The organism is uncultured Imperialibacter sp., from assembly GCF_963974565.1.
Taxonomy (GTDB): domain Bacteria; phylum Bacteroidota; class Bacteroidia; order Cytophagales; family Cyclobacteriaceae; genus Imperialibacter; species Imperialibacter roseus.
Genome location: NZ_CAXBCJ010000004.1, coordinates 57672 through 288357 on the forward strand (window position 1 = coordinate 57672; position 230686 = coordinate 288357).

At 47.7% G+C, this 230686-nt stretch carries 192 protein-coding genes, 3 tRNA genes and 1 pseudogene (2 of these 196 only partly in view); 85 read left to right on the forward strand and 111 right to left on the reverse strand.

The window, feature by feature from the left end:
• The 4 genes from AAC052_RS06940 to AAC052_RS06955 form a co-directional block, all read right to left on the reverse strand.
• Positions 1 to 712 carry the 5' portion of a sugar phosphate isomerase/epimerase gene (locus AAC052_RS06940; RefSeq protein WP_339812000.1) on the reverse strand. The gene continues 209 nt to the left of window position 1, outside the view, so the window shows 712 of its 921 coding nt (coding positions 1-712); the start codon lies at positions 710 to 712; its stop codon lies beyond the left edge, outside the window.
• A 106-nt stretch (positions 713 to 818) separates the two neighbouring features.
• Positions 819 to 1148 (reverse strand): type II toxin-antitoxin system RelE/ParE family toxin, encoded by a 330-nt coding sequence (locus tag AAC052_RS06945; RefSeq protein ID WP_339812001.1) that lies wholly within the window; start codon positions 1146 to 1148, stop codon positions 819 to 821.
• Complete coding sequence (locus AAC052_RS06950; RefSeq protein WP_317491006.1) at positions 1138 to 1344, reverse strand: hypothetical protein; 207 nt, start codon at positions 1342 to 1344, stop codon at positions 1138 to 1140. The genes AAC052_RS06945 and AAC052_RS06950 overlap by 11 nt, the downstream gene beginning before the upstream one ends.
• Before the next feature lie 215 nt (positions 1345 to 1559).
• Entirely contained in the window at positions 1560 to 2279 is a 720-nt protein-coding gene (locus AAC052_RS06955; protein ID WP_339812002.1) for a hypothetical protein, read from the reverse strand.
• A 51-nt stretch (positions 2280 to 2330) separates the two neighbouring features.
• On the opposite strand from AAC052_RS06955, the gene AAC052_RS06960 reads away from it, so the two are divergent.
• On the forward strand, positions 2331 to 2522 hold the full coding sequence (locus AAC052_RS06960) for a hypothetical protein (protein ID WP_339812004.1): 192 nt from the start codon (positions 2331 to 2333) through the stop codon (positions 2520 to 2522).
• Positions 2523 to 2647: 125 nt separating this feature from the next.
• On the opposite strand, the gene AAC052_RS06965 is transcribed toward AAC052_RS06960, so the two are convergent.
• The 3 genes from AAC052_RS06965 to AAC052_RS06975 all read right to left on the reverse strand — a co-directional run bounded on the left by AAC052_RS06965 (position 2648) and on the right by AAC052_RS06975 (position 3409).
• Entirely contained in the window at positions 2648 to 2887 is a 240-nt protein-coding gene (locus AAC052_RS06965; protein ID WP_339812006.1) for a hypothetical protein, read from the reverse strand.
• Positions 2878 to 3075: a hypothetical protein gene (locus AAC052_RS06970; RefSeq protein WP_317491010.1), complete on the reverse strand. Its 198-nt coding sequence runs from the start codon at positions 3073 to 3075 to the stop codon at positions 2878 to 2880. The genes AAC052_RS06965 and AAC052_RS06970 overlap by 10 nt, the downstream gene beginning before the upstream one ends.
• A gap of 208 nt (positions 3076 to 3283) precedes the next feature.
• Positions 3284 to 3409, reverse strand: a complete 126-nt coding sequence (locus tag AAC052_RS06975; RefSeq protein WP_339812008.1) for a hypothetical protein — start codon at positions 3407 to 3409, stop codon at positions 3284 to 3286.
• Positions 3410 to 3717: 308 nt separating this feature from the next.
• Here AAC052_RS06975 and AAC052_RS06980 point away from each other — a divergent pair, with 308 nt between their 5' ends.
• The 7 genes from AAC052_RS06980 (at position 3718) to AAC052_RS07010 (ending at position 8166) form a co-directional block, all read left to right on the forward strand.
• Positions 3718 to 4035, forward strand: a complete 318-nt coding sequence (locus AAC052_RS06980) for a DUF6883 domain-containing protein (RefSeq protein WP_339812011.1) — start codon at positions 3718 to 3720, stop codon at positions 4033 to 4035.
• Between the two features lie 2 nt (positions 4036 to 4037).
• Positions 4038 to 4262 (forward strand): DUF4926 domain-containing protein, encoded by a 225-nt coding sequence (locus AAC052_RS06985; protein WP_339812014.1) that lies wholly within the window; start codon positions 4038 to 4040, stop codon positions 4260 to 4262.
• A gap of 387 nt (positions 4263 to 4649) precedes the next feature.
• Positions 4650 to 5837, forward strand: coding sequence for an alpha/beta hydrolase-fold protein (locus AAC052_RS06990; protein ID WP_339812016.1), 1188 nt, complete (start codon positions 4650 to 4652; stop codon positions 5835 to 5837).
• 190 nt (positions 5838 to 6027) lie between these two features.
• On the forward strand, positions 6028 to 6633 hold the full coding sequence (locus AAC052_RS06995) for a DUF2975 domain-containing protein (protein WP_339812017.1): 606 nt from the start codon (positions 6028 to 6030) through the stop codon (positions 6631 to 6633).
• Positions 6634 to 6697: 64 nt separating this feature from the next.
• Positions 6698 to 7306: a DUF2975 domain-containing protein gene (locus AAC052_RS07000; RefSeq protein WP_339812018.1), complete on the forward strand. Its 609-nt coding sequence runs from the start codon at positions 6698 to 6700 to the stop codon at positions 7304 to 7306.
• Between the two features lie 30 nt (positions 7307 to 7336).
• The gene (locus AAC052_RS07005; protein WP_339812019.1) at positions 7337 to 7957 is read left to right on the forward strand and encodes a DUF2975 domain-containing protein; all 621 of its coding nucleotides are present in this window, start codon (positions 7337 to 7339) and stop codon (positions 7955 to 7957) included.
• Entirely contained in the window at positions 7957 to 8166 is a 210-nt protein-coding gene (locus AAC052_RS07010) for a helix-turn-helix transcriptional regulator (RefSeq protein WP_317491019.1), read from the forward strand. The genes AAC052_RS07005 and AAC052_RS07010 overlap by 1 nt, the downstream gene beginning before the upstream one ends.
• Here AAC052_RS07010 and AAC052_RS07015 read toward each other — a convergent pair.
• Complete coding sequence (locus tag AAC052_RS07015; protein ID WP_339812021.1) at positions 8163 to 9563, reverse strand: erythromycin esterase family protein; 1401 nt, start codon at positions 9561 to 9563, stop codon at positions 8163 to 8165. The genes AAC052_RS07010 and AAC052_RS07015 overlap by 4 nt on opposite strands.
• 95 nt (positions 9564 to 9658) lie before the next feature.
• Positions 9659 to 10609 (reverse strand): alpha/beta hydrolase family protein, encoded by a 951-nt coding sequence (locus AAC052_RS07020; RefSeq protein WP_339812023.1) that lies wholly within the window; start codon positions 10607 to 10609, stop codon positions 9659 to 9661.
• A gap of 352 nt (positions 10610 to 10961) precedes the next feature.
• Here AAC052_RS07020 and AAC052_RS07025 point away from each other — a divergent pair, with 352 nt between their 5' ends.
• Complete coding sequence (locus tag AAC052_RS07025) at positions 10962 to 13730, forward strand: CHAT domain-containing tetratricopeptide repeat protein (RefSeq protein WP_339812025.1); 2769 nt, start codon at positions 10962 to 10964, stop codon at positions 13728 to 13730.
• Positions 13731 to 13740: 10 nt separating this feature from the next.
• On the opposite strand, the gene AAC052_RS07030 is transcribed toward AAC052_RS07025, so the two are convergent.
• Positions 13741 to 14361, reverse strand: a complete 621-nt coding sequence (locus tag AAC052_RS07030) for a hypothetical protein (protein ID WP_317491022.1) — start codon at positions 14359 to 14361, stop codon at positions 13741 to 13743.
• 268 nt (positions 14362 to 14629) lie between these two features.
• Here AAC052_RS07030 and AAC052_RS07035 point away from each other — a divergent pair, with 268 nt between their 5' ends.
• Positions 14630 to 15745, forward strand: a complete 1116-nt coding sequence (locus AAC052_RS07035) for a fasciclin domain-containing protein (RefSeq protein WP_339812027.1) — start codon at positions 14630 to 14632, stop codon at positions 15743 to 15745.
• Positions 15746 to 15805: 60 nt separating this feature from the next.
• Here AAC052_RS07035 and AAC052_RS07040 read toward each other — a convergent pair whose 3' ends face one another.
• Positions 15806 to 17011 (reverse strand): lipase family protein, encoded by a 1206-nt coding sequence (locus AAC052_RS07040; RefSeq protein WP_339812029.1) that lies wholly within the window; start codon positions 17009 to 17011, stop codon positions 15806 to 15808.
• 67 nt (positions 17012 to 17078) lie between these two features.
• Positions 17079 to 20027 (reverse strand): TonB-dependent receptor, encoded by a 2949-nt coding sequence (locus tag AAC052_RS07045; protein ID WP_339812031.1) that lies wholly within the window; start codon positions 20025 to 20027, stop codon positions 17079 to 17081.
• Between the two features lie 235 nt (positions 20028 to 20262).
• On the opposite strand from AAC052_RS07045, the gene AAC052_RS07050 reads away from it, so the two are divergent.
• Complete coding sequence (locus tag AAC052_RS07050) at positions 20263 to 21294, forward strand: galactitol-1-phosphate 5-dehydrogenase (RefSeq protein WP_339812032.1); 1032 nt, start codon at positions 20263 to 20265, stop codon at positions 21292 to 21294.
• A gap of 6 nt (positions 21295 to 21300) precedes the next feature.
• The gene (locus AAC052_RS07055) at positions 21301 to 22386 is read left to right on the forward strand and encodes a Gfo/Idh/MocA family oxidoreductase (RefSeq protein WP_339812035.1); all 1086 of its coding nucleotides are present in this window, start codon (positions 21301 to 21303) and stop codon (positions 22384 to 22386) included.
• Positions 22387 to 22391: 5 nt separating this feature from the next.
• Here AAC052_RS07055 and AAC052_RS07060 read toward each other — a convergent pair whose 3' ends face one another.
• Genes AAC052_RS07060 through AAC052_RS07075 form a run of 4 tightly spaced genes read right to left on the reverse strand, consistent with a single transcriptional unit; the run spans position 22392 to position 25795 of the window.
• On the reverse strand, positions 22392 to 22742 hold the full coding sequence (locus tag AAC052_RS07060; RefSeq protein WP_317491028.1) for a DUF86 domain-containing protein: 351 nt from the start codon (positions 22740 to 22742) through the stop codon (positions 22392 to 22394).
• Positions 22729 to 23031, reverse strand: a complete 303-nt coding sequence (locus AAC052_RS07065; protein WP_339812039.1) for a nucleotidyltransferase family protein — start codon at positions 23029 to 23031, stop codon at positions 22729 to 22731. The genes AAC052_RS07060 and AAC052_RS07065 overlap by 14 nt, the downstream gene beginning before the upstream one ends.
• Before the next feature lie 54 nt (positions 23032 to 23085).
• Positions 23086 to 24435, reverse strand: coding sequence for an ATP-binding protein (locus tag AAC052_RS07070; RefSeq protein WP_339812040.1), 1350 nt, complete (start codon positions 24433 to 24435; stop codon positions 23086 to 23088).
• The gene (locus tag AAC052_RS07075) at positions 24425 to 25795 is read right to left on the reverse strand and encodes a sigma-54 dependent transcriptional regulator (protein WP_339812042.1); all 1371 of its coding nucleotides are present in this window, start codon (positions 25793 to 25795) and stop codon (positions 24425 to 24427) included. The genes AAC052_RS07070 and AAC052_RS07075 overlap by 11 nt, the downstream gene beginning before the upstream one ends.
• A gap of 242 nt (positions 25796 to 26037) precedes the next feature.
• On the opposite strand from AAC052_RS07075, the gene AAC052_RS07080 reads away from it, so the two are divergent.
• The 12 genes from AAC052_RS07080 to AAC052_RS07135 all read left to right on the forward strand — a co-directional run bounded on the left by AAC052_RS07080 (position 26038) and on the right by AAC052_RS07135 (position 41112).
• Positions 26038 to 27429, forward strand: a complete 1392-nt coding sequence (locus AAC052_RS07080; protein WP_339812044.1) for an ABC transporter permease — start codon at positions 26038 to 26040, stop codon at positions 27427 to 27429.
• Complete coding sequence (locus tag AAC052_RS07085) at positions 27422 to 28507, forward strand: FtsX-like permease family protein (protein WP_339812046.1); 1086 nt, start codon at positions 27422 to 27424, stop codon at positions 28505 to 28507. Before AAC052_RS07080 ends, AAC052_RS07085 begins: the two co-directional genes overlap by 8 nt.
• A 30-nt stretch (positions 28508 to 28537) precedes the next feature.
• Complete coding sequence (locus AAC052_RS07090) at positions 28538 to 30973, forward strand: FtsX-like permease family protein (protein ID WP_339812048.1); 2436 nt, start codon at positions 28538 to 28540, stop codon at positions 30971 to 30973.
• Positions 30974 to 30997: 24 nt separating this feature from the next.
• Positions 30998 to 33418 carry an ABC transporter permease gene (locus AAC052_RS07095; RefSeq protein ID WP_339812050.1) on the forward strand — a complete coding sequence of 807 codons (2421 nt, stop codon included), beginning with the start codon at positions 30998 to 31000 and terminating at the stop codon, positions 33416 to 33418.
• 16 nt (positions 33419 to 33434) lie between these two features.
• The gene (locus AAC052_RS07100; protein WP_339812052.1) at positions 33435 to 35870 is read left to right on the forward strand and encodes an ABC transporter permease; all 2436 of its coding nucleotides are present in this window, start codon (positions 33435 to 33437) and stop codon (positions 35868 to 35870) included.
• A 496-nt stretch (positions 35871 to 36366) separates the two neighbouring features.
• Complete coding sequence (locus AAC052_RS07105; protein WP_339812054.1) at positions 36367 to 36600, forward strand: DUF4160 domain-containing protein; 234 nt, start codon at positions 36367 to 36369, stop codon at positions 36598 to 36600.
• Positions 36597 to 37118, forward strand: coding sequence for a helix-turn-helix transcriptional regulator (locus AAC052_RS07110; protein ID WP_339812056.1), 522 nt, complete (start codon positions 36597 to 36599; stop codon positions 37116 to 37118). Before AAC052_RS07105 ends, AAC052_RS07110 begins: the two co-directional genes overlap by 4 nt.
• A gap of 387 nt (positions 37119 to 37505) precedes the next feature.
• Positions 37506 to 37793 carry a DUF6804 family protein gene (locus tag AAC052_RS07115; RefSeq protein WP_339812058.1) on the forward strand — a complete coding sequence of 96 codons (288 nt, stop codon included), beginning with the start codon at positions 37506 to 37508 and terminating at the stop codon, positions 37791 to 37793.
• Positions 37793 to 39043: a J domain-containing protein gene (locus AAC052_RS07120; RefSeq protein ID WP_339812060.1), complete on the forward strand. Its 1251-nt coding sequence runs from the start codon at positions 37793 to 37795 to the stop codon at positions 39041 to 39043. Before AAC052_RS07115 ends, AAC052_RS07120 begins: the two co-directional genes overlap by 1 nt.
• Before the next feature lie 132 nt (positions 39044 to 39175).
• Positions 39176 to 40357: a hypothetical protein gene (locus AAC052_RS07125; RefSeq protein ID WP_339812063.1), complete on the forward strand. Its 1182-nt coding sequence runs from the start codon at positions 39176 to 39178 to the stop codon at positions 40355 to 40357.
• A gap of 115 nt (positions 40358 to 40472) precedes the next feature.
• Entirely contained in the window at positions 40473 to 40808 is a 336-nt protein-coding gene (locus tag AAC052_RS07130) for a type II toxin-antitoxin system RelE/ParE family toxin (RefSeq protein WP_339812066.1), read from the forward strand.
• 4 nt (positions 40809 to 40812) lie between these two features.
• Positions 40813 to 41112 (forward strand): helix-turn-helix transcriptional regulator, encoded by a 300-nt coding sequence (locus AAC052_RS07135; RefSeq protein WP_339812069.1) that lies wholly within the window; start codon positions 40813 to 40815, stop codon positions 41110 to 41112.
• Between the two features lie 90 nt (positions 41113 to 41202).
• Here AAC052_RS07135 and AAC052_RS07140 read toward each other — a convergent pair whose 3' ends face one another.
• Both AAC052_RS07140 and AAC052_RS07145 read right to left on the reverse strand, forming a co-directional pair.
• Positions 41203 to 42435 (reverse strand): type II toxin-antitoxin system HipA family toxin, encoded by a 1233-nt coding sequence (locus AAC052_RS07140; protein ID WP_339812072.1) that lies wholly within the window; start codon positions 42433 to 42435, stop codon positions 41203 to 41205.
• On the reverse strand, positions 42432 to 42737 hold the full coding sequence (locus AAC052_RS07145) for a helix-turn-helix transcriptional regulator (RefSeq protein WP_339812075.1): 306 nt from the start codon (positions 42735 to 42737) through the stop codon (positions 42432 to 42434). Before AAC052_RS07145 ends, AAC052_RS07140 begins: the two co-directional genes overlap by 4 nt.
• A gap of 226 nt (positions 42738 to 42963) precedes the next feature.
• Between AAC052_RS07145 and AAC052_RS07150 the strand changes: the two genes are divergently transcribed.
• The 6 genes from AAC052_RS07150 to AAC052_RS07175 all read left to right on the forward strand — a co-directional run bounded on the left by AAC052_RS07150 (position 42964) and on the right by AAC052_RS07175 (position 57332).
• Entirely contained in the window at positions 42964 to 45426 is a 2463-nt protein-coding gene (locus tag AAC052_RS07150; RefSeq protein WP_339812078.1) for an ABC transporter permease, read from the forward strand.
• An 80-nt stretch (positions 45427 to 45506) separates the two neighbouring features.
• Positions 45507 to 47915: an ABC transporter permease gene (locus AAC052_RS07155; RefSeq protein WP_339812082.1), complete on the forward strand. Its 2409-nt coding sequence runs from the start codon at positions 45507 to 45509 to the stop codon at positions 47913 to 47915.
• A gap of 23 nt (positions 47916 to 47938) precedes the next feature.
• The gene (locus tag AAC052_RS07160; RefSeq protein ID WP_339812085.1) at positions 47939 to 50383 is read left to right on the forward strand and encodes an ABC transporter permease; all 2445 of its coding nucleotides are present in this window, start codon (positions 47939 to 47941) and stop codon (positions 50381 to 50383) included.
• Between the two features lie 27 nt (positions 50384 to 50410).
• Positions 50411 to 52768, forward strand: coding sequence for an ABC transporter permease (locus tag AAC052_RS07165; RefSeq protein ID WP_339812087.1), 2358 nt, complete (start codon positions 50411 to 50413; stop codon positions 52766 to 52768).
• 27 nt (positions 52769 to 52795) lie between these two features.
• Entirely contained in the window at positions 52796 to 55057 is a 2262-nt protein-coding gene (locus tag AAC052_RS07170) for an FtsX-like permease family protein (RefSeq protein ID WP_339812089.1), read from the forward strand.
• Positions 55058 to 55067: 10 nt separating this feature from the next.
• Positions 55068 to 57332 (forward strand): FtsX-like permease family protein, encoded by a 2265-nt coding sequence (locus AAC052_RS07175; protein ID WP_339812092.1) that lies wholly within the window; start codon positions 55068 to 55070, stop codon positions 57330 to 57332.
• An 8-nt stretch (positions 57333 to 57340) separates the two neighbouring features.
• On the opposite strand, the gene AAC052_RS07180 is transcribed toward AAC052_RS07175, so the two are convergent.
• From AAC052_RS07180 to AAC052_RS07190, 3 genes are all read right to left on the reverse strand, one after another.
• Positions 57341 to 57748, reverse strand: a complete 408-nt coding sequence (locus AAC052_RS07180) for a putative toxin-antitoxin system toxin component, PIN family (protein WP_339812095.1) — start codon at positions 57746 to 57748, stop codon at positions 57341 to 57343.
• A complete protein-coding gene (locus tag AAC052_RS07185; protein ID WP_339812097.1) occupies positions 57749 to 58051 on the reverse strand; it encodes a hypothetical protein in 303 nt (100 codons plus the stop codon).
• A gap of 171 nt (positions 58052 to 58222) precedes the next feature.
• A complete protein-coding gene (locus AAC052_RS07190) occupies positions 58223 to 59335 on the reverse strand; it encodes a DUF5009 domain-containing protein (protein ID WP_317491051.1) in 1113 nt (370 codons plus the stop codon).
• A 396-nt stretch (positions 59336 to 59731) separates the two neighbouring features.
• Here AAC052_RS07190 and AAC052_RS07195 point away from each other — a divergent pair, with 396 nt between their 5' ends.
• Both AAC052_RS07195 and AAC052_RS07200 read left to right on the forward strand, forming a co-directional pair.
• Positions 59732 to 62248, forward strand: a complete 2517-nt coding sequence (locus AAC052_RS07195) for an ABC transporter permease (RefSeq protein WP_339812100.1) — start codon at positions 59732 to 59734, stop codon at positions 62246 to 62248.
• 329 nt (positions 62249 to 62577) lie between these two features.
• Positions 62578 to 63471 (forward strand): metallophosphoesterase, encoded by an 894-nt coding sequence (locus AAC052_RS07200; RefSeq protein ID WP_339812102.1) that lies wholly within the window; start codon positions 62578 to 62580, stop codon positions 63469 to 63471.
• A 31-nt stretch (positions 63472 to 63502) separates the two neighbouring features.
• Here the strand turns inward: AAC052_RS07200 and AAC052_RS07205 are convergent, their stop codons facing one another.
• On the reverse strand, positions 63503 to 64354 hold the full coding sequence (locus AAC052_RS07205; RefSeq protein ID WP_339812104.1) for an AraC family transcriptional regulator: 852 nt from the start codon (positions 64352 to 64354) through the stop codon (positions 63503 to 63505).
• A gap of 150 nt (positions 64355 to 64504) precedes the next feature.
• Here AAC052_RS07205 and AAC052_RS07210 point away from each other — a divergent pair, with 150 nt between their 5' ends.
• Positions 64505 to 65380 carry a phytanoyl-CoA dioxygenase family protein gene (locus tag AAC052_RS07210; RefSeq protein WP_339812107.1) on the forward strand — a complete coding sequence of 292 codons (876 nt, stop codon included), beginning with the start codon at positions 64505 to 64507 and terminating at the stop codon, positions 65378 to 65380.
• Positions 65381 to 65396: 16 nt separating this feature from the next.
• Here the strand turns inward: AAC052_RS07210 and AAC052_RS07215 are convergent, their stop codons facing one another.
• The 14 genes and pseudogenes from AAC052_RS07215 to AAC052_RS07280 form a co-directional block, all read right to left on the reverse strand.
• Entirely contained in the window at positions 65397 to 65585 is a 189-nt protein-coding gene (locus AAC052_RS07215; protein WP_339812110.1) for a hypothetical protein, read from the reverse strand.
• 102 nt (positions 65586 to 65687) lie between these two features.
• Positions 65688 to 66080 (reverse strand): hypothetical protein, encoded by a 393-nt coding sequence (locus tag AAC052_RS07220; protein WP_339812113.1) that lies wholly within the window; start codon positions 66078 to 66080, stop codon positions 65688 to 65690.
• A gap of 199 nt (positions 66081 to 66279) precedes the next feature.
• Complete coding sequence (locus AAC052_RS07225) at positions 66280 to 67335, reverse strand: YncE family protein (RefSeq protein ID WP_339812116.1); 1056 nt, start codon at positions 67333 to 67335, stop codon at positions 66280 to 66282.
• Positions 67336 to 67376: 41 nt separating this feature from the next.
• Positions 67377 to 67610, reverse strand: coding sequence for a DUF2442 domain-containing protein (locus AAC052_RS07230; RefSeq protein ID WP_317491061.1), 234 nt, complete (start codon positions 67608 to 67610; stop codon positions 67377 to 67379).
• Positions 67588 to 67743: pseudogene (locus AAC052_RS07235) on the reverse strand (DUF4160 domain-containing protein); the annotation flags it as partial. The pseudogene AAC052_RS07235 and the gene AAC052_RS07230, both read right to left, overlap by 23 nt.
• 282 nt (positions 67744 to 68025) lie before the next feature.
• Positions 68026 to 70644: a DUF5686 and carboxypeptidase regulatory-like domain-containing protein gene (locus tag AAC052_RS07240; protein ID WP_339812120.1), complete on the reverse strand. Its 2619-nt coding sequence runs from the start codon at positions 70642 to 70644 to the stop codon at positions 68026 to 68028.
• Between the two features lie 227 nt (positions 70645 to 70871).
• Positions 70872 to 71501, reverse strand: a complete 630-nt coding sequence (locus AAC052_RS07245) for a hypothetical protein (protein ID WP_339812123.1) — start codon at positions 71499 to 71501, stop codon at positions 70872 to 70874.
• The gene (locus tag AAC052_RS07250) at positions 71498 to 71899 is read right to left on the reverse strand and encodes a GreA/GreB family elongation factor (protein ID WP_317491064.1); all 402 of its coding nucleotides are present in this window, start codon (positions 71897 to 71899) and stop codon (positions 71498 to 71500) included. Before AAC052_RS07250 ends, AAC052_RS07245 begins: the two co-directional genes overlap by 4 nt.
• A gap of 384 nt (positions 71900 to 72283) precedes the next feature.
• Positions 72284 to 73120 (reverse strand): hypothetical protein, encoded by an 837-nt coding sequence (locus AAC052_RS07255; RefSeq protein WP_339812125.1) that lies wholly within the window; start codon positions 73118 to 73120, stop codon positions 72284 to 72286.
• Between the two features lie 221 nt (positions 73121 to 73341).
• Positions 73342 to 75735 (reverse strand): glycogen debranching protein, encoded by a 2394-nt coding sequence (locus AAC052_RS07260; protein ID WP_339812127.1) that lies wholly within the window; start codon positions 75733 to 75735, stop codon positions 73342 to 73344.
• A 98-nt stretch (positions 75736 to 75833) separates the two neighbouring features.
• The gene (gene pbpC, locus AAC052_RS07265) at positions 75834 to 78140 is read right to left on the reverse strand and encodes a penicillin-binding protein 1C (protein ID WP_339812129.1); all 2307 of its coding nucleotides are present in this window, start codon (positions 78138 to 78140) and stop codon (positions 75834 to 75836) included.
• Between the two features lie 217 nt (positions 78141 to 78357).
• Positions 78358 to 83922 carry an MG2 domain-containing protein gene (locus AAC052_RS07270; RefSeq protein ID WP_339812132.1) on the reverse strand — a complete coding sequence of 1855 codons (5565 nt, stop codon included), beginning with the start codon at positions 83920 to 83922 and terminating at the stop codon, positions 78358 to 78360.
• 146 nt (positions 83923 to 84068) lie between these two features.
• Entirely contained in the window at positions 84069 to 84677 is a 609-nt protein-coding gene (locus tag AAC052_RS07275) for a hypothetical protein (protein ID WP_339812134.1), read from the reverse strand.
• 4 nt (positions 84678 to 84681) lie between these two features.
• A complete protein-coding gene (locus AAC052_RS07280; RefSeq protein WP_339812138.1) occupies positions 84682 to 86046 on the reverse strand; it encodes a hypothetical protein in 1365 nt (454 codons plus the stop codon).
• A 326-nt stretch (positions 86047 to 86372) separates the two neighbouring features.
• On the opposite strand from AAC052_RS07280, the gene AAC052_RS07285 reads away from it, so the two are divergent.
• Both AAC052_RS07285 and AAC052_RS07290 read left to right on the forward strand, forming a co-directional pair.
• A complete protein-coding gene (locus AAC052_RS07285) occupies positions 86373 to 87650 on the forward strand; it encodes a serine hydrolase domain-containing protein (protein ID WP_339812139.1) in 1278 nt (425 codons plus the stop codon).
• Positions 87651 to 87732: 82 nt separating this feature from the next.
• A complete protein-coding gene (locus AAC052_RS07290) occupies positions 87733 to 89079 on the forward strand; it encodes a polysaccharide deacetylase family protein (protein ID WP_339812140.1) in 1347 nt (448 codons plus the stop codon).
• A gap of 24 nt (positions 89080 to 89103) precedes the next feature.
• On the opposite strand, the gene AAC052_RS07295 is transcribed toward AAC052_RS07290, so the two are convergent.
• Together AAC052_RS07295 and AAC052_RS07300 are read right to left on the reverse strand one after the other, a co-directional pair.
• The gene (locus AAC052_RS07295) at positions 89104 to 89646 is read right to left on the reverse strand and encodes a DUF1697 domain-containing protein (RefSeq protein ID WP_339812143.1); all 543 of its coding nucleotides are present in this window, start codon (positions 89644 to 89646) and stop codon (positions 89104 to 89106) included.
• 85 nt (positions 89647 to 89731) lie between these two features.
• Positions 89732 to 90799, reverse strand: coding sequence for a DUF3500 domain-containing protein (locus AAC052_RS07300; RefSeq protein ID WP_339812146.1), 1068 nt, complete (start codon positions 90797 to 90799; stop codon positions 89732 to 89734).
• Between the two features lie 168 nt (positions 90800 to 90967).
• Here AAC052_RS07300 and AAC052_RS07305 point away from each other — a divergent pair, with 168 nt between their 5' ends.
• The 8 genes from AAC052_RS07305 (at position 90968) to AAC052_RS07340 (ending at position 104124) form a co-directional block, all read left to right on the forward strand.
• Complete coding sequence (locus tag AAC052_RS07305; RefSeq protein WP_339812149.1) at positions 90968 to 91651, forward strand: hypothetical protein; 684 nt, start codon at positions 90968 to 90970, stop codon at positions 91649 to 91651.
• Between the two features lie 80 nt (positions 91652 to 91731).
• Positions 91732 to 93006: an erythromycin esterase family protein gene (locus AAC052_RS07310; protein WP_339812152.1), complete on the forward strand. Its 1275-nt coding sequence runs from the start codon at positions 91732 to 91734 to the stop codon at positions 93004 to 93006.
• Positions 93007 to 93437: 431 nt separating this feature from the next.
• Positions 93438 to 94253 (forward strand): hypothetical protein, encoded by an 816-nt coding sequence (locus AAC052_RS07315; protein ID WP_339812155.1) that lies wholly within the window; start codon positions 93438 to 93440, stop codon positions 94251 to 94253.
• 8 nt (positions 94254 to 94261) lie between these two features.
• Entirely contained in the window at positions 94262 to 100561 is a 6300-nt protein-coding gene (locus AAC052_RS07320; protein WP_339812158.1) for a kelch repeat-containing protein, read from the forward strand.
• Positions 100561 to 101733, forward strand: coding sequence for a caspase family protein (locus tag AAC052_RS07325; RefSeq protein WP_339812161.1), 1173 nt, complete (start codon positions 100561 to 100563; stop codon positions 101731 to 101733). Before AAC052_RS07320 ends, AAC052_RS07325 begins: the two co-directional genes overlap by 1 nt.
• A 271-nt stretch (positions 101734 to 102004) precedes the next feature.
• Positions 102005 to 103261 (forward strand): FAD/NAD(P)-binding oxidoreductase, encoded by a 1257-nt coding sequence (locus AAC052_RS07330; protein WP_317491095.1) that lies wholly within the window; start codon positions 102005 to 102007, stop codon positions 103259 to 103261.
• A 22-nt stretch (positions 103262 to 103283) separates the two neighbouring features.
• Positions 103284 to 103592 carry a TusE/DsrC/DsvC family sulfur relay protein gene (locus AAC052_RS07335; protein ID WP_317491096.1) on the forward strand — a complete coding sequence of 103 codons (309 nt, stop codon included), beginning with the start codon at positions 103284 to 103286 and terminating at the stop codon, positions 103590 to 103592.
• Positions 103593 to 103611: 19 nt separating this feature from the next.
• Positions 103612 to 104124 (forward strand): DsrE/DsrF/DrsH-like family protein, encoded by a 513-nt coding sequence (locus tag AAC052_RS07340; RefSeq protein WP_339812164.1) that lies wholly within the window; start codon positions 103612 to 103614, stop codon positions 104122 to 104124.
• 81 nt (positions 104125 to 104205) lie between these two features.
• Here the strand turns inward: AAC052_RS07340 and msrA are convergent, their stop codons facing one another.
• The 3 genes from msrA to AAC052_RS07355 all read right to left on the reverse strand — a co-directional run bounded on the left by msrA (position 104206) and on the right by AAC052_RS07355 (position 107808).
• Positions 104206 to 104856, reverse strand: a complete 651-nt coding sequence (gene msrA, locus AAC052_RS07345) for a peptide-methionine (S)-S-oxide reductase MsrA (RefSeq protein ID WP_317491098.1) — start codon at positions 104854 to 104856, stop codon at positions 104206 to 104208.
• A 99-nt stretch (positions 104857 to 104955) separates the two neighbouring features.
• A complete protein-coding gene (locus AAC052_RS07350) occupies positions 104956 to 106254 on the reverse strand; it encodes a M20/M25/M40 family metallo-hydrolase (protein ID WP_339812168.1) in 1299 nt (432 codons plus the stop codon).
• Positions 106255 to 106386: 132 nt separating this feature from the next.
• Positions 106387 to 107808 (reverse strand): Gfo/Idh/MocA family oxidoreductase, encoded by a 1422-nt coding sequence (locus AAC052_RS07355; RefSeq protein WP_317491100.1) that lies wholly within the window; start codon positions 107806 to 107808, stop codon positions 106387 to 106389.
• A 274-nt stretch (positions 107809 to 108082) separates the two neighbouring features.
• Here AAC052_RS07355 and AAC052_RS07360 point away from each other — a divergent pair, with 274 nt between their 5' ends.
• Positions 108083 to 108571, forward strand: coding sequence for an antitoxin Xre-like helix-turn-helix domain-containing protein (locus tag AAC052_RS07360; protein WP_317491101.1), 489 nt, complete (start codon positions 108083 to 108085; stop codon positions 108569 to 108571).
• Positions 108568 to 109026, forward strand: a complete 459-nt coding sequence (locus AAC052_RS07365) for an RES family NAD+ phosphorylase (RefSeq protein WP_339812170.1) — start codon at positions 108568 to 108570, stop codon at positions 109024 to 109026. The genes AAC052_RS07360 and AAC052_RS07365 overlap by 4 nt, the downstream gene beginning before the upstream one ends.
• A 20-nt stretch (positions 109027 to 109046) precedes the next feature.
• Here AAC052_RS07365 and AAC052_RS07370 read toward each other — a convergent pair whose 3' ends face one another.
• The 15 genes from AAC052_RS07370 to AAC052_RS07440 form a co-directional block, all read right to left on the reverse strand.
• Positions 109047 to 109925 carry an arginine deiminase family protein gene (locus AAC052_RS07370; RefSeq protein WP_339812172.1) on the reverse strand — a complete coding sequence of 293 codons (879 nt, stop codon included), beginning with the start codon at positions 109923 to 109925 and terminating at the stop codon, positions 109047 to 109049.
• The gene (locus AAC052_RS07375; protein WP_317491104.1) at positions 109922 to 111223 is read right to left on the reverse strand and encodes an amino acid permease; all 1302 of its coding nucleotides are present in this window, start codon (positions 111221 to 111223) and stop codon (positions 109922 to 109924) included. Before AAC052_RS07375 ends, AAC052_RS07370 begins: the two co-directional genes overlap by 4 nt.
• Positions 111224 to 111286: 63 nt before the next feature.
• Positions 111287 to 111877, reverse strand: a complete 591-nt coding sequence (locus tag AAC052_RS07380) for a PepSY-associated TM helix domain-containing protein (protein WP_317491105.1) — start codon at positions 111875 to 111877, stop codon at positions 111287 to 111289.
• On the reverse strand, positions 111862 to 112461 hold the full coding sequence (locus AAC052_RS07385) for a hypothetical protein (RefSeq protein WP_339812177.1): 600 nt from the start codon (positions 112459 to 112461) through the stop codon (positions 111862 to 111864). Before AAC052_RS07385 ends, AAC052_RS07380 begins: the two co-directional genes overlap by 16 nt.
• Positions 112462 to 112463: 2 nt before the next feature.
• Positions 112464 to 113513, reverse strand: coding sequence for a DUF5009 domain-containing protein (locus tag AAC052_RS07390; protein WP_339812178.1), 1050 nt, complete (start codon positions 113511 to 113513; stop codon positions 112464 to 112466).
• A gap of 66 nt (positions 113514 to 113579) precedes the next feature.
• Positions 113580 to 115379: a sulfatase-like hydrolase/transferase gene (locus AAC052_RS07395; RefSeq protein ID WP_339812179.1), complete on the reverse strand. Its 1800-nt coding sequence runs from the start codon at positions 115377 to 115379 to the stop codon at positions 113580 to 113582.
• 232 nt (positions 115380 to 115611) lie between these two features.
• Positions 115612 to 118203 carry a TonB-dependent receptor gene (locus tag AAC052_RS07400; protein ID WP_317491109.1) on the reverse strand — a complete coding sequence of 864 codons (2592 nt, stop codon included), beginning with the start codon at positions 118201 to 118203 and terminating at the stop codon, positions 115612 to 115614.
• Positions 118204 to 118244: 41 nt separating this feature from the next.
• Positions 118245 to 118961: a LytTR family DNA-binding domain-containing protein gene (locus tag AAC052_RS07405; RefSeq protein ID WP_339812182.1), complete on the reverse strand. Its 717-nt coding sequence runs from the start codon at positions 118959 to 118961 to the stop codon at positions 118245 to 118247.
• Positions 118958 to 119986: a sensor histidine kinase gene (locus AAC052_RS07410; protein ID WP_317491111.1), complete on the reverse strand. Its 1029-nt coding sequence runs from the start codon at positions 119984 to 119986 to the stop codon at positions 118958 to 118960. Before AAC052_RS07410 ends, AAC052_RS07405 begins: the two co-directional genes overlap by 4 nt.
• A 220-nt stretch (positions 119987 to 120206) precedes the next feature.
• Positions 120207 to 121427 carry a redoxin family protein gene (locus AAC052_RS07415; RefSeq protein ID WP_339812183.1) on the reverse strand — a complete coding sequence of 407 codons (1221 nt, stop codon included), beginning with the start codon at positions 121425 to 121427 and terminating at the stop codon, positions 120207 to 120209.
• A 195-nt stretch (positions 121428 to 121622) separates the two neighbouring features.
• Complete coding sequence (locus tag AAC052_RS07420) at positions 121623 to 122030, reverse strand: hypothetical protein (RefSeq protein ID WP_339812185.1); 408 nt, start codon at positions 122028 to 122030, stop codon at positions 121623 to 121625.
• Between the two features lie 114 nt (positions 122031 to 122144).
• A complete protein-coding gene (locus tag AAC052_RS07425) occupies positions 122145 to 123122 on the reverse strand; it encodes a c-type cytochrome (RefSeq protein ID WP_317491114.1) in 978 nt (325 codons plus the stop codon).
• A 111-nt stretch (positions 123123 to 123233) separates the two neighbouring features.
• Complete coding sequence (locus tag AAC052_RS07430) at positions 123234 to 123734, reverse strand: hypothetical protein (RefSeq protein ID WP_317491115.1); 501 nt, start codon at positions 123732 to 123734, stop codon at positions 123234 to 123236.
• A gap of 6 nt (positions 123735 to 123740) precedes the next feature.
• The gene (locus AAC052_RS07435; RefSeq protein WP_317491116.1) at positions 123741 to 124277 is read right to left on the reverse strand and encodes an acyl-CoA thioesterase; all 537 of its coding nucleotides are present in this window, start codon (positions 124275 to 124277) and stop codon (positions 123741 to 123743) included.
• Positions 124278 to 124281: 4 nt separating this feature from the next.
• Positions 124282 to 124935 carry a protein-L-isoaspartate(D-aspartate) O-methyltransferase gene (locus AAC052_RS07440; RefSeq protein WP_339812190.1) on the reverse strand — a complete coding sequence of 218 codons (654 nt, stop codon included), beginning with the start codon at positions 124933 to 124935 and terminating at the stop codon, positions 124282 to 124284.
• A gap of 138 nt (positions 124936 to 125073) precedes the next feature.
• Between AAC052_RS07440 and AAC052_RS07445 the strand changes: the two genes are divergently transcribed.
• Positions 125074 to 125661, forward strand: coding sequence for a riboflavin synthase (locus tag AAC052_RS07445; RefSeq protein WP_317491118.1), 588 nt, complete (start codon positions 125074 to 125076; stop codon positions 125659 to 125661).
• A gap of 32 nt (positions 125662 to 125693) precedes the next feature.
• The gene (locus AAC052_RS07450) at positions 125694 to 126392 is read left to right on the forward strand and encodes a LytTR family DNA-binding domain-containing protein (protein ID WP_151999832.1); all 699 of its coding nucleotides are present in this window, start codon (positions 125694 to 125696) and stop codon (positions 126390 to 126392) included.
• Here the strand turns inward: AAC052_RS07450 and AAC052_RS07455 are convergent.
• The 3 genes from AAC052_RS07455 to AAC052_RS07465 are packed head-to-tail and all read right to left on the reverse strand — an operon-like array spanning position 126378 to position 130359.
• On the reverse strand, positions 126378 to 126938 hold the full coding sequence (locus AAC052_RS07455; RefSeq protein ID WP_339812194.1) for a phosphatase PAP2 family protein: 561 nt from the start codon (positions 126936 to 126938) through the stop codon (positions 126378 to 126380). The two genes, AAC052_RS07450 and AAC052_RS07455, sit on opposite strands and share 15 nt — an antisense overlap.
• A complete protein-coding gene (gene hemF, locus AAC052_RS07460) occupies positions 126935 to 127834 on the reverse strand; it encodes an oxygen-dependent coproporphyrinogen oxidase (protein WP_317491120.1) in 900 nt (299 codons plus the stop codon). The genes AAC052_RS07455 and hemF overlap by 4 nt, the downstream gene beginning before the upstream one ends.
• Before the next feature lie 47 nt (positions 127835 to 127881).
• The gene (locus AAC052_RS07465; RefSeq protein WP_339812196.1) at positions 127882 to 130359 is read right to left on the reverse strand and encodes a BamA/TamA family outer membrane protein; all 2478 of its coding nucleotides are present in this window, start codon (positions 130357 to 130359) and stop codon (positions 127882 to 127884) included.
• Here AAC052_RS07465 and AAC052_RS07470 point away from each other — a divergent pair.
• The gene (locus tag AAC052_RS07470; RefSeq protein ID WP_339812198.1) at positions 130331 to 131077 is read left to right on the forward strand and encodes an RNA methyltransferase; all 747 of its coding nucleotides are present in this window, start codon (positions 130331 to 130333) and stop codon (positions 131075 to 131077) included. The two genes, AAC052_RS07465 and AAC052_RS07470, sit on opposite strands and share 29 nt — an antisense overlap.
• Here AAC052_RS07470 and AAC052_RS07475 read toward each other — a convergent pair.
• The 9 genes from AAC052_RS07475 to AAC052_RS07515 all read right to left on the reverse strand — a co-directional run bounded on the left by AAC052_RS07475 (position 131074) and on the right by AAC052_RS07515 (position 139748).
• Positions 131074 to 132084 (reverse strand): phosphotriesterase, encoded by a 1011-nt coding sequence (locus AAC052_RS07475; RefSeq protein WP_339812201.1) that lies wholly within the window; start codon positions 132082 to 132084, stop codon positions 131074 to 131076. The two genes, AAC052_RS07470 and AAC052_RS07475, sit on opposite strands and share 4 nt — an antisense overlap.
• Complete coding sequence (locus tag AAC052_RS07480; protein WP_339812204.1) at positions 132084 to 132890, reverse strand: queuosine precursor transporter; 807 nt, start codon at positions 132888 to 132890, stop codon at positions 132084 to 132086. Before AAC052_RS07480 ends, AAC052_RS07475 begins: the two co-directional genes overlap by 1 nt.
• A 7-nt stretch (positions 132891 to 132897) precedes the next feature.
• The gene (locus tag AAC052_RS07485; RefSeq protein WP_339812205.1) at positions 132898 to 133812 is read right to left on the reverse strand and encodes a ribonuclease Z; all 915 of its coding nucleotides are present in this window, start codon (positions 133810 to 133812) and stop codon (positions 132898 to 132900) included.
• 6 nt (positions 133813 to 133818) lie between these two features.
• Positions 133819 to 134196, reverse strand: a complete 378-nt coding sequence (locus tag AAC052_RS07490) for an STAS domain-containing protein (protein ID WP_151999824.1) — start codon at positions 134194 to 134196, stop codon at positions 133819 to 133821.
• Between the two features lie 18 nt (positions 134197 to 134214).
• A complete protein-coding gene (locus AAC052_RS07495; protein ID WP_339812207.1) occupies positions 134215 to 135162 on the reverse strand; it encodes a phosphoribosylaminoimidazolesuccinocarboxamide synthase in 948 nt (315 codons plus the stop codon).
• Positions 135163 to 135239: 77 nt separating this feature from the next.
• Complete coding sequence (locus AAC052_RS07500; RefSeq protein ID WP_339812209.1) at positions 135240 to 136523, reverse strand: toxin-antitoxin system YwqK family antitoxin; 1284 nt, start codon at positions 136521 to 136523, stop codon at positions 135240 to 135242.
• 93 nt (positions 136524 to 136616) lie between these two features.
• Complete coding sequence (locus AAC052_RS07505) at positions 136617 to 137795, reverse strand: acetyl-CoA C-acyltransferase (RefSeq protein WP_339812212.1); 1179 nt, start codon at positions 137793 to 137795, stop codon at positions 136617 to 136619.
• Positions 137796 to 137886: 91 nt separating this feature from the next.
• Entirely contained in the window at positions 137887 to 138783 is an 897-nt protein-coding gene (locus AAC052_RS07510) for a hypothetical protein (protein ID WP_339812213.1), read from the reverse strand.
• Positions 138780 to 139748: a VWA domain-containing protein gene (locus AAC052_RS07515; protein ID WP_317491129.1), complete on the reverse strand. Its 969-nt coding sequence runs from the start codon at positions 139746 to 139748 to the stop codon at positions 138780 to 138782. The genes AAC052_RS07510 and AAC052_RS07515 overlap by 4 nt, the downstream gene beginning before the upstream one ends.
• Before the next feature lie 192 nt (positions 139749 to 139940).
• Between AAC052_RS07515 and AAC052_RS07520 the strand changes: the two genes are divergently transcribed.
• Positions 139941 to 140029, forward strand: a tRNA-Ser gene (locus AAC052_RS07520).
• Positions 140030 to 140039: 10 nt separating this feature from the next.
• Positions 140040 to 140113: transfer RNA gene (locus AAC052_RS07525), tRNA-Arg, on the forward strand.
• A 451-nt stretch (positions 140114 to 140564) separates the two neighbouring features.
• Here the strand turns inward: AAC052_RS07525 and AAC052_RS07530 are convergent.
• Both AAC052_RS07530 and AAC052_RS07535 read right to left on the reverse strand, forming a co-directional pair.
• Positions 140565 to 141404, reverse strand: a complete 840-nt coding sequence (locus AAC052_RS07530; protein WP_339812214.1) for a universal stress protein — start codon at positions 141402 to 141404, stop codon at positions 140565 to 140567.
• A gap of 12 nt (positions 141405 to 141416) precedes the next feature.
• On the reverse strand, positions 141417 to 141878 hold the full coding sequence (locus AAC052_RS07535; RefSeq protein ID WP_339812215.1) for a hypothetical protein: 462 nt from the start codon (positions 141876 to 141878) through the stop codon (positions 141417 to 141419).
• A 780-nt stretch (positions 141879 to 142658) separates the two neighbouring features.
• Here AAC052_RS07535 and AAC052_RS07540 point away from each other — a divergent pair.
• Genes AAC052_RS07540 through AAC052_RS07550 form a run of 3 tightly spaced genes read left to right on the forward strand, consistent with a single transcriptional unit; the run spans position 142659 to position 146858 of the window.
• Entirely contained in the window at positions 142659 to 144335 is a 1677-nt protein-coding gene (locus tag AAC052_RS07540; RefSeq protein ID WP_339812469.1) for a c-type cytochrome, read from the forward strand.
• Positions 144336 to 144346: 11 nt separating this feature from the next.
• Complete coding sequence (locus AAC052_RS07545; protein WP_317491132.1) at positions 144347 to 145579, forward strand: aminotransferase class V-fold PLP-dependent enzyme; 1233 nt, start codon at positions 144347 to 144349, stop codon at positions 145577 to 145579.
• Between the two features lie 52 nt (positions 145580 to 145631).
• Positions 145632 to 146858, forward strand: a complete 1227-nt coding sequence (locus AAC052_RS07550) for a selenocysteine synthase (protein ID WP_339812219.1) — start codon at positions 145632 to 145634, stop codon at positions 146856 to 146858.
• 139 nt (positions 146859 to 146997) lie between these two features.
• Here the strand turns inward: AAC052_RS07550 and AAC052_RS07555 are convergent, their stop codons facing one another.
• The 3 genes from AAC052_RS07555 to AAC052_RS07565 form a co-directional block, all read right to left on the reverse strand.
• Positions 146998 to 148239 carry an amidohydrolase/deacetylase family metallohydrolase gene (locus tag AAC052_RS07555; protein ID WP_339812221.1) on the reverse strand — a complete coding sequence of 414 codons (1242 nt, stop codon included), beginning with the start codon at positions 148237 to 148239 and terminating at the stop codon, positions 146998 to 147000.
• 68 nt (positions 148240 to 148307) lie between these two features.
• Complete coding sequence (locus AAC052_RS07560) at positions 148308 to 148772, reverse strand: RidA family protein (protein WP_317491135.1); 465 nt, start codon at positions 148770 to 148772, stop codon at positions 148308 to 148310.
• A 202-nt stretch (positions 148773 to 148974) separates the two neighbouring features.
• On the reverse strand, positions 148975 to 149856 hold the full coding sequence (locus AAC052_RS07565) for a hypothetical protein (protein ID WP_339812223.1): 882 nt from the start codon (positions 149854 to 149856) through the stop codon (positions 148975 to 148977).
• A gap of 168 nt (positions 149857 to 150024) precedes the next feature.
• Here AAC052_RS07565 and AAC052_RS07570 point away from each other — a divergent pair, with 168 nt between their 5' ends.
• The 5 genes from AAC052_RS07570 (at position 150025) to AAC052_RS07590 (ending at position 155148) form a co-directional block, all read left to right on the forward strand.
• Positions 150025 to 151602, forward strand: a complete 1578-nt coding sequence (locus tag AAC052_RS07570; RefSeq protein ID WP_339812225.1) for a solute:sodium symporter family transporter — start codon at positions 150025 to 150027, stop codon at positions 151600 to 151602.
• Between the two features lie 195 nt (positions 151603 to 151797).
• Positions 151798 to 152655 carry an inositol oxygenase family protein gene (locus AAC052_RS07575; RefSeq protein ID WP_339812227.1) on the forward strand — a complete coding sequence of 286 codons (858 nt, stop codon included), beginning with the start codon at positions 151798 to 151800 and terminating at the stop codon, positions 152653 to 152655.
• A 58-nt stretch (positions 152656 to 152713) separates the two neighbouring features.
• The gene (locus AAC052_RS07580; protein ID WP_339812230.1) at positions 152714 to 154450 is read left to right on the forward strand and encodes an arylsulfatase; all 1737 of its coding nucleotides are present in this window, start codon (positions 152714 to 152716) and stop codon (positions 154448 to 154450) included.
• Between the two features lie 108 nt (positions 154451 to 154558).
• Positions 154559 to 154632: transfer RNA gene (locus tag AAC052_RS07585), tRNA-Pro, on the forward strand.
• Positions 154633 to 154911: 279 nt separating this feature from the next.
• Complete coding sequence (locus tag AAC052_RS07590; protein WP_339812232.1) at positions 154912 to 155148, forward strand: GIY-YIG nuclease family protein; 237 nt, start codon at positions 154912 to 154914, stop codon at positions 155146 to 155148.
• A 467-nt stretch (positions 155149 to 155615) separates the two neighbouring features.
• Here AAC052_RS07590 and AAC052_RS07595 read toward each other — a convergent pair whose 3' ends face one another.
• Positions 155616 to 156338, reverse strand: coding sequence for a GNAT family N-acetyltransferase (locus AAC052_RS07595; protein ID WP_339812235.1), 723 nt, complete (start codon positions 156336 to 156338; stop codon positions 155616 to 155618).
• A 123-nt stretch (positions 156339 to 156461) separates the two neighbouring features.
• On the opposite strand from AAC052_RS07595, the gene AAC052_RS07600 reads away from it, so the two are divergent.
• Positions 156462 to 159605: a glycosyl hydrolase gene (locus AAC052_RS07600; protein ID WP_339812237.1), complete on the forward strand. Its 3144-nt coding sequence runs from the start codon at positions 156462 to 156464 to the stop codon at positions 159603 to 159605.
• A 106-nt stretch (positions 159606 to 159711) separates the two neighbouring features.
• Here AAC052_RS07600 and AAC052_RS07605 read toward each other — a convergent pair whose 3' ends face one another.
• From AAC052_RS07605 to AAC052_RS07620, 4 genes are all read right to left on the reverse strand, one after another.
• Entirely contained in the window at positions 159712 to 160212 is a 501-nt protein-coding gene (locus tag AAC052_RS07605) for a hypothetical protein (RefSeq protein WP_339812238.1), read from the reverse strand.
• 143 nt (positions 160213 to 160355) lie between these two features.
• Positions 160356 to 160664 (reverse strand): hypothetical protein, encoded by a 309-nt coding sequence (locus AAC052_RS07610; RefSeq protein WP_339812240.1) that lies wholly within the window; start codon positions 160662 to 160664, stop codon positions 160356 to 160358.
• A gap of 240 nt (positions 160665 to 160904) precedes the next feature.
• Positions 160905 to 162137 carry an MFS transporter gene (locus AAC052_RS07615; RefSeq protein WP_339812243.1) on the reverse strand — a complete coding sequence of 411 codons (1233 nt, stop codon included), beginning with the start codon at positions 162135 to 162137 and terminating at the stop codon, positions 160905 to 160907.
• A gap of 148 nt (positions 162138 to 162285) precedes the next feature.
• On the reverse strand, positions 162286 to 162960 hold the full coding sequence (locus tag AAC052_RS07620; protein WP_339812245.1) for a metalloregulator ArsR/SmtB family transcription factor: 675 nt from the start codon (positions 162958 to 162960) through the stop codon (positions 162286 to 162288).
• Between the two features lie 374 nt (positions 162961 to 163334).
• Between AAC052_RS07620 and AAC052_RS07625 the strand changes: the two genes are divergently transcribed.
• The 15 genes from AAC052_RS07625 to AAC052_RS07695 all read left to right on the forward strand — a co-directional run bounded on the left by AAC052_RS07625 (position 163335) and on the right by AAC052_RS07695 (position 179656).
• On the forward strand, positions 163335 to 163919 hold the full coding sequence (locus AAC052_RS07625) for an AraC family transcriptional regulator (protein ID WP_317491150.1): 585 nt from the start codon (positions 163335 to 163337) through the stop codon (positions 163917 to 163919).
• A 75-nt stretch (positions 163920 to 163994) separates the two neighbouring features.
• Entirely contained in the window at positions 163995 to 164579 is a 585-nt protein-coding gene (locus AAC052_RS07630; protein ID WP_317491151.1) for a helix-turn-helix domain-containing protein, read from the forward strand.
• Positions 164580 to 164652: 73 nt separating this feature from the next.
• Complete coding sequence (locus tag AAC052_RS07635) at positions 164653 to 166911, forward strand: heavy metal translocating P-type ATPase (protein WP_339812249.1); 2259 nt, start codon at positions 164653 to 164655, stop codon at positions 166909 to 166911.
• 94 nt (positions 166912 to 167005) lie between these two features.
• Entirely contained in the window at positions 167006 to 168061 is a 1056-nt protein-coding gene (locus tag AAC052_RS07640; protein ID WP_339812251.1) for an iron-sulfur cluster-binding domain-containing protein, read from the forward strand.
• 85 nt (positions 168062 to 168146) lie between these two features.
• Positions 168147 to 168359, forward strand: a complete 213-nt coding sequence (locus tag AAC052_RS07645; protein ID WP_339812253.1) for a heavy-metal-associated domain-containing protein — start codon at positions 168147 to 168149, stop codon at positions 168357 to 168359.
• A 5-nt stretch (positions 168360 to 168364) separates the two neighbouring features.
• Positions 168365 to 168850 carry a DUF3347 domain-containing protein gene (locus AAC052_RS07650; RefSeq protein WP_339812256.1) on the forward strand — a complete coding sequence of 162 codons (486 nt, stop codon included), beginning with the start codon at positions 168365 to 168367 and terminating at the stop codon, positions 168848 to 168850.
• A gap of 4 nt (positions 168851 to 168854) precedes the next feature.
• The gene (locus tag AAC052_RS07655; protein ID WP_339812258.1) at positions 168855 to 170981 is read left to right on the forward strand and encodes a multicopper oxidase domain-containing protein; all 2127 of its coding nucleotides are present in this window, start codon (positions 168855 to 168857) and stop codon (positions 170979 to 170981) included.
• Positions 170982 to 171198: 217 nt separating this feature from the next.
• Positions 171199 to 172620: a DUF5689 domain-containing protein gene (locus AAC052_RS07660; RefSeq protein WP_339812261.1), complete on the forward strand. Its 1422-nt coding sequence runs from the start codon at positions 171199 to 171201 to the stop codon at positions 172618 to 172620.
• A gap of 66 nt (positions 172621 to 172686) precedes the next feature.
• The gene (locus AAC052_RS07665; RefSeq protein WP_317491158.1) at positions 172687 to 173682 is read left to right on the forward strand and encodes a zinc-binding dehydrogenase; all 996 of its coding nucleotides are present in this window, start codon (positions 172687 to 172689) and stop codon (positions 173680 to 173682) included.
• 259 nt (positions 173683 to 173941) lie between these two features.
• The gene (locus tag AAC052_RS07670) at positions 173942 to 174301 is read left to right on the forward strand and encodes a hypothetical protein (protein ID WP_317491159.1); all 360 of its coding nucleotides are present in this window, start codon (positions 173942 to 173944) and stop codon (positions 174299 to 174301) included.
• 143 nt (positions 174302 to 174444) lie between these two features.
• Positions 174445 to 174948: a DUF3347 domain-containing protein gene (locus tag AAC052_RS07675; protein WP_339812265.1), complete on the forward strand. Its 504-nt coding sequence runs from the start codon at positions 174445 to 174447 to the stop codon at positions 174946 to 174948.
• A gap of 248 nt (positions 174949 to 175196) precedes the next feature.
• Positions 175197 to 176630: a multicopper oxidase domain-containing protein gene (locus tag AAC052_RS07680; RefSeq protein ID WP_339812267.1), complete on the forward strand. Its 1434-nt coding sequence runs from the start codon at positions 175197 to 175199 to the stop codon at positions 176628 to 176630.
• Between the two features lie 125 nt (positions 176631 to 176755).
• A complete protein-coding gene (locus AAC052_RS07685; protein WP_339812268.1) occupies positions 176756 to 177337 on the forward strand; it encodes a DUF2911 domain-containing protein in 582 nt (193 codons plus the stop codon).
• 22 nt (positions 177338 to 177359) lie between these two features.
• A complete protein-coding gene (locus AAC052_RS07690) occupies positions 177360 to 179381 on the forward strand; it encodes a copper-translocating P-type ATPase (protein ID WP_339812271.1) in 2022 nt (673 codons plus the stop codon).
• Between the two features lie 56 nt (positions 179382 to 179437).
• The gene (locus AAC052_RS07695) at positions 179438 to 179656 is read left to right on the forward strand and encodes a GDCCVxC domain-containing (seleno)protein (protein WP_317491164.1); all 219 of its coding nucleotides are present in this window, start codon (positions 179438 to 179440) and stop codon (positions 179654 to 179656) included.
• Positions 179657 to 179676: 20 nt separating this feature from the next.
• Here the strand turns inward: AAC052_RS07695 and nhaD are convergent, their stop codons facing one another.
• The 10 genes from nhaD to nirB all read right to left on the reverse strand — a co-directional run bounded on the left by nhaD (position 179677) and on the right by nirB (position 194992).
• Complete coding sequence (gene nhaD / locus AAC052_RS07700) at positions 179677 to 180978, reverse strand: sodium:proton antiporter NhaD (protein WP_339812272.1); 1302 nt, start codon at positions 180976 to 180978, stop codon at positions 179677 to 179679.
• Between the two features lie 166 nt (positions 180979 to 181144).
• Complete coding sequence (locus AAC052_RS07705) at positions 181145 to 182575, reverse strand: rubredoxin (protein WP_339812274.1); 1431 nt, start codon at positions 182573 to 182575, stop codon at positions 181145 to 181147.
• Between the two features lie 18 nt (positions 182576 to 182593).
• Positions 182594 to 186112 (reverse strand): molybdopterin-dependent oxidoreductase, encoded by a 3519-nt coding sequence (locus tag AAC052_RS07710; RefSeq protein ID WP_339812275.1) that lies wholly within the window; start codon positions 186110 to 186112, stop codon positions 182594 to 182596.
• A gap of 110 nt (positions 186113 to 186222) precedes the next feature.
• Positions 186223 to 187590 (reverse strand): NarK family nitrate/nitrite MFS transporter, encoded by a 1368-nt coding sequence (locus AAC052_RS07715; RefSeq protein ID WP_317491168.1) that lies wholly within the window; start codon positions 187588 to 187590, stop codon positions 186223 to 186225.
• Between the two features lie 43 nt (positions 187591 to 187633).
• The gene (locus AAC052_RS07720; RefSeq protein ID WP_339812276.1) at positions 187634 to 188902 is read right to left on the reverse strand and encodes an alginate export family protein; all 1269 of its coding nucleotides are present in this window, start codon (positions 188900 to 188902) and stop codon (positions 187634 to 187636) included.
• A gap of 274 nt (positions 188903 to 189176) precedes the next feature.
• Positions 189177 to 189437 carry a UPF0175 family protein gene (locus tag AAC052_RS07725; RefSeq protein WP_317491170.1) on the reverse strand — a complete coding sequence of 87 codons (261 nt, stop codon included), beginning with the start codon at positions 189435 to 189437 and terminating at the stop codon, positions 189177 to 189179.
• 126 nt (positions 189438 to 189563) lie between these two features.
• Positions 189564 to 190250: a response regulator transcription factor gene (locus AAC052_RS07730; RefSeq protein WP_339812278.1), complete on the reverse strand. Its 687-nt coding sequence runs from the start codon at positions 190248 to 190250 to the stop codon at positions 189564 to 189566.
• Positions 190251 to 190253: 3 nt separating this feature from the next.
• Complete coding sequence (locus tag AAC052_RS07735) at positions 190254 to 192071, reverse strand: type IV pili methyl-accepting chemotaxis transducer N-terminal domain-containing protein (RefSeq protein WP_339812280.1); 1818 nt, start codon at positions 192069 to 192071, stop codon at positions 190254 to 190256.
• Between the two features lie 24 nt (positions 192072 to 192095).
• Complete coding sequence (gene nirD / locus AAC052_RS07740) at positions 192096 to 192464, reverse strand: nitrite reductase small subunit NirD (protein WP_339812281.1); 369 nt, start codon at positions 192462 to 192464, stop codon at positions 192096 to 192098.
• A 38-nt stretch (positions 192465 to 192502) separates the two neighbouring features.
• Positions 192503 to 194992: a nitrite reductase large subunit NirB gene (gene nirB / locus AAC052_RS07745; RefSeq protein WP_339812282.1), complete on the reverse strand. Its 2490-nt coding sequence runs from the start codon at positions 194990 to 194992 to the stop codon at positions 192503 to 192505.
• 89 nt (positions 194993 to 195081) lie between these two features.
• Here nirB and cobA point away from each other — a divergent pair, with 89 nt between their 5' ends.
• On the forward strand, positions 195082 to 195861 hold the full coding sequence (cobA, locus tag AAC052_RS07750) for a uroporphyrinogen-III C-methyltransferase (RefSeq protein ID WP_339812471.1): 780 nt from the start codon (positions 195082 to 195084) through the stop codon (positions 195859 to 195861).
• On the forward strand, positions 195858 to 196451 hold the full coding sequence (locus AAC052_RS07755; protein WP_339812284.1) for a DUF4202 domain-containing protein: 594 nt from the start codon (positions 195858 to 195860) through the stop codon (positions 196449 to 196451). The genes cobA and AAC052_RS07755 overlap by 4 nt, the downstream gene beginning before the upstream one ends.
• On the opposite strand, the gene AAC052_RS07760 is transcribed toward AAC052_RS07755, so the two are convergent.
• The 4 genes from AAC052_RS07760 to AAC052_RS07775 form a co-directional block, all read right to left on the reverse strand.
• Complete coding sequence (locus tag AAC052_RS07760; RefSeq protein WP_339812285.1) at positions 196448 to 196819, reverse strand: hypothetical protein; 372 nt, start codon at positions 196817 to 196819, stop codon at positions 196448 to 196450. The two genes, AAC052_RS07755 and AAC052_RS07760, sit on opposite strands and share 4 nt — an antisense overlap.
• A gap of 168 nt (positions 196820 to 196987) precedes the next feature.
• A complete protein-coding gene (gene truA, locus AAC052_RS07765; RefSeq protein WP_339812286.1) occupies positions 196988 to 197785 on the reverse strand; it encodes a tRNA pseudouridine(38-40) synthase TruA in 798 nt (265 codons plus the stop codon).
• 85 nt (positions 197786 to 197870) lie between these two features.
• A complete protein-coding gene (locus AAC052_RS07770) occupies positions 197871 to 199103 on the reverse strand; it encodes an endo-1,4-beta-xylanase (protein WP_339812287.1) in 1233 nt (410 codons plus the stop codon).
• An 89-nt stretch (positions 199104 to 199192) separates the two neighbouring features.
• Positions 199193 to 200119: a 5-dehydro-4-deoxyglucarate dehydratase gene (locus tag AAC052_RS07775; protein WP_339812289.1), complete on the reverse strand. Its 927-nt coding sequence runs from the start codon at positions 200117 to 200119 to the stop codon at positions 199193 to 199195.
• Positions 200120 to 200329: 210 nt separating this feature from the next.
• Here AAC052_RS07775 and AAC052_RS07780 point away from each other — a divergent pair, with 210 nt between their 5' ends.
• Positions 200330 to 201313, forward strand: a complete 984-nt coding sequence (locus AAC052_RS07780) for a LamG domain-containing protein (protein WP_339812291.1) — start codon at positions 200330 to 200332, stop codon at positions 201311 to 201313.
• A 982-nt stretch (positions 201314 to 202295) separates the two neighbouring features.
• On the opposite strand, the gene AAC052_RS07785 is transcribed toward AAC052_RS07780, so the two are convergent.
• Positions 202296 to 203456 carry a TlpA disulfide reductase family protein gene (locus AAC052_RS07785; RefSeq protein ID WP_339812293.1) on the reverse strand — a complete coding sequence of 387 codons (1161 nt, stop codon included), beginning with the start codon at positions 203454 to 203456 and terminating at the stop codon, positions 202296 to 202298.
• Between the two features lie 552 nt (positions 203457 to 204008).
• On the opposite strand from AAC052_RS07785, the gene AAC052_RS07790 reads away from it, so the two are divergent.
• The gene (locus tag AAC052_RS07790; protein WP_339812294.1) at positions 204009 to 204302 is read left to right on the forward strand and encodes a GIY-YIG nuclease family protein; all 294 of its coding nucleotides are present in this window, start codon (positions 204009 to 204011) and stop codon (positions 204300 to 204302) included.
• A 522-nt stretch (positions 204303 to 204824) separates the two neighbouring features.
• On the opposite strand, the gene AAC052_RS07795 is transcribed toward AAC052_RS07790, so the two are convergent.
• From AAC052_RS07795 to amrB, 4 genes are all read right to left on the reverse strand, one after another.
• Positions 204825 to 207992, reverse strand: coding sequence for a glycosyl hydrolase (locus AAC052_RS07795; protein ID WP_339812295.1), 3168 nt, complete (start codon positions 207990 to 207992; stop codon positions 204825 to 204827).
• Between the two features lie 210 nt (positions 207993 to 208202).
• Positions 208203 to 208565: a hypothetical protein gene (locus tag AAC052_RS07800; protein WP_339812298.1), complete on the reverse strand. Its 363-nt coding sequence runs from the start codon at positions 208563 to 208565 to the stop codon at positions 208203 to 208205.
• Between the two features lie 124 nt (positions 208566 to 208689).
• Positions 208690 to 208887 carry a hypothetical protein gene (locus AAC052_RS07805; RefSeq protein ID WP_317491187.1) on the reverse strand — a complete coding sequence of 66 codons (198 nt, stop codon included), beginning with the start codon at positions 208885 to 208887 and terminating at the stop codon, positions 208690 to 208692.
• On the reverse strand, positions 208884 to 209951 hold the full coding sequence (gene amrB, locus AAC052_RS07810) for an AmmeMemoRadiSam system protein B (protein ID WP_339812299.1): 1068 nt from the start codon (positions 209949 to 209951) through the stop codon (positions 208884 to 208886). Before amrB ends, AAC052_RS07805 begins: the two co-directional genes overlap by 4 nt.
• 431 nt (positions 209952 to 210382) lie before the next feature.
• Between amrB and AAC052_RS07815 the strand changes: the two genes are divergently transcribed.
• A complete protein-coding gene (locus tag AAC052_RS07815) occupies positions 210383 to 211726 on the forward strand; it encodes a Gfo/Idh/MocA family oxidoreductase (RefSeq protein WP_339812301.1) in 1344 nt (447 codons plus the stop codon).
• A gap of 31 nt (positions 211727 to 211757) precedes the next feature.
• The gene (locus AAC052_RS07820) at positions 211758 to 212633 is read left to right on the forward strand and encodes a sugar phosphate isomerase/epimerase family protein (RefSeq protein WP_317491190.1); all 876 of its coding nucleotides are present in this window, start codon (positions 211758 to 211760) and stop codon (positions 212631 to 212633) included.
• A 260-nt stretch (positions 212634 to 212893) separates the two neighbouring features.
• Here AAC052_RS07820 and AAC052_RS07825 read toward each other — a convergent pair whose 3' ends face one another.
• From AAC052_RS07825 to AAC052_RS07840, 4 genes are all read right to left on the reverse strand, one after another.
• Positions 212894 to 214507: a hypothetical protein gene (locus AAC052_RS07825; protein ID WP_339812305.1), complete on the reverse strand. Its 1614-nt coding sequence runs from the start codon at positions 214505 to 214507 to the stop codon at positions 212894 to 212896.
• A 114-nt stretch (positions 214508 to 214621) separates the two neighbouring features.
• Positions 214622 to 214921, reverse strand: coding sequence for a hypothetical protein (locus tag AAC052_RS07830; RefSeq protein ID WP_339812308.1), 300 nt, complete (start codon positions 214919 to 214921; stop codon positions 214622 to 214624).
• 457 nt (positions 214922 to 215378) lie between these two features.
• Positions 215379 to 215528 carry a hypothetical protein gene (locus tag AAC052_RS07835; protein WP_317491193.1) on the reverse strand — a complete coding sequence of 50 codons (150 nt, stop codon included), beginning with the start codon at positions 215526 to 215528 and terminating at the stop codon, positions 215379 to 215381.
• On the reverse strand, positions 215512 to 215892 hold the full coding sequence (locus AAC052_RS07840) for a hypothetical protein (RefSeq protein WP_339812311.1): 381 nt from the start codon (positions 215890 to 215892) through the stop codon (positions 215512 to 215514). The genes AAC052_RS07835 and AAC052_RS07840 overlap by 17 nt, the downstream gene beginning before the upstream one ends.
• Before the next feature lie 261 nt (positions 215893 to 216153).
• Here AAC052_RS07840 and AAC052_RS07845 point away from each other — a divergent pair, with 261 nt between their 5' ends.
• Complete coding sequence (locus tag AAC052_RS07845) at positions 216154 to 217344, forward strand: exo-alpha-sialidase (protein WP_339812312.1); 1191 nt, start codon at positions 216154 to 216156, stop codon at positions 217342 to 217344.
• 32 nt (positions 217345 to 217376) lie between these two features.
• On the opposite strand, the gene AAC052_RS07850 is transcribed toward AAC052_RS07845, so the two are convergent.
• From AAC052_RS07850 to AAC052_RS07860, 3 genes are all read right to left on the reverse strand, one after another.
• Positions 217377 to 217787: a hypothetical protein gene (locus AAC052_RS07850; RefSeq protein ID WP_339812314.1), complete on the reverse strand. Its 411-nt coding sequence runs from the start codon at positions 217785 to 217787 to the stop codon at positions 217377 to 217379.
• Between the two features lie 874 nt (positions 217788 to 218661).
• Positions 218662 to 219216, reverse strand: coding sequence for a hypothetical protein (locus tag AAC052_RS07855; RefSeq protein WP_339812315.1), 555 nt, complete (start codon positions 219214 to 219216; stop codon positions 218662 to 218664).
• Between the two features lie 89 nt (positions 219217 to 219305).
• The gene (locus AAC052_RS07860) at positions 219306 to 219602 is read right to left on the reverse strand and encodes an addiction module antidote protein (protein WP_339812318.1); all 297 of its coding nucleotides are present in this window, start codon (positions 219600 to 219602) and stop codon (positions 219306 to 219308) included.
• 566 nt (positions 219603 to 220168) lie between these two features.
• Between AAC052_RS07860 and AAC052_RS07865 the strand changes: the two genes are divergently transcribed.
• The 4 genes from AAC052_RS07865 to AAC052_RS07880 all read left to right on the forward strand — a co-directional run bounded on the left by AAC052_RS07865 (position 220169) and on the right by AAC052_RS07880 (position 225485).
• Positions 220169 to 220933: a cytochrome b/b6 domain-containing protein gene (locus AAC052_RS07865; RefSeq protein ID WP_339812320.1), complete on the forward strand. Its 765-nt coding sequence runs from the start codon at positions 220169 to 220171 to the stop codon at positions 220931 to 220933.
• A 10-nt stretch (positions 220934 to 220943) separates the two neighbouring features.
• A complete protein-coding gene (locus tag AAC052_RS07870; protein ID WP_339812323.1) occupies positions 220944 to 221687 on the forward strand; it encodes a molybdopterin-dependent oxidoreductase in 744 nt (247 codons plus the stop codon).
• A gap of 495 nt (positions 221688 to 222182) precedes the next feature.
• On the forward strand, positions 222183 to 223184 hold the full coding sequence (locus AAC052_RS07875; RefSeq protein WP_339812324.1) for a N(4)-(beta-N-acetylglucosaminyl)-L-asparaginase: 1002 nt from the start codon (positions 222183 to 222185) through the stop codon (positions 223182 to 223184).
• Between the two features lie 90 nt (positions 223185 to 223274).
• A complete protein-coding gene (locus tag AAC052_RS07880) occupies positions 223275 to 225485 on the forward strand; it encodes a DUF6851 domain-containing protein (RefSeq protein ID WP_339812327.1) in 2211 nt (736 codons plus the stop codon).
• 199 nt (positions 225486 to 225684) lie between these two features.
• On the opposite strand, the gene AAC052_RS07885 is transcribed toward AAC052_RS07880, so the two are convergent.
• The 7 genes in view from AAC052_RS07885 to AAC052_RS07915 are tightly spaced (at most 20 nt apart) and all read right to left on the reverse strand, a layout consistent with a single transcriptional unit that may run on beyond the window.
• On the reverse strand, positions 225685 to 226218 hold the full coding sequence (locus AAC052_RS07885; RefSeq protein WP_339812328.1) for a 4'-phosphopantetheinyl transferase superfamily protein: 534 nt from the start codon (positions 226216 to 226218) through the stop codon (positions 225685 to 225687).
• Positions 226215 to 226469: a phosphopantetheine-binding protein gene (locus tag AAC052_RS07890; protein WP_152000267.1), complete on the reverse strand. Its 255-nt coding sequence runs from the start codon at positions 226467 to 226469 to the stop codon at positions 226215 to 226217. The genes AAC052_RS07885 and AAC052_RS07890 overlap by 4 nt, the downstream gene beginning before the upstream one ends.
• A 20-nt stretch (positions 226470 to 226489) precedes the next feature.
• Positions 226490 to 227770, reverse strand: coding sequence for a beta-ketoacyl-[acyl-carrier-protein] synthase family protein (locus AAC052_RS07895; protein WP_339812331.1), 1281 nt, complete (start codon positions 227768 to 227770; stop codon positions 226490 to 226492).
• The gene (locus tag AAC052_RS07900) at positions 227757 to 228221 is read right to left on the reverse strand and encodes a hydroxymyristoyl-ACP dehydratase (protein ID WP_339812333.1); all 465 of its coding nucleotides are present in this window, start codon (positions 228219 to 228221) and stop codon (positions 227757 to 227759) included. The genes AAC052_RS07895 and AAC052_RS07900 overlap by 14 nt, the downstream gene beginning before the upstream one ends.
• Positions 228218 to 228991: an SDR family oxidoreductase gene (locus AAC052_RS07905; RefSeq protein WP_339812335.1), complete on the reverse strand. Its 774-nt coding sequence runs from the start codon at positions 228989 to 228991 to the stop codon at positions 228218 to 228220. The genes AAC052_RS07900 and AAC052_RS07905 overlap by 4 nt, the downstream gene beginning before the upstream one ends.
• On the reverse strand, positions 228988 to 230118 hold the full coding sequence (locus tag AAC052_RS07910) for a hypothetical protein (protein WP_339812336.1): 1131 nt from the start codon (positions 230116 to 230118) through the stop codon (positions 228988 to 228990). The genes AAC052_RS07905 and AAC052_RS07910 overlap by 4 nt, the downstream gene beginning before the upstream one ends.
• A 3-nt stretch (positions 230119 to 230121) precedes the next feature.
• Positions 230122 to 230686 carry the 3' portion of an SDR family NAD(P)-dependent oxidoreductase gene (locus tag AAC052_RS07915; RefSeq protein WP_339812338.1) on the reverse strand. It continues 398 nt past the right edge of the window, so 565 of the gene's 963 nt are visible here — the last part of the coding sequence; its start codon lies beyond the right edge, outside the window; it ends in the stop codon at positions 230122 to 230124.

Here is a 230686-nt window from a genome sequence, read left to right on the forward strand (position 1 = left end):
AACGGCCTGGGTATTTTTCGAAGTAAGCCAGCGGGTCAGCGCCTGCTTTGGCTACCCAGAAAAGATCCATTTGGAAGTTCACAACATCAGCGCTGCAATTTTCCAGCAGGTAGTCAATCAGCACGGTGCCGTCTTCACCTGGCATAAATTCAAAATTATGGTTGTGGTACAACAGCTGTAGGCCGGCTGCCTTACACTTTTCACCAAGCGTATTCAGGATCGTTGCTATTTCAGCAGGAGTGCCTTTCATGCCCATGGTCATGGTTTCTCTGTTAAAGGTAAACATGCCCATTGGAGGTACAGGGATCACAAAGTACTCGATACCGGCAGCTTTGCAGTCAGCGATCAGCTGATCGGCGTTTTCCATGGTCACCATGCCCATGTGAGCACTTTTGGCGGTGAGACCAAGGGTGGCAAGGTAAGCTTTGAAATCAGCGGGAGTCATGCCATAGAACTTGCCCTCTTCATAGTTGGCTGCTTCTACGTAGGCGTAGCCAGCGTCCGCTACTATCTGAAGGGTGGCCTTAGGATCGGTAGCCATGGAGTCACGCACGGTGTAAAGAGCAAGTCCGCCAAACTCAGTCGGCATTGTCTCCACGGCAGCAGTTGAGTCTGCAGATTCTTCGGTTGAGTTGGTTTTGGTGCTGCAGGCAGAGAAGCCAAGGACTATGGCCAGCAGCAGTGTAAAGCTTAATTGTAAGTTACTTTTCATGATAGATTCAGTGTTTAATGCGTCAAAGTTACGCAACTTCAGTGGAAATGGAATATTTATGTTGCTAGTTAGTGCTTATTCGAATTTGCAACAGTTGCTCTAAGTTTTACTGAATCAGATTGAGTAGTGTTTGCAAATCCTTATCAGTGATCGTTTCTTGATCTGATTTATCATAGATGGAAAGTAGGTACACTACGTGACTAGATACGTGAACTACATGAGTTATTAGTCTTGCTCCGCCGGATTTACCCTTACCTTTTGATTTAATAGCTAGCCGTATTTTGTAGCAATCATTCCCAATGGAAGTGCCAATTTGAGGGTTTTCTGAAAGCTGACGACCGAGTTCGGCTAATTCTCCTTTAAGAGATGGATATTTTCTAATGAGCTTTTTCGCCTCTTTACGAAAAGGCGCTATGGTCTCAATTTTATAACTCACTGAGGAACTCACTGAGGGGTTGCGCCTTCTTCTTACCGGCTTTGACCAGATTCACTTCCTCTACTGCCTCCTTAAGCCCCTCAAGTACTTCTGCCTTATAAGGGGTGAGTGGCTTGGCTTTAACGAATGAAAAGTTCTTTAGCACTTCCAAAACGAATGCAGCCTTGTCGTCTTTTATATCCAGAATTACCTTCATAGAAATATTGATTTGGCCGGTCGGCTGCTCAAATATACGAAATAGATGTTCCTCTTCGGAATATTTTGGCGGTTGCAAGCGCATATATAGGTGCCCGGGGTGCTACAACCACCGACGATAGTGATTTATGCCTCACTTAGCTTTCACTCAGAGTCTCTCGCAGAGGACTCTGAGAAGGGCAGGAATTTCACCCCGGAAAGTTCACGTCGTTATTCCTATTGCACCAGCCATTCATTTTGCTCTTCAATAATCATGGACAGGCAGGCAGCTGCCATTTTCAGCTTTTGATCAGCTGGCAAATCAGACGATATCCAGACATTTCGCTTAGGAGTAGCCTGCACGGCACCAATTTCAACGTCACCCTTGTAGATAGCAAAACCTACCCAAAGAGTGAAAGGAGCTACCCTGCCGTTGTCCATTCTCTTTACAGGCACCAGTTTGTATTCCTCAGTATCTGTTTTGATAGCCCCGGTGAAAACGCCGTTGGCAACAGAGGCCGCCAGTCCCCAGGTAAGTGTGTCGGCGCTGGAAGTAATGAGTGCCGTGACGTTCTGAGAGCCTTGCGACATGGTAATGTTGGGGAACCAGGAGTTTTGGGAGCTTTGTACCAGTCCGTCTTTCGACATGTTGACGACGGCGGTGTCTCCTGCACTATTGATCATCGTGAAAGCCAGCTGCTGGCTGGAGGAAGAAATAGTGCCCTGCACATTGCTTCTGCTATTGGTAGTAAGCCAGCCAGCCTTGGACGACACAATTTTGTATTCATCAAAGTAGTAATAGGGCACAGCTTTCATTCCTTTGTACTTGACTTGCTGAGGGGTGGCTTTGGTGCTTAACGAGGGGTCGATCTGCATGATCATCTGGGCATTGACTGTTGAAAGTAATGCCATGGAAATGATGGCTGTAGCGGCGATTTTAGTGAGAAAAGTTCTCATGACAAGGTTTAGGTAAGAAGTGAGGAACAATGAATTAATTTTGGAGCGAATATGGGAGATAATTGGGAAATTATTGACGGCTGGTGGCAAGATATTTTCTACCGTTTGGCAGGTATTCCCGCAGCTTATGCTCACCACGGCAGGGATACCATCCCGGGCTGGCAAAATGCTGCAAAGTTTCAGGTGGCGCCTCCTCCTGCCGAAGAGGGATGGTATCCCTCGCTTCCGAAACGATTTGTGTAGCGGCGGCGGCGAGACGCAGAAATTAGAAGCCTCACAAGCCTGTGCGGCCCGGCGGCCGCTTGCGAGATGAGAGGGTTATAATCTACCTGGATTCTTCATATTTGCCCAGACTCGTAAAATATTGATCACCTTATCATCAAACGTGTAGAAAATAGTAGTGTGTTCTGAATGCTGATACTCCCTGGTTCCTGGTTTCCTAATTGAGTCCTTCTGTTGATACGGAGCTTCTTTGATATGCTTAAACACGCTTCCAGTCGGGTAAAAAAATGATGAATCTCTTTCTCAGTCCAATTCTCCTCCAGGTATTCGATGATTTCATCCAGGCCCTCATTGGCTTCATCTGACCAAACGATCTCTAAAGCCATTTCTCGTATTTCTTTTTCACTTCACTATGCGGAGTGACTTTGCCTTCTTTTACCTGCTGTAATGCCCGATCCAATGAAGCCGATAACTTCGCCTCCCTTTCGAGAAACATTTCAATATTACTCAACTCATGCTCACTTAATTGCATGACTCGCTCTATTAAATGGTATTTTCTTGCTTCAATTTCCATGTCTACAAATTAACGATTTATTACTGCATTTTTATCCCTAATCTGCCGCAAGTTTAGCGACAGCCTAACTTGTGGCAATCCTTTCATGAAGCTTTCAGCTTCACCCCATCATCCCCGGGGCATTTTGCTGGTTGGATCGTCTCGGTCAGAGCTTCAAATCTATCCCTGTAGGATATATTTTGAGGCTCGCATTTTATCACAGCACAAATCAACCCCCATCTCCTCCCCGAATCAGCACCCAGCCCAGCGATCCGGTGGTGGCGATCATCGCAAGCAGCATGGCCAGGATGCCCCAGGAAAAGTCGGCCTGGTCGTGGCAATTTGATAACCCCAATAACCGCTAACGCCGATGCCTCCAAAGGCTATCAGGATGCAGCCTAAACCATAGTAGATAGCAAACTCACTTCGACTCTTTTGATTCATGTATCGGTTGTTCAATGTTTAGTACCTCACTTCGCTGGTTCGAGCGTCTCGCTCGAATCTTGTCACCTACCACAACCACCTCACCACTGCCTTTATCAATGGCGTTACCTTTTTCTTTGGTTCTGAAAAAAAAAAGGTTGTTGAGGTTCTTAAATTTACTGTTTATTTGAATTTTCGATAAATTAATCTCTTCAAATATGAGAAAAAGAAATACTCCTCTTGAAAGTAATTGTCGAGAAAGATAAGATCACTAAATATTTGCTTAATACCGATCATCCTGATGGGGGATCTAAAGCCTATTTTTTCATCAAGAATGGTTTTCACGCAAGTCATTGGAAGGTTCTTGAAGAGGCCTTGTTAACCCATTTCGAGCAGTTTCAGTCATCAAATTCGCAGGAAATAACACCTTTTGGCATGAAATACATTTTAACAGGGTACATCGAAACCCCGCACAGGGAAAGTGTGTTGATTAAAAGTGTTTGGTTCAAGGAAAAAGAAGCCGATTTTCTTAAATTAGTCACTGCATATCCTTTTTAGCGATGATAGAGAATTTTGATAGAGTAGTTTTGAAAGTAGATTTGCCAGAACGAGGTCTTAAGAAGGGTGATATTGGCACTGTTGTGATGATTCATGACAACCGGAAGGGGTATGAAGTAGAGTTTTTCACCCTGATGGGTAAAACCCGAAGTGTTGAAAGCCTCAAAGCCAACAAGGTCAGACCAGTGAAGGCTAATGAGGTGGCCCATAGCAGAGAAATAGCCTAGCCACATTTTTTGCAAAATATTTCATAGAATAAATACCTTCACCCTGCCAGGGTCGCACCCGGTCGAGCAATATTGCGGTTTCTTATCTGCGTCTCACCACCACCGTGTTCCCCAACGTTGAAACTTTTGAGCACCAATCCGCTAAGGCAAATTTGGTTTCGCAGTGTAGCTGACCATGTCGGTAGAAAGAAGAGATCTTCTGGATATAGAGTTTTTAAAATAGGCGTAGTAGAAGAAGCGAGATGCTTCAATTAATTTGATCCAAGTGGACACTTGAACCATCTGAGGTCAATTTTTCATCCCTGATAGTGAATTGTGTTGTATCGACACAATGAAACCACTACATTTATGCATAGACTACAGTCCCGATACTTAAACTACATACCAATGAAGAAACAATTACGCAACAGGAAAGCCTGGAGCTTTCTGCTTGTGCTGGGCTTTTCCCTTGGCCTTGCTCCTACAATGTCGGCACAGTTTCGCCGCAACCCGGTGGTGTCACCGGAAATCCACGCCGACAATAAAGTCACCTTCAGGGTGTACGCACCCAAAGCCAACGAAATTACGCTTTCTGGCGACTGGATGGGCTTTGGCAAAACCGAGCCATTGGTAAAAGGCGACACCGGCCTTTGGGCAGTCACCATTGGCCCGCTGGAGCCTGAGTTGTATGGTTACAACTTTACTGTCGATGGCGTTTACACCCTCGATGCCTCTAATGCTTTGGTGAAGCGGGACGGTGTGCGCAACATCAGCTTTTTCATGATCAAAGGCAACGGATCCGACCTGTACGAACCCAAGCACGGCCCCAAGGGCATGGTGAGCAGGGTTTGGTATGAGTCCCCAACACTTGGCCTCACCCGCCGCATGTATGTGTATACCCCGCCGGGATACGAAAACAACAGCAAAGAGACCTATCCTGTCTTTTACCTGCTGCACGGCGGCGGTGGCGATGAAGATGCGTGGACTGAGCTGGGGCTGACGCCCACCATTATGGATAACCTGATCAACTCAGGCCAGGCCAAACCGATGATTGTGGTGATGACCAATGGCAACCCCGACCAAACGGCGGCCGGCATTGAAGCACCGGCCAAACTTCCTTCGCAAACCAACGAAGGTGGCATGGGTATGGCCAACAAAAAATTTGAAGGGAGTCTGGTAAAGGATGTCATCCCTTATATCGAAAGCCACTATCGGACAAAGAAAGGCAAAGAAAACAGGGCGCTGTCTGGCCTGAGTATGGGAGGCTGGCAAACGCTCAATACTACGTTCGACAATCCTGAATTGTTCGACTACATCTGTGTAATGAGCATGGGATTTGTGAAGGACAGTCCATTCGGCCTGCCTGCCAATGGAGAGGGCCGTGGTAAGGACATTGATGCATTGAAGAAAGCCGACCCAAAAGTGTACTGGATTGCCTGTGGCAAAGACGATTTTCTTTACGACAGCGTAGTGAACCTCAGGAATACGCTCGATGAGCATGGCTTCAAATACAAATATGTAGAGAGCACTGGCGGCCACACCTGGACCAACTGGCGCATTTACCTGTCGCAGTTTGCGCCGGTGCTGTTTAAGTAGGAACTGGTTTTCACTCGATTTATGGTTTCAGGTCTGCTCTTTGGGGCAGGCCTTTTTTTGTTTCCCTGGAATGCAGTTTTCATTTGAATCCCTTACACCGCATTTGGCGAAGTATGAATTTCTTCAATATTATTTGACATTAATAAAAGATATATTATTATTGTTTATCAATAATTAATTTCCGCATAACATGAATAAGCTTCGCATCATTCGCATCATTGTTAAAGCCAGCATGGGCTTGCTGATTTTAGGGATGGTGTTCGTTACCATCTTCTTTGCGTCGATGAAGGAAGGGGTGTTTATCGAGATTGAGCAGCCGCATTGGGTAATCAAATCGGATCAATTGCAGGAAGTGCTGAGGTCGCAGCTGCCTGTTCCGGATAAGCCCATGCTGCTCTCTGTCGAAACGCTGGAAATGATGCTGCCGGTGCATCTCAACCTAAGACTGATTGTGATCGCAATGATGTTTATGGTGTCGGGCTATATGTTCTGGATACTCTGGCTCATAGCAACAATCATTCATGATGTGATGAAGGGCACACCGTTCAACCTGAGCAGTAGCAAGAGAGTGAAGCTTATCGGTACGCTGGTTGTGCTTGCTCCCTTGGGCGAGTGGATACTCAATGTCTTTTTCTCGCTTTGGATCGATAATCGATTTCATTTCGAAGGAATGATCCTGGAAACAGACGCCAATCTGGGCTGGCCGGTGTTCATACTTGGGCTTCTGATTGTGGTGCTCGGCGTAGCCTTCGAGCAGGGCCAGAAAATACAGGAGGAAAACGAACTGACAATTTAGGAAGCGCACTTTCGAGACTGTTCTGTTCAATTCTTAAATAGCTGGTAGTTGTAAAATTGATGATATGAAAAAACTCAATATCGCTCAGGGGGTCATCACCTTCCTTATATTGTCGCTGTGGCTGGGCGTGGCTGTAGGTACTGTTTCTCTGGTGACTATGAAGGAAGGCAGGTATTACGAGATAGGCGAACCCCATCTCAGGGTGCAGTCGGATGAATTGCAGAAAAGCCTTGGCGAAACCCTGGCGAACAGCATTCCCGAATCGTTCAAAATCAGGGTAGACACTATGAAATTAAGCCAACCCATTGACGGAGGCTTAAAAGTACTACTACTTTCGATTGTGTACCTGTCTGTTGGATACCTGACCTATGTGCTCTTTGTTTTCAAAAGCATTATCAACGACGTGAGAAGAAGCAATTCTTTCAATAGGGACAATATACAAAGAGTGAAATTGCTCGGTTTGCTGATTGTTATTGCCCCATTTGTCAATTGGCTGGTGGCGAAGGCCATGGTGTGGTGGCTTGAATACAATTACCTGTTTGATGGGGTAAAGGTTGTTTCGGACTCATCTTTTGACTTTACCGTGTTTCTAATGGGCCTCATTATCATGGTGTTGGGTGTAGCTTTTGAGCAGGGTAGAAAAATCAGGGAGGAGAATGAACTTACTATCTAAATTAAACGCTCATTCAAATAGGATTGTGAAATGAAAAAACTCAAACTCATCAGAGAATTTATTTTAGTTGCTAAGGTTGGGCTTTTTGTAGGGCTGGTTGTCATTGCGTTCTTTTTGGTGACAACTAAAAACGGCGTTTTCGTTCCGGTTAGCGACCCGCACCTTCACATTACTTCGGAGCAAGTAAAGAACACACTTTACGATGCACTCTTTCAGTCCCGGCCGCCGGTAAAGGGAGAGCCAGTGCTCACTTCCATCAGCACGGCCGATCTTAGTTTGAAAGTAGACGGTAGTTTCAAGGCTTTGGTCGCTGTTATTTTTGTGCTGGCTACTGCTAATATTTTGTGGGTGCTCGAATTGCTCAAGAGAATCGTTAAGTCGGTGGAGGATAATAATTCTTTTAGTGTAGGCAACATTGGCAGGGTAAAGCTGACAGGAGCTTTGGTTATGCTGGCACCTGTTTTTGAGTGGGTGTTACGGATGGTATTTATGACATGGATAAGTAGTAAACTCACTTTTGAAGGGATGACGCTAACCTCAAATGCCGACTATGGTATTTCCATTTCTATTGTGGGGCTGCTGATCATTGTGCTGGGAATTGCTTTCGAGCAAGGTCAAAAATTACAGGAAGAAAGCGAACTCACTATCTGATGCCGATTATAGTCAACCTCGATGTAATGATGGCGAAGCGGAAGATCCGTTCCAAAGACCTGGCCGACAGGCTGGGTATTACCGAAGCCAACCTGTCGATACTGAAGACAGGCAAGGCCAAAGCAGTGCGATTTTCTACGCTGGAGGCTATCTGTCAAATACTGGAATGCCAGCCAGGAGATATTTTGGAGTTCAGGGAGGAGGATTAGGGATTGTAGCTTGAGGGCTCCATGTTTTTGATGTAGAAAAGCCCATCAAAAACCTCAGGCCAGATAGCTAGCTCATTGCCATTACCATAAGGTTTGGAAACGAAGGGCTGTGACATCCAGGGTGCGAGATCGCTTCTGTAGTTAACAAACCCAAAGTCATTCCCGACTTCACCAAGGAGATCCTCTATGCTACCGTCTAATGGCTCGATCAGCTCAACTGCTTTCCCTTTTGTCCAGTCGTTTAATTTTCCTCCATAGGCTGTAAAACCAATGGTGTAAATATGACTGTTGTTAGTTTCATGCGTGTAATTGCCCATAGTTATAAAATCAGGAGCCAGTATCGGGAATTTATCGGTTTCTTCATCATATGCGGCCACCTTATCAAAGTTTCTCGAAAGGTGAGTAGTAGCACCCCAAACGATAATCTTTCTGTTGCTGAATTTGTTGATCATCCAGTTTAGATTGCCTCCCATATATTTGTCTCGTGTGTTACCAGCTTTCTTGTAATCCTTTTCTACTGCCAGAAGCTGTGTGAATTCTGCGTAGCCCCGGGTGCTTTCACAAACCTGCACCCAAAAGTCTCTTTGGGATAAAAGAGGAAGTTCGTCGTTCTGGGTGAACGTCTGAAGCCGTGTTGTTAGGTCGGTAAGCCCATTGTCGATTAGGCCGAAGTCGATATCATCGAGCACTGTGGGGGCATCATAGTAGCTGAATAGAGTCACCAGCTCTCTGCTCAGGTCTGTCCAGCCTGATGAAGCAGCAAAAGCAGCATCATTATTTTTCAGGAACGCATTAAGATCCGTGGTGAAATTGCTTTTGTATTTGCCAAAGAACTGAATATCGAATCCTATTAATTCCAAAGGAGTCACGTCTCCATCCCAGTAGTTGAATACGGGATAAACCTCGGAGGTAGCAGACCAAAGTATATTGATAGAATTGCGGGCTGCCTCCATACCCTTGGTACCGTTTTCAATTTTTGTCCATGCTTTGTGGCAATCGTAAAGGCCACTTTCCCAGGCGATCATGTCAAATCCCATTTCCTGATGCAGGAAACGGATAAGTCGGGCCTTGGCTTTGAAGGTCGAGCCATCCCCATGCGACATTTCTCCGAGCATTACTACTCTTTTGCTCCCAATTACGTCTTTGAGGAAGGCCAGGTCTGAGTAATCCTCATCAAACGGGTCAATGCTTCGAGGAACGTATGTGTTTTGTGTAAGCCAGTCAATTCGCTCTGCTCGTTCAGCGATACTAATTGCCGCAGGTGCCTCGGCGAATACTGGCATGTCGTCAGTTGCAGGCTCTTCTGAGTCGTCGGAATTCTTGCAGGCAAACAAGAGGGTTGTGAAACTGAGTACAAGTAATACAGGTTTCTGGAAACAGAGCGAACGTATTTTCATGGTCAGGTAGTTTTCGGTGGGTTTCTGGAGAAGAAACAGCTTAGGAAAAACTTACCATTACTGTATTTTTCGATTGAACCTCTTTAGCAAGACTTTCACCCCTTTACCAAATACTTATCCAACCACCCCACCACCAGCTTCCGCATCTCAGGCAGCTCTTCGTGCGGACAATCAAACAGCTCGATGAGGCAATCTTCTTCCCGGCCGTGCTGCTTATACAGCGGCAGCAGGTAATCTCTCACCTTTTCCACTCCAGCGGGTGGTGTTAGCAGATCCAGTCGACCATTGAGGCTGAGGTGAGGGCGGGGAACGATCAGTTCGTTGATGGTGCTGGTAGAAAAATGCTGGAGCAACGAAGGTACATAATAGTAGATGCCATGGCCGCTGAGGTTGCCAATCTTCATCAGCTCATCAAAGTCGGTGAGGCAGCAAAGGTCGAGGCAGGTGGTGATGCGGGTGTCGAGCGCCGCCAGCCACCAGGCTTTGGTGGCACCCATCGAAAGCCCGAACACGCCCACCCGGCTGGCGTCGGCTTCCGGCCGGGCCAGCAGGTAGTCGAGGGCTTTCATTTCGTCCCACAGCATCATGCCAAAAAGGGTTTGCCCTTTCCACAGCATTTCCTTGAAGGTGTCGGCTTCGCCAAACGCTCCATTTTTCAACCGGTTCCTTTCGCCAAAGCACCAACTGTCGATGGCCAGGGTCATGATGCCCTTTTGCGCATACACTTCTGCATAGGCCAGCATCACAGTTCGGCCGTTGAGTAGTTCTTCTTTTCCCACTTCATAGGTGCCAAAGTGGGCATGACAGTAGAGCATGCAAGGGGCTTTGCCTTTCAGGTTATCGGGCACGAGTAGGATACCAGGCACCTTCTCCAACCCATTGAAGTCGAACTCCAGGTGCTCCAGGGTGTAGCCGTTGCGCTTTTCTTTTCTAACTAGTTGCGGAGGTTTGGGTGTATGCTGGGTGGGTAAGTCTCCCAACAGCCCAAGCAGTTTTTTGCGCTGACTGGCCTGATGGCTGGTGTAGATTGAGTCTTGGAGAGGCATAGTAAACGTAGGTAATTCAAATGGCAACATGCTGACGACCGAGGCCGCCACTGAGTTTTTAATAAATGTTCTTCGGAATGATCCCATGTGCCTTTATTGTGTGGAGAAAGTTAACGATTTTTGGACGCCTTTTTTATCATAAATGCCGGCAACGGTACATTTTTCGATTCGTTGCCCTTTGCTTTCTCCGATCGGAAATTTTACTTTGAGCCAAGCCACAGGCTTTTGTATCTAACTAACATTTGCGGAGACCCCCTTTATGATAAATCCTGGCCAGCGGCCAAGCACACATGAATTCTTTTTTCGGAGCAGGTTTTTGTCAAGAGGCCATCTCCAGCTGCTGAAACTGACCATGCGCTGGCTATCGATGCTCTGGATGTTGACAGCCTGCCGGTCAGCTGACGAAAAAGTGCAGAAGAAAGAGATGGCATCTGTTATAGATATCCCTGCATTTATCAAAGCTGCCGACCACAAGAGAAATGCTGGAGAGTTTGCTTCGGCTGTTCAGCACTATGACAGTTTACTTGCAGCAGCGTCGCTTACGAAGGAACAAGAAATATACCTGGTCATTAACCGGGAGATGTGCCGTCTGCTGACCACCGATACGCTGACCACCGTGAGTCAGGATCAACTTAGTGATTCAGTCTTGGCCCAACAAACTGTTTCCGGCAAGCTTCTCAAGAGCGTTGTCGACATCAGGAATGGGCGGTCTGCATTAAAAACACTGCATGAGGCGAGTGCCACGCTTAGGAGAACCGGCTTTGAGGCTAGTTTTGAATACTTCGTAGTGCTGGAGCACCTGGGTTGGTGTCATCAGATGGTGCACGGCGAAACTGATTCATCTTATTTCTATTACAAAAAAGCGCTGGATATGGCGGGCGATTTTGAAGTCCTATCGCCCTTCATTCCACGACTTCTCGTGCAACTTTCGGAAGTGGCCATTACCAACAGGGATATGGTCGCCGCCCTTGGGTATACCGAACAGGGCCTACGCTACCAGCCAGCGAACAGAGACTTGCATGAGTTGCTGACCCTGAAGGCAACGCTCCTGCGGAGATTAGAGAAGTTCGATTCGGCGAATTATTACTACCAGCTTGCCGACGAGAAGATCCAATTGAGTGGAGACACGTCCAGCTTGGCCAAGCTTTTGAGAGAAAGAGCCCTGCATGAAATGATTGTGAATAACGACTCATTGTTCCGCTTCCAAATGATGCGTCTGGAAAGTTTGCCTACGCACTTTGCAAACAATGCCTCGGTAAGCACCGATCGTTTGTACGGCTTCTATCACTTTTTAAGAGGAGATGCTCAGGCAAGTATCGATGCCTATGAGAGGGCCGTGGCGCATTTTTCCAAACAAAAGCTTCCTGATATTGTGCAGACAACAGAGGCTTATTGGGTACTTGCTTACCTGTACAGGCAGATTGGGGAGTACGAAAAGGCGGAAAAGAATATTTTCGCAGCGATCGTCTATTTTTCACCCTACAAAAACACCCCTTTTTCCTGGGAAGTTCTTGTTTCTCCAGAGGTAGCCAACTGGAGCTACAATTTCGTTAACTATCAGCAGCTGGCTGAAATAGAGCTACAACGGTTCAGGGACGACCCAGGAGACCGGCAAAACCTAAACCGTTCATTTGAAATATACCAGCTCATTGATTCACTGATGTTCCGACAAATAAGAGCAGTGGAAGAAGACGCCCTGCTGATGTTTTTGCGTATTGGCCGCATGGTTTATTCCGGGGCTATTGAAGCGAGCTTTCATTTGCATCAGCTTACCCAGGACACAGCTTACCTGAACCGGGCGCATTTGTATATGGAAAGGAGCAAAGGGCTTATTACCTATCAGGACTTGCTGGCCAGGAACAATGAATACTTTTCGGAAGTGCCGGAGGAGTTCAGAGCAAAGGAACTTCAACTGAAGGCTCAGATAGCCGCAATGAAGCGGAGCTATGCTTACGATTCAAGGGAAATGACTATGCTACTGCGAAAAGCCGATGACTACTATGCTGATATGCAGGACAAATACCCGGACTATTACAAAGCCAAATATCAGATTAATTCAGATTCGTATGCTCATTATGCTGGCATGGCAGACGCCCGTGAAGCCACCTTTGTGCAGTATTTTGTGGACGACGATTATGTTTATTCCCTAAGTTACGGCGGTGAGGGCCGATTTGAACGGGTAGAGATGGATACGTCTGTTACCACTGCTCTCAAGGTGGTGGGCACGCAGCTTTCGAAGCTGCCCAATCGACAGGATGTGGAGGCAAAAAAGGCCTTTATGGAATCCTCAGCGCAGCTGTACGACAAGTTAATAAGGCCGTTGGGCAAGATCCAAAAGTCTCTACTGGTCATTCCAGACGGGGTGTTGGCTTATCTCCCGTTTGAAGTGCTTACAAAGGAGGTGGCCGTGTCATTTCGGGATGCACCTTATCTGATCAGGACCTGTGAGGTAAACTATGCACCGAGTTTGCAAATTTATTCCTTGAGTCAGCATATGCAGACAAGCCGAACAGATGAAGTTGTTGCTTACTCATTTACCAAAAGCCTGGGTGAACTTTATGCCCTGCCTGGTACAAAAAAGGAAGTGGCGCTCCTGGATAAAATATTTTCGGAGAGTGACATCCTGCTGAGAACAAACGAAGAAATAACCCGACAAAGGTTGGTAGATGATCTGGTGTCGGCTGGAGATATTATGCACCTGGGTTTACATGCATCGTCCAGTTTGGCCGATAAATTGGAGAATAAGATTGCCTGCTATTCTTCCTCAGGCCTCGTTCAGGATGCCCTGTATGGGTACGAAATTGCACCCTTGTCGATCAGGGCGCATACGGTAGTGCTCACGGCCTGTCAGTCGGCGTTTGGGCCAGTGGTGGAAGGAGAAGGCACCTATAGCCTGGCCAGGGCATTTAAGCAGGCAGGAGTGAGCAATGTGGTAGCGTCTTTGTGGAACCTTTCCGACGGCACCACTTCTACATTGGTTGGAAGCTTTTACAACGCACTGAGTCAGGGAAAAAGCGCTTCAACCAGCCTTTCACTTGCCAAGCGACAATACCTGAAAGAAGCGGACGAGCTTATGGCTCATCCGCATTTTTGGTCTGGGCTTGTTTGCCAGGGGCAGTAGCAAAATTTCCCTACCTGGGTTCGATGTGCGCAGCCCTGGTAATGTAAAGGCCAAGTGTGGGATCGTAGGTGACCGGGGCATCCAGTGCGACGCCGTCTTCTGCAGGGTCATAAGCCCGCCATGCGCCTCTTGGTTCCCCACCCCGGGGAGGTACAGCACCATCGCATACATAGTAGCCAATAGTGAAGTCGGGTAGTATGAATGGATAGAAGCGCATGTTATTGAAAGTAAAGTATTCTTTGGATACCCCCGCTCCATTGCCTGCTTTTGCCAGCACTCGTTTTGGGCAACCAAAAGGCCCGAAAATCCGCTTGTCCTCGAAAAACTCTTTCAGGTAGCCAGCGCTGTCGCCCATGTTCACAAGAAAGAGGCCGTGCATGTCGACTCGTTTTCCGTTGACAACACGAGCCTCTTCAAAGTAGGCAGGTATGGTCATTGAAGCGAGAGCAAAATTGGAATCAACGCAGTTTACCTGATAAGAAAAACCATATACCGACAGCCCAGCCAGGTTGTACTCGTGGATGTCGTAAGCTGGGATCATTGATGTGGATTCAGTAACAGAAATAGCAGTTGACTTGGGGGGCAGCGATGTGAAATCATCCTTTTTTGCGTAAAGCTTAATAGTTGACATAATGATTAGTGTTAGTTTCTGCTCAAGGTAAGGAATATGCAACGCCTGGGGAATACTTACTTTTAAGGAAAGTGACTTCTGCTCGAAACTGATATATTTTGTGTTGTTCAGGCTGGTGGCCTGGTGAACAAATGCTTGAAGTGATGGTTATTGTGGAGTGGAACGATCAAACTACTCGTCATGCATACTATTTTATCACATTTCAAACGTTTGTTTGAATAATCTTGCTATATTTCGTTCTCGATTTGAACCAAATAAACTACACGTTATGAAAATGAACATTATCAAATGGGCGAAGATATTTAGCCTGCCAGCCATGGCGCTTGGTCTCCTTGTTTTCACCGGTTGCGGTGGCGATGATGAGGAAGAAGTACCAACAATGGACATTGTAGAGCTGATTAGCTCTGATAAATACAAGCAAGCTTCCGGGGCCGATGAGAAGGAGTCACTGGACTCTCTTGTTAAGTATTTGGGTGTATATCCTGATCTGGTTGAGTTGCTGGGCGGCTCTACTGAATACACGCTTTTTGCCCCAAGTAATTATGCTTTCAAAAACCTTCTTGCTACGCCAGGGTTTCCATCAGATATCACTGACATTAACCCTGAAATTGTAAAAGGTGTATTGTCTTACCATGTTGTGTCCGGCACCAAGCTGAAAGCTGATTTGACTGCAGGCACCTCAGTGACCACAGCAGAAACAGAGGCAATTGTTGTGAATGCCGACGGTACTCTGAAAACAGGCTCAACCAATCAGGCTATTGAGATCGTCTCGGCTGACTTGAAGGCTACCAATGGTGTGGTGCATTTAGTGGCTACGGTATTAATTCCACCATCGGTGGGCACTTCTCTTACGCCCATCCTTGGGACAAATGCAGGCACGCTTTTATTAGGCGCTCCTTTTAGTACTTTAGCAGCTGGAATTAAACTAGCTGATACTTACGCAGCTGCAAATGAGCTACCGACATTGACTTCTATCCTTGCTGGAGGCACTGTCCACACTGTTTTTGCTCCAACAAATGAGACATTTACAGCGGGACAGATTACGGCCAATACTTACACAGGCCAGCAATGGTACGGTATCATCGCCAATCATGTGGTGCTTTCGGATGTAACTCCAGCAGCCTTAACGGATGTGACTGCGTCCACAACTGGAAAAAAGTTTAATAGTGCTTTGACCAAAGATGGCGTCAACTACAATCCGTTATATTTTTATTACAATTCGGCTAATAAGCAGGTTGGAGTGGGTATTTTCATCGATAGTAATAGCGATTTCAATCCTGCGACAGGTAGCGGCTTCAATGCTGAAATTGTTGTTCCAGATGCGGCAACAAACTCAAATGGTCGGATACATGTGATTGCAGGTGTACTTGCACCACCACAATAATTATTGTCAACATTAGCACAAATAAAAAAGGCCGGATCATCCGGCCTTTTTTATTTTCTCTTATTGATATTCCAACAACAGTGGGACAAAAGCCTCCACATAGGGCACCACACCTGTATAATGGGTGAATCCTTCTAAAGGAGTGAGGGTCAGGACAGACGTTGGCGTTCCATTTTCTATCAGTTTATTGTAACTGTCCACAGAGTTTTGATAGGGTACTGTTACATCTGCCGTGCCATGAAACATATAGGTTTTGGTGGTAGGCGTCCAGTCAGTCAGTCCGTTGTCGTTAAACCCATCTACCAGGTATTGGTAATCTGGGTTGGTATCAATGTTTTCAAGTAAATCAGGCTGTACCAATTCAGAAATAGTATAGCTTAATTCCTCGTTGATTTGTCCGCCGCTTTTGCTCCCGTCGAATAGCACCGGAATTTCGGCAGCATAAGGCTCGTTGAAGAAGTTAGACAAAGGTTCTGTCCAGTCGTAGTAGGTTTGGTAAGCCAGCGCCACATAAGCCAGGAAAAACGGGTTGTCGTAGGTTTCAAGTCCGAAGAAATATTTCTGCATGCCCTTGACGTCGTAGCCTCCCGACGAGGGGAAAGACGCTTTAAGGTCAAACCCAGGCAGAGGATCATTTTCAATTGACTGTTGAGCCGCCATGGTGGCGTATCCACCCTGAGAATACCCGGCAAGGAACAAATTTGAGTTGAAATTCACATTTTTTTCTTGCGCCAACTGGTGCGCAGCTTTCAGCGCATCCACAACCGCCGTTGCCGTTGCCTCCTTTACATAATATGGGTGAAGGAGCTCCTTTGACGCTCCGAAGCCAATGAAATCAGGGACGACCGTAATGAATCCAGGGCTTGCCATAGCGGCGTAAAGAATGAGAGAGGTGCTCTGAAGTGATGAAGCGGAAGGCGCTTCTGCATGAGAGGCTATGGTGCCATGCTGAAAGCTGATCATGCTGACTTTCTCCTCCGTATCGGGCAAAATGACCACTCCTGAAGCGGTAATTGTCTGCCCCTTATAGGTTGTCTCGTAGGTGATCTTGTAGATGTCTACGTTGTAAATGAACCTATCAGTTGGGATGTCAATGTCAGCGACGGAAACATAAGTCTTCAATTCTCCGGCTGATCTGCTTAAGAATGAGGTTGCCTCGGTTAGGTTCGTATACTTTACCGATGGTCCTCGGTCGTCGTCTTTTTGGCACGAAGTGATGCCGAGTAGTAGAATAAACAGGAAACTGAGCAGATAATTCTTTTTCATAGTCATGGGCTTAAATAAAAAAGGCTGTCGTATCAAAGACAGCCATTACGGGCAAATTGTTGTTAGATTAATTCATTAGTTCATCAAAAGTGAGCGACACATAGTAGATAGCGCCAATATTGGGGCCGCCTAAGCTTTGGATATAATAGGTATTGAGAATGTTGGAACCGCCAACTTTCAGCATCGATTTGATATTGGGCAACTTAAAGCTCATTTGCGCATCCACCGTGGTGTAAGCTGGCACCATTCCAAACGCTGGTGCTACGAAAGACGACTGCCATTCAAATTCCGTCTGGTATCTCATGGCCACGTTGAAACCAATAATGTCCGTCAGTTTTCGGTTGGCAAACGACACATTCACCTTGTGCTTTGGTGTGTTGTATTCAGCCAGGAAGTTTTCCGGCACATCGTTCAGCACGTTCCAGCTATGGTTGGCCGAAATGGTATATCCCCTGCTTAAATTGTAGGTAAGCCCAATAGCAGTGCCTTGCGATGTTACGGTCTGATCAATATTGGTGTAAATCTGGAAAGTATTCAGATCAGTTCCGTTCAGAATTGTGGCGTAGTTGGGTGTACCTACCAATTCAGGGCTGGGAGCAGTGGCAGAGGTATACTCAGTCGCTTTTCTTATTCTGATTTGAGAAATAAAATCATCATAAATATTATAATAATAGCCAGCATCGATCAGGAGTTTGTTTTGGATCAATGTTTTATAGCCGATTTCGAACGACTTCACCTGCTCTGGTTTCACTGGATTGAAAGTCGTTACGGGCGTCAGCAGGGCAATGTTGGCCGGGTTGAAGATTGCTGCCGGAGTCGCCCCCTGATTAAATACCGCTGTGCCGTAGTTCTGAACTGAAAAGCCTTCATAACCCAGTGGAACTCCAGTGCTTGACACTTCGGTAAGGTTGTACTTCTCAGCATATCTTGGAAGCCCCCCCAGCAGCCTGGCACTGATGATGCTAAGGTCGATGTGCTGGCCTTGTGTGGTGGGTATTCTAAATCCGGTTTGGAACGACGCCCGCAGGTTGTGGTTTTCTTTGACCTTCCAAACCGCTGAAAGCCTTGGGTTCACCCGTCCTTTGAAGTTCTGGTTTTTATCGTAGCGAACAGAGCCTGATAGTTTCACTTTGCGGTCGCCTATCCACTTGCCAAACTGTGTGTAGATACCCTGTTCTGCAATGGTGATGGGCGCATCTGCATCGTCAAAAATCGTTCCGCCGGAGTTGAGCTCATACAACCTGTAGCTGGCTCCAACTTGCAGTTCCATGAAGTCGATCTCATTTTTGAAGTCGTACTGACCTTCTGCATGATACAAGTTTGTACGGTCGTTGAATCCCGGACCTTTTGGAACCACACCAACTAAAGCCCTTTTCTTTATGTCCTGAAATTCCTTCGAATTGGGGTCAAGTACAAACAGGTCATTGAAAACACCTCTTGCGTAGGCATGGCCCGCCTGCTGCACCTGAATTCTTTCGGCATCAGATAGTGCATTGACGTCGCCCGGAGCGTACCCCGAATTGTACAGATATCTAAGGTATTCTATACCGTAATTGCCCAAAGCGCTCGAAACGTCAAAGTTAGGATTGACCCTTGCAGCGGCCAGGTCGTTGACCCTCTTGGCCAAAAACTCCGTGATATATGAATCTCCTGAGTTCTCTCTGGTTGTGTAAGCACGCACATAGAAATTATCACCTCTCAGCTGCAGCCGGTGTTGCATAATGCCGAAGTTGTTTAGAGAATACCTTTGAGCGCCGGTGTAGATACTAGTGCCCCAACCTCCGTTGAAGAGGTAACTCAATTCCATTCTATCGTTGGGGCGATAAAAAAGCCCCACGCTTGCTTTCTTGTTTTCAGCGCCGTAATCAATGAGATCAACCTCCTTGTATGGGGTGACTGAAACTACGTTGCTCGGAAGATCGCCAGCGGCGGCGTAGGTCTGGGCGGAAACACCCGGCTCAAATACGGCGTTTCTGGCCAGCACATTCCAGTTGGCGCTGAGAGGGAAAATAGCGAGGTTGATGGAAGCCTCATCGCCCATATAGTGCAGCCTGTCCGACCCTGGGTTAGAGCTGAAACCTTCAGGCGTCCTGGCTATTTCCCGGTCTACATCGCTGGTGCCGTGCCAGTCCTCAGCCTTGCTGTAGGCGAGGTTTACTTTGAAGGCGAACTTGTTATTGAATGACTTGGCGTAACGAAGGGCGCCTTCGTAAAGGGGAGCGGCATCATGACCTGATTTTTCTCCGCCTCCCACATGGTTGATACCCACTTTTGAGAAGGCACTCACGCCCTGGTATTCAAAGGGACTTTTACTGTTAACCAGTAGAATCCCGTTAAAAGCATTGGGACCATATAGTGCAGACGAAGCACCCGGAATCAGTTCCACACTTTCTACATCCAGTTCTGATGGGCCATTTAAGTTGCCAATTGGAAAATTGAGAGCAGGAGCCTGCGTATCCATCCCGTCTGTAAGCTGCACAAATCTGGTGTTGCCGGTGTTGGCAAACCCTCTGGTATTGATGATTTGGAAGTTGATACTACTGCTGGTAACGTCGACTCCCTTTAGTGACGCAATGCCTTTGTAGTAATTGTCAGCAGCGGTGGACTGCACTGCCAGGATGTCCATCTTCTCGATAGATACCGGCGACTCAAGGATACTCTCTTCCACCCTGGAGGCTGAAATGACTACCTCCTGCCCGAGCATCGTTTGCTCCTGCATCTTGATGTCAATATTGCTCATGGCGGCATTGCTCACCACAAACTCCTGTGTGGTATATCCTATGTAGGATATTTGAAGCGTGAAAGGAGGCGCATCGCTGACGCTGAGTTTGAAGTTCCCATTGATGTCGGTTACCGTACCCAACACCTTGCCCTTCACAAGGATGTTGACTCCGGCAAGTCCGTCGCCATTGGCAGCATCAGTTATTTTGCCCGAAATGCTGGTTTGAGCTATCGCCGTTGACGCAGCGAATAAAAGTAGAAATAGTAAGTTTAAGCAAGTAGATATCTTCTTCATAGGGTCATTTTTAAGCTAATCCTTAAATCTAAATCTTTTTTTGAGAATTTGGCAAAGTGATTCTCTGTATGGGATATTTAAATAAGGTCTAATCAGGAGGCTTGTTTTGGCTGGTAATAATAAAGATATAACTATTGCATATACTTGAGCCATCGACGGGGCAAAATGTGACACATGGATTGCCTCTTGATAGGTATTTGCCTTATCTTATGAGCTCATTAAACACCCTTTTGCCATGAAAGCCCTTGTGCTGGAAGCCTACAATCAATTTACGTATAAGGAAGTGCCCGACCCGAAGATCGCCGACAACGAAGTGCTGGTGAGAGTTAAAGCCGCCGGGATATGCGGCAGCGATGTTCATGGTATGGATGGCAGCTCCGGTAGAAGGCTTCCACCCGTTATTATGGGGCATGAGGCTGCCGGTGAAATAGCAGCAGTGGGGAGCAATGTGGCCAACTGGAAGGCGGGGGACAGGGTTACTTTCGATTCTACCATTTTTAAGAAAGATGACTGGTTTACACGACAAGGTCATTACCAGCTCAGTGATGGTAAAATGGTGGTGGGCGTGTCTACACCGGACTTCCGAAAAGATGGTGCCTTTGCAGAATATGTGGTATTGCCCGAGCACATTCTTTATAAGCTTCCAGATGCCATTTCTTACACACAGGCCGCTTTTGTGGAACCAGCGGGGGTAGCGCTTCATGGCATTGAAATTACCCAACCCTCCATGACGGATATTGTGGTGGTGGTGGGAGTAGGCATGGTGGGCTCGTTTGTGCTTCAGCTACTAAAAATCAGAGGCTGCCGGAAAGTGATTGCCGTGGACATCGACGACTTTAAGCTGGACCTTGCCAGAAAGCTGGGTGCCGACCACGCTTTTCTGCCGGACGACCCGAAGTTGGTGGAAACGGTGAAAGCCTTGACCGACGGACGTGGGGCTGATGTAGTGTTTGAGGTGGTGGGAGAGGAGGACAGTGTGAATACCTGTATCTCTGCTGTTCGCAAAGGAGGCAAAGTGACATTGATTGGCAATGTAACTCCAACGATCAATTTTCCTGTGCAGTCGGTAGTTACCCGGGAGATAAGAGTGCAGGGATCGTGCGCCATTAATGGCGAATATCCTGCGGTGCTGGATTTGATTGCAACCGGTCGCCTGGACGTAACAAGTATTTTGTCGGCGGAGGTCCCGTTATCCGAAGGTGCCGCCTGGTTTGATCGATTGTATAACAAAGAAAAAGGCCTCATGAAAGTGATGCTAAAGCCTTAAGAAAAAATGGAGAAAATTAGAGTAGGAGTAGTTGGAAGTGGAAAAGCCGCAGGCATGCATGCCGATGGCATTGTCAATATCAAAAATGCCAGTCTCGTGGCGGTGCAAAGCCGAAGCAAGGAAAGAGGAGAGGCTTTTGCCGGGAAGTATGGGGCCAAGGCCTATCAGGATATTGCCGACATGGTTTCGGCTGAAAAGCTGGATATGGTTACGGTCTGTTCACCCCATCCTAACCACCTTGAGGCGGTGGAAGCGGCTATGAGCCAGGGTGCGCACGTGCTGGTGGAAAAACCTCTGGCCTCCACGCTGGAAGACTGCGACGCCATGATTGCCGCCTCAAAGAAATACGGAAAGAAGCTGGGCATGGTAAGCCAGCGGCGTATTTTGCCAGCTTCGCAAAGGATTAGAAAGGCGATTGACGCCGGGAAGGTTGGCACGCCTGCGCTGGGAATAGCCCAGCTGCTTGGCTGGCGTGGCGAAGAATATTACAAAAGCAACCCCTGGAGAGGTAGCTGGGAGCACGAAGGAGGCGGTGTGCTGGTGAACCAAGCCCCGCACCAAATCGATCTGCTGCAATGGTATATGGGTGGAGAAATGGAATCTTTGTATGGCGTATGGAACAATATCAATCACCCCTACATTGAAGTGGACGACACTGCCGTGGCGATCATCAAGTTCAAAGGAGGTGGTATCGCCAACCTCATTTTGAGCAACTCTCAGAAGCCAGGGCTTTACGGAAAAGTACATATCCACGGCTCTAATGGTGCTTCTGTAGGTGTGCAAACCGACGGAGGAGCGATGTTCATTGCAGGTATCTCAAAAGTACAAGAGCCGCCCAAAACCGACCTTTGGACCGTGCCAGGGGAAGAAGGCCTGGTGGCGCAGTGGGAAAAAGAAGACGTCGACTTGTTTCACAGAGAGGATCCCATTGAATACTTCATAAGGGCCCAGAACCAGGACTTCGTGGATGCGATCATCAATGACAGGCCGCCGATGGTAGATGGAAAAGAGGGTAGAAAAACTGTCGAGATATTCACGGCCATCTACCGCTCAATGAAAGAGGGGAAAGAGATTAAATGGCCTTTAATCTGAGATGCTCAATTGTCCGGTTCTGAGTCGACTATTTGTTTCAAGTGGTCGTTCAGTTCAGGTATCCTGTTTATGATGACGTCCCAAACGATTTCATAGTCTACGCCGAAATAATCATGGATCAATTTATCTCTCATTTGAGCCATTCTTTTCCACTCCACCTGAGGGTACTTTGCTCGGTGTTCAAGATCTACTTTCTTTGAAGCTTCCCCAATAATTTCGATGCTTCGGACTATTGCCCGCTGCCACACCTCATCGGATTGTAAGTCGTCAAAAGACTTCCCTTCACTACTTTTCAGGATAAACTCCGTCTCGATCAGAATATGCTTTAGAAATTGAATCCAGCTAAAATTGGACATACTGAATTTCCTTTTCAATATAGGGTCTAATGAGAGGGCTAAGAGATTCTGGTGTAACTAATTCTATGTTTCGTCCGAGAGAGTTTTCAAGGTAATCGATCAGTCCAATGAAGTTATCAAAGGACTTGGTACCTGGCTTATACTCTACAAGAATGTCAATATCACTTTCCGGGGTTTGCTCATTTCTGACAAACGAGCCGAAGAGGCCGAGTTTACTCACCCCAAATCGCTCAATTTCTGGCTGATGAGTTGTGATGAACTCAAGGATATGGTGCGATGAAAGCTTCATTTTCGTTGCTTAGTCAAGTAAATATACAAACCATTTGTCAGACAATGCATAGCCTCACACCCTCACTACGAAACTAGTCCCTGTTCCAATCTCCGTATTGACAGTAAGCGTTCCTTTATGCAGCCTGATGATCTGCCGGCTGAGGCTGAGTCCAATGCCTGAACCCTGCTTTTTTGTCGTGTAGAAAGGGACGAAAATGTTGTCCAGGATGTCGGCTGGAATACCAGGGCCATTGTCTGAGATTGAGATGATAACATTCCCGTTATCTTGCGTTGCGCTCATTTTGATAAGGGGAGAAGCGGTTGCTTCCACTGCTTCACCAGCGTTTTTTACGAGGTTGATCAGCACCTGCTCAAACAGGTCTTTGTCGATGGTGATTTCCAGCCCGGCTGGCAAGGTCTCTGTCTCCAGCTTGATCTTCTTTTTATCGAAATCCTTCAAAAAGAGTTTTTCAACCTCGTTAAACAGTGTTGATACTTTTACTTTTTCAATTTTAGGAGGCTGAATGTTTGTCAAACTGCGGTAGGCCTCTACAAACCTGACGAGGCCTTTGCTGCGGTTTTCTATCGTTTTCAGGCTATCGACAACGTCCTTCGCCGACTCGGCGTCGAGTTCCGACAATGGGAATGGTTGACCCGAGTCGTCCACGAGCATCTCTCTTATCACCGACGTAAGCGTGGAAATTGGAATGGCCGAATTCATAATTTCATGTGTCAGCACCCTGATCAGCTTTTGCCATGAGTCGAGTTCCCTTTCTTCCAACTCATTCCTAATGTCCTGAAAGGAGATAATGCGGTATTGGGTGTTCTTCACCGTAATGGAAGAGCATTGAACCGATAGGTTGTCAAGCTCCTTGTGCAAGAGCTTTGTGAGGATTCGCTGACCCGGTTCCAAAGCGGCGATGGTGTCGTAAAAGCGTTCGTCCACATTGCGGAGCGAGCCTATATTTCTAATGAACTTCTTGCCCGTGAGCTCAGTAAAAGAACGGTTATAGATCAGCACTTCGCCTTTTGGGTCGGCTACAACAAGGGCCACCCTCACATGCTCCACAATGGTTTGAAGAAACAGGTATTGCGACTCCCGCTCGGAGCTTAGCTGATGGAAAACTCTGATGATTTCGGAATAGGCAAACTTCAGGTCGTCGACCCGGAAGCGGGCGGTGTGGCCTGAAAAGGAATTCGTGAAATCGCCCTGTTTGATAGCAGAAAGGAAATTGTAGAGCTCCCTTCGGTAGATTTCCACATAGCGAAACAAGGATACCGTGGCAATGGCAGTAAACAGGATCAGCCAGCAGCCAGCCAGCCAGAAGTCGGTGCTCATAATGATGTACATGCCTGCGTAGCCGAGCACCAGAATGACGGCAATGCGAGCGACTACCTGCCAGCGAAACCTGTCAAAAACCATACTTTTTCATTTTGCGGTACAGTGTGGTGCGGCCCATGCCCATTTCGTCAGCCGCTTTGGTCAGGTTACCTTCCCATTTTTTGATGGCCTTCTGAATGAGCTGCTTTTCCATTTCATCTTTTTGGAGCACTTCGTTGATCTGGCTGGGCTGGGGCTTTTTGTCGAGTGGGAAATCATCGGCGGTCAGCTCAGTCGTGTCGGCCATGATCACGGCTCTTTCCATCGTATGTTGCAGCTCACGGATGTTGCCAGGCCAGGGGTACTGGTCTAGCTTTTTTAAAGCCGCCTTGTTCAGCGATAGCTGCCGCTTGTTGTATTTGCTGGCGTACAAGTTAAGGTAATGCTCCGCCAGTAAGGCCACGTCCCCGGTTCTCGATCGAAGCGGAGGAAGTGTGATTTCAACGGTATTGATCCGATACAATAAATCTTGCCGGAATTCTCCACTCTCTATCACCTGATCCAGCTGGATATTGGTGGCAGAAATTAGCCTTATGTCAATATCGACCGGGCGATTGGAGCCAATGGGCGTCACCTGCCGGGCTTGCAGCACCGTGAGTAGCTTCGACTGCTGCGTGGTGGTAAGGTTGCCAATTTCATCTAAAAACAGCGTGCCGCCCGATGCTATTTCGAGCCGTCCCTGCCGGTCTTCCTTAGCATCAGTAAAGGCTCCCTTTTTGTGCCCAAACAGCTCCGATTCGAACAGACTTTCTGCCAGAGAGCCAAGATCAACTTTAATGAAAGGCTCTTTTGCCCGGAGCGACTGGCGGTAGATCTCCCTGGCTACCAGCTCTTTGCCCGTTCCGTTTTCACCAAGGATAAGCACGTTGGCGTCTGTTTTTGCTACTTTTTCTATCGCTTCAAACACCGGCGCCATTTCATCGGAGCGACTGATCATATCGGGAAACGCCTTGTCGATGTCGCCAGTTATTACCTTTTCTCTCGATTTTAGCTTTTGCACCTCTTTTTTGGAGCGGGAAAGCTGGAAGACGTTTTCGACGGTAGCTATCAGCTTTTCCCTTTCCCAGGGCTTTACCAGAAAATCGATGGCCCCAATTTTCATGGCTTCAACCGCCAGCTGGATGTCGCCGTAGGCGGTGTTCATAATGACGTGCGCCTGCGAATCAAGCTTAAGTATTTCTCTCAGCCAAAAGAGTCCCTCGTTCCCGCTGGTTTGTCCATGAGAGAAGTTCATGTCAAGCAGGATCACATCGAAGGCAGTTTTCTCCAATAGCCTTGGAAGTCGCTTTGGGTCGGTCTCGGTATGCACCTCACCAAATCGCTGCTTGAGCACCAGCTTAGCAGTGTAGAGCACGTCTTCGTCGTCTTCAATGATGAGTATATTGGCGTTGAGCTTGGGCATGTTTGTAAAAATCGTTCTGAACCCTCCAAGGGCTAATCTTCGATATGGCAAGAGCCCTTGGAGGGTTAGTGCCAGAAATATATAAACTGTTCCACAATGAAACGAAAAATTGTTTCAATGTGAAACAATTCGAATGGTGTTAAGCAAGTTTTTATTTTGCAATTATTTGATATTCAGAATTTTAAATATTATGGCATTCTGTTTGGCGTATAATGGTTCCGTCACCATAAGCGAATAAGGTTATGCTCAAAAACTATCTAATTCTAGCCTTCCGTCATCTAAAGAGAAAGAAGGGTTTTGCTTTCATCAATATCGCTGGCATGGGAGTGAGCCTGACGGTGGTGCTGGTCATTCTGCAATATGTGGTGCAGGAAACCAGCTACGATAGCTTTCATGAAAAGCTCGACAGAACATATCGTGTTGTTGGTACTATGACCCAGGCCAGCAAAGAGGCGGCAGCGAATCCCGGCAGCCATGCCCCGCTTTCGGTAGTGGTGGCAGCGCAAGTACCTGAGATTGAGACTTACGCCAGGTTTGACCGGATTGATTATACCAATGTTTCGTTAACAAACAAGTCTGAAGCCACTCCCCGTCAGGTATTTCAGGGGAACTTCTATATTGTCGATTCAACTTTTTTCGAGGCGCTTAGCTTCGACCTGGTAAGTGGCGACGAGCGCTCTGCTCTTACAAAACCGGAAAACATGGTTATCACTGAGAGCGTGGCAAAAAAGCTTTTTGGAAGCCAGGATCCTATGGGTCGGGAGATTGAAATGGGAAACAATTGGGGTAAATACCCCTTTCTGGTGTCAGGAGTGATGAAAGACCCACCATTCAATAGCCAGATCTCTCCACAAGTACTTATCCCGCTTACGTTTTATGACAAGATCAATGTGAGGATCAACGACTGGGAGAATAGCTACCTGGGTAGCTATGTGGTACTTAATAGTCCACAGTCCATAGACCGTGTTACAAGTGCATACAACTCCATTTATCAGGAGCACCGCCCGGAGAGCCAGAAGAATCAGGGCGTTAATTACAAGTATTCCCTTCAGCCAATGGCTGACGTATATCTTCACTCTTCTTTCGAGTTTGAATCGGCCAAAACAGGCAACTATACCTATGTGGTGTTTATAAGTATCGTAGGTGCGCTGGTGCTGATCATTTCCTGGGTCAACTATGTAAACCTTGCCACTGCGCAGTCGGTGGATCGGGCCAGGGAAGTGGGTATCAGAAAGGTTTTTGGTTCATTAAAGAGACAGCTGATCAGCCAATTTCTTTTTGAGTCGATGTTGATCAATGCTGTCAGTATTGTGCTGGCACTTACGCTGGCCCTAAGCCTGCTGGGGCGGATTGGAAACTGGACGGGCATAGAAATCCACTCCACCCTGATTGCAGAGCCGGTCTTTTGGGCTTGCGTCGTGTTGTTTTGGCTAACCGCCTCATTTTTTGCGGGATTTTATCCAGCCTTTATATTGTCGGGCTACAGGCCCGCCAGGGTGCTGGGTGGAAGGTTTAGCACCGATAGTCGGGGGGGTTTTTCTGCGCAGGTCACTGGTGATTTTTCAATTTGCTGTATCCGCTCTGCTTATAGCGGGCACTATCACAGTATACAGGCAAATCGGCTATATGCGTAGCCAGGATTTGGGGATTAATATCAACGATGTGGTGGTGTTAAAGTCACCTCCTTCGGCGTTGAGCAGCGTAGAGTTCAACAAGAAAGTCAACTATTTTAAAACGGAGCTGCTTAGAAACCCGCAGTTTGCGGCGATGACAACAGCCAGCACCATGCCGGGGCATAAAATTGGCTGGACGTCAACGAAAGTGAGGAGAAAGGGTGAGGCCGAAGGCGAGGGAGCATCGTTTAGTTTGATTGCTTGCGACAAAGATTACCCTACAGCACTGTCGATTAACATGGTAGCCGGAACGTTCTTTCAGGGGCATGAGCAACCCTGGGTTACCGGAGAAATTGTGATCAATAAACGGGCAGCGGAAGCGTTGGGGTATCAGTCGCCGGAGGAGGCACTGTATCAGCACCTGGCGTGCCCGGTTTTTGGCGACGCCGATCTGAGGATTATTGGTGTGACCGACGATTACCACCACCAGGCTTTGCAGTCTTCCATCGAGCCGGTGGTCTATGTGCTCTCCAACTGGAGCAACTATTATCTGGTAAAACTGAACCTTGAGGAAACTGTTGATAAAAAAACGGCTGCGCTCGCACCAGTCCTGTCCAGCCTGGAGTCGTCTTGGAAGGAAGCGTTTCCCGAGAGCACCTTCGACTATTCGTTTCTGGATGAGCAGTTCAACCAACAATACAAAGCCGATCAGCAATTTGGCGCATTGTTTACTCTTTTCTCTGCCTTTGCGATCTTCATCGGTTGCATGGGCCTGTTTGGCCTGGCTTCCTACACACTTTATCAAAAGACCAAGGAGATTGGTATTCGCAAAGTATTGGGTGCCAGGTACGGCGACATCATGGTGCTGGTGTCAAAGGAGTTTCTAGTGCTGGTTCTTATGGGGAATGTGGTAGCTATTCCTGCGGGCTGGTGGCTGGTGAGTAACTGGTTGGAGGGATATGCCTACAGGATTGACATCGGGTGGTGGTTCGTTGCCATCCCGGTAGCGAGCCTGCTGGTGCTGACCTTTTTGACTATCCTGTTTCAGGTATTGAAGGCAGTGAGGCTGAATCCGGTAGAAAGTCTTCGCAATGAGTAGCATTTAAGTTAACTGATCAATCGAGCAACTATGTTTTTTAACTACATCAAAATCGCCTGGAGAAACATCTTGAGAAAGAAGATGTTCGCCTTTATCAATGTGATTGGGCTGGCCGTGGGGATCAGTACCTGCTTTGTCATGCTGCTGATGATCGACTTTGAAAACGGGTTTGACAGAGCGCATGTTGCTGGAGACAGAATCTACCGTATCTATTCCAGTTTCAGCGGTGCATTTACCGGAACTAACCGGGGCACTGTCACGGGGGCTGGGCCTTATATCAGGGATAACTTTACCCAGGTAGAGAAAGTGACTCAATTTTTTGATATGGGAGGCAATAAGGTGACCATCGGTAAACCGGATGCCGAACCAGTGATTTTTAGAGACGGGATCAAAGCAGTTGTCACAGATAGTTCCTTTTTTGATATGTTTTCAGCCTATCAATGGATTGCTGGTGATCCAAAAACATCACTCGATGGAATTAACCAGGTGGTGCTGACAGAAACCACCTTCAGGAAGTATTTTGGTAACGAAGTAAGTTTTGCTGATCAACTTGGAACAACGATTACCTACCGAGATTCTATTGCGACAACTTTAACAGGAGTTGTGAAGGACATTCCCTTCAGAACCGATTTTAAATTCACTGACTTCATTTCAGTGGCCACGGCAGAAAAATTCATGGTTCGCCTCAACGACTGGAGGGGTACCAACAGCGGACACCAAACTTTTATTCAATTGAAGCCAGGGACTACACCATCAGATATGACTCCCATGTTGGCTGGCCTGCAGGCAAAATACAAGGAGACTCACGCCGAAAACGAGTTTCAAATCGAGTATTTATTGCAGCCATTGAGTGATCTTCACTTTAATCCGGAGCTGGGGATCTTCAACTCGGCAGGAGATGTAGCCAATAAATCGACATTAAAGATATTCGCTCTGGTGGCCTTGCTTATCCTCAGCATTGCAGCGATCAACTACATCAACCTGGAAACTGCTCAGGCCACCCGTCGAGCGAAGGAGATAGGTATACGGAAGGTGCTCGGAAGCTCGAGGGCCAATCTGGTGTTGCAGTTTCTCTCAGAGAGTTTGTTGCTTACGCTGGTGGCTGCGGCTCTGGCGCTGCCTCTCAGCCAGTTTGCGTTACTGTTTTTTGACGATTTTGTGTCGCCAGACATGTCGCTCAATCTCACTGATCCGGCGACAATTGGCTACCTGGCTGGCTTAGTGCTGGCGGTGGGATTGGCGGCTGGGGTTTATCCTGCCTTTGTCCTGAGTAAATTTTTACCAGTAAAAGCCCTGAAAAGTCAGATTTACACAGAAAAAGGGAAGAGTATTTCGGTGATACTGCGAAAAACACTGACCATCTTTCAATTCACATTTTCTCAGATTTTGATAGCGTGCTGCCTGCTGATGATCTGGCAGATTAATTTTCTGTCAGACAAGGAGTTGGGCTTTAAAAAGGACGAAATCGTGGTAGTGAGCACCCCATGGAGAGAATCCGAGACGAAAAAAGAACGGCTGCTGAATGAATTGTCTTCACTTCCTGAAATATCCGCCATTTCTGTACACGACGACCCTCCTTCGAGCGATGGCTGGAGTTCCGATATATTTAAATCCTACAACAAAGAGGGCAATGAGCTGATCCACGATGTGCACATGAAACGTGGACGGGTAGATTATCTGTCTTTTTATGAAATAGAAATGATTGCAGGGCGACTGTACTTACCCAATGACTCACTGAAGGAAGTGGTCATCAATGAAAAGTTTGCCAGCGACATGGGCTGTCAAACTCCACAAGATGCTGTTAATCAGCAGGTCAGTCGGGGCGACAAAAAGTACACCATTGTGGGTGTTGTTAAAAACTTTCACAACCGGTCGCTGCATAGCGAGATTGACCCGATGGTGATCGTTTACAAAGAAGACGGTGGTGACATAGCACTAAAGTTGGATGCCGGTGGCCTGGCGGAAGCGGATGCTGTAGTCGATAAAATAAAAGCTGTGTGGGAAGGTGTGTATCCCGATCACCCCATTCGGTACCAGTTCCTCGACGAGCTGGTGAATAATTTCTATGAATCAGAAAGGCGTACGGTGAAGCTCGCTTCTACGGCCACCATCATCGCCATCATTATTTCTTGCCTTGGTTTATTTGGTCTGGTTTCTTTTAGCACCATTCAGCGCACCAAGGAGATAGGGATCAGGAAAGTGCTGGGAGCCTCAGTTGGAAGTATTGTGACACTGATGTCCAGAGACTTTCTCACCCTGGTGGTGATCGCTTCGTTGGTGGCGGCTCCTGTTGCCTATTGGTTGGGAATGAAATGGCTGGAAGATTTTGCTTATAGTATTGAACCTGGCGTGCTTTTGTTCTTGCTAACAGGAATTGTAGCACTGCTAATTGCCTTTTCCACTGTTGCTCAGCAGGCTTTCAAAGCTGCCACTGAAAACCCGGTGAATGCCTTGAGGAATGAGTGATACTTAATATACAATTGAGGAACTATGCTGTTTAACTATCTGACCATCGCTTTTCGGAACCTGTGGAGGAATAAACTGTATTCTTTCATTAATGTACTGGGGCTTGCCGTTGGTTTGGCATCGGCCATCATCGTGCTGGTATACTCCATTGACGAGCTCAGCTACGACCAGTATCATAAAAAGAAAGACCGCATTTTCAGGCTTTCCTACCAGGAACAGCGTCAGGACGATTTGCTCAGGGATGCAAGGGTTCCTTTTCCCTATAAAAATGTCCTCATTAGCCAGCTTCCTGAGGTAGAAAAAGCTGCTCGTATGATGAACAATGTGGCTATTGGCGGGCCAGACGAAATGGAGGTTGGCTCAGAGACCTACACAGAAACTAACCTTTTCATTACTGACCCGGAGCTCTTCTCTATACTGGATTTTGACTGGATAGCGGGTGATGCGGGTAGTGCGTTCAGAGAGTTGAATAGCGTGGTGCTTACTAAATCAATCGCCGGTAAATATTTTGGCACCACCGAGTGCCTGGGCGAAACCATCGTTTACAACAAGGGGCCACATCTTGCGGTCACAGGTGTCGTCGACGATCTGCCCCGCAACACCCACATGACGGCGGAGATTTTTGTACCCATGGCGCTCCTGCATGCCCGCTGGACGCAGAACTATCAGTACGATGTAGACCAGGACTGGAAATGGCTTGGGAGCTACACTTATATTTTGCTCAAACACAATGCTCAAATCGCTACCGTTGATGCCAAAATGCCCGGGCTCGTAGAACAGTATTTTCAGGAGGTTGACCCCGCCACCTTTACTCCGGTGTTTCTTCCACTCACTGACATACATCTGCGCTCTGAGTTCAGGTCGGAGATGAAGCCTGGCAGCAGCATGACCCAGCTGTACCTTTTCATGATCATTGCTGGGGTTATTTTGCTGGTGGCGGTGATTAACTTCATGAACCTCGCCACGGCCCGCTCAGCTAAGCGAGCTAAGGAGGCGGGCATTCGAAAGGTGATGGGTGCTTATCGCAGGCAGGTTGTTACACAGTTCTTAAGCGAAGCAGTGGTGATTGCCGGACTGGGTTTGATTCATGCGCTGGTGCTTGTGAACCTCGCCTTACCGGTTTTTAACACCTTCACGGATCGCAGCTACCAGTTCTCAGATTTCATAAGCAATCCACTTGTGATGGGTGCAGCCCTGGACATCACCGTTTTGACAGGTATAGCCTCCGGGCTTTATCCTGCCTTTTATATTTCTGCTTTCAGTCCTGTTCAGGCTATGAAAAAGGACTTCAATCCGGGGAAAAGCCATCTGCTTCGCTCAGCATTGGTCACCTTTCAGTTCGCTGTTTCAACGGTATTCATCGTAGGAGTGCTGGTAGTCAACACTCAACTCAATTATCTAAGGGGCAAGGAGTTGGGCTTTGCAAAGGAGCGTACCATTCTCATTAACAATCGTTCTCTCAGTCCGTCGCAATACCAGTTGTTTCGCCAGACGCTGGCTTCTAAGCCGGAGGTGAGTGATGTGTACATGGGCACGATGCCTGGCATGGGTGTTTGGGGCAATATGGTCGTTCCTGAAGGCTTCGATGAAAATCAGGGCCTGAGTGTCTCCATGATGTATGGCACGGCCAACTTTGCCGATTTCTTTGGCGTGGGTATCGGGCAGGGAAGAGGGTTTCTCGACGAAGTCGACCAGGATGAGGATGTTACCCGGCAGTCGTTTTTGATAAACAAAACACTGGCAAAAAAGCTTGGCTGGGAAGATGATGCTGTGGGCAGGGAAATTCACTGGCTGGGAGGCTCCGACAACAAAACATTGCAAAAAGGGCAGGTCGTTGGCGTGATAGATGACTTCCACTACAATTCGCTTCACCGTCCGATAGGCTCCCTGCTTGTGGTAATGGCTAATTGGGGTGGTATTGCTGTTAAGCTTTCCGGCGATAGTTATGGTTCAGGCCTGTCGGAAGTGCAGACTGCGTGGAATGAAATGTTTCCTGACAAGCCGTTTCAGTACTCCTACCTCGATCAGGACATTGCCGAGCAATATCTGAAAGAAGAGCAACTCGGAAAGCTTATCTCGTGGTTTACATTGCTGGCAGTGTTTGTCTGCTGCATGGGGTTGTACGGGCTGGTGGCTTTTGTGGTTGAGCAGCGCCGCAAGGAGTTCGCTATAAGAAAAACGCTGGGTGCCACCATCAGGCATATTGTTATGCTTATCTCCTCTCAAATGCTGAAAACGGTGCTGATCGCTTCGGTGGTGGCCATTCCGGTATCTGTGTATTTGCTGAGCAATTGGCTTGATACTTTCCCCTATAGGATCCAGCTCAGTCCACTGTTTTTTGTACTGGCAGCTTTGATTTCGGTGATAGTGATGCTGGCCACTATGGCGTCAAATGCTTACAGAGCGGCAACCAGGAATCCGGTCGATTCCCTTAGATCAGAATAGGAACAAAGAAACACCAATGCTAAGAAACTACTTCATCATCGCCCTTCGCCACCTGAGCAGAAACAAGGTTTTCTCGCTTATCAACCTGATAGGCCTTTCTATTGGCCTGGCGACCTTTCTCGTTATTTTCATTTTCGTTTCCTTCCACAAGGGATTCGACCACTATCATGCCGATGCCGACAGGATTGTACGGCTGGGCATGAAAGTGAAGCTGGGCGGAGAGCTGATTACCATGCCATCGGTGGGCGCACCCGCTGCCGCTATTTTTGAGGAAGAAATCCCTGAAGTGGAGGAAGCAACAAGGATTTATGGGCGGCCTTATTTCAAATTTGACATCACCCACGGTGACAAGAACTTCCCGGGAGAGCAGGGGATGTATGCCGATCCTGATTTTTTCAGTTTCTTTTCTATCCCGGTCATTGCAGGTGATCCTGCAACGATTCTATCTGCGCAGAAGTCCGTCGTACTTACACAGAGCATGGTGCAGAAGTACTTTGGCACAAATGCCACTCCTGCGTCGGTAGTTGGCAAGATGCTGGAGGTGAAAGAAAAAGGCACCGTGCAGGTCACAGGCGTATGTGCCGACGTGCCGGCGCAAACCCATTTCGATTTCGATATTTTGCTATCAATGGACATGAACCCATTGAGTGAAAGCCACTACTGGATGGCCGACGGATTCTACACTTTTGTAAAGCTGGCCAAAGGAGGTTCGGTAGAGAGCCTCTATGACAAATTCCCCACATTTACCGACAAATACATTGGCCCGGAAGTACAGGAATTTCTGGGGGTGAGCTTCTCGGAGTTTTTAGCCTCCGGCGGTAGTTTTGAGTTCAATACCATGCCGTTGGAGGATATTCATCTCTGGTCGCATGCGGAAAATGAGCTGGGCACTAATGTCAACGGTACCTACATTAATGTGTTTCTTGGTATTGGACTGCTCATCCTGTTGCTGGCTGTGATCAATTTCATCAACCTGTCGGCGGCATCCAATATACAACGCCTCAAAGAAGTGGGAGTGAGGAAGGTAATGGGAGCCCGGCGATCTGCCCTGGTCATGCAGTTCATGACTGAAGCTGTGCTCATTACTTCGGTCGCTTTTGGCCTTGGCTTCACGTTGCAACAGGTGGCCACACCGTTGATCAGTCAATATTTCGGGGTGAATATGGGGCAGGAAGGCACGAGTCTGGTGTGGTACATCACTGTTGCCTGCAGTGGTAGTCTCCTGATCGGGATGGCGGCTGGCCTGTATCCGGCGCTGCTGCTTTCAACCACAAAAACAATGAGTGCCCTCAAAGGCCAAACATCTACGACCAGTTCAAAAGGCCGAATGAGAAATGTGCTCATGGTGTTGCAGTTCAGCATTACCATCGGTTTACTCTCGTCGGTGCTGGTGATATTGGCACAGGTACATTACCTGCAAACCAAGCCGCTTGGTTACGAAAAAGACCAGATCTTGCTGATTGAGGACGTTGATCTCCTGGGGGAAGGCCGAAATTCGCTGCGTCAGGAGTTGGAAAAGCTTCCAGGAGTGGAGGCTGTGTCGATTACCGGCTATGTGCCCTCCGGCCCACGGGAATTTGACCGAAACGCCATGCAGGACCTGACCCTCGAAAACCCGGAAACACACCGGGTGACACATGTCGGCGTCGACGAGCATTTCCTTAGCGTGATGAATATGAAGTTGCTGGCGGGTCGCAATTTTTCCAGGGAGTATGGAGACGAGGCCTCCAATGTCATCATCAACCCATCCATGAGCCGCAGTTTTGGCTGGGACGTGGCGTCAGGAGAAGCGCTTGGGAAGACGGTAACCGAGGTGGATCATAACGAGAATTTCACGGTCATAGGCATTGTCGACGACTTCCACATTTTCAATATGAATGAAGCCATCAGTCCTTTCTTTTTCAGGTATTCCTCTAACGGTTTCATGGCGGCCGTTCGCTTCGACAGCGACAAGTTATCCCTGCTCAATGACGAGCTGCCGAAGCTTTGGAGTGAGTTCTCCCAGGAGCCCATGGATCAATCGTACCTCAATGAGTATTTTGTCAGGAACTTTGAAGAGGAGAAAAAAATAAGCAGCCTCTTTGAAGTATTCACAGTGCTGGCCATTGTCTTGTCCGGCATGGGGCTTTTTGCCATTACGGCATTTGTCACGCACCAGCGCACCAAAGAAATAGGCATCAGAAAAGTGCTGGGGGCCGAAGGAATTCGCTTGTTTGTGATGCTGTCCAAAGGAGTGGTGGCTATGCTGCTGATCGCAGCCTGCTTGTGCATACCGACAGTATATTATGGCATGGAGCAATGGCTGCAAAGTTATCCTTATCGGATCAGCGTACCTGCCTGGGCTTTCGGACTGCCGGTGCTGGGCATTGTTGTATTCGCCCTGCTGGTGAGCGGATGGCATATCCTGAAAGTGATAAGGATCAACCCGGTGGAGTCGCTGAGGGATGAGTAGCTGCCATCGGCTTATATCCCATTGGGGTCTCTCGAAGAGGACCCTGATGGGGCAAAACCGATCCTCCTCCCATTGGGGTCTCTCGCAGAGGACCCTGATGGGGTAGGCACGACACAACGTTGAACCAAGCCCCGCTGTTCTTCCTATTTCACTCTCTCGTCTATTTTTCCAATGCGGTCTCTCGCAGAGAACCCTGATGGGGCAAGCGGACACTAAATACCACACAACGTTGAACCCCTGCCGCCCTTCCTGTTTCAGTTTCCCTCGGTTGCCTTATTCAACGATTTGACTCGCTCTGGTCAAAAGATATCTTCACTTCGTGGCGATATAGCTCCGCAACTAAACGACATTGGATTCAGCGTATATGCACAACCCCCACAGATTAAATGGTATATACATCATTCACATAAAGATGACACGAATCGACTGCCACAGATGGCAGGTTGTGCCGAAACTTTGAAATAGCTACTTTTGTTGTCTAACTAGACAATAACCTTTGCCAACATTAAAGATTATTGATTCGATCAAGGTTGACGTTTATTCACGTGAACATCCGCCTCCACATTTTCATGCCATTTATGCAGAGTATGAGGAACTGATTGAAATCGAAACATTGGCAACGTATGCCGGCAGTTTGCCAAGAGCCCAAAGAAACAAGGTGATCGAATGGGCAAAAACCAGACAAGATTTTTTGATGAGTAATTTTAATCGTTTGAATCCAGGGTTATGAGAAAGAAATTAGGTATCCCAAGAATTATCAAAATACAAAAAGTGAACGGGTTAACGATTCAGTGTATGTTCAATAATGGGGAAAGCAGAATTCTTGACTTTGACGGGATATTTAAACAATGGAAAATTGGAGAAAACGATGTTGAATATCCGCTGCTATCACCTGACGAGTTCAAAAAAGTAGAACTTAGGAATTTCACTCTGTCCTGGCCTAATATTCCCGTTACACTCTTGTCTGAAGATGGAAGCGAAGTCCGCCATCCATACGAGTTGAGTCCGGATGAGCTTTACAGGCTAAGTGAACCTGCCGAAGCTTCTAGTTCGCAAAAATTTGGCAGTTTAATCCGAACAGCAAGGATAAAAGCTGGATTGACCCAGGAGCAGCTCGCTCAAAGAAGTGGAACTTCCAGGTTCTATATTTCAAGACTGGAGAACAACCGAACAGATGTAGAGCTTTCAACATTTCGGAAAATCGTCGAGGCTGGGCTTGACAAGCATTTCAAACTTATAATTGAGTAATGCACGGCATAATGTTGCCATCTCCGCCATATTAGCTTTGCTAAACCTCAAAGATTTAATGCACTTTTTGTTATTTCGGCACAAGGTTGAACGACCCTCGCAGTTCTTCATGTTTCAATTTCCCATCTTCCATTACTCACTACGAAGGGCTTGAAAAGGGCATAAAAATCTCCTCATAAGGCCATCAAAATGGGTAGCTGGCAGAAGGCCTCCCCGGAATGATAGGATATATGGCGTAAAAAATATATGTTTATTATGGGGGAATGACACTGTTGTTTTCCCGTCCGGGCGACTTGCTCCTATGTAGAGATAAACGCAAGTGAGGGAGGAAGCTCGGTGGTATTATTCGTTAGACTCAATTTCTCCAGTAGCTAAGATCACCGAACCATGAAATACATTCTTTTCATTTGTGCCGGACTTCTTCTCATAGCCTTAGTTGAACTTCCTTACGGCTATTACACTTTCCTTCGATTAGCAGTTACAATTGGAGCGGTTCTGGTGATTTACATTGAGTATTCGAAAAGTCTTAATTTTTGGATAATCATTTTTGGAATAATTGCTGTTTTATTCAACCCTATTTTCCCCATATACCTCAGAGACAGAGGGCTTTGGGCTGTAATAGATGTATTATGTGCCATTATTTTTGTTAGTAAGGGATTAAAAACCAAAAATTGATGACGAAAGATTACTACTCTATTCTCGGAATCAATAGGGATGCTTCTCAAACTGATGTAAAAGCTGCGTACAGAAAACTCGCTCTTAAATTTCATCCAGATAAGAATCCAGGAGATCCTTTTTTTGAACAAATGTTTCGGGATTTAAAGGATGCCTATGAGACTCTTTATGATCCAAATAAAAGGAGCCGATATGATGCAGGAAATAAGAATCAAAAAGCAACTGCTGAATCAAGGAAAACTAGAACTGAACCTAATGAACCGAGCCCGACCGAACTGGTAAACAGCGTTATCTCCAATCTTCGGCTGATGATAAATCAGACCAAGGGCGCATCAACTGAACAAATAAAAACAGGAGTCATTTCTGACTATCTAAACCGAATCCTAATTGGAGATATTATCAACTTGTATCAGTTCATATCGACTGATCAGAAAAGAGATATAATATTTTCAGTTATTCCGCTTCTTAGATTTTTCGACCAAAATCAAAGAAATAAATATGCGACTCAACTTGTAGTGATTGCTGGGTCAGACAATCAGTTAATTGAGGATATTGATAAGAAAATCAAATCTGAAACATCAAAGCAAAAAGTAAAAAATACGACGAGTTTTTTAGCACGAAATTGGAGATTGGTTGGCATAGTGGCTTTCATCGCTATTATTTATTTTGCTTACAGTGGGGATAACAACTCAAACACCTCCAGACCATCAAGAACAGTTATTATTGATGGTGAACCTGAAACAAATTCAACTCCTGACTATTCAGAATTAGAAAGAGGCAAAAAACCCAGCAAATGGAAAGGTAATCACCTTAAGACAGGAGATAGTCCCTACAATCATTATTTTGGACAAGGAGTTTACAATAAGAACTACGAGAATAGAGTCAAAATCCATAATGGCCAAGGAACAGACGTGGTAGTCTGCCTAACTCAATATAATAGCCCATACCGAACAATCAGGAATGAATATATTCGAACTGGGGAATCTTTTGAGATGACGAGTATTCCAAACGGAACATACTATCTGAAATCATTTTTCGGTAACGATTGGAATCCTGATACCCTTTTTATGGGGGAAGTTCGTGGATTCTTCGAGACTGGAGCTGGATTCAGTAAATCTGATAATTACAGTGATTTGCTTAATATTGAACAAAATAACTATCAATATTCTATTTATGAAATAACACTCTACCCTGTGGTAGGAGGTAACATGGAATCCGAGCCAATTAATGCGAATGAATTTTTTAAATAGGATAATGGATGGGTCTAACAAACACCAAAATCAATATGCCAATCATGCCCTCTGATGTGTCAATGCGAAAAAGAAGATATAGAGGTTTTAAGTAACTGTGGCGCATACCCATTTTGGTTGAGCGCTAACCGAATGAATCAAGCAATAAAAACAGCACTGATAATCAGCGTACTTTCTTTTGCGTTGAGTTCCTTCGGCATGGGTGAAGCATACCTGGTAAAGGAAAAAGCGGTAGCTTTTGAAAATAAGACCATAAAAGTCCCCCGGGTCTATTCAGTCATTCAGGGTGATACCACCAATATGAAAGAGGTGAATGAAAAAATTATTGAAAGGTTTAACCTGATTCCAAATGCTCCAGCCAATAGGGAGGATTTTGAAGACTTTGTTGGTTCGCTCCAATTTTTTGAAGATCAGGCAGGGTATCTGGATATCATCTACACTCATACTTTGAGGGACAACTTCCTTGAGATAGCTATAGAAGGTGACTATGCGGAATTTGGAGGAAACCCTTTATTTGAAATCTTTCAGACCTATAAAAAGGAGACCTTCTATGTGGACTTGATCAACAGCGAGGTATTTGATGCCATAGGGTATGAAAACGCAATCAAGTTAAGGAACTATTTCGAGCCGGAGGACTACTTGAAATTACTGTGCGCTACCTGGGTTCCGAAAATTAGGGAGGTTAAAAAGAGGTATCCGGACGACAAGGAATATGAAGCAGCCTGTGAAGACTGCTCTTCCGGTAATGCTTCGTTGCACGCTTTTACTTTTGAATATAAGTTGGACTCGGAAAGCTTAACCTTTTCACTTCACGGAGAAGCCTACTACAGAAATATGTGCTTTCAATCTTTTTGCTCGCCTCAACTCACGTTGAAGTACCCAATGGAAGAGGTGGCTCCATTATTCAAAAGCTCATTCGATTTTAATGACTACATCCACTTGGATGATAACCTCTCAAAGGTTATCTACTATAAAAAGAATCTTGAAGAACAGCGAAGAAACACCAAACTGATTTCAGGTAGAGTGAATGATAAGTATCCCTTTTTGATGGAGTTTACAATTGATCCATCAGGCGATGTAAGCGGGCACTACATGTATACATCAAAATGCCAGCTTCTCGAACTAAGAGGGAAGGTAATGGGCAATGGTAAAATCGAATTGAGTGAGTTGTTAAGCAACGAAGTGACTGGCCATTTTCTAATATCCTATGTAAAGGACATGGCAAGTGAATATGAACTCAAGCAATTTGACTGGTATTCGCCAGATAAGAGTAAATCATACCACGTTGTAGTAGATGATTTTGAGATTTACTAACGCCATTTTTAGAGAAGTCTACGGTTTGTTTCCCAAGCTGGCTCAAATGAGCAATGGCTATTGAGAAAATCAGCTTAAATTTTGAAAAAGTTATCTTTAGAGATAACTTTGCTGAGTGAATAGAAAAATAATCTTCTACGAAAATTACTTTATTGAATTTTATCAAGCACAGGATCAAAAGGTAAAGGGAAAAATCCAGTACGTTTTCGAGTTGATTAAGCAAGTTGACCGTGTTCCGGAGAAATTCTTAAAGCATTTAACGGGAATAGGTGGGCTTTACGAAATCCGAATTGAACATCAGTCAAACATTTATCGGATTTTTTGCTGTTTTGACGAAGGCCAGCTTGTGGTGCTTTTCAATGGGTTTCAGAAAAAAACACAAAGAACACCGCCAAAGGAAATAGACAAAGCAGTTCGGTTGATGAAAGAGTATTTTGACAGCAAAAGATGAAGTAATGAAAGACTATAAGAATATTAAGACATTCGATGAGTTGATTGAACTCGAACACGGAAAAATCGGAACCGAAAGCCGAAACAAATATGAAGAGGGGGCGCAGATGTTCATTGTGAGTGAAATGCTAAAAGCAGCCCGCAAAGAAGCAAAACTGACACAGGAGCAACTGGCCGAAAGATCAGGAACGAAGAAGAGTTACATTTCTAAGCTTGAAAATGGGAAAGTAAATATCCAGCTCTCAACGTTGATCAGAATTTTTGAGCAAGGATTGAATAGAAGAATTGGGCTGACTTTCTTGTAAATCACATGTGAGGGAATCTTCCAAGTATGACCTATGCGTCTGGTATGGATCTGGGTTAGTTCGACGAGGGAAGCGAAGCTGGCGCAACGCTTACACAACCATTCTGGATTTAATAAGCTCTATATTACTTTCCTTCACACCGAAGGTTTCTGCCAACTCTTGCCAATGAGAAAGTGCTTCAGCTGTCTGATCGATGATGACTGTTATCGCACTGCTTGAAAGGTGAGTTTGTTTCCCAAGTTGAATCAAATGGGCCATGGTGGGGGCCTGACCTTCACCCATCACCATCGTGCTTTGCTGCCCCCCAGGGCCGGAAGAAAAGGTCAGGTCGTAGGCAGGGGCGAGCGTCCAGTCTCCATGTTGATCCATCAAATACGAGAAGTTTTTTCCATGGTCATCTCTGTTGTGAGCCAGCACATTGAAAACAGCCAGCCTGAACATTTTCTCCACTTCTCTGGCGTCCTTGGTGAGGGCCAGCGTGAGCTCAAGCAGGTTTTCATAATCCAGCGCCGGTGTCCTGAAATTGGCATGCAGCAGTCCGCTGGCGGTGTGCATATGCCAGCGCCGACCGGGCGAGCAGTCGAAACGTTTGACAGCAAAATATCCCGGGCCTTTAGCAGCAGGAAAGAGGTAAGTGGCTGGCATGATCAGCCCCGCCTGTCGTGCCATCTGGGAGTAGACGTACTCAATGGCTCCGGGATCATCACCGTCATTGGCGTTGGGAAACTTCACCATCCAGTGCTCGTAGCCAGCAGGCAGCCGGTGTTTGCCATGAATAATATTTTTTTTCTCTCCATCTATGCCCACCAATACTTTTGGCCGTGCACCTGCTGAGGAGCCACCTAAGTCAATCAATTCCTTTAAGACCTCACTAGCCTCCCCATGCAGAACGTCCCGGGTCTGGTTGGCCAGTTTATTCAGGTCAAGGGGGCTATCGGACGTCTGGCTGCTGTGATCGGGTGCATACACCAAAGCCCCCGGACCGGTTGTGCCAATCAAGGCCAACCGGTCTAAAGGTGAAAATTCAGCAGGCAGTACACCCTGGCTTTTTAAAAAGCGATCCACGAGCAGGCGCCCCCAGCCGTCAGGCAGGCTGTCGTCAAATACGCCAGGCAATCCCTCAAAAAGAAATGGGTCGGAGCTGTGCAGCCCTGTTTGAAGGGGTAATTTGAAAGGGGAAATGGGTAGTTCAAGCGCAAGAAAAGATGGGTCGTACTCGAAGTAAATTCTATTGTCCCGGATGGCCAGTCGCCCTACCGGAACCGTGTCGCTGGCAAACTGAAGGCCAACTTTTATTTCCTTCACCGGTGTGTAACTGCTCATTTTTTCCAGCCTCGTTTGGGTGTGGCAGCCTTTTGGCCCTTCAGCACCTCATCAATGGAAGAAAATGGAGGCTGACTGCCGGTTGTTGCCTCCAATATTTTCTCCAGGCAACCGAGGGCCATGCAAAGCTTAATGAATGAAAGGAGGGATAGTACACCTTTTTGCTCAAATTTTCGAAGCGTTGGCAAACTTACGTCTGCTCTTTCCGCTAAACCTTCCTGGGTCAGTCCCTGCGCCAACCGGAGCGCCTTGATGTTTACCGCAAGCCTTTGCTGTGCTTTAGGAATCGATATAAGTAACATTATTGTATTAATTAATAGATAAATATAGTAATTAATAATATTATAGTATTAGTTAAAAGTCACTAAATTGATTGAGTTCTCCGGGAACCCGCTCAAGTCATTAAGCAATTAACTCCAATCGTTCCAAAATGAAACACTTCATTGTTTCATTTTGGTGCACTTTGCTGCTGGTTTTCGTTGTAATTACCTGATTTTTAGTATTTTGACATTTGGCACATCTTATGGCATGCAAGAACCATTGGATCAAAACCCTAAAAGAAGTCCCATGCTTTTCAACTACTTCAAAATAGCCTGGCGCAACATCACCAGAAACAAACTTCTCACTTTTATTAATATGGGCGGGCTGGCAGTGGGCATCGCCACCAGTTTGCTGATTATGCAATATGTTGCTTTTGAGCAAAGCTACGACCAGTTTTTTGAAAACAAGGAGCGCATATTCAGGGTAGACTGGAGCTTCAATCAGGACGGTGAGTCGACATTGGCACTCCCCAAGGCAGCATCAGGTGCTGGGTCCAAACTCGTGGCCGATTTTCCGGAAGTAGAAGCGATGACGAGGATTTACAAAACCTTTAGTCCTGTGAATGTCAGCTATCAGGACAAGGTTTTTAATGAGGGTGAAATCCTTTTCGCCAGCCAGGACTTCTTTACTGTGTTTTCCTTGCCCCTGACGTCTGGTGAGACGAAAAGTGTGCTGGACGGACCCAACAAGGTAGTGCTGAGCCAGTCGGCAGCCGATCGCTACTTTCCGGGCACTGATCCGCTCGGCAAGATGCTTCGCCTCAAGGAGGGTGACAATTGGGACATGAGCCTGCAGGTGACAGGTGTGATGGAAGATATGCCCGCCAACACCCATATGGAGGGTGATTTGATTGTTTCCTTCGACACCTATATCCATCCCGGTTCCTATGCCGATGGAAGTTTTTACTGGGTAAACTTTTACACCTACCTGCTCACCGCCCCCGGTACCACAAAAGAGCAGCTGAATGCCAAATTGAATCCATGGTTGGCTGCGAACGAGGCTTTCAACGATTCGAGTGAAGGAGACAAACCCACCGCAAGCGTGATGCCGCTGGAGGACATTCACCTGCACTCGCACTATACGCAGGAAATGAAGGCCAACGGCAGCTACCTGGTGGTCTACATCTTAATGGTGGCTGCGCTGATGATATTGGTTATTGCCTGGCTCAACTATATCAACCTGAGCACTGCGAAGGGGTTGGAAAGGGCCAAAGAGGTGGGCATAAAGAAGGTAGTGGGTGCCAGTAGAGGGCAACTGATTGGGCAATTTTTATTGGAAGCCAGCTTGACCAATGCCATGAGCATCGCTCTCGCTTTCACACTGTTTCAGTTTGCGCAGCCACTTATCCACCTGGTGCTTCCCGCACAAGCAGTGTGGAGCATTGTCTTTGAAGGTGAGTTGGTTTGGAAAATGTTTGTTGTACTGCTCGTTGGGGCTTTTCTGTCCGGATACTACCCCGCCGTCATTATTTCGTCCTACAAACCTGCCCATATCCTTAAAGGACGGGCTACACATTCTTCAGGAGGTCACCTGCTAAGAAGAATGATGGTTGCGCTTCAATTTGGGCTTTCGCTAACGCTACTGGTATCCACCTATACTGTAAAAGACCAGGTAAGTTTTATGCTCAATCAGGATCTTGGATTGAATATCGATCAGGTAGTGGTGGCCATGGCACCCAACGCCAGTGGAAAAGTAAAACCGGAACAGCTGGATCAGTTTAGAGCGGCCGTGCTGGCCCGGCCAGCGGTGACTGGTTTTTCGGCCACACGGATGATGCCAGGCGAGGCTATTTTTTATAATACAGCCGGGCAATCGTTTGGAGGTAGAGGCTTCAATAACAACTATGGGCAGGGAGGCATAGACTCCTATTTCATACCATTTATGGAAATAGAGTTTTTGGCTGGCCGCAATTTTGACCCAACTATGGAAACCGATAATAGAGCGGTGGTGGTAAATCAATCAGCGTTAAAGCTGCTCGACTTTGTAACACCTGAGGAGGCTATTGGTAAAAAGATATTTTGGATGGATGACGACTTTGGAGACTGGAATGTCATCGGTGTGGTGAAAGATCATCACCAATTTGGCCTGGCCAACGCTATTGAACCTATTATTTATTACCAGGAAGAGGAGGCACCATCCTATTTTTCCTTTAAGGTGTCGGCTGCAAACATGAAAGAATCAATTGATCAGCTCAGCGAGGTGTATGGCCAGTTCTTTCCTGGCAACCCCTTCGACTACCATTTTTTGGATGAACAGTTTGATGTGCAATACGATGCGGATCGTCAGGTGTTGCAGGCTTTCAGTGCCTTCTCCTTAGTTGCCATCATTATCGCCTGCCTGGGGCTGTTTGGTCTGGCGTCTTTTGAAGCCATTCAGCGCACCAAAGAGATTGGCATCAGAAAAGTGCTGGGCGCTTCCTTTTCTGGCTTGGCAGTGTTGTTCTCCCGCCGGTTCCTGGGTTTGCTGCTGATCAGCGCTGCATTTGCTCTGCCGCTTTGCTACCTGCTGATGGACGAGTGGCTGAACAGTTATGCCTTCAGGATGGAGCTTGGCTGGCTGGAATTTGTGCTGCCGGTCGGCATTTTGTTCGGGATATCAATGATTACTTTACTCTACCATACCCTGAAAACTGTGAGAATTAATCCTGTGGAGGCATTAAGAAGTGAATGAGCTCGCAAACTAGCTGTTGTGTTTCAACTCTTAGCTAATGGTCGGCAACCAATAACCAATAACTCATAACGAATAACCATATGTTCCGAAACTACCTCGTCATAGCCATTCGCAACCTTGTCCGCAACCGGATATTTTCATTGATCAATGTCTCCGGTCTGGCTATAGGCATTGCTTCCTTTCTGCTGATTGGTTTGTACAGCTGGCAGGTGCTGCATTATGATAATTTTCATAAGGAAAAGGACAGAATTTACCGGGTGGTAGAAACGGCTGACGACCCAGCCTGGCACGAAGCCTATCTGTCGTTTGGTCTGGCTAAGCAGCTAAGAGACGGCGGGGAGACTGGTTGGGACATTCTTCGCATAACAAGCGGCAACTACTGGATTGGAGGAGAGGAGAAGAGGTTCAAAGAGAAGGTCTTTTTCAGTGACGTCAACTTCTTCTCTGCGTTTGATATTCCGCTGGTGAGTGGAGAGAAAGAACAAACACTGACGCTAAAGAACAGCGTGGTGATCAGCGAAGCATTGGCGAAGAAGCTTTTTGGAGAGGCGAACCCTGTGGGGGAAATGGTAAAATTGAATGTCGACCGGGAGTTTGTTGTCACCGGAGTGATGGACAATGCTTCTGTCAATACAGTATTTGATGCTGAGGCCATCGTGCCATTTTCGAATATCAATGAGCTCTTTTACAAAGACGCAGAGAGCGGCTGGCACGATACGGGCTGCACGGTGTTCGTGAGAACCAGGGCGGAGAGCGAGGTGCCCAACGCAGAAAAACTGACAACTATTTTCCGCACCCATGTTCCTGAAGATTTTGCGGACGAGCGGAAACAATTTTATCTCCAACCCCTCACCGACCTGTATGTCAACGCATCGGGTTACAAATTCGAGGAATATGCTGGCGACACCCTCACCGCCATTTCCTACCAGCGGGTAATGACATTTGTGGGGGTGGGCATTTTCATCCTTGCCATAGCCATTATCAACTATTTCAACCTCACTACCAGCATTTTTGTGCAGCGGATGAAGGAAATAGGTATCAGGCGGGTGAACGGAGCGTCCAGGTCGCAGCTGAGGATGCAGTTTATCACCGAGGCTATTGTTACTACCCTGAGCGGATTGGCGCTTGGGTTGGCGCTTTCTCAGCTGGCGAAAGATTGGTTTGGTGACACAATGGGAGAGCCCCTTTCTACGCAGCTGCCGGGCGGCTGGCTGGCGGCTTTGGGCATTGTGGCCGTTTTTGGAGTATTTCTGTCGTTGGTGAACGGATCTTATCCCGCCTTTTACCTGTCGTCGAAGGCTGGCACCTTGCAAAGAGGGCAGTTCAAAGGGCCCGGCGAAAACAGCGGTTTTCGAAATGTGCTTGTGGTTTTCCAGATGACCATCTCGCTGGTGCTGCTCACCGGCTTAATGGTCATGACTTCCCAGCTCAACTACATGGAGCAAGCCGATCGGGGCTTCAATCAGGAGGGTGTGCTTACTATTGCCATCGACATGGCCAATGCCGAAACCCTGGGAAGCAAAGCGCCTGCTTTTGCCGAACAGCTGCGGAAAAACGCCGATATAGAGAGTGTTTCTTTGCACCAGGCCTCGATGGGCAGGTACATCAAGAACCTGTTCGGTGTTTTTGTGCCTGGAGCCGACGAGGAGCAAAGTATCCTCACCACCTACGCCGACGAAAATTACCTGAAGACTTACAGGATTGAGTTGCTCGACGGCGTTTCATTCGACGCCTTTTCCGATTCTTTGAAAATGACCAAAATGCTTATCAACGAAGCAGCTGCCAGATATTTGGGCTGGGAGGTAAATGAAGCGGTAGGGAAGTCGTTTCGCATGCATTGGAAAGGCGGGCCTGAGCACCAGGTGGCTGGAGTTGTAAAGGACTTTAACCTAAGGTCGATGCATTATGCCATCGAGCCGGCTATTTTCCTGTATCCAAAAAGTATCTGGCATAAGGAATATATCTCCATCAGACCTGCCGGCAAAATGACCGGTGACGTGTTGACTGGGGTAAAGAGTGCATGGGAAGCGACGATGGGCAGCTTTCCGATGGAATACTTTTTTACCGACGATGAATACAGAAAGAACTACCTGGCAGATGAACACCAGCAGCGGGGTATCTTCATAGCGTCCTTAGTTGCCCTTTTTATCGCCTGCTTCGGGTTATTTGGGCTGGCCAGCTATACCGTTGGGCGGAAGTCCAAGGAGATCGGGATCAGAAAGGTGCTGGGAGCTACCGTATCTTCTATACTGACGATGCTCTCCCGCAGCTATGTGGTGCTGGTAGGTATTGCATTTCTAGTGGCCTGTCCGGTAAGTTATTACTTTATTCAGCAGTGGCTGGATGGGTTTGCTTACCGAATTACCCCTGGGTGGTGGATGTTTGTGCTGCCGGGAGTAATGGTGATGATTGTGGCCTTGCTGTCGGTGTCTTTCCAGTCTTTGAAAGCTTCTTTGATGAATCCTGTAGACTCGCTTCGAAGTGAATGAAAAGTTAACCTAACCCTGGTTCAATGTTCAGCAACTACTTACTTGTTACTTACCGCCATCTCCTCCGGCACAAGCTGTACTCCGGCATTACGGTGCTGGGGCTGGCCGTTGGCGTGGCTACTTTTTTACTTACCTGGCTTTATATAGAAGGAGAAAGAAGCTTCGACCACTTCCACGAAAAGGGTGACGATACTTACAGAGTAACGCTCGACCGCTACCAGGGGGAAGACTTGATGTATAAAAAGGCGCTCACTTTCATCCCCACCGGCCCAAGACTGCATGCCGATCTGCCAGAAGTTGAAAATTACACCAGAATGTGGGAATACTCCCTGGAGGCACCTGTGGTGATCAACGTTGAGGAGGAAAAGTACAGTGAAACCAATGTGTACCATGTCGATTCCAGCTTCTTTTCCATTTTTTCTTTTGAGCTACTGGAGGGAAACCCAAAAACAGCACTAACAAAACTTAAATCGGTGGTCATAAGCGAGTCACTGGCTATTAAGTATTTTGGCAACGAAAGAGCGGTGGGAAAAACTATTCAGCGCACGAACTACAATGGGCCGGAAAGCTATGAAGTAACAGGTGTTTTCAAAGATGTGCCGTCTAATTCACATTTACAGTTCACCATGCTGTTTTCCTGGGAAACAATCACTCCAAGGGATGACAGTCAGTGGGGATGGGAGGGCTTTACCAATTTTGTGCTTTTGAAGGAAGGGATACAACAGACGGATGTGGAGGCCAAACTGCCGGACTTCCTTGCTAAGTACATCACCGGCCATTGGAAAGAAAGGAATGACAACAACGGACAGCGCTTAGAGTTGCACTTGCAGCCTTTGCTTTCCATTTATTTGGGTGAATCGCTTTCCGGAGAGACTGGTCCTAAAGGCAATGCATCATCGTTATATATCCTCGGCTTTAGCAGTTTGTTTATCCTTATTCTGGCCTGGGTAAACTGCATCAATCTTACTACCGCCAGACTTATGGATCGCTCCCGTGAAGCCGGCATGCGGAAGATACTGGGCTCAACCAGAGGCCAGCTTTTCCGGCAGTTCGTGGTCGAATCGATGGCCCTGCACCTGGTATCACTGGTGTTGGCATTTACCCTTACCCAACTTGGCCTTGCCTGGCTGTCCGGCTTCTCAGTAGTTGATAACAATTTGTTCCATTATTTCTCTCAGTTTGATTTCTTGTCACTGGTAGTTGTCGTTTGGTTGGTGGGGTCGCTGATTTCTGGTTGGTATCCATCGTGGTTATTGGCAACCGTGCAGCCTTCCGCTGTGCTAAAAGGTCAGCCCGCAAAGACGCCAAAAGGAGCAGCGATTCGTCACCTGTTGCTAGTAACCCAGTTTACTATTTCATTAGTCGCTCTTTCCAGCATGCTTGCAGTTCACTATCAGCTCGATTTTATGCTGAACCAACCGCTGGGGTTCTCAAAGGATCGGCGACTGGTGGTGGATATCCTTGAGTATCCTGGTCCGGGAGGAAGAGATTCCCTTTTCGTGAAGGAGATAGAAACCCTTAAAGATGACATGGAAAGGCAGTCTTTTATCAAAAATGCCAGTTTGTCGTCGGCGGTTCCTGGCTATGAAAATACATGGCAAGTGTCGGTGCTGAAATTGTTGGGTGAAGATGAAAGTGACCCGATTTATTCCAAGATGCTGCGTGTGGATGAGGACTACCTCAACGCCTTCGATTTGGAGTTGCTCGCAGGGCGCAACTTTTCTAAGGAGCTATCAAGCGATCAGAAGGAATCAGCCATTGTAAACGAATCCGCTGTAAGGGGCTTAGGACTCGCTAGTCCTGAAGAAGCCATTGGCAAAATGTGCAACTGCTGGGGTAATCGTACTATTATTGGTGTCGTAAAGGACTATCACACCCAGTCGCAAAGGGCAGTGGTGCAGCCGGAAGTGATGTGGTTAAACCCTGGCCCGTACAAGTACCTGACCTTTGCGCTTGGGCAGGAGACTATAAGAGAAAGCGTGGCCGCTATCCAAAGCGAATGGGAGACAACGTTCCCAGAAAAACCGTTCAGTTTCTTCTTCCTCGATGAATTTTATGACCGCCAGTATGCCCGAGATGAGCAATTTGGTGCAGTGATGACTGCCATGTCTGTGATCACCGTGTTGCTGTCTGTCACCGGCCTGTTTGGCCTTATCTCTTACCAGGCCACCCGCCGCCGCAAGGAAATAGGTATCAGAAAAGTGCTCGGGGCGTCGGTAGCCAACCTGATCTTGCTGCTGTCCAAAACCTATTTTCGCATTGTGCTCATTGCCATTGCGATTGGCTTGCCTGTGAGCTTTTGGAGGATACAGGAATGGCTTGACGGCTTTGCCTATCGGATTGAGCTGGACTGGACGCTGCTGTTCACGCCTGTAGTCGTGCTACTGGCCATCACCTGGCTGACAATGTATGTGAGAACGTTGACGACGGCCCGGGAAAATCCCGTGGATGCGTTAAGAACTGAATAGTTTAAGATACCAGAAACGAAGCTGATTATGCTACAAAACTACTTTTTGATCGCCTGGCGCAATTTGCTCCGTCACAAGGGTTATGCATTTATCAATATCCTCGGACTGACAGTTGGCCTTGCTGCCAATGTTTTTATCCTTCTTTGGGTGACAGATGAATTGTCGTTCGACCGGTTTCATGCAAATGGTGACCGCATATTCCAGATGCTGGTCAATAGCGAATATCCTGATGGCAGTATTGAAACCTATGGTGCTACTCCGGCAAAATTGAAAGCCGTAATAGAAAGCCAAATTCCTGAAGTGGAATTAGCTACTCAGTACAGTATGGAAACAGAGCTGTTGGTAAAGCATGAGTCCAATGCCTTCAATGAAAGTGGAATTTACGCCGACCCTGCGCTATTTGAGGTGTTCAGTTTCCCAATAGTAAGGGGTAATGCTAGCCAGCCGCTCGCCGACATTCAATCAATCGCTATCTCTGAAAACCTTGCCAAAAAGCTGTTTGAAAAGGAAGACCCCATTGGTAAAACGCTGCGCCTGGGAGAATCCAGCGAATTAATGGTCACCAGCGTTTTTGAAAACATACCTCAAAACTCCACCCTTCAATTTGACTTTGTTGTTCCCTTTGAGCTTTTCGTCAGGGAGAATCCGTGGACACAACATTGGAAAAGTGGTGGGAGCAAGACAGCGGTAATGTTGAAATCGGCTGACTCCAGGGATGCCGCCAACCGAAAACTGGCTGGCCTGATTAAAAGCAACTGTGCTGATTGCTCAACGACCCCACTATTATTTCCCTATCTGAAGTCGAGGCTCTATTCGGAGTTTGAAAATGGGAAGAACGTCGGCGGAAGAATACAGCAGGTGTTCCTTTTTGGTGCTGTGGCCATCTTGATCCTTGTCATGGCGTGTATTAATTTCATGAACCTTTCAACGGCCCGCTCTGCTAATAGAAGCCGTGAAGTGGGTGTTAGGAAATCGATAGGGGCCCGAAAATCTGACCTCGTTATTCAGTTTATGACCGAGTCGGTGCTGCTGTCTTTCATTGCGATGCTTTTCGCTATGGGGATTGTGCAGATGCTCCTGCCATTTTTTAACGACATCACTGCCAAGTCTATTGAATTAGACTTCGCCAATCCGGTACTCACTTTTGGGATTCTGGGAGTGGCATTGGTCTGCGGGCTGCTAGCCGGAAGCTACCCGGCATTTATTTTGGCAGCATTCCATCCGGCTAAAGTTTTAAAGGGAAATACACAAGCCGGCCTCACCGGAAATACGCTGCGCAAAACACTGGTGGTAGTTCAATTTACCACGTCACTCATACTGATCATAGGGAGTATTACGGTGTACAAGCAAATTGTTTTCATCGGTGAAAGAAACCTTGGGTTTGACAAAGAGAATATCATTGTGGTGGACCGCAATGAAGGTACCGATAAAAACTACTCAGCCATTAAAAATGATTTGAATCAGCTAGCTGCGGTGAAAAGCATTGCCTTCGGAGGCAACAACATATTTACTGTTCCCATTACGACCACCGATCCGGTATGGGCTGGCAAACCCGACAACTCCTCCATCACTTTCAAAATATACCGCTGCGATGCAGAGTTCATTCCGACAATGAACATCAGAATGCAGGGGGGGCGAAATTTCATTGGTGATCAGGATGCGTCCAATTACATCATTAACAAGAAAGCTGCCGAGGTCATGGGATTGGATCTTGAACATGCGATAGGAGCAGACCTTGAAATGTGGAATGGAAAAGGGAAAGTGGTCGGCGTTACAGATGATTTTCACAACAACAATTTGAGGTTTGGCATAGAGCCCATGATATTCATGTATTCTGAAAATATCGGGTCACACTACTTCATCAAGCTAGGCGGGCAGGGGTCAGTGGCAGAAACCATTGCCCAGGTTCAGAACGTCTTTGAGCAGCACAACCCCGATTACCCTTTTGAATACACTTTTCTCGATGAAGTTTTCGACAGAGAATACCGAACAGAGGCAGTGGTGGGAAAGCTCTCACTGAGTTTTACAGTCATTGCCATCCTGATTTCATGTTTGGGGCTCGTTGGTTTAGCCTCTTTCACCGCTGAAAGAAGAACCAGGGAATTGGGCATCCGAAAAGTAATGGGCGCTTCGGTTTGGGGCCTTGTTGTTATGTTGGGCAATGATTTTGTAGCCCTCTTTAGCTTTAGCTTATTCGCTGGTATCCCGATAGCCTGGTATTTAGTCAACGAATACCTATCCGACTATGCCTTCCGAACCGAAATCAGCTGGAGCACTTACCTCTCCACATCGCTTTTCATGCTAATTGTAACCTTGCTTTCCGTAGGATACCAGTCTGTCAAAGCAGCTTCAGCCAATCCAGTCGACTCTTTGAGGAATGAATAAGTTGTTCAATCACTAAACCAACCACCTATGCTAAAAAACCATGTACTCCTCGCTTTCCGTCATTTGAAAAAGGAAAAGGGCTACGCTCTGGTAAGCATTATGGGGCTTGCTATCGCTTTTACGGTTTCGTTTTTCGCAGTGGTCTTTCTCCTTCATGAGCTATTTCCTGACCAGCATTTTGCACAAAGGGATAGGCTCTACCGAATGAACTCTCATTTTACTCTCACGGAAGACAGGGTGCTTAATCCTGATGTATCCTTTGATGCTGCTTTTGAGCTTGGAGAAAAGATACCTGAATTGGAGCAAGTGATCCCTATTGATCCTGTCAGAGGTCCTTTTAATATATCTTTTGGAGGAGAAACCTTCAAAGTTGATAAATGTATTTTTACCAGTCCTGAATTTACGGAGCTATTCAAAGCCAATTTGTTCTCGGTTCAATTGCCTTTTCAAAAAGGGTCTATTCTACTTAGCAACAACATTTCAAAAGCCATTTTTGGCGAGGCAGACCCTGTCGGCCAAATTGTAAATACCAGCCGTGGCGATTTTGTAGTGGCCGGCACATTCGACGACTTCCCTTCAAATTCACACATACAAATAAATGCTGCTGCAATATCACTTTCATCTCAATCTAGTGGCAGCGGTTTCGTTTATGTGAAGCTTCAGGAGGGTGCAACGCTGGGACAGGTTGACCCTAAACTGGCTGAACTCTCTGGTGAATTGGAGGAACAATACGGGCCTTTTGCCTATTCGCTCGAAAGCATCGACGAGAAGTATTTCAGTGGAACCACGGGCTTTATTTTTAGAGCAATTAATAAAAATGCCTTGCAGCTATTAGTCATTATTTCCGGCATTATTTTACTGATTTCAATTACTAATATTGTCAATTACACACAACTAAAGGCATTGTTTCGTGGCAGAGAAGTGGGTGTAAAAAAGGTGCTGGGCATTAAGAAGACACAGCTTGTTTATCAGTTTTTTGTTGAGTCTTTTTTGATTGTTTCTGTATCGTTTTTATTGGCGATGTCAATGGCTCAGGTCTTTGCCAGCGAGGTTTATATGTACCTCAAAATAGTATCAGTCAATCAGTCCCTATCGCTGGCCGTCGTCGCTGGCGTAGCTCTTGGTGTTGCTGGCCTTTTGACCCTGCCTCAAATCTATTTATTTACTGGCATCATGCCCAGAAAGATTATTTCTGGTAATTATAAGATTGGCGCTAAGAAGCATCTTTCAAAAGCCATGATTGGCGCTCAGTTTTTGATCACTACAGGCCTTGTGGGGGGTGCGCTGCTGGTAAGAAGTCAAGTGAGCTACATTGCCAATAAACCATTGGGTTTTGATGCGGATGGGCTGTGGTACGTTCATAGTGACCGGGATTCGCTCAATCTTCAGCTCTTAAAAAACGAAGTCAAAAGTATTCCAGGAGTTATTTCATCCACGGTTTCAAGTGCGATACCAGGCCAAAATGCTGGTTATTATCTGACCGTTTACGACCTTGATAAGCACCGAGAGCAATTTTTTGAGTGTAAAGTGGATCGGGACTATTTTGATACCTATCGAATTCATTTCAAAGAAGAACCCACTTCGCTCACAGCTACGGGTTACCTGCTTAATGAACAAGGGGTTTGGCTTGAAAAAGAGTTGAATGGCCGTTTCAAAATAGAGGGGACTTTAGAGGGAGTGGTGAGTGACTTTCACAAGTCTAACCTCAGACAACCAATACAACCACTGAGGTTCAGAATTAAAGACCAAGAGAAGGGCTTTCTTACCGTTCGGGTAGCGGAAGGGAAAGAAAAGGAAGCAAAGCAGTATTTAGCGGCCAAATGGAAGCAGCTTTATACTGACATACCTTTTGAACTATTCAATCTGAAAGACCAGTTCGTTGCGTCGCATACGTCGGTTATGGAGTTCCTTAGTGTAGTAAATGCACTCACATTCATATCCGTTTTTATTTCCTGCGTAGGTCTAAGCGCTTTATCAGCCTTCTCGATCAAAAAGAAAATAAAAGAAGTAGCGATTCGAAAAGTGCTTGGAGCCACGGTCTACCAGATTGCCAAAAGTGTTAATCTTGGGTTTGTATTGATCATCTCAGGCAGTGCCTTGGCAGCCATTCCAATCGTCAACAAATTTGGCAACGACTGGCTCGACGGGTTTGCTTACCATACACAGTTTGACCTTTGGCTCCAGGCATTGCCAGGCTTTCTTGTGCTGGCGTTGTCATTCTTGATCATCACTATCAAGACCTGGAATACCGCAAAGTCGAATCCCATAGAAGCTTTACGAACAGAATAAATATCTGATTATGCTAAAGAACCACATTCTCCTTGCCTTCCGCCACCTGAAAAAGGAAAAGGGCTATATGCTAGCTAGCATATCGGGACTAGCGCTCGCATTTACAGCTTGTTTTTTTACGTTCAGTTTTATCTGGCATGAGTACAGCGCAGATCGTCATTTTGCTGATCCGAAGCATACTTATCGCCTCAAGAACAATGACGCCATTGATTCACCGATTAGGTTTCCAGTCCTTCCCATCTCAAATGCACAGTACATGGAGAACCATTTCCCAGAGGTCAATTTTAGTGTGCCTGTTTATCAGGAGGGAGGGGAGCAAGAAATAACTGTCAAAGGTAAAATGTTCACCGAAAAGCTATGGGCCTACACTGAGGCAGAAGCTGTCTTGCTGTTTGACTCAAGTTATTTTGATATAAAAAACACCTTTGAGGCGGGCACTGTACTTCTCAATCATTCCACAGCAATAAAACTATTTGGCAGGGCAAACCCTGTCGGAGAAACAATCGACCTGAAAGAAGGTAAGTACACAGTGGTCGGCACTTTCAAGGATTTTCCTACCAACTCTCACTTGACGGTCAACGTATTGGCCATTCCACTTCCCAGCAAAAAGATGGACTATTCGCAAGGCCTGGTGTATGTGAATGTCAGACCTGACGCTGATATAGTAGCCCTGAAACAAAAAGTAGATGAAGAATCAGTGAACATGGACAAGTTTATTGACGTGATTCGTTATACGCTTGTTAGTGTAGAAGATATGTACTTGGTGGAGATGGATAATGGGCCACTTTTACGAAGTGCTAACCAGGAAATGATCAATATGATGGGCATGATCTCAACGATCATTCTTTTTATTTCCATTTTCAATATCATCAATCTTACTCAGGTCAAAACCCTTTTTCGTGGCAGAGAAATGGGCGTGAAAAAGGTACTTGGTATTACTCCTGCCCAAATGCTGCTACAGTTTTTGGCCGAGTCGGCGGTGGTAGTCCTTCTGGCGGCTATGTTAAGCGTCTCTTTTATACAGTTTGCCAGTGGAGAGGTTTTGTCCTACCTGAATATCGATGGTGCTGCATTTAGTATGAGCGCTGTATTTCTCGTGATACTCATGGTGAGTGTAATGACTTTGCTGGCAGGGATTCAAGGTGCACTCTTTAGTAAAGTGATGCCGAGGGACGTTATAGCAGGCAAGTTCAAAATGGGTGAGCGAAAATGGTTGCTGAAGTCGATGGTTGGGCTGCAGTTCCTCATCGCTTGCACTCTCATCGGAGGCACCCTGCTGGTGGACAAGCAGACAGATTACATTATGGCCAAGCCACTGGGTTTTGCTATTGATGACTTGTGGTATATCCCCAGTCCATCTGCTGAAACGGATTTACGCCTGCTGCGAGATCGACTTCTTACTATCCCAGAGGTGCAAAGTGCTACTATTTCCAGCGGACTTCCATTCGTCGGAACCGGTGGAATTCTGCAACCTGCAGGGGAGCAAAAAGAGCTTGAGTTTGTCGCCTATATTTCGATTGACAAGAACTTTCTCAATACGCTTAACGTGTCATTTGAAAGAGAACCGATCTTTTTGCCCGACACAGGTTTCATTGTGAATGAAGCCCTGATCAATAGACAGGATCTTTATCCCGAACCGGAATCCAGGGAAGCCTTTTTGGGAGTTGTGTTCGATTTTCATTTTAACAGCCTGGCATCGCCAATCGGGCCTTTGTTGATGTCTTTGGAAGACCCATCCTCGGGGTACCTGACCATGCGCATCGATGAGCGTGCCAAAACAACGGCGCAGACCAAAGTTAAGGCCGAATGGGATCGGTTGTATGATGGCCGTCCGTTTGAGCTCCTGGCTCTTTCCGATATTTACTTGCAGAAACACCACGAGGCGAGCGAGTTGGCGGTGGTATTGAAAGCGCTGTCTTTTGTTGCCGTTTTTATCTCCTGCATAGGATTGGCCTCACTAACAGGTTTCTTTGTGCGAAAGCGTTTCAAAGAGATTGCCATCCGAAAAGTGCTGGGAGCGACAATTGAGCAAGTGATTCGCCATGTAAATGTTGGATACGCAGCATGGATAGGCGGTGCCACAGGTCTGTCGATGCTGGTTGTTTACTACTACGGCACAGATTGGCTGGCAGGCTATGCTTACGCCACCACATTGGACGCCTGGGTGATGCTGGCTCCAGGTGTTTTACTCATTGTAATTTCGTCTGCGATCATGGTACTCCAAACCTGGAAAACCGCCCGGACTAATCCGGTGGAGGCGCTGAGGGCGGAGTAAATCCAAACTTATGACATGAACTGCTCAACGAATGCAGCAGGTGAAATGATAGGTATTCCCCGAAAAGGATGAAGGTCGAGCAGTGCTCTGTCTCCGGTGATGATGCAGCCAGCTTCGCCTGCTACCGCCAGTTCGAGGTACATATCATCATTTGGATCCCGACAAGCTTTTATGCTTTCCTTTGGTTCAATAAATGAAGCTTTTTCGGCGAGCTTCAGCAGAAATACTAGTTTATCATGCTCCTGAATATACTTGTCAAATTTTGGTCGTGAGAGAGTGGAATGAAGTTCTGAAAAGGTTGCTGAAGAATACAAAACTTGGCAATTTTCTGTTGCGAACCTTGTAACTATTCCCGGAACTGACCGGTGTGAAAGGGCTGCGCTTACAAGTACATTGCAGTCAACGATAACCCTCAATTACTTTTCCTTTAAGATTTCCTCAAGAATTTCAGGAGTAAGACCTTTTCTTTCGGCGTACGCACTCATGTCGCTCATTACTTCCAATAAGGCTCTTTTATCCTCAAGAATTTTTTCTAATTTTTCCGGCGTTGGATCATTGTTTTGTGCGTTCTTTTGCATTTCTCCAAGGGTTTTTAGCAGTCGTTTCCTTGGCTCCAGCCAATTTGAAATTACTTGTTCCAATTCCTCCAGCTTTTCCTTCGGGAGCTTTTCCAGCTGGGCAGCTATATCGTCGCTGAGGTTGAGTGCAATAGTTTTCATCTTTAGCTCAATTCGTGTCTGGTTCCTTAAAGAATGCTTATCAAAGATAATAAATTCCCACTCAGGACACTATCAGTTAGCTTTTCAAATTTGACTTTGAAATTATGCTCAGTAAATACCACAAAGGTTGTCTTTGTGATCTCCTTCTACCGATAGCCAACACTGGCCTCTTTAAACCTTCAAAAACACATCCTTCTTATACATGAAATACAAGAAAGCCCACTTCACCGCCAGGTAACAAAACACCATTACTACCACATTGTAAGGGTCGCCGACCAACTGCCCCAGCCAGCCAAAGAAGGCATTGGTGGAGTAAGACCAGTTAATGAATCGTCCCGACATATAGATCAGGATGGAGTTCATGCCAATAACTTTGAAGAAGAACGCCCACTTCTTATGGCCCAGGATATCGATAATGTAGTAGAAAGTCGCCATTAGCAGCATGCTGATGCCGCCGCACTGCAGCACAAACGAGCTGGTCCACAAGTTTTTATTGATGGGGAACACCAGGTTCCAGAGCTGGGCCAATACCAGTAGTACGGCACCGGTAGCAGCCAGTCGTATCGCCACTTTTGTTCGGTCATCGATGGTTGTGCTTTTTAACAAGTTGCCCGTGTAAATGCCCAGGAGAGCTGTGCCAATAGCTGGAATGGTGGATACAAGGCCCTCCGGATCGTGGATGCCGAGGTAGAGCTTGCCGGGCATGATCAGGGTGTCAAGGTAAGAGACCATATTGCCTTCCATGGTCAGGTCACCCGCCAGGTGGCCGGGTGCATGCCCAAACAGCAGCAGGAACCAGTAGCCCAGTAAAAGAGAGGCGAACCAGATGATTTGCCCTCGTTGTGTGGTGTACAAATAGATAATATTGGCGAACATATACGCAAGGCCAATGCGCCCCAGTACGCTGCCAAAACGTATTTCCTCCAGCGGGAGTATTTTCAGTCCATTGTTGTAAATGATGCCCAGCAGCACGAGTATCAAGCCTCTTTTGATCACACGGAGCAGGAGGGACTGCTTGTCTAAGCCTTTTTCCAACTGCCTGCCAATAGAGAAGGGAGTAGACACGCCCGCCATAAAAAGGAAAAGTGGGAAAATAAGGTCGTAAGCAGCGAAACCATGCCAGGCAGGGTGGTCAAACTGAGTGGACAGCGCATGCCAGAAGGGCCCTCCCGTAATTTCATCCATTCTGTGGAAAATCCCTTCTGCGCCCATGATCCAAAACATGTCAAAACCCCGGAGGGCATCAAGGGAATAAAGGCGCTGGCTCTTGACGGATTGTGTCATCTCTGATTTAAATGTTTAAGAAAAGGCCCGCAACGCAGCTCTTTCTGGTATTGAACTAAAACAGCTATCCGGCCGATTGTGTCCGGCAACAGTAGCAGAAGCTAATTTAGTAGTTTTTCATTACTGAGCTACTTAAATGACACCTCTGTGGAAAAAGGCGGGTTGGTTGGTGCTTGTTGGTGGATCGCCGGTGTTTGCTCCTGACTTTTTTTTATCCTAAGCGGCCACTTTTACGACGTCATGAAAATTGAAACTGCTTCAGTTATGAAGATATTGAAAGCTGGTACCTCTGGGAAGTTGGCTGAGTGTGCCATATTGAAACAAGCAATTGTGCCAATATGGTACGTTTTCAGTCGAAACACCCATTTAAATGGCTACTAATCAATCAATTGCAATTTGGTACGACCTCTGCTCATGCGAATGAGTTACGTCAATGTTTTCAATATGCTTACCAACTACCTCAAACTCGCCTTTCGTAACCTGCTCCGGCATAAGAGCGCCTCAGCCGTTACCATTTTTGGCTTGGGAATGGCGTTGGCGGCTGCGCTTCTTATCGGGCAGTACGTTCGTTTCGAACTCAGCTACGACCGGTTCCACGGTGCAGGAATTGATCGAACCTATCGTATTTTCTCCAGAGACTTTTCCAGTGGCGCCTTGCAGTACGAAGCCGCCACTTCTCCGGCTGTGCTGGCCACTTCATTACTCAATACTCCACAGGTGGAGGCCATCACCCGGCTATGCGGAAGTTCCAGTTTTTCCAATGTGCTGTCGTACGACAATGGGGAAGAAGTCAGGAGCTTTAACACCAGGCATACCTATTTTGCAGAAACATCGTTCTTCGATTTTTTTGACTTTCCACTGCTCAAAGGAAGCAAGGAAGCATTGGATCAGCCTTTTCAGGTGATCATCTCCGAACCTATGGCTTTGAAGTTTTTTGGTGCTGATGACCCCATGGGCAAAACACTGAAGTGGCATACCAGCATGGATGACGTAGAGTACACGGTGGCGGGAGTGTTAAAAGACCTGCCAGCTAACACCCACATGGCTGTCAACTTTTTGTTTTCTTTTCCCACATTGGCACAAACGGAAAGAGGAAGGGCAGACCTAAAAGACTGGGATGCGGAATATTTTCACTCTTATGTGAGGATCCGTGAAGGTAGTCATCCAGAAGATCTTTCGGAGCAGTTGCTGGAATTTGAAGGAGAATGGCTTGGTAAGTATGGCATGGCGCCGGATCCAGCGCACCCACGCTGGCACATGCAGCCGGTCGTTGATATTCATTTGCATTCACAGTTGATGGAAGAAATGAAAACCAATAACTCGGCTGCTGATGTTTACTTTCTTGTAGCCATAGCGCTGTTCGTGCTGGTGATCGCCTGGGTCAACCATATCAATCTGTCGATGTTCTCGGCCCTGAGCCGGGGTAAGGAAGTAGGTGTGAGGAGGCTGATCGGTGCTGGCAAGTGGCAGCTTATTCAGCAATTTGTAGCAGAGGCGCTCGTGGTGAATGTGCTCGCACTTGGGCTTGCTTTTACAATGGTGCAGGTTAGTTCAACCTGGTTTCAGGCCGTGGCAGCTGTTCCTTTCGGCCTGTTTTGGAAAGATAATGTAATGTTGATGGTTTGTTGGGTACTCTTTTTTGTTAGCGTATCCATTTCGTCATTTGTGCCGTTCTGCTTACTTCAAAACAGGCAACTCGCCTCGATGTTGAAAGGGAAGATGAGCACTGTGGCCGGAGGAGGCCTGCGGTCTGCCCTGATGGTGGTGCAGTTTGCGGCCAGTCTCTTTATCATTGTGGGCACGGCAGCGGTTTACGGTCAGCTGCGGTTCATGCACAACATGAAGCTCGGGATTGATATTGAGAATTCCCTCGTGCTGACTACTCCTTCGTTGGTGGACTCCACCTATCTGTCCCGCCTGGAGGTGTTCAGGAATGAGCTTCAGCAATATCCCGGCATTCGGGCGGTGTCTACGTCTGCGGTTTTGCCCGGCAACGAGAACACCTGGCAGCAGCGATTCTGGAAACCCGAAAGCGGCAGTGATGAGCCAGTACTAATGACATTTGATGTGGTGGACGATAGCTTTGTCGACGTATTTGGGGTGGAAATACTGGAGGGAAGAGACTTTCTTCCCACAGAGCAGCGGGCAGGAGATTTTGGTGACGCACTGGAAAGCATCCTGATCAACGAAAAGGCAGTGCAAGCGCATGGCTTCGCTAACGCAAAGGACGCAGTAGGCAGCGAGCTGGCATCGAAAGGGGTTCGTTGCAAGATAGTGGGCGTAGTGAAGGACTTTCATCAGGAGTCGCCAAAGGCGGCCATTCCGCCGACCATGTTTGTGCTGGACAATATCAACAGCACTTTTTACGCCGTCAAGCTCAATTTCCCTGCCAGCAACCTCAACAACGAAACACTGACAGCCGCACTTACCTTCATTGGAGGCAAATGGGAAGAGATGTTTCCTAACAACCCTTTCGACTACTTCTTGCTGGAGAATCGTTACGAACAACAATATGCCTCCGAAGACCGGCTCTCAACATTGCTAGGGATTTTCTCCGGCCTCTCGATTGTTATTTCCTGCCTGGGGCTCTTTGCCTTGGTGTCGCTCACCATTGCCCAACGGACAAAGGAGATTGGTATCCGAAAAGTGCTGGGCGCTTCCGTTGCTGACCTGCTGCTGTTGCTGTCCAGCCGCTTTGTTGCGCTGGTGGGGATTGCCATTGTGATCACGCTGCCCATCACCTTTTGGCTGGTAAATGAATGGTTGCAAAACTACGCCTACGCTATGCGTTTGGGGTGGTGGCTATTTGCACTTCCGGGGGCGGGACTGATATTGCTGGCCCTGGCGGTGGTGGTTGTCGAGGCTCTGCCAAGGACACAAGCCAATCCGGTGGATTCGCTGAGGATGGAGTGACAGGCATTTGTCCCTGGCCATTATTTGTTGGCACAACGTTGAACATGAGAGAATCAATAGCTGGGCAATAAAACTCTATGTTCTTTACTATTACTTAAGTGGCTTCTGGTAATGCGCTTATTTGTTTCCAGTAAAGCGCTTTACCGATTTCCGTTAAGGCCTTAGTGAGCTTTCGTTAAGCGCTTAGCTGAATTCCATTAAGCGCTTAATGAGAACCCGTTAAGTGCCTCGTGGGAAACGATGAGAAATGTTTCGCAATGAATTCTTGTTGGCGCAGCGGGTAATTTCCGTTAATTTGACGTCATATTTAACCACCGACAGTCAGTCCTATGATCACCCGCCGACTATTCCTCAAATCGTCCCTGGTTACCATTCCCGCCGTGGGGCTTATTGGCAACGCCATGGCGGCCCGAAAGCCCAAAGTGCGCTTTGGTGTGGTCACCGACTCTCATTATGCCGACCGGGAGCCAGGCGGCATTCGGTACTACCGGGAGTCGCTGGAAAAGATGGCCGAGTTTACCGAGGTGATGAACAGGGAAAAGGTCGATTTCGTGGTCCATCTTGGGGATTTCAAAGATGAAGACACCAACAGGAGGGAGGAAGACACCTTGAAGTACCTGCAAAACCTGGAGGCGGTGTATGCACAATTCAAAGGCCCCCGCTACCATGTCATAGGCAACCACGATGTGGACAGCATCAGCAAAGCACAGTTTATAGCCAATGTGGAGAATACAGGCATCGACTCGGGCTTTGGCTACTATTCGTTTGACAAGAAGGGGTACCACTTTATAGTGCTCGACCCCAACTTCCATCCTGACGGCACTGACCACAACAAAGGCGATTTTGAATGGTTCGAGTCGACCATTCCCCAGCCGCAAATGGATTGGCTGAAGGCTGACCTCGGGGCAACCAAACTACCCACGGTGGTGTTTGTTCACCACTCACTTTATGAGCTACCCGATGAGACCATGCACGTAGAGAATTCAGCGGCGGTGCGAAGCATGTTGGAGCACTCGGGCAAAGTGACGGCGGTCTTTCATGGCCATTGTCACAGGGAGGGTTATTCCAGCATTAATGGTATTCACTACACGCTTTTGCCTGCCATGGTCGACAACAGCGGGCCGGAGAACAATGCCTATGCGATTATTGAAGGGTTTGATAATGGTGACCTGGAGTTGACGGGTTATCGAAAGACGAGGAGCAGGTCATATCCGGCGACATAAGTTGGGCAAGGGCCCCGGCCCGCCTTGCTGGTTAACCAACATGCTTCTTCCTGAACCCCGTCGGGCTCAGCCCTGTGAGTCGCTTGAACTGCTTGTTAAAATGGGGAATGGTACTGTAGCCCGACTGCAGACAGACTTCGGTGATGCTGAGTTCAGTATCGATCAGAAGCCTGCTGGCGTGGCCTATCCTAAATTCATTCACAAACTCGAAGAAAGTTTTCTTGGCTCTTTTTTTAAAATACCGGCAAAAAGCCTGAGGTGTTTGGTGAAGTAGGTTGGCAACGGGGTCGAGTCGAATTACGTCCCTGAAATGTTGCCTTACATACTCAAACACGAGGGTCATCCTTTCTGCATCCTTTGCCGTTGTGTGGTGCGCATAGCCAGCACTGGCAAGGGTTCTTGCCTCATTGGACGTAGCGAGGAGCTGAAGTGTTTCCATGAGGCCAAGCACTTTACCAAATGGGTCGGCATCTACCATCTGAGCTAGTTTTCTCCCAACGCTTTTGGAGAGCTCCGGTGGAAATGCCACACCATAGCTGGCTTTTTCAAAAAGCTGCCGGATGTTGGCAAACTCGGGAGAGCTGAGCAAGCTATTGTTGAGCATTCCTGCGGAAAAATGCACGACTATTGCCTCACTTCTGCCGGACTGATTAGAAGGGTTCTGCCAGATATGCGGAAGGTTGGATCCGAGCAGTACCAGATCGTTTTCGACGAACTCCTCAATACTGTTGCCCACAAATCTCGTTCCCCGGCTTTTGATAATATAAGTGAGCTCCATTTCGGGATGAAAGTGCCATGGAGCATCGAACTCCGGGAGGTTCAACGCACGAATTACCAGTGACTGACCTGCTTCCAGGTCTACTTTTTCAAAGATGGCTTTCATCCGTTGTCGATGCAATGCTTGTTTATATTACCAATAATACGACTCTTGATCAATATTATGGTTAAAATAAGTTAAGTAAATGCCAAAATTGACGTAGAGGACTGTCGGAAAAGGCGGTACTTTTAAATGAGCATTAGTAAGTTATAGTATATGAGTAGTGTTGCAGATTTGGCCGGGGTTCATGAATTGGTAAGTCGGCTGTTTGAGTGGCCCGAAACTGAAAAGGAATGGGAACAATACAAACTCAGCGACGAACAGGTAGCCTTCTTCAAGGAGAACGGTTATTTAGCCAACGTGAAATTACTCAACAGTATTCAGGTAGAATCACTCCGCAATGAACTTGAGGAGATTGCAGACCCTAACCACCCCGGCCACCATCTGTTCTACGAGTTCCATTCCAACGAATCCACTGACCCTTCGAAGGTTCTTTTCCATGCGCTGGGTGCATGGCGGGTGGCTCCCGGCTTTCACGACGTGCTGTGGAACCCCGCTTTTGTGATGGCGGCCAGCCAGCTTCTGGGTGGGTCAGTTCGCTTTTGGCATGACCAGCTTTTTTGCAAACCAGCCAAACATGGAGGCGTGGTGGCCTGGCATCAGGACTACTCGTACTGGACTCGCACCAAACCCATGGAGCACCTCACTTGCTGGGTAGGACTCGACGATGCCGACGTGGACAACGGCTGCTTGTACTACGTGCCCGGCAGCCATAGGTGGGGCCTGCTCGATAAGCCTGACCTTGCCGGCGATATGAATGGCCTTGATCAGTACCTGACGCCAGAGCAAAAAAGTCAATTCAAGCCCATTCCCATTGAAATGAAAATGGGGCATGGCACTTTCCATCACCCCTTGCTGGTGCATGGATCCTACGAAAACAAAACCGACAGGCAGCGCCGGGCTTATGTCACCAATGTTTTTAAAGACGGCACACGGTCGGATGCCAGCACTCCGTTGCTAAACGGTGCCGATACTATCCCCAAGGGCAAAAAGATGGAAGGGAAGTTCTTTCCGCTGCTTTACGAGGCTTGATAGTCAAAATGGCGCATCACTTCACTTCCTGAAGCTGGGTATCTTCGTCCTCTTCTTTCTTAACTACTTGTTCGGTTTTTACGCCCTCTTCATTTTCTATCCTTTTCGGTTTGAAAATATTGGGATCTATGCCCATGCCAAATCCGCTGAGTAAAATGAACAGCATCAACCCTGCTGTTCGCATGTATTTTTTTAATTTCTTCATTTTACGAATGACAATAAGGGATGCTGGCTTGAGAAGCCTACATTCAATGGAAAAATGATCGGATTGAACGGCCTGGATCAGGCCTGCGCTGAGAGGAGGCTCTCAGGAGTGAATAGAGGAGTCTTCGTCGGAACGAGAAGAGATATGCTTCTTAGCAAGGGCCGGTGAACAAATCAGCGGTGCTTTCATGTTTATTTGTTCCACAGTGTTGGCAAGCTTCCCATGCCGGAGAATGGCGATGTTGAGAATAGTAGCTCGGCTATCAAAATCTGCAGAGGCACTTCTTCCAAAATCTAAAATGGCCCTGGTATAGGCAATGGATCGCTGAGTGGCAGAGATGTAGCTATGAACGATTTCACTTTTAAGCGGAGTAAATGGCCTGGTAGGGGTGGCCGCTTCGATACTTGAAAGCCCGAACATAGCAGCTACCACACACAGTAGCAAACGTGCACTTTCGGCGCTTTTTTTGAATAGAAGTCGGACTGAAGCCATCATATTGCTATAAATATACGCCACTTTTATGAAAGTGTTGCTGCTTTCGACAACCTTACCTGGGCGAATGCATACAAGAAGGCTTCATAGTGTAACCCTCCAAGGGCTCCCGACTAGCTTTCCCTGGAGACATGACAGCTTGCTGCCCCGAAAGGGATAAAACCTTGGAGGGTTGGACTTGAATGCGTTTGCCCCAACTACCTCACCTGGCACTTGCTCTGACGGCCTTGCCATTTTCGAACTGCACTTCGACCAGCTTTTCGCTTTCTATTAGCTCGGCCACTATCTTCCTGGTTTTGGCGTCAATCACGTCGCCTGACGAAGGATAGCCGTATTTTCCATCGATGCTGAAAGAAATCCAGCCGTTCTTTTTGTTAAGCTTAATGTCGGCGATTCGCTTGTGAGGCCATACCGTACAGTCGAAGATGTGCACATAAGGGCCAGCGTCATTCGACACCCAAATTTCTTTTTGATCGGGCGTGATATTGACACCGTGGCTGGTGGTAAGGTGGTTTCCTCTGATGCTTTCGAAGTCACCTACTTCTACACGTCCCAACCTCTTTCCTGTACTTATGTCACCTACCTCGTAGCCCAGCACTCCATCCAGGTTGATATAGCAGTACTTGTCATCTTTTGACACAGCAAAAGGACGGATGCCCTTAGGACCATTGTGTTTTTTCTGCGTCCAGCTCCAGGGATCTTCCTGATTGGCCTCAAATGGGCCAACGGTTTTGATTATTTTGTTCGTCTTTACATCAGCTACATACAGGTTCTCATTCCCCATAGCAGCGAGGTACATTTTCGTCCCGTCGAGGCTGGCCCAGGTGTTGTGAGGGTTGCCGAAAGGTACCTTGATATAGGCCACTATCTTATGTTGATCAGCATCAATAACGTCCCAGCCGCCGCCGTGCCTTTTGGGCAGATAGATGTATTTGCCATCGGGGGTAATCGCCTGACTGTCGGGGTAGCCGATGATGGGGATAGACCAGTCTACTTTTTCTGTTTTCAGGTCTACGCATACGAACTGATCACCGACATAGGAGCTTAGGTACAATTTACCTCTGATGGGGTCGGCGCTTATTCCTTTGAACTCGCCGGTGCCGGGCACCTCAAATTTCCTTAGAAACTTATGGCCATTATTGATATCATATACATAAACAAAGCCCTGATCCTGGGCCACATAGAGCAGCCTTTCTACTTGGGCCTGACAGTGTAGTGCGGTAAAAATGGTAAATCCTAAAAGTAGGTGGCGCAGCATGTAGGTGTTGTTTGCGTTGGTTCTTATTAAAACGGTGAGTTTCAGAGTAAACCTTCTACAAGAATATCTTCATCTAAATCTTCCCAATGTATCTCTTCTCCACCTCCAATCAATCTCCAGTTGTTCCTTTGTTTTTCTGTTGCTTCTCTAAGATTTGGGAACCAATCGAGCGGTATGGCAACTTCACGGCCATCATCTAATCTGACAAACATTTTTAAGTCATCAAACCAAATATCAACTGCATTACTGGATTTATAGCTTGTTAAAATACTCATCCCATTTGTTCTTAAACAGTTCCAAATTCCCAGTCACTAATTTACGAATCTCATTGATTTCAGCGGCGTTGAATCTTTTCGATTTAACGAGTTCAATTGGCTCAAGGTTAAATTTTGCTGTGCCGTCACCTTTTTCAACATGAAATGTCCATAAAGGCTGCTATGCCTACCGAGCATGGATATAAGCGCAAAATAGAGGCTTCGTGGAGCATTAGGGTACCAAGACATTCCATGTGACCACTAAAAGGCAATTATATACACATGAATATGCATTGGGGTATGATCATTTGCATAAAAAAAGAATCGATAACCTTTGTGTCTTAAAATTGTCGGCATCTGACATAATGCTAATGCTTCATAAATATAAGACTTTTGAAGTATGTTGACCAGCTCTCCATAATGAGCACCATTAACTTCAGAAATCAAACAAGTCCTCAAGGTTCGTAGCAATGCCGATTCTCACTCCGAAATTTTTATATTGGCCATCTTCAAAAGCCGCAATGGCCTCCAGCCTGAAAACCCTCATGATATAGTCGAGGCCGTAGCCCACTTCTGTATAGTTGTTGGAATTGGGTGTGCCGAGGTAGTTGATAAACATGTTTTCTTTGATGCCCATCATCCGCACAAAGGCCAGTTGCGTCACCACCAGCTTGCGCCATTGATTATGCACAAAGGCTGTTATGTATTCATCGTTGGTGCTGTAGTAATAGTAGTCGAGCAAACGAAAGTTCTCCACAGGATCGAGGGTAGCGAACAATGTCTGGTTGCCGGGGAAATGCTTAAAGTCCGGAAAGTAAATGGCCTTGTCATTAAGAAACTTCCCGGCATTCACCCGAACGTCCAGCTTGGAACGGATGCCCCACTCAAAACTGTGTTTCACCCCTACGTCCAACAGGTCGTAGTTAACATCGCTTTCAGCCCAGGGCATGCCTTTCCTGTACTCAAGAGTGAAGGTGGGCGTCGACTTCCTGATCTCCTCTTTCGACCCGTTCTTCATTCTGTACTTCAGCCATGGTTTGTACTCCCCTGAAATGTTAAATATCAGTGCCTGGTGCTCAAAAAAGCCTGTTATTTCTGTATTGGCATTGAGAGGGTTGTTGGCTGTATATTCTTTTCCGGGGTGTTTGAAAAAAGTGTAGTCTGAATTGTTGGCCAGGCTTCTTCTCTGCGCATACTCAACGCTGGCCTTCGCCGAGAATTTGTCGTTATATCGTTTTTCGTTTTCCAGCCTTACAAAATCCTTTTCATATAGTTTTAAATAGCTTTCCTTCAAAAGCAGGGCGTAGGCAGTGTTGATATAGGGGTGGATGGGCTCAAGGGCACTTAACTGCTGCACATAACTGCCTGCCTCCAGCCGGGCGCTGCCTCTTGTGCCGCTTTCCCCGTATTGGAAATCTACATAACCTTTCGTTAGGAGCTTTTCTCTGGCAAAAGAATAGCGCAACACAGGGCCGAACTGGAGTTTATTGCCATTTTCAAACCGTCGTGAGTAGTTGATGTCGTAAAAGAAATTAAAACCTTCTGCTGTATTGAAGCCGATGGTTTGTAGTGGAGACTCGATGTTAAGGCGACCCTTTTTCCCCAGCTTGTAGGAGCTTCCAAAAATTGGATCACCGAGCCTTACTTTTCTGTCTCTTCTGTTTTTTCCTTTTTTCGTGGTGTCTGATTTGTACTCGGCTTCTTCCGCTTTGTCGAGGCTGTCTATCTTCGTATACCCCCTGATCTCATAGGCAGTAAGTGGCACTGGTCTCATGCTTGTCCAGAAGGTGGAGTCGTTGTTGTAGCTTGTGGTGGAGTCTCGTTTTATGGAGATATTAGAAACAATCTCAGGAAACTCAATATCTTCCATTTCTTCCTTTTCGTATTCCTTCACCAATTTGCGCAGGTCTTTTCTGGTCACTTCCTTGTTCTGAGCCAGCTTTTCCAGTGTTTCCTGGCCTTTCGTCTTTTGCTTCACTTCAGCGGCAGCCTCTTTATCTATTTTTTCGTCGATCACCGTTACCGGAATGTCGAGGTCGGGGTTGAGGGTGATTTTGTATTCGCTGAGTGTGGCCAGGTAGTTGTACTGGAAGTCGAACCCGAAAAAAGAGCCGTTGATGACAAACTTATGACTTACCGGGAGCCAGGCTTTGTCCTCGATCGGATTGTATACCTGCTCAATGTTGAATTTGATCCCCAGCTTATACATGGTAAGGTCGAGGCTGTGGATGCTCCAGAGGTCGTCAACGATGTAGATTGTTCCCTCAAAAATGTCGTCTCCTTTGCTGCGGGGCGTGACCAGGATTTTATTGATAACGTAGCCTCCTTCACGGAAATAGCCGTCGTAAGTAAAACGATAGTAGGCAAATGCTTTGGGTGAAAGCGGAGAAATGGCATCCACAACTTTTGGCTCGTAGAAACTGGCCGTGAGAAACTCACCAGGGCCTGTGCCGTTGTCGTCACCCTGTGAAAAAACAGCTACGACCTTTTGAGAATAGGTATTGGGACGCTGGTAGTGCAGTTCGCTCACCGATTCAGAAGTAAAGGCGGTGGTGCTGTCAATGCCTTCTTCCGCTATTTTGTTGCGGAGGAAAAAGGGCGAGTCGAGCAGTCGGCCAGATCCTTTCATGTATACTTTGGCATCGTAGGCATCGAGTTGGTTGGCATGGAAGCTGGCCTTGCCTATGGCTTTTCTCATGATAGTGTAGGCAGGGTCTTCCTTGCCGCTGCGTACTTCTACTTCTTTGAGAAGGAATATTCTGGGCTTGAGGGTGAGGTTGTATGTTTCGAAGCCGGTAGTCACTTCAAAGAAATGCACGGTCGATTCGTAGCCAATGTACTGGAACACCACGTCATACTTACCGGGAGCCAGCCTTACCTCATAGTCACCTTCCACGTTGGAGGTAGTGCCTGTGTTGATGTTGCGAATGAAGATAGTGGCGAAGGGGAGAGGCTCATTGTTCTCTCCAAGTACTTTGCCTTTAATGCCGGTATTTTGCGCTAAAGCGGTGAATGACACCAGCAGTAGCAGGGATAAAGAGTAGAAATAACGCATCTAAAAAAATTGAGTTTTTGATTGACCTTATAGCCTAGATGTAATAATCAGTGTTGGGGTTGCGTAAGTAATTACAATATTAAATTTTTTCCGCAGGCACAACAGGCTAGAGGCGGTGGAAAAGAAGGGTAAATGACCTTTTAGGGAAAATGAATGGGGTAGTGAAAGAAGTGTTTTTTTTCAGGAAGTCCATCACTTGGGTAAATGGACTTCCTGTGCTGAGTCGCTCAATTGAGTATTGGATTTTGGGGGTGTCTATTGACTTTGAGGGAATTAGAGGCAAAAATCAGCGCCTGGATGATCAGCGCAATGACAAGTAGAATAGCACTTTCCAATTGGGATGACAAAGTGCTTGCACTAAACATTGCTTTAGCGTCTGTCATTAGCGATGCCCCCTCGGTTACTTGTATGGAAGAAAGTGTCTTCAGGGACAACGCCGCCTCCTTTGCGTGTGCCTTTGCAGCCGCCAAGTCGCCCTGTTCTGCCTTCGCACCGATTTTCTGGCAAAGGCCGTTGAACCGGCCGAAGACCCTTTCTTCTTCCTCAGTAAGCACAGTTTTCACGTACGATTCATTCAATTCCATTATTTGCCGGAACACGGCGGCCACCTGCTGTTGTTTGTCAGCATGTTCAGTGTTCTCGGAATCAATGACCCCCTCGATTTTGTGGAGGTGTTCAGCGTGCTGAAAAATGTAACTCTCCACCACCAACCGGTCTTGAAATATTGAATGGATCGTTTCGCTGATTTTCACCGAGTTTTTTCTTTCCTTGAGGTTATTGAGTAGCACAATCAAAAAAACCGTTAGGAGTAGCGCTGCTGCTGCTGTTTTGTTACTAATGCTGTATGTCCATTTCATAGCGTTTGAATTTTCGCCTCTTCTATGGCTTGTTCAACTTTCAAAATCTTGAGTTTTTTTGGGCCGCCAGGTAGCGTCCACTGAACAGTCATGCCTTTCCTGAAGCCGATCAGCGCAATGCCAAGTGGCGACAGTATGGATACCCTTTTCTCGGCAATATTTGCTTTGTTCGGAAGCGTGACTGTGAAGTTGATCTGTTGTTTTGAATTGATCTCCTCAATTTCAAAATAGGAGTTTAACTGGATAACATCTTTCGGTATTTTGTCGTCGGCGACAACCTGAGCACGGTTAAGCTCATTTGTGAGTTGCCGTATTTCAGCCGTCTTTAAATGATCGGGCAGATTAGCTATCAGGGATTTAATCGTATTGTGGTCTGCTTTTGTTATGATTGGGTTCATCGTTATATCGTATCTAAGTTGAACATGACACAAGGCGAATGCCATGGTGAACAAGGCATCCGTCTGGTGGTATTATGCCAGAAAGTGAAATGCTAGGTAGGTTGTATAACGTGCTCCGTGTGGTTAGAGCAACAAGTCTGCAGGAACAGTACTACGGGCCTCCTTATTTCTTTGATGAAATGGGAGGCCTATTTTACAAAGGCTTTGTTGTGCGTACAAAGCAATACACAACTATCCATTCCGCCATCTGGCGAAAAAGGCAATGTGGGTATGTTCTTTGGCTTGTGCACGTTGTAGTCTTTTGATATTAACAAGATACAACTTAAAATGGTTTGCCAAGCAAATTTCTATATAATCGGTAGGGGAGGACGGTTTTTTGTTTGCTTAATCCTTACCCTTTGTCAAAAGGTTAATGTTCGCTCCGAAAACGACATTGAGTTGTGAGAAGAAAAAATGTTGTTTTGCCTGATCCGATTTGACGGAAGTGATCCTGATGTCGGGCATATCGATGAATCCACCCTTTATTTCTGATTGCACAAAGAAGTATTTGAAGAATTCTACGTTCACCCCAACCAGTGCGTCAATACCAAAGCCCGACCAGTGCCACTCGTCGTTTCTGTCGTAGCCCAGCACCGTGGCGTCAGTTTTGGGATAGAGGCCTCCTGCTCCAACGCCTTCCACCAGGTTGATTTTTACTTTATTGAAGTCGGCGATTTCATTCAGGTGCCGCAGCTCAAGGTTAAGGTAGTTGAGGCCGTTGGTATGCTCCAGTTGCAAAAAGCCAGGTTGGATCACCACATCGCTGTGGGAGTAAGAACCATCGTATGGTGTGCCCGTTTCGGCTATGTGGCCTGATAGCTTCACATGCTGGCCCTGTTGAACCACGTATTTCATATGGTCGAAGCCAAAAGAGAGGCTTAGGTTTTTCTTGAAATAGTAGCCAATTCGAAAGTCATACTGCGGAATGGTGGCCCTTCCTGGGTTAAGGTAAATGGACGGATCAAAATGGGTTTGCCTGTCTTTGGCCACTACCCTGTCCAGCCTGAAGTTGTAGTTGTCACCTGCGAAACTAATATCGGATTTGGAGTACCAACCTCTGTTCCATCCCCAATAGAGGAATATTTTTCCCTGGTGGCTTTCCTGTGTGTTGCTGAAAAAGGATTGGGAGAGTCCATTGAAAGAAACCGCTACAAAGCAGCCAATCAGAATGATATGCTTCATTTTTTATTGAAGAGAAGGGGTAGGTTAGAATGAAAGACCAGTAAATAAAAAATGCTCGTAGTGCAGAGATGTGGGGCTGTCAATTTGGAATGATTTGATCAATAAAGAAGAGTAACAAATAAGCTTATTTCAGTTTAAACAGTGGTAGCTAAAAGCAGCGTCGAAGGTATGCAATTTTTCCAATTCAGTAAAACGATGAATCGCCTGATTTGGTTGGCTTGTTATTGCTGAAGAGATACGATATTGTCCGACCCTGTCAGGGTGATAGTGACATAGTTATTCTTTTCCGTTGAGGAAGCCACTTTTCCGTTGATTAAAACTGTTGAAGTTGCCTGGTTCGGCAGTTTTAATAATACTGTCCAGTCAGGATTTTGTTGTGTTATCTGATAGGTGACCAGGCTGTCTTTCGAGCTTTTTGTGAAGCTAATATTGTTGTCGCCCACCAACACATTGCTGATGGAAACATTGTCCCAGCCCTCGGGCATGTCGGGTGCTATCGTTACCTGCTTTTTGTGGGCTTCGGGCTGAATCCCGAAGAAGTAGTTAACAACAGGTACCGCCACCGCATAGATATTCCATGCCTGCACAATCATGCCATAATCAGGGCTCACTTCGTACATGGAGCCAGGCAGGGCGTAGCTAAATGAGTTGTGCAGTTTTTTCAGGTAGCCAAGCGCCTCGTCGGGATGCCCGTATCTTGCCTCTGATATGGCCTGCACGCCTGTTGGTAGTGTCATCACGGCACCCACATAGCTGAACGACTTCCATTTGCTGGAGGCATCGCTGGCTTCATCTCTGTCCATGCCCGTCACGTACATGCCGAAACGGTTGCTGTACTTTCTGGCAGTAGCCAAAGCCTTGTCAGCCTTTTCAGGATCGGCAATGCCCATTTCAGTCGGCGTGTTAACGACCCAGTTGTGGTGAACCACGTAGCCGCTGGTGTTAGCTGTTGCTTTGGAAGTCAGCTCTTTTTTTGTTTGCTCCAGCTCTTTGATCGACCACGGCTTGTTGATGGTGTCGGCCCGCACGATGGCCGCATCAATCAACTCCAGCGCTTGTGCTTTTGTGGAGCGGAAATCAGCGAACGATTGGGCACTTTCTACCCACCATTCGCTATTAATTTTCTTTTTTAGTACATCAGCCTTCTTTTGGTATTCAGCGCCAAGATTTGGTTCGCCCATTTCTATGGCCATTTGCGCTGCAGCCTCGTAGGCTTGTTGGGTATACACCACCACATCCACCATCTCGCTGTGCAGTCCATGTATCTCCATCATGCCGGGGCCGTCAGGATAGCCGTTGCCATCTTTGTCCTGTGCTTCAATCCAGCTGATGCCTTTCTTTACTTCCGGGTAGTATTTTTCGAGTGTTTCCTTGTGCCCGGTCCACTGGTAGAAAATCCAGAGAAGGGAAATAAATTGCGGTGTTTCGTTAAGGTTGCCTGGATTGTAGGTTTCGGCATTGGTCGATGTTTCATGAATGATTCGGCCATTGCCGTTTAACTCCATTGATAGCTTTTCGATCAGGTTGATGGTTGAGTTCACTTCAGCCGGTGAGCCCGTGGCCAGCATGCCTTGAAGCGTGTAGCAATTGTCGGCACCAAACCACCACGGATAGTCGGGCAAGCCGGCGGAAACACCTCTCCCTATTTCGGGCACATCCCTGATCAGCCAGGCCGTGTTGTACTTCACCCAGCGGTACATGGTTTCAATGTCTTTGTCAGGAATGGAGATAGATGATGCCTGGGCTATTTGGTCGTACCGCTTCATTTTGTTCTTCAGAGCCACCGATGCTGTACCTTTGAGCTGATCATAGGTGGCGTGGGCTTCATCGGCTGACGTGTACGAGCCAGCGATGTAGTACTGAATCGGGTAGGTTTCGTCAGGCTGTATGGTCACCCTCGAAACAATGGTGCCGTCGGTGCCCAGCCCCTTTCTTTCCTGAGGGCAGGGGCTTTCATCTATTCTGTATCCGACCACTGACTCGCTGCTGCCAAATATTGTATACCAGTCGTTGTTCAGGTCTTTTCCTAAATAGGTCTCTGAAAGCTCCTGCAAAAAGAGGGTGTCCCGCCCGTCTTCAACGTTTTTTCTTTCTGCCAACCAAACGGGCCTTAGGTCGACCATGCCCGTGAAGGCAAGCTCGAGCTCTTTTTCATTTTCACTCTCATTGGTAATGGCATATTCTACAACCAGTCCTTCCATGCCATCGTCAGGTACAAATTGCGTTCTTTGTATCAGTAAATCGCCTTTGCGAAAAATGTGTTTGTTGGCAAAAGGGTAGTTAATGAATTCATCGGCCTTGTCGAGGCAATAGGCTTCCTTTCCGGTTACTTCCTTGATATTCAGCGAAAATCCATCCATTAATTTAATCGGATGGTCCCAGATGCCGCCCATTTCTCCTTCAACATGCCAGCCAAGATCAGGAAAACTACCATCCTGATGGCCAATCATGTAAACCCGGTCGCCGGCAGTTACAAATGGGCTGCCCAGGTACTCCGGCTTGCCATTGATATGCTCTACGCTGTCGAGGCTTAGCAAAAGGCTGGTTGGTCTGATGGCGGTGTCACAAGACGCAAAAGCCAGAGAGATCCACAAAAGGCAAAGGAGTTGTTTCATTAAAGAAGTATGTTTTTAAGTAGTTAAAAGTATTGATTAAGCTACTTGCATGCAAAGGCAAAGCGATGGCTATCCCGAAAATTGGTGCGGGTTTGAGTTTATTGTAATACCTCAAACGCCTGTTTCAATTCATTCCCCTCGTCATCCACAAGGGTAAGCATGTGTGGGCCAGGTTCCGGATGAAAACCCATTTGATGAATGAAATTCGTTGAGCCAACGTAGGCTTCATCCAGGTGCCAGTAGATGGTAGAAGCCGGATTGCGGTGTGCCGCTTCAAATATGGCCAGGCCTGGTTTGCCATCCTGCTCAACTGGCACATATACTTTGGTGAACTCCCTTGGGTAAATTAATTCCATGAAGCCATTAGCATTTTGTTCGCCACAAGCGGGTAAAAATGGAGGCGGTTCCTTGTAGTTGGAGTGGTACTGCTTGTAGTACCATGCCTGCACTGCTGGCAACACAAACCAGCGCCTGCTTAGCATCTTGTCAACAGCATAGCAAGCGCTGCTTACCTGGTGTTTTTCAGCCTGATCCAGGTGGAGAAGATGATGGTAGGTGCATCGTTTACCCTGAAGCATATAGTCAGGTAAATTGGTGTCAGTGGTTTCCGTACAATACTCGGTTGCCAAAAGTCCGCTTTCTTTGCAGATGCTGACCGGCTTTCCGAACGGCTCATCGAAGGTGGCATCGCCACCCAGCAGTTCGAATATGCTGAACATCAGTGGTGAGGCCGAGCGAATGCCCGTTAGCCCCGGCCGGCCTTCATTGTCGGCGTTGCCTACCCAAACACCTACCACATAACGGTCGTTGAGACCGATGGCCCAGGCATCACGAAAGCCGTGGCTGGTACCGGTTTTCCAGGCAATGGGGCGGTACGAGCCATACATTTCTGCACCAGACATTTCTTCAGGACGCCTTAGCTGCTGCATGGCCTGGAAGGCATAAAGTATGGAGGGTGCTGCCAGCAGGCCATTCGCTTCCAGGTCACTTTCTTGTTCGGTTGTTTTTAGTGGAAGGTAGGTGTTTGGTCTGTAGTCCGCAGTTGAATAGCCTCTGTTGTAAGGGCGATCCTGAAAGTTGTTCAGCGCTCTCGCCATGCCAGCAAACATGCCTGACAGTTCCCAAAGTGTTGATTCAGCTCCGCCAAGAATAAGCGAGAGGCCATAGTGATTGGCGGGCCTATCCAACGACTGCATGCCTATTTGCCGGAGCTTCTGGTGCAGCTTTTCATAGCCATATTCCCGTAAGAGAAAAACGAAAGGCACGTTGAGGCTGCTGGCAAGCGCCTCATCAGCTGCAACGGCTCCCCTGTATTTTTTGTCGAAGTTTTGCGGAGCAAAACCCCGATAGAAGAGAGGGATGTCAGGCAGTAGCTCCTTTGGTAAGAGAATGCCATCATCCAGCGCTGCGGCATACAGAAATGGCTTTAGCAGGCTTCCGGGACTTCTGTGGGCGGTGATCACGTCCACAAACTGGCCATGGTTATTGGTTTCGTCACCATTGGGAAAGGAATTACCTACGTAGGCGAGCGTTTCCCCTGAAGCAATATCGATAACAATGGCAGCGGCGTTGTGGATTTCATTGTAGGCCAGTTGCTCTGAATAGCGATCCGTTTTTTCTTTCACCTGCCGTTGCAAAGCAAAGTCCAGCGTTGATTGCACAATGGTACCGGCCAGACCATCTTTTTCAGCTCGTTGTAAAAGGTGGAAAGCATCGTTGGGCAGGGGCTTTACTTTACCGGGCAGAGGTTCAGCTTTTGCCAGCAGGGCCTCGTCGCTGGTGAGGTAGCCTTTTGCGCTGAGTTTATCTAAAAGGGCATCTCTTTTGTGTCTGAAGGTGATTTCATTTTTTCCTGGAAATACTGAAGAGGGGCTGTTAGGCAGTACTGCCAGCGCTGCAGTTTCTGCCCATGAAAGCTGATAGGGCGGGCGACCGAAATACCGCCAGGATGCTGCCGAGAGCCCGACGACATTGCCGCCAAAAGGTGCGTGGTAAGTATACAGCCGTAGTATTTCTTCTTTTGAATAAAAGAGCTCCAGCTTGATGGAAAGCAGGAGTTCCCAGAGCTTTTGCCGATAGGTTCTCTCCTGGTTTTCCAGGGCCATTCTTACTGTTTGCATGGTCAATGTACTGCCGCCGCTTACTATTTTTCCAGACCGAATGTTTTGCCAAAATGCCCTGCCAAGTGATACAGGATTGATCCCCGGATGGTAGTGGAAGTACTCATCTTCGAAAAGGAGAATGGCTGCTTTGAACTTTTGTGGCACCGAATCAGCCGGGGGGAAGCGCCATTGTCCGTCAGAGGAGATGCGGGCTCCCAGCAACTGTCCATCGGAAGATTGAAGAAGTGTGGCGTATTTCTTAGGAAAAAGGGGAGATGGCAGGGGGTAAAACAGGATGAGCATTAAAGGAAGGGCAAACAAGGCCACCATCCATTTGAACCACTTCCTTTGGAATAAATTTAAGAGGACTGAACCAGCCACGTTTGTCACTAAAAGTCAGAGCGATTAATCGAATTATTTGAATTGGGGTAGGTCAAAGAAAGCAAAGTTTAGCTGATATAAGAAAAACAGATGGCCTCTATTAAAATATGAGAGGCCATCTGTTTGCTACTCGTCTGCCCTATTTATCGGTGATCACATCTACCCACCTTCCGGCCTTGTGGGCGTAGATGGTGTCATCGTACATAGCTTCTACTGAAGTGGCAGGCATATAGAATTTGCCCTGGTAGGATGCATTGAGCAACACCCTGATCACTATCTGTTTGCTTGCCTGCAAGTCGAAATAATTCATGACCCTGTCGTCACGAATATCGGTATAGTCAGGTTTTTGACCTGTGCTCGCATCTTCAGTGCCTTCCAGTCGGGTATTAATGATTTCCCAACCCGAAGGAAACAGTTGAGTGAGCGCCATGTCTTTGTACAGTCCCTTTTCTCCCGGGTTTCGCACAACAACCTCCGCCATGAAGTTTGTTCCTTGTTTTAGCCTCGAAACATCAAGGCCGTCGCCGTCCATGGTTTTGTAGCTGACGATCATGCTCAGGTTCTTCTCGCCTGCAATTTCGCCGCCCTCAATCGGAACACCCTTGCGGATGATCCTTGCGAAGATGGGAGCACTTCCGTTATTGGTTATTTTGATCGGCTGCTGTTTGTCGGGCGTTTGAAGGTATACCTGGGTCACATAGTCCTTTCCTCCCGCCGGAGAAAGCTTTCCGCCTACCTCCAAAGCTACTGTGAGCGATTCCTCCAAAGGAAAGTCCTGCACATATTTGGCAATGGAAATAAAGCAATAAGCCGTTGTTTGCGTGCTCATCCAGTTGTCTTTATTGCCCATTTCTTTAGCTATTTTCTGTAGGATCCCAAAGGCATCTTCTTTTCTTTTGAGCTGCAGAAGCGTTTCCATGATCATGGCCTGGTCTCTCATGGGTGAGCCGTAGGTGTAGTAGTAACGCCTGTTGTTGTCGGGTTCAACTTCTGACGAGAGGCCTTCGACAAGGCCGGTTGCCTGCTGATCAAATCCAGCCAATGCATAAGTCAGTGCAAGTCTCCAGCGGGCTTCTCTTTGCAGGTTTACTTTCTCCTTCATCCTGTTCATAGCGCCCACTGCAGGGCTGCCAGCCAGTGCCAGGGTATACAGCCTGTAGGCCTGGATGAGGTCGTTGTCTTCTTCGCCGCTCAGGCTTCCCCATGCGTCTGCTTTCTGGGTTTGGAAATTGATCCATGAAGCCAGCATACCTTCTGGCACACTATAACCTTTTTTCCGGGCCTCAATAAGGAAGTGACCGGCATAGTTGGTGCCCCAGAAGTTGGCATAACTGTTGCCGGGCCAGTACGAGAAGCCGCCACTGCTCAACTGGAAGCTTTTCAGCCGGTTAATGGCAGCATCGATATTTTTTTGCACTTGCATTTTCTTGTCATCTGGCAGGGTAGTCAGGTTATCAAGGTAGAGCTGCGCAAATACCGAAGAGGTGGTTTGTTCGATACAGCCATGCGGGTACTGGATCAGATAGCCCAGGCGCTGTTCGATATTCAGTGGTGGCAGTGTACTTAGCTCGATGGCGCCTTCGTTCCTTCCCGCCAGGCCAATTGGCGTGTAATCCAGACTCCAGTTCTCGCTCGCACCAAGCACCTTTTCCACCACCTGCGTTACCGGTGGGTTGCGTGGAATGATGTTCATCTCAATATCGTAGCTGGCAGTGAGGCTGCCTGAGGTGGCCGTTACCTTCACTTTGCCTACACCCAATACCTCTTTCGCTTTCAGGTCAAAGTAAATGACTTTGTCGCCCTGCCCACTGAACGTGACGGACTGCTCGGCGGCTCCGTTGAGCGCTAGAGTGCCCGTGGCTTCTACTTTCACTTTGGCATTTTTTACATTATTGTCCAGGGCAAAAACATTGACAGGCAGCTTCATCGTTTCTGTTGGCCCGGCTACTCTGGGTAAGGTAGCCAATATCATTAGCGGCTGCTTTACAGGCGTGGCCTTGTCGGCGAAACCATATGCTCCGTTGTTGGCAGCGATGACCATGGTTTTTACACTGCCGATGTATTGTGGCAGCTTGAGGTTGTGCTTGGCAGACTTGCCAGCCTGAAGGTAGAACGGCCCCAGGTACATAACCACCGGCTTGAACCTGTTAGCTTCGGTTTCTTCCTTGGCTTCTATGTCGCCGTCACCGCCTACAGCCAGAAGGCGCTCTATTTTGCCGGCAAAAGCACCCATCACGTCGTCATATACGTCCCAGGTTTTAATACCTAATGCCTCTCTGGCGTAGAAAGAGTTCCAGGGGTCCGGTGTTTTGAAGTTGGTAATATCCAGCAATCCTTCATCAACAACCGCAATGGAGTAGGCCATGGCCTTGCCACCCTTTTCTGATACCCCGATAGTGAAAGACTGCTCGGGACGTAAATCGTCTGGCATAGCAATTACAGGCTCAAGCCTGGTGCCGGGGTCAACCACCTTCACCGACTGCACACCGTATAACCTGATGGGCAAGTCATTTGATGTTTGACCGTGAGGTTGTAGCATCGTAAGGTTGACGTAAAAATTTGGAGCCATGTCGCTGGTAGCTTCAAAGTCAACAGCCGTGTTGCCTTCCTTGGCTTCCACCCAAAAGGTTTGAAGTACTTTGCTTCCTGATTCCAGACTTACCAGTATGCGGTTACCGGCCGTAGTAGGTATGGACAAAGCGATTTTTTCTCCCACTTTGTATTCTTCTTTTTCTATACCAAAGTCGAGCATGGAAGAGCCACCCAGCTCACCTCTTTTGCCTTTACCAGCCCAGCCCGGCCAGTCGATGTAGACCACCTGCCCGGCAGAGTGCCCTGAGATAGGATCTTCCACCCGCACGAAATAGCGGCCCCATTGTGGGTAGTCTATCCGCAGGTTCCAGGAGCCCTCACCGTTGTTGGTGTCTACAAACCCTTCTTTGATAGGGTCACGGTACGACCGGCCCACATAGTTGCTGATGGCGTCGTAGGAATTGTCCCACCACCATTTCCAGTCCAGCTTAAAGAGCTGCACCTTCACATTGCGCCGATTGATAGGGTTGCCATCAGCGTCGACCGATGCGATGCGGATAGCATGGTCTTTATCGGTAAGGATGATACCCCGCTTGTCACCTTCCGGAGTTTTTACACCTACGAAGGTTGAATACGGATAGTAAGGCATGCTGACGTTGCTGATGCTGAAATCGCCACCTTCTTCATATACTTTGCCCAGAAACCTGGCATTGAGAGCACCAGGAGCATTGTTAGGCTCTCCCAAATTGATGTTGATCCGGGAATATCCATCAGCATTCACCCTGCCTTCGTACACCATTTCCCGCTCGGAGTAGAAGTCTTTTGAGAGGTCGTCGAAGCTGTAGTTGGGGTATTTTTTGAAAGTGGTTTTAATGGGAGATAAAACCAGTTCAAACTCCGCTTTCAGGTTGCCCGCCTTGGCGCCGCTAAGCCAGCGTACATTCAAGTCGCCGGATGCTTGCTGGTCGGAGGAGGTGAACACGCTTTTGTTGAAATTAAGCTCTATTTTGAGCCTATTGGGCTTGATGGTTTCTATTTTTATCTGTTTGCTGAAGGTGGCGCCGCCTACTTTGGCTTTGGCCAACCAATTGCCCGTAGGGGCGTCTTTGTCTGTGAGCAGATCAAAGCGATACATGTCACCCACCGGCTGAGAGCTCACCTTGCGGGAGTAGAGCTGTCCCATGGGGTTCCACAGCTCCATGATCACAGGGTGCTCCGAAGGGAGCGTCTCCTCAATGTCTTCCAAAATAAATCCAAGGTGCAGGGTATCGGCCGGCCGCCAAACGCCTCGTTCGCCGTATATAAAACCTTTGAGTCCGTTTTGAATCCGCTCGCCAGTGACGTCAAAATTGCTCAGAGACAATGAGCTGCCGTCGTCAATTTTCAGGTAGCCTACCTGATTGTCTTTTTTGGCGATAATAACGAAAGGATTCCCCTTGCCTTGTAAGATCACTTTGCCGTCGCCGTCGGTCTGACCGGAGCTAAGCAGCTGCTGCTGGTAATCATAGGCTTTTATGTCGACGCCCGACATGGGCTGAACGTTCACCAGGTTAGTAGCAAACACATGCAGGTTGCCATCGTCTCTTTTCTTCGCAATGAGCCCCAGGTCTGAAGAGAAAAGTACCTTTCTGATAGAGCGTCGGTCTCCAAAGTACGAACTGGTGCATGGATTGTCCCGGTCTTCGTAGCGGTAGTCGTCGTTGTAATAGTCCTCGTAGCCGTCCCAGTAAGACTCTTCCTCTTCTGCTCCCCAATCTTCCTCTATATCATCCATTTCTTCAATGGCGCCGCCCTCAGCAGTACAGAAGTAGAGTGAATATTTCTTCCGGAAGCCTATCTTTATTTCATAAACCGCCCCGGGAGCAGTCTTAATGATTTCCTCAAGATTAAGTGTGAAACGATTCCATTTATTGAGATTCGTTACTCCGGAGTTGTTAAGCTGGATAACAGTTTGCGTGACGGGGCGCCCCACCCGTCGAAGCTCATAGCGGCCACCCATGTTGTTTGTTTGCAGGTATTGCAGCATGTTGTCCTCAAACACCCTGGTGACTGTAACGTCGACTGCGCTGAGCCCAACCGCTTCAAAAGGCAGGATGACCCCGTTTGTGCTGGGCAGGATAGATTTCCCCGAGGTGTCGACCAAACGTATCTCCGGTTTGACCTGAACCATTTCCAGACTGGTGCTGTAATCTTGTTTCAGATTGTAGCCAGCGATGTTTTTGAGAGAATTGTGAATAGTGACCTCTACTGAGCCTTGAAGAGTAGAGGTAGGGTAAATTTTTAATTCATTTAAGCTGATAACAGTGCGATGTCTGTTGCTGTTGCCGGCTAGCTGGATGAGGCCCTGAAGCGCTTGCCTGTCGTCCAGCGGGTCTGAAAAAAGAATAGAGATGTAGTCCTCTGCTCCGGTCACAAATTTACTCGACAGCACCGAGAAATCGCTTAAAGAAGGCACCTTCACCTCCTGTTCTTCCGATTTTTCGGCGCCAATAGACGTGCCATTGAAGGCCAGGGTCACAGTGCTTTCCTTTTCGGAGCGGGTAACTTCTTCTACAACAAATGCATGCATGTTGTTGTCGCCGTGCTTCCAGGTAACCTTCAGGTCTTTACCACCCTGAGTGGCTTTCAATACATTTTCTACGTTCTCAATATCCGCAAAGTCGGCGGTCTGTACCTGGCCGTCAATCCTCATCCTCTTAAGGTCTTTTTTGTCGTAAGGCTGGAGGTTGTTGACTATTCCGTCGAAATTTTGGATGAGTGTTTGAAAGGTGAACTTAAACTCACTTCTGTCGCCGGGCACATCCTTGAGCACCTTGCCCAGACTGAAAATAGCTTCGTATTTGGTGTTGCTGGGAAGGTATTCGGATGGAGTGTAGACAATTGTGCGATTATCTTCCCAAAGCGCTGTTCCCTTCATTGATGGGGAAAATTTGAAAAAAGAGGCATCAACAGCTTTGCCTGCCAGCGAATCTCCGGCAGATTTAGCGAGTCGGATTCGGATAGATGAGGTACGTGAGATCACGCCACCCGTGAAAGAGGAAATATAATCTACATAGAGATTCTTGGGGCTGCTAAAGTCGTCTTTTCTGGCGGCCGGGCCTGAGCCGCCGCAGGCAGTCAAAAGGTAAAAAATAGCAGAGCAAGCAAAAAGTTGTTTTAATACACGTTGCATAATGATGAAATTTTTCGGTTGGTAAATTAGCTACTGAAAATCAATTTGAGAGTGACCTTGTTGTAAATTAATTACTCAGCACGCTATATCTTTTAGAGAAATATAGTATTTCGCTACGGAACATATTCCTTTTTGCGTAAATAATTCTATTGTATTGAAATGGTCAGCCAAACCATATAAGGCACGGGGATTACCTCATCGGGGTTTCTGACCAGCTCTTTTAGTTTTTCGTTAGTCACGAAGCCATGCTTTTCGGTCGAAAGATCAGTCAGCGCATAGCCGTAGTCGGCAAGCAGGTCTTCAAATGGGCCGTAAACATGATGATCTATCATGACCTGTCTGATCAATTTATAGTCCAGCTTCTTGCCATTTTTGTTGACATGCGCTTTCCACTCACCGGAAGCATTGAAGGCGGCTATTTGGTTTTGAAGCACGTCGTCATATTCCAGCGGATAGCCAATGTTTGCCGATGTTAAGCGAATAGGGATGAGCTGTGTGGCACTGTCCCATAATATGCGGATGTTAGGTATTTCGTCGGACAGGTTTGTCCTGTCCCCGGTGTTTTTACTGACGAAGTAATTTAGGAAAATTGCCGTGTCTGAATCACCGTTCTTCCGAAAGGTCAATGACCGGTATCCATCATCTAAAGTCAGCTTTAGTGAAATGGACCTAAAAGAAGTATCGACCTCAATCTGCCCCCGGCATAAATGCGAAATGGGTAGCAATAAGATGAGAAGATATGCCTTTAACGACACTGTTTTATTCTTTGTAATAAGCTCCAAAAAGAATCATCATTTCATCGGTGCTTCTCAGCCCTAAATGCAGGCTGCGATTTTCCTGGTTGTCATAAGTAGTCACAAGTTTCAGGCCACCTTTAGCGGGAATCACCAGCGGCGGATCAAGCTGTAGAATTGGTGGATGTTCCCAGTCGTAGGAGATGTATACAAGCTTGCCGTCGTTTTCACCACCTATGGCATACACCCTGAACTCGGTCATATGGCTGTGTGCATGCGACCAAAGCTGGAAGATTGTCCTTTCCTCATCAAAGCGAAACTCTTTGGTAAGGCTCGTTTTCGTCTTTGCGGGGATATTGATATTGTCGTTGTTCAGGTTAAGAATTTCAGCAACATGCGCCACCTCTTCCTCTTTTGTTGTGTAAATATTGGCGTACACCTCGCCTACAACCGCCTCATTTGTTTTGTTGGCGTAGTGGCTGTTCATATCGAACCCTGAGTTGGCAGGCACCTTCAAAGCCACCCCCTCCGGAAATGCATAGCGCATGCGTGGCCATTGCGTGCCTGTAACGAACTGGTGATAGGCCATGACAAGCAAAGTGGAGATAACATATTCGCCTTTGGCGTCATATACGTCTCTGATATAGTCGGACTTGGGCACAAAAAGCTCCGGGATGTTGTTCGTGTAGTTGTAAAGGATAAAATGGTGGCTGCCCGGCCGCATGCTGAACTCCACCTCTTTGATGAAGATGGGGTCGGGATTATTGAGCAGCTTATAAGAGAACATTTCCCTGTCCGTATTGGCTGGCACATCAAATGGGCCGAGGTGGAACTGAATGCCCTCATCAGGCACCGCCAGCGGTTCGAATGGAAGCACCTCAAAAGTAGTGGTGTCGTCAAGAATCGACCGGTCGACGATCTCTCCGTCTTTCGGAGCGCCATTGATGATCCACTGCCTGATGAACTCAAGCTCGCCGTTGGTCAGCACACCTCCAAGTGGCATGAGCGAGCCGTATTGCGGGTGATCCTGGTAAAAATGCTCCTGATCATGTATGTTGATTTTTTCCCAAAGGAAGCTTTTGTATAGACTTTCAATGCCTTTGTCTCCCACTAGCTGCAAGCCATCGGCTTTTGCGGCTGCGTTGTTGGGGGTTCTGTTGATGAGCTGTTCGTACGACTCCTCTGCCGAAAGGATCAGGTCCGATTGCTTGGCGAATGTGGTGCCGGGCGAGTGGCAGCTCACGCAGGATACGTCCCATATTTCTCCCTGTATTATTTCGTAGGTCGATGTGTAGCTGGCTAATGGGTCTTTTGGAGGCTCTTCTGTTCTGTCGCAGCCGACGCTTAACAGGAGGGCGATAAGGCAGATAACTGAGCTTTTTACTTTCATAACGAGGGGGCTGTGTATAAAAATAGTGAATAAACCTGACTTTGCCGGGCCATCAGTTGGTTTTCCCAGGGCAAACGCATTTAAAACTATTTAACTTTGAAATTCTTCTTTTTTATCCTAATCCGCCGATTGGCGGAAAAGAAGAATTTCAAAGCTGTTACGGCCGGTCAGGCTCACCCTTTAGGGCCGGGGTGGAAAAACAGCTTTGAAAATAATTTATCTAATTTGTTTTAAATGCGTTTGCCCTTTTGGTTTTCCCCATCTATTTACTCGTTTGAATTCAGCTGAATAATGGTTATAATCACCACTTTCAAACCTACTCTTTCATGAAAATTACACTACGCCTACGCTTTTTTATTGTCCTGCTAGTCCTTTTTGCAGGGTTTCTCCACCTCCAGGCACAACCGCTGCCGACTGCCAAACCCGAAGAGGTGGGCATGTCATCGGAAAGACTCCAACGCCTCAGTACCGTGTTCAAACAATATGCGGACAACAAGAAGATGTCTGGCAATGTTATTTTGGTGATGCGAAAGGGAAAAGTGGTATACCATGAAGCGTTTGGTATGAGAGACATCGAATCCAAAGCCGCTATGCCAAAGGATGCGATTTTTCGGATTGCGTCGCAAACCAAGGCCCTTGTTAGTGTTTCGATCATGATGCTTCAGGAGGAAGGGAAGCTTTTGATAACTGATAACGTAAGTAAATACATTCCTGAGTTTGAAGAGACCACGGTTGCTGTGGCCAAAGAAGATGGCGTGTATGAAATTGTGCCGGCGAAAAGGCAAATCACGCTGAGAGATCTGCTCACTCACACAGCTGGCATCGGTTATGGTGGAGGGCCTGCCAAAGATAAATGGGAGGAAGCAGGCATCACGGGGTGGTATTTTGCCCATAGGGAAGAACCTGTTGGTGCCACTATTGCCAAAATGGCTTCCCTGCCTATGGATGCGCAGCCAGGGGAGAAATTTGTTTACGGCTATAACACAGACATCCTTGGTGCAGTGGTGGAAAAGGCGTCGGGAATGCCGCTGGATCAATTTATTAAAACGAGGATTACCGATCCGCTGGGAATGAATGATACACACTTTTATTTACCGAAGAGCAAGGTAGGTAAACTTGCAACAGTTTATTCGGCGTATGCAGACAGCCCAATTGAGAAATCACCGGTAACGGGCACCATGGTGAGCCAGGGTGCTTATGTGGATGGGCCAAGAACCAGTTTTTCTGGTGGAGCTGGTTTGTTGAGCACAGCCGACAACTACGCCAGGTTTTTGCAAATGACGATGAACGGAGGTGAGCTCAATGGCACAAGGATTCTTTCACCTAAAACCATTGAATTGATGACGGTGAGTCATACAGGTGATATTGAATTTCGGGACGGACAAGGGTTTGGTCTTGGGTTTTCCGTTGTGGAGGATTTAGGTGAAAGAGGCATTCCCGGCTCAGTGGGTGAATACGGCTGGGGCGGTGCCTATGGCTCAACTTACTGGGTAGACCCCAAAGAAGAGCTGGTGGTGGTCTACTTCAAGCAGCTTATTCCGACTGCGGGCTTGGACGATCAGGCCAAGCTAAGAGCGCTGGTGTACCAGGCGATTTTGGAGTAATTCCATTGGGTAGGGGTTCAATGTTTTTCCGGTGGTGTAACCTCTGTTGGAGAAAGTACTCAGTTTGTAGTTATTTGATATTATGATGAAAAGAATAGTCCTGAACCATATCCTAGCTGCCCTTACAATTGTATCGATTTTTACTTCGTGTCAGTCATCGTTTGACGCCGATTCTGGAAAGACGGAAGTCACGAAATGGCACCAAAACAAAACTGGTGCGGTTTCCCTCACATTCGATGACGGCACCATTCACCAGTTTACTATCGCCATGCCTATGCTCGACTCGCTTGGCATGAAGGGCACGTTTTACATCATCACCGGCAAAATACCTGAGTCGCAGTACCGGGGCACCTTCATCGGCAGGCCGGGAGAGGAGATCATTGCGGAAACTGCCAAAATACCAACGAACAAGGATAATCTGCTCGAGCGGGCGTCGGCCATTGGTTTTCTGGGCTATGAAGGGGGCCTGGATTATCACACCAGAGCCGGAGCTGCAGTCGATGCTGAAAATGTGGACAAGGCCATTGAAATCATTGAAGAAGGATATGCGAAGATCAGGGCTGGTAAGCTTAAGAAGGTAGGGCCACCTACCAGCTATAGAGAGGCTAACGACACCACTACCTGGGAGCTGTACCGTCAGTACGCCGCCAATGGACATGAGATTGCCAGCCATACGGTTACCCATCCAAGGCTGGCCATCCTCGACGAGCCCAACATACTTTACGAGCTGGAAAAGAGTAAGGAAGAGATTGAAAACCAGATAGGCGCCGATTACATATTTTCAGCGGAGGGGCCTTATGGTACAGAGCATGAGCATTCGGTTGAGTATGTGCTCAAGGTGTACGAATCGGCTCGGAACAGGATGCCTGAGCCGTTTCTGGCCGAGCTTAACAGGGGTTCAAAAGAGTCGCCTGCTGAAGGAAAAGAGGGGAAGGAGTATGTGCAGTGGCAGCGGGGACCTTTATTCAAAACCCCAATGGAGCTGATGAAGTCGTGGGTGGACACCACTGCTGCCCGCAGTGATACATGGCTCGTATTGGTGTTCCACGGCGTTGAGGGTGTTGGCTGGGAGGCCAAACCCAAAGAGCAGTTGAGAGAGTACTTTGAGTACATAGCAAGCAAAAGAAATGATGTGTGGATAGCCCCTTTTGTTGAGGTAACACAATACATCAGAGAACGGATGGCTGCGAAAGTCAGCACAAAGATTGATGGCGGCACTATCGTAGTGAACCTCACACATACCCTTGACCCGAAGTGGTATGGGCATAGCCTGACACTCAAAACACTGGTACCTGATTGGGAAAAAGCGCAAGTGAAACAGGGTGAGACAATACTTGCGGCCCGAATGACGGAGGAGGAAGGGAAAAAGTACGTGATGTATGAGGCTTTGCCTAATGCCGAACCGATAACGATCAGGGAAATGGAATAGTGGATAAAGTGTCCAGAACTTTTTTTAAATACTGCCCATTTCAGCCAGCACGTTCACTGTCTTCCAGTTTCTGGTAGTAGCACCAACTTTCAGTTTAGACTCGAAAAAGGTATTGTTGATCTTTGTTCGGCCATAGCCGTTGGGGCAGTATACGTACACTTCTTTTCCTGTCAACACGAACCGATCCGGGGCGTAGTCGTAGGTCAGCAGTTTATCCACGTTCTCCTGCTTTGGCAGCTCGTCAAGGAAGGTCACGTGCAGCTTGTCAGGTTCTATTCCCTTCTCATTAAGAAAGGGATTTCCCTCAATCACTTTTTTTATATCAGCCTGGGTGCTGATAAGCACAGGTACATCGAAACCAAAGCGCTGGCTGATGGCCACTTCAATAGCCTTCCTGATTGCTGAGGGAGATTTTTCTTCAATCGAAAAAGCCACGTTGCCGCTCTGGATATAGGTTCTCACTTGTTTGTATCCCAATGACTCGTATAGTGCTTGCAGCTCTTTCATGGGCACCGGCTTGTGCCCGCCAACATTGATGCCTCTGAGGATGGAGATGTAGGTTGTCATGTTGGAAAGTTACGCTGCATTCAGAAAAAAGACGTGAAATTGGAAATCATTATGCACAATCAAGTGCACTTGGAAATGCCACTGTTTAGTGCTTGTGCCCCAAATAGTGCGCTTTGAGAATGTCTTCACCAAAATCGCCGCCTTTTTCCCTCCAGATGGCATGGATATGGTTGCCGTCATTGTCGAAACCCACGTTGTCGTACTCGATCATGAAGTCGGGGCCATTGATGATATAGTAATGAGCGTTTCTCGCTTCGTAACTTCCTATCCAGGCAAAATAGATGTTGTCAACCCCAGACTTCAGCAGTTTGTCATAAGCCCTCTTCGCACCCTCATGTTCCAGGTTGTCGACATACTCTTTGATCAGCCATTCCAGCAGCCCTTTTTGCTCCTTGTTCATGTCAGCGGCTTTTATGCCGTAGTAGTCGTCAATTCTTTTCGGCCCGCTAGGGCTGGTGATAATGTCTCCCGGTACTTTCTGGCTCAATGTCGCCACTTTCTTTTGCTGCTCAGTCAATGCGTTGATCAGCAGAAAGCCATAGTCCTCTTCTTTGCTCAATACCCTGAGTCCGGCAAATTTTGTAATGCGCACCTCAGCGGGGTCGGTTCCGATAAATAGGGGGGTGAGCGAGTATTTACCATCCGCCATCGACAGGCTGATGGCTATGTGATGACCACCCAAATTAAGCCCCCAGGGTTCTTTCACATCGGGTGTGCCCCACAGAGAAATATAGTAATTCCCGTATTCCCAATCGAGTTTCTTGATTTGCGCCAGCCCCTCCTTAGAAATTTTCCCTCTGCTGAAAGTGGAGTCGTATACCATATTCAGGATATCGTCCAGTTTCATGATGCTGGTGACTTTCAGGTAGCCCTGTGAGCTAAACAAAGTCGTGAGCACCCTGTGAAACTGGATCATGCTTTCTTCTGAAAGGTCGCCGTAGCGCTTACCAGGCCTTGGCACAAGGCCAACGGGCAGGTTCGTCCACTTTTCCCGGCCAGGGTCGTCGAAAGGTAAACTGATTTGCTGAAGCTCTTCTGCATTCAGTGTTTTTAGGAACACTTTGGTAACGTCTACAATCTGCTGGGCACTTTGGCTGAGCACCGTGCTGGCTGTCAATGTGAGAAAGGTGATGAAGGCGAGAAGGTGTTTCATTGAGGTTGTTTAAGTAGTTGCCGAAGGCAAGCTCAATATAAGTCAATAATATTTGATTGCAATCAGGAATACGACAAGGGAATTAGCAACAAATGCTACACCCTGGGCCAATGCAATCTGGCATGAATAATGTATAAATGACTTTATTTACCTTCACTTTTTAGACTTATGAAAACTCATTTTTTAATACTGCTATTTGGCGTACTATGCACCGGATGCGTAAGCACGGGCGTGCTCTTTCAGGACGGGAAAACCGCCGGGAAAAAAGAACTAGAAGGCGCCATTGGAGTTTCTTACAATGTGGTTCCGTCCTACACCACCGACACTGTGACACAAACTGTTAGGCTCAATCCTTTCAAAGTGCCTGCGCCGTGGATCAATATTCAGGCCCAATATGGCCTTGCCGAGCGGCTCGATGTGGGCGGGTCTTTTGGGCTTGGACTTTTTAGTGCTGGACTCAACGGGTTTGCCAAGTATGCACTTTTACCCAACGAAGGTACCTTTCATGTATCACTTTATGGTGGCGCAGGCTTTGCAGCCTCTACCGACAAAGTGGAAAATGGCACAGCCACCTTTGGTCAGCTGGTAGGCGGTGTTCCCTTTAGTTTTGAGGTTACTGAAACAAATACACTTGTCATCCAGCCGCTGTACAGCCATGATTTCTACAAGGTGAAAATTTCAGATGATACCGTTTACGATGATCGTTTCGATGCACACCTTGTACATTTGGGTTTTGGCGTGATTAGAAAAAACCTGGACAAAGACAGAGCGGTGTTTTACAACGTCACCATGAACTATTCGCCGACAGAAAAGAAGGCATATCCAACGTTTGGTGTGGCGATCAGGCCCTGACTTTATGGGAAGCAAGACTTATTCCAACCAAACTCCATCAGTTGAGACTCTGGAGAGAAAAACAAACAAGAAAGCGACGCATGAGGAACGTTAGACGGTCATTGATCTTTGTTGCCATTGTGGGAATGGCCTTTGTGCAGTTTGAATCCCGGAGTCAGTCAAAGGACAGCGTGTTGAAAAGTCTTGATAAGCATGTTATTCCTATTTCACTGAATCCGGAATTTATTGGAGGCGAGCATTTGCCTGCAGGCCTTGTTGATAGAGCCTCCATAATAGGGTTAGGGGAGGCGACCCATGGCACGCATGAGTTTTTTGAAATCAAGGCAAGGCTGCTCCAGCATCTGGTAGAATATTCCGGGGTTAGGGTACTGATTACCGAATCTTTTTTTACTAATAACGAGCTCAATAGTTATGTTCTTCATGCAGTTGGAAATCCCTATCGGGCCATTTTCAATATGGGCTATGGCTTTTTTTATACCGAAGAGATGCTGGCCTTAGTAGAGTGGGTGAGGCTGTATAATGATCGGCAGCCGGAAGATATGAAGGTTCGAATGTATGGCTGCGACATACCTGTTCCAAAGTTTATCACTCCACCGTTGTACGATTTTTTGGCGACCAACAATCGGCTGACGGCGACTGCGGAGGGTACTTTTCAGATGCTAAATAAAAAAACAGTCCAGGGGAAGTTTACTCGAAAAGAACAGGAGTCAACCAGGGAGTTGCTTACGAAGCTCGACTTACTTTTGGCGGCGAAGCAGGGTAGAGAAACGCAATGGATTGGCCACCATAAAAGGCTTCTGGAGCAATACCTGGAAATGAGGGTGAACCCTACTAAAGGTTTGAGGGATGAGTATATGGCGGAAAATGTGTTGTGGATTCGTGCCTATGAGAATGATGCTAAAGTGATGCTTTGGGCTCATAACGGACATATTTCAAAGGATGAAAAAGGAATTTTGAGTAAGCCTATGGGCTGGTATTTGAAAAACGAACTAGACGGCGACTACTATGCCATGGGACTTGGATTTGGTGGCGGAGAATTTTATGCAGCCAACCTGACGAAAATGAAGGCTGAGCCTGTTAGTGCTGGGGAGGCGCTTGTCGGTTCTCTCGATGCGTTGTTTTCTGAGATAGGAGCAGAACAGTTTTTCCTGGATATGGCGATTGTGGGCGCTGAGCCTGATTTGAAGAGCTTACTTGGCCATTCAGGATTGACCAAAAATATAGGCGAGTCATTTAATCCGGACAAAGCTGACGGTTATTACAGAAAGATAGCCTTGTCCGACAACTATGATGGCTATATGTTTATCAGGAGCACCTCTCCAACTAAAATATTGAGCTATGACTATCTAAAGTGAGGTCCTTCAGCTGACTGACTGGTTCTAATCTTTTTTTGTCCTCCAGGTAAACCCAAATGGCTAAAACAGGAACGGCCGTTGTTGTTGCCGCCAAAGACACCAGATACACTTGATCGGTAGCGAGACTGAGGTCTTAAGGCCCCCCCAACAACCGGACAACTTTGCTTTACTTTTAGGAACAAATCAAGCAACCTTTTCATAAAAGCGCATTCACTATTCTTTGCCATTGGAGCGGTATGAAGTCGGCTTTAAAATAGGAAGGAGAGTGCTGAGATGCGAAAATGATTCAAAATTGAGAGAAGATGACTCAAAATTGATAATAGAAACCAACGGTATTCAGGATTTTTGGACGTGTGATAACCGGTGACAGAATCAGACGATTTATTGAGTACAGCAGCTATGGAGCTAGTGTTGAGTAACCTTCGATACCTATGATCCAACGAGTACTAAGTCCTTGCAAAAGCTTCCACCTGCCTCGTGTGCAGAGCCTCTTGTTATTCTTGTCTTTCAGGCGGGCGTTTATTTTCACGATCTTACAGCTGGCCATTGCTGTTGCTGCTTATTCACAGGAGGTTGTCATCACCCAACTCGCCCTACAGCCTGATGGCAAATTAGTGCTCAGGTACGACCTGAATGACGACAGGCTGGATCGGAAGTATTCCCTCTACCTTTATGCCTCGTCCGATAATTTCATACAGCCATTGGCGCACGTAAGCGGCGATGTGGGTGTGAACCTTGCCGTGGGCGGTAACAAAACGATCACCTGGAATGCCAGGGAAGAGCTGGGCGATACTTTCGCCGGCGACGTAAGCCTGGAACTGAAAGGCAATATTTACACTCCCTTCATTGCTCTTGATAACTTCGACGACTATAAAGTGCTGAAGCGTGGCAAGCCCTATGAAGTCACCTGGACGGGCGGACGGGGCGACAATGTGCTCCTTTTTGAACTCTACGAAGAGGATAGCAAGATCAAAGTATTCGAAGAGCGCCCCAATGTGGGGAATACTACCATTATCATTCCCAAGGATGTGAAAAGTGGTAACTACCGCTTCAAGATCAGTGATAGCAGGAACAGGGATGAGGTGGTATTCACTAAAGACTTTAGGGTAAAAGCCAAAGTCCCAATGGTAGTCAAGGCTGGTTTAGGTTTGGCACTGCTTGGCGGCGTGGGATATATCGTTTCGCTGGGTGGGGCTGGGGCGCCAGAGGAAAAAATTGGAGATCCGATATCTCCACCAAGTAAATGAAGAAAGGAATGAATAAAGTGAAAGTCTTTTTTATTGCTGCGCTTTTCTTGGACGGCCTTGCACAAAACCTTTCCGCTCAAACTACTTATTTTTCTTGGGAAAGTGGAGCTCAGTCAGGAAATCAAAAACCAATCGTGTTCTATCCACCACCTGGAAGTAGGTATTCACCTGTTTCCTGGTCTGACGACGATGGTAATTTATGGTTGTTTGGTGGGTGGGGGTATGATAAAAATGGTGTCAATCTTTGGCTGAATGATTTCTGGAAATACGAATTCGCAAGTGACAAATGGTCTTTTGTAGGAGGTAGCGAGATCAACTATGCTGCAGGCGTTTATGGTACGAAGGGAGTGCCCGCTTCGTCCAACTTTCCAGGTGCCCGACAAGATGCTTTAACATGGAAAGATACAGATGGAAATTTTTGGCTATTTGGGGGAAGGGGTGTCACAAGTCAAACAGGCATATCAGCTCAATTGAATGACCTTTGGAAATTCGATCCCACAACTGGCGAGTGGACGTGGGTTAGTGGGCGGGACTATGCCGGGCAGCCCGGTCAAGCGGGCATTTATGGTACGCTGCAAGTAAGTGATGACACTAACGAGCCTGGTGCCAGGTTTGGTGCTGCATTTTGGGAAGGAACATCTGATTTATGGATGTTCGGCGGCACGGGCATTGACAAGACGGGCTCCTTTGGGAAATTGAATGACCTATGGAAATTTGATCTGACTTCGGGACAATGGACATGGATGGGTGGGAGCGATATAGTCGAACAACCAGGAAACTATGGAACGAAAGGAGCTGGCAATACTGCTAACATCCCCGGAGCCAGACAACAGCCATTTTTTTGGACTGATGCCAGTGGCAATTTCTGGTTATTTGGAGGGCAAGGCTTTGACAAACTAAGTACCGACGACGACCTTCAAGATTTATGGATGTATGAAGTCTCGTCAAAAAAGTGGACTTGGGTGTCTGGAGCCGATATTGGGAATGGGGCAGGTGTTTATGATACGAAAGGCGTTGGTAACGAGAGTAATCTGCCTGGTGCCAGGTCAAGTGGTAATTCGTGGATCGACAGTGCAGGCGATCTTTGGTTATTTGGGGGCCTTGGTAATAAAGAAAATGGAGCGAGGGCTTTCCTTAACGATTTGTGGAAATACGAGGTGGGGACTGGGCTATGGGTATGGGTGAGGGGCAACCCGCTGGGTAGTTTAGAAGCATTTTACGGAACAAAAGGTGAAGGAACAGCCACCACAACACCAGGCCCCAGGCAATGGTCAGCTTCGTGGGTTGATGAGAGTGATCAATTGTGGTTATTTGGTGGGATAGGATATACCGTTGGATTTGAGTTCGGTTCATTGAATGATCTCTGGAAATACGATATTTCCTCCGACCAATGGGTTTGGATAAGTGGTACCGACTTATTGGATCAATCGGGGGTATACAGTTTTTACGAAATTGAACTGGATACGAATGAACCAGGTGGCAGAGAGAATGCAAGTTCATGGGCTGACGGCGCTGGCAATCTGTGGATTTTTGGCGGAGTTTGCGACCAGCGTGACGAGGTAACAAACAGGGGAACTTTGAATGATTTGTGGAGATATGATATTGCCACCAGAAAATGGTCGATCATGACCGGGGAAGTTGTTATCAATCAGGCGGGTGTGTACGGTGCCAAGGGTGTTGGATCGGTAAATAATAGCCCGGGATCAAGAGCGGGAGGGCATACCTGGAACGACGGAGATGGCAATTTATGGCTTTTTGGAGGCGTAGAAAAGGAAGGGTTTCAGGGTTATTTTAATGACCTTTGGAAATATGAGATAGCCACAGGTGAGTGGACGTGGGTCAATGGAAGCAACACTAAGAATCAGCCTGGGATTTACGGCACCAAAGGCATGGCAGCCGAGTCCAATGTTCCGGGAGCCAGGGAGTTTGCTATAACGTGGTTTGAAAATGGCGACTTGTGGCTTTTTGGAGGGCGTGGCTTTGATAAAAATGGTACTTCAAACATGCTAAATGACCTCTGGAAGTACGAAATATTGACTGGGCAGTGGACATGGATGAGTGGAAACGATATTGTCAATCAGTCGGGCGTTTACGGAACAAAGGGAACAGGGTCTGTTAACAACTTTCCCGGGGGACATTGGCATTCCACGGGATGGAATGACCAGAATGGTAATCTGTGGTTGTTTGGCGGATATGGCTATGATAAAAATGGTGCTATTTCCGATTTGAATGACCTTTGGAGGTATGAAATCGGAAACGGCAAATGGACTTGGGTAGCAGGAAGTGATATAATCAATCAGCCGGGAGTTTATGGTGAGTTGGAAATAGGAACTTCAGCCAATACACCTGGTTCCAGGTATAATGCTGTTAGTTGGACAGACGTCGCCAATAACTTATGGTTATTTGGAGGCAGAGGAAATGATACAAACACCGCTTCTGATGGGTATTTGAATGATTTTTGGAAGTTTGACATTGGTGAAAATGTCTGGATTTGGATGGCGGGTAGTAATGCCAGGAACAAAGAACCAAATTATGGAAGTCTTGGGGTTTCGTCGGTCGATAACATTCCGGATTCGAGAACAGGGTCGACTGCAGTATCGGACGAAAATAACAACCTTTGGCTTTTTGGCGGTCGACGAAATTATGGTGCAACTTTAAGCAACTGGGGTGAACATAAGGGTGATTTATGGAGGATCTCATTTTCCCCTTTGCCCACAGAGATAATTGGTATTAGCAATGTCACGCAATCATCATTTACCCTTTCATGGGCGGGTGTTGATGGCTTTTATCCGGCAAATGACTATCAGATTGATGTAGCAACGGATGTTGAGTTCACAGAAATGGTATCTGGGTATGAGTCCCTTTCTACGACAAATACCAGCATCGATTTGAGCAACCTTCCCTCGGGGGTAACATATTTTGTTAGAGTGCGTGCCAGCAATGCTGTTGGTGTGTCCAAAAATTCCGGTGTTGGGTCGCAACTCCTTATTCCTGCTAATCCACTTGCATCAGGCGCATCAAATACTGGAAAAACGTCCTTTACTGCCAATTGGAATGCTGTCACAGGTGCTTCCAGTTATTTTCTGGAGGCTTCCACCAATAGCGATATGTCATCTCCTTTGACCGGTTACGATGGCACCGTGGCGATTGCTTCTTCCAACATCAGCGAGGTGCTCACAGGCTTGTCATCCGGCACGACTTACTACTATCGGGTGAAAGCCGGAAATGCAGCAGGTACTTCGGCTGTGTCGAATACCGTATCACAATTGACTTTACCAGCGGATGCCGTTGCTACTGCTGCCACGGCAGTCAGCCAAACGAGCTTTACGGCAAACTGGGAGGGCGTTACCGGAGCAGCTTATTACTTCCTTGAAGTTTCAACCAACAGTGATATGTCGTCGTCGATAGCTGGTTACGATGGCACCACTGCCATTGATTTTCCTGCTACAAGCAAGGCATTGACTGACCTGGAATCGGGCACGACTTATTACTACAGAGTGACTGCAAAAAACGCAACAGGTGCCTCCGCTGCCTCCAATATCATTTCCCAAATCACCATTCCCGCCAATCCGGTGGCCACGGCTGCAACTAGTACTGATCAAACATCTTTTTCTGCCAACTGGGAGGCAGTCACAGGGGCATCCAGTTATTACCTGGAGTTGTCCACTAACGAAGATTTCTCGTCGCCTTTGTCTGGATACGACGGCACTGTGGCGATTGCCTCTTCCAATACCATCAAGGCGCTGACCGGCTTGTCATCTGGTGCTACCTATTACTATCGGTTAAAAGCCGGAAATGCGGCCGGCACCTCTGCTCCGTCGAATATCATCTCACAATTGACCTTGCCGACCGATCCGGTTGTGGGTGCGACTACAACGGTCACAAACGATGCTTTTACTATCAACTGGTCGGCGGTTGCAGGTGCCACAGGCTACCACGTTCAGTTATCCACTGATGATTTTACATCCTTCATTGGCGGAGTCGACGGGAGTATAGCATTGACTGGGACAAGTCTGACGGCCAGTGGCCTGCTACCAGCTACCGCTTACAAATACAGGGTACAGGCCGTCAATGCCACTGGTAGCTCTAACTACTCTGCCCCCGGTAGTCAAACCACCAAAACAGTGAGTCCTGTTGCCTCAGGTGCGACAAACGTTACACAATCGGGATTTACTGCCAATTGGTCGACTGTACCAGGTGTAGTTAATTATTACCTCGAGGTGTCGCCAAATGCCGACTTCTCGTCGCCAGTGGTAAGTTTCGATGGCACGGTAGCTCTTGCACCCGACTTGTCTTCTGTAAGTGTGACAGGATTAATGGCTGGAATAGCCTATTTCTATCGAGTCATTTCAGAAAATACCGGAGGTAGATCAGTACCCTCTAATACCGTATCTCAAATTACCATTCCTGCCAACCCTGTGGCATTTGACACAGCTGAGGAAGACATTACGGCTACCAGTGTCAAAGCAAATTGGAATGCCGTTGCAGGGGTGCTAACTTATGAACTGGAGTTTTCTCTTGACAACTTTGCGACCCTGGTCGAAGAATTCGATCCTTTGGTTGTAGAGTCTGCAACGACCAGTGTTATTGTTTCTGGCTTGTTGGCTCAAACGTCTTACCAGTTCAGGGTGCGGGCACGAAATAGTGCCGGAGTTTCCGGAAACTCCAATGCAGTCTCGGTGTTAACGTTGAATGATGCCGCATCATTACCGCTTGCCCTGTTAGCCTTAAGCTTCTCATCAAAACAAGACAATTCGGCTTCCCAAACACTCAGCATTTCGGTCACAGGAGGCACAGCACCCTATGTAGTAACGGCGAGCCATCGGGGATTGCTTCAAAGTGAAAATACATTAGAAACGCTGTCGGAAATAACACCTGGTAATTACTCCTTCACCATCAGCCCGGAAATGCTGGACGACATGGGCGTGCAGTTTGAAATTACTGCCACCGATGCCAAAGCGAACAAACAATCGAGAACCGGGAGTATTGCCAGGGCATTTGGTGAGGCAGCCAGCCCTGCACTTCCCTTGGAGCGTTTCGGAGGCTCCGCACTGACCTGGAACTTATTCACCATTCCTTATGAGCTTGATAACAAGCTTGTGAGTAATATTTTTGCCGATCTTGACCAAAACAGACATGAGTTCGATTGGAGAATTGTGCGATACCGTAACTCGACCAACGACTATGTGAATTTTAATACTGGCCAGGTGAAAGTGGGGGAGGCGTATTGGTTCAATTCCAAAACAAATGTACGCATTAACGTAGGAGCAGGCCAAACTACAGCTTCAATACCGTTTCCCATGACGCTACTGAAAGGCTGGAACCTGGTAGGGAATCCATACACTGTTCCCATTTCATGGGAACAGGTGTTGACTGACAATCCAGACAAAACCGGCATCGACCCGATCAGGCTTTTTAATGGTACGGCCCTGGTCATTGGAGATGTTGTTCAGCCATTTTCTGGCGGCTTTGTCTTTGCCGAGGAGGCTACTTCTGTAGCCATCGACCCTATTGCCTCCAAACCCAACGGCAGAATCCTGGCTGGAAAAGGCAGTATTGAAAGCACAGATATTGATGATTTGGCATGGTTCATTTCACTACATTTAAGCGACGGCCAGACTACTGCAACTCTAGGCGGCGTGGGTATGCACCCAGATGCGCTGGAGATGAAAGACCGATTTGATGGCATGGCACCGCCCCGCTTTATTCATTACAGCGAGCTGTTTACCGAGCACAAAGACTATTTTTATCCTTACTTCTCCACTGATGTCGTGCCCACCAAAAGCGACCATACCTGGAGCTTTACACTGTCATCCAATAAAGTAGCAGGACCATCTAATTTGACCTGGGACATGGGGGCTTTGCAAGGCAAAGCCTCCGGTCTCTACCTGCTCGACCAGCAAAGTGGCAAGCTGGTGGACATGAAAACCACAGATAGCCACACGGTAGACCTCAGCAAGGGCGATTTCAAGTTTGAAATCTACTTTGCAGGCAGCGGCAATCAGGTGATACCCAACCGGCTGTTGCTGGGCGATGCGTATCCGAACCCGGCCAGCACGCAAACGACCATTCCCATACTGCTGCCAGGTGACGCTAATGAGCTGGTTGACATCGATTTGTCGGTGTTTGATATGAATGGGAACAAAGTGGCCACTCTTGCCAGCGGCAAACACCGGCCAGGAGTGTATGAGTTTACCTGGGATATTGGCACGGCCCAAAAGCGGGCTGTGAGTGGGCTGTTCTTCTACCGGCTGAGCTTTGGCGACAACAGCAGAGTGCCTTTGTACAAAAAAATAATCCTCCGATAATGAAAACCAAAACTCTCATTTCCCTGACGTTATTGCTGGTTGCTTGTTGCCAGCTGGCGGCACAGGTAGTGGTTGACCGCACCAACAAAGTAGCACTGGATTTTACCAAGCCGATCAAGGCCACGGTGTTGCCGGAAATCAATTGGGTGTTGCCACGTTTGGAGTATACCAATAGCGAGGCAAATAAGGTAGATATCAAAGCCAATGTAAGTAGTAAGGTGCCTTTGAAAAAGGTGACACTGTCGGTGCTTACTTCGCTGGATGAGGAGCCCATGGCTTCCATGGATGTACCTTTGATTAGCCCGACGTCTGCCGAGTTTGAGAAGAACATGTACCTGGGTGATGGCCAGAACTATGTGAGGATCACTGCGGAAAATGTGGATGGAGGCATTGTGTCGGACGACCGGTCGGTTATTGTGGGCATGGATGCACTGAAAGACGCCATTGCCATTGACAGAAAAGACTACGCAGTGCTGTTTGCTACAGATAAGTATGACAACTGGAGCGACCTCACCAACCCAATTTATGATGCAAAAGCGATAGGGAAGGAGCTGGAAGAGCGGTATGGTTTTGAGGTAAGGATTGTTGAGAACGCCAGCCAGGACCTGGTTTTCAATACGTTGAGAGAATATGCCCAGAAGAGCTACAAACCGCAGGATCAGCTTTTCGTGTTTTTCGCAGGGCACGGACAGTACGACGAAACCTTCGGTGAAGGCTTTGTGGTAGCTCGTAACTCTATAGCGAACGACCCAGGCAAGAATAGCTATATCAGCCACAGCCGACTCAGAAATATTATTGACAATGTGAAGTGTCAGCACATTATGCTGGTAATGGATGTGTGCTTTGGAGGTACTTTCGATCCGGTGCTGGCCTCATCAAGAAGTATTTACGAGGAAATGGACAACTCTGAATTCATCGTCAAAAAGTTGTCGCTGCGAACAAGGAAGTACCTCACCAGTGGGAGCAAGGAGTATGTGTCCGACGGCACACCCGGCAGTCACTCACCATTTGCTGTAAGGATGCTCGAGGCGCTTAAGACCAGCGGCGGAGGAGACAGGTTGCTGACCATTACCGAAGTAAATGTGTACATGCAGAAGCTACAGACCACACCAAGGTTTGGCTCCTTTGGCGCTGACGACCAGGGCAGCGAGTTTATGTTTATCGCCAGGTGAACAACATGCTGATGATGGTTGCTGATAATAAGCAGCACGCTGTTTAACGGATAATGTAGCAGAACTATTTTTTTGGTGTGCGGCTAACAAGCGGGGCCGCTTTGGGGAAATACCAACTGCTATTTTTTTTGCCTTAGCACCTTTTTTTTCCGCACCCAACCTCTCTTTGCCAGCCTCATGCAAATGTCATATTCCCGACTGACAAAGGTCAGGACATCAGGGATTTGTGGGGAGTACCTTAGCATCACTGACCACCAAAAAAGAGTAAGTCATGAAAAATCTTCTCATACTCGGCGCAGGATCCGCAGGTACAATGATGGCTAATCACCTCTCAAAGAAAATGTCTTTAAAGAGTTGGAGCATCACAATTGTGGACCAATTCGATAAACATTATTACCAACCTGGTTTCTTGTTTCTTCCTTTCGATGTCTACAAGGAAGAGGATGTGTACAGAGAAAGAACAGACTATTTGCCAAACAATATTAATTATGTTCAAAAGGCTATAGATATTATTAAGCCCGAAATAAATCAGGTTGTATTGGCCGACGGGACTATCCTCAAATATGACTTACTGATCATTGCAACCGGGTCACAAATTGCCCCAGGTGAAGTAGAAGGGATGCAGGGCAGCGAATGGCATAAGTCTGTGTTCGACTTTTATACCTTCGAAGGGTCTCGCAACTTACGTGACAAACTACGTGACTGGAAGGGTGGGGATATGGTCATCCATATTACAGAAATGCCCATTAAATGCCCGGTGGCACCCCTTGAGTTTGCCTTCCTTGCCGATTGGTATTTCCACGAAAAGGGGATGAGAGACAAGGTGAACATTTACTATGTGACACCGCTCGACGGTGCTTTTACTAAGCCTGTAGCTTCTTCAAAACTAGGACACTTGCTCAAAGAGAAAGGCATAAACATCGTGCCTGATTTCGCTATAGCGAAATTAGACAATGAAAATAAAAAGATTGTTTCCTGGGACGAAAAAGAAGTATCCTTCGATCTTCTGGTAACCATCCCTACCAACATGGGCGACGAAGTGATTGCCAGGTCTGGCATGGGTGATGATCTCAATTTTGTACCAACAAACAAACACACGCTACAGTCCAGCAATTTTGAAAATGTGTTTGTGATTGGCGACGCTACCAATGTGCCGGCGTCAAAGGCGGGTTCTGTGGCTCACTTTGAGGCTGAGATTCTTACCGAGAACATCATGAGGTACATAAAAGGCGAGCCCCTGAAAGAAGACTTTGATGGTCATGCCAATTGCTTTGTCGAAACTGGTTACGGCAAAGCCATGCTTATCGACTTTAACTATACGACCCAGCCAGTACCAGGAAACTTCCCATTTCCGGGAGTTGGCCCAATGAAACTTCTGAAGGAGAACAAAGTCAACCACTGGGGTAAATTAGGGTTCCGGTGGATTTACTGGAACATGCTGATGAAAGGCCATAGTATTCCTTTCATTACGGCTCAGATGCAAAAAGCGGGAAAAGAGCTGGAGGAAGAAAAATTAGAAACTGTGTAATCGTCATAAAACCAAAAAGATCATGGAAGCTGTAATTGCAAACCGTCCCGTAGAGGTGAATGAACAAGGTTACTTGTTAGATATGAACCAGTGGGACAAGGAAATAGCACGTGGGATTGCTCTTGAAGAGGGCATTGAACTGACTGACCGCCATTTTGAAGTACTCAATTATTTGAGGGAGGAACAAGAGAGTGGCACAGCGTTATCTATCCGCAGGGTTGGTAAATCAGGAGTAGTAGATATCAAAGAGTTCTATGCTCTGTTTCCGGAAGGCCCACTCAAGAAAGCCTCTCGCATAGCCGGTATTCCTAAGCCAGCAAGTTGTATTTAGTCACTTAAAAATCTGAACCATGGAAACTGTAGAAGCACCCGTAAGAGCCCCGGCAAAAAAAGAAAAGAAGCTGAGGAAGATAATGATCATTAATTCAAAGGCAACTATCGACTCTGTGTATGCTGCCCTGATCCTGGCCAACGGCGCAAGGATGGAAGGTATTGAGTCCGAAATTTTCTGCACATTCTTTGGGCTGGAAATGTTGCAAAAAGATAAAATGGATCATTTGCATGTGGCCACCGTGGGCAACCCTGGGTTGCACATACCTACCATGATAGGTGGCCTGCCTGGTATGGAAACACTGGCCAGTACAATGATGCGGAAAGAAATGGACAAGCTGGACATTCCTCCGGTTAGCGAATTTCTCGAAATCTATAAGGCTTCTGGAGGAAAGGTTTTTGCCTGTAAATTGGCCATGGAAATGTTCCACCTGGAGAAAAAGGATCTTTGGGATGATTTGGATGAGGTGTTAACTGTTGGCGATTTTTACAATCGAGCCGACGAAGAGGGCACGCAGATTATTTTCGTTTAACAAGCAAATCCAAACCATCTGATGAGAGCCCGGGTTATCTGAATCCGGGCTTTTATCGTTGTGTATTCGCCTGCCCAGGGTCTATTTCAACTTCCCTTTATAAGTGCGTTTAAACTTCTCGTACCTCGGAATGGAAACTCCCCGGACATAACCACTGCCAGGGTTGTGCTCGATATAATCCTGGTGATACTCTTCTGCCCGATAGAAAGCTTTCAGCTCCATGATTTCAGACACAATGGGCTTGCTGAACATGCCTGAGTTGTCGAAGGTCTTTAACGATTTTTCCGCAATGGCTTTCTCCTCCGGTGTCAAATAAAACAAGATGGAGCGATAAGAATTGCCGACGTCCGGCCCCTGGCGGTCTTTGGTAGTTGGATCCTGGGAGGTGAAGAATACTTTGGTCAGCTCTTCGTAATTAATCCTGGAAGGGTCGTAGTAGACTAGCACTGTTTCAGCATGACCGGTCGTTTCAGTATTCACAAGTTCGTAGGTAGGGTTTTTGGTGTGCCCACCTGCGTAGCCCGACACCGCCGAGTCGACACCTACTACTGCCTCGAAGATGTGCTCAGAGCACCAGAAGCAGCCTTCTGCAAATGCTGCGATGGCTTTTCCGGCCGGCGCCTTTAATTCAACCTGCCTTACGCCGCCGTCATTTTTTGATTTTTGGGCGTCGCAAGAATAGAAACCTAATATAGCGATAAAGAGTGCGGATTTGGCAAGTGTATTTCTCATGATGTTAATAACTTGGTAAATGGCCTATAAGTTTCAAAAAATACCTTTCATTAAAAGTCCCGACCAAGACAGAAGGGGTGCTAAACCATCGTCAACCGGCTACCTGGTTAACCTGTAGAGCAGAACAGCCGCCCTTTTGCTTTGCATGGGTAGCACCTTCAAATCTCCTATTTCATTCACAGTATGGTCATTTTTCCCGCCCATACCCAGACCATCAAGGCCCATTTCAATATACGGAGAGGTAAACGAAATATCTGCCGCTCCGGCATTGCTTGGGTTGACCGGCTCCACAGGCATAAAACCCAGATCGGTGCTCACTTTGCTAAGCTGCTTAAGTAGTGCGTAGTTGCCGTCCGTGGGGGCGAATGGAGGGTAGCCTTCATCAAAAGTGATGGTTGCATTCGTCCTGGGCAGGTGTTTCGCCGCAATTTCTGTCATGGTTTTTTGAGTGCGTTGCAGTTGCTCAGGTGAAATGGTGCGGATGTCGCCTGTGACAATCGCATCCTTGGCCACTACATTGCTTTTTCCGGTGGCCCTTCCGCCATCAATTGACTCGTCATAGCTTACATTGGTTCCTCCCAGTATCATTCCCGGATTGAAAGTGAGGTATTCTTCTGTGCTAAGCGCTTCGTAAAATTCGGTAAGGATTCTGGCGGCTTCGTAAATAGCACCGGCGCCCACCTCCGGTTTGAATACCTGAGAAGAATGAGCAGCATTTCCTGTCACTTTTAGCGTCCAACCTGATGAGCTTCTGCGGGCAACATTTGCTGTGCCTGGATTGCCGTCTCCATTTTCAAAGCCAAGAGCGATATCGGCCCATTTAGCTGCCTCTACCAATTCCTGCTTCGAAAGAGACAGCGGATCGCCACTTAATTCCTCATCACCTGTCATCACCACAGTAATGCTCATGTCCTTCAAAAGGCCTGCATCATGCAGTGCCGACAAGGCTTGAAGTATGATCACGTCTCCTCCCTTCATATCCGCAATACCTGGCCCGCTGGCTGTGGAGTCGTTCAGTACATTGTATTTTTGAAATGGGCTTTCCAATTCAAATACCGTGTCGAGGTGGCCGATGAGTAGAATTTTCCTTCCTTTTCCGCCTTTTGTTTTTGCAACAAGATGTCCGGCCCTGTTCCAGGCGCTTCCTTCTTTCCATTCTACTTCCATGCCAAGGGCTTTGAACCTGGGCATGAGCACGTCGGCGACGGCTTTCACACCATTGAAATTCATGGTGCCGCTGTTGATATTGATGATTTCCTCAAGTAGCTGAAGGGCCTGGTTGTTGTGCTGGTCGATATATTTTACCAAGTGCTTCTCAGCTTTTGATACCTGTCCATTTGCCCAACTCGCACATACCAGCATATAACCAATGACGAGGCCAACCTTGATGTATTTCATAAACAGAAGCTTTTTTGGCAATGATACTAAAATTATGGTTAAGGCTTGAAGGAGAACGGAGCGAAGACCTGTCAATAAAAAAAAGTCACTGCCTTGCGACAGTGACTTCGTCAATATATGATTTAGAGTAGGTTACAATCCTTGCATTTTCCAGCCGTCTCGGTAGTCTCTGCGAACAAACTGGTTAGCTTCATCAAAATTAGTGATTTTCATGTTAGGGCCATCCCATAGGAGCTTGATAAAGCGACCTGGGTAGTCAAACTGGTCGTCTCTGCCACCTGGTCTTTTCTTCTGGATGTCATAGCTTCTTATCGCCAGGTTACCCATCAGGATGCTCTCCGTCATAGGTCCGGCAATATCAAACGGTGAGCTGACCTCCATTTTACCATACCCTGCGATACAAGCCTCCACCCACTGGAAGTAGTGACCGGTTTCAGATCCTCCCGGGACTCTCGCTATCGTTTGAGGCACGTTCACCTCTTTTGTTCTTGAGGTTGGAAGTAGTTGTGGGTTGATGCCATAGGTGCTACACATCATTTTTCCTTTGCTGCCTACCATAATGACACCGTTGCCACCGTCACCCATCATTTCATTTGGCCCGAGCTCCTCAGGTCTTTCCGGTTGAATACCGCCATCCATCCAGTGGAATTTCACGTCTGGCTTTCCACCGGGGCCAGGGAAATTCATAATGACATGAGATGAAGGAGGACAGCTGTCTGGGAAATATCCTCTCTTAAACTCGTCAACATATACACTACCAACGCTACACTCAACAGAACTAGGGTAGCCAAGACCAAGCGTGCGGAAAGGAGGCTCGATGATATGGCAGGCCATGTCTCCGAGTGCACCAGTGCCGTAGTCCCACCAGCCACGCCAGTTGAATGGTACTAATTTGTCAACATAATCTTTTTTAGGAGCTGTGCCGAGCCACAAGTCCCAGTCGAGCTCTTTTGGTATTGGTGCACTTTTCGTTGGCCAGGGAATGCCCTGAGGCCACACAGGGCGGTTGGTCCAGCAATACACTTCTGTGACGTCTCCGATAGTGCCTGCGTTGTACCATTCTCTCATTTGGCGTACGCCATCGCCAGACGATCCCTGGTTACCCATTTGAGTAACAACTTTGTATTTGGCCGCTGCTTCGGTGAGCATTCGAGCTTCATAGATATCGTGGGTCAACGGCTTCTGCACGTATACATGCTTACCCATTTGCATGGCCGCAAGTGCCTGAACTGCGTGTTGGTGGTCAGGGGTTGACACTGATACGGCATCGAAGTTCTTCCCTTCTTTGTCGAGCATTTCCCGATAATCTTTGTAGTATTTTGCTTTGGGGAAATTCTTTCGGGAAGTCTCCGCTCTTCGGTCATCTACATCGCAAAGGAAGGCGATTTCAGCCTTGCCACTTTTTGCAAAATTGGCGATGTCACTCGTGCCTTTGCCACCGGCGCCGATGCCTGCTACGAATAGCTTATCGCTGGGGGCTAGGTGGCCTTTGCCGCCTATTACGTACCGTGGCACTATAGTAAACGCAGCACCTGCTATAGCCGCATTTTTCATAAACGTTCTTCTAGAAGTGCTTCCTGAAGCTGGGGGTGTTATTTTTTTGTGGGGCATTTGAGTATAATTAGAGATATCACAATTTTTCAATTCCTTAATATAATCAAAAATGGTTCTTCACAACGGTTTTATTACAAATGGGGCGTTATGAAATAATGAAGGGATCATAAAAGAGATTATATAAGGGGGATTGGAAGGCAGGTGTAATTTAATGATAGAGGAATAAACAAAATTTGGACAAAATACGTTATATTAGTGGACAAATTACCCGAATATGAAAAAGCCAAGATACGAGCTCAAAGATGACAAGCCAATGGAAGTGAGTGAAGCTGCTCTCGCATACTATGCCCTGCCGGGTAAATTTTCTCCCGGAGCTATTCTGGGCTTAGCTAATGATCAACTTATGGAGCCACTTCAAAGAGTTGCTACCTTTAGGAAAGGGCTGAGCAAAGGTTCTTTTGATAGATTGAAGCAAGTGACAGGCCTCGATTACGAGAATATGGCCAGGGCTTTATCGGTGTCCTCAAAAACACTTCAAAGAAAGGACGTTTTTGATTTAGTACAGTCCGAAAAAATGTACGAATTGGCTACACTTTACGCCAGTGGTATTTCTTATTTTGGGCAGGAGGGCTTCAGAAGATGGATGGAAAGGCCGCTTTTTAGTCTCGGCAATATAAAGCCTATTGACCTCATAGACGTTTCGGAAGGCGTTGATCTACTCAAAAATGAGATAATGCGAGTTCAGCATGGCATTGCTATATGACTATCTATCGAATTGCCAGGACTGAGTTTTGCGACATGTCTGGTGAGGGCGCCAAGATTTACGGGGGACGCTGGAATAGACAAGGTTTTGCGGCCCTTTACGGAAGTAGTTCTGTTTCCTCAGCCTTGCTTGAAAGGCTTACGGTCGATAGCGAGCTCTTTTCTTCGGAGCGCTATGTCTTATACTCGGTGATGGAGCTTGATTGCCCTGATGCGATGGTTAAAAAGTATGCAGCCAGCGATTTGCCCGAAGGATGGGATGCAATTCCACACAGGAGTGTTTCAGAGGAGTTTGGTAGTCAACTTTTAACTGGTGGTTTATTGTGTTTCGGCGTGCCGTCAGTCGTGGACAAAAGTTCTTTAAACTTTATTATCAATCCAATGTCAAGAGATTTTGATAAAATTGACGCAAGGATTCTTCCATTAAGCCTTGATCAAAGGATTGTTCGTGGCTAATGACAGGATAGTACGCCTTGCTAAAGCCCTCTTAAAATAGGCCGGGTCAAACAAGTGGGCCCACCACCACCCTTTACGCTGATTTCCTGACCTTTGTAGGTGATTACTTCGCAGCCAGCTTCTTCGAGTCTTTTTTCTGTTTTTGGATTTCCCTCTACCATCAGGCATTGACGGGGAGCCAGGGCCAGCACATTACAACCCATGGAATCAAACTCTTCTTCCGGCACTTCCACTAAATGAAAGCCTCTTTCTAAAAGCAGATTTCGGAATGCAATAGGCATCAGTGGCGAGTACACAACTGCCAGGTCTTTGTCAACCGGGCTCAATATCGACATCAGGTGAAAAACGTCGGAAGGCCCTCTGTAATGTGGTAATTCAGCTACAACCACCTCAATACCTTTCGGTTCAAGCATCGCTTTTAGCTGAGCAATGCCTTCCAGATTGGTTCGGTAGGTGTGTCCTACGGCGAGGGTTTTGTTGTCGAGCCAGGCTACGTCTCCGCCCTCCAGTGTGCCGGGTGCTATGATTTCACCCAGAATAGCTATGTCATTGTGCACAAAGAATTTTTTTTGTGCTTCAGGCTCCCTGGAACGGGCTTCTTTGCCCATACGGCAAATGATCATCCCGAAGTCGGTGGCTATAGACGCATCCCGGCAGTAAAGCGAATCGATAGACAGCCCTTCGCCGCTATGCAGCCGAATGAGTTCGGTGCCGCAAGCTTTCAGCACTCTTTCAAACTTCTCATATTCTTCGTTTGCAAGAGCGAAGTCCGGCTTTTGCAGATAGTTTAATGCCCGCCATTCCTGGTGTACTTTTGCTTCGCTGATAAACGCTTGCACGGCAGGCTTGATGACTAATTTTGTAAGCTTACCAAATTCCGAATGGGTAGTTTGACTCATATCTCTTTTGTTCTGTTAATGCTAACATAAATCGGGATGCCTAACAATAGCGACACAAAACCCCAGGCAATGCTCTCCTGGCCTGCACCAATCATTGCCCACATTCCGTATGCAAATGCGAGCAGACCCAGGCAAATATCCCAAAAACGTTTTGCTGGAGAAACATCCTGGTTTCGGTTGACAATCAAAAAAGACGCTGCTGAGAAAAGATAGGGTACAAGGACTGTAGTGGCAGTTAAAAGGATGAGGAACTCAAAGGCACCGGCCATTCCCCTGGAGTAGTTCATTACCAACAATATCGAAACGATTACACTTCCGATGATGAGGCCAACAGCTGGGGTGCCGTTTTTATTTACTTTGGCAAATACTCTCGGGAAATCGCCATTTTTTGCTGCGGCGTAGGGGGTTTGTCCCTGAAGCAGAATCCATCCGTTCAGCGCCCCAAAAGTAGATATCAGTGCCCCAATCGTGATGAGGTAACGGCCAGGATCTCCCCAAATCAACCCTGCGGCATCGGCGAACGGGGCGTTGGAATGTTGAAGCTCGGAAGGGGGGATCATTCCCATGAGGGCAACCGAACTCAAAATGTAAACCCCTGTGGTAATCAAAGTGCCAAGCATGGTAGCTTTTGGAACTGTGATCTCCGGGTTCCGGGTACTTTTTCCGGGGATAGTTGCTACTTCCAGCCCCATGAACGCAAAAAGAGTGATAGTGGCGGTGGTGGTGACTGCGCTGAAATTACTTGCCTTGCTAATGTTGAAAGGGTGAAAATTGCCAAAATCGACATAAAACAAACCGGCAATAGTTACCAATAATAAGGGAGCTAGCTTTAGCACAGTGGTGATTAGTTGCACATAGCCAGCTTCTTTTATGCCAAGGGTATTTACCCAGGTGAGCAGCCATACGACAGCCAGGCTCACTGCCAGGGAGTAGCTGGAATTATCGGCAAGCTGGGGGATAAGCACCGACAGGTAGCTAACGAAGGCCACCACTATGGCAGCGTTGGTAGCCAGTATGGATATCTGGTAGCCCCATGAAGACAGAAAACCTGCAAAATGCCCCAGGCCTTTGGTGGCATAGGTGTAGGGCCCACCATCTTCATTAGGGAATCGCCGACTGAGTCGGACAAAAACGAGAGCAAGAAAAAGTGCACCAATGGATGAAACCACCCACCCAAGCAGGCTGATTGCCCCATAGGCAGCCAGGGCTACAGGCAGGAAGAAAATACCCGAGCCTATCATATTGCCGACGACGAGGGAAGTAGAAGTCCAGAGCCCTATTTTCTTTTCTTGCGACATAAGTGGGTCATATTGATAGGCAAGTTAGTTGAATAGGATGCGCAGCCCCGGATTCCGTCGAAATTAGTAAAAGATGAAGGTTAACCAAACCCATATTGAGTAGGCGAGGCCGGCAGCAAGAAATCCCACACCCAACCACCTGTATTTTACGAAGCTCAGCCACATGTACACGCCAGTTAGTACGAATATGAGCAGGGCCAGGCTGGCGAGATCCATCAGCAGGACATACAAGCTATAGGCAGGCGAACCACCATATTTGTGCAGCCTATGGTAAGCCGTGATGCTTCCCATGGTGTTTCTATCAGATACTTTGACGGTTGCTGTGGTATGGGTGCTGTCAAAGTAAACGATCGTTTGCCGCAGCATACTTTGGTATTCGTAGTAAGTGGTGCCTTTGTTTGTCCAAGAATTGTGGAAGCGGCCGCTTATTTCCAGTTTATTTTTTAGTTGTTTGTACAGCTCCTCATTGCTCACTTCCGGCTTTTTCATGGAAATGGTCTTGATGTCAGGCGCAGGCTTCTCCTGATCAAACCATTGCGGGTTGTTCATCAGGTAGCCGGTGACAAAATACATCACCAGAAACGTGATGGTGATGAAGGCAGCATACATATGGATCTGCCTGATAAGTTGATAGAGGTTTACCCGGCGAGCCATAAATAGGTCATTAGAATAAAGGACATAGAAAGGCTTCCGATAAGCCAAAAGGCCGAAGATTTCGACCTCGATTTGCTGATCCACCAAAGGTAGATACCACTAAGCACCCAAAAGAGCAGGGAATACACGGTCAGGTCCTGATAGAGCCCCCAGCCGTTGATCCACCAAGGCGCCCCGGGGATTTTCTCATGAAGTCCATGAAGTCCTTTTAGCCTCGATATAAACCTCGTGGAGTTAGTGGTAAGCTCAATTTCCGGTATGCCCCAGGTGCCGGTCATTCGGAAATCCCTGCCGAGGTTGCGCACATTCACGAGAAAGCCCGATGAGTCTATATGTGACTCCCACGGGATGAACCAGCCCATGAGTTGGAGAGAGTCACGAAGTGCCTCACCCAACTCCCGTGGGGTATTAAAGCTCTCTTTGTTCAAAGTAATGGCTAGTTTCTCGGATTTGACCGGGGTAAACTCCTCTTTTAATGAGATATGGTTGAAACTGAGAGAGGACAGTGCGAAAATAAGCAGGTAAGGTGTGCAAAAAAGCCCCAGGTAGACATGAAACTGCAAGAGGTAATTTTTCACCCTCATAACTACAGCTTGAAGAATATCTTCCTTTGGTAAAGCCAATAGCACAGGTACCAGGTGAAGACCCAGGCCGCCAAAGCCGTAAATAAGGCTTGCCAATGTTCACCTGCGCCGAGCAAACCGGTGAAGCCGCCAGCGAAGACTGCCAGGGTCTTATTGAGCCATTGGTGGCCAACCGTTTCAAAAAAAAGGTAAATGAATATGGAGTTCATTCCCACCACAGTGGCTACCAGTACCGCCCGTTGTCTTTTCTTGATGTCGACCCACCAGAAAAGCCCGGCCACAATAAGGACCACCCAGCCAGCAGAGGCAATGGTGAACGAGCTGGTAGCGATGCGCTTAATAATGGGCGTGATGCCTGTCCAATCCATGGCAAACCCGACGAGTAAAAAGCCAAGTCCGGCAAGGAGAAGCCATTTTAACTTTGTTGCACTTGGCTTGTCTTCCATCAACCATTTACCTATCAACACGCCCCATATGGTGTGTGCAGCTGTAGGGATGAAGTTGATTGTGACCCATCCGCCTTTGTTAATTTTGCCCATCAGCACCATGTCCATAAAATTGCCGAAGTTGCGCTGATCAACGAATGGCTGGTCGAAGCCTGGTATTAAAACGAAGCGATACAGAATTTCCGTGAGCATCAGCAACCCAATGGATATAGCGAATTGGAATGCAAATGACTTCCTAATAATCAGGTAAGCAATAAGTGTGGTTACCGACAGTTGGGTCAGCACATTCCAAAGCTCCCAAACCAGTTTGCCGCTGTACACACAATGCAGTGCCGTACCGGCTATCAGCAACTTGAGGCACCTGATAAGTATGTGCTTCCAATTGTCTTCCCAGCTAATGCCCTTCCTTTCTTTCTGCAGGTAAGAAAGGTACATGGCCGTGCCTGCCATGGTCATGAAAGCGGGTTGTATCAAGTCCCAGAAGCGGAGGCCGTTCCACGGGTGGTGGAAAAACTGGAGCATGATATAGCTGCCGAAAAAACTTTCCGGGCTTAGCTCGTGGATGGAGTCCCATACCCGACAAGCTTCGCCTGCAAGTAATATCATTATTAGCCCCCTCATAACATCGAGAGATACCAGTCGCTGGTTTGCTAGTGCGGGCGTTGACATAGCTTAATTCAATTTGTCAAGGATGTGGTTGATAGCTTTTGGTGTCTCGCTGATGGCCTGCCCCACGCTGTCGGTAAGTGATTGCTCGAGGGCTTGCTTTGCAGGAAGTGCATCCATTCCAAATTCTTCAAGCACGTTAGCTGCATACACCCGGGTAATCGCTCTGGGAGATTGCAGTTCGGAGACGCAGATATCAAGCGCTTCTTTCTTAACTCCCGATTTGTAAAGGGCTTCAGCGACAGCCAGCCGCACACTTGCCGAGGGATCTTTAGCCATTTTGAGCAGAGCGGCTTTTGTTTCGGGTGATTTGTCCTCCAGTATCATGGTGCCGGTAACTGCCCAATACCTTACGGCTGCGTTGGGGTCATCAAGCCTCTTGATCAACTCAGGCAGCGCAGAAGGATCACGCATACTTGCCAGGTCGGCGGTTTCAATCACGTAGTCCATCCGGAAGTCTTTGCCTCTCACATAGTCGAAGACAGGCTGCACTTCCGATATTTCGGCCGTCATTGGCTCCGGCAGGAAGTTGGCATCGCTGATCTCTTTTACCCACTTTAGGTTTTCATTGCGAAGCTCCATCAAAGTATTAGCATATGCCGGGTCTGCTGCCAGGTTGTTGATGTTGTCCGGATCTTTTGCAACGTCGTAGAGTTCTTCGGCAGGCCTTGGCAGCCAAAACCTTGATTGCACGTCATTCAATTCACCATTTTTAAAAGCCTTTTCCCACGAAGGCATAGAGCGTGCCAGCCATAGGTAGTAAAGGTGCTGGCCATTGGGCTTGTGAGGCATGTAGTTCCTGATGTACCTGAACTGTTTGTCTCTCACACTTCTTACCAGATCAATTCTCTCATCCATTCTTCCCCGGTAAGCATGGGCATATTGCTTAGGTTCCGCCTGCTGGCTACCTAAAAACGGCTTGCCCTGCATATAGTCAGGCACTGTAACGCCTGCCAGACTTAGAACGGTTGGGCCAAAGTCCACAAAGTTAACCAAACGATCAATTTTAGAGCCTGCTGCTGATGGTGCCAGGTGCTTGTACTTCTCCGGGAAGTTGATAATCAAAGGGATGTGAAGTCCTGATTCGTACATGAATCGTTTGCTTCTGCCCAGCACTCCGCCATGGTCGGAGTAGTAAAAGACAATGGTGTTTTCGGCTTCACCACTCTTTTTCAGGTCGGCCAGAATGCCAGCCACTTGAGAGTCCATTTGCTGTATACGGTCGTAGTACTGCGCCCAGTCGTGCTCCATGTCTTTGGTGCGGGGATGGTACGGAGGCATCGGGACCTTCGTAGGATCATGCTTCAACTCTCCCCAGGGAATCGAATCATGGATTTGACTTTCATGAGTAATGAAAATATTCTGTACGTGGAAGAAGGGTTGGCCTGGCTGCCGGTTCAGGTAAGTCGCTGTGTTGCTTGACTCGTCCCAACATTCAGGTTGATCTACTGTATTGTAATCCTTCTTTGAGTTATTGGTGGTGTAGTAGCCGGCATCTCTTAGATAGTTAGGAAAGAAACGCATGTAGTCCGGTATGGGGTAGGGGCTGCGCATAGGTAGCGTGCCAAGGGAATTGCTATACATGCCTGTGATGAGCGTCGACCGGGAAGGGGCACACACTGGTGTGGTGGCAAAGGCGTTAGTGTAGAGAACGCTAACGGCCGCCAGGGAATCGAGAGTGGGAGTGGTAGCGAAATCGTCGCCATAAGCACCAATAATGGGGCTATTGTCCTCACTGACAATCCATAGTATGTTGGGTGGGGTTAGTTCTTCTTTTTGCTCGCATGACCAAAAAAGACTAGTCATTAGGAGTAGGGTAATTAGGCTGCCTGGCTTTGCTTTATCAGCTAACATAGAGGTGTAGGTGTAGTTACAATCCAAAAGATAGCAAAAAGAAATTACAGGGTGGCCTGAAGATTGAGAAACGGCAAACACGATCCGACGAATCACTCCGAAAATAAAAAGAAAAAGCCGGGCAAATATGCCACGGCCTTTATCCCTACCAAACTTAAATTATTCGTTTGCGCCTGATTCAGGCTTAATTTCCTCTGCCTCTTCTAGGGGCAGCAGCAGGAGCTGCAGCAGGGGCACCGCCTCCATTGCTATCACCACCGTCACCACCATCTTTCAGGTCGTCGTTTTGAATGGATTTTCTTCTGCGCTGTGGGCCATCAGTAGTTATTTTACCAATGCGATAGCTGAAGTTCAACGAGAAGCTTAGGTTATTTCTGATATCGACACTGTTTTGTACGATGATAGGAGTGATGGTTTCGCTCTTCACTTTGAGCTTGGGGTTCAGGAAGTTTTGCACGCCAAGGCCAATGCTTCCACGCTTGTTGTTGAAGTCTTTCTTCACGCCCAGATTGTACATCCCAAACCCACCTCTGTAGCCCTGTAGCTCAGTTCTTCTCAAACGGAAAAAGCTAAACATCTGCAAGCCATATCCGTTGCCCAGGTCGTAGTTTCCGAAAAACCGTCCACTGATCACAATACCCGTATTACTGGCATTGTAAATGGGGTCAGGGTTATTGTTAGAAAGCACTGCATAGTACACATCTGAACCACCATTCAGCATTAGCTTTCCAAAATTGATATTGGCGGAAAGGTTGATGCCGTAAGCATCTTCCTGGCCGATATTCTGGTAGGTGGTTCTGATGGTGTCGCCTCTTACATCACGCACGCTACTGATGGCGCCAGTGGTGTTGCGGACGAAAAGTGCTGTCTGCACAGAAGACCTTTTGAAGTAGGAGCTGTAGCCCAATTCATAGTTGTTGGTGTATTCAGGGTCTAGTTCGGGGTTTCCAATTGAGATGTTCAACGGATTAGAAGCTTGTATGTTAGGGTTCAGAAACCTGATAGATGGGCGTTGTATTCTTCTGTTGTATCCCAGTTTTACCATGTTGCCGTTTTCCAGTTTCTTTGACAGGTTAACGCTTGGCACAATAACACCGTAAGATGGAATGTCGATGTCACTTTCAGTCTTGGTAAAAGCGGTTATAGTAGTGTATTCGTATCTGGCGCCTGCTTTCACGCTGTAGTTTTTAGGCAGGGTGGCAGTGTACGACAAATACCCTGATGTAATTCCCTGTCTGTAATCCAGGTTGTTGTTGAGTGTAGTCCCTTCCAGCTGCACGTAGCTGCCATTTTCACCATCGGCGCTGAGGTAAGTGTAGTCGCTAACAGCGGTTCTCATGATTTGCTTGGCGCCATATTCAACTAGCTGTTTGTCACCAATAGGGCTGGTGTAGTCAATTTGCAAAGTGGTTTCTTCGTCATAGCTGTCGTTGAGGTTTTTTAGCCTGGTCAACAGTGTTTCATCGTCTACATCGTAATTGTAGTTAGTGAAGTCATTTGTTCGGTCGTTTATACTCCACATACCCATGATGGTCAGTTCTTTCTGAGGCTTATCAAATACGTGAGTGTATGCCAGGCTTACATCAATATTATTCGATAAATCCTTTGTTGTAACATCCTTTAACGTTTCCCTAACTAAAACACCGTCCTGAAAAGATTGGCTGGTTAGGTCGTCCTGAGTGCCCCTGCCATTTCTGGCTCCCAGCTGTACTGATCCGGTCAGATAGTTTTTCTCATTGAAGTCATAATCAAGTCCAAAAGTGTATCGTCCAAATAGCCTGTTGGAGGTGGTGCTCGCTTCCTGGGTGGTAAAGGTTTCTACACCGTTGCTGATGGTAGTTTGCCTGTTTTCAAAACTACCTGTGGTGTTGTACTCTGACCTGCCGAAGCCACCCAGCGAAAGTCCCAGCTTCTTGGTTTTCAAAGCTCCATTCAGCCCCAGGTTTGAGCCTCGGTAGCCCACCCCTGTGTTGAGGTTAAGTGTGGCGCCCTGCAGGTTGTTCTTTTTGGTGATGATGTTAATAATTCCCGAAGTTCCTTCTGCATCATATTTAGCTGAGGGAGAGGTGATAACCTCAACTGACTTTATTTCGTCTGCGGGGATTTGCTTTAAAGCATCAGCAATATTGGCTGCCATGATTGCTGACGGCTTGTTGTTGATTAACACCCTAATGTTTTCATTGCCACGAAGGCTCACGTTGCCGTCCATATCCACTGAAAGCATTGGCACACGTCTTAGCACGTCAGTAGCGTTGCCGCCTCTCGTGGTCGCATCCAATTCGGCATTGTATATAGTCCGGTCGACTTTTTCTTCCACCATGTCACGCTGGCTCACGACGGAAACTTCCTGCAGTACCTCGGTGGCAGATCCCAGCTTGATAACGCCAAGATTTACCTTATCTTTTTTGTCTTCAACAGTGATGCCTTCAATTACCTGCCTTTCATAGCCGATGAAAGAAATAGCTACGTTGTACGTACCAGGTTCAACCTTTGAGATTTTGAACTGACCTTTGTTGTCGCATACAGCGCCGTCGATGGGCTTGTCCGTCGCAGGGTCGATAAGCGAAACCGTGGCAAACTCTACTGGCTGATTTGTTTCAGTGTCCAGTACAACTCCCTCAATTTCGCCGTTTCCGGCATCAGTTGCGGCTGCAGGCATGCTTCTGTAGCTGGCCTCCCCAGGAGCCTGCATAGGCGTATTGCTTATTGCTGCCGGCTGGGCTACGGCAAGTCCTACGCTGCCAATTGTAAACATGATGGTTAGAAGCTTTTTCATGCTAAGGATCCTATTTGACTTTATGTTGTATGTTAGTTTCATTACTTCACTGATTTTTTGTTCAGGTATGCCTGAAATGTTTCTTTATATGCGTCTGCAATCGTGATACCCACCTGTCCAATGACCACTTTGTTTCTTTCTATCAGGTCAATGCGGTCTAGTCTCACAATAAAAGACCGGTGTATTCTCATGAATTGTTGAGATGGAAGCTGCTCTTCCAGAGATTTCAAGCTCATCAGTGTCATGACGGGCCTTGTTTGATCCTGAAGGAATATTTTTGCGTAGTCTTTCAGCCCTTCGATATAAAGCACCTTCTGCAAGTCGATTTTTACCAGTTTATATTCTGATTTGACAAAAAGGGCATTGGGATCGGTTTCCGAGCTACCGCCTGAAGTCACCGATATCCATTCTCTGGCCTTATTTGCTGATTTCAGAAACTCCTCGTAGTTAAATGGCTTAAGCAAGTAGTCTATTGCGTCGACTTTGAAGCCTTCCAGAGCGTATTCTTCGAACGCTGTTGTGAAAACGACCTTGGGGCCATTTTTCAAAGATCTCGAAAGTTCCATGCCAGTAAGCCCAGGCATTTGAATATCGAGAAACAGTAAATCTATTTTTTCAGCGGCTATTTTTTCCAAGGCCTCATACGCACTACTGCATTTTCCAGCCAGCTCGAGAAAAGGCGTTTTTTCCACGTAGCTCTCAATAAGGTTGAGTGCCAATGGCTCATCGTCGACAATCAGGCAGCGGATCTTTTTCATAGCTTAATTTTTAGCTCTGTTTTGTAAATGCCGTCCGCTACATTATGCTCAATGCTGTATTTACCTGCATACATCAAGTCCAGCCTTTTTTCAAGATTGACCAGCCCTATGCCCGAACCACTTTTGTCATCGATAGTTTTGGGCAGGTTAGGGTTTGCAACTGTAAACGTCACTTCGCCCTCTGCCATTGCCAGCTCAAACTCAATGACTCCTTTTGCAGAACCGCTGGCCCCGTGTTTGAAGGCGTTTTCCACAAGTGGAAGGAAAAGAAGTGGGGTGATGGTGGCACCCTCCTGCACCTTGCTAAAATTCTTTTTCACCTTGATGTTAGCCGGAAGCCTTATCTCCATCAGGTCAATGAACTTCTCCAGAAACTCCACTTCTTTTACTAGTGATACTTTGCCTTCCTTGGCCTCGTAAAGCATGTAGCGCATCAGCTTGGCCAGGCTGTGAATAGTTTCCTTCGCTTTTTCAGGAGAACTGTCTACAAGCGAGTATATATTGTTAAGTGAGTTGAAGAAAAAGTGAGGCTGCAACTGATACTGAAGATAGGTGAGCTCTGAATGCAATTGTGCATTTTCGGAGTTTCTCCTTAGGTTTTCAGATTCAATCCACCTTTGCGTCATCCTCACTGCCATGCTAAGTCCAATAGTGATGATGGCCGTGATTGACTCCCAGTAAACTGAGAATATTTTGAAACTTGATGAGTGAGGCCGATCATGGCTTTCAAAAAAGATTTCTCTGATTTGACTGTGTAAAAAAATGCAGACTGCCACTAGCAGTATGTTGGAAACAATAAATCGCAGCCCTTTTCTGTCGAAAATGAATTTTTCAATAAAGATGAAGTAGTTTACATAGAAAATGATGACGGAGAATCCCATTGGCGCCCAGGTTCTGCGTGCCACAATGCTTATGTCGAGTGTGTCGCCATAAAAAACGAAGACGGGAAAGAAAAACAGAATGAACCATACTCCAAAATGGAGGAGTATTCTCAAGTTCTTTCCGTTGGTTTCTATTATTGCCATGCGATGATTTTTACACTGATGACAGTGTCAACAGCCTATTAAACATACAAAGATGGCTTAGAGTTGGCCTGTAACATTCACTAATGGACGTAGGGAGGGAATTTGAGGAAGAATGGCTGATTTTTGAGGATGGTTTTCAAGCAATTCCCTTAAAAAACGAAAGTGAAGCCCGTTTCCAGACTTCACTTTTCAAATTTTCAGGACGGGAAATGTGGGAGTGTTAGTACACTCTGCCTATCATCTCATGTTCTACAATGGCTCTTTTCAACTCGAGGAAGTCGACTTCTCCCTGGTGCTCGTACACCACTTTGCCTCCCGGCTCCACCAGTGCTGTGTAAGGCAATGCGCCGTCCCAACCGTCACCAAACGCCTCAACCATAGCATAGTTGTCGCCGCCTGTAAATAGGTAGTTAGGCACTCCTGATTCTTTTTTGTCAAGAAACTCGAGCACTTTGTCTCTCTTTTCTGGCTTATCGGCCGAGATGGATACAAATTCGAAATCACGGGCGCCATACATGCGCTGAATAGCAATGAACTCGGGGTACTCGAGCATACAAGGGCCGCACCAGGTAGCCCACACATTGATAAGTCTTAGCTTTTTCGAGTTGTCATTTTTTAGCAAAGTTTTGATTCCAGCCAAATCGATGTCTTCAACTTTTACCTCTCTGCTGTTCCAGTCCTTGTCCACCCGCTCTCTCATGTCTGTTTTCCATCCCCACTTTGTGGAGCAGCCGAAGACTTTTGTAACCGGCTCAGCAATAGGTTTTCCTTCAAGGGTAGCGTCTATGGCAGCCCTAAGATCCTCTGAGTTGGTGGTGCCGGGCTTTTCTACTTTGTCAAGACGACCATTGTAGGTCAATACTCTGTTGCTGTCGAAAACGAAAGCGTGAGGAGTAGCCACCGGGCCATATTGCAGAGAGGCTTCTTCAGTGTCGCCGTCGTACAGGTAAGGAAAATTGTAATCCATATAGTCGGCTCTGAGTTGCATAGCCGTATAGTCGTCGTTCAGGTCGGTGTACCCTAGTTCTTCGTAGAGTAGTCCCATAGGGCTGTTGGGCGAAATGGCTATCAGCTTCACACTTTTGCCTTTGTAATCGTTTACAACAGCTTTGATACGGTCCTCGTAGGCCTGGGCAGTAGGGCAGTGATTACATGTGAAAATGATCACAAGCACACTGGCCTCACTGAAATCATCAAGGGTGTAGAACTTTCCATCAACACCCGGTAGGTTGAAGTCTGGTGCTTTTGCTCCTATTTCCAGCGTTGTTACTTCTCTTTTGGCGATGAACTGCGGGTTGGCAACAAAAGCGGGCTTCATTTCACCCGATGCTTCCGTTTCAGTGGCTTCGGCACTTTGGCTTTCATTTTTATTGCTTTGGCATGCAGAGAATATTGTGGCGAACACAATAACGGCAGCAAATGAATTCTTTAGAATTTTCATAGTTTCAATAATAACAATATTAGGACGGTTTCGTGTCTGTCGATTTTTCGAACTTATCAATAACTTTGGCCAAAGGCAATGAAATGTGATGGTAGGAAGAGAAAATCATTGGGGAATGGGCAAAATACCCCCTAAACAGAAAGAGTGGACAAACGTCCACTCTTCATTTTGATTATGTAATAGTCCACCGATTTTTTAGCTCTCTTCTTTTTTGAACACGTCGTTGAACTCCTTTTTTACATTGTTGACAACCGTGGTTGCATCTTCTTTGATGCCATTCCAATTGTCTTTTGTTGCCTCTTTCACGTCCTCCAGTTTGGACTGAAGCTGCTCTTTTTGATCATTGAGTTTTTCTTTGAGCGTTTCGCTTTCTTCATCCATCTTGTCCTTCAAACCGTCGAGCTTCTCATCCAACTCGTCAATCTGATTTTCAATTTTGGCAGTAAGCTTCGCCTTTTCAACTTTGATCTTATCAGTCGCATTTTCTACCGCTTCTGTTGCATTCTCTTTCATGTCCTCAGCCTCTTTTTTTGAGTTCTGGGTACAACTAAAGAACAACATCGACAGTATAGCTGACATCAATACACCTCTTAGAATTTTCATAGTTTTTAATTTAAAATTTATAACTGGTTACAACTAGTTATAGCGTTTTTAAAACTATTTTGTTTCATTCATGAGCGTAAGTGTCTGATTTTTAGGGGATAACGAATGGGTGGTTTAAAGCTTTTTCCAGCGTTCCACTGTGTTTGGCACGGGATCAATTGTTTGCAAATATTCGTAAATGGCCCCTAAGTCCTGCTCGGTCATGCCAGCGTACATGGTCCATGGCATCACAGTTTGGAACTCGCCTTTTGCCATATCTACATCAGGTAGCACGTAGGTGGTGTCGGTGTAAAGCTTGAACCGCTGGATAAAGGCAGCTTTTGTCCACTTGCCTATGCCCGTTTCGTGTGGGGTAATGTTCATGGACGATACCATATAGCCGTTGCCCATGTTAAATTCAAAGCCGCCCGCAAAAAGCTCACCTACCACTGTTCCGTTTTCCTGCTTGGTGTGGCATTCGGCGCAGCCTGCGGCATTTGCCACATAGGCGCCATACTCGACTACATTTTTTGGATCTGGCATTTTTTTAGGGCTGGCTGCCGCTGGCATGGTGTTGATAATGAAATTGACCGGAAAATCGGCAGCAGACGGGTCCGGGTCAAATGCTATTGGAGAGAGTGAGCGGACGTAGGCGATAATCGACTTAATATCCTCTGTGTCCATTTTGCCATAGTATTTGTAAGGCATGACTGGGAAGAAGGCCGTTCCATGCTTGCTAACGCCTGTTGTAATGGCTCTGAAAATTTCGCCGTCCGTCCAGCCTTCCAAATGATGAGGTGTGATGTTTTTCGAAACAAAACGACCCGGGAAGCCAAAGCTCTGATCAAAAAGTTCACCGCCTCTGCCTTCTGTGCCAGGTATAGGAGGTCCGGCAAATTTGCTCCAGTCACGTGTGGAGTGGCAATCGATACAAACGCTCACGTGGTTAGCGAGGTAGCGGCCTCGTTCAATTTGCTGTTCGGTGCCTTCAACTGATATCTCGGGGGCAGGCCCCACGTCAGGAAGTGCAAATTTCAGGTAGGACAAGCCTGACGCAATTATCAGGATTAACAGACTGATGACGATAATCGTCACCTTTAGAATCTTATTCATATTAGATAGAGTTGGTTAGCTTACAAAAATGTCCAAGGCTGGAAAAGCATAAAAAATTGTCTCCAAAATACGACATCGGAAATTAAAAACGAAAGGGTATCGAACCGATTGCTAGCTAAGGAACATTTCCTGCATGGCTTTCCAAAGCTTTCCTTTTAGTGCAATGGCTTGTTCGAGGGCAGCCAGGCTATCGGAGGCCAGGTACTGCTGGCCATCTCTTTTGATAACGGAGTATTTAGAGGTAGAGACCGGCAACTCCACGCCGAAAGAGAGCACCTTGCTGAAGGAAACTGTTTGCGCCGGATTGGCTTTGTAATCCGATTCGCTGATGAGCACAGCACTTCTCAGGTCTATGCTAACTGCCGCTGTGATTTTGGTCAGCAGCTCTTTCTGCGACGCTTCGAGTGCCTGAAAAGGTTGTTTGAGAATGATCAGCGTGTTTTGTTTGGGAGCGGCTGCTTCAGCCATTGCGGCTTTTGTCTCCTCCGGTTTTGTGGCCTCAACAGGGGCTGGCTTTTCTGCCGGAGCCTGAGCACTTTGCTTTTCACCAATCAGGTAAAGCTCTTCAGTAAACAAAGCTTTCAACGAAGCCGGATGGAGATCAGCGCCCATAGTGATTTAGCTTAGGTCTTCAGGTTTTAACTTAAAAATAGACTTCAACTCTACGGCATCCTCAGGCTTCATCCTTTTTGCCAACACCAGCCTCAGCTGACGGCGGCGAAGGGCACCTTCGTAGAGTTCCTTTTCAAATTCCGTTTCTGGAGTCAACTCCGGCACATCAATTGGCCGGCCGGTTTGGTCTACAGCCACAAAAGTGAAAAAAGCCGTGTTGCTGTCAATTTTTTTATTGCCTGGGATGTCTTCTGCTGTCACCTGGATATATACTTCCATCGACGAGTTGAAGGCTCTTGTAACTTGTGCTTTAAGCGTCACAACGTTCCCCAGCCGAATCGGTTTGCCAAACGAAACGTTGTCGACGGAAGCTGTTACCACTATGCGGTTTGAATGCTTTTGTGCCGCAATGGCGCTTACTATATCCATCCAGTGCATCAGCCGACCTCCCATGAGGTTGTTGAGCGTGTTGGTGTCGTTGGGCAACACCAGCTCTGTCATGACTACTTCCGATTCCTTTGCACTCTTTGCTTTTTTTGCCATCTCGTTATTTTTTGCCCCAGCCATGCTCGCCCAGTAATGGCACAAAGCTAAAATTATCGAAAGTTTCTTTCACCAGTTTGTTGCCTTCTTTTTTGGTTATCCGAATCATTTTTTGGCTTTTGTCGTCACCCACAGGTATCACCAGCCTGCCTCCCGGCTTTAGCTGCTCAACAAGTGCGGTGGGAATTGTGGGCGCTCCGGCCGTGACTAAAATAGCGTCGAATGGAGCAAAGTTAGGCATGCCCTTCGACCCGTCTCCCTGAAAAAAATGGGCCTTATATCCCATGGAGGGGAGAAACTTACGAGTTCTCTCATAAAGCACTTTGTTATATTCAATGGTGTAGACTTCAGCGCCAAGCTCCAATAAAATGCAACACTGATAGCCAGATCCGGTGCCAATTTCCAGGACTTTACTTCCTGGACCTGCGCCCGTTAGCTGTGTTTGAAACGCTACGGTGTAGGGCTGAGAAATGGTTTGGTCTTCCCCAATGGGAAAGGCTTTGTCCTGATAGGCGTGTTCTACAAAGGCGTTGTCGAAGAAAAAGTGGCGAGGTACTTTGCCAATGGCGTCGAGCACCATTTTGCTCTTAATCCCTTTTTCAATTAACGTATTTACAAGTCCTCTTCTTAGCCCTTTGTGCCTGTAGCTGTCTTCCATTCTGATGGCAATTTAATTGAATTGACAGTACGGGGCACAGAAGGCGATCAGTTTTGTTCATTACTTTTGAAAGATATTGGAAAAGGCTACCGTGGGGAGCTTCTGCCAGTTAAATTCGCTGGATAATTAATAATTGAGATGTTTACAGGGATTGTTGAAACTACCGGGAAAGTAGAGAAGATAGAAAAGTATGGATCCAACTATACTTTCACAATCGAAAGTGCGATTAGCCCCGAGCTAAAGATTGATCAGAGTGTGTCTCACAACGGTGTTTGCCTGACGGTGATTGGCGTTGCCGGTAGAGCGCATCAGGTTACGGCTATCCACGAGACAATGGAGAAGACGGCGCTGGGGTTGCTAAAAGAAGGCGACCTTGTTAACCTGGAAAGATGCATGCTGGCCAATGGTCGGTTCGATGGTCATATAGTGCAAGGCCATGTTGACCAGGTAGGCGTTTGTATAAGCAGAACAGAAGAAGACGGCAGTTGGCTGTTCGATTTTAAGTATGATGACGCATTGGGCAATGTGACTGTCGAAAAAGGCTCTATTTGCATCAATGGTGTAAGCCTGACTTGTTTCAACTCAAGAAAAGGGGAGTTTAGGGTGGCTATAATTCCCTATACTTTTGAGCACACAAATTTCAAAAATATCGACAAGGGTACTAATGTTAATCTTGAATTTGATATTTTGGGGAAATATATTCAGAGAATAATAAAAGGATACTAATCGACCTGAACCTTCAACCTTAAGAATTTACTATGGAAGTTAAATGCATGGTAGTGGATGACGATCCGCTGGCGAGAAAGCTGGTTAAACACTACATTGAAAAAACGGAATTTCTGACGTTGAGCTATGAGCTTGCCAATCCGATTGAAGCCAAAAACATACTGGTGAAGGAGGATGCTGACGTCGATTTGCTGTTTCTGGATATCCAAATGCCAGAAATGTCGGGGCTCGAATTAATGGAGTCGCTGGATAAATCTTACCAGATTGTTTTCATCACTTCCGAAGAGCAGTATGCTGTTCAGGCATTTGAGAATAGTGTAGTCGACTACCTCGTAAAGCCTTTTGAATACCCACGTTTTTTGAAGGCCGCCACTAAAGGCAAAGAGAATATTGAGACACTTCGCAGGTTTGTAGAAAAACAAACCCACGTTTTTGTGAAGTGCGATGGCAGGCTTGTGAGGATTCAGCTAAGTGACCTGCTGTTTGTAGAAGCGCTGGCTGATTACGTGATCTTCAACACCAAAAAAGGAAAGTACATTGTTCACTACACAATGAAAGGTATAGAAAAGCGGCTCCCCACCACCTCCTTTGCCAGGGTTCACAGGTCGTACATTATTAATATCGACAATGTGGATCATCTTGAGGAATCGAATATCATGATAGGTGATAAGAGTGTGCCGGTAGGAGCTTCTTACAAAGAGAAATTCATCAAGAAGCTAAACATGCTTTAGTCTGCCTGTTTTCCTCCCAATCAGATAAATGGTGTAGGCTGCGGCAATACCCACAAGGGCTCCCACAAGTACATCGCCGGGGTAGTGCACGCCAACGTAAATCCTGCTATAAGTCACTACTGCGGCCCAGACGTACCACACAAAGTGCCAGTAGGGTTTTCCTGTGTGCAATAGACTGACGAACGTGGCCAGTGCAAAAGTGTTGGCTGCGTGTGAGGAGGCAAAGCCAAATTTCCCTCCGCATCCGTCAACCAGATGAACCAGTGAGGCGATAGCGGGGTCATGGCATGGCCTCAGTCTTTCGAAAAATGGCTTCATAAGGCCAGAGGTCAGCTGGTCGGCTATCACAATGGTGAGCACTATGGCAAGTATTGACCAAACCGCCTCCTTTTTTTGCTGGTAGATTAACCAGGCAATGAGAGCAAGGTAAAGCGGAATCCAGGTATTTTTTCCAGTTATCAGCAGCATGGGGCCGTCAAGCCAACTGGCATAGTGCGAGTTGAGCCACAGGAAAAATTGTTGGTCTAACTCAATTAGCCAGTTCATAAGCCCAACCAGTTAACCCCTTTCTTAAGGGACAAAAGCGTGTCATGTTCTGGTGTACCTGCCTCAGGCTGGTGGTTGTATTCCCAGCCAGCCAATGGCGGCAAGCTCATCAATATCGACTCAATACGTCCATCTGTTTCTAATCCAAATTTTGTACCCCTGTCGAGCACGAGATTAAACTCCACATAGCGGCCTCTTCGCAGCATCTGCCAGTTTTTCTCCCGCTCACCATAAGGCTGCGAGCTATTGCTGGCCATAAAGTGCGTGTAGGTAGGTGCAAAAGTGTTGCCCACGTCTTGTACGAACTTCCACCGGTCATCCATCGAAATTCCATCCTCTGCTTTCAGATGGTCGAAGAATATCCCACCGATGCCACGGGTCTCGTGGCGGTGCTGCACATAGAAATAGTTGTCAGCCCATTCCTTGAACTTTGGGTAGTAAGCCGGGTTGTGCCTGTCACAGGTGTTTTTGAGTGCCTGGTGGAAATAGAGGGCGTCGTTGGGGTTTACATAGTGTGGGGTGAGGTCGATGCCGCCGCCAAACCAGCAAACGCCGTTGCTCATTTCAAAGTACCGAACGTTCATGTGAATGATGGGTACAAAAGGATTGGAGGGGTGGAGTACGATGGAAACGCCGGTAGCGTAGAAATCTGCATGGTCGAGGCCAAAGGACTGAAGAACTTTTTCGGGTGTTGGGCCCCATACCGCTGAAAAGTTGACGCCTCCTTTTTCAATTACTTTTCCATTTCTTATCACCCGTGACCTGCCACCGCCGCCCCCAGGCCTGTCCCAGGCATCCTCTTCAAAGGAACCAGTGCCATCGGCTGCTTCCAGTGACACACAGATATTATCCTGTAAGCCTTTGAACCAATTTGTAATTTCTTCTTTTCCAGGCATAGCTTCAACGATATCAATTCAATGGCAAATATAGGAGAACCACAAAACTAGAACGGGTACCCGATTCCAATATTCAGAATAGTCTGCTCTTTTTCGCCAAATGGGAAGTTGGTCAGCAGTTTGTCGAACACCCATCTTTGTCCGGGAGGTCTTGCAGGATCATGTATCTTTGCTCCCGCATCGAGCCTGAGGATAAGGAACGAAAAATCAAACCTCAGGCCAAAGCCAGATCCAACTGCGATTTCTTTAGCAAATGAGTCAACTTTGAACTGGCTTCCGGGCCTGGTGACGTCATCTCTTAGCGTCCACACGTTACCTGCGTCAATGAAAAACGCCCACGATACAAAGCTGAAAAGCCTTCTGCGATATTCAACACTTGTTTCTAGTAAGATTTCTCCTGGTTGTTCGAAGCTGTAGTCGTAGAGCCCGTCTTTTTCCGGGTTGTCGTTGAGTGGAGGCGTGTAGGATCCTGGGCCAAGCCGCCGGGGGCGCCAGGCTCTAATACCATTGCTTCCGCCAGCAAAGAAGTACTTTTCATAGGGAAGCACGGTGTTTATCCCGTAGGGCACAGCCACCCCAACGTTGAAGCGGTAGGCAAGATCGTGCTTCGATGATAGGTTGGTGACCTTTCGAAAGTCAAAATTGGCTTTAGAAAATTGGTAGTACTCCAACCGGTCACTAATGAGATTGTCCTCATTGAAGAACCAGAGTGAGTTTCCGCTGCTTTCGACAAAAATTCTGAAAAAGCTGGCATTCCCTTTAGTAATACCATAGCTATTGTTGTTGACCGCCATCGAGAAGCTGGTGCTTCCAACGTAAGATGGGTTAAAGGAATTGATCAATCGGTTGCCTCTGTCGGCGTAGTCTTGAAGTAACTCTTTGAATTTGTCGTCCTTCAACTCCGAGTCAATAAAGCTGATATCGGCAAGGGTAAGGTTGAACAGGTGTTTATTGTCCTTTTGCCAGATGTATGCCCAGGTCGAGTTAAAGTTGGTTCGTTTGTACTCACGCCTGTCGGTAACGGTAGTACCTACCAGCCAGCGTGTTCTGGGGTTGAGCCGCCCCTGGTCTCGTCGTCTGCTCCAGGAGGCAGGTGTGATGAACTGAGGAAAAGTTAAGGCAAGATTCCCTCCGTACTCCTTGCTGGAATACACATCCTTTACATCGGATGGTGATGCGACGCCTTCGATACCAAACCTGCCAGACAGTTCCAGTATTTCAAGGCCCTTGAATACATTCCTGTCTTTGATATTGGCGTTGACAAAGGGTCCGGGAAGTCCCTGGCTTACATTGACACCAAACTCTGTTGAGGTTTGGAACTTTTGAAGAGGGCTGGTATAGATATTGGCGATGAAATGAGTACCTACGGTGTCGTAGTTGATGTTGACAAACTTGAAAATATCGAGGTTGGCCAATTGCTTTTGCGTCTCGAAGGTGTTGGCCCTGCTATACATACTATCCGGGTAGATGAAAACCCTCCAGTCAAGTATTTTTTTGTTGTATCGCTCCTCATAGAAGCTATAGTTGACACCATGATAGATCCTATTGCTTCGCTTCTCACCGGGGATATTGATATTGGCATCAGTAATGAAGTTTACAGAGTCGATGACAAATCTTTTGTGGTCATGTTCCTTTACAGGTGATTTCACTGCGATTTCGATGAGGACCTTTTTGCCGCCCAGGCTTGCCGTGTCCACCTGAAAAGAAATTAATTGCTTATTGAATCTGTAGTAGCCCTTGTTTACAAGAGATTCATAGACTCTCTCCCGTTCACTGGCCAGCTCCTTTTGGCGATATCTGTCGCCCTTCACTAACAGTGATTTATTCTCTGAGTTAAGTACAATGTCCTTGATCTCATCGTCGGGTATGCCGTAAAATATCGAATCAATAACATAGGGCTTGTTTCTTTCAAGCTCATAGGTCACCGACACTAGTTTCTCCTTTTCTTTCAGCGATGAGGTAACTCCGGCATTGAAATACCCCTCCGACTGAAGGTAGGATACAAGCTGTTGCTCTGTTTGTTCTCGCAACTCTGGCTTGAAAACGGCGACTTCCTCACCCCACCGCATGAATAAATTGCCTTCCTTTAAAGTTTTGTCAATTTTAGCGACCTTCTTGAGCTTTCTTGATTTAAGAAGCTCTGCTTTTTTTGGCTTTTTTTTGTCTATTGCTTTGGCAATCTTGGCATCGTACCTGGCAATGGCACTTTCTTTTTTGCTTTGATACTTTGCTGAATCGTACCTGTGTTGCCCCCAGTAGTAGACATTCACATATAGAGACCAGGGGAAAATGGGCGTTCGCCGATTGGGCTTTTGCTGAAATTGGGCTTCGAGTTCATCTATATTCAGTCCCTTGGCATTTTCTATTGATTCTTTGTAAAGCAGCTTCTCGTCTTCTTTAAGGTACCGCAATCCCAAACACCCCGACAAAGTGCCCGAAAAAGCAGCGGCAATAATGGTTATAAATACTAATTTGCGGATTGAAGCCGTCACGGGAATGATTTCGAAAAACAGGGCAAAATTCATTAAATCACTGCAATTAAAAAAATTCAGAAAGCAGGAGGGGCTTTTTGTGGTAGAGGGCGGTAAAAGTGTGCTCGAAGTTTTGCAATCAAATTTCACGCTCATAGAGCTGTATGTAACCTCTTCCTTTTACGCAGAAAACGAATTTATTCTAAAACTGGCACCTATTCCGGTAGAAATAGTTTCGGAGCGGGAACTGGAAATGGCCAGTGGTTTACAATCCAACAATGCTGCCTTGGCTGTTGTTCAAATGCCAGCTTATCAGTTTGAAGAACCAGTTGCCTCGGAGTTTGCCCTTGTTTTAGACGACGTGAGGGATCCCGGTAACCTTGGCACCATCATCAGGATAGCTGACTGGTATGGCATCGGCAAGGTATATTGCTCTCCGGAAACGACCGACCTGTTTGCAGGGAAGGTGGTGCAGGCATGCATGGGCTCGCTGACCAGAGTGAAGGTTTTTTATACAGCGCTGAACACCCTGTTGGAGGGGTACGAAGGGCCTGTGTACGGCGCCCTTTTGAATGGGAAGAACATCTACGACGAAAGATTCGATCAAGGTGGGCTTATTGTGATGGGCAATGAGTCAAACGGCATTTCTGCTGGCTTGCTACCGCTGGTGAGTCACCCTATTACCATTCCGGGGCACGGTGGTGCCGAGTCGCTCAACGTAGCTGTAGCTACTGCCATAGTTTGCGACAATGTACGCAGGCCAAAGAGCTAGTTGGCTGCTTTTACATTGATAGCAAAGGCCCGTGCCGGGTTGACCCGCAGCAGTTGGTCTATGTCTTTTTCTGAAAAATCGTTTTGCTTCAAAAGAGGAATGAGCTCATCAAAAATGGCTGTGAACGGCTTGAAGTCACCTCCGTTCAATTCACCCGGGCTGTACCAACCGGCGTCGTGGGAAATAAGCACTTTGTCTAAAAGACCGTTTTTCTTGCAATAGATGAGTCGCTTCAAGTGTTCTTCCACATCCCAAACTACCCCGTCAAAACTGATCCAGGCACCCAGGTCATAGGCTTTGTTGTAGTAAGTGAAATCAGTTTCGATCTGGGCGTGCACCCAAATGAACGCAGATGGATCAACACCTTCGGCCTTTAGCAGGGCGATTTCTTCCAGGGCAGGCAGTGCCGGGCCCGTGTGGGAAGCGATGGTCATTCCCGTGGCCAGGTGTGTGATGGCAGCCGCCCGAACGAGTTTTTGATCTACAGTGGAAAGTGGCACGTCGCTATTGACGCTGATTTTTATAAAACCCGGCCGGACGCCCGATCCCTCAATACCGTTTTGGAATTCGTCGATCCATCTTGTGGCCAATTGTTCCGCCGTTTCCGTGAAAGCATGCTCAGGCAAGTACTTATTGCCGACAGCTCCATAGTAACCGGTGTTGGTTATGATGGTCAGCCCCGACAGCTCACTGAGCTCCTGCAGCAGCCAGGGGTCTCGTCCCAAATAGGCAGGGGTGCAGTCGATGAAGGTGTTGACACCTCTTTTTTTGGCATCCACCAGAAAGGGAAGTGTTTGGGCAATCACGCTGTCCCGGTCCCATCGGTGGTAGCCAACACTGTCGGCTCCAATAAAGTCGACCAGGATGTGTTCGTGGATGAGTGTGGTTCCCATTTCGCTGGGAGTCATTTTGCCGTTGACTGAAATGACCTCGGGCTGTTGAGTAGCCGGATTGCAATATGACAAGGCAACCAGAACGGCGATCGATAAAAGGGAATAGAGTCTCATCAGAAAAAGCCTTTACTTTTTGCAGCAGCGTCTTCAATCAGCGCTTCTGCGTCTTTTTTGCCCAGGTATCGGTCGATGAAGTAGTGGGCAACATAGAGCAGAGGCGTGAGCAAGATAGCGACGCTGAATTTGTAGATGTAGTTGATGGTGCCTACTGCCGCAAGCTGAGAGAGACTCCATCGACCACCTTCAGGAGCGAGGACATAGAAAGCAATGCCCAATACCACGAAGCTATCGATGAACTGGCTGACGAGTGTTGACCCGGTGGCCCTGAGCCAAATCATTTTTGATCCGGTTACTTTGCGAAGCTGATGAAACACATAGACATCGAGCAACTGGCCGATAAGGAACGCCACCAGTGATCCGATGATGATACCAAGCCCTTGCCTGAAAATGACTTTGAAAGCATAGTTGATATTGAATGGATGCCCTTCATTGTCGGTGCCGTTGACATCGAGCCAGAAGGCTGCGGGGTCGAGCAGTGTAACCAGATAGATGACCAGAAAAACGTAAGCGATAAAGCCGGCCGTCATGTAGCTGATCCTCTTCACGCCTTGTTTGCCAAAGTATTCGTTGATAATGTCGGTGGTGATGAAAACCACCGGCCAGATCACGGCACCTGCAGTCAGGTTGAAGTCGAGCACAAAGTCGCCAAAGAGATGAATTTGTGCCGGGGGCAGTCCGAAGGTGCCTTCGGCTGAGAAAATTTTGACACCAATCATCTCTGCGACGACGGCATTGGTGAGAAAAATGCCGCTCAGGACGATAAAGAGATTGGTTCGTTTGTTGTTGAGTGTTTGCTCCATTTTTCTGTCAGGCAGGGGAGAAGTCACTCCCCTCAATACCAAGATACGATTCTTTAAACACAGTCAATGCTTCTTCCAGCAAAGGATTTAGTTCTTTGTAGCGGGTGCTGAAGTGGCCCAGGATCAACTTGCCTACACCTGCTTTCAGCGCCAGGGTAGCTGCCTGTGCGGCCGTGGAGTGAAACGTTAGCTCAGCTCGCTCTCTCATGTCATCCAGAAAGGTGCCCTCGTGATAGAGCATGTCGACACTGGCAATGTATTGGATGAGGGACTCTTCGTACTTCGTATCGGCGCAGTAGGCGTACGAATAAGAGGGCCGGGGAGGGAGCGTTACCTCGCTATTTTTGTATTTGATGTTCCCATTTTCATCCAGCAGATCTTCTCCGTTTTTTAGCTTAATGATCAGGGTGGGCGTAACGTTAGGGGGCAGCAAGGACTTCTCAATCCGTCTGTTTTTTGGTTTCTCCCGAAAAAGAAACCCACTACAGGAAATTCGGTGACTGACAGGAAAACTACTGACAGTGATTTTCTGATTTTCCAGAAGCACCTCACTAGTGCCGGGCACCCATTCTTTGAACTGGATGGGGAAGTTCAGTGTGGTGTTGGAGTACTTGAACTGCAGACTGAGGATTTCAGATAGGCCTGGCGGGCCATAGAGGAAAAGCCTGGCCTTTCTGCCATACAAGTGCATGGTTGATAACAACCCTATCAGGCCGTAGTAGTGGTCGCCATGCAGGTGGCTGATGAAAATATGATTGATTTTGGTGGCCTTTACTTTGTATTTCTTTAGCTGAAGCTGAGTGCCCTCTCCGCAATCGATGAGAAAGTGCTCGTCATCAACCACCAGTACTTGCGACGTTTGGTTTCTGTTGTGCGCTGGAGCGGCGGAATTTGATCCAAGAATTTTTAATACAAAGCTCAATGGAGACTATTCTTCTTCCTCCTCGAGTCCACTTTCAATTTCATGAAGAAATACCGTGTCTATTGCCTCTTCCTTGGTAGGTACTATATTCAACACCTTGTCAAGCTGCGATATTTTAATCAGCTTCACCACGTGGTCGTTCATACCGATCATAACGAAGATGCCTCCAGCTTCTGAAAAGCAGCGGTTGCCAACAAGCAATGCACTCAGGCCAGACGAATCGACATATTTTACATCGGAAAGGTCTAGGATCATGTTGGAGCTGCCTTCAGCTTGCAGCTTTACAAATTCGGATTTGTAATCCGGGGCAGTAGAGGTATCCAGTTTTTCCTGTGTAATTTTTAAGATGCTGTATTTTTCGCTCTTATCTAACGAATACTTCATGTGTGTATGTGTTTACTTCTACTTACTAATTTCTTTAAGGCTCTTCAAAACGTTCGACTCTATGGTTGATTCAACCCCGGCATAGCTGCGTTTCTGAAATTTTTCGCCTGTTACTTTCTCAAAAAGCTCAATATAGCGATGTGAGATGGAGTTTACTACCTCATCTGACATTTCCGGCACATTTTGACCTTCTTTACCCTGAAATCCATTTTCAATCAGCCACTGCCGCACAAACTCTTTTGAGAGTTGCTTTTGAGGCTCTGCCTTTGCCTGGATTGCCTCATACGTATCGGCGTAAAAATACCGGGATGAATCCGGTGTGTGTATTTCGTCAATTAAATAGATGGTGCCGTCGTGCTTCCCAAATTCGTATTTGGTGTCTACCAAAATAAGTCCCTGCGAGGCCGCATACTCCGAACCCTTTTTGTAAAGCGCTTGCGTATACTTCTCCAGCTGCATGTAGTCAGCTTCCGATACCACTCCCTGCGCTATGATTTCCTCCCTGGAAATGTCCATATCGTGACCCTCTGAGGCTTTGGTAGTGGGTGTGATGATGGGAGAGGGGAGCTTGTCATTTTCTTTTAGCCCGTCGGGAAGAGGCACTCCGCAAACCTGACGCTTCCCTGATTTATATTCTCTCCAGGCATGTCCGGCCAAATAGCCCCTGATCACCATTTCTACTTTGAAGGGTTCGCACTTCACACCAATTGTGACATTGGGATCAGGCACTGCGGTTACCCAGTTGGGCACCACATCTCTGGTTAGTGCCAGAAACTTGGCTGCAATTTGGTTCAGGATTTGTCCTTTGAACGGGATGGCCCTCGGAAGGATGACATCGAACGCTGAAATGCGATCGCTGGCAACTACTATCATCAGTTGGTCGAGGTAGTACACGTCCCGCACTTTGCCTTTGTATTTGCCAGTGACGCCGGGGAATTGAAATTGGGTTTCCTTGAGGGCTTCCATAAGGGTGACAAATTTATGGATGGGTGGCGTATTAAAAAATTTTCTTTTTTGAAATGTAGCAGTGAGGAGATGGCGGGCTATTGCTCCTTGATTACCTTGCCCAGTTTATAGGTAACCGTCTTTTCCAGCCTTCCTTTACGATCGTAATATTTCCATGTGCCATTTTTCAGGTTTCTCACATAGTTTCCTTCTTCTATAAGGTCGCCTGACTTATCAAAGGCTTTGTGGGAGCCGTGCTTCCTGTCGTATTCGTAGTAAGTTTCGTAAGCAGTTTTTTTATTGGGGTGGTAGCCTCTTGTCAATCCATGCTGTTTGCCATTCTTGAAGTCGGCTTCCTCCGTTATAATCTCTTTCGAACTATATGTTGTCCTTTTGCCATCAAGCTTGTCGTCGACGTAGTTTTCTCTGACGAATGATCCATCGGCAATATTGTAAATTGTCCACTGCCCTGAGCGGACGTCCTCTTTGTAGGTTTTGGTGGAGAGAAGCTGACCTGAGGTATTGAACTCTTCAATGGTGCGGTCTTTCTCGTTGTTGGAGTAGTCAGTTGCCGTTTTCACAGCGCCGTTGGGATGGTACGTGTAGTTTTTCCCTACCCGGGATCCTTCTTTGTACACCAGCTTTTGGGAGGGCGTTCCGTCTTCAAAAAAAGCGTTTGCAGTACCACTTAGTTTTCCCTGTACGTAGGTGCCGGCATACTCCAACTGCTCATTGGCATAGTAGGTTTTATAGGTGCCATTCTGCAATCCAGCCTCATTGTAGGCTTCAGTTTTTAGGGTACCTGAGGGATAGTAGGTTTTGAAATGCCCATCCAGCTTCCCCTTTTTATAATAGGCCTCCGTTTCTTTGGTTCCGTTTTCGTAGAACGTTTCGGTGGCACCGTCCTGTAGCCCGCTTTGGTAATGGATCACCTCTTTCTTCACGCCGCTGGGATAGTAATTCACTACCTCACCATCGGGCTTGCCGCTTTTGAATTCAGTGGAGGATTTGACGACCTCATCTTCGTAATAGGAAATAATTTGTCCGGAAAGCGTGTCGTTTTTAAAGACGGCGATTTGAAGCAGGTTGCCGTTGGGGTGATACACTTTTGTTTCCCCCTGCCTTAAGCCATCGATGTAGATGGTTTCTCTTTGCAGCTTGCCGTTGTCGTAGTAGTTAAAAAACGTGCCATTTCGCTTCCCTTTTACGTAATCGCCTTCGATGATGACTACGCCCTCCGGGTTGTATTTAAGATACCTACCGTCTATTAGGCTGCTGTCGGCATTCAGAACAAAGTATTCTTCGTTTTTAAGGCCTTTGATCCGGTCGTGATAGGTGGTGATTTTGGTTTGGCTGGCCACAACCAAAGGAAGGAGAAGCATGCTAAATAAAAGGCAGTTTTTCATCATGCATCAAGCGAATTTAAAATGAGCGCCGCTTGATAACGTTGCGGCGCCACTTTCATTTTTTACGGGCTAAATTTTTTCAATGACAATGGCGGAAGCGCCACCACCACCGTTGCAAATACCTGCCACGCCAATGGTGCCACCTTCCTGACGCAGCACACTGTTTAGCGTGGTGATAATCCGAGCGCCGGAGCAGCCAAGTGGATGCCCTAATGCCACAGCGCCACCAAACACATTTACCTTGGCTGGATCCAACTCCAACTTTCTGTTGTTGGCAATCGCCACTGCAGCAAAGGCTTCATTAATTTCATAAAAATCGACATCACTTTTACTGACGCCAGCCATCTTCATCGCTTTAGGGATGGCCAGCGATGGCGAGGTGGTGAACCACAATGGATCCTGCGCTGCGTCTCCAAAGCCCCTGATTTTGGCGATAGGAATAAGCCCAAGCTCTTTGGCTTTGGACGCACTCATGATGATCAGGGCGGAAGCGCCGTCGTTGATGGTGGATGCGTTGGCCGCCGTTACCGTGCCGTCTTTTTCAAACACAGGGCGCAGGCCAGGTATCTTGTCGAAGTTCACATTTTTGAACTCCTCGTCCTCTTTCATTAAAATCGGTTCTCCTTTTCTCTGGGGGATTTCAACAGGAACAATCTCGTCTTTGAAATAACCGGCTTCAGTAGCGGCTGCCACTCGCTTGTAGCTGTTGATGGCATAGGCGTCTTGCTCCTCCCGGGTGATCTTCATTTCTCTAGCGGTATTCTCGGCGCAGTTACCCATAGGGAAACCATTGTAAATCTCCCATAGTCCGTCATGCATGAGGCCATCTATGAGTTGGCCGTGGCCATATTTGTAGCCATACCGTGCTTTGGGGATATAGTAAGGCACATTGGTCATGCTTTCCATGCCACCCGCAACCACTACTTCGTTCTGACCGGTCATAATCGACTGTGCTCCTATCATCACCGCTTTCATTCCTGACGAGCACACTTTGTTGATGGTGGTGCAGGGTACATTTTGTCCGATGCCAGCACCCAGCGACGCCTGACGGGCGGGAGCTTGTCCCAGGTTGGCCGAAATGACATTGCCCATGAATACCTCACCAACCTCTTTTGCACCAACACCAGCCTTTTCCAACGCACCTTTAATGGCGATAGAGCCAAGCTGAGTGGCAGACAAGCCAGCTAAAGCGCCTCCAAAACTTCCAATGGGTGTTCGTACTGCTGAAACGATAACTACTTCCTGCATAATGATATAATTTTCGGGTTAATGAATTGGGGTGTATTGGTCGGCTTTTCTTATAACAATGTCAGCCTGGCTGTTGACTACAGCCTGGGCTTTACCAGTCGGGCTTTCCGCTTTCTGGTTTTTTAACGCCTTTCCGCTTGTTCTGTTGAATGTACTGAATCTCGCTGTTTCGCATCGCCTCAAGTATCATTTTGGCCTTTTCTTCTGAGATGTTCATCTCCTTCAGCTTATCGGGATTGATCTGAGGAGGCTGCTTTTCACCGTCTTTGTTCTCTTTGTCCTGCTGTTCGGCGTCTTGTTGCTCTTTTTTCTTTTGCTCCTGATCCTTCTTTTCTTGTTCTTTCTTTTGCTCTTCGCTCTGCTGCTCCTGGTCTTTCTGCTCTTTGTTCTCGCTCTCCTGATCTTTCTTTTCCTGGTCTTGCTTCTTCTGCTCTTCGTTCTTTTGATCGTTGTTCTGATCTTTATCCTGCTGGTTCTGCTGGTCTTTCTTCTCGTCTTCTTTTTCCTCGTTCTTCTCCTTGTCCTGCTGCTGGTCGTCTTGATTTTTTTCGTTGTCTTCGGCTATCTGGCGTTTCACCAGCTGGTAGTTGTACCTGGCTTCTTCATTGGTAGGGTCAGCCTTTAGCGCCTCTTTAAAGAAGCTTAACGCAGTGTTTCTGTCGCCCGGCTTGTTGCTGATGATGCCCATTTGGTTATAAGCCAGCGACTTCAGGTCTTTCTCCTTGGTGTTGATGAGGCGCTGGTACTGACTGAACGCCTGGGCTGAGTCGCCCTGCTGGAAGAGAGAATGGCCGAGGTTAAGAAATAGCTTGTCTTCCAGTACACCCAACGAGTCGGTAAGTATAGTGTAGGCTTGAGAAGCCCTGGCATAGTCTCCTGCCAGATAAGCTTTCTCTGCGTCTTTCTTCAGTTTGTTAACAGTGGCGATGTCATTCACTCCCGGAATGATGGCCGCTATCACCAATAAAATGCCTGCTAATGCCTTCATATTTTCATGGTTTTCACTGAAATGAGGTAATCGAGAGCGAAAAGAGCCAGCCCAATGGCAAGGAAATAATAGTACCTGTTGGCCGTAACGTCAACCTGCCGGGCATCTCTCATTTCACCTTCGATCTCATTGATTGTATTTATTAATCTCGAAACGTCGTTTTTAGTTTCATTGATCTCAAAGTACTTGCCGCCGGTTTTTGTGGCGACGTCTTTTAATGAGTTGCTGTTAAGCCTGGTCACTACGTCATTTCCCTGATTGTCTTTTTTAAAGCCTCTTCGGCTTAGTATTTTACTGCCCTTGTCTGTACCAACGCCCAAAGTGAACAGTTTGATACCTGTTTGCTCTATTTCTTGAGCAATCTGGTCGGTTTCTTCTCCAAAATCTTCTCCATCGCTGATCAGTATAATAATCTTCGATTTTTGTTGGGTAAGGGGCGACTCATCGTCGTTCAGCTTGCTAAGTGCCATCCGAAGTGGCGGGCCAAAGTCGGTACCGGTGTTGGGCACAAGGCTGGTGTTGAGCGTTTCGATGAAGATGTTGAGTGCCGACTGGTCGTAAGTGAGCGGACACTGCATGAAAGCTTCGTTCGAAAACATGATGATGCCCATCCGGTCGGAGTTGAACGCATCGGTGATGTTTTTGAGCTCGAATTTTATTTTCTCAAGCCTCGTGGGTTGTACGTCAAATGCATCCATAGACACAGAGAGATCGACGCAGAAGAAGATGTCTTTACCAACCGACTTGATTTCTTTTTTGCTGTCGCCAAAGGATGGCCCCATGAGGGCGACAATGAAGAGCAGAAAGTAGCTTGACCGGAGGATGACTTTGCTTAGCACTATTTTGGAGGAGCTTCCCACTGCCTTGGCGACATAAAGCACCCGGGCCAGGTAGGCCAGGTAGAGGATGCCAAAAACGAGGCAAAACGTTAATTCAAGTAATCCAAACGACTGATACCAACTCATACAACACTATTTGGGCAATGCCACAGCTTTTATAACACCGGAAGTGGGGACAAATATATAAAATGAACGCTGGCAGGCTAGCAATTCACATTTTTTAACAGGGTAAAAAGAATATCATTTTTTTAGGGCTGAGGTTTGCTTCCGTCAGAAAATGTCCGTTATCTTTGCAACTCTTTTTCAGAACAGACCTATGGAGAGATGGGTGAGTGGCTGAAACCAACAGTTTGCTAAACTGTCGTACTGGGTAACCGGTACCCCGGGTTCGAATCCCGGTCTCTCCGCATTGATTGAGGTCCCATAGCTCAGCTGGATAGAGCAACTGCCTTCTAAGCAGTAGGTCTCAGGTTCGAATCCTGATGGGATCACGAAGAAAATTCAGAGCCTTCAGTTGACACTGGAGGCTTTTTTTGTGTTTGCACGTTTTACCTTTTCGGTAATATACTCGTGAACGGTCAGCCGGATAGAGGATCAATCGGAAAATCTGGGGAGTAAGACGCTGAAACTACGTTGTACCATTTGGCGAATGATAGACAATAAAGAAGCAAAACTGGTTCAATGCGTCTCGCCCGGCCGGGTTAGGCTTGGACCTTTTGCTTCTTTATGTAATGACATAATACTCTTGTCAAAAGAATTAATCCCCCAGAAATATTGCTTGATCCCGGGTAGAGCCACTGTCGGGGACGCCTAGTCGGGGACGCCTAGTCTTCTAAGCAGTAGGTCTCACGGCTAGGCGCCCCCGATCCAATCCTGATGGGATCACGAAGAAAATTTAGAGCCTTCAGTTGATACTGGAGGCTTTTTTTGTTTGCATCAGCCTCAGTCCCTTAACGTACAAGTCCAGATAGGACATTCAATATGGTTGACAATGTCCTCTGCCAGGCTGCCGGAAACCAGGTGAGCCAGCCCTCGCCGACTGTGGGTGGCCATCGCCAGCATGTCTGCCTTTGTCTGCTCCACAAATCGGATAATACCTTCCTCTTCAAAAGGAGCATTTCGGATATTCAGCGTGTAATTCTCAAGTTTATAGTGCTTTACAAAATCTTCCAGTAAAAGTTGTGCTTCCTCCTCGGGCTTGAAGCGAGCAAGCGAGTTGATATAGAGTATGTGAAGTTTGGCTCCAAAAAATGCCTGAAGATCTTTTACCTTTTCCACAAACTTCCTCTGGTTAAGTTCGAGGGAGTTGGCCAATACAATGTTTTTTATGTTGGAAGCTTCGTGGCCCTCTCTTAGAGAAAGCACTGGGACTGGCGAAAACCGAACTACTTTTTCGGTGTTGGAGCCAATCAAAACCTCCCTGAGTCCGCTGGCTCCTGTTGTGCCCATTACTACCAGGTCAATGTTCTTCTCCCGAATCTGGTCGAGAATTGAACCGGTAATGCTGCCATATAAGGCCTCGAAATGCTGGTTTTCTACCGCTTTGCCTACAGCTTTTCTCATTTTCTTGAAGTTTTCTTCTGCCTTGTCTTCTATAGATTTAAGAAGCTCCATGTCGAAAATATAGGGTTGTACTCCAAAGGTCGATTCGTAGGAAAACGGAAGCTCGAAGGCGTGCATGACAAACACCTCACCTTGCGCTTCTCTTGCCATTTGGCATGCGAAACTATAAGCGTGAACTGCTGGTGTGGAAAAATCGCAGGGAACAAGTATCTTTTTCATGGCTTCTATTTCTTATGTGGAAGAAAGCAGTCGCTGGGCTTTACTGGAGTCAATTGCCTGCTCCGCTATTTGAAACACCTCTTTTTTTACCGCCCGTAGTTCCATCTGCAGGTCAGCCAAAGCCTTTTTAACGGTGTTATGCTCGTTTTCACAGGCCGACGCATCAGGAAGCGAAGGGTTTTCGATAAACGCTACCAAATGATGCATGTGCTTAGTTACTTTCGTTTCAGTTGCTAGAGTATTTCTCTCAAAATGGGAGAGCCTGCTGGCTACTTGTTGTGTGCTTTCAAGGTGCTTTTCGTCAATCAGCCACAAGAAATATTTGTCAATCAGTTTCTTAAGGAACCGCAATTCATCCTTATCGAACTTCAGGTCGGATTGCCAGCGCTCTGCCATTACATATTGCTCACTCCAAAAATCTTTACCGGTATTTTGTGTGGAGCCTATTGCCGATTCTTTTACTGTGGTGCTCATAATATTGGTTTTTTAGTCATTGAATTTGCTTGACTAAAGATTCTTATTCTCTTTCACCATTGCTATGACGTAGGTCTTATGGGAGGCAAATTTTTGTCACTTTTGTCCGTGTAATGGCCACGTGGAGACGAGTTGCCTGATGAGCAACCTTTGGGCGGGGTGGGAGTAGGAGAGGTGTTATGTTTCCCGGGATTGGACTTACCAGAGAGAAATTTACTGTGTGCTGAGGAATGAGTTCCGGGAGGAAAATTACGCTTACTCAAAAAGATAGCTATCATTCATTCCAAACATAGCCATCTTTGGGTCGAAACATAGCTATGTTTGAGGTGAATCATAGCTATAAATGAAGTGGATTATAGCTATGATTTTGACTGAGGTGTTTTTGGTGCTTTTTGGCCAGTAGATGAAAAAAAAAACAGATGATCGAATTCTTCGGATACTTGCATTGAAAGTAGGTGATCAATATTGCAGGCCGCTGCTCTCTATGTGTTGGATTTTCTCGGCTTTTCATTCACCCCTTATAATATATAAGGTATTACAGTTACGTGAGATCGAAGCGATCACACTGTGTGAGTGAGATTCCTTTCGTCAAACCTCTTATACTGCCTTTTGAATAATTGTGTCCGCACACAACATCATTTTAGAATGTTTTTTTATATATTGAACAAACACTCTATATGAATTAACATGGCTAGACGGCGCTTCTTACCTAAACAGGGATGGTTTCATCCATTGATCACTTTTATCTGCCGGTCGGCGTTGGCTGCAGGGTTTGTTGTCATGGTGTCGTGCAGCAGCGGCCCGCAGTTGCCACCCGGCGACCCTGACAATGGTGGCCTTGTGCTCCCCGGTGGCTTCGATGCTGTGGTGGTGGTCGACAGCCTCAAGGGCAGAACCCGGCACATGGCTGTAAACGACAATGGCGACATCTATGTAAAACTCCGTTTTCCACAGGAGGAAGGTGGTAATATGGCCTTGCGGGATGTGGACGGTGACGGCAAAGCAGACGAACTTCAGGTATTTGGCGACTACAAAAATGACGGAAGCTATGGGGCAGCCATGAGAATATACAATGGCTACTTGTACTACGGCTCCCAGCTGGCGGTGTATCGGCAGAAGCTGGTGCCTGGCAAACTGGTTCCGGATACTGAAATAGAAACAATTCTAACCGACGACCACGAGCACGGCAGCCATGAGCACATCGCCAAAGTGGTCTCATTTGATGATAAGGGAAATATGTATGTCCCGTTTGGCACGCCTTCGAATGCCTGCATGCCGGTAAAGCGAACGCCCAATATGCCGGGGATGGATCCATGCCCACAGCTTGAAGACCACGGTGGAGTCTGGAAGTTCGATGCTAACAAGAAAAATCAAACGCAGAAAGATGGCACCAAGTTCGCAACGGGATTGCGCAGCATTGTGGCCATGGATTGGAATACTGAAGACAATAATCTGTACGTAGTCATGCACGGTCGGGACGACCTGCTCCGGCTTTGGGCGCAGAAGTACAGTCCCTGGGAAAGCGCCATGCTGCCAGCTGAGGAATTCCTGCGGGTGACAGAAGGCACCAACGCCGGTTGGCCCTACTGCTACTACGATCAGATAAAAGGCCAGAAGGTACTCGCTCCGGAATATGGTGGCGATGGCGATAGCATCGGACGCTGTGCTGATTTTGTCGATCCCTTGATGGGTTTCCCGGGGCATTGGGCGCCCAACGATCTTTTCTTTTATACAGGCGATCAGTTTCCCGAGCATTATAAAAACGGTGCCTTTATCGCTTTTCATGGCTCCACTAACCGGGCACCCTATCCGCAGGCGGGTTATTTCATTGGGTTTGTACCCTTCAGGAACGGGCAGCCCTCAGGCGATTGGGAAGTGTTTGCGGATGGCTTTGCTGGCGTAGACCCCGTTGTTAATGTAAGCGATGCCATTTATAGACCTATGGGCATAGCCATGGGCCCCGATGGCTCACTTTATTTTTCTGATACCGAAAAAGGGAAAATCTGGAGGGTAATGTACAAGGGAGATAGGGGCAGCTTTGGCACCGAACAACTGGCCAGAATGGAAGAACGTAAGAACGCTTCCAATATCCGCACACCTGATAAGATAGAAGACAACCTTGAAAAAGGAGTGAAAGTGGCTGGAGAAAAGACGTATCTGACTTATTGTGGGTCTTGCCATCAGAACAATGGCAAGGGCGCCTCTGGTAGATTTCCGCCACTGGCTGGAGCGCCCTGGGTGGTTGGCGACAAAGGCTTGCTTATTAGTATTGTGCTCAATGGTATGGAAGGAAGCATTACGGTAAATGGGGAAGAATACAACAACGTGATGCCACAGCATAGCTTTTTGAGCGATGAGGAGGTGGCCGGGGTGCTTACCTATATCCGGCAAAGCTTTGGAAATGAGGCCAGTGAGGTTTCCACGGAAGATGTGAAAAAAATAAGACAGACATTATAAACTATCAGAACATGTTAAGCAGAAGAAAACTTGTAAAACGCTTAGCCAGTCTTCCTTTGATAGGAGGGTTTGTGGGCAGTGGTATTCCTATTCAATCCGTTGCCGCAGCAACACCTGCGGCGAAACCTGCACAAAACTTATTCAAAGAGCTGGGGATACGCCCATTGATCAACGCCCGTGGCACCATGACGTTTTTGTCAGGTTCTTTGATGGAGCCTGAGGTGATGGCGGCGATTAACGCAACTGCACACGACTTCGCCAACATGCATGAACTGACCGACAAAGTGGGTGAGCGAATCGCAGAGATGCTACAATGTGAAGCAGCCATGGTCACTTCCGGGGCTGCATGTGCTCTTACCATTGGCACTGCGGCTGCTATTACCGGGATGGATATGGATAAAATCAAACAAATCCCTAACCTGCCTGGCCCTAAGCCAGAAGTGATTATTCAGAAAAAGCATCGCTATGTATTTGACCAGGCGGTGCGCACTGCCGGAGTGAAGTTGATAGAAGTAGAAAATGCAAAGGAAATGGAGGCTGCCTTTAACGAGCGCACGGTGATGACCCTCTTCTTTAATGGTGCGGTCGATTGGTATGGCATTGAAGATAGTATCAATCACGAGGATTTTGTAGCCATCTCCAAACGTCATAATATTCCTTCTTTTATAGATGCAGCAGCGGATGTGCCGCCAGTGGAGAACCTTTTCAAATACCAAAAGATGGGCTTTGACCTGGTCACCTTTTCCGGTGGAAAAATGATTCGTGGCCCACAAAGCGCAGGCCTGCTCTTTGGTCGCAAAGACTTAATTGAAGCTGCTAAGCTTAATTTTTCTCCTCATGAAAGCCCCATTGGGCGATCCATGAAAGTGAACAAAGAGGAGATATTTGGCATGTACGCCGCCTTGAAGCTCTATCTTGAAAAGGACCATAAAAAAGAATGGCAGGAGTGGGAGGGACGAGTAGCCGATATCACCAAGACAGTAGAAACCGTGCCCGGGGTAAAAGGAGAGATGCACATGCCTAAAGGCAGGGCCAATGTATTTCCAGGGCTTTTGGTGAAGTGGGATCAGAACAAGGTAAAAATCAAGCCAAAGGACGTAGTGGAGGCGCTTAGGGCTGGTGAGCCGAGGATTGAAACCTCTGCCGGAGACGATGCTCTTCGCATCACCGTGGTTACTTTGTTACCCGACCAGGTGCCAATTGTTGCCAGGCGAATCAAAGAAGTGCTTCAGGCAGCAGTGTAACAATGCCTGAGCCAACCTATTTTTAATTAAGACCTATTTAAACGACAAACCTATGCTAAGTAGAAGAAAACTCATTAAACGCCTTTCAGCCCTGCCTTTTGTAGGAGGGATCATCGGTGGTGGAGTGCCTCTTGCAGCCATTGCCGCTGCACCTGCAGCCCCTTACCGTGATTACTTTGCCGAGTTAGGCGTGCGCACCTTCATTAATGCGGCAGGTACTTACACCGCTATGACTGGCTCTTTGCTAAGAGATGAAATGAAAGACGCTTACAACTACGCCTCGGAGCATTATGTAATGCTCGACGAGTTGCAGGATAAAGTAGGCGAGAGAATTGCAAAGTTGCTGAAATGTGAGGCAGCCACGGTCACTTCCGGAGCCTTTTCGGCGATGACTTTCGGGATGGCAGGCGTGCTCACCGGCATGGATCCCAAAAAAGCAGAGCAGATTCCACACCTGGAGGGCACAGGGATGAAAACAGAGGCCATCATTCAGAAGTCTCACAATATTGGTTACGCCCATGCTGTGCGCAACTGCGGAGTGAAAGTGATTGAGGTGGAGACCAAAGAACAGTTGAAAAAGGCCATCAACAAAAACACGGCTTTGATGCTTTTTATCAATGCCTATGAGCCTAATGGACAGATCAATGCAGAAGAATGGCTGAAGACGGGCAAGGAGAATAATATCCCCTGCATGAACGACTGTGCGGCTGATGTGCCTCCAGTGGAGAATCTGTGGAAGTTCACCCAAATGGGCTATGACCTGGTATGTTTTTCAGGAGGCAAAGGTCTGAGAGGTCCCCAGAGCGCAGGCTTACTGCTCGGTAAAAAAGAACTGATAGCGGCGGCACGGTTGAGCGCTCCGCCAAGAGGCAATACTGTCGGCAGGGGCATGAAAGTGAACAAGGAAGAGGTGCTCGGTATGTGGGCAGCATTGGAGGCCTTTGTAAATGGAGACCATGAAAAAGAATGGAAGTTGTGGGAAGGCCAGATTAACCTCATTGCTGACGCCGTGAAGGGTATCGATGGACTGACCATAAAAATTCATGTGCCCCCCATTGCCAACCATATTCCTACCCTGGATCTTTCATGGGATACCAAAAAGGTAAAAATATCAGGCAACGGCCTTAAAGATGTGCTTCGAAGCGGTCACCCGTCGATAGAGGTTGCGGGTGGTGGCGAAAACTCCGTCAGCATCACCACCTGGATGATGCGTCCCGGACAGGAAAGAATTGTTGCGGACCGAATCCGTGACGGCCTTGAGAAAGCAGCAGCGGGTTAAGGGCTTTGATTGTAGGTGTCGGCACGGCAAATTGCCCCTGAGCAAGAGCCGTCAGACACCGGATTCTATTCAAAAATGGTCAGCAGGGTGTGGACACACCCTGCGACATGGTATGTCCACACCCCCGCCTTACATGTAGTTATCTCGGCAGCACTACAGGGTTAGCGATGCCATTTAAGTCGTAGACGATTCTTCCTCCCTTAATAGTCATTTCGCACTCAAACTTTTGTGTGCCCGTTTCTTTATGCCCCCGATAGTCGAAGAAGCCAAAGTTGCCCTTGCGCATATTCAGAATAGCCACGTCGGCAATCGCTCCCTCGGTAAGGTGCCCGAGCTCCGTTCGCTGGATAACCTGAGCAGGTTTCCAGGTGGAGGCATTGATGACCAGCTCCAAATCCATCCCCATCTGAAGGAATTTCGACATCACACTGAGCTGATCTTTCATGGCATTGTTGAAGCTGCCCGCATGGATGTCGGTGCTGATGGTGGTAGGATAGAAACCCGCTTTGATAGCAGGAATGGCCTGTGAATAGGAAAAGCTGATGCCACCGTACCCCACGTCAAACACAATCCCCCGTTTTTGCGCATCCCAAACAAAAGGTTTCAATTTTTTGGTAGCCGGATCAACTATAGGTTCTCTCGTATCCAGTTCCCCGAAGGCATGGGTGAAAATGTCACCTGGCCTGAGGTGCTTCATGAAAAGGTCTTCGATCGAAAGAGGAGGGTTGTTCCCACCAAAATCAACTATCACAGGCATTTTTGCCAAATTACCTGCTTCTACGGCATTGTCTACCGGCGTCCATTCGGGGCCATTGAAATGAGCCACTTTAAAGCCTACTACATGTTCCTTATTTGACCTTGCCACAGCGGCAGCCATGCGGGCATCCATGTCATTCAGGTTCTGCTCGTACACGCCGCCTCTCATGCCTTCACCAACAATGTTGAGAAACGACAGTACCCTGGTTTGAGAGTTATCAATGATGTTCTCTTTGAATGTAGGGAACGACTTCCAACCGGCTCCCCCTGCGTCCACAATGGTAGTCACGCCTACCCGAAAGGTGAACCCGTCAGGCATAATAGCCGTCAAGCCGTCGCTCAGGTAATGGTCAGGTTGCGTGCCGAAGAATACGTGTCCATGGATGTCGATCAGTCCCGGAGTAATGTACATGCCTTTCGCATCTACCACCTGCCTGGCGCCGGTAGCATCGATGGTCTTGGCTACCCTGGCAATCTTTCCGTCGTGGATGGCAACATCCATCAACTCATTGATGTTGTTTTTTGGATCGATGACATGACCGCCTTTGATAACGATTTGATAGGGCTGCGCTACGACGCTGGCAGTGACAAAGAAAAAGGCAATAATAGATAAGAAGCGTTTCATTGTAGTGGATTCAGGGTGTGAAAAGGAAGCCCGTCGCCTCACGGCACCGGGCCTTCATAGATAGTATTTTAAACGTAAGCGATGCAATCAATCTCCACCAGGGAGTCGCCGGGTACGCCACCGTAGGTTGCCACAGTGGTTCTCACAGGGGGCTTGGCACCAAACCTGCCTTTGTAAACCTCATTCATGGCTTTGTAGTCATTCAAATCGGCCAGGAAAACGCTTACCTTCAGTACTTTTTCCATGGAGGATCCTGCTTTGATGAGTTCTTTTTCCAGTTCCTTTAGCACATGATCGGTGTGTGCTTTGATGTCGCCTTCGAAATGTGCCCCTTTTCCGGCGATAAACACCAGATTACCCATTTGAGTGGAGCCTGAAAATAACGGCATGTCCTGAAAGGTAGTGATGTTGTTGGCTTTCTTTTCGAGCGTGGCCGGTGCGGCATTGGCCGATGAAACGGCTCCAAAACCAGCGAAGCCAGCTATACCAGCAAAAAGTTTTTTCAGGGTAGATCTGCGTTCTAGTTTTTCCATGATAAGAGTCAGTTTAGCGTTGTATGATTGAGTACATGAGTAATATGACGTACAGCCTCAATTTGAGAAAAAAAAGCGAGAGTTAAAACTCTTATTATTTGTAAAATAGAGGATGTGTGCGCAAACATCAGGCTAGCGACTCCGAATTTCGATCGAAGAGTGAAGCGGGAAAGCGGCGATTCAATATGATGAGCTCCGGTTTTTACCTTGCCTGATTCACATACTCTACATGAATTTGAAGGATTGGTCGTGCGCCGCTGGAAAGTGTAAGTGCATTTTTGTCGAGAGCAACCACATACCGGTTGCCATTCAGGCTGTTGACAATCAGGGCGGTAGGTGTCTCGGTGATTGTATAAAGGAGTTTGTGGTTCCTTTTTCTTCTCTGGAAAATACTGACCTCTTTTTTCTCGTCGTCTGCCTGAACGTAGTACTCCTTTCCTAATGTGAGCTGATTCTCAATCATAGAAGCTTCAAAAGGTCGATTGGTTTCTGCTCTGAAAGTCGAGTTCGACGTTTTCACAATTTCTGCCCTTACTTTGCCCTTTCTGGCAAATGTTGCCCCGCTTTCGCTCAGTGAAAAAGTGAAGTCTTCCTTGTCGTTTTTGATTACTTTAGTTTGCTCACCTTCCTGCTCCAGGGTGCGACAAATAGTTGCAGCTTCATCGGCGTCTCTTCTGCTACCTGTGCACAACTGGTCGCCTGCTTGCACTAGAAAATGCTGTCTTTTTTTGGGTTGGCCATCTACACTGTAGTTGGTAGTCTTCAGGGTAAAGTCTCTGCTTTTATCCAGCTTTAAGAGATAACCCAGATCGAGGCATAAATTCCTGTTAAGGTCGAAAAACAGACCATTGCCCAGATCGAAGCCAAGGGGGTGGTAGCTCACAGGCTGCTCATGGTATTGATCATTTATATAGGAATAAGTTTTTTGTCTGATTAAGTCAGCACGCAGGCTGTACATATCGAAAGCAGGGCGAATGACTAACGGCTCTGGAAGAACTCGTGATGCTGAGTCAACCGGAATAATGCGAGGCGCCGTGCAACCGAAAAGGCAGATGATTAATAGCCAGGGTAGTGTGTTTTTCATAGTTATTGAATGCTGTTGCGGAAACACCCTCAAGATTTGTACCAAGCGGGGCTTTCGTATCTGCCGAGTCATGCGAAATTAAGGGAAAGCCACTTCGAATAATTGAATGAGGAAGAAATATCATTCTGGTGTATATTACCCTTTCGCTTAATAACTACACCTACTTACATGCTACTTACCTTTTTATCTTTTCTGGCTTTTACGGGTTTCGTCGCTCTTTTTTCGTGGTACAAACTCCGCAAAGACAAGCTGGACACTCAGGACGGCTACTTCCTCGGAGGCCGCAGCCTTTCCGGCGTAGTCATCGCTGGCTCCATGCTACTTACCAATATTTCTACCGAGCACCTGATAGGGATGAATGGCTCGGCTTACAAAAATGGCTTCATCATCATTGCGTGGGAGGTGACGTCGGCGGTAGCGCTGGTCATTGGCGCTCTCTACTTCATTCCGACGTTCCTCAAAATGGGCTTGACGACGATCCCGCAATACCTTGAGTACCGCTTTGACCGAATTACGAGAACGCTGGTGGCTCTTTTCCTGATTGTATCGTTTGTAGTTACCCTGTTGCCGATTGTGCTTTATACTGGCGCTATTAACCTCGAAAGCATCTTTAACGTGTCTGAAACACTTGGGGTCACTCAGGGGCAGGGGCTGTGGGTGACAGTTATCATAATAGGAGTGATAGGCTCTATTTATGCCATTTTCGGTGGTTTGAAGGCGGTCGCTTTTTCTGACACCATCAATGGCTTTGGTCTTTTTATAGGAGGTCTGCTGGTGCTTGGGTTTGCTCTTTGGGACATCGGCGATGGCAATATGATTGAAGGCCTGAGTAAAGTGTACAAGGCCGCACCTGAGAAGTTCAATGTGATAGGAGCAAAGGATTCGGTGCTTCCATTCGAAACACTCTTTACCGGGTTGATGATTAACCAGCTGTACTTCTGGTGCATGAATCAGACCATTATTCAACGGGCCTTTGGGGCGGTGAGCCTTGCGGAGGCGCAGAAGGGCCTTTTGTATACCGGCGTGCTAAAGCTGCTGGTACCATTGATCATTATTTTGCCTGGTGTGATTGGCTTTTACTATTTCGGCGACTCCCTTTACAACAATCAAGATTTGATCTATCCCGAGCTCATTAAAAAAGTGTTGCCGGTCGGCCTCACTGGCTTCTTTGCTGCAGTAGTGCTGGGGGCCGTGCTAAGCACGTTTAACAGCGTGCTCAATAGTACGGCAACCATTTTTAGTTTGGGTATTTATAAGCGGCACCTCAACAAAGACGCTTCTGAGAAACAGCTGGTTTGGATAGGGAAATTGACGTCTATCATCCTTGCCGTTTGCGCCATTGTTGCCGCTCCTATGGTGGCTGGAGCTCCAGAAGGATTGTATCAACTTCTGCAACAGCTCAATGGTATCTTCTTTATTCCCATCGCTTCCATCCTAATCGCAGGCCTTTTTATACCCAGAATATCTGCCGTGGGAGCGAAGGCAGCGCTTTTTATTGGTCTGGCTTTTTACATCCTTACCAGTTTCATCTTTAAAGTCGATATACACTTCGTGCACCTGTGGGGCATTGAGTTCATCTTAAATATGATAGTGATGTTTGGCGTGTCTTACTTTTACCCCAATACCAATACGTTTAAACCCGCCGATATTGAGTCGATACAAATGCATCCGTGGAAGTATGCCAGGCATCTCGGGCTGCTTCTGGTAGTACTTACCGTCGCTATTTACATTTGGCTGGGACAATGAATTGGTTTAGAATCTCGGTTTGAATTATTATCTTCAACGTCGTTATAGTTAAGAGGCTCGGTTTCCCGATTCTGTTTTACCCCTGTCCCTGAAGGGCGAAGAATGGTCGTTAGCATACCCCTTTAGGGAATAAAAGGGTAATAAGGCTCTTAACTAAACAACATTGTTAATATCTTAGTAAAAATTTAAGCACCCATGAAGGACGTTACACCTCATCAAATGGAAGAGCTTTGGGAGGAAGATCTTTTAGAAAGATACCCCGAAGAAGGAAAACCTGCCAAGGCAAAAGAGGAATTCAGAAACTACGATGATCCCGCCAGAGATACGGTAAGAGAATTTTACCGGGTCAACCACATCCATCAGACCTATGATTTTGTGATGGCAAAGGAAAAGGAGTTTCTCAAGTTTGATAAAAGGGAAATGAAGCTCTGGGATGCTGTAGAATTTCTGAATACCCTGGTAGACGATTCCGACCCCGATACTGATCTGGATCAAACGCAACACCTCCTTCAAACTTCTGAGGCCATTCGTGCAGATGGTCATCCTGACTGGTTTGTGTTGACAGGCTTTCTGCACGACCTGGGCAAGGTGCTTTGCCTTTTTGGTGAGCCTCAGTGGTGTGTGGTGGGCGATACTTTTCCTGTTGGCTGCAAGCACTCAGATAAGATCGTATATCCTGAGTTTTTCAAAGACAATGCCGACACCTACGACGAACGTTTCAATACTAAATACGGCGTTTACGAACCAAACTGCGGCCTGGATAATGTTCATCTTTCCTGGGGCCACGATGAATACATCTACCAGATTATGAAGGACTACCTTCCGCAAGAGGGGTTAGCCATGTTGCGCTATCATAGTTTCTATTCACAGCATCGGGAGAACGCCTACGAGCACCTGATGAACAAGGATGATCACAAGCTGTTTGAGTGGGTGAATAAATTCAATCCGTACGACTTATACTCAAAGGCTGCCACTCCTCCGAATGTGAAGGAGTTGAGACCCTATTACGAAGACCTGGCGTCGAAATATCTACCAGATACTTTGAAGTTTTAGTGAACGAAATTAGCAATATTAAACCGGGGCTCACCTCCGGTTTTTTTTATTTTACCCTATGAAGAATCTGTTATTATTATTTGCTGCCGCCTTTTCAGTTGGAGCACTTTCAGGATGCGAAGAGCCTGAGCAGAAACGCCCCAACATCCTTCTGGTGCTTACGGACGACCAGGGGTGGGGCGATCTGGCCTTTCACGGTAACGACAGCATCGATACACCACACCTTGATTGGCTGGCACAGCATGCCACGGAGTTTACAAGATTCTACGTTTCTCCGGTTTGCGCCCCTACAAGAGCAAGCATCCTTACTGGCCGCTATCACCTGGCTACCGGAACTTCATGGGTAACCCACCGAATGGAAGTCATGCGTGAGGAGGAAGTGACAATCGCCGAGGTGATGAAGGCTGCCGGTTATCGCACAGGGCTGTTCGGAAAGTGGCACAATGGCAAGCAGTACCCGCACGACCCGCTAGGGCAGGGCTTTCAAGAGTTTTTCGGCTTCAAGGAAGGTCACTTTAATAACTACTTTGACGCTGTGCTCACCCATAACTTTGAGGAGGTAAAAACACAAGGATACATGGCTAATGTGCTGGCAGACAAAGCCATGGAGTTTATGGCCAGCGATGGCCCCTTTTTGTGCATGCTGACGCTCAATACACCTCATGGACCTTTTCAGGTGCCCGACGAGTATTTTGATAAGTATGCGGCGATGGGATTGAGCAACAAGGATGCGGCCGTGTATGGAATGGTCGAGAACATTGATGACATCATGGGGCGTTTGCTTGATCATTTGAATGCTATTCAGAAAGAGGAAGAAACGATCGTTATTTTTATGACAGATAATGGTCCCAACGGCGTGCGTTACAACGGCAGCTTCAAAGGTATCAAAGCACACGTAGATGAAGGGGGAGTGAGGGTGCCCTTTTTGATCCGATATCCAAGATTGGGCTGGGACAAAGGGGCGAAGATTGAAAAGATGGCAGGCCATATCGATATTCTACCCACACTAGCTGAGCTGACTGGGGTTGTGCTGCCCGATAGTTTGAATATTCATGGAAAGAGTTTGCTTCCAATGACTGATTCGGCGCCGGGCTTGCCCGACCGGAAGTTTTACACGCACCAGGTGATTCGTGAAATGGATACCATTCCTTCGGCGGTTCGAACCGATCAGTATTTGTTGACCATGAAGCCTAATGAAACGGCTCTTTACGACCTGTTGGCCGATCCGTACCAAAAGCAGAATATTATCGATTCGCTACCAGAGCTGGCGGCAAATATGCAGGCAGACTATCGGAATTGGTTTAGTGAAGTAACCAAAAAAGGAACAACGCCGGAGCCCATCCAGGTAGGCCATTCTGGCGTGCCGGAAGTGGAGTTGCCTGCGCCAGATGTGTTTGCCAAAGAAGCGATTGCATTTAAGGGAGGCATTGGTTGGGCCAACGACTGGTTCACCGGCGTGAACAATGAGTCAAAAGCTAGCTGGGACTTGCTGGCGGTGAACACAGCCACCTATGCGGTGTATGTGGAAATGGCATGTGAAACAGCAGCCCCTTTTAATGTTCGCATTTCGCTTGGAAGCGAGGTTGTTCAAAAAGAAGTTTCCGCAAGCCTTTCGGCTCCGCAGCTCGAAAGCCCCGATCGTGAAGACCGGGGAGAGGTATATGAAAGAAAATGGCCACTGGTATTTGCAGGCAACCTGAAAGTAAGTCCGGGAAGTGGCGAACTAAGTGTCAGTGTTAACGGTTTTTCTGGAAGCAGCCTGGAGATTAAGTCAATCAGGTTGAGGATGTTATAATGATTGATGAATTAAAGTGAAAAAAGTATTGTGTGGAAAAGTAAGATTCCGCATCTTTGCAGCCTCGTTTTGAGAATCAGGGCACACGGAACCTGATTGATTGAAGTACGGGATGTAGCGCAGTCCGGTAGCGCATCTGGTTTGGGACCAGAGGGTCCCAGGTTCGAATCCTGGTATCCCGACAAAAAGCAGACAGCAATGTCTGCTTTTTTGCGTTTAAGGCCCATGAGAACCTGGGGCCAGCGGGTGGCGTTCGACACCGACGAAGGAGGTGCACGAGGGGAAGTGCGGCATGCCTGTGGGTATGAGTAATCCTGGTATCCCGACTCCGCCCGCCATAGCTTTTTCAGCGACGGCGGGCTTTTTTTTTTTGCTTTAAAGGTTACCAGTTTGTTCGAACTTTAGTCAATCGGGCTCCGTCGGGCAGGCCCGACTTAGTTACCAACCTAAGTTTTGTATTTATGCAATACGTTTACATTTTGAGGTGTGCTGATGGAGATTTGTATACTGGATGCACGGCCAATGTAGAAGAGCGTCTGGCCCGGCACAATGCTGGTTATGTTCCCGCCACCAAATCCCGGCTGCCTGTTACTCTTTTAACCTATATTGCCTTCGCTGAACAACACAAAGCGTTTGCATTTGAAAAGTATCTTAAGACGGGATCAGACAGAGCTTTTCTGAACAAGAGATTGATTTAGTTAATCGAATATTCCGCCTGCCATAGCTTTTTCAGCGACGGCGGGCTTTTTTTTTTGCTTTAAAGGTTACCAGTTTGTTCGAACTTTAGTCAAAAGGGCTCCGTCGGGCAGGCCCGACTTAGTTACCAAGCCAATTTTGTATTTATGCAATACGTTTACATTCTGAGGTGTGCTGATGGAGATTTGTATACTGGATGCACGGCCAATGTAGAAGAGCGTCTGGCCCCGCACAATGCTGGTTATGTCCCTGTCACCAAATCCCGGCTGCCTGTTACTCTTTTAACCTATATTGCCTTTGCTGAACAACACAAAACTTTTGCATTTGAAAAGTATATTAAGACGGGATCAGGGAGGGCATTTTTGAGTAAGCGACTTATTTGAAGCGTTTAATTGGTTTGGCTGTTGATGAGTATCGGCGAAAATCGACTACATTAAAATTTCCGTAACACTATTAAGCACGGTTGTTTTTATTCAAATAGCTCATATATGATCAGGAAAGGACCGCAATGAATTGGTTTTGTGTTTTTGTTGAAGTGCTTCACTTTATGCTCTCGAACGATGCTGGCATTTTTCGTCCACCGAAGGTTCCAATTATTATTGCAGGGGTGAATTATGGGCTTTAAAAGCTTATTCAGTGTCATGTCAATTTTCCAAGTCCATTGAGGTGCATTATTTTTTATTTCATAGGGTTCCGCATTCCACAATTCAAGCTTGTTTGTCAGGTTTGTGGAATCTGTTGGCTTTTCTATTTCTACTAAGGGTTTGAAGTATGTTAAATCAGATTCAGTGTAGCCTCTACGAGGGAATTTGACAAATCCATTTTTTTCCCAGAATCCTTGAGATTCCTTTGGCGAACAAAACAGTTTAAAAGCAACATGGCCTTTGCTTTTAAAATAGGATTCTAATTTCAGAATGAATTGTTGACCAATTCCTTTCCTTCGAAAATTGCGCTTTACTTCTAAAATTTCTATTTCTACATAGAGCTCACTTTTCGAATAAACAGCAAAGCCGATGGGATAATTTGCATGGTTTAAAGTGATGAATTCTTTGTTGTTAAATGCCTTTTCGATTATTCCCCAATTGCAATAGAACCCTTCGTTGAAGTGGTTTCGTTCTTCAATCAGCCAACTTCTTACTAGTTCTAGTTCAAGTGCTTTAGGATTTGTGTTGAGTTCAATTTTTTGATTCATTGTTGTTCTTATTATCGCAATTCACTCAAGTATGCTACCACCCGCTTCGACCCTTTATCAATTTCTAATTTAGCAGATTTCTTTTGTTATTATATTGAGCGCTTAACAACAATCAATCTAAAAATGAAGCATCTCAGGCTACTCCTGCTGCTGTTGGTTTCGGCATCTATGTCGTACGGACAAAACCTTGACAGCGTCTTTCAAACCTTAAAATTCCGAAATATTGGGCCTTTCCGTGGAGGTCGTTCAGTAACCGTCAGTGGCGTAGTTGGCGACCCGCTCACCTATTACATGGGTACCACTGGTGGAGGCGTTTGGAAAACCGACGATGCCGGTGCCTATTGGAAAAATATATCTGACGGTTTTTTTGAAATGGGTTCAGTAGGAGCTGTCTCTGTTTCGGAAAGTGACCCCAATGTGGTTTATGTCGGCATGGGTGAGCATGCGCCGAGAGGTGTGATGACGTCTTACGGCGACGGCATGTACAAGTCGACCGACGCAGGCAAGACCTGGAAGAAAATAGGGCTGGAAAAAACGCAGCACATTGCCAGGGTTGTCATTCATCCTAAGAACCCTGACATCGTTTACGTGGCAGCTCAAGGAGCCCTGCACGGGCCAACACAGGACAGGGGAATTTACAAAACCACGGACGGCGGAGTGACATGGACAAAGGTATTGTACGTGAATGACCTCACCGGTTGCTCCGAGCTTTCTATGGACATGAGCAATCCGCAGGTGCTGTACGCCACCATGTGGCACCACCAGCGCATGCCCTGGCAGGTGGTGAGCGGAGGCCCCGGTAGTGGCGTCTATAAATCAAGCGACGGTGGAGCTACCTGGGAGAAGATACACAAAGGCTTGCCAAAGGAAATGGGTAAAATGGCAATATCGGTGAGCAGAGCCAATCCCGAAAAAGTATTTCTGCTGATGGAAAGCGACTCTGATAAGGAGCTGGGAGGCTTGTTTGTGTCAGGAGATGCCGGCAAGAATTGGAACAAAGTAAGCGGCGACCACCGGTTGCTGCAAAGAGCGTGGTACTATATTGAAGTCTTTACCGACCCGCAGGATGAAAACACAGTGTATGTGCTAAGCGCTCAGGCCTTGCGTTCAATTGATGGTGGTAAAACCTGGGAAACGCTTTCTACTTCACATGGAGATCACCATGACTTGTGGATCAATCCGAATAACTCCAAAAACATGGTGTTGGCAGACGATGGAGGAGCTGCCATCACCTTCAACCGGGCAGAAAGCTGGACGACACTGGACAATATGCCAACGGCCCAGTTTTACCGAATCAACGTTGACAACGAGTTTCCTTACAATATTTACGCTGGCCAGCAGGACAACAGTTCCGTGAAAATCGCCAGCATGTCCTTAGGTTCTTACAGCATTGGCGAAAGAGATTGGACAAGATCGGCCGGCGGTGAAAGTGCCTTTCTGGCTTTTGACCCCGACGACCCACGCTACGTAATGGGAGGCAGCTACCTCGGCACCATTGAGATACTGGACATGAAATCCAAAGCGGGAACTGGAGTGATGGCCGCACCGATACAATATTTGAGTATGGCAGCCCGTGATATGAAATACCTTTATGACTGGAATGCGCCGATCATCTGGTCGAAACATGAGCCGGGCACGTTTTACCATGGTGCGCAATACCTGCTGAGAACGAGAGACAAAGGCGTTACCTGGGAAGAAGTTTCTCCTGATTTGACGAGGAATATTGACGAAAAGCAGGGTAAAGGCGGAGGCCCTTATACCGTTGAAGCTGTAGGTGCAGAGAACTACGGTGCGCTTAGTTACGTGATCGAATCACCGCACGAAAAAGGCGTGATCTGGACAGGCAGCAACGATGGTTTTGTGCATGTAACCAGAGACAATGGTGCCAGCTGGATCAACGTAACACCTAAGGGTTTGGCAGAATGTCTGATCAATGCAATTGAGGTATCTCCGCACGATAAGGCTACAGCTTATATCGCAACAACCAGATACAAGTTCAACGACTACACGCCTGCTATTTATAAAACCACGGACTATGGCAAAACCTGGATCAATATCAGCAAAGGCATTCCTTATGGTTCTTTCACAAGAGTAGTGCGGGAAGACGAGGCCAAAAAAGGTCTGCTCTATGCCGGTACCGAAAAGGGCCTCTATATATCGTGGAATGATGGAGCTTCCTGGCAGCCTTTCCAGCTCAATCTTCCTATCACGCCAATCATGGATTTGAAAGTGAAAGAGGGCGACCTCGTAGTGGCTACCTCCGGAAGATCTTTCTGGATATTGGATGACCTTGGTGTGCTTGGCCAGTATAGTGGTCTGACCAATTCGCTCAAGCTCTACAAACCCGACGATGCGGTGATTGGCAATTGGGGAAGCCCTTTGAACCGCACCTCGGCTGAATTTGATGGCACCAACTTGCTGGAAGGCGTGAATCCTGCTAATGGCGTCATTATCTACTACGAACTACCGAAGCTGGCCGATTCTGTCGCAGTAACGCTTGAAATAAGAGATGCGCAGGGCAACCTTGTGCGTACGCTTAGCTCCGAAAAGGATCCAAAGTTTCAGTCATACCCCGGTGGCCCTTCTCCAGAACCTACCATTTCAAAGTCTAAGGGGATCAACAGATTTGTGTGGGATATGCGCTATGCAACAATGATAGGCGCACCAAGTGCCTATGTAGAAGGAGGTTACAGAGGGCACAAGGCTTCGCCGGGCACTTACTCTATCACCTTGAAATACCCAGGCAAGGAGGCAAAAAGCGAGTGCAAAATCCTTCCCAACCCGCTCTATGAAACCACGCCTGCCACTTATGCTGAATACCACACGTTCATGACGGGCATGGAGAGCAGTTTGAATGAGATGCACAAGAAAGTCAATACAGTGCTTGACCTAAGAAGTCAGATCGAAGGCGTGCTAAAAGATTTGCCCGCAGGTGAATCATTTGTAGCTCTAAAGACGGACGGCGAGGCCCTGGTTGCCAAAATGAAAGCCTGGGATGAAGACATGGTGCAGCGCAAATCGAAGGCATACGACGATGTGGAGAACTTCCCTAACAAGTTCACTGCCAACTTCCTCTTCCTGATCAATGCCACCGAGAGCGATATTCCGAGGGTTAATCAAGCCAATAGAGACCAACTCAGGGTGCTGATGGAGGAATGGGCTCAACTGAAGGGGCGGGCCGATGAATTGATAAATACCGATGCTCCTGCCTTCAACAGGCGCCTATGGGAGGCGGGCATAGGAGCCGTGAGGGTTACCAAAGACTAAGCACGCATGAAGTATCAGGTGCCTGAACAAAAAGCTGATCGACGTTGATCAGCTTTTTGTTTTTTTTCTCCTTCCATTCCGAATAAAAAGCCATCTGAACCTCAATTCACCAGCTCAAATTTGTATTCAAAGCTTGCATCGCTACCTGCAATAAATTTTTTAATCGCCAACCCATGTCATTATACTCATAGGTGAATTTTTGTTCAGCAGAGATGCCGTTGGCATTGGTTAATTTTTGTGTTTGAGGATTATTCTGAAAAAATATCACAAATGGATGATGAAGGCTGCTCATGAAGAGGTGCTCGGAGTTTTCCTTTGTATCGAAATTTAGATAAGCAATAGTGGATGCTGGAACAAAGGCTGAGCCATTGTAGCCAGAACGCCGCTCCTCAGTGAGGTTGTCGTGACTGTCGTATTTGTATTCAATTTGATAGTTCTTCTGAAGTGTGCCGGTTGTAGTATTTCTCGTCCACGTGATATCTTTTGTTAGTCGGCCCAGTCCATCGTACGAATACTTGTGAGACTCGTAAAGATCATTGCCCAGATAGGCATTGGTTTCAGTAAGAATGTCGGAGGAACTGTAGGAGTATTCATATGAAATAGCCATAAGGAAAGTCCATACCCAGCGGACCGGCGTGGAACGATGAATAAAGTCGGAGAGTAGTCGACTATCGCTTCCGAAAGGTTTTGGCTATTCCCGCTTCGGCGGCGGTTCGCCGAGCGACCGATCTGGCCGCTAAAAAGTAAATTTTATACACGTGAAATGACGGTTTGGTCATCTGACTTCGCTGGCCTTAGCAAATTGCGGCTATAGGAAAGCTTATGCGTAGATTCAAAGGTTCCGTCTTCCGGGTTTGTTAGTCCGGAGACAATGGTCGTTAGCCTCCCGCCGGCATCATACGTCAGGGTTCGGTAGCTTTTGCTGGAGCCAAAGGAATAGGTCAACTTTTGGGCACGGAGCGTTACCGGTGATGGTGCTGGCTCATATTCATAGCATGATTGTAGTGTCAAGGCCGCCACTACCAGCAACAGACTTGAAGTAAATTTCGAGCTTTTCATGGAGCATAAGACAGCCTTTGTGGCGCAAAGGTTGCAGTGTGATATAAAAAGTTCAGGGCCTGCATGTACGACATTGGCACGCTGTATCAACAACAAATGCCAGCGAAAACAAAAAAGTGATTCGATTGGCAGAAGCAACTTCACGTCAATGAAAAATTTAAGCATTTGTTAGTCATCTTGATTTGGAGTGGGCGTAAAGAGTGGCTCGTGACTTGCAATTTCAAATCCGTGGCAATAGTATCAATGCCATGTTTCTTTCATTTTTCTCCAAACCAGAAGTCCTGAGCAAAAAGTAAGCAGCCCGGCCACATGTACAGCCCATGTTAGCCCTAAGAAAGAGGCAACAATGCCTGCCATTAAAGCTCCAGCGGCATAGCCCATGTCTCTCCAAAAACGGTAGACCCCTACAGAGGAAGCCCTCCATGAGGGGTGCGCTGCATCACTCACTGCTGCCAATAGGGCTGGATAAACCATTGCCGTGCCAATGCCCAGCAATACAGAACCCGCCAGGCCGGTAAAAAGTGGAAATGAGGCACCAAAGCCAATAACGACGTGACCAATAGCCTGAATCATCATGCCCCAAACGATCAATGGTTTTCTTCCAATCCTGTCAGCCAATGGGCCGGTGATCACCTGACCGAGGCCCCACACGACGGGGTAAACCGCCTTGATCCAGCCTATGCCCTCTATTCCCACACCGACTGATGCAAAGAGCAACGGAAACACACCCCATGACATGCCATCGTTTAAATTATTGATCAAGCCTGCTTGGGAAACTGAAAACAAGGTTTTATTGCGCCAGCTAGTTTCACCAAACACCCATAGCAGATTGGGCTTGTTCTCACTTTCGTCGGCATTGGTTTTTTTTAGTTGTGCAGCTTCCATTTGTGCATGGCCTCTGGTGTCCTTAATCAGAAACACAGAAATAATCAGACCAGCTGCTGTGTAAAAGATGCCTATGTAGAATGGTTCAGGTCGCAGACCATACGACGAAGCAATGTATCCCGTGAGCAGCGCTGTTATCCCTACGGCGCCATAGCCGGCGGCTTCGTTCAAGCCCATAGCCAGTCCTCTTCTTGCAGGTCCAACCAGATCGATCTTCATGTTGACCGTCATTGACCAGGCCAGGCCCTGGCTGATACCCAAAAGCACATTTGCTAAAATAATCCAGTTCCACGCTGGCCCCCAGCCCAATAGGAATGGGACAGGAATTCCTACCAACCAGCCAAGTATTAGCACTTTTTTTCTAGTGAGCTGGTCAGCCAGCACACCAGAAACGAGGTTTGTAATGGCCTTAACCACACCAAAAGCGATGATGAAAGAAAAAATAATCATCTCGGAGCTAATGCCAAATTCCTCAGTGCCGACGAGTGGGACCACCGTTCTCTCCAGGCCCACCATTCCACCCACGAATGCGTTGACCAAAACCAACAGCGTGAATTGTCTCCAGTTTTCCTTTAAGCCCAATTGCATCTAAGACATGTCAAGCAATTGCACAGCGATTGGCGTCGGCCTTCAATTCCGCAGGTTGGTGACCTTACATCCAACATAAAGAGCGGCTCGTGCCTGTCAAGCATCCTCCGGAGTGTTTGTACAGAAATTGTGTCTCCTTTCATTGTGGTCAGAATTCAGTGGGCGTTGGTTCAATAGGCAGGCCCATGGCTGCCCAGTCCGGGAATCCCTCTTCCATGCGGTTAGCGTTAAAGCCCTTGCCCCGGAGTAGCTCTACAGCCTCGTCGGCAAAAACACAAAGAGGTCCCCGGCAGTATGCAATAATTTCCTTGCTTTTTGATAGCTCGGTGATACGTTTGGCAAGCTGCTCCATGGGAATAGAAAGAGCCCTGTGAATATGGCCACGCTGATACTCCTGTTCAGGCCGGACATCGAGCAAAACAACATCGTCCGACGCTAGTTTCCCGAGAAGCTCTTCTGTACCAATTGGTTCCATAGAATGATGCCCCCTGCGGTAGTCACGCATTAGCTTTTCGACTTCGGCATTACTGTGTATACCAAGCTCCCTGAGCGCTCTCCAGGCAGTAAACACCCTTTCATTCGTAAGGTGATAGTAGATAAAATTTCCTTTGCGGGTAATCTGAACCAGCCTGGCACCTTTCATTACCTGCAAGTGCTGGGAGGTATTGGCAATGGTCATTTCTGAATGCGAAGCGATGGCCTCAACTGTATATGGACCCTGTGCCAATAAGTCAAGTATTTCCATTCGGTGCGGATTAGCTAATGCTTTGGTGACTTTGGCCAGTTCACCATAAACATTGTTTTTAAACTTTCTCTTATCCATTTGGAGCTGTTTTGCCTCAGTAACGATGAAAGTGAAATCATAGTTCTATTATTCAATATAATTATTGAATAGATGAAACACATACCCATTGGATGTATAGCTAAGAGCAAGGCAAGTAATTAATAATCAGAAAGATAACTCAGGGTATAGTAGCGCCAATAATTTCAACTTTTTTAGAACACTCGCTTCACCGCAGAAATGAGGCTGTGAATTTCAATATGTTACTTGGAGCCCAACTTAAAGAAATGGTAGATTCCGCACTTATTTCATGACAAACAAACTAAATTGACCTCTCTGTGCTTTACTGATATGGTGCGATATGAGTTCGCACAGTGCTCGTGACATTGTCAAAAATCACTCCTGGCATTTTCCCAATGAAAGACCAAAAATCAATTCATATCAAAAACATGGTTTGCAACCGCTGTATCATGGTGGTGGATCAAATCTTTCAGCAAGCAGGGCTTGAAACTGCCTCCATCAGTCTTGGCGAGGTGAAACTGGCTGCTGACTCTGTCTCTGCCGACAAGCTTTCTGCACTCGACTCTCTATTACTAAAGCACGGCTTTGAGCGCATCGATGACCGCAAAAGCCAGCTGCTGGAGCAAATTAAGGCCGCAGTGATTGATGCCATACACCATCACGAAAATTTTGAAGTCAATATTAACTGGTCGCACTATCTTTCGGACAAGCTGAACTACGACTACAACTATCTGAGCAGTCTTTTTTCTTCTGTTACCGGAATTACTTTGGAACAATATATCATCAGGCAAAAAGTGGAAAAGGTCAAAGAGTTTCTGTTTTATGATGAGCTTTCAGTGAAAGAAATTGCCTACAAACTAGGCTACAGTAGCGTGGCCCACCTTTCCTCGCAGTTCAAGAAAATAACAGGGCTCACACCAACCGAATTCAAAGAATCCCGACAAACTGATATTAGAACTCCTCTCGACAATATCATATAATCATATAACCAAATCTGGTGATTATGTAACGCCCCCCATGGCTATTGTTCCCAACTTTGTACAAAGCAAAATAGCATGGAACAGTTTACCGAGATCAATATCAAAGGGATGGTGTGCAACAGGTGCATATTCACTATCAAAGAGCTGCTACAATCCCACGGCTATCCTGTAGAGCATGTTGCCCTTGGTAAGGTAATTTTTGCAAAACCCGTCGATAACACAGAAAAAGGCAGCGTAAAAGACCTGCTGAGCCTGCTGGGGTTTGCACTGATAACGGATAAAAACGAGCAATTACTTTCTCAAATAAAACAGTCTATCGAGGAGTGGCTCAGTAAGAATGGAGATGGAGCCAGAACCGCAAAGCTTTCATCTTATTTGTCGGGCCAACTTGGAAAAAACTATGATTCTTTAAGTGAGTTCTTTGTGACCCATGAAGGAAACACAATAGAGAGATATGCCATCGCCCTAAGAATTGAAAAGGTAAAAGAGTTGCTTGTTTATACTGACCTTGGTTTGTCGGAAATAGCTTTTAAAACCGGGTTCAGCAGTGCGCATCATCTTTCTTTTCAATTTAAGAAGACAACAGGTTTAAATACATCAGCTTATAAACCACTGCGGTCAGTCAAACTCAAGGCAAGGGAAGCTATGGAAACTATGTAATGCAATCCCAAAATGATGTAAAGCTGATTGTCGGCACCGAACGTACCTTTGCATAGAAAAAACTCAAAATAGAATGACAACATTAGAAGCAAACAAAGTGGATACAGATAATTTATCTGGCAAACTCACAAAAGAAAGTTTTCCCGTTACGGGAATGACTTGCGCTGCATGCGCAGTAAGCGTGGAGTCGATGCTCGCCAATACCAAAGGAGTAGTGGGGGCAGGCGTTAATTTCGCCACCCAAACTGCCTGGGCGCAATTCGACAACACTGTCGCATCAGTGGAAGATTTACGGCAGGCCGTGCAGTCGATTGGATACGACCTCATCGTGGATGTGGAAGACCCCTCGGAGGCGCAGGCCCAGCTGCAGCTGGCGCATTATGAGTCAATCAAAAGGAGATTGACCTGGTCGGCGATACTTACACTGCCAGTGGTGGTGATCGGGATGTTTTTTATGGACTGGGAAGCTGGCAAGTGGATTTCCATGCTGCTCTCAGCTATCATACTGTTTTACTTTGGCAAGAATTTCTTTGTAGTAGCCTGGAAGCAGGCCAAGCATGGCAAAGCGAATATGGACACACTGGTGGCCCTCAGCACGGGCATTGCCTTCATATTCAGCGTGTTTAATACTGTATTTCCGGAGTACTGGCACAGTAGGGGAATCCATGCCCATGTCTACTTTGAAGCGGCCGTGGTCATTATCACCTTCATTTCGCTGGGCAAGCTTTTGGAAGAAAAGGCAAAGTCGAATACCTCTTCTGCTATCAAAAAGCTGATGGGCCTTCAGCCTAAAACAGTAAAAGCCATTGTAGATGGTGAGGAAGTAGAAATTCCCATCTCGTCAGTACAGGAAGGCTATATTTTAATTGTAAGACCCGGGGAGAAAATTCCGGTTGATGGCGAAGTAGCCGAGGGCAAATCGTATGTGGATGAAAGTATGATCACCGGTGAGCCTGTGGCAGTTGAAAAAACAGCCGGAGCCAAAGTTTTTGCAGGCACTGTCAATCAAAAGGGCAGCTTCCGCATGGTGGCGCAAAAAGTAGGTGGCCAAACCGTGCTTGCCAGCATCATCAAAATGGTGCAGGAAGCCCAGGGCAGCAAAGCACCTGTTCAAAAGCTGGTGGATAAAATTGCCGGCATATTTGTGCCAGTAGTGCTGGGAATTTCTATCCTTACCTTTATTGTGTGGATGATTTTTGGTGGCGACAACGCCTTTACCATGGCGCTGCTTGCTTCTATCACTGTGCTGGTTATTGCCTGCCCCTGTGCGCTTGGGCTGGCCACCCCAACAGCCATTATGGTGGGCGTTGGCAAAGGTGCTGAGAACAATATCCTCATCAAAGATGCGGAGAGCCTGGAGCTGGGGCACAAGGTGAATGCCATCATTCTTGACAAAACCGGTACGATCACGGAAGGCAAGCCAGCTGTGACTGAGGCGATATGGCTGAGCGATGAAAATCTGGATAACCACAAAGGGATATTGCTTAGCATGGAATCCCAAAGTGAGCACCCGCTGGCAGAGGCAGTTGTCAATCAGCTGAAGGAAGAAAAAGTAGCGGAGGGATCGATCACAGGATTTGACAGCCTGACAGGTCGGGGAGTGACAGCAACAAGTGGAGAGGAAGTTTACTACGTGGGCAACCGAAAACTAGTGCTTGAAAAAAACATTATCATTGACGACAGCCTGTCGATAGAAGCTTCTAAATGGCAAAATAAGGCGAACACAGTGGTCTATTTCACAGATAGCAAGCGAGTGATTGCTGTATTGGCTATTGCCGATAAGATCAAGGCAACTTCTAAGGAAGCGATCCAGACGCTGCAAGGGCGTGGCATTGAAGTATATATGCTGACAGGCGACAATAACGAGACGGCGGCGGCGGTGTCGAAGCAGGTAGGGTTGAAGCATTTTAAGGCTGAAGTATTGCCTTCCGAAAAAGCGGAGTTTGTCAAGGCCCTGCAGGCTGAAGGAAAAGTAGTCGCCATGGTAGGAGACGGCATCAACGACTCGCATGCGCTGGCGCAGGCCGATGTCAGCATCGCCATGGGGAAAGGTTCCGACATAGCGATGGACGTTGCCAAGATGACCCTCATCACCAGTGACCTTAACGTAATTCCCAAAGCGCTGATGCTGTCGAAAAAGACCGTCATGGGCATACGTCAGAACTTGTTCTGGGCATTTATCTACAACCTGATAGGCATTCCGTTGGCTGCCGGAGTTTTGTACCCCATCAATGGTTTCCTTTTGGATCCAATGATCGCAGGTGCAGCCATGGCCTTTAGTTCAGTATCAGTTGTCGCCAACAGTTTAAGGCTGAAGGTGGCTAAGATTTAATAAGTCAAAAACCCAAAAATTGCAACCCTTTCAAGTTGCCGGCATCAAATGATGCCGGGCTTGGAAGAGTCTGCTCCAACAAACATTTTTTATCATGGAAAACAGCGTCAAAATCCACAAAGTTATTCGTGAGACCAGGGATGCCATCACTTTACAATTTGAAAACCATCCTTCGTTACGCAATTATTCACCAGGTCAGTTCATTAACATTTATGGTGAAGTAGACAATGAAACGATCAGCAGGTCATACTCTTTTTCTTCATCACCCCTGGCTGGTGAACGGCCCTCAGTAACCATCAAAAAGATGGCCGGTGGACGCCTGAGCAGGCAGCTGGTTGAAATGGTGGGGCAAGGTGATTCGCTCACCGTAAGTGAGCCAGCAGGCAGGTTTGGGCTGAGAAATGAAGGTAGTCCTGTCAAGCACATGATCTTCATCGCAGGAGGAAGCGGAATTACCCCCCTTTTTTCCATGATCAAGACGATTCTTAATTCCAAATCTCAGCAGCAAGCGCCGCCGCTGGTCACCCTGCTTTATTCTAACAAGGAGCCTGATACTGTCATTTTTGGGGATCAGCTTGATGAGCTCGAGGCGCAAAACCCCGGCAGGTTCAGCGTGATTCATTTTTTGCAAAAGTGGGAAGCCAATCGCCAGGTGGACAATGTGCATCATGGCTATATTAATAAAGCCAGGCTGGCTGCCTTTTTAGACAGCGGATATAGTGACGCAACTGAAATCTATCTATGTGGCCCTGAGGCGATGATGCAAGCCATATTGAAGGACCTTGAAGCGCTTAATTTTGACCTGAGTAAAGTGTACAGTGAGTCGTATCAGCCCACAGTTGCTTTGAGCCAATTTGAAGCAGAATCAAATGCGGGAAGGTCTGAGGTTACTTTTTTGAAGGGGGCTGAATCGTTTTCTCTGGAGCTATCAAGCGATGAGTTCATTCTGCAAACAGGGCTCAATAAAGGACTGCAGCTTCCACATTCATGCAAGGAGGCCATGTGCGGAGCGTGCAAAGTGAAGCTGCTCTCAGGCAAAGTCAATATGGTTGAAAACTATGCCCTTACAGACAGTCAACTCAAGGAGGGATATGTGCTTCTTTGCTCCGGAAAACCAGGCTCAGAGGCTATCACGCTTTCCTACACCTGAATTATGAAATACAAGCCGGGAATTGTGTAACGATCCCGAATCACAAACAAGCTAATTTTACAATACAATTTAAATTCAAAATAAAATGGAAACATTAAAGTTCAAATCAAACATCAAGTGTACTGGGTGTATCGAAAAGGTGACCCCTTTCCTTAATGAAGCAGCCGGCGCTGAAAAATGGGAAGTTGATCTCAAGAATCCTGAGAAAATTCTTACGGTTCATGCTGAAGGAGCTACGTCTGAGCAGATTAGCCAGGCAATGCAAAAAGCAGGCTACGTAGCAGAAGTAATCAGCTAATCACGATGAAAGCGATGCTATTCTTGCTGGGGGCTGCCCTTTCTGTGGGCAGCCTTTCAGCTCAAAGCGGATCAATGAACCAGATGCTTAATGACTATCTGGTGGTGAAGGAAGCCCTTGTAAAAGGTGACGTTAAGCAAGCGTCGACTGGCGCTGGTCAGCTAGTGGCAACAATTACGACAGTCGACTTAGCGACGCTGAGTGAGACCGATAAGAAAGCGTTTTCAGCAGTGAGCGCTGAGCTACTAAAGCAGGCACAGGTCATTGCAGGTGCAAAGGAGGTTGAAAAGCAAAGAGCTGGCCTTGCTGCACTTTCGCAGCAACTGTGGCCATTGGTCAAAGGATCTGACGCAATAGGCAGAACGGTTTTCTATGACTACTGTCCCATGAAACAGAGCTATTGGCTAAGCGCAGAGGTGGCTATTCGAAATCCATTTTATGGAAGTCAGATGCTTGGTTGTGGCAAAGTGGACGACAAGATCAATGAATAGACTGATGAAGAAACTGCTGTTATTTTTAGCATGTTTGCCAGGGTTTGGGTCGGCATTTACGCAACAGCTGGTGAGGTATGACCTGACCGTCACCGATACGGTGGTAAATTACACCGGCAAGGCAAAAATGGCCATAGCCATCAACGGTCAGCTACCAGCACCGACACTGCATTTTATCGAAGGCGATACAGCTGAAATTCATGTGCATAACAAAATGCACCATGAAACATCCATCCACTGGCATGGCTTGATACTGCCAAACGAGCAAGACGGGGTTCCATACCTCACCACCACGCCGGTCAAGGGCATGAGTACCCATATTTTTCGCTTCCCTATTGTGCAGAGCGGCACTTATTGGTATCATTCGCACACCATGCTGCAGGAGCAACTCGGCATGTATGGGGCTTTCATTATCAGCAAAAGGGAGACTGACCCGATGCAGGAATATACCATGCTGCTCAGCGACTGGAGCAATGAAAACCCCAATCAGATTGAGAGATCCCTGCACAATGCGACCGATTGGTATGCCATAAAAAAGGGAGCCGCCCAGAGTTATTGGGAGGCTGGCAAAGCCCATCACCTGGGCACGAAATTCGGCAACGAATTCAAGCGGATGATGGCCATGGACGTAAGCGACGTGTATTATGAAAGAGTGTTGCTTAATGGGCTTCCAGCACAGGAGGCCTCTTTTGCCGCAGGTGAACAGGTGAGGCTCAGGATTATCAACGGCAGCGCTTCTACCTACTTCTGGCTGAAATTTTCCGGCGGCAAGATGTCGGTAGTTGCCAACGACGGGGCCGACGTGGTGCCGGTGGAGGTAGACCGATTGATTGTGGGCGTATCAGAAACCTACGACGTAGTCGTCACAATACCTGGTGCTGGAAAATATGAATTCCTTGCCACCTCGGAAGACCGCACCCAAAGCGCCTCTCTTTGGCTGGGTGAGGGCAAGGAGGTTCCTGCGGGGGCAATGCCACGGCTCAAGTACTTTGAAGGAATGAAAATGATGAATGACATGATGACCGTAGGTGGCAAAATGGAAGACATGGGCATGAACATGAGTTTGCAGCAAATGGACATGAACACTGTGATGTACCCCGAGATTGTGGACAGCAGCGAGCCTACCGTTACCCTCAACTACAGCATGTTGAAGTCACCTGTGGAAACTACTTTGCCCGATGTGCCCACCCGTGAGCTAAAATTTGAGCTTACTGGCAACATGAATAGGTATGTGTGGTCAATTGATAACAAGACTGTTTCCGAAACAGACAAAATCCTGATCCGGAAAGGTGAAAATGTGCGCATTGTGATCTACAATAACTCAATGATGCGGCATCCAATGCACCTGCATGGCCATTTTTTCAGAACCCTGAACGGGCAAGGCACCTACTCGCCGATGAAAACGGTGTTGGATATTTTGCCTATGGAAACCGACACCATCGAGTTCCATGCGTCTGAAGAGTACGGTGACTGGTACTTTCATTGCCATATTCTTTACCATATGATGTCGGGCATGGGCAGGATATTTTCCTACGAAGGCAGTCCGGCAAATCCTGAGCTAGGCAACCCTAAGAAGGCCCTTCGAAAGGTGTATCATGATGATCGGCGCTTCTATTCCGGCGCAGAAATTAGCCTTGAAAGCAGTGGGAGCGATGGAGAGGTTTGGGTGGCCAATACCCGCTGGTCGCTACAAACGGAGTGGCGGCTTGGGTTCAATCAAACCACAGGGCAAGAATCTGAGAGTCATATTGGGAGGTATATTGGCAGAAACCAATTCTTTATGCCCTATGCCGGTTGGGATGTCCGCAGCAGATCGGTGGAGGGCGATGAGAAAAATATTTTTGGAATTCGCAACACAAAGGATAACAGAAGCGTAATATGCTTTGGCCTGGAATACACGCTGCCCTGGTTTGTAAAAACAGACCTTAGGGTCGACCACACAGGGAATGTTCGCATCCAGTTCGCTCGTGAGGACATACCGGTTTCTTCCCGAGTCAGGCTTTGGGGCGTATGGAACACTGACATGGAATATAGCGTTGGGGCCAAGTATATTATTACCAAGTACTGGTCACTTTCCACACACTACGACAGCGATATGAAGTGGGGTGGTGGATTGTCGCTGACCTACTAAGTACGGGCTTTCCAGTAATTGTATTAACCAACACGTACGAATTTAAAAAAACCATCATTTGAAGATGATGGCAGGGAGAGGAGTGCTTTTTTCCGGCGATTCGGCTGGCCGTGAGCTCGTTATCCTTTGGTAGTTGATTTTTTCCTTAGTCGGATTTGCAGGATAATTATACGCTTTTTTCAACAACACATTATTTAAAGGTAAAACTCAAAATTCAATGAAAACTCATTTTTTCAAATCATTTTTTTATGCTGTTGCCATTGGTGCAACGCTGTTTGGCTGTTCCAAAGACGTCGATCAGGAACCAGGTCCGGTAGCCGTGTCAGTCGAATTTTTAAACACTACCCACAATATTGCTGAGGTAGGCGATTCCGTGCAGGTGGTAGTGGCTTTAAGCGCTGATGCGCCAACCGACGGCACTGTTTTTGTCAAATTATTTGGCGATGCGGTGTATGGTGAGGACTTCGTTACTAAGCCAGCGGCAGTGAACGGCGTGGTGAGAATGGACTTTCAGGAGGTAATGCGCACAAACATTTTTACAGTGCACAGGCTGAAAAACGACAACAAAAGGGACGAGTCGACAATTACTCTCACTGTAGCCAACGTATCGCAAGGCTATTTGATTGGTAGTAAGGCAACGTCAAATGTAAAGCTTTTGGAATTGCCCGAAGAGCCAGCGGGAGCGAGAATCAATTTCGAGGATGTATTCCTTCACCTTTCAGAATACGAAGTGAATGGGTACGCTGTTAATCTCAAGCTGACCAATCCTTTGACTGAAAAGGAAACGGTAACGCTTGTGATTGACGCACCCAACGGTCGCAATTATGGGACTCATTTCACTACTGCACCAGCAGCTGTTCAAAATATGATTGAGATAGAGGTTTTGCCCGGTGCAAGCGCTGTTCAGTTCACTATCTTCCCAGCCGATGATGCGTTGGTGCTAGGTACCTATGAGATGACCTTCAGCATTGATGCCACTACGGGCAGGCTTGAAAAAGGAGAGATTTTGCAGTTGGCTGTGCGAATAGAAAAAAATGATGAAGAACAAGCAGTTGAGGTGCACAGCATTGCTGAGCTTAGGGACTACTTCGATGAGTTTGATGGCGAATTTTGGATGTCGACTGACTATTTAATCGAGGGAGTGATCACGTCGGCAGACAACGTCATCGATGACAAAACAGCCTATATTCAGGATGAAACAGGTGGCATTATGTTGCGTTTCACCGGTAGGAACTTCCTGAAAACGGGCGATAGAGTTCGCATCAATCTTGTGAACGGATCTGGTAATAATTTCAATGGACAAAAGGGCATTGCCAATGTGCATGATATGCTTGGCATGGTGCTTCAGCACAACCAGACAGTAGCGCCCGAAGTAATTACTTTTGACCAACTCTATTCAGGAAACTATGAAGGAAAGAGGGTGACTATTACTGGTGTTAAGTTTAGAGATGCCGACGGGGCCAAGGCCTTTAATGGTACTTGGGCCATTGTTTCTGAGGCATCCGGTGCGTATGTTAATACCTATCCGAGGGCATCTTTCAGTCATTTTAAGCTACCGGAAGGAACTGTAACTGTAACCGGTATAGTCGGGGACTGGGGCCGGATTTTACCGCAAGATCTCCAGGATATTCTTAGGTAACTTTCGAAAACCACTCTCAAAATAGGGTGGTTTTTTTCTGGAATTCGATAATTAAACTCAAAACGCATGAAAGCAGCTGTACTCAATCAGGCGTCATATCAGCTGGAGGTGGCCGAAATGGAAACCCCCGCACCCGCCAAAGGCGAAGTGCTGGTTAAACTAAAAACGGCATCAATCAATCATCATGAACTTTGGTCGATGCGGGAGCAGAGCATCGTTAGCCAGTCCCCAGTCATTATGGGATCGGATGGAGCTGGGGAAATAACGGAAGTCGGGCCTGGTGTGGCGAGCACATGGATAGGTAAAGCCGTAATGATCAATCCCTCGTTGAACTGGGGGAGTAATCCACGAGTGCAGGGGCCCGATTATCAAATTCTCGGTTTCCCCCGAAACGGAACATTCGCCGAGTATATCAGTATACCCGTTGAGTACGTTTATGAAAAACCTTCGCATCTGGACTTCGACGAGGCGTCAGCCATACCGCTGGCAGGGCTTACTGCTTACCGGGCCCTTTTTATTAGAGGGGAACTCGAAACAGGAAGCAACGTGTTGGTCACGGGAGTAGGTGGCGGAGCCGCTCTGTTTGCCTTGCAATTCGCCATTGCAGCTGGTGCCAACGCCTATGTTACCTCAGGCAGCGAGGAGAAAATTCAAATGGCCGTCAGTCTTGGGGCCAAAGCTGGTGTCAACTACAAGGAACCTGGATGGGACAAAAAGCTGCTGGCATTGGTCGGAGGATTTGATATTATCATCGATAGTGCGGCCGGAACAGGCTTTGCAGCCCTTACAGAGATAGCCAATCCAGGTGCCAGAATAGTCCTTTTTGGAAGAACAGCGGGGAAAATCACCCAGTTGAATCCAAGCACCATTTTTTGGAAGCAGCTATCTATTCATGGATCGTCTATGGGAAACGATGAGGAGTTCCGGGCAATGATAGATTTCTTTGGCGTCTATAAGCTACACCCAGTAGTTGACAGCCTATTTGGCCTCGAAGACATTAATAAGGCTTTCGAAAGAATGGAGTTAGGCCAACAATTGGGGAAAATGATCATAACTTTGTGATCAATGACCTACCAGGGAGGTAGTTTTTTGTACAATATGCCTGGTACAACTACTTCTGCGTCACGCTTTGACGCCGACTGGGCATGTTGGCCGGTAAAGTCATATTTCGGAACGGTTTGAATGAGCCGTTCATTGCACTGCAAAGTTTATTCTTACCTACTGGAAAACTTTTTTTAGCTTGTGTGCGTTTTTACGACGCATGCAACCGTTCCGAAAAATATTTGCAATACTCTTTTCCTGCATTGTGCTCTTGAGCTCAATGAGTTTCACCATCAACACGCATTTATGTGGAGGAAGAGTTGAAAGTGTAGCTTTTTTTGTTGACGCTTCGGCTTGCTCAATGAATGAAAACCCGGGGTGTGCTTCCGACAATCACAACCCTGGCGGAAACCTGAAAAGGAGCGATTGCTGCTCTGATTTCAGCCAGCTAGTAGAGGCTCAAACGGATATGAAAAGCACCATGTCTGTTGATATTCCTGCCTCCAGCTATGCCACACAGGTAGTTTTTACCTCACTTTTTTTGGCGGCGGAAAGAAGCAGTCAGCGTTGCAGCAATGAATACGTTCCCCCATTGATAGATCGAGATATTCAAGTGCTCGTTCAGTCATTTCTTATTTAGGCCCCTGATCAATTTGGGAGTTTCAAGGTAGCGCCAAAATACTCTCGGGTATTCGTGCTCCCCCTCCATATTATTTCCACGAAATTTATTTATCAACTGTCACACATACATGTGGCCGATGGCTGCATCAACAATCTATTAATATGAAAAAGTCAATTCTAATACTCAGCATGGCTTTATTAAGCCTTTCTGCAAGTGCACAACACGACCACGCCAGTGGCACCGCTGAAAAGGCTACAAGTAAACAAATGGCACCAATGTTTGAAGATCAGAACATGGGGCTTGCCTATGGCGCATACATTCAATTGAAAGAGGCATTGGTGGCCTCGGAATCAAAAAGCGCAACCACTGCGGCAGCTGGACTTCAAAAGTCACTGGCAGCGGTAGACAATAGTAAGTCTGCGCTTGCCGAAGCAGCCAAAGTAGCCAAGGCTGCTACGCTGGACGACCAGCGCAAAGCTTTTGTGGGCTTAAGCAATGAGATGACTGCCCTGGTGAAGGGAGCTAAGCTTTCAATGGGCACTATCTATTTGGATTATTGTCCTATGGCCAAGGGTTCGTGGCTTTCTAACGACAAGGAAATAAAGAATCCTTACTACGGGAGCAAGATGCTTTCCTGCGGCAGCGTGAAGGAGACGATTGAATAAGGGACAGGCGAAAAATGATAATGATCATTCATAGCACTGATCATTCAAAAAAGCTCAATCGCCACTGTTTAGGGTGTTTTTAAAGGCTGAAGTACTTGAAGTCTTTTGAGTATTTCGGCCATTGAAACAGGCATCAAAGGCAGCGAACTTAAATAGGATGCCATTGTCGTGACGCTGCGAAAATGTATGTGCGAAAGTGTAAAAAAGCTTAGAAGGGCCGAAAAGAAACTGTTATAATATCCCGTGGTATGAAGAGAAGACATTTTGTAAAGCTTTCCGCTGGTTCTGTAGCTCTACCCATGGTTCTTCAGAACTGCATGTTCCATGACAGGGATGGCAATGCAGGCATCTTAGACACTGGGTTTGATAGGCCATTGCCATTGCCGGAAGAAGCTGGAGCGTCTCTTGATTTGAATCCAGCTAGCCAAAGAACCAGCATTTTAGAAGGCAAAACAACCAGCACGTTCGCCTACAGGAGCAATATTCTGGGTCCCACCATTCGGGCTTTTAGGGGCGAGATGCTTATTGCCAGCGTGCAAAATGCTCTATCCGAGCCAACAAACGTACACTGGCATGGGCTGAAGGTGCCAGCTAACATGGATGGCAATCCTGTCGACATTGTAAAAGCTGGAGAATCATTTCAATACAGTTTTCCAATTGATCAAAGAGCCGGAACCCACTGGTATCATCCGCATCCGCATGGCGCCACTGCAAGGCAAGTGCATACTGGCCTGGCCGGAATGCTTATTATCAATGATGACGAGGAGCTGGCGATCGGGCTTCCCGCTGGCTATTTTGAGGTTCCACTAATCATTCAGGACAAAAGGCTGAAGGCAGGTAAATTGGTCTATGACCCGTCTATGATGGAGACGATGGCCGGGTACTTTGGTCAGACGATCACTGTAAACGGCGTAGTATCACCTTTTCACGAAGTTCAGGGGAGGTGGTACCGGTTCAGGATATTGAATGGATCTACTGCAAGGGTTTATAACCTTGCTCTGAGCCCCAATTTGGGCATGAAAATAATTGGGAGCGATGGTGGTCTGCTTGGTGCGCCTGAAGATGTCAATGAAGTCTTGCTTGGCCCTGGCGAGCGACTGGACGTTTTGGTAGATTTTTCGGCAGAACCAGTAGGCTCTGAAGTCTATTTGGAAAGCAAAAAGTTCAATGGGGGATCGTCGCAAGGAGCCGAGAGCTTCAAAATCATGAAATTTATTATCGGGGCATCAACCGGTGATACCTTTCAGCCACCCGGCTCTCTTTCGGTCATCGACAAGATTCCTGAAAATCAAGCAACTAAAGTCAGGAACTTTGAGATTAACAGGATGGGGATGATGGGCAGTGGAGCTATGCATACTTTCAATGGAAAGTCTTATAAGAGAGGCAGAGTTGACGAGACAGTGAAAGCCGGGGCCACGGAAATTTGGGAGTTTGACAATGCAGGCGATGAAATACACCCGATCCACATACACGCAGTTCAGTTTCAAATATTGTCAAGAACGGGGGGGAGGAATGGTATTATACCCTCGGAGAAAGGATGGAAGGACACCGTTTTGATCTTTCCGAAGGAAAAGGTCAGACTTATTATGACTTTCCCAGATACGCCTGGAGGTTTTGTGTTTCATTGCCACAACCTGGAGCATGAGGATGATGGCATGATGCTCAACTTTGAAATTGTATAGTTGTGAGAAGTGCCTGGTGCTCTGCTCGTAGCAGATGCAGCCGGGTAGCAATGCTCAGACAGACTTATAAAATTTTCACCTTAGTAATTAATCATTGATTTATCTTATCAAATAAACAAACCATCATGAAAAACCTAAGTTATCTTTTATTAGCGCTGGTGTTGCTCACAGCCGCCTGCGAGTCAAAGAAATCTTCCACGGATGAGCACCAGCACCACGCCACCGAACCTGTGGTTGCTTCGGTGGATACCCTGAAAAAAAGCATCCCCAAGGAAGCCCATGGACAGGTGGGAGGGGTGCACGTTTCTATGGCTTACCATGCTCCCGGAGCGAGAGGACGGGTGATATGGGGAGGCCTTGTGCCTTTCAATGAAGTGTGGGTGACGGGTGCTCACAGTGCTACCAGCATCACCTTTTCGAAAGATGTAGAAATAGGTGGGGTAACAGTGCCAGAAGGAAAATATGCCTTATTCACCATTCCCGGTAAGGACTCTTGGCAGATAATTATCAATAGAAATTGGGAACAGCATTTGGCGGATGATTATTCCGCAGCCGAAGACGTGGTACGTGTTGAAGTAGTACCTCAAATTGATCTTCCGCTCCAGGAAAGGCTTAACTATAATATTGAGGACAAAGGAGATGGCAAGGGAGCTATTACCATGACGTGGGAGAAACTGGGTGTGACTCTGGAGTTCAGCGACAAATAGTAACAGACTTAAAATCAGCACAATGGAACATCATCATCATCATCATACTAGCAATCATGAGCATCATGCTCACGAACATTCTAAACACAGCGGTTCGGACCACCACGGTCACCACGCCCACATGATTGAGGACTTCAAAAAACGGTTTTGGGTGTCCGTCGCACTAACGCTGCCTATTTTGGCGCTGTCCAAGATGGTGCAGGGATGGCTGGGGTTCGAATTCGGTTTTCCGGGCGATCAATATGTTTTGTTTGGGCTGTCCACCGTGATATTCTTTTATGGTGGCTGGCCATTCCTGAAAGGGTTTGTCGATGAGGTAAAAGAGAAGACACCAGGCATGATGTTGCTGATTGCGGTGGCTATTACTGTAGCTTATGGCTACAGTTCGGCAGTGGTATTCGGCTTGGAGGGTAAAGACTTCTTCTGGGAGCTGGCCACTTTGATTGTCATCATGTTGCTGGGGCATTGGATCGAAATGAAGTCGGTGATGGGGGCTTCCCGGGCACTGGAACTTCTCGTTCAGATGATGCCTTCAGATGCGCACCTTGTTAAAGGGGACGATGTGAAGGATGTGCAGGTTAGCGAATTGAAGAAGAACGATATCATTCTCATTAAAGCTAACGAAAAGCTTCCCGCTGACGGTGTGATAGCGGAAGGTGAAAGCTACCTGGACGAAAGTATGCTTACAGGAGAAAGTAAGCCGGTGAAAAAGAGCAAAGGGGATGAGGTTATTGGTGGGTCTGTGAATGGCAATCAGTCCTTCAAAGTGAAGGTGGCGAAGACAGGGGAGGAGAGCTACCTGAATAAGGTGATTAAACTTGTGCAGGACGCACAAAAGGCAAAGTCGAAAACGCAGAACCTGGCCAATACGGCTGCCAAGTGGCTGGCCTATGTGGCCTTAAGTGCTGGTGCCATTACGCTCATCGTTTGGCTCGTCATGGGTAAACCGTTCGATTATGCGCTGGAGCGCATGGTGACTGTGATGGTGATTTCCTGTCCGCACGCATTGGGACTGGCTATTCCTCTCGTCGTGGCTATTTCTACCGCAGTTTCGGCAAGCAAGGGGCTGCTAATCAGGAACAGAACGGCTTTTGAGAATGCGAGAAAGATTTCAGCGTTTGTGTTCGATAAAACAGGCACCCTTACGGAAGGTAAGTTTGGTGTTTCCCGGTACGAAAGCCTGAGCGATGACCTGAAGAAGGAAGATATGTTGACAGCTGTGGCGTCGTTGGAGCAAAGTTCAGAACACCCTATTGCACAAGGCATTGTGAAGGCTGCTAAAGAGATGAAATTGACGCTGGGAAAAGTGGAGAATTTTGAATCTCTAACGTCCAAGGGTATTCAGGGAAGTGTTGATGGCAAAAACTGGAAAGTAGTAAGCCCAGGGTATTTAAAGGAAAAGAGCATCGACGTGCCGAAGGAAGCGGGTGCCGATGCTGCTGAGACTATTGTGTTTGTGCTCCGGGAAGAAAAGTTGGTCGGGTTTGTAGCGCTGTCTGATAAAATCAGGGAGGAGAGTGCCGATGCCATCAAAACACTGAAGTCGAAAGGCATGAAGCTATTCATGGCAACTGGCGACAATGAGAAGACAGCGAAAGCAGTTAGTGATAAGCTGGGGCTCGATGGCTATTACAGCGAGGTGCTGCCCGACCAAAAGGTCGACATCATTAAGAAGCTTCAGAAGGAAGGTCACTTTGTAGCCATGACCGGCGACGGAGTAAATGACGCCCCGGCGCTTGCTCAGGCCAATGTGGGTATCGCAGTGGGCTCAGGAACCGATGTGGCGGCAGAGACGGCCGATATCATTCTGGTGAATAGCAACCCAAAGGACATTGCCAATCTGGTAATTTTTGGCAGGGCCACCTACAAGAAGATGATTCAAAACCTTGTATGGGCAACGGGTTACAACGCCGTTGCGTTGCCGTTAGCGACTGGGTTTATTCCCGGCTTGGTGATAAGTCCAGCCATTGGTGCTGTGTTTATGAGCCTAAGCACGATCATCGTGGCCATTAACGCTCAGCTGCTTAAGCGGTCGATGAAATAGTAGCCAGGCGGGTTGACCGCTAGGGGGGACATTTAAGACATTGAACATCATTGAAAATGAATGAAGTTATTTTAGAATCTAAGATTACCTGCCCGAAATGCGGACATCAAAAAGACGAAACCATGCCCACTGACGCATGCCAATTCTTCTATGAATGTGAAAGCTGTCACGAAGTGCTAAAGCCCAAAGCCGGTGATTGCTGCGTGTATTGCAGCTATGGTACTAAGCCATGCCCGCCAATTCAAATGAGCGAAGGGGAGGACTGTTGTTCCTGAAAGAAGGAGTTGGTTGAGCGCTAATAATTAATCAGTAAATAAGCCCCTGCTCCTACAAGGTAGCCCAACAAGGCCCAGGGAGTGATGCGCTTGAAATACCAAACGAAATCAATCTTTAGCATGCCCATCACAGCTACGCCCGCAGCTGATCCAATGATCAGCATACTTCCACCAGTGCCGGCTGCATAAGCCAGAAACTCCCAAATTCTGCTGTCAGTGGGGAAATACTCTATGCCCTCCATAGCCACAGAAGGATCGGGAGGAGGCAAAGGGTACATACCCTGCGCTGCAGCAACCAGCGGCACGTTGTCGATAATAGAGGAGGCGATGCCCGTTACGAAAATAACAAGGTCGTTGTTTCCTATCTTTTCAGATAGAGTTTGGCTGAGTGCTTCCAGCTGACCAGTGCTTTCCAGACATGCTATTGCCAGCAGAATGCCCAGAAAGAAGAAAACACTTGATACGTCAATCTTTTGTGGGGCCCTGATCACAGAGAAGTTGGCCGTTACTTCTTCAGGAGCTTTTCTCTGCAAAATCTCCACTGTGACCCATAAAATTGCCAGCCCAAGCAGCATACCCATGAAAGGAGGGAGACCGGTGAGGGTTTTAAAAATGGGCACGAAAATAAGTGCCGCCATACCCACACCAAAAATAAGTCTGCGATCAAAATCTTTGACATGGTCTGTCGGTTTTTGAATCGAAGTTTTGTCAAATACGCCTTTCATTCGAGTAGAGATAAAGATTAAGGGAACAACCATTGACAGGAGGCTTGGAATAAAAAGGCTCCTGATAATGTTCCAGCTTGTGATTTGACCCTCGATCCAAAGCATAGTGGTGGTTATGTCGCCAATGGGTGTCCAGGCACCGCCGGCATTGGCAGCTATCACTACCACACCCCCAAAGAACTTAATATCTTCTTTAGTGTGAATGATCTTGCGAAGCAGGGAAACCATTACAATGGAGGTAGTGAGGTTGTCCAGAATGGCCGACATGAAAAAGGTAAGCAGACTAATAACCCAGAGTAGCTGGATTTTATTTCTGGTGGTGATCCGTTTAGTGATGGTTTGAAAGCCTCTGTGGTTGTCGACCAACTCCACGATGGTCATGGCCCCCATCAGAAACAGCAGAATGCTGGTGATGTCCGACAAGTGATCGTGCAGGAGAAGCCAGGGTTCTGAGATGTCGCTGCTCCCAAGAAAGTAAATGGTCCAGCAGAGAATGCCTGTTAGAAGCGCAAAAGCTGTTTTATTGATGCCTAGCCTGTGCTCAAATACAATGCATAGATAACCAACGACAAAGACTAATATGAGGAGAATGTGCATAGTAAACCGCCGTGTTTTATAATCAAAATGAAATGATTTTGGTCTGACAGTTTACAGAAGCAAAGTAGATACAAATGTTGTTTTTACTTTGGTAAAAACAACTCAAAGTGGCATGTTTATTTTGGGGGAATTTCAAACGGAAAAACGTGCTGCTAAAGTCCGCTAGTTACGTATTTAGGCTTGTTTTATGGAAGGAATTTTTGGGCGCTCCGCAGGTAGGGCATGTGTATGTTTCAGGTAGTTGATGGAATGCTACGCCCGGGCCTATTCCGCTCGCTGTATCACCCAAATTTTCGTCGTAAATAGTCAAACACTCTTCGCATTGGTAGTGCGACTTTGCATCTGAAAGCTCTACTTTGACCTCTTTTTTTCTTTCATTGCTTTTCTCATCCAGTTGCTCGTAGTACATGTAGCTAAGCTCCAGCAGCAGGGGAGGGATGATTTCCTTTGTGATGTCTTTCACAAAGTACTGGTACTCCATCAGGTTGGGGTTGAAGTCTTTGGAGAACTGGATATTGTATGTCGGCACATCACCCCCTGCTTCATTTCTTTCGATGACCACAGAGGTAAAAAGTGTCACATTTTTGTTGGACACGATAGAGAAAGTAAGCCCGTATGTGCTGATATCCATTTTGTCCATTTCCCGAACCAGAAAGCTTTTTAGTTCCATGGCTTCGTTATCAAGCACAGGGATATGCCAGTTCAACTCCAGCGATGAGTGCCGCATGTTGATGCCATACCTGCCGAGTAGTTTTTCCCAACCAATACGATGTTTTTCTTCAATGCCCTTGAGGATAAAGGATTTCCATGGTGAAAGACTGATTTTCCCTATGTCTGTTTCGATACATCGCTGGCAAAGCGCTTTCAAAAACCTGATGTCAAACTGATTGTTTCGCCAGTAAAGCCCCAGCCAATACTTTCCATCGGGTATACGGTTGAACCCTTCGTAGTAAGGGAAGTTGACATCCGGATAAACCAGGGCTTCTTTTACAGGTTGTGTGTTAATTTTTACTCGTTCAAGGGCAGTCTGGTACAGGCTTTCAAAGGATATGTCTTCTTTTTCGTTTCTGGCTTCTTCCAGTGCTCTGGCCATCTTCGCTATGTCATAGCCATAAATCAAGCTGGGTGCCGCCCAGGGCCTGCTGCCCATTTCATCTGACCTGAGGTACAAATACCAGTAGTTTTCAATACCCGATGCTATGAAATTGAATTGCCCGGATACCAGCGGAACCATGCTTTGGCTGGGGTCGACAATGTTGATTTTGTAGCCTGGCCGGTAGTCAAACGAGTCGAGTATATAATGGTAGATATGTGGTGCCAGCCAGCTTCTGCGAGGCATTACGTCGAGAGAAACGTAGGAGGTTACTATGTTCTGGTACTGATTGGCGTTGATTTCGTAGTCTGTTTGAATGGAAGCAAACGTTTTGTCAAGATAGCTCCTATCAAAGGTGTCCGCTGGAAAGAGGATGTCCTGCCTGGAGCCAAAGTGGATATACGAAGAGCCCAAATGGCTGGCGGTTTGAATGATCTTCAAAAAGTCGCCTGGTGAGATGATGCCACCCTTTACAAATACCCTTACCAGATTGAGTTTATCCATTGTTTCTTGCACTCACGGTCAATTTAGAACTTCGGCAGGAATAGCCTCAAGATTAAGAATATTTTTTACTTCAGGTTTGCAACTGCCGCAGCCGAGTCCGGCCCCAGTAGCTTTGCAAAGGGACGGCAAATCGCTGCATCCACCGGCAATGGCTTTTTTGATATTGCCTTCGCCAACATTGTTGCAGCTGCACACCAGTTTGCCCAGCACAGCTTCTTTTTGCGAGCCCGACCGCAGCAAGCTTTTTCGTTTGTCCAACAGCTCCGTGCCATTTTCTATCAATTCTCTGAACTCAGCAAACTCAGCCTTGTCGCCCATGAGAATCACGCCAACCAGCTTGTCGTGATGAATGATACACTTTTTGTAGTAAGAGAGGCCCTTGTCCACAAGCAATATTTCATCATAGGCGGGGTCATTTTCAGGTGCCTCTGCCATGCCTATGGAACACAGCGAAACATCGGCCATTTTCAGGATGTTCATCGGCGTGCAGCCTGTGAAGCGGCTGCTCAGGTCGCCATTGAGGTAGTGAGCCAGCACGTCTGCATGTTTCTCGGCGGCGGCGGTAATGCCATTGAGCTGTCCGTCATGCTCTGCTATTTCTCCGAGGGCATAAATACTCGGGTCGCTGGTTTGCATGTAATCGTTGACCTTGATGCCCCGACCACAGGCAAGGCCCGCCTCTTTGCCCAACTCCAGGTTGGGCCGGGTGCCAATGGCATAAACGATAGCGTGGCTGATAAGGCTCTTGCCACTTTTTAGTTTGGCTTCCAGGCATTGCTCATTGATCCTTTCTACTGACTGCACCTGATCGTTGGTGTATACCTGTATGCCCATGTTTTCAATTTCCTGCCTCAATAAATTGCTGGCAAGGCTGTCCAGTTGGCGTTCCATCAGTCGGGATGAGAGCTGGATAATGCTCACCTTGATTTTTACTTCAGCAAGAGCTGCCGCCAACTCCAGGCCAAGCAGTCCACCGCCCACTACTACTACATGGTTGCCTTCGCCCACGGTGGCTTTCAGCTCGTCGGCGTTGCGGCGGTCTCGCATGGTAAAGATGCCAGGTAAGTGTATAGGTACGTCAGGCGGTACAAACGCCCGGCTGCCGGTGGCCAGCACCAGGGAGTCATAGCTATGGCTCACACCAAACTGGTCAGTGACCATCTTGAGTGCCGGGTCGATGCTTTCAATGCTGTTTGACTGATGCAGATGCACATTGAGTTGCTCGAATTCTCCAATTTTGAATTTGAGCAGGTCTTCCCACTGCTTTTGATCGTTGATGTATTCAGGCAGCAATACCCGGTTATAAAACGGAAATTCTTCCTTTGAAAACACATGGATTTCGTCGTCTGGGTTGAGCTCCCGGTGGGTGTTGATGAAGCGATAGGCTGCTGCCCCAGCACCGACAATCACAATTTTCTGCGCTGGTTTTTTATGCGGTTTTACCTCTACCGCCGAAAATTTGAATCCCGGCTGCTTGGAAGTAGGGTCAAACGCTGAGGAGGTAAGGTTGTTGGCCCTTGTGAGGTCATTTTGTAATGTTTTGCCCCAATGCATGGGCAGGAAAACAACCCCTTTTTTGATTGTATCAGTCAGTTTGGCCACCACTTGCACGCTGCCCCTGCTGTTTTCAATTTCTACTGCCATTCCTTCTTTGATCCCTCTTTCTGCTGCATCGTGTGGGTGAATTTCCAGAAAAGGCTTGTCGATGTGCTGCTTCAACTTGTTGACCTTGCCTGTGCGGGTCATCGTGTGCCACTGGTCACGGATGCGGCCTGTGGTGAGGATGAGGGGATGATCAGGCGTTGGTTCTTCGGTAAGATTGGTGTGCGTATCAGACTTGATCTGCGCTTTACCTGATGATGTGTAAAACTGCTTGTCGGTAAAAAGCCTGGGTGTGCCCGGGTGAACCGAGTCGGGAACGGGCCATTGAAAAGATCCCTCTTTTTTTAGCCTTTCGTAGCTAAGCCCTGAAATGTCGATTTTCGTGCCCCGGGTCATGCTACAGTGCTCGGCGTATATTTCAGCCTGATTTTCGTAGTCGAAACCATGGTAGCCCATTTGCCTGGCAAAACGGATCAGGATCTCACTATCAGCCAAAGCTTCTCCAGGTGGAGAAACTACTTTGTTCAGGTGGCTTATGCGTCGGTCGGAGTTGGTCATGGTGCCTTCCTTTTCCAACCACCCGGCAGCGGGCAACACAAGGTCCGCATACTGCAAGGTGTCCGACTGAGTAGAGATGTCCTGCACCACCACAAAGCGAGCGTTTTTCAGTGCTTCATCTACCAGGCGGGCATCGGGCATGCTCACCACCGGGTTGGTACAGATGATCCAGATGGCTTTCATCTCGCCGGTTCGAAGGGCCTCAAACATCTGGGTAGCTGTTTTGCCTGGCTTCTCCGAAATTTGGTCGACGCCCCAGTAGGCGGCCACCTCTTTTCGGTGTTCAGGATTCAGCAGGTTCCTGTGCGATGCCAGCAGGGTTGCCATGCCACCCACTTCCCGGCCTCCCATGGCATTGGGCTGACCAGTGAGTGAGAAGGGCCCCGAACCTGGTTTACCTAACTGGCCTGTGACGAGGTTCAGGTTGATCAGTGCCAGGTTTTTACTCAGCCCCTCAGTGCTTTGGTTGAGTCCCATGGCCCACATGGTGATAAAGCCGGTAGCATTGCCAATATAGCTGGCAGCCTGCTTGATTTGCTCCAGCGGAACGTCGCAGATATGGGCAGCTTCTTCCAGAGAGGTGCTGAGTACCTTTTGTTTGTAGTCTTCGTAGCCGTCGGTATGGTTCTGAACGAATTCCAGATCGATATCGCCATTTTCTATGAGGCATCTTCCTATGGCGTGAAGCAGGATCGTGTCGGTGCCGGGCCTGAGCTGTAAATGCAGGTCAGCCAGGCCGCACGAATCGGTAACCCTCGGGTCGATAACGATCACTTTGATGTCAGGGTGTTGTTCTTTGTGTTGTTCAAGGCGGCGGAAAAGGATGGGGTGGCACCAGGCCGGATTAGCACCTGCAATGAGAAAACAGTCGGCCAGTTCAATGTCTTCGTAGGAGATGGGCACCGAGTCTTCACCAAGGCTTTGGGTATAGGCCGCCACAGCTGAACTCATGCACAGACGGCTGTTGGTGTCAATATTGTTGGTGCCAATAAAGCCTTTGGTTAGCTTATTGACAAGGTAATATTCCTCGGTCAAGCATTGGCCCGACACATAAAAACCTACGGAGTCAGGGCCGTATTTAGTAATTAAAGACTTGAACACCGCAGCCGCTCTGCCAATGGCGGTGTCCCAGTCCGTTCTCTGCATAGGGTGTGATTTACTCCACCGCATTTGTGGATATAGGAGGCGGTCGGAGTGATCGGAAACAGTATAATGGAGGTTCCTTCCTTTAGAGCAGAGCATGCCCTTGTTCACTGGGTGACTAGCATCACCAGTTAAGTTCAGCCTTCCTCTTTTGTCAACAGATACTTCTACGCCACATCCCGTACCACAATAGGAGCAGGTTGATTTTAAGACTTTATCTGTAGATTCTTTCATAAGAGTCAATCTAAAGGGTCAATGAAAAAGGGAACAGTGGGGCGGCAGGTTTCCATTTCCAATTTGCACCGCCCCAGGGTTCCTTTTAACCAATTCAGTAGTATGAAAAGTTATGCGGGTACACGTTCCGGACTCAACTGAGTCTCCTTCACAGAAGCCAACAATTCCTCCATTTCTTTTTCTGCTTCCTTTTCCATGACGGGCGAGAATTTGACGGCAAAAACTGTAAATGATACAGCCACCACAATGAAGCCCAGGATCATAAACGACTCAGGCCACTCAAGGCCGGTGAGCTCTTTCTTGAAGAGGAACATGCCTGCTACTGCACCGGCGTTGCCGCCAGCACCAACAATGCCAGATACTGCTCCTAAGGCCTTTTTGTTGACAAATGGTACCACGCTAAACGTGGCTCCTTCGCTCATTTGGACAAAGATGCTGAAAACCAGCAGTGAGCCAATGATGGTTGGTATTGTGCCCATTCGTGAGAATATTACAAGAGCAATTCCCTGGCAGAAAAGGGAAACAAAGAGCCACTTTACACGGCCTTTAAGACCGTTGGTTTTGCCAAACTTGTCGCCCAGCATGCCGCCCAGAGAGCGGGCAAACAGATTCATCAGACCGAACAGGCCCGCAATCAGGCCTGCAGTCTTCAGGTCCATGGTAAAATAATCGGCAAAGTAGAGTGCCGCCTTTGAATTCACGATCAACTCCACGCCGAAGCAAGCTCCGTAAATGAGAAACAAAGCCCAAACTCTGTAGTCCTTCAATGCCTCTTTGAAAACCTTGCCACTGTTGCCTGATTTCGAATGCGCTACCTTCTCTTCTATTTCTGAGTAGTTGCCCTCAGGTGTGTCTTTTGTGTATCTGTAGTAAACAAAGCCCATTACCAACAATAGAAAGCCGGGAGCTATCATGGCGTAGCGCCAGGCGAGGTGCTCAGAACCAAAGTAAGCCAGCGCTCCGGCGAAGACGAACGGCATTACTTGTTGTGTCACGCCGCCGCCCAGGTTACCCCAGCCAGCAGTGGTGGCATTAGCAGTGCCCACCACATTGGGAGCGAACATCACCGAGGTGTGAAATTGGGTAATGACAAATGAGGCGCCAATGGCTCCGATGAACATACGGGCGATAAGGAACTGCTCGTAGCTTTGAGAAAGGCCTACCAGCATCACAGGGATAGCACCCAACACCAGCAGCCAGGTGTAGGTGATACGTGGCCCGATTTTATCGCAAAGCCAGCCAACAAACAGCCTCATGAAGACGGTGGAGGCAACAGCTACCATGTTGGTGGTTACAATTTGATCAGTAGTAATGCCAAGGTCGTCTCTTACGATCTGTAGCATGGGAGCCAAACCAAACCAGCCGAAAAAGCAAAGGAAGAAGGCCAGCCACGTGAGGTGAAATGTGCGCATTTGTACCGAACTGAAATTGAACATATCAATCCGGGTTGCCTTATTTGATTTTGTCATGATACTCATGGTCATTTCTTTTTGAATGGATGAATTGATTGTATGAATAGGGTCAAGGGGCAGACTCGAAGAAAGTGGGCTTGATAGTCAGCATGACCCACGCCCAGTTGTTAAAAGAACTGCTGCTACCTCCAGGCTTAATGATTTCCATGCTGGAGGTGGCCATCATTTGGGAATAGCCGACATGCAAAAGCACGTCTTTGTTGAAAGCCTGGCTGAAAACCAGATCAAGCTCAGTACCAAGGTTGGTTTTGTAGGAACTGTTATCTGCGGATGGAATCTCAGAACCGCTAATGAACTGGTGAACGCCGGTTTCAAGTGCTCCTTTTTCAGAAAGTTTGAATTTAGCTGTTAGATAAAGGTCTTTGATACCCACGTTGCCGTGCCCGTTGCCCACGTAGAAGTAGTCCATGTACCCATAAAACTTGTGGTGAGTACCATAAAGCGGGTTGAAAGCATTGTCTTTGCTGCTGGTGGAAGACGCTCCACTCAGGTAGTCGACACCCAATGTGAGAGGTGTTTTTCCCACCGGGTAGGTGATGTTGGCAGCCAACAGGAAGGCACCTATCGATTTGCCCGACGGGTTTTTGCCAAACTGATAATAAGCTTCACCATTCAGGCTTACCTTTCCAAGTTTTTTAACTGCATATGCCCCGGCGGTCTGGCTGAAATAGACTGCCGAATCAACAGCAGATTGCACCCCGTTGTTGAGCACAAGAAAAGATACATTACCGGATTCGAAAGCCTGATTAAACCAGGAAAACTGCATGGTTTTGTAGTTGCCTCCCAGGAAGTAGTAGGTGTTCTTTAGTCTGCCCGGCTCGGACGGCGACAGTACATCTTCCTGATTGAAGGCAGCACCAACATGCCACTTCGACTGATTTTTCTGCCACTGAAAGAGTGCCAGGTCGTGTGATCTGCCCTGTGCAGCCCAGCCCAGGTTACCCAGTATGCGGGCGTTGTCGTAATCCAGCGCCTGCCGACCGACCCTGATGGAAAGGGCTTCCGTGAAATTGTATTGTCCCCAGGCTTCATACACGTTGGTTAGCGCAGCATCTGACTTGTAAATCTGCGTGGCACCGCCCCATAGTCGGACATCCTGGAAGGTGATTTTGGCCGATACTTTGTCAGACTTGTAATCAAAATAGAGCCTGGAGCGCTGCTCGGTAAAGAATGCCGGTTTGGCATCCTCGCTGGCCAGGGTCTTAAAACCATGGCGATACTCTGTACGTGGTCGTACCTCTCCACCAATACTGAATTGGGCATTAACCTCAATAGCAGCCAGGCAGGAAATGAATAGGAATAGGTAGATTTTTCTCATGCTGTACGTCTTTCATGTAAAAGTACGTACTAACACTTAAACTACGTAGATTATAGATAAATAATTACGTAATTATACGTAAAAATATAATATCCATAGTTTGGAGCTTGACAAATGAATATTTGGCAATTTCAGAACGTGAAAAGGCTTAGAAATTGAAGCCATGCAAGTGATTAACCAGTTATACTCTTGTGGGGTTCATAGAACAGGGCTGTGTTTATCGTGAGAGGGTGGCCAGGGCTAACCATTGCCGCCTTAAACTCCGTCAAGTCCGCTATTGAAGTTTTTGACTGTCACCCATTACATCTTCAATCGTAAGATTTGAAATTGGGATATTGTTTTCAGAAAGGATGGTTTCAAATGCCAGCCTTGATACGCCAGCTAATTGCGATGCTTTTCCAATGGTTAGCTTTTGCAATGAATACAATCTGATGGCTAGAGAGATTTTTATATCTTTTTTTAGATCGGTTTCACTCTCGTTGAGTGCAAGTAAGATATCAGAGGGGAAATCTACAGATATTGTCTTGGTGCTCATATTCTTGCAGAAGTTTATTAAAAATAGGAATAATTTTGACCTTTACTCAAAGCTAAACCAGTGTGGGTCAGCTATTTAAGAAAAGGTCAAGCTTATGTGGTGTCAGAAAATAACCAGGCCACCAGATTAATGGTTCAACGCCAAAGCTTGTTTCAGAGAGGTATCGCCGTCTATTTTACGTAAAAGTTCTGCCAGGTTATTGGCATCGAGCTTTTTCATGATGTTGAAACGGTGTGTTTCAATAGTCCGAACGCTTTTGTCGAGTTTTTCGGCTATGTCTTTATTGCTTTCGCCTTTGTAGATCAGGCTTAAAATTTCCTTTTCCCGCTTTGTCAGGGCATTGTCCCCAGTTTCTTGTGGAGTGGGGGAGGTAGTTGTCTTGTTTCTCAGGTTGAGGTAATGCTGTACCAAAATATTGGAGATATCACCGGTGAAGTATTTTTCTCCTTTTTGAACCGTATGAATGGCTTTGAGAAACTCTTGCTTGTTGGAGCCTTTCAGTAAATACCCCGTGGCGCCCATTTCTACAGATTGAAGGATATACTCCTCATCTTCATGCATGGAAAGTACCAGGGCTTTGGTGGTGGGTGAGTAGGATTTGAGCTGGCGAATGGTTTCGATTCCATTCATTTTTGGCATGTTAATGTCCACAATCAAAATGTCAGGCTGCTTGCTTTTGCATTCATCCAGCGCTTCCTGGCCGTCGGAGGCTTCGCCCACTACCTCCAAATCTCCTTCACTTTCTAATAATATTTTAATGCCGTTCCTTACAATTTCATGGTCATCGGCAAGGACTACTCTGATAGCAGGCATAGTTTATATAGGTACTGTTATAGCGATATGTGTTCCCGTTCCCTTTTCGGATTCAATCTGGAAATCAGCATCTACAAAAGCGGCTCTTTCTTTCATGTTGAAAATTCCATGCCCCGATTCCGTAAAGTGGCCGGTTTCCGCCAGTTGTTTGTAATCGAACCCTTTGCCGTCATCCACAATACTAATAGTGAGCTGGCTCGGATTATGGGAGAAAGTTATCGTTATTTTTTTAGCTCCCGAATATTTAATGGCATTATTCACTCCTTCTTGTACAATACGGTAGATGTTCATCTCAATATTGTTCTCCAACCTATTGATGAACTGCGTTTTGTCTACGAACTCCACTTCAATTTCCGAAACCTTGTTGACCTCCGTACAAAACTTTCGCACGGCCGGCACCAAGCCAAAGTCGCTCAGGCTGCTGGGTGCCAGGTTGAAGGAAACACGGCGAACCTCTTTCATCACACTGTTGAGGAAATGCTTAATGTCGTCCAGCCGCTGCCTGTTGTGGCTGGCCCCGGTCAATGACACTGAGTCCAGGTTCATTTTCATGGCGGTGAGCATTTGCCCGATGCCGTCGTGCAGCTCTTTGGCCAGGCGGCTGCGTTCTTCCTCCTGGCCTTCAAGTATCAGCACCGACCTGTATCGAAGTTCGTTCACGCTCTTCTCAATTTTTTCACGGTTGAGCTCCCGGGCCATCATTTGCGCTTCCTTCACATCGGTGATGTCTCTGCCAACCACCATCAATTCATTGCTACCGGTACGGTTGGTGGTAGGAGTAATGGTTAAATCAAGCCAGAGGAAGTCTCCCGATACTTCAGTAAATTTCATTTCTCCCGTCCAGGTTTTTCCCTCACTCAGAAGTTTTTTTACACCTTCTATGGCATCTCTCTGGTGTCCGTCCTGCTTGAAAAAATCGAAAAGCGACTCGGGTAATTTGGTGGTTTCGTCAACAAACTTTTCCCGCATAAACTCCGATGTCCAGTAAATGGCACCGTCGTCTCTGGTTTTGCAGAGGACGGCATAGCTTTTGGGCTCCACCTTTATCGCTTCCAGGTCTTGATAAGACTTGCCCAGCTCCACATAAAGCCTGTTGATTTCGTGCGCCATCTGGTTGGAGGACAGCTCCGACTCTGCGAGGTTCTTAATGGTTTGGTTGACGTTTCTGGCAGTGGGCTGAAAGATGAAAATGAATTCAAGAATTATAATAGAGAGGGAGATGGCCACCAATATGAGCTCGGTAACGCTTAATTTATCAACCCTGGCCCGTGCTTCCTTGTCATACTGGGACACAATGTCGTCCATGGCGGCAAGGAATGGCCCTTCGTTCCTGAGGATAGTGCCGGTGAGTTCGTTTATTGCGACCTGGAGTGGCTCATCAAAAGTGGATCGGGAGGCAACTCTGGCTATCAGGGCCCTGGAATTTTCGACGATAGTGATGTAGTAAGGGGTAATTGTTTCAAACATCGCTTCAATTTGCCGGCTGTTTTTCCCCTTGAGACCAGCAGTCGTGTCGCCTTTCAACAAACCATTGTGCGAGGTTTCCCAAAGATCAACCACGTTTTTCAATTCGTCGGCATGTTGTTTCATCTCCTCCAGGCTCTCCGACTGGGAAATCAGCAGCGCCGCTTTTGCTATCCGCTGGCTCAGCATCCGTTGCCTGCCTGCCACGTTGATAACGTGAGAATCATCCTGCTGGCTTGCGATGAAGTTCTGGATAAGCACCTGACTAATGATGATGATCGCAGCTATACCGGATAGCGCCAGAATGTAGAACCTACCTAACCTTTCAAATTTGGATCTTACGTGCTTTTGGTTCATGGAATCGACAACTGCTGCCCTAATTTAGGACAAACCTATGTAAACAACGCCTTCCTCCACCCGGATTGGGTAGGTGTCGATGTCGCAGGTATCGCCATTGAGGCTTTTGCCAGTCGACAATGAGAAGGTTTTTTTGTGAAAAGGGCAGGCCACTTTGGGCTCTTCTGCCTGCGAACCGATCATTCCACGGCTCAGAATCATTTGCTGCTTATGTGGGCACATATTCTGACAGGCATACCATTCATTTCTGGCGGAAAAATTGAAAACGGCGATCTGTTTGCCTTCCACGTATACGCAAGCTCCTCCGTTTTCAGGGAAGTCCTCAACCCTGGCGGCCAGGTGCCAGTTAACAGTGTCGGTCAGTGTTTGGGAAGTATGTTCGTTTGCAGTCATTTGTTTGTCGTTTTATGATGTTGGCTTGCAGGGTAGGGTTACCACCCTGCGGGTACTTTCTGTGCTCTTTGCTTGTCAAATTTGAGTGACGGATCTGCCTCGGGGCTGTTCACAAAGTGTTTGAACCGGGCTCTCAAAGCCGGATTGTTTACCACTTCTTTCCACTCACAGGCATAAGCCTCCACCAGCAACTGCATTTCGGCTTCCAGCTGTTTGCCCATGCCAAGTGAGTCTTCCACCACCACTTGCTTCAGGTAGTCCAGGCCTCCTTCCAGTTTGTTCATCCATGTGGCCGTGCGGTTAAGCGGCTCAGCAGTTTTGATGTAAAACATCAGGAACCTGTCGATATAGGCAATGCACGTTTCTTCGTCGATATCCCCCGCCAAAAGCACGGCATGTTGTGGGTTCGCTCCACCATTGCCGCCAACGTATAGGTTCCAGCCTTTCTCAGTGGCGATGATGCCGAAGTCTTTGCTGAGCGCTTCTGCGCATTCTCTCCGGCAGCCCGATACGGCACTTTTTATTTTGTGGGGCGCTCTAAGGCCTTTGTACCTCTCTTCAATTCTGATCGCAAAGCTTACTGAATCGTGCAGGCCATAGCGGCACCAAGAACTGCCTACGCAGCTTTTCACGGTACGAAGAGCTTTGCCGTAAGCGTGGCCACTCTCGAAGCCGGCGTTGATCAGCTCTTCCCAGATTTCAGGCAGCTGGTCAATTCTTGCACCAAGTAAGTCGATGCGCTGACCGCCGGTTATTTTAGCATACAAGTCATATTTTTTAGCTACCTCGCCGATCACAATGAGCTTTTCCGGGGTGATTTCTCCACCCGCTATCCTTGGAATAACAGAGTAAGTGCCACCTTTCTGGATATTGGCTAAAAAGCGGTCGTTGGTGTCCTGAATGGTGTCTTGCTTGAGAATGAGGCCGTTCCAGGCGCTGGCAAGTATCGAAGCAACGGCAGGTTTGCAGGTTTCGCAGCCATGTCCTTTGCCATAATCATTGATTAGCTGGTCGAAGGAATGGATATTGTTGAGCTTCACCAAATCGAAGAGCTCCTGCCTTGTGTAGGCAAAGTGCTCGCAAAGTACCTTTCTCACCTTTTTGCCCATTTTCTTAAGCGTGGCGGTCAAGATATCGTTGACCATCGGACTGCAAGCTCCACACCCAGTGCCAGCTTTGGTGCATGTTTTCAATGCTGCAAATTGCTCTACACCGTCGCCTTCAATCGCCTGAACAAGCGCTCCCTTGGTCACATTTTCGCAAGAGCAAATCTGAGCACCATCAGGTAGCGTATCCACTGTGTTTCCAGCGGGTGCGCCCTGGCGGCTGGTGTCTATTACCAGGTCTTCGGGATGTGGCGGCAGGGCCATTCCGTTCAACATCATCTGAAACAGCATGTTGTAGTTGCTGGCGTCGCCCACCAGAATGCCTCCCATGAGTTTCTTTCCATCTTTGGAAATATTCACACGCTTGTAGATGCCTGCGTTCTTGTCTTCAAACACGATGGACTTGTATTGCTTTCCCTCGTCAAGGGCATCGCCAAAGCTTGCCACGTCCACACCGATCAACTTTAACTTGGTTGACATATCCGCCCCAGTAAATCCTTTCGTATCAGCGCCTGTCAGGTGCTCGACAGCCACAGTAGCCATATCGTAGCCAGGAGCCACCAGCCCGTAGGTCAGGCCTTTGTAGGAAGCCACTTCGCCAATGGCATATATATCGCAGTCACTGGTCAGCGTTAATTCATCGATTTTGATGCCGCCCCTTTCTCCTTTTTCAAGGCCGGATTCATTGGCCAGCTCGTCTCTCGGCCGTATACCGCAGGAAATGATGAGCATTTCAGCCTCAAGCGTAGATCCGTCAGTGAAGGTCATGGATGTCATCGCTTCATCGCCGTCGATGCTTGCGGTAGATTTGCTTAAATGGATATGAAGGCCCATTGACTCCAGTGTGGCTTGGAGCATATCGGATCCAGCTTCATCCAATTGCCTCGGCATCAACCTGGGAGCAAACTCTATCACGTGCGCCTCCAGTCCCATGTCCATGGCAGCTTTGGCAGCCTCCAGCCCAAGCAACCCACCGCCCAATACCGCTGAGGTTTTGGCGTTTTTGCTATAAGCTTCCATAGCATCCAGGTCTTCTACCGTGCGGTAGACAAAAACACCTGATTTGTTGGAACCTTCAATAGGTGGCACGAAAGGTGTGGAGCCAGTGGCTAGTACGAGCTTGTCGTAGTTGAAAGTCCTCCCTTTGTGTGTGGTGATACTTTTGGCTTCTCTGTTGATGCTGACCACCATTTCACTGGTAATGAGTTCTATCGCATTCTCCTCATACCACTGCCTTGGAGCCATTAGTAGTGGCTCTACTGACTTGTGAGCGAAGTACTCACTTAAATGAACCCTGTCGTAGGCAGGACTTGGCTCCTCGCCAAAAACGGTGATTTTGAATCCCTCGGGAGCTTTGTTTACAAGCTTTTCGCAAAACTTGTAGCCCACCATGCCATTTCCAATTACAAGTACGTCTATCATAACTACGTAAATTAATTACGTAAAAATACTTAAATTAAATTAAGTAATGCTAGATTTACTACGTAAAAAATATCAAAACTTTGAAAAACATGGTTTCAGGCAATAAAAAGACTCCCAAGCTCATCCTGGTAGGCGCTGGCCCGGGCGACATTGAGCTAATTACCGTGAAGGCAACCAAGGCACTCCAGTCGGCTGATGTTGTATTGTATGATGCCCTGGCCAATGAAGAACTGCTCACGGAGTATGCACCAAACGCACAGCACGTTTTTGTGGGCAAGCGAAAGGGGCTCCACCATGTGCAGCAGTACTATATTAATAAGATGATTGTAAGGTATGCCCGAAAGTGTGGGACGGTGGTGCGGCTCAAAGGAGGAGATCCGTTTGTGTTTGGCAGAGGCTTTGAAGAGATGGAATATGCTGTGAGTCATGGTTTGGAGGCGTCATACGTCCCCGGCATCAGCAGTGCTTTTGCTGTGGCACCCTTGGCAGGCATTCCGCTGTCTGTAAGAGGCGTGAATGCGGGGATTACAATTGTGACTGCGACGGCAAGCGACGGAAGTCTGACTGAAGAACTACAGTGGGCAGTAGCTGGTAAAGGGACAGTCATCATTCTAATGGGAGTGAGTAAGCTGAACGAAATAGCGCAGCTGGTTTCTACACACAGAGGCTATTCTGAAGTCATGGCAGTGATAAGCAAGGGTAGCCAGCAGGATGAAAGGAAGCTTTTTGCGCCTGCAAGTTCTATTTATAAGGAATCGATGGTGCAGGGAATTGAAACTCCTGCTATCATTGTTGTAGGTAAAGTGGTGGCGAGTGCTTTGCAATTGATAAAATCTCAGCTGGCCGCTGCCGAGATACAAAGAACATGATTTCAGAAGAAGAAAGACTGAACCTTGCGCTGGCAGATATCGACAGCGTAAACAAGGAAGACCCAAGGCTTGTAGAGGTCGATGGCAAGCCATATCCTACCGAGTTGCTCTACAGCGTACGAATGACTGAAATGCTGCACTTGTTTGCCCCTCACGCCAGTGTGCAGTTGCAAATTGCAGCAAGAGGCCAGCACATTGGCCGTTGGAACAGTCCGAGAAACAGCTTCCCGATGGACAGACCGGGCTACCTGAAGTGGAGAAGCAAGCTTAAGCTGTACCATGCCGATCAGTTGTCGGGCATTATGGAAAAGAGAGGATTCCCTCAAACCGACATTGATATCGTGAGGAACCTGATTATTAAAAAAGGTGTGAAGCAGGAGGGAGAGATAGCCACCCTGGAAGACGTTGTATGCCTGGTGTTTTTAAAATACTATGCTGCAGACTTTGCAGGCCAGCATGAAGAGGCCAAAGTCATAGATATTTTGCAAAAGACATGGGGCAAAATGACAGATCGCTGTCATCAGTGGGCACTATCCATGGAGTTGCCCGAGAGTGTGACTGCTCTTGTTAAAAAGGCGCTGGGAGCTTAATTACCTGCTTTTGGGTTAGGAAACAGGCCACTTTCATCTTCATCGGGCCTTTTGTGCAGGCATTGAAAGTCTTTTTCAACCGCAAGCTTCATTTCAAAGTCGGTATTGGCATTGAGGGTTTGATACACGCCCTCTTCTTCGGACTCAGACCAGGCTTTGACCAGGCCCAAGGGAATCTCAATTCTTATTTCACCATTCTGATACTTGCTGGAGAACTCTCCGTTATCGCTGGTGGCCAGGGTGTATTTGAACGACTGGTCGGCAGCAAATGCGACAGACTCAGTAACAGCACCTTGTGTCACCAAGTTTTTGATCTCATGCTGTTCCAGCCTCAGCCGGATCGAATTGCCCCTTGTTCTTAACTTCATTGTCCAACTTTATACTCAAAAGTACGAAAAAATACTTAGAATCTTATCGAGCCTGGTTCATCAATTCCTACGACTTGTGCCTTTTGAAACCGTGAAAGTTCTATGGATGCGTGGTAGAGAGCAGAAAGGCCAATAAAAAAGGCCGTGGCGCATTTAAGCCACGACCAGTTAGTCACCTAGCCCCACCTTCAAAAAGCTGCTGAAGTCTTCCCTGGGTGTAATTTTCAAATAGGGGTACTCTACCCTGGAGAGGTAAAGTCCGTTGGGCATTGCAAGAATCATGTTGGGTACTACTATTGTGTTTTTCAGGATATTTTCAAACTCTTCGAAGCTTAACTTTCTGGTACCTATTTTCAGCAGATAGGCGACCAAAAGCCGCACCATGCTCCTGAGAAAGCGATCGGCAGTGATGGTAAATCGCATGCGTTGTCCATCGTGACTAACATACAGCCTGGCGTCGGTTACCTTGCAATGGGTGTGTTTGTAGTCGTCGGGCCGTTTGCAAACTGGCTTGAAATCGCTATAAAAGGGCAGTATGGCCGCTGCCTTTTGCATCGACTCATAGTCAAGATCAGTTAGTCTATTGTAGAAGGAGCTGTACTTGTGCAGCACCGGATCTTCGTACAAATGGATAAAGTAATCGTAGGTTCTGGAGTTTGCATCGTACCTGCTGTGCCGGCCTTCTTCCATTTCCAGCACTTCATACACTGTAATGTCTTCCGGCAGGTTTTTGTTGAGCCGAAACTTCAGGTCAAAGTCAACGTTGTGCTCAATGTCGATGTGCATCATGTACTGACTGGCATGCACGCCACTGTCGGTGCGCCCGCAACCATACACAGTCACAGGGGCTTTAAAGATCTTATGCAGGGCTTTTTCTATTGTTTCCTGTACGCTGGTGGCTCTGGGTTGCCATTGCCAGCCGTGGTAGTTGCTGCCGTCAAAGCCAATATGCAAGAAATAGATCATTCAGTCGTTCGCTTATAATGCTTCAAAGTAAGCGAGTTTCAATCGATCTATTGCCAGGGCATTCTTGTAAATGGAGTGATTGGTTCTATTGTCCGGTGAAGTTTACCTCTTTTGATACGCCGTTGATGGTTATTTTGTATTTACCGTAGAAAGCAGAAACGACATATTCTCCGTTTTTATTAGCAACTCCTGAAGCTTTTGTCCACCATTCTTTGAAAATCAGGTTTTGATAGGCTTCAAGCGCTGGGGTAGGCGACCAGTCACGTTTGTAAAGCGAGGAAGCTTTGATCCAGTTATTGCCTTCCCAGAATCCCCACATCAATATACCCTCAACTGCCGGGTGAGCAAAACAGATCCGGTAGTAGTCGGCCATCTCTTTTGCTCTCTCCAACTCCTGTGCCGGTGTCATTACTGGCGGATTGTCACTTAAGTATTTCGAGCGTTGGCCGGGCATATTAAATTCCGTAATACGGATGGGTAAATTGAAAATAGCAAGCGAATCCAGGCACCGTTTCAGCTCTGCCCGGTCGAAAGTGTCGGTATGCAGATGCCCCTGCACACCAATGCCGGCAAGTGGCACTCCCTGCTTCAGTAGAAAGCGAATTTGTGCCATGTAGTCATCCAGTCGCTTGCCGGTAAGGATGTCGTAGTCGTTCAAAAAGAGCTTGATGTCAGGGTCGCCGTTGCGGGCCCATTGTGCCATCTGTTTGGTAATGTCGGATCCAAGCCGATCTTCGTAGTAGTTGCCGTGGATCATTTCATTGTTCAGGTCATACTCCACGAACCGCCCTTTGTATTTAGCAGTAACCGTTTCGGCCCGGGTTTGAAGTGTTTGTCTCAACTCCTCGTCATTCATCTCTTTTACCCATGGCTGCACGAATTTCTCGATGCCCCAAAAAAGATTGTGTGCCCTCAAAGGGATATTGTTTGCTTCGGTGAAGCTTAGAATAGTGTCAATTGTTGCATAGTTAACATTGCCTTTCTCCCTCTCCATGCTGAGCCACTTCACTGCGTTTTCGGTGACTGCTGAGTTGAAGTTTTCCAGAAACTTCTCTTTGTAGGTCTTTTTGTCTGCTTCTGACCACCCGCCTGCTATGCCGTTGCCAATGGCAGCGCCAAACCAGAAGTCGTGGCTTAGTTGCTCTACAGTGACCTTGTCGCCTGGCTTTGCTTTGATGACTAGCGGGCCCTTACGATTGGCAGCAATGTCTTTTTCGATGCCGGGGTATTGCGCCAGAGCATAAGAAAAAAAGGTCATCTGTAGAACAATTGCCAGACAAGAAAGAGCAGGCAGCCGCAGTTTATTCGATGAATTCATAATTGACAGAGTGTTTGTTGATGGCGAAGCTGAAATTTCGATGACTACAACAAGTTACCCCATTCATCTGTCAGGTACAATGTAATTTGCTACCCGGCCAAAATCGCTTTCGACTGGTGAATGAGTGTTGCCAGTGTTTTTGATTCCTCGGCAGTGGGCATCGTCAGTGGTGCTCTTACATCACCAGCACTTCGGCCAATGAGCTTTGCACCTGCTTTGATCAGGCTGACGGCGTACCCATTCTTTTTGGATCGAAGCCGCACAAATGGAATGTAGAATTCTCTAGTGATTTTGGCGACCGTTTCTTTATCGCCAGCTCTCAGGCTTTTGTAGAAAAGGTTAGCCAGCTCGGGTACGAAATTGAAGACTGCCGATGAGTAAGTATTAACTCCTATGGAAAGGTAAGCCTCAGCAATAATCTCCGCTGTAGGTACGCCCCCAATATACGACAAGCGGCTGCCTACCGATTTGATGGTGTCATTAAGCTCCTGCATGTTGCCAGTGCCGTCTTTCAGGCCGATGAAGTTGTCGCAGTTGTCGGCCAGCTTTTGGATATAGTCGGCAGAAAGCACGCCATTGGCCCGGTTGTAATAAATGACAGGTAGGCTGGTGTTGTCCATAATGGCCTTGGCGTACTCATAACAGCCGTCTTTCGGGCACTCGGTGAGGTAGGGAGGCATCAGCAGCAGTGCACTCATACCGGCTTTCTCGGCGATTTTGGCGAAAGCAATCGCTTCCGGAATGCTACGGCCTACGCTGGAGATCATCGGCACCCTGGCCTGCACCGTTTCGGCGGTCACTTCAACGATTTTTTTGTACTCCTGCTCCGACAGTGAGAAGAACTCGCCGGTACCACCAGCCACAAAGATAGACGACACCTTGTGTGTCACAAACCAGTCGAGGCGAGAGGCGTAGGTAGCGGGATTGAACTCGCCTTTTTCGTCCATATCGGTGATAGGGAAGGAGAGGAGACCGTGTTCAAGGGAGGCTTTTATTTGGGTGAGGGTGAGTGACATGTGAAGTAGGTTTCAAATACTGGAGGCTAATATAGAGATCATTTGGGTTTGATGCACAAAGTGGTTAGTTGCATCTGTTTGAGCGCCAGTAGCAAGCTCTTGAGTTATTCCCGGCAAACCAATCTCTGTTTTGGACAGCCTGCAAAAACGAGATTGCTAATTTTCTCTAAAATAGTTAGACTTCTTTTTTAACTGTCATTTGCACTCACCATGAGAAAATATCTGTCGATGCACCATTACCCGATTTCAGTTTCCCTTGTCATTTTGTTCCTGTCAACTGCGTGCAGCAAAGGGCCTGTCGGCGACTTATCTATTTTCCTCAGTACCCCCGACTTGGTGGCCTTCTGGACTTTCGGCGAAGAAGCCGGGCAGCAGCGGACGTCAGTAGGGGGTAGCCAAACACACTCGCTATCGGAAGTGGGCGGACCCATTGCCCGGGCTGACGTTGGGCCGTTCTCAGGCTACTCTGCCTACTTCGACGGCAAGCAATACATGAGCATTCCTTACCAGGAAACCGGCGACCTGAACATTTGCGGACCCAATGCACAGGTATCGATGTTCGCTGTGGTGAAGATCTACGATCTCAAACAAAGCCGCACCATTGCCGGCATGTGGAGCGAAGGGAAAGGAAAAGATGATGACACAGGCACCCGGCAGTATGCCATGCTCATGAACATGCCGACCTATGGCGGGCCAAGACAGCTCGTACCTCACATCTCTGCCGAGGGCGGCGTCACCATGCGGGCCGATAGCACAAAGTTTCCCTGGTGCGCCGATTATGCCGCCACTGCCGACGAAGTGCCAGAGGAACAGTGGTGTACCCTTGCTTTCACCTACGATGGAGTTTACATCAGGGCCTATATCAATGGTGTGCTGAAGGAGCGGGCGCTTGATCCTGTGAAAGACAAGCGGGACGACCCTTACTTCACCACTGAAGGCCCCACTGGTGGAGACAGGGGAATGAACCCGTACTATCACGGTCGTGGTATCTTTTGCTACGATGAAACGGTGCATAAAGATACCAAGCCAGGAGGGGGTTCCGATTTCACCGTAGGAGCACGCTATGCGGTAGGAGAGATGCTGGGGGAAGCGACCATCGGTTATTTCGGTGGCCTGGCAGTATTTGACCGGGCGCTGACGGATGAGGAAATATTGAAGCTACATGAGGCGAGCCATGTAGAGCAATTGAAGTAGGTGTCTAAAACTATTTCAGCGGGGTATCTTCGCAGCCTTCGCCCTGGTTCGTGTCTCACGAAACAGGCGGAGGGGAGTAACGAGTGCGTGAAGATATGCACCAGAACCTTTGGATAGATAGCTTTATCTATTTCAAAGCTTCAGTCGATATGGTGATTATATCCAGTCGTTAATTTGCGAAGGGGTGTGTTTGAAATGGGAAAGGGCTATGCAATTGATCAACAGCTTTACTGACTATTTAGAAAGTCCGCCGCAGATTTGCGGCGCTTTTGCCCAGTCTGGGCAAGGCTGTTGCACGCTTGTTTTGGGTTTGCCCAGATTGGGCAGGGGGCGTGTGGAATGGTTCGAGTCGGAGGTGTCGGACCAATGTTCACTGCTATTGGCTGGGTTCGCTGCTAGGACTAACGGGGAGTGTCGCCTTCGTTATCAACTATCAAATTTTTCTTAAGTTCTCAATAACAATTATTTGAAAAGTTCAAGCCCATAGCCCTTCTGACACCTGTCCGCAAGCCGACAGAAACGAGGGCGAGGAAAATATGCTTAACAACTAAAGCCTCAACAGACAGCCGTCATATCGAACCGTAGCGCTAGCGAAGGGAGAGATCCCCCGACTCTAGCAGTGTCTTTAAAAGTTATGTGCCAGGTCTTGGGGATGCCTCGCTTTCCCGATAACTATCGGGATCGCAATCGGCATGACGCTGATTTGGTTAGGTTGGCTGTTCGGCAGCTGTGGCAAAAAGTCGCCTAACCGCAGGAACCCGAACAACCAGCCGTCATCTCGATCCGCAGTGGAGCGTAGGGAGCCGACGTGGAACCCGACGCAGGAAAAGAATCTCCAAGACTTTTAGCCGAGGCATTTCTTGTTTTCTGCTTTCGCAACGGCGGATTACCTGTCTCCTCCATCTGATTCTTGTGTTTACACGCCATGGCCTTTCGGGTCGGAATGATGTTTACAATGGCCCTGCCCAGGTGCGTATGCCATTTATTGCACTTCTACCAGGTGTACAGTTTCCACCTCTCGTTTGACGGTTTGTACCGACAGGCCATACGACTCAAGGCTCGAGACAATGTCGGCCATTGATTTGTTTTCAATTATAAAGTCGTATTTACCGTCGTTGTCGCCAGAAAACTTGAAGGTTGTGTTTGCCAGGTCGGACAATGCCTTCATCATTTCGTCAAGTGTGTAGGCTGTAAACAGGGTCTTGTCGCCCGCATCCGACTTCGCAGAAAAGCTTTCGTCCAGTGCAGGCTCGAGGAGCTTGGCGTCCTGAATTGCGACCAGGTTGATGCTGGAAGTTTTGGTGCTACTCTTCCTGGTAAGAGCAAGTTTTTGAAGCAGCTCTTTCTCCAGCCTGCCAATATTCTCAGGCTCGTCCATGTTCTTGTAAAGAATATCATACCGTACTGACGCAAGGCGCTCTGGCAGTACAAGGTTTTCATTTCCAATCTGGAGGAATTCGCTGTAAACGTCTTTCAGGGTATAGGCTGTCAGGTTAATAAGGCTTGTGCCCATGGCTATTTTGAGCTTGTTGTCGGTGCTGGCCTCGTTTACATCAAAATAGTAAGTAATGTCTTTGTTGCTTACCAGCCTTTTGAAATCGTAGACTTCGACTTTTTTTATCTGACCGGCCTTTTGCTCGGACTGGCCGACGGTGGGGCCGGAAAGGAACGTCTTCATTAGCTCGCCGGTCAAACTTTTCGGCTCACCAATCCACTTGATCACTCCATTCTTGTCGATCAGTACAGTCAGGGGGTAGGCCTCCAGGCCCTCTTTGCCATCTCCGAAATTGATGTGTGTCTGCTTCGTTTGATCGCTGACCACGATAGATTGAAAGTCTATTCTTTTTAGGCTTCTTTCTACTTTGGCTACCGATTCATCGGTAATTGAAATGAAATAGAGGTCGTTTTGGTTGAATTGTTTTTGCAGGTCGTTCATGTGAGGCACGGCGGCAATGCAAGGGCCACACCAGGTTGCCCAAAATTCAAGGACGATAAATTTGTGGTTCAGATTTTTGTCGGCGGGCACATTGGCGATCCAGTCGGTGATATGGATTTCGGGTGCTTTTTCACCAACCTTGATGTTGGACTGAGCGCTGAGCCTTCCAAAGTTGAGGCAAGTCAAAAGGAAAAGCAAATACTTCATTCTGGTTTGAAAAGTTAAGTAGCAAAGGCACGGCATACTGATTTGCGCCGTCGTTTAAGTGCTCAAAAATAATTGAATGAGTTACTTATGCAACCAAAGAGACTCTTATCTGGTGTTTTGTAATGACTCAGGGCGGATTCGTTTTACATTATCATGGGTATGTATGACGTTATTACAGAGGCTTTGGCCGAGTCTCAGCCGCCGATGGCAATATCCGTTCTATCCGCCCTGGTTCGTGCCTCACGAAACAAGCGAAAAGTAGCTGGTGCGTGAAGACACGCACCAGGGCTTGTGGGTAGCTAAAAAACACTGTTTCTAGCCTTCGTTTGCAACGAGGGCTTTACGAGACTTGCGCTTGCAGCGCATCTTTACATCAAATAAAGATAAAGAAAAGATAGTGATGCGGTAGATTGATGACAGCAGAAGACGCCTGACAGCTGAAGCATCCACAGCCCGCCGTCATCTCGACCCGAGGCACGAGGGAGCCGACGTGGAACGGGATCTCCCGGATGATAGCTGAGTTTTTCACTTTTCTTTCCCTACATTAATCCAATGGAAAGAGGAGGCGCCGTTTACATCATGACTAACCAACACCACACCGTTTTTTACACTGGTGTTACATCCGACTTAATTGCAAGAGTCTATGAACACAAAACCAAAGCCCACCCCGGGAGCTTCACAGCCAAATACAATATTGATAAGCTGGTTTACTTTGAGCCTTTTCATTCTATAGAGGAAGCAATTGCCAGGGAAAAACAAGTGAAGAAATACCGAAGAGAGAAGAAGATCGCTTTGATTGAGGGATTGAATCCTGAGTGGAAGGATTTGTACGATTCGATTGAATAATAGGGAATATGACTATTTAGCAACTGTTGAAAAGGATGCCTTGCAACGAAAGTTTCCATAAACAGCCGTCATCTCGAACCGAGGTACGAGGGAGAGATCCCCAAGACCTACAGCCGACCCTTTAAGCTTTCTGCCATTACCTAGGGGATGCCGTTCCGGCGTCGGGTTCCACGTCGGCTCGCTCTCCCGATAGCTATCGGGATCGCAATCGGCATGACGCTGATTTGGTTAGGTTGGCTGTGCGGCGGCGGTCGCAAAAGTCGCCTAACCACAAAAGCTTCCAGAGACAGCCGTCATCTCGAACCGAGGTACGAGGGAGAGATCCCCAAGACCTACAGCCAAGGTTTTAATATTTTCTGCCATTACCCAGGGGATGCCTCGCTCGTTCCTCGCAATCGGCATGACGAGGGTATGGGGAGAGTGGCTGTGAGGCAGCCGAGCTTGAGGTTACCCCTACATAGCCCATGGTTTAAACCATGGGCTATGTAGGGGCTCAGCCTACCTTGTTGATTATTCAATCCCCTACTTCTTCCTCTCTATATCAATCTTCGCATTTTCGTTGATCAGCTTGTCGTTGAGCTGGGTCACTTGCTTTTCAAGCAGGGTTTGGAATTCTTTCTGCACCCTAACCATCCGTTCGTTCAGCACGCCTTTTACCTCGGCCTGCTGGCTGGTGGGCTTAAAGTCCGCTCCCTTGGCCGTTATGTCGCTCGCCAGGGCAGAAAGCCTGCCGTAGAGCTGCATCGGCGTGCGGAAGGCGTCTTCACGAGCACCTGTCATGTGGATGTCGTAGAGCTGACCGGCAATGGCAGTGGCCTGGCCCTGCACCGCCATCAGTTCTTTCTGGAGCTTGGTGTTTTTGATCGTGGGAATCATCTCTTCCAGCTCTTTTCTGATCCACTCCACCCGGTCGATCATTTCCACCACAGTGTTCATGGCGTCACGCAACTGCAGAGAAAAAACAACCTGCTCTTCTATCTCCTCCGGTGTTCCCTCCGTAGAAGGGTCCTTCAACACATCCACCGTTTTGATGATTTCCGTATCGCCCACGTTTATTTTGACGAAATACTGTCCGGGCGCTACCCTTGGTCCCAGCTGTCCGCCCATCAGGTCGAGGTCCCAGGTCACAAGAGGCCGCCAGCCTTCTCCGTTCATTTCTACCCAGGGGCGGCCTTCTGGCTTCGTCCTGAGCTTGGGCTTAAAGGTGGGCTCGTAGCGCAGATCCCACACCGTTCGGTTTATGCCAGCAGTTTGCTTGCCTTTGAGGGTGCGGACCACCTCCTGCTGCTGGTTGAGGATGGTGATCACCACTGGCTGTTCCACAGAGTCCTTCAGGTAGTAGTTCACGCCCACACCATAGGCCGGGTTTTGTCCGGCGTTCAAGCTAGGCCCATCGGTTTTGATGGCTTCTTTCTCCTGAAAGCGATAGGCCTTGCGCAAGTCAAATGCATGCACCGCTGTCGCCTGCACCTCTTCAGAAAACTGCCGGATAGGGGAGATGTCGTCCATGATATAATACCCACGGCCGTAGGTAGCCACCACCAGGTCGTCGAAGTTTTCCTGAATAGCCAGCCAGTACACAGGCGCAGGAGGGAGGTTGTTTTGCAACGGCAGCCAGGTGGCGCCATCGTTGGGCGAGTAGTACACGCCATTGTCGGTGCCGGCAAACAGCAGCCCCTGCTTCTTCGGGTCTTCCCTCACCACGTGTGCGAAGCTCAGGATAGACTTAGGAATGCCGTCGCTGATTTTCTTCCAGGTCTTGCCGTAGTCGCTCGTCTTGAAGATATAAGGATCAAAATCGGCCATTTGGTGCAGGTCGATGGTGATGTAGGCAGTACCGGCGTTGTAGCGGGAAGGCTCTATGTTCGAGATAGTGCCCCAGGGCGCCACGGGGATGTTTTTGCTCACGTTCGTCCAGGTTTTGCCGCCGTCTTGTGTGAGCTGCACCTGTCCGTCGTTGCTGCCCGTCCAGATCAAGCCTTTTTGAATGGGCGACTCTTCCACTGCAAACAGCGTAGCCCCATCAAAGGTCATCAGGTTGTCGATGGCGATGCCGCCCGAATTTTGCTGGTGGCTTTTGTCGTTCAGCGTCAGGTCGGGGCTGATCAGCTGCCAGCTTTGGCCACCGTCGTCGGACTGGTGAACATACTGGCTGCCTACGTACACCCGGTGTGGCGTGTGCGGAGAAAAGCTCAGCGGGAAGTTCCAGTGCCAGCGATACTTCAGGTCGGCGGGTTTCCAGCCATAGCCAGCTTCCGGCCACACTCGTACCTCCCGGGCGTGACCAGTGCGCATGTCGAAGCGCTGCAGGCCACCGTCGTAGCAACCTGACCAAATGATGTTGTTGTCGAGCGGATCAGGCTTGGCGAAACCACTTTCGCAGCCGCCCACACCCTGCCACAAACCAAGGGGGATATAACCCTGCAAGCTGTTGCTGGGGCCCCGGTAAGAGTAGCCATCCTGCCGGTTGCCGTACACAAAATAAGGAGCATTGTTGTCCACGGCCACGTGGTACATCTGCGCAATGGGCAGCACCACCCGCTGGAAACTCTTGCCATGGTTCAGGCTGATGCTGGCGCAGCCATCGTGGGCCACCATCATGCGGTCGGCGTTGGTGGGGTCAATCCACATATCGTGGTTGTCGCCACCACCACGGGGAGGGCGCTTTTCCAGCGTTTTGCCACCGTCCAGCGACTGTGAGAAGCGAACGCTCATGAAGTAGATTTCATTTTCATTGGCGGGAGATACCGCTATGCGGGTGTAGTAGGGTGCCCGCTCCGCCATGTCGTGGTGATTGCTGATGAGTGTCCAGCTTTCGCCGGCGTTTTCTGTGCTGTACAGGGCAGGGCTTTTGTCTTCAAACAGGGCGTATACTTTGTTGGGGTTGCCGGGCGCTACTGCCACAGCTGTTTTGCCAACAGGATGGTCTTTGCCTCCCGGCAGGCCATTAGCGGCCATCGGCTTCCAGGTATCGCCGCCATCGGTAGATTTATAAATGCCGCCACCGGCACCGCCGCTGCGCAGTCCCCAGGTGTTGATATGAATGGACCACATGGCAGCGTAAAGCACATTGGGGTTGGTAGGATCCATGCTCAGGTCTGCAGCGCCTGTGTTTTCATCCACAAACAGCACTTTCGACCATGACTTGCCACCGTCTTTGGTGCGGTAAATACCCCGTTCCTGCTGTGGGCCGTAGGTATGGCCGAGGGCTGCTGCATATACAATGTCAGGATTCGAAGGATGCACAATCACCCGGCCAATGCGGGCTGTTTTTTCCAGTCCCATATTGGTCCACGACTTACCAGCGTCGGTCGATTTGTAGATGCCGTTGCCTATAGAGTGCGCCGGACGAATCAGGAAGGTTTCGCCGGTGCCCGCCCACACTGTAGAGGGCTCGGTCGGTGCCAAAGCCAGGGAGCCGATAGAGGAAACGTTCTGGTCGTCGAAGATGGGATCCCACGATACGCCGCCGTCTTCCGTTTTCCAGATCCCGCCTGAGGCAGCGCCTATATAGTTGACCATGGGGTTGCCCGGCTCGCCCACAATGGCAATGGCCCGGTTGCCCTCAGGGCCAATGAAGCGGTACGAAAGGTCGTCGAAGACCTTTGAGTCGACCTGGCTGAATGACAGGAGGGGGAGGAGCAGACAGGCGGCTATGCCGGTCAGGCATTTGGAAACAATTGAGTTCATTTGTTTGGCTTAGGTTCTAAGCATAAGTCTACTCAATTGCCGGGAATGTGGAAAGGAGATTTAGGTGATCGGTGAATTAAAGAGGTTTCGAATTAAAGAGGTTACTATCTGCGGAAGCGCAGATAGTAACCTCTTTAATCTGCTCCGGAACACCTGCCCTCGAGTTTGCCATGTCAGCGTTCGGGAGTGTGTCTCACACGCCGGAACTGCTCACCATTGCTGAATAATGATACATACCTGGTGATCCCTCAGTGCAAATTCTTTTGCTCCCCAGGGGCGAAGCGTGACTTTGCTAAGGTTTGGATGAAGAAACTCAGGGTGTGAGGCGCTTACCTTTTGGTACACTTCATCAATATTATTTGTCACAAGCCTGAACTCAGGGTTATGTTCCTTTGCCAGTTCTTGATGTTCAAAAAGGAGCATTTGCAACTCGCCCTGCTTGATCACACAAAACGGATTGTTTGAATTGAATTCTTCGTGGCCCATACTGAATCCAAGGCAATCAACAAATATTTTCAATCCGTCTTTGATATCCTGATAGTAGACATTAGGAACTAACCTGGTAAAACTCATAACCCAATTTTGAAATGATTTTTGTAAACATCTGGCGCAAAGATGTTCTTTATTTTCGTTAGTGATACTTGATCATAATCAAGAAATGTATTGATTGTTCCCTATGCGGGCATCGCATGAATTGCTAATGGCTAAACTTCCCATTGCAGCCGTCACTTCCTTTAGGATTGTAGGGAGAGAAAATTCTAAGAATGTTTGCAGTGTCTCTATCCAGCTCACTGCTATTCCCATGGGGATGCCGTTCCACGTCGGCTCGCTCGTTCCTCACAATCGGCATGACGTTGGAGTTGTGATGGTGGATGAGCCCATTCTGGTTAGTCACTCATACACAATACTCGTATATGCTACCCAGTGGTGGTTGGTAGAAAGCGCCGATACCGTCATCCCAATGTCTTCCACTTCCATGAGGGGATGATCAATGCTGGTTTGGTAGCCCAGGAAGGTGCCGGTCAACGGCTGGCCAGTTTCCAGCACGTTCAGCTTGTTCGCAAACGACAGCCCGAAAGGCACCGAGTACCTGCCGCACCACACCCATTTGTACTCTTTGTAATCGGCTTGCTGCACGGTGTATTCCGTGAACAGCTTGATCTTTTCGGCTGAGAGCTCGTTGGTCAGGCATTTGTCAATGATTTCCAGGTCCATCTGCCGGGCCTGCTCTGTGCCGGCTGAATCGGTGCCCATGGGCGCTAGCGTGGTAGAGCCGCCCCAATCCTCGTCGCCATAGTGCACGGCGTCGTTGGAGATCACAATAGCCACGTCTTTTCCATACGTCCATCCCTTGGCCTCCAGGATCTCATGCACAGCCTGGGCCAGATGAGCACTGATCGAGTCGATGCCTGTGTAGCTGATGTAGGGCACCAGTATCGGGACGATTTCCGCCTTCCGGTTCTTTTTGTGGAGCCATGGAATAATGGCCTCCAGCGAATGCTCAATCACCTGCATGCTGTCGTGCACAATAAAGTCCTGCTCCAGCAGGCGACTCATGATGTCCTCTCCCAGTGATGAGACCTTGATGCCTCCATAGGGCGACTCCCATTCGGTAAAGGTGCCAAAAACCAGCTTGTCCTGCAGGTCGAAATTGCGGGCCCGGTGGGCTACGCCAATGAGGATGATGTGGGGTGCGTTGATGCCCCGCAATGATTTGTAGTAGAGCTCACCGGCAAAACGGTAGTTGTCGTGCGGGCTGATGGCGGCCTTCCACTGTAAGTCGTTGGCGCTGTCTTGCAGGTGCAATCTGTTGTAAATCGAATCCATTTGCCAGTCGTGCTGCGCATAGCCTCGTGCCTGGCGGACTTTTGCCTCCGGCGCTTGTGTGTTCTTTTCATCTGATGGTTTGCAGCCAAAGCTGACAATGACGATAAATAAAAAAAAGGGGAAAGCTCTCATGCCTGGTGGTGGTTGGTTGAGAGGCAAATGTAGCTGTTGGCTAGTGTCTTTCCAGTGATTTTATCTGGGAGGCGAATTAGTTAAAGGGGTTATTCTCTGCGGAAGGGCGGATTGTAACCTTTTTAATTTTCTAAGTATGTTTTCATACCCCGGTATCATTGGTGCTGGTGTGTGAAGACACCCACCAGAACGACGGAGGGATACTGGTGAACTCTCCAAGGCTCTTAACAATCCGGTAAACATCCTAACCAATCCTCCTCTGATTTCCCAACCCGACCGCTCGTCAATTTAATCGGCTTTTTTCGTACCTTATGTAAGTGATTACCCTGGCTACTTCGTCTTACAGTAGCAGGTGAACCGCATGCCCGATGCAGGTTGCAAGCCTGGTTGAAACAATGAAAACTAATAGTCCTACTTAAAATAATAAATGAATGAAAATGGAACCAACTAGAAGAGAGTTTATAAAGAAAACAGCCGTGGCTGGGTCGGTGGCGTTTGCACTACCCACTATCATGCCGTCAAGCGTTTTTGGTGCCAACGACCGGATCAATGCCGCTGTTTTAGGCGTTAATGGCAGGGGCAAGAGCCATATCAAGAGCTTTATGGTGCAGGACAACGTTCAGATCACCCACCTGTGTGACCCTGACATGCCTCTTCTGAAAAAGCGCCAGGCAGAGTTCAAAGAAACGTACAAAAAAGACGTGCTCCTTGAGCAGGACGTTCGCAAGATCATCGACAACAAGGACATTGATGTGATCAGCATCGCTATGCCCAACCATTGGCATGCATTGGCCACTATCTGGGCTTGCCAGGCGGGCAAAGACGTGTATGTAGAAAAGCCAGGCTCTCACAATATATGGGAAGGCCGCAAGATGGTGGAAGCAGCCCACAAGTATGACAGAATAGTGCAGCATGGCGTGCAGCTAAGAAGCTCACCAGCTATCAATAAAGCTATTGACCTGATGCGCAACGGCTACCTGGGCAAGGTATACATGTCACGTGGTCTTGTGTTCCGCTGGAGACCTAGCATAGGTGATCAGGGATTTTCTCCGGTGCCAGAAGGCCTTGATTACGACCTGTGGACTGGCCCGGCAGGCAAGCGTGCCTTCACCAAAAACCTTGTGCACTACAACTGGCACTGGGCATGGGACTACGGCAATGGCGACGTAGGCAACCAGGGTATTCACGAAACCGACCTGTGTATGTGGGGATTGGACGTGGGGCTACCTACTAAAATCACCTCTATGGGCGGTAAATTTCTTTGGGACGATGCCAAAGAGGTGCCTGAGGTGCTTACCTCCATCTATAACTACCCTGAAGAAGGTAAGATCATCCAGTTCGAAGTGCGCCCTTGGTGTACCAACACTGAAGACGGTGCTACGGTTGGCAACATCTTCTATGGTGAAAAGGGCATCCTTGTGGTAGACGGCTACGACAAGTTCAAGACCTACATGGGCCAGGACAGAACGCCGGGCGAATCAGGCGACGATGGACAAGCATCAGGCACTGGCATGGATCGTGGCGATGGTGGTACCGACGGACACTTCAAGAACTTCATTGACGCCGTGCGCAAGCGTGACAGGTCTGTACAAAATGGCCCTGTGGAAACAGCCCACCTAGCTTCAGGACTGGCGCACCTTGGCAATATTGCCTACAGGCTGGACCGTGTGCTTACGTTCAATCCAAGCTCCGAAACCTTCGTAAACGACCCTGAAGCCGATAAAATGCTGAAGCGCAATTACAGAAAGGGATTCGAAGTTCCTGAGATAGTGTAAGCGAAGCATCTGGATGGAACAACGTATGAAAATGAATAAATCACGTCGTGATTTTATAGGAAAAAGTGTTATTGCCGGAGTGGGTCTATCGTTGATAGACCCACTTATGGTAAGTGCGTTTGCCAAAAAGTCGAAAATGAAGCTCGGCCTGGTGACCTATCAATGGGGGAAAGACTGGGATTTGCCTACCCTTATTGCCAACTGCGAAAAGACAGGCTTATTGGGTGTGGAACTGCGCACAGAACATGCCCATGGTGTGGAGACAAGTCTTTCTGCCAGTCAGCGGGCGGAGGTGAAAAAGCGATTTGCTGACAGTCCGGTGAAGTGCCTTGGCTACGGTTCTAATTTCGACTACCACCATGCCGACCAGGCAAGGGTTCGCAAGAACATTGAAGGTACCAAGCAGTATCTTCAGCTTTGCAAGGATATCGGATCTACCGGCATCAAGGTGAAGCCCAATGGCTTCCCGGATGGGGTTGCCAAAGAGAAAACCATCGCTCAGATAGCGGCATCGTTCAATGAATGTGGCAAATATGCAGCTGACCTCGGGCTGGTGGTGCGGGTGGAAGTTCACGGCGAGGGAACCCAGGAGTTGCCTAACATGAAGGCTATCTTTGAGCAGGTAACGGAGAAAAGCGTGAAGATGTGCTGGAACTGCAACGATCAGGACCTGTGGGAACCAGGGCTGGAAGCGAACTTCAATTCTGTGAAGAAATGGTTTGGCGACACCGTGCACATTCGGGAGCTGAACGTGGGTGAATACCCTTACCAACAGCTTATGAACCTGTTCAACGGTATCAAATATGATGGCTGGATTTTGCTTGAAGCCCGCACCGAACCTACCGACAGAGTGGCTGCCATGAAGGAGCAGTTGCAGCTGTTTAATAAGATGGTGGGGAATAGCTAAGACTGTTTTTGTTCCGGCGGGTGTCCTCACACGCCGGGATTTCTTCCCTCTCCTCCCTCAGAGTCCCTTATCAGGAGACTCTGAGGGGGATCGGGAGATTGATGTTTCCCAAAGCGTGAGAAGACATTCGCTGTCCGTTCCCGCAGACTACAAAAGTTTGGTCAAACAGCTTCTGCTGGCTAACGGATTGAAATGCAGGGAATGGCTGCAATCCGGCGATCCAGCGAAACCTTTGTAGTCTTTTCTTCCTGCTGATAAAACTACCTCACAGCCACCTTTTGAGCCGGGGCGTATTGAGAAATAATGGCTTTCACTTCTTTCGCTTCGTCGGTTCTGCCCAGGGCTTCCAGCGCCGCTAGCTTTCCACGCAAGGCTTTGTTGCGGTTTTTTCGGTTGGTCAACGATTGGTTGAACTGGGCCAATGCTTCTTCCGGCCTGTTTTGCGCCAGCAGCCAATCGCCGTATTGTTCAAAAGAAGGGTAGGCGATGAAAGGTGGCCCTGCATCGTACGAACACTCACTTTCAAGCTGTGTCGCTTTAGCGAGGTGGCCTTCTGTTAATGCAGCATCGCCCTTTAGCTGCGCCAGCAGCGCTTCCATCTGGTGAATCACGACCTGTGTTTTTTTCAACCCCTCTTTGGTAGGTGCATACCGGGTGGGCCCTGCGCTGCACATGGCTATGCCTTCGTCATTTACCAATAAACTGGCTTTGCTGAGCTGACGGTTAAGCCCATCAATTTCCACCTGGAGCCCTGCGGCGTCTTTTTTATCGAAAGCCAGCGAACTATTGAAAAAATGCATGGCCGACTTTTCCGAAAGTCCAAGCTTGGAGTAGTCTACTTGCTGTGGCGTGAGCCCTTCAGGCCAGTACCCCGCCTCGATGCGCTGCTCGTTTTGCATGGTAATCAAATAGCTCTTCGATGCGGTGGAATCCTGGTGGTAACCAATGATCTCAGCCAATAAATCAGCCGCTTTCTGATACTCGCCCGTCTGCAGGTAGCCGTAGTGCAGCCAGGCCATGGCATGATAGCCTCTTTCCTTACCGCCAAGTCTTTTTGCCTCCATGCGATGTAAGCTTGCCTGGTAGGAGGCTATGTTGGAGCTCACTACTTTGTCCCACATACCAAGGGCCACGTAGATATGCGAAGGCATGTGCAAAGCGTGGGAGGCGTCGGGCGCCACGGTGGCGTATTTGTCGGCTGCTGTGAGGGCGATTTGAGCGTATTCAGGATCGTCGTTGGCGTGAATCATGTAATGCAGAGCACCTGGATGGGTAGGATTCTCTGCAATGATTCCCGCCGCCACCTCGGCGGACTTGTTGAGGTTGTCCTGATCGGTGTACCCAGCCCACATCAGGCCCAGGGCGTAAAAGGCCGCTACCTCCTGGTTGTCAGGGTTGGCGGCATACACCTCGGCCATGTGATCCGAATAGCTCTTATTACGTTCGTCGAGCTCACCTTCTCCATAGAGAATTTCTACACCTTCCCAAAAATCGCTTTCCAATTGATTTTCGGCTTTTTTCATCCTGGCTTCTTTGGTTTCCGCCACAGCCTGAATGACTTTACGGCCAGCTTCTACGTCTTGCAATCCCCACAGTGCCCGGTAGTGCGTCATCGCCAGGCCCCAGTGGGCCATGAGCTCGTCAGGGTCGGCCTTTATGGCTTTTTGGAAGGCCTCGCTGGCATCGTCATATTCGAAGCTATGCAGCAGCAAAAGTCCCTGATCAAACGACTCGCTTGCCTTGTCAGATATAGAGAGGCTGTGGTGGAGGTCGCCCAATTGAGTGTCTTCGGATGAAGAGGATTGCTGAGTGCACGATGCTGCGATAAGAACGAAGAGCGAGAGAGTCAGGGATATAACGGTCGGTTTTTTCATAGGATGAAGTTAATGAAAAAACGCATGTTAAGTAAATGATGTGCCGGGTGCAATTGCGGAGCGACAGGTGGCAGTTTACTTGTGCACAGATAGTGCTGGCTCCCGGGAAATGCATTATTTTAGCGTGCAGGCAAAATCATCTGGCTGCCAGTATATTTTGCCATTTTTGAGCTTATCAGACTCAATATCATCCCCAAGGGTTCCAATTGAGTTGCCTAAGCAGTTGCGGACATCGGGTGCAACAGTGGAGCAATTGGGACAGCAGTTGCCGACATAAAAAACCGCCATTCCCTTGTATTCAGCCTGATACACATAAAAAAACTCAACAAGCTCGGATTGCTTTAAAGTTTCTATTTCCGCATCTAACCAGGACAAATCGTCGCACGGAATATCTTCTTTACATGAAATAGCCATAAGGAATACCCTACCCAACGGAATGAATAACCTGTCAACAGACTAAGATCTATTCCGTAATGCTACAGGCTATTCCCGCTTCGGCGGACCGATCTGGCCGCTAAAAAGTAAATTTTATACAGATGAAAAGGTAAAAAAAGCAACCAATACGAGGAGGAGGTTCTGTAATCTCATTGTCTGTCGAATTTGTTGTTTCTGATGACACGTTAACGCAGCTTATGGTTGGAGTAAACCAGCCTTGCCTCCCTCTATGGCCCTTAAATGTTGATTTTGTTGTTGCTCAGTGTCTCCAGCCGATTCCTTTCAGGAGAGACTGATTGAAACGAAAGGGTGCGGAGTTGATTACCCGATCATTTGTTTGAGTGGCAGGACGCTGAAATTTATCACTCACAAGCCTGCCCGGATGGTGGAGACCCTTGCGGGAGGAGGTTTCCTGAAGAGTCATGGCTCTTCTGACTTATTTCTTATCTGCCCACTTTCTGTGCTTCTCAATATAGGATTTGTACTGCTCGAAGGTCATTCCTTCTGTTTCTTTTGCTATTCTCTCTTTTTCCTTCCTGAAGAAGCTGACGGTATCGAATTGCTTTTCTTTAATCTTTGTCTCCATAATTGACAATTTCTTTTGGTGAACGAATATCCAGCAGCCCTAGACCGTTTTTAACGTTGATTGAGTTATAGCCCCTGATTCTAAATACATTGACAATATGCTTAAAATTCCAACTCACCAGATAATTAACTTTACACAGTGTCGCAGTAGCGATGTGTAAACAATCATCATAGCTCGTTCTTCCTACAACCTTTTCGTTGATGTATTGGTCGGCGAGCACGAAGCTTTCTCCAGTAATTTGAACCAGCTCAATATTACTTTGCGGCAAATGCTGGAAGTGCGTTCTTACTCGCTCAGGCGCATTTTCTAATTCTGCGATAGTCAGGTCAGAATAAACGCAAGTGATTTCTCCGTTCTCAACCATGCCAAAAAGGTTTTTCTGTTTCCATTCGGAACTCTTCGTCATAAATTCCGCCAAAAATAGACGTATCAAAATATAGCCTTGGTTTCACAATTTGAAGTTAGTGATTTCAAATTTGATAGTTAACGTTTCTAAACTACAAACAGGTTTTTGTTGATGAATATTAGCCGTCTAGTGCCCACTTGTCGCTGATTCTCTCACAGAAAATGCTTCTCTTCCATTCCCCAATCCTTTTTATATTAGCCTACCCAATCACAATAATGCATGAAGCACCTCCTCTTGTCCCTGTTTGCCGTCTGTATTTGCAGCACTTTGGTTGTCGCCCAAAGCGCCACCAATTTCATCATCAGCCAGCAACTCATCTTCCCCCCACAGTCTGAGCATACCCACGCCAGCAGCCTGGTCATTTTGCCCAACGGCGACAAGCTGGCTGTGTGGTTCCAGGGGAGTGGTGAACGCACTGCCGACGATGTGCGCCTGATGGGAGCGAGGCTAAAGAAGGGCACGACCAGCTGGACGGCTCCGTTTCTCATGGCCGACACGCCTGGTCTGCCTGACTGCAACCCCGTACTCTTCCTGAACGGAAATGGTAAGCTTTTCCTGGTGTGGATTGCCGTGCAGGCCAACCGCTGGGAGAACTCCATTTTGCGGGTGCGCACGTCGACCCGCTACAATACAGCCGGTGCCCCGGACTGGGACTGGCAGGACAATATCCTGCTGGCACCCGGAGAGGCATTTGCGGCAGAGGTGGCCGCTAAGTTCAAAGACTTGCCGGACAACCCGGCTGGCTGGGCGGAGTATGCGCCGTCGTACGACAGAATGATCATAGAAGCCAGCAAGGACGAACGCAAAACCAGTACGGGCTGGATGACCCGCATCAAGCCGCTGATACTGCCCAACGGCCGCATCCTGCTTCCGCTCTACTCCGATGGCTTCAATATGTCGCTGGTGGCTATTTCTGAGGATGACGGTGCCACCTGGCGGGCAAGTCTGCCCATTGTTGGCCGTGGGCCGATACAGCCTGCCCTGGCACTGAAAGAAAATGGAGACATCGTCGCCCTGATGCGGGACAGCGGCGATGCACCGTCCAGAGTGCACAAGAGCGTGTCGATGGACGGCGGGGAGTCGTGGAGTGCCACAGTAAAAACCGACATTCCCAACACTGCCAGTGTGGAGCTGCTAAAGCTCAGAGATGGGCAGTGGGCCTTTCTGGGCAATGACATTGCCGATGGCCGCTATCGGGTAAGCCTCTACTTGTCGGAAGACGAAGGCGAGACCTGGCAATGGAAAGTGCGCCTGGAAGACCACGAAAAAGGGGATGGCAGCAGCTACTCGTACCCCTGTCTGGTGCAAGACGACAAGGGGCTGCTACACATCACCTATTCCTCCCGTACCAGCGAGATGGAGAAGTCGATTAAGTATGTGGTGGTGGACCCGGCGAAGGTGGTGAAGTGAGCTGGCGTGTGAAACACACGCCAGAACGACTTTTATTCATCTTCATCGGGCCACCCGAGGTAGCAGGCCAATAAGCCCAGGGGAAGGAAAAGTACGATCAGGTATCTTCCGTCGTTGGCCAGCACGTAGTCGGTGGGGTTTAATGGGTTGTAATAGATGCGAATATGCTGGTCTTCTGCACCTGTGGCTGGTGAATCACTTTCTTCGTCATCATCTTCTTCGCTAATGTGATGGATGACACCCTCATGATCAGTAAAATCCATGAGTGTCAATCGTTCCGCCTCTGGCCCATCATTATTTAGCACTGTTCCCGTAATGATGGCCTCGGTGGGCGTCCAGTAAAGTTGTGCATAGAGATAGTTCAAAGGAACGAGGACGCTCGTGGCCACCAGCGCTACACCGGGAACGAGAAACCAGAGTTGATAGAGTTTGAACTTTCTCATCGCTACGAGAACTGAAGTGTTTTACGGTCAGGATAAAAAAAAGAAGAATTTCAAAAATAAATAGTTTTAAATGTGTTTGCCCCGGAACCAAGCTACCACATTTTCAAAAGAAAGAAAAAACCAATAGCTGATGTGCCGCCAGTTCCGGAGGGGTTCGTTGCTGCAAAAGCCAGGCCTTTGCCACCCCTCGGGCATAAGCCTTTGTGCAGGTACCTGTTAAGCGCTTGTCTCCCTACCTTATAAGCGCTTATGAGAGGTGTAGTAAAGGCGTTAAAAGAAGTGGGACAACGCCTTATCGTAGGTGAGTAAAGGGCTTATCAGGAGGCTATGGTGCGCACCACACCTGGTCAGTGGTAGGCAGCATGGATAGTGAGTGCTGGGCAGCAAAGGTAGTGGATGGTGGGCAGGCGTCGGTACGGCGAGCTTAGCCTACTGGGGAGGAGCCGTCAGACGCCGGAAAGGGAATGCGGCCCTCTTTACTTGTAATTGCCTGCTAAAACCGGGCCAATTGGGGTGTTTGGAAAAGCTGATGGATAACCAAGGTACAATAGTGCTTGTCACTAGCAGTGAAACGGAGCCGACGCAGGAACGAAATCCAAGTGACCTGGCAGTGTGTTTATCCAGCTCAGTGCCATTCGCAGGGGGATGCCGTTCCACGTCGGCTCGCTCGTTCCTCGCCATCGACCACACCTACACTTTGTTTCGGTGGACAAGCATGACGTTGATGTGGTGAGGGAGGATGTGGCCGCTGCACCACAAAAGCATCCACAACGACGTCATTTCGATCCGCTAACCGGCGGAGAGAAATCCCCCTGGTCTGGCACTGGACTCAAGAGTAGAAAGTATAAATGTACGTGGCTGTCGCTTAGAACCTTTATTTTAAAAGCTCAAAAGAGTCCATAAAGCGATGTATAGATTCATTGTTGCTTTTGCCTGTTTCTGTAATGGTTTGCAACATGTATGCCCTGTTGTTTATCAGAAAAAGCCTCATTCTGATGATTGCCATTCCTTGGCCATAGTCTACTGTAATTTCTCTGCCAGGATAATCAGCCAGGTTTTTGACTTCTTCCGTTAGCAACTTTCCTTTCACATTATTTACAGCTCCGTCAATGGCGCCTCTGAAGAACTTATCTAAAATATCCGTTCTATCTGAATTTATCAGGGAGTCAGGGTATTCTGTAACATTCGTCATATAAAGCAGATTGTCGTCATTTCCTTTTTCAGAAGCATCGTACATGACGATATTCATTTTCAATTGGCCTATCTCTGAATCTATCATTTGTGGCGTTGCTGTTGGTTCCTCCGGGAACTCAATTTTGAATCCAAATTCTTTGTCTTCAAAAAGAAACCATTTGCCTGAAGCGAAGCTTGATAAAACTGTCAGTAATGCTATTGAGGTGAGTAAATGGGTGTCAGATTTCAGATTCATGTTTGCCTGGTTTTTGAGAAAGCGCCTGATAGGGGTGTGGGAGTTTTATGCCGCTCCGTTTATACTAATACTTAGCTGTTGAGATGCTTTCACTGCGGCTGAATAGTTTTCACATTCAGATGTCCGCCCACAGCCCTAAGAACTTTTAGTATCGTTTCAAATTGAGGTTTTGATCCATGTGAGAGTGCCTTGTACAAACTAGGGCGACTCAAGCCTGTTTCCGCAGCAATTTTTGACATTCCCTGAGCTTTTGCTACATGTCCAAGGGCGGCAATTATATCCGATGTTTCGCCTTCCTCTAGTACGTTGTTTAGATATTCTGCGATCATATCGTCGTCATCTAAATATTCGGCGATATCGAATTTTGTTGTCTTCATTTTGTTCATATTCCTAAAATGACTTTTTGTACTCTTCCCATAATTGCCGGGTTTTGCTCGATTTATCTTTTCGCTTCTTTAACCACTTGTCGAATTCGTTGGTCTTTTCCACAGAATACATACGTAAATGTATTCACTTGGATACACTTTTCCAATTGCTGCCAAATAGAAATGTTGAATGGGGTAAGGTACCTCACAACAAAAGAATACCGACCAATATTCTCTATTATCAGTACCATTCTTCCATATTATCTAACAATTGAAAAAGCCAGGAAACAGCTGCCATCATCAGGGGGATATCTCCCTCGTTCCTCGCCATCGACCACACCTACACTTTGTTTTGGTGGACAAGCATGACGTTGATGTGGTGAGGGAGGATGTGCTACTGAATGAATTCTTCTACCTACATTTCGCTTCAGTCGGAACGTACGAAGCCGTGTGTGTAAGGCGGCAGTCACCCTACTCTAATACGCCAGCACAGGAGCCATCCCCCCTGAGCCACTGTAACGCTGCCCCTACAAACATTTCCCACAAAATCGTAACTTGGTTGGCGAGTACCTTTACGACCATCAACAATGAGTTCTATTACTGAGTCAACTTCCGAGGCAGTGTCACACCGAAGATGGGTAAAAGTCTCGCATTGGATAGTAACAGTTAGCTTTCTGCTGCTGGCTTTTTCCGGCTTCGAGATACTCATGGTGCACCCAAGACTTTATTGGGGAGAAGTTGGCAACGAATTGACACCGGCCTTGTTGGAGCTACCCATTAGCCGGAACCATCAACGGGATACCTGGGAGGAAAGCAAGGCATTCTTTGACACGGATGAGTCGCCGGTCAGTGCCGCACGTACGTCGGATGAATTAATGTTCAACCAAAATGGATGGGGGCGGAGCCTTCATTTCCTGGCTGCCTGGTTGTTGATCGTTCCGGGAGTCATTTACCTGCTGATCGGGGTTTTTAGTGGCCATTTCCGCAACCATATCTGGCCAAAAAGAAAAGAGCTGACGCCTGCATCGGTTTGGAGGGATGTGAAGGATCACCTGCGCATGCAGATTGCTCCGGCTACTGGTGGGCCTCATTATGGGCTGCTGCAGAAGCTCGCTTACATGATGGTTATTTTTGTTGCCTTGCCCCTGGCAGTGGTCACGGGCCTTACCATGTCGCCAGCCATCACTGCGGCTTATCCTTTCCTGCTAAAGGTGTTTGGCGGCTATCAGTCGGCCCGTACTATTCACTTTTTTACTTCGCTAACCCTTGAGTTGTTTCTGTTCATGCATTTGGCCATGATTATCAAAACTGGGTTTACACAGCAAATACGTTACATGACCCTGGGAAAGTGATATGAGTAATATGAAAAGGAAAGACATCATTACCAGAAGAAAAGCCCTTGCAGTAAGCGCCTCCGCTCTGGGGGCTCTTTTGTTGCCTGGATGTTCCAAAACGTCGCCACCTACTTATGGCAGTCTGCTGCGTATGGGAGATGCGTTGACCTACAATGCCCAGCGAACCCTGTTACCGGGACAATCTCTGGCGAAAGAGTACAGCTTTGGCGAAATCTCATCGTTTCCAGCTACGGGCACTATCAATCCGGCTGATAGCTCAAAAGAATACTACAGCGAAGAGTATGAACGCCTCAAGAGCGGGCTATTTGCCAACTGGCGATTGTCGGTGGAGGGAAGTGTGACAAATGCTGGGCAGTACTCGTTGCAAGATCTTCAGCGGTTTGCTTCCCGCACGCAGATCACCCGACACACGTGCGAAGAAGGGTGGACGGCTATTGGTGAATGGACTGGCGTACCGTTAAGCAGCGTGCTCGAACATGCAGGGATATTGCCAGGAGCCCGCTTCATTAACTTCTATTCTTATGACGGATGGGAGGACAGCATCGATATGCTGGATGCTTTCCATCCGCAGACGATTTTGGCTTATGGCATGAATGGAAAAGCCCTTTCAATTCCTCACGGAGCCCCGGTTCGCCTCAGAGTGGAAAAGCAGATCGGCTACAAAAGCATGAAGTACCTTCAGCGTATTGTGGTAACTGAAGAGTTTGTCGATCCGGGCGACACGGGGTGGGCCTGGTATGTGGGGATTTAGAATGGCAGGGAAAGGGGCTGAACCAGTGAAATTCCCATAACAGCCGTCATTCCGAGGGAGTAAATCATTGAATTCGCAACACTGATTCCACTACGACCGTGGGAATCTGCCGGATGATGGCAGTGGCCCAAAACGGCGTTTCTGCTAAACCCTGAGCTCAGCGGAGATGCGCCACAAGCTTCTATTTCATGCCACGTCGTTACAAACAAGAGAGATTGGGAGAAACTAGGTCGATTAGGGAGCTTGAGTTATCTGATGGGTTCTATTGGCGATTAATTGTAGCGGCGGGACGCCGATATAAGAAACCCACAAGGGAGACCCTTGCGGGATGAGGGGGTAGCGGCGGGACGCCGATATAAGAAACCCACAAGGGAGACCCTTGCGGGATTGGGGTTAGCAGTAACGTGTCAGCTCATGACGCCGTCAATCCACAATCCATCCTCTGCAATCCCAAATTTTTACTAGTTTCAGCACTTCAACGCAAATCCGAAGTGTATGTCTACCAACAGAAGAGATTTTATCCGCAAGTCTGCCATTGGTGCAGGTGTATTAGGCGTTTCGTCACTAGCGGCATGTGCCAGTGAAGGTGAACAGAAGCAGGGTGCCGGGTCAGACCCGTCCACCACAGGCACAAAGCCCATCGTGATCGCTACCTGGGCGCATGGCATGCCCGCCAATGAAAAGGCCTGGGAGCTGCTGAGCCAGGGCAAAAGCAGCCTTGATGCGGTAGAGGCAGGGGTAAGGGTCGTAGAGTCGGATCCGGAGGTGCAAACAGTTGGCCTGGGCGGCTTCCCCGACAGAGATGGGGTGGTGTCGCTCGATGCCTGCATCATGGACTACGACAGCCGTTGTGGCTCGGTGGCATTTTTGGAAGAAATTGAAAACCCTATTTCCGTCGCCCGCAAGGTGATGGAGGAGACCCCCCATATCATGCTGGTAGGAGAGGGTGCTCAGCGATTTGCAGTGGAGCAGGGCTTCGAAAGGAAAAACCTTCTAACGGAAAAGTCGAAGGAGGCTTACGAGAAATGGCTGGAAACGGCAGAATACAAGCCAGTCATTAATATAGAAAACCACGATACCATCAGCATGCTGGCGCTGGATAGCCAGGGCCGACTAGCAGGCGCTTGCACCACCAGCGGGGCAGCCTGGAAAATGCACGGACGTATTGGCGACTCGCCTATCATCGGTGCTGGTCTCTTTCTGGATGGGGAAGTGGGTGGCGCTTGTGCTACCGGACTTGGAGAAGCGGTGATCAGAGTGGCTGGTAGCGCCATGGTAGTGGAGCTGATGCGCAATGGGATGAGTCCTGGTGATGCTTGCAAAGCCATTGTAGAGCGCATCGCCGCCAAGCATCCTTCAGTCGCCGACCTGCAGGTGGGCTTTCTGGCGCTGGATAAGTATGGTAATTATGGTTCCTATGCGATACATAAAGGCTTCAACTTTGCCGTGTACAATAACAACGGCAATACGCTGATTGACGCAGTGAGTAAGTATTAATATCATTTGACTTGTTGATAAGGTAATTTACTGAGGTAATTTTCTATTAATCAGGCAACCTATTTTGGCACAAAAGTGTCGTTGCATAAGATGAAACACATTATTTTTTTACTGGCTATTTGGATGACAGGGGCCAGCACATTCGCCAGACAAAATGACCACTCTATTGCCCGGAAGTGGAATGAAGTGCTGCTTGAGGCGGTGAGGAATGACTTTGCCCGGCCTACTGTTCATGCCCGCAATCTTTTTCACATCTCCGCCGCCATGTACGATGCCTGGGCGGCCTATGATGAGAAGGCAGAGCTCTACTTTCTGGGGAGGTATCACGGAGACTTTTATTTTCCCTATGATGGTATCCAGGTGCCTGAAGACCGAAGGGCTGCTCAGGAGGAGGCTATTAGCTACGCAGCCTACAGGCTTATTAGTCATCGTTTCGCCGTTTCTCCCGGTGCCCAGAATATTTTCCTGATCGCTTATCAGCAGATGCAGGAAAGTGGTTATTCGCTTTCGTTTACATCCACCGACTACTCAACCGGCTCTCCGGCGGCGCTTGGTAATTATATAGCCGAAAAAGTGATTCAGTTTGGTTTGCAGGATGGCTCCAACGAAGCGAATTTGTATGCCAATCAGTATTATACCCCCCTTAACGATAAGGCATTGAATCCATTGATGCCGGGAAATCCTAATTTGAAAGACCCCAATCGCTGGCAGTCGCTGGAGCTTGGTGCATTTATCGATCAGGGCGGTAACCCTATTCCCGGCACCACCATCCCGTTTTTGAGCCCTGAGTGGGGTGACGTCACTCCTTTTTCGATGAATGCGCTTCATTATACACCACATAAGAGAGATGGTCATGAGTATTTGGTGTATCACGACCCAGGGCCACCCGTTTATTATGACGAGGATGATAAGGAGGCCATGGCTGCCTATGTCTGGACATTTAGTTTGGTGGCTGCCTGGTCGTCTCACCTCGATCCATCGGATGGCGTTATGTGGGACATTTCTCCCGCCTCCCTTGGCAACATAGATTACGCCGAGCTTCCTAAAAAGATCGAAGACTATCCGGCCTTCTATGATCTTTCCCACGGGGGAGATATTAGCAAGGGCTATGATGTGAACCCAGTAACAGGGCAGCCTTACCAGCCTCAAATGGTGGCCAGGGGAGATTATACGAGGGTATTGGCGGAGTTCTGGGCCGATGGCCCCAGCTCTGAAACACCACCGGGGCATTGGTTTGTGATTCTCAACTATATAAACGATCATCCGCAACTGGTGAAGAAGTTCATGGGTCAGGGGGAGGTTTTGGACGACCTCGAATGGGATATCAAAGCCTATTTTATCCTTGGGGGCACCATGCACGATGTAGCCATTGCCGCCTGGAGTGTAAAAGGATACTACGACTATATCAGGCCTGTGTCTGCTATTCGCTGGTTGTCCGGCGTTGGCCAGTCCTCCGATCCCAAGCTGCCGAGGTATGATCCCGGTGGGTTTAAGTTGTATGACGGACTTATAGAGTCAGTCAAAGCTGGTGACCCTTTGGCCGGCCCGAACAGAGAAAATGTTGGCAAAATAAAATTGAAGGCGTGGAAGGGGCCCCAGTATGTATTCGATCCGGCCACGACCGACGCAGGTGTTGACTGGATCCTGGCGGACTACTGGTGGCCTTATCAGCGACCGTCGTTCGTTACGCCGCCCTTTGCAGGCTATGTTTCAGGGCATAGCACCTATTCAAGGGCCGCAGCTGAAGTACTGTCTCTGCTAACGGGCAGTGAATACTTTCCAGGTGGCATGGGTGAATTTGATGCCGAGAAAAATGAGTTTCTGGTGTTTGAAGAAGGTCCAAGCGCCGATGTAGTGCTGCAGTGGGCCAGGTACCAGGATGCTTCCGACCAATGCAGCCTGTCTAGGATTTGGGGAGGCATTCACCCGCCTATGGATGATATTCGTGGGCGAATGATGGGGCATGAAATAGGAATTGATGCTTTTAACTTTGCCAACAGGTTTTTTGACGGTGTCACTACTGGCATGAAGGAGCGCCAGCTGGTGAAAAGTCAGGTGACGGTGTACCCGAACCCTGTGCAGCGGGGAAACGCCCTGACGCTGTCATTTAACAATCGTATGTCGCAGGCTCGGGCTGAGCTTATTACCATGGAAGGGGCCTCGGTCGCTGCCAGCGAGCTTTCGGCTGCATGGGCCGGGCAAACCCTCGACCTTGATGTTGCAGGTTTGAAACCTGGGTTTTACCTGCTGCGCATCAATTCCGGCAGCGCTTCGGAAATTCACAAGGTCATTATTGAGTAAGGCGGAGGGGTAGTTTGAGACCAATCTGCATTCTTGGGGGTTGAATGTTTGGTGTGTGGTCAAATAAAAAAGCAAAACTGGTTCAATGCGTCTCGCCCGGCCGGGTTAGGCTTGGACCTTTTGCTTTTTTATCACCAGTCGGGGTATTGCGGTTAAGGGTTCAGCCCCCGTATTTTACACTTGATCCGTAATTTGTCTTCTAGCTTTCTATCCAGGCTACTATGCCCAAATGGTGGTGGTGGCTGACACTGGCTGGCCATGTGATACCATCATGCTTTATCGTCGGCAAACCTGCCGCATCCGATAACACTTGATAACCTGGCCCCATTTTTCTTTGAAAGCAATCACGAAGTTCCTGAGGTTGATTTGGCGTGTTCAGCTTGAAGGTCTTCCATTTGACAGCTTCTATATTTGCAGTCGCTGCCACAGAGATGATGTGGCCTTTTTTCAGGATAGAATAGCCGTTGATTTCATTCAGCCATTTCCCACGGTAGTGCAGCCTTTCGCTCTCTGTTTCAGAATAAACCACTTCAATTTCTCTGGGCGAAAACGACTGGTCTGATCTTTCGGCCTTAAATATTGCTTCTTTGGCAGCCCAGAGCAGCCAGTAGTGTGTTTCTTCGTCGGTGCCTTTGGGGCAATGGTCGTAGGGATGTGAAATAAACCCTATCTCTCTTACGGAACGGGGTTTGAGAAGTTGGTCTGTCAGGTCAACAATGTCAACTCCAATCAATCCTTTTTCATTTTTTCCAGGATCACTTCAATGGCTTCGCCAATCGTATTCATCTTGTTGATAGACTCATCGTCGATAGTGATATCGTACTTCTCCTCAATATCAAGCACGATATCCACCACGTGGGCAGAGTTAATTTTAAGATCACCAATGAGTTGTATTTCGTCGGAGAGGTTGTCCAGTAACTCTTTTTGCATCACGTAGGGTTCAATAACACCTTTGATTTCTGCTTTGATCTCATCTTTGGTCATACGGGTGGTTGGTAAGGTTTTTACGAGGAAAACTTCCGCAAAATAATACAACTATTCACGTCCCCAAAGCCAAAGTTGGCTTTAGCCACAATGTTGAGGTTGGATTCCACAGTAACGGACGGGATTTTCTCGGCCGGAATGATCTTCAAAATCTCCGGGTGAAGCTCCTCAATATTGAGGTTCCCATGCACAAAGTTGCCGTGCATTTGAAGGGCACACCCCACCAGCTCGATTGAGCCTGCGCCTGCAATGCAGTGTCCAATCATTGATTTGGTGGCATTTACCAAAGGGAAATCGGCGGCCGGAACATTGAGCGCTTCCACCCAGTTGTTGAGCTCAATTGGGTCGGCCATAGTGGAAGTGAGGTGACCAGAAATGAGGCCGATAGACTCAGGTGTAATTCCAGCTTCTTTGATGGCATTTTTGATGCAAGCCTGCACGGCGGCGGAGTTAGGGGCTGTCATGGATCCGCCCATTCTTTGTCCGCCTGAGTTGACGTCGCCGCCGAGAATCTCCGCATAAATCCGGGCGCCTCTGGCAAGGGCTGTGTCGAGTTCTTCAAGCACCAGCGCCCCGCCTCCTGCGCCGGGCACAAACCCCGACGACGTGCTGCTCATGGGCCTTGAGCCAAATGTCGGATTGTCGTTGGAGTCTCTGCAAAGCACACGCATGGAATCGAAGGCTCCCCAGATATACTTTCCTTTGCCTTCCGAGCTGCCACACAGCATCCGCTTCGCTTTGCCACTTTTAATAAGCTCATAACCCATGATGGCGGCTTCGGTGCCGGTGCTGCAGGCAGAAGAGTTGGACATGACCCGGTTGCCTGCCCCCAGCATGCCGTTGAGGTAGGCGCTCACGCCGCTGTTCATTGACTGAGTGATGGTTTTGGTGCCCAGCTTTCTCACTTGTCCGGCATTCACCAGGTCGAAGCGGGGCCCTATGCTTTCGTCCATACTCAGTGCACCGCCTCCGTACACGATGCCTAGTTCAGGATCAAATTTTTCATAATCAATAGTAAGGCCTGCATCTTTCCAGGCTTCCAGGCCCGACAGGCAGCCGTAGATCACGCCATGGTTGTCGAGCATTTTGTTGAGGAGCTGAGGGAGAAGACTGAGCTTGTACTCCTCTGACACTTCGGGTTCACCAGCGATTTGACAACCCAGGTTGTGCTCGGCCAAAGTAGGTATTCTGGCAATGCCGGACTTCATGCCTCGCAAGGCTTGCTCAAAAGCTTCTTTCCCTGTGGCATTTGGTGCCACAACGCCAAGTCCTGTGATAACTACTCTTCTATTTAAGCTCATTTTTATTCACTAGTAAGCCAGAGAGATCGCCCTTGCAAACCAGCTGCTTAGTGTCTCTGTTGTGGCATTCGATACGGCACTTCAACTTACCGAATCTATAATAAATTTTGGAGGAAGTCACCTCAAGTGTTTGCTCAGGGTAGGCTGGCGAATAGAAATCGACGCAGGAGGAGGTGAAAACAGGCACCTTTCCATCCATCTCATCAGGGCTGCTGGTGTGGTTTAAGTACATGCCAAAACAAACCAGGCCAATTTGTGCCATCACTTCGGTGATGATGACTCCGGGAGTGACAGGGTTGCCGGGAAAATGACCCCGGTAGAAAAATTCATCCTTTTTTAGCTTATAGGTTCCTTTAATGGAGTTTTCGTCGGCACTGAGTATTTCATCCACAAACAAAAACGGTGGGCTGTAGGGTAGTTTTTGAATAATGGCTGCAAAGAGTTCGCTCATAGTAGGTGCTCGCCCCCATCCACATGAATGGTGCTTCCGTTGATCCAGTTAGCTTCATCCAAAGATAGGAGGTAAATGGCATTTGCCACATCTTCAGGCGTCGTCATTCTGCCCATCGGGTTGTTTTTGGTGACCAACTCGATCATCTTTTCGTAGGAGGGGATCATTTTCAAAGAGGGTGTGAGTGTCACGCCTGCCTGTATGGTATTTACCCTGATGCTGTGCGGGGCCAGTTCTACAGCCAGGTACCTGCTCAAAGTTTCGAGTGTTGATTTTGCCAGCGCAATGGCGCCGTAGCCTTCCCATACCCGGTCGTTCCCCATGGAAGTAAGTGTGATAATTCGGGCAGGTTTGGCAAAGAAGTCGTTTTTCAAAAGAGTGCGGGCCCAGGTAAACACATTGAGGGCCATGGCGTCAATTGTCAGCTGCAAGTCCTGGAGGTTGAGCTCGGGGCCATCGTTTGAAACAAAAGGCTTCAGATTGCCCCGGGAAACAGAGTGAAGCATCAGGCCGATATCGGCATCACCCAGGGCCTTTCTGAACTGTGGCAGGTGTTCGTTGATTTTCTCCTGGCTTGTGGCGTCAAAGTTGAAAGAGATTAGCTGGGCGCCTGATTCCCGGATGTCATTAAATGCAGCCTCGATATCGCCCAGCACCGAGCGGCGATCTCTGTGGACCACAAGCAGGTTCCACCCACTTTTGCCCAACTTCCGGGCAGTAGCCAGGCCTATCCCTGAGGAACCTCCCAAGATCAATGCCCATTTGCTCATGGCTGTATCGGTTTAATGAAACACCTTCTGCGGATGGCAAGCCGGTTACCCTCTCCGGTGTAGTCGTTCCACAGATTAAGCACATTGAAATTTTCTTCGAGCATGGGGCCCGTCATTACGTCGGTGGCGCCTGTTTTAATGAAATTATCTAACATGCTTCTAAAGATAAGAACATTTGCCCCAAGCTTTTGGTATTCGGGCTTCACCCCAATGAGAAACATGTCGAGGGTTTTGTTAAAATAAAAATCTTTCAGCACGTGATAAAAGCCAAATGGAAACAGTGAACCTTTTGCTTTTTGAAAAGCCTTCGAAAAGGAAGGAAAGCAAATGGCAAAACCAATCGCCTCGTCTTTGTCATTCACAACCACGCTCACATACTCTTTTCTCACGAGGTCAAAATACAGCTTAACGTAGTAGTCAATCTGGGCTTGAGTAAGTGGGTAGTAGCCGTACAGGTCGGCATACGATTCATTCAAAATTTCGAAGATGCTATTAGCGTAAACCAACATTTCCTTATTGGTCTTGAACTCCTTTACCTTGAATTTGAAGCGGCCTTCAACAATTTCGGCAGTTCTTTTTAATCTTCTTGGGATTTCTCTGGGCACAGCGCCCCTGGCTTCCACCCAATCACATGCCTTTTCAAACCCCAGGGCTTCAAAATGCTCTTTGTAATAAGGGTAATTATAGATGGTGGCCTGTGTAGCTATTTCTTCAAATCCATCAATGAGGGTGCCCTCAAAGTCAAGATCGGTAAAGCCCATTGGTCCGTGAATGGCCTTCACATTTTTTGATTTGGCCCAATCCTCAACAGCTTCGATGAGCTTTTTTGATACTTCCCTGTCGTCAATAAAGTCTACCCAGCCAAATCTCACCAGGGCCTTATCCTGCAGCTCTGTGCCGTGGAGAATGCCCGCAATCCGTCCGACAATCTCGTCTCCTTTGTAAGCCAGAAAATAGGCAGCGGAGCAGTACTCAAATGCAGGGTTTTTGTCTTTACTGAGTGTGCTTTCTTCAAACTGAACGAGCGGTGGTACCCAATAAGGATGGTTTTTATAAAGCCTGAAGGGGAACTTTATGAACGCTTTTAAATCTTTGGAGGTTTTTACTTCCCTAATTTCAATCGACATAATTTACAGAAGGCCGTTTTGTCTGTAATGCTCGGCAGATTCTTTCAACGCATCACCCAAAGATGTGAAAATAAAATTTTTTGGCGTGACATCTTCTTCTGTAATTGCCCAGTCGGCAGTAAGCTCATTCATCTTTTCGGGCGTAAGCACTGGCTGCCCCTTAAAAATCCTGGCAAAAAACTCATTGGCATGGGCGTAAGGCATCATGATAAAAGAGGGGATGCGGATAGTAACCGGATTTTTCCCAATGCTATTCCCAATGCTGCTGTACAACTCGCCGGGAGCGTAGTTTTTCCCATCTGTAGCTGCAATAATGGTGTTGTCCGGCTGGGTAGGGGCGTAGTCCACCAGCAGCCTCGCCAGGTCTCTGGCAAAAATAAACGTTAGTTGCTGCGTTGGCTTGGCAAGCAGGGGAGCAATGTTCATTTTGATGGCCTTGAACAACTTGAGGAAGGCAGCATCCCCAGGTCCGAATACGGCAGTCGGCCTGACAATCACCAATGGGAGCGACATTTCCAAAAGTTGCTCTTCAGCCAATAGCTTGCTTCGACCATAGTTTGTTACAGGC

What these genes read in the sequence shown, in the direction of transcription:
- AAC052_RS07715 (WP_317491168.1), bottom strand. Translation starts at nt 187,590, where the DNA reads ATGAGTATCATGACAAAATCAAATAAGGCAACCCGGATTGATATGTTC.
- AAC052_RS07795 (WP_339812295.1), bottom strand. Translation starts at nt 207,992, where the DNA reads ATGAACTCAATTGTTTCCAAATGCCTGACCGGCATAGCCGCCTGTCTG.
- AAC052_RS07860 (WP_339812318.1), bottom strand. Translation starts at nt 219,602, where the DNA reads ATGAACAAAATGAAGACAACAAAATTCGATATCGCCGAATATTTAGAT.
- nirB (WP_339812282.1), bottom strand. Translation starts at nt 194,992, where the DNA reads ATGATAGACGTACTTGTAATTGGAAATGGCATGGTGGGCTACAAGTTT.
- AAC052_RS07240 (WP_339812120.1), bottom strand. Translation starts at nt 70,644, where the DNA reads ATGCGTTATTTCTACTCTTTATCCCTGCTACTGCTGGTGTCATTCACC.
- AAC052_RS07245 (WP_339812123.1), bottom strand. Translation starts at nt 71,501, where the DNA reads ATGAAATGGACATACAGCATTAGTAACAAAACAGCAGCAGCAGCGCTA.
- AAC052_RS07755 (WP_339812284.1), top strand. Translation starts at nt 195,858, where the DNA reads ATGATTTCAGAAGAAGAAAGACTGAACCTTGCGCTGGCAGATATCGAC.
- AAC052_RS07095 (WP_339812050.1), top strand. Translation starts at nt 30,998, where the DNA reads ATGCTGTTTAACTATCTGACCATCGCTTTTCGGAACCTGTGGAGGAAT.
- AAC052_RS07645 (WP_339812253.1), top strand. Translation starts at nt 168,147, where the DNA reads ATGGAAACATTAAAGTTCAAATCAAACATCAAGTGTACTGGGTGTATC.
- AAC052_RS07395 (WP_339812179.1), bottom strand. Translation starts at nt 115,379, where the DNA reads ATGACTAGTCTTTTTTGGTCATGCGAGCAAAAAGAAGAACTAACCCCA.
- AAC052_RS07575 (WP_339812227.1), top strand. Translation starts at nt 151,798, where the DNA reads ATGAAGGACGTTACACCTCATCAAATGGAAGAGCTTTGGGAGGAAGAT.
- AAC052_RS07210 (WP_339812107.1), top strand. Translation starts at nt 64,505, where the DNA reads ATGAGTAGTGTTGCAGATTTGGCCGGGGTTCATGAATTGGTAAGTCGG.
- AAC052_RS07605 (WP_339812238.1), bottom strand. Translation starts at nt 160,212, where the DNA reads ATGGCTATTTCATATGAATACTCCTACAGTTCCTCCGACATTCTTACT.
- AAC052_RS07410 (WP_317491111.1), bottom strand. Translation starts at nt 119,986, where the DNA reads ATGGCAATAATAGAAACCAACGGAAAGAACTTGAGAATACTCCTCCAT.
- AAC052_RS07705 (WP_339812274.1), bottom strand. Translation starts at nt 182,575, where the DNA reads ATGGATAAACTCAATCTGGTAAGGGTATTTGTAAAGGGTGGCATCATC.
- AAC052_RS07420 (WP_339812185.1), bottom strand. Translation starts at nt 122,030, where the DNA reads ATGAAAATTCTAAGAGGTGTATTGATGTCAGCTATACTGTCGATGTTG.
- truA (WP_339812286.1), bottom strand. Translation starts at nt 197,785, where the DNA reads ATGATCTATTTCTTGCATATTGGCTTTGACGGCAGCAACTACCACGGC.
- AAC052_RS07615 (WP_339812243.1), bottom strand. Translation starts at nt 162,137, where the DNA reads ATGCAATTGGGCTTAAAGGAAAACTGGAGACAATTCACGCTGTTGGTT.
- AAC052_RS07380 (WP_317491105.1), bottom strand. Translation starts at nt 111,877, where the DNA reads ATGGCTCGCCGGGTAAACCTCTATCAACTTATCAGGCAGATCCATATG.
- AAC052_RS07500 (WP_339812209.1), bottom strand. Translation starts at nt 136,523, where the DNA reads ATGCTTCTCCTTCCTTTGGTTGTGGCCAGCCAAACCAAAATCACCACC.
- AAC052_RS07895 (WP_339812331.1), bottom strand. Translation starts at nt 227,770, where the DNA reads ATGAGCTTAAATAGAAGAGTAGTTATCACAGGACTTGGCGTTGTGGCA.
- AAC052_RS07270 (WP_339812132.1), bottom strand. Translation starts at nt 83,922, where the DNA reads ATGCAACGTGTATTAAAACAACTTTTTGCTTGCTCTGCTATTTTTTAC.
- AAC052_RS07550 (WP_339812219.1), top strand. Translation starts at nt 145,632, where the DNA reads ATGCTAAGTAGAAGAAAACTCATTAAACGCCTTTCAGCCCTGCCTTTT.
- hemF (WP_317491120.1), bottom strand. Translation starts at nt 127,834, where the DNA reads ATGCCTGGAAAAGAAGAAATTACAAATTGGTTCAAAGGCTTACAGGAT.
- AAC052_RS07690 (WP_339812271.1), top strand. Translation starts at nt 177,360, where the DNA reads ATGGAACATCATCATCATCATCATACTAGCAATCATGAGCATCATGCT.
- AAC052_RS07790 (WP_339812294.1), top strand. Translation starts at nt 204,009, where the DNA reads ATGGAAAGAGGAGGCGCCGTTTACATCATGACTAACCAACACCACACC.
- AAC052_RS07305 (WP_339812149.1), top strand. Translation starts at nt 90,968, where the DNA reads ATGAAAACTCATTTTTTAATACTGCTATTTGGCGTACTATGCACCGGA.
- AAC052_RS07600 (WP_339812237.1), top strand. Translation starts at nt 156,462, where the DNA reads ATGAAGCATCTCAGGCTACTCCTGCTGCTGTTGGTTTCGGCATCTATG.
- AAC052_RS07825 (WP_339812305.1), bottom strand. Translation starts at nt 214,507, where the DNA reads ATGAAAAAACCGACCGTTATATCCCTGACTCTCTCGCTCTTCGTTCTT.
- AAC052_RS07280 (WP_339812138.1), bottom strand. Translation starts at nt 86,046, where the DNA reads ATGAAAGTAAAAAGCTCAGTTATCTGCCTTATCGCCCTCCTGTTAAGC.
- pbpC (WP_339812129.1), bottom strand. Translation starts at nt 78,140, where the DNA reads ATGCTCATCCTGTTTTACCCCCTGCCATCTCCCCTTTTTCCTAAGAAA.
- AAC052_RS07560 (WP_317491135.1), bottom strand. Translation starts at nt 148,772, where the DNA reads ATGGAAAAACTAGAACGCAGATCTACCCTGAAAAAACTTTTTGCTGGT.
- AAC052_RS07190 (WP_317491051.1), bottom strand. Translation starts at nt 59,335, where the DNA reads ATGACACAATCCGTCAAGAGCCAGCGCCTTTATTCCCTTGATGCCCTC.
- AAC052_RS07505 (WP_339812212.1), bottom strand. Translation starts at nt 137,795, where the DNA reads ATGCAGGAAGTAGTTATCGTTTCAGCAGTACGAACACCCATTGGAAGT.
- AAC052_RS07205 (WP_339812104.1), bottom strand. Translation starts at nt 64,354, where the DNA reads ATGAAAGCCATCTTTGAAAAAGTAGACCTGGAAGCAGGTCAGTCACTG.
- AAC052_RS07495 (WP_339812207.1), bottom strand. Translation starts at nt 135,162, where the DNA reads ATGGAAGCCCTCAAGGAAACCCAATTTCAATTCCCCGGCGTCACTGGC.
- AAC052_RS06965 (WP_339812006.1), bottom strand. Translation starts at nt 2,887, where the DNA reads ATGGCTTTAGAGATCGTTTGGTCAGATGAAGCCAATGAGGGCCTGGAT.
- AAC052_RS07320 (WP_339812158.1), top strand. Translation starts at nt 94,262, where the DNA reads ATGAATAAAGTGAAAGTCTTTTTTATTGCTGCGCTTTTCTTGGACGGC.
- AAC052_RS07285 (WP_339812139.1), top strand. Translation starts at nt 86,373, where the DNA reads ATGAAAATTACACTACGCCTACGCTTTTTTATTGTCCTGCTAGTCCTT.
- AAC052_RS07730 (WP_339812278.1), bottom strand. Translation starts at nt 190,250, where the DNA reads ATGCCTGCTATCAGAGTAGTCCTTGCCGATGACCATGAAATTGTAAGG.
- AAC052_RS07220 (WP_339812113.1), bottom strand. Translation starts at nt 66,080, where the DNA reads ATGATGGCTTCAGTCCGACTTCTATTCAAAAAAAGCGCCGAAAGTGCA.
- AAC052_RS07160 (WP_339812085.1), top strand. Translation starts at nt 47,939, where the DNA reads ATGTTCAGCAACTACTTACTTGTTACTTACCGCCATCTCCTCCGGCAC.
- AAC052_RS07425 (WP_317491114.1), bottom strand. Translation starts at nt 123,122, where the DNA reads ATGAATAAGATTCTAAAGGTGACGATTATCGTCATCAGTCTGTTAATC.
- AAC052_RS07640 (WP_339812251.1), top strand. Translation starts at nt 167,006, where the DNA reads ATGGAAAACAGCGTCAAAATCCACAAAGTTATTCGTGAGACCAGGGAT.
- AAC052_RS07170 (WP_339812089.1), top strand. Translation starts at nt 52,796, where the DNA reads ATGCTAAAAAACCATGTACTCCTCGCTTTCCGTCATTTGAAAAAGGAA.
- AAC052_RS07890 (WP_152000267.1), bottom strand. Translation starts at nt 226,469, where the DNA reads ATGACCAAAGATGAGATCAAAGCAGAAATCAAAGGTGTTATTGAACCC.
- AAC052_RS06955 (WP_339812002.1), bottom strand. Translation starts at nt 2,279, where the DNA reads ATGAGAACTTTTCTCACTAAAATCGCCGCTACAGCCATCATTTCCATG.
- nirD (WP_339812281.1), bottom strand. Translation starts at nt 192,464, where the DNA reads ATGACTGCAAACGAACATACTTCCCAAACACTGACCGACACTGTTAAC.
- AAC052_RS07470 (WP_339812198.1), top strand. Translation starts at nt 130,331, where the DNA reads ATGATTTCGAAAAACAGGGCAAAATTCATTAAATCACTGCAATTAAAA.
- AAC052_RS07150 (WP_339812078.1), top strand. Translation starts at nt 42,964, where the DNA reads ATGCAAGAACCATTGGATCAAAACCCTAAAAGAAGTCCCATGCTTTTC.
- AAC052_RS07030 (WP_317491022.1), bottom strand. Translation starts at nt 14,361, where the DNA reads ATGTCAACTATTAAGCTTTACGCAAAAAAGGATGATTTCACATCGCTG.
- AAC052_RS07900 (WP_339812333.1), bottom strand. Translation starts at nt 228,221, where the DNA reads ATGAGCGAACTCTTTGCAGCCATTATTCAAAAACTACCCTACAGCCCA.
- AAC052_RS07445 (WP_317491118.1), top strand. Translation starts at nt 125,074, where the DNA reads ATGTTTACAGGGATTGTTGAAACTACCGGGAAAGTAGAGAAGATAGAA.
- msrA (WP_317491098.1), bottom strand. Translation starts at nt 104,856, where the DNA reads ATGAGAAATACACTTGCCAAATCCGCACTCTTTATCGCTATATTAGGT.
- AAC052_RS07290 (WP_339812140.1), top strand. Translation starts at nt 87,733, where the DNA reads ATGATGAAAAGAATAGTCCTGAACCATATCCTAGCTGCCCTTACAATT.
- AAC052_RS07440 (WP_339812190.1), bottom strand. Translation starts at nt 124,935, where the DNA reads ATGGAAGACAGCTACAGGCACAAAGGGCTAAGAAGAGGACTTGTAAAT.
- AAC052_RS07835 (WP_317491193.1), bottom strand. Translation starts at nt 215,528, where the DNA reads ATGGAGACAAAGATTAAAGAAAAGCAATTCGATACCGTCAGCTTCTTC.
- AAC052_RS07710 (WP_339812275.1), bottom strand. Translation starts at nt 186,112, where the DNA reads ATGAAAGAATCTACAGATAAAGTCTTAAAATCAACCTGCTCCTATTGT.
- AAC052_RS07465 (WP_339812196.1), bottom strand. Translation starts at nt 130,359, where the DNA reads ATGAATTTTGCCCTGTTTTTCGAAATCATTCCCGTGACGGCTTCAATC.
- AAC052_RS07845 (WP_339812312.1), top strand. Translation starts at nt 216,154, where the DNA reads ATGAAGCACCTCCTCTTGTCCCTGTTTGCCGTCTGTATTTGCAGCACT.
- AAC052_RS07880 (WP_339812327.1), top strand. Translation starts at nt 223,275, where the DNA reads ATGAAACACATTATTTTTTTACTGGCTATTTGGATGACAGGGGCCAGC.
- AAC052_RS07255 (WP_339812125.1), bottom strand. Translation starts at nt 73,120, where the DNA reads ATGAAGCATATCATTCTGATTGGCTGCTTTGTAGCGGTTTCTTTCAAT.
- AAC052_RS07875 (WP_339812324.1), top strand. Translation starts at nt 222,183, where the DNA reads ATGTCTACCAACAGAAGAGATTTTATCCGCAAGTCTGCCATTGGTGCA.
- AAC052_RS07570 (WP_339812225.1), top strand. Translation starts at nt 150,025, where the DNA reads ATGCTACTTACCTTTTTATCTTTTCTGGCTTTTACGGGTTTCGTCGCT.
- AAC052_RS07405 (WP_339812182.1), bottom strand. Translation starts at nt 118,961, where the DNA reads ATGAAAAAGATCCGCTGCCTGATTGTCGACGATGAGCCATTGGCACTC.
- AAC052_RS07870 (WP_339812323.1), top strand. Translation starts at nt 220,944, where the DNA reads ATGAAAAGGAAAGACATCATTACCAGAAGAAAAGCCCTTGCAGTAAGC.
- AAC052_RS07830 (WP_339812308.1), bottom strand. Translation starts at nt 214,921, where the DNA reads ATGGCTATTTCATGTAAAGAAGATATTCCGTGCGACGATTTGTCCTGG.
- AAC052_RS07580 (WP_339812230.1), top strand. Translation starts at nt 152,714, where the DNA reads ATGAAGAATCTGTTATTATTATTTGCTGCCGCCTTTTCAGTTGGAGCA.
- AAC052_RS07475 (WP_339812201.1), bottom strand. Translation starts at nt 132,084, where the DNA reads ATGAGACTCTATTCCCTTTTATCGATCGCCGTTCTGGTTGCCTTGTCA.
- AAC052_RS07310 (WP_339812152.1), top strand. Translation starts at nt 91,732, where the DNA reads ATGAGGAACGTTAGACGGTCATTGATCTTTGTTGCCATTGTGGGAATG.
- AAC052_RS07655 (WP_339812258.1), top strand. Translation starts at nt 168,855, where the DNA reads ATGAAGAAACTGCTGTTATTTTTAGCATGTTTGCCAGGGTTTGGGTCG.
- AAC052_RS07685 (WP_339812268.1), top strand. Translation starts at nt 176,756, where the DNA reads ATGAAAAACCTAAGTTATCTTTTATTAGCGCTGGTGTTGCTCACAGCC.
- AAC052_RS07625 (WP_317491150.1), top strand. Translation starts at nt 163,335, where the DNA reads ATGAAAGACCAAAAATCAATTCATATCAAAAACATGGTTTGCAACCGC.
- AAC052_RS07065 (WP_339812039.1), bottom strand. Translation starts at nt 23,031, where the DNA reads ATGAAGCTTTCATCGCACCATATCCTTGAGTTCATCACAACTCATCAG.
- AAC052_RS07075 (WP_339812042.1), bottom strand. Translation starts at nt 25,795, where the DNA reads ATGCCCAAGCTCAACGCCAATATACTCATCATTGAAGACGACGAAGAC.
- AAC052_RS07660 (WP_339812261.1), top strand. Translation starts at nt 171,199, where the DNA reads ATGAAAACTCATTTTTTCAAATCATTTTTTTATGCTGTTGCCATTGGT.
- AAC052_RS07555 (WP_339812221.1), bottom strand. Translation starts at nt 148,239, where the DNA reads ATGAAACGCTTCTTATCTATTATTGCCTTTTTCTTTGTCACTGCCAGC.
- AAC052_RS07415 (WP_339812183.1), bottom strand. Translation starts at nt 121,427, where the DNA reads ATGAAAATTCTAAAGAATTCATTTGCTGCCGTTATTGTGTTCGCCACA.
- AAC052_RS07680 (WP_339812267.1), top strand. Translation starts at nt 175,197, where the DNA reads ATGAAGAGAAGACATTTTGTAAAGCTTTCCGCTGGTTCTGTAGCTCTA.
- AAC052_RS07230 (WP_317491061.1), bottom strand. Translation starts at nt 67,610, where the DNA reads ATGAGTATTTTAACAAGCTATAAATCCAGTAATGCAGTTGATATTTGG.
- AAC052_RS07780 (WP_339812291.1), top strand. Translation starts at nt 200,330, where the DNA reads ATGAGAAAATATCTGTCGATGCACCATTACCCGATTTCAGTTTCCCTT.
- AAC052_RS06985 (WP_339812014.1), top strand. Translation starts at nt 4,038, where the DNA reads ATGATAGAGAATTTTGATAGAGTAGTTTTGAAAGTAGATTTGCCAGAA.
- AAC052_RS07260 (WP_339812127.1), bottom strand. Translation starts at nt 75,735, where the DNA reads ATGAAACAACTCCTTTGCCTTTTGTGGATCTCTCTGGCTTTTGCGTCT.
- AAC052_RS07060 (WP_317491028.1), bottom strand. Translation starts at nt 22,742, where the DNA reads ATGTCCAATTTTAGCTGGATTCAATTTCTAAAGCATATTCTGATCGAG.
- AAC052_RS07590 (WP_339812232.1), top strand. Translation starts at nt 154,912, where the DNA reads ATGCAATACGTTTACATTTTGAGGTGTGCTGATGGAGATTTGTATACT.
- AAC052_RS07350 (WP_339812168.1), bottom strand. Translation starts at nt 106,254, where the DNA reads ATGAAATACATCAAGGTTGGCCTCGTCATTGGTTATATGCTGGTATGT.
- AAC052_RS07530 (WP_339812214.1), bottom strand. Translation starts at nt 141,404, where the DNA reads ATGAAAAAGATACTTGTTCCCTGCGATTTTTCCACACCAGCAGTTCAC.
- amrB (WP_339812299.1), bottom strand. Translation starts at nt 209,951, where the DNA reads ATGAGAGCTTTCCCCTTTTTTTTATTTATCGTCATTGTCAGCTTTGGC.
- AAC052_RS07300 (WP_339812146.1), bottom strand. Translation starts at nt 90,799, where the DNA reads ATGAAACACCTTCTCGCCTTCATCACCTTTCTCACATTGACAGCCAGC.
- AAC052_RS07295 (WP_339812143.1), bottom strand. Translation starts at nt 89,646, where the DNA reads ATGACAACCTACATCTCCATCCTCAGAGGCATCAATGTTGGCGGGCAC.
- AAC052_RS07355 (WP_317491100.1), bottom strand. Translation starts at nt 107,808, where the DNA reads ATGAAAAATGCGGCTATAGCAGGTGCTGCGTTTACTATAGTGCCACGG.
- AAC052_RS07665 (WP_317491158.1), top strand. Translation starts at nt 172,687, where the DNA reads ATGAAAGCAGCTGTACTCAATCAGGCGTCATATCAGCTGGAGGTGGCC.
- AAC052_RS07040 (WP_339812029.1), bottom strand. Translation starts at nt 17,011, where the DNA reads ATGAAAAAGAATTATCTGCTCAGTTTCCTGTTTATTCTACTACTCGGC.
- AAC052_RS07815 (WP_339812301.1), top strand. Translation starts at nt 210,383, where the DNA reads ATGAAAATGGAACCAACTAGAAGAGAGTTTATAAAGAAAACAGCCGTG.
- AAC052_RS07200 (WP_339812102.1), top strand. Translation starts at nt 62,578, where the DNA reads ATGATCACCCGCCGACTATTCCTCAAATCGTCCCTGGTTACCATTCCC.
- AAC052_RS07865 (WP_339812320.1), top strand. Translation starts at nt 220,169, where the DNA reads ATGAGTTCTATTACTGAGTCAACTTCCGAGGCAGTGTCACACCGAAGA.
- AAC052_RS06995 (WP_339812017.1), top strand. Translation starts at nt 6,028, where the DNA reads ATGAATAAGCTTCGCATCATTCGCATCATTGTTAAAGCCAGCATGGGC.
- AAC052_RS07610 (WP_339812240.1), bottom strand. Translation starts at nt 160,664, where the DNA reads ATGAAAAGCTCGAAATTTACTTCAAGTCTGTTGCTGGTAGTGGCGGCC.
- AAC052_RS07045 (WP_339812031.1), bottom strand. Translation starts at nt 20,027, where the DNA reads ATGAAGAAGATATCTACTTGCTTAAACTTACTATTTCTACTTTTATTC.
- AAC052_RS07820 (WP_317491190.1), top strand. Translation starts at nt 211,758, where the DNA reads ATGAATAAATCACGTCGTGATTTTATAGGAAAAAGTGTTATTGCCGGA.
- AAC052_RS07385 (WP_339812177.1), bottom strand. Translation starts at nt 112,461, where the DNA reads ATGAGGGTGAAAAATTACCTCTTGCAGTTTCATGTCTACCTGGGGCTT.
- AAC052_RS07540 (WP_339812469.1), top strand. Translation starts at nt 142,659, where the DNA reads ATGGTGTCGTGCAGCAGCGGCCCGCAGTTGCCACCCGGCGACCCTGAC.
- AAC052_RS07620 (WP_339812245.1), bottom strand. Translation starts at nt 162,960, where the DNA reads ATGGATAAGAGAAAGTTTAAAAACAATGTTTATGGTGAACTGGCCAAA.
- AAC052_RS07135 (WP_339812069.1), top strand. Translation starts at nt 40,813, where the DNA reads ATGAAAGACTATAAGAATATTAAGACATTCGATGAGTTGATTGAACTC.
- AAC052_RS07850 (WP_339812314.1), bottom strand. Translation starts at nt 217,787, where the DNA reads ATGAGAAAGTTCAAACTCTATCAACTCTGGTTTCTCGTTCCCGGTGTA.
- AAC052_RS07635 (WP_339812249.1), top strand. Translation starts at nt 164,653, where the DNA reads ATGACAACATTAGAAGCAAACAAAGTGGATACAGATAATTTATCTGGC.
- AAC052_RS07770 (WP_339812287.1), bottom strand. Translation starts at nt 199,103, where the DNA reads ATGAATTCATCGAATAAACTGCGGCTGCCTGCTCTTTCTTGTCTGGCA.
- AAC052_RS07050 (WP_339812032.1), top strand. Translation starts at nt 20,263, where the DNA reads ATGAAAGCCCTTGTGCTGGAAGCCTACAATCAATTTACGTATAAGGAA.
- AAC052_RS07020 (WP_339812023.1), bottom strand. Translation starts at nt 10,609, where the DNA reads ATGCCTCTCCAAGACTCAATCTACACCAGCCATCAGGCCAGTCAGCGC.
- AAC052_RS07670 (WP_317491159.1), top strand. Translation starts at nt 173,942, where the DNA reads ATGAGTTTCACCATCAACACGCATTTATGTGGAGGAAGAGTTGAAAGT.
- AAC052_RS07000 (WP_339812018.1), top strand. Translation starts at nt 6,698, where the DNA reads ATGAAAAAACTCAATATCGCTCAGGGGGTCATCACCTTCCTTATATTG.
- AAC052_RS07545 (WP_317491132.1), top strand. Translation starts at nt 144,347, where the DNA reads ATGTTAAGCAGAAGAAAACTTGTAAAACGCTTAGCCAGTCTTCCTTTG.
- AAC052_RS07490 (WP_151999824.1), bottom strand. Translation starts at nt 134,196, where the DNA reads ATGAAGTATTCGTTAGATAAGAGCGAAAAATACAGCATCTTAAAAATT.
- AAC052_RS07910 (WP_339812336.1), bottom strand. Translation starts at nt 230,118, where the DNA reads ATGTCGATTGAAATTAGGGAAGTAAAAACCTCCAAAGATTTAAAAGCG.
- AAC052_RS07515 (WP_317491129.1), bottom strand. Translation starts at nt 139,748, where the DNA reads ATGAGTTGGTATCAGTCGTTTGGATTACTTGAATTAACGTTTTGCCTC.
- AAC052_RS07090 (WP_339812048.1), top strand. Translation starts at nt 28,538, where the DNA reads ATGTTTTTTAACTACATCAAAATCGCCTGGAGAAACATCTTGAGAAAG.
- AAC052_RS07510 (WP_339812213.1), bottom strand. Translation starts at nt 138,783, where the DNA reads ATGAAGGCATTAGCAGGCATTTTATTGGTGATAGCGGCCATCATTCCG.
- AAC052_RS07360 (WP_317491101.1), top strand. Translation starts at nt 108,083, where the DNA reads ATGAAAAAGCCAAGATACGAGCTCAAAGATGACAAGCCAATGGAAGTG.
- AAC052_RS07455 (WP_339812194.1), bottom strand. Translation starts at nt 126,938, where the DNA reads ATGAACTGGCTAATTGAGTTAGACCAACAATTTTTCCTGTGGCTCAAC.
- AAC052_RS07840 (WP_339812311.1), bottom strand. Translation starts at nt 215,892, where the DNA reads ATGGTTGAGAACGGAGAAATCACTTGCGTTTATTCTGACCTGACTATC.
- AAC052_RS07735 (WP_339812280.1), bottom strand. Translation starts at nt 192,071, where the DNA reads ATGAACCAAAAGCACGTAAGATCCAAATTTGAAAGGTTAGGTAGGTTC.
- nhaD (WP_339812272.1), bottom strand. Translation starts at nt 180,978, where the DNA reads ATGCACATTCTCCTCATATTAGTCTTTGTCGTTGGTTATCTATGCATT.
- AAC052_RS07215 (WP_339812110.1), bottom strand. Translation starts at nt 65,585, where the DNA reads ATGAAGAAATTAAAAAAATACATGCGAACAGCAGGGTTGATGCTGTTC.
- AAC052_RS06970 (WP_317491010.1), bottom strand. Translation starts at nt 3,075, where the DNA reads ATGGAAATTGAAGCAAGAAAATACCATTTAATAGAGCGAGTCATGCAA.
- AAC052_RS07070 (WP_339812040.1), bottom strand. Translation starts at nt 24,435, where the DNA reads ATGGTTTTTGACAGGTTTCGCTGGCAGGTAGTCGCTCGCATTGCCGTC.
- AAC052_RS07480 (WP_339812204.1), bottom strand. Translation starts at nt 132,890, where the DNA reads ATGGAGCAAACACTCAACAACAAACGAACCAATCTCTTTATCGTCCTG.
- AAC052_RS07015 (WP_339812021.1), bottom strand. Translation starts at nt 9,563, where the DNA reads ATGAAAATACGTTCGCTCTGTTTCCAGAAACCTGTATTACTTGTACTC.
- AAC052_RS07430 (WP_317491115.1), bottom strand. Translation starts at nt 123,734, where the DNA reads ATGGGCGCTGATCTCCATCCGGCTTCGTTGAAAGCTTTGTTTACTGAA.
- AAC052_RS07725 (WP_317491170.1), bottom strand. Translation starts at nt 189,437, where the DNA reads ATGAGCACCAAGACAATATCTGTAGATTTCCCCTCTGATATCTTACTT.
- AAC052_RS07800 (WP_339812298.1), bottom strand. Translation starts at nt 208,565, where the DNA reads ATGAGTTTTACCAGGTTAGTTCCTAATGTCTACTATCAGGATATCAAA.
- AAC052_RS07315 (WP_339812155.1), top strand. Translation starts at nt 93,438, where the DNA reads ATGATCCAACGAGTACTAAGTCCTTGCAAAAGCTTCCACCTGCCTCGT.
- AAC052_RS07165 (WP_339812087.1), top strand. Translation starts at nt 50,411, where the DNA reads ATGCTACAAAACTACTTTTTGATCGCCTGGCGCAATTTGCTCCGTCAC.
- AAC052_RS07375 (WP_317491104.1), bottom strand. Translation starts at nt 111,223, where the DNA reads ATGTCGCAAGAAAAGAAAATAGGGCTCTGGACTTCTACTTCCCTCGTC.
- AAC052_RS07720 (WP_339812276.1), bottom strand. Translation starts at nt 188,902, where the DNA reads ATGAGAAAAATCTACCTATTCCTATTCATTTCCTGCCTGGCTGCTATT.
- AAC052_RS06990 (WP_339812016.1), top strand. Translation starts at nt 4,650, where the DNA reads ATGAAGAAACAATTACGCAACAGGAAAGCCTGGAGCTTTCTGCTTGTG.
- AAC052_RS07110 (WP_339812056.1), top strand. Translation starts at nt 36,597, where the DNA reads ATGAGAAAGAAATTAGGTATCCCAAGAATTATCAAAATACAAAAAGTG.
- AAC052_RS07005 (WP_339812019.1), top strand. Translation starts at nt 7,337, where the DNA reads ATGAAAAAACTCAAACTCATCAGAGAATTTATTTTAGTTGCTAAGGTT.
- AAC052_RS07435 (WP_317491116.1), bottom strand. Translation starts at nt 124,277, where the DNA reads ATGGCAAAAAAAGCAAAGAGTGCAAAGGAATCGGAAGTAGTCATGACA.
- AAC052_RS07055 (WP_339812035.1), top strand. Translation starts at nt 21,301, where the DNA reads ATGGAGAAAATTAGAGTAGGAGTAGTTGGAAGTGGAAAAGCCGCAGGC.
- AAC052_RS07650 (WP_339812256.1), top strand. Translation starts at nt 168,365, where the DNA reads ATGAAAGCGATGCTATTCTTGCTGGGGGCTGCCCTTTCTGTGGGCAGC.
- AAC052_RS07080 (WP_339812044.1), top strand. Translation starts at nt 26,038, where the DNA reads ATGCTCAAAAACTATCTAATTCTAGCCTTCCGTCATCTAAAGAGAAAG.
- AAC052_RS07565 (WP_339812223.1), bottom strand. Translation starts at nt 149,856, where the DNA reads ATGAAAAACACACTACCCTGGCTATTAATCATCTGCCTTTTCGGTTGC.
- AAC052_RS07035 (WP_339812027.1), top strand. Translation starts at nt 14,630, where the DNA reads ATGAAAATGAACATTATCAAATGGGCGAAGATATTTAGCCTGCCAGCC.
- AAC052_RS07365 (WP_339812170.1), top strand. Translation starts at nt 108,568, where the DNA reads ATGACTATCTATCGAATTGCCAGGACTGAGTTTTGCGACATGTCTGGT.
- AAC052_RS07250 (WP_317491064.1), bottom strand. Translation starts at nt 71,899, where the DNA reads ATGAACCCAATCATAACAAAAGCAGACCACAATACGATTAAATCCCTG.
- AAC052_RS07340 (WP_339812164.1), top strand. Translation starts at nt 103,612, where the DNA reads ATGGAAACTGTAGAAGCACCCGTAAGAGCCCCGGCAAAAAAAGAAAAG.
- AAC052_RS07330 (WP_317491095.1), top strand. Translation starts at nt 102,005, where the DNA reads ATGAAAAATCTTCTCATACTCGGCGCAGGATCCGCAGGTACAATGATG.
- AAC052_RS07400 (WP_317491109.1), bottom strand. Translation starts at nt 118,203, where the DNA reads ATGAAAAAGCTTCTAACCATCATGTTTACAATTGGCAGCGTAGGACTT.
- AAC052_RS07225 (WP_339812116.1), bottom strand. Translation starts at nt 67,335, where the DNA reads ATGCTGCGCCACCTACTTTTAGGATTTACCATTTTTACCGCACTACAC.
- AAC052_RS06950 (WP_317491006.1), bottom strand. Translation starts at nt 1,344, where the DNA reads ATGAAGGTAATTCTGGATATAAAAGACGACAAGGCTGCATTCGTTTTG.
- AAC052_RS07125 (WP_339812063.1), top strand. Translation starts at nt 39,176, where the DNA reads ATGAATCAAGCAATAAAAACAGCACTGATAATCAGCGTACTTTCTTTT.
- cobA (WP_339812471.1), top strand. Translation starts at nt 195,082, where the DNA reads ATGGTTTCAGGCAATAAAAAGACTCCCAAGCTCATCCTGGTAGGCGCT.
- AAC052_RS06960 (WP_339812004.1), top strand. Translation starts at nt 2,331, where the DNA reads ATGGGAGATAATTGGGAAATTATTGACGGCTGGTGGCAAGATATTTTC.
- AAC052_RS07695 (WP_317491164.1), top strand. Translation starts at nt 179,438, where the DNA reads ATGAATGAAGTTATTTTAGAATCTAAGATTACCTGCCCGAAATGCGGA.
- AAC052_RS07185 (WP_339812097.1), bottom strand. Translation starts at nt 58,051, where the DNA reads ATGAAAACTATTGCACTCAACCTCAGCGACGATATAGCTGCCCAGCTG.
- AAC052_RS07760 (WP_339812285.1), bottom strand. Translation starts at nt 196,819, where the DNA reads ATGAAGTTAAGAACAAGGGGCAATTCGATCCGGCTGAGGCTGGAACAG.
- AAC052_RS07115 (WP_339812058.1), top strand. Translation starts at nt 37,506, where the DNA reads ATGAAATACATTCTTTTCATTTGTGCCGGACTTCTTCTCATAGCCTTA.
- AAC052_RS07775 (WP_339812289.1), bottom strand. Translation starts at nt 200,119, where the DNA reads ATGTCACTCACCCTCACCCAAATAAAAGCCTCCCTTGAACACGGTCTC.
- AAC052_RS07145 (WP_339812075.1), bottom strand. Translation starts at nt 42,737, where the DNA reads ATGTTACTTATATCGATTCCTAAAGCACAGCAAAGGCTTGCGGTAAAC.
- AAC052_RS07010 (WP_317491019.1), top strand. Translation starts at nt 7,957, where the DNA reads ATGCCGATTATAGTCAACCTCGATGTAATGATGGCGAAGCGGAAGATC.
- AAC052_RS07855 (WP_339812315.1), bottom strand. Translation starts at nt 219,216, where the DNA reads ATGAATCTGAAATCTGACACCCATTTACTCACCTCAATAGCATTACTG.
- AAC052_RS07325 (WP_339812161.1), top strand. Translation starts at nt 100,561, where the DNA reads ATGAAAACCAAAACTCTCATTTCCCTGACGTTATTGCTGGTTGCTTGT.
- AAC052_RS07370 (WP_339812172.1), bottom strand. Translation starts at nt 109,925, where the DNA reads ATGAGTCAAACTACCCATTCGGAATTTGGTAAGCTTACAAAATTAGTC.
- AAC052_RS07025 (WP_339812025.1), top strand. Translation starts at nt 10,962, where the DNA reads ATGCGCTGGCTATCGATGCTCTGGATGTTGACAGCCTGCCGGTCAGCT.
- AAC052_RS07100 (WP_339812052.1), top strand. Translation starts at nt 33,435, where the DNA reads ATGCTAAGAAACTACTTCATCATCGCCCTTCGCCACCTGAGCAGAAAC.
- AAC052_RS07630 (WP_317491151.1), top strand. Translation starts at nt 163,995, where the DNA reads ATGGAACAGTTTACCGAGATCAATATCAAAGGGATGGTGTGCAACAGG.
- AAC052_RS07120 (WP_339812060.1), top strand. Translation starts at nt 37,793, where the DNA reads ATGACGAAAGATTACTACTCTATTCTCGGAATCAATAGGGATGCTTCT.
- AAC052_RS07595 (WP_339812235.1), bottom strand. Translation starts at nt 156,338, where the DNA reads ATGAATCAAAAAATTGAACTCAACACAAATCCTAAAGCACTTGAACTA.
- AAC052_RS07175 (WP_339812092.1), top strand. Translation starts at nt 55,068, where the DNA reads ATGCTAAAGAACCACATTCTCCTTGCCTTCCGCCACCTGAAAAAGGAA.
- AAC052_RS07155 (WP_339812082.1), top strand. Translation starts at nt 45,507, where the DNA reads ATGTTCCGAAACTACCTCGTCATAGCCATTCGCAACCTTGTCCGCAAC.
- AAC052_RS07450 (WP_151999832.1), top strand. Translation starts at nt 125,694, where the DNA reads ATGGAAGTTAAATGCATGGTAGTGGATGACGATCCGCTGGCGAGAAAG.
- AAC052_RS07085 (WP_339812046.1), top strand. Translation starts at nt 27,422, where the DNA reads ATGCGTAGCCAGGATTTGGGGATTAATATCAACGATGTGGTGGTGTTA.
- AAC052_RS07675 (WP_339812265.1), top strand. Translation starts at nt 174,445, where the DNA reads ATGAAAAAGTCAATTCTAATACTCAGCATGGCTTTATTAAGCCTTTCT.
- AAC052_RS07335 (WP_317491096.1), top strand. Translation starts at nt 103,284, where the DNA reads ATGGAAGCTGTAATTGCAAACCGTCCCGTAGAGGTGAATGAACAAGGT.
- AAC052_RS07535 (WP_339812215.1), bottom strand. Translation starts at nt 141,878, where the DNA reads ATGAGCACCACAGTAAAAGAATCGGCAATAGGCTCCACACAAAATACC.
- AAC052_RS07905 (WP_339812335.1), bottom strand. Translation starts at nt 228,991, where the DNA reads ATGAGCAAATGGGCATTGATCTTGGGAGGTTCCTCAGGGATAGGCCTG.
- AAC052_RS07390 (WP_339812178.1), bottom strand. Translation starts at nt 113,513, where the DNA reads ATGATATTACTTGCAGGCGAAGCTTGTCGGGTATGGGACTCCATCCAC.
- AAC052_RS07785 (WP_339812293.1), bottom strand. Translation starts at nt 203,456, where the DNA reads ATGAAGTATTTGCTTTTCCTTTTGACTTGCCTCAACTTTGGAAGGCTC.
- AAC052_RS07140 (WP_339812072.1), bottom strand. Translation starts at nt 42,435, where the DNA reads ATGAGCAGTTACACACCGGTGAAGGAAATAAAAGTTGGCCTTCAGTTT.